Source organism: Sulfurimonas xiamenensis, from assembly GCF_009258045.1.
In the GTDB taxonomy this organism is placed as follows: Bacteria; Campylobacterota; Campylobacteria; order Campylobacterales; family Sulfurimonadaceae; genus Sulfurimonas; species Sulfurimonas xiamenensis.
In genome coordinates this window covers 57,672-287,812 of sequence record NZ_CP041166.1, presented here as the reverse complement: position 1 = coordinate 287,812, position 230,141 = coordinate 57,672, and the positions used below count along the sequence as shown (strand labels likewise).

Below are 230,141 nucleotides of genomic sequence, written 5' to 3'. Positions count from 1 at the left end.
GCTATTTATGTTCTAGTAGCCGTTTCACAAAAAGCTGCAAATGAGCAGATTCAAAACAATATAAAAACAAGTTTTAAAAATGATCAGGCTCTTTGGCAGCAGTTTAAAGCTAAAAATGCTTTAGAAGATCTTGAAAAAGAGTTTTTGACTGAATAAAACTTTTTTTTATTTCAACTCTCTCTTTTGAGAGAATTTCTTTAAACAATTTATAATCACCTCTTATTTCGATATAATTCCAAACAAACTACAAATTTTATTTAGGCTACAAATATGAAAAAAATCGCCATTATCGGTCGTCCAAATGTTGGAAAGAGTTCACTCTTTAACAGATTAGTTAAAAAGAGAGATGCTATTACATCTGAGCAGGCAGGGACAACAAGAGATGTAAAAAGACGGCATGTTACTATCATAAACAAACAGGCGCTATTATTAGATACAGGCGGACTTGACAAAGGGTGTGAACTTTTTGACAAGATAAAAGAGAAATCCCTTGAAGCTGCAAAAAAAGCAGATATTATCCTATATATGGTTGATGGAAAAAGCATTCCTGAAGAGGAAGATAAAAAACTTTTTTATGAACTTCAAACATTAGGAAAAGATGTAGCTCTGGTTGTAAATAAAATTGACAATGACAAAATGAAAGAGAATCTTTGGGATTACTATGAATTTGGAACAGATGCTATCTTTGGCATATCTGTGGCACATAACAGAAGTATAGTTGCGCTTCTTGACTGGGTATATGAAAAAATTCCTGATTCTGACACTATAAAAGATGAAGATGATGTAAATATTATCGAAGAGGATGATGAAGACGAGTTCGATTTTAACGAACAAAACGAAGAAGAGGAGGATGACAATTTCTTTTACACAGATGTAAATGAAGAGGAGTTTGAAGATGACTCCATATTTGCTCAAAACGACAAGATAAAAGAGTTTGATGAAAATGATATAAATCATATAAAGATCTCTATTATCGGTCGTACAAATGTTGGAAAAAGCTCACTCCTAAATGCTCTTCTAGGTGAAGAGCGCTCAGTTGTAAGCAGTGTGGCAGGAACTACAATTGATCCTATTGATGAGAGTATTGAGTACAAAGGAAAGCAGCTTACCTTTGTCGATACTGCCGGATTAAGAAGACGCGGTAAAATTCTCGGAATTGAAAAGTTTGCTCTTATGAGAACAAAAGAGATGCTTGAAAACTCAAATATGGCGCTTGTAGTTCTTGATGCAAGTGAGCCTTTTTTAGATTTAGATGAGAAAATTGCAGGTCTTGTTGACAGCAACCGTCTTGCCTGCATCATTGTTTTAAACAAATGGGACATCGCTAAAAGAGAAGATTATGACAAAATTATAGAGGAAGTAAGAGACAGATTTAAATTTTTAGCTTATGCGCCTATAATTACACTCTCTGCAAAATCACATAAAAGAGTTGATAAGCTCTATGATATGATTTTAGAGATCAATGAAAACTACTCTCAGCGTATACCGACATCAAAACTTAACGAAGTTTTGGAAAAAGCCATGAGAAAACACCATCTTCCATCCATGCACGGTCAAATTATTAAAATATACTATGCAACACAATATGAAACAAGACCGCCAAAGATCGCTATCGTTATGAATAAACCAAGAGGTTTGCATTTTACATATAGAAGATATTTGACAAATAAACTAAGAGAAGCTTTCAACTTTACAGGAACACCTGTTCTTTTTAAAGCGAAAAAACGCGGAGAGAAGTAAAAATCAAACGGAATTAACTCCGTTTGACACTCTATAATTAAAACGGTTTAATAATTACCATTGCAACTATCACAAGAAGAAGAAGCGTTGGAACTTCATTGTAAGCCCTAAAAAACTTTCCGCTCTTCTTACATTCATCATTTAAAAACTTTATTCTAAAATATCCCAAAGAGAAAAAATATGCGATTAAAATAAGAACAAAAAGTATCTTAGCATGCATCCAACCGCCTGTTGACATAATATTTACTCCGCCATAATGCGAAGTAGATAAAAATATCATTGCAACACCGCTTATAACAGTTGCCCACATTGCAGGAATACCGATATATTTATATATTTTCATCTCCATAACTTTTACAACTTTTACAAATCCCTCATTCTCAGCATTTTCTGCATGATATACAAAAAGTCGCGGCATATAAAAGAGAACCGCATACCATGAGATAAAAGAGAGGATATGAAACCAAATTATCCAGTTATACATAACTACTCTTCTACTATTTCCATATCTTTTATAGAAGCCGCTTTATGAGAAACAATTTTGTCATGAAGACGACGAAGCGCTTTTGTAGCTCTGTCAATAGCTAAATCTATAGCAGCATCCAAATCATCATCACTCTGGCTTATAACTACAGGTTGTGCATGCGCCACATGAATATCAAATTCAACTGAAACACCTTTTTTTTCCGCTCTAACATAAACATTTACACTTGTAATATCTAATGCATATTTTTTAAAACTATCAATAGCTGCTTCAATATGAGCTCTTCTGCTTTCATGTAATGTTATATCTTTTGCATGAATTTGTACATTCATAATAAATCCTTTTATACCTCTATAATAAGTTAAATCATAGCGAAATAAAGTTAAAGAATGTATAATGTCATAACTAAAATTTAGAAATTTTTGGAGTTATATAAATGAGAGTTTTAACAGGTATTCAGCCATCTGGAGATTTACATATCGGAAACTATTTCGGCTCAATAAAACAGATGGTAGAAGCACAGTCACAAAATCAAACTTTTGCTTTTATTGCAAACTATCATGCCATGACAAGTGTCAATGACGGCAAACGCCTTGGTGAACTTACCATGCAGTGTGCTACAGACTTTTTAGCGCTTGGAATTGATCCTGAGAAATCAGTTTTCTGGGTACAGTCAGATGTAAAAGAGGTTCTTGAACTCTACTGGACTTTATCATCATTTACACCTATGGGACTTTTAGAGCGTGCTCACAGCTACAAAGACAAAACCGCCAAAGGATTTGCAACAAACCACTCTCTTTTTTCATATCCTGTTTTAATGGCGGCTGACATTTTGCTTTTTAACTCCAATGTCGTCCCTGTAGGAAAAGATCAGATTCAACATGTAGAAATTGCAAGAGATATCGCCATCAAATTTAACAACCAATATGGAGATATTTTAACGATTCCTGAATTTAAAGTTCAAGAAGAGGTTGCAACAGTTCCGGGAATAGACGGACAAAAAATGTCTAAGAGTTACGGAAATATCGTCAATATTTTTGGAGATGAGAAGAGTCAGCTAAAGACAATCAAAAAAATTGTAACTGAAAATGTTTCCGTAGAAGAGCCAAAAGAGTACGAAACATGCAATGTTTACAATATGGCAAAACTTTTTTTAGAGGGTGACAATCTAAAAGCACTTCAAGAGAGATATAGAAGAGGCGGTGAGGGACACGGACACTTTAAGATCTATCTTGCGGAAGTTATGTGGGAGTATTTTAGAGAATATAGAGAGAAAAGAGAGTATTTCGAAAAGCACCAAAATGAGGTAAGAGAAATTTTAAAAAATGGAGCAGACAAAGCAAGAGAGATTGCAATGCCGACCATTGAAAAGATAAGAAGCGTAAGCGGAATCAGCTATTAAAATTTTGTTTCTTTAGCCAGACCATCAGCCCTTTTTGGGCATGAAGTCTGTTTTCTGCCTCACTAAAGATGATATCAGAGTGTTTTTCAAAAAGCTCTTCGCTAACTTCCAAACCTCTATAAGCTGGCAGACAGTGTAAAAATTTCGCATCTTTTTGAGCCAGTGACATCATCTCATCATCAACCATAAAGCCTTTAAAAGTTTTTATACGCTCCTCTTTTTCATCCTCCTGCCCCATAGAAACCCATGTATCAGTTGTTACAACACTAGCGCCTTTTACCGCTTCTTTTGGATCATTCATAATTTTTATAACTGCTTTGCTCTCTTTTGCAATTTTTTGCGCATCATCAAGTATCTTTGCATCAACTTCATACCCTTTTGGAGTAGCAATACGAAGCTCAAAACCAAGTTTTGCAGCAAGCATCATCCATGAATGCGTCATATTATTGCCATCCCCCACATAAGCTGCAATAATATTTTTATCCATACCGTGTTCAACCAAAGTCATATAATCCGCCAAAAGCTGAACCGGATGATATGAATCTGTAAGTCCGTTGATTACCGGAACTCTCGAGTAAGAGGCAAACTCCTCTATCATAGAGTGCTCAAATGTTCGTATCATAACCATATCGCACATACTTGAAATCACGCGGGCAGTATCTTTTACAGGCTCTCCGCGACCCAGATGAATATCACGATTTGAGAGAAAAAGAGCATGTCCTCCAAGTTGAAACATTCCAGTCTCAAAACTAACACGCGTTCTTGTCGAGCTCTTTTCAAATATCATCGCAAGCGTTTGGTTTTTTAACTCTTGATTGTAAATATTTGCTTTTAAATTCTTTTTAATGCTAAGTCCGGTGTCAATAATCTCTAAAATTTCTTCTTTTGTAAAATCTTTCAGTGTTAAAAAGTGTCTCAAAATTTTCCCCAAAAATTCAAATAAGCTCTTAGTTTATACTAAATTTTCTTTTAGATTGCTTCTAAGAGCTTTTATCAGCATCTTAACAAACGCAAAAGATTACTTTTGTAACATTTTTGCAACCTCTTTTGCATGGTAAGAGATAATAATATCCGCACCTGCTCTTTTAAAAGCAATCATTGTCTCCATTACAACTCTATCATAATCGATTAGATTATTCATCCCTGCCATCTTAAGCATTGCATACTCGCCGCTTACATTATATACCGCCATTGGAAGCGAAGTGTTCTCCTTTATCTCTCTGACAATATCAAGATATGCAAGAGCCGGTTTTACCATTAAAATATCAGCACCCTGAAGTTCATCAGAAATGCTCTCAGCAATAGCTTCTCTTCTGTTTGCAGGGTCCATTTGGTATGATGCTCTGTCGCCAAAACTCGGTGTTGACTCTGCCACATCACGAAACGGTCCATAGTATCCTGAAGCAAATTTTGTTGAGTAGCTCATAATAGGAAGATTGACATATCCTGCACCATCAAGCGCATCTCTTAATGTTTCAATTATCCCATCCATCATGCCTGAAGGTGCTATCATATCTGCTCCCGCCTTTGCATGAACTATGGCTTGTTTAGCAGATATTTTAAGTGTGGCGTCATTGTCTACAGTTTGATGCTCTTCATCAATAATTCCACAGTGTCCATGATCAGTATATTCACAAAAACAGAGATCCGTTACTACGAACATATCCGGATGCGCCTCTTTTATAGCACGAATTGCTTTGGCAATTATGCCGTGTTCGCACAAAGAGTCTGAGCCTATAGAGTCTTTTACATCAGGAATTCCAAAAAGTATAATTGCATAAATACCGAGTTTTTTAAGCTCTTCACACTCTTTTATCACCTCATCTATACTCATCTGAAAAACACCCGGCATTGATGCTACTTCTGTTTTAATTCCCTCTCCGGAGCGTACAAAAAGAGGATATATAAAATCTTCTACACCTACTTTTGTCTCACGGACAAGTGAGCGAAGATGGGCATTTAAGCGAGTTCTACGAAATCTTTGAAACATTGTTAAACCTTTTTAGCTATAATTTTAAAAAATATTTTACCTTTTTAAAGTTAAAGTTAGGAAAAATAATTGAACATAGAAATTTCTGAAATAGCAAATTTACCATCAAGATTTGGCGATTTCAAAGTCAAAGCTTTTAAAGAAGGGTGCAAAGAGCATCTGGTCATATTTAAAAAAAATTTAGATGAAACTCCGATAGTCAGAGTCCATTCAGAGTGTCTGACAGGTGATGCAATAGGAAGCTTAAAGTGTGACTGCAGAGATCAGTTAGAGCATGCGTTAAAATTGGCATCTAAAACAAACGGCATGGTTATATACTTAAGGCAAGAGGGCAGAAACATAGGTTTGCTTAACAAGATAAACGCATATGCTCTTCAAGACAAAGGTTTTAACACAGTAGAAGCAAATCACCAGCTTGGATTTGCAGCAGATGAGAGAACATATGAGATTGTGATTTTTATACTTAATCACTTCAATATAAACAAGATAAAACTTCTTACAAACAACCCAAGAAAGATAGAGTCTTTAGAGGGGATTGAAATTGTAGAGCGCATTCCTATTATTATGAAATCAAATCCGCATAATGAAGCTTATTTAAATGTTAAAAAAGATGAGATGGGGCACCTGCTTTAAAAAAGGATATATACTTGAACTTAAAAACTGAGCTTCTTGAAGAGAAGTTAAAGCTGCCTGATGATTTTTTTCATAATATTCAAAAATATAAAGAGCATCTTTTTAAATGGAATAAAATCCACAATTTAACAGGTGCAAAAGATGAAAAAACCGTAGATGAATTTATTTACGATGCTGTTTTCCCTATAAGCTTTCTGCCAAAATGTAAAAATCTTTTAGATATCGGTACAGGTGCGGGATTTCCAGGTCTAATTTTAGCAATGGGGCTTCCTGAGACACAGGTAACACTTGTTGAGCCGATTGCAAAAAGGGCAAGCTTTTTACAGTTTATAAAAGCTGATTTAGAGCTGGATAATGTAAAAGTTGTAAAAATGCGCGTTGAAGAGATGCAGAGCGAAATTTTTGAGCTTGTTACATCCAGAGCCGTAACTGAAACAGATATGCTTTTAAAATTAAGCGAAAATTTTAGAGACAAGCACTCAAAACTTCTTTTTTATAAGGGAGAGAGAGTTTACGATGAAGTTACACCGGGATTGAAACACAAAGTTATAAAAACTAAAAATAGACACTATTTGCTTATTGGAGAAGATATATGATACTAAAAATTTTATTGGTAGCGGGTGTTATTGCTATTATCTATTTTATGTTTATAAAGAAAAAGCCGGCTGTACAAAACTCCAACAAAGAGAAAAAGAGAGATGAGATTGATAGTAGCGACATGGTAGAGTGCTCTACATGTGGCATCTACTGTGAAATTGATGATGCAATTTTGAGCAATGGAAAGTATTACTGTTCAAAAGAGTGCATAGAGAAAGCAAAATGATATTTTTCGGTCATAGATTTTTAAAAAATGAAAATTTTTATCATGTGTCTGATATTGCCTCCATATCAAACACTCCGCCATCTTCAACCCTCTTTATAGAGTTTAATGAAAAAAATCTAGATATCATAAATCATGCGATTTCAAACTCTGTTAAAGTTGCTTTGTATGTAAAAAACATTACAGAGATTTTATATGCTTCATCTCTGGGCGCATCATATATTATTGTTGATAAAAAGCTTGCCAAGAGTGCGCAAAACTTAGCAGAGAACTATCTTTTTGATGCAAAGATTTTGACTCTTATCGAAGAGGAGAATGAAATAGAAGAGCTCGCGATTCTGGGTATTGACGGCGTTATTTTTTCAGCTGCAGTTGTAAAAATAAGCTCTTAATTTTACAAAAAGCTGCTATAGCACCTCTCTTTTAATAGAGGGTTTTAGAGATGCTAAAAGTTCATAACTTATAGTTTTGGCATACTTTGACGCAACTCTGGCATCGTCAAAAACCAAAATAGTCTTCTCATTGCTTAAAAATGAGCTGTTATCCATAGAGATTCTGCCGAGGAGTTCTATACCCTGTGGAGTTTTATAACCATTTTCTGCACAAACTCTTAAAAATCCGTCACCGTAACCAACATCATAGTTACCAACAACACACTCTTTTACAATCTCTCCGTCACCGCCGTAACCGACTCTATCACCCCTGTTTAACTTTCTTGATGAGATTTTTTTTGCAAAAAGAGACAAAATAGGCTTAAAGCCCTCAACATGAAGAGCTTTTGGAAGTTCCATACATCCATAAGCAGCAATGCCCACTCTTGCCATATCTTCATCAAAATCCGATTCCCTAAAGAGTGCGGCAGAGTTTGATGAGTGAAACCGAAGTGCATCAAAACCAAACTCTTTTGCCAATAAGGCAGCTTTTTGCTTTGCTATTTTAAAATTCTCTTTTTGCCAAAACCATTCGCTTGTAAGCTCATCCGCACTTCTGTGATGTGTAAAGAGAGCCTCCAAAAAAAGTTTTGCCTCTTTGATTTTTAAAAATGCACTCTCTATCTCATCTATAGCTATGCCGTTTCGGTGCATTCCCGAATCAATTTTCAACTCCACTTTCGTACCTTGAGGAAACTTCTCTATGCTGTTTATATCATTGATTGTATATCTTACTTTATCACTTTTAAAAGTTGGTATTTCGCCTAAAACCAAGATATAATCAAAAAACCTCTCTACACTTTGTGCCTCTTTGCATGAACAAACAACTGCTTTTTTGATACCATACTCTTGTGCCATGGAAGCTGTCTCCAAAATGCCATGCCCATATGCGTTGTCTTTTAAAACAAGAGCAATTTTATCTACACTTTTGGTACGATTTGCAATAATGTCGAGATTATTAAAAAAATTGTTTTTATTTAAAGTTATGTAAGCCATAAAGGAATTATATCAGATGAGACGACTAATTGCAGAGTTTGAAGAGCAGAGTTTTACACAAATAATATTTCCACATGCAAAGAGTGATTGGGCAGAGTATCTGGAGGAAGCTCAGAATACTTTTATAAATATCATCAATGCAATTATCAAGTATCAAAAATGTCTTGTGGTTTGCGATAATATAGAGAGTGTAAAAAAAAGATTTTCTCCCAATGCAAACCTCTACTTTACAGAGTATGAAACAAATGACACATGGGCAAGAGACTGCTCTGCTCTTTGTGTTCAAGACGGCTCAGACATAAAACTTCTTGACTTTACCTTTACAGGCTGGGGCGGCAAATTTGAAGCTTCTAAAGACAATGCGATGACTCAGAGTTTAAAAGAGTGCTACGATAAAGAGGTCGTAAAGGCAGATCTGATTTTAGAGGGCGGCGGCGTTGAGAGTAACGGAGTTGATACTATCCTTACGACATCTGAGTGCATGTTAAATAAAAACAGAAATGCAGCTCTCTCAAAAGAGCTGATGACGCAAAAACTTCAAAAGCTGTTTGGAATGAGCAAAATTTTATATCTTAACCATGGCTATCTGGCAGGGGATGATACCGATTCACACATTGATACTTTGGCAAGATTTGTAGATGAAAAAACGATTATGTATGTTAAATGTGAAGATAAGAGCGATGAACATTTCAAAGAGTTAAAACTTATGGAAGATGAGCTAAAAGCGTACGCTCGTGAGTATAATTTTAAACTTATCGCACTTCCAATGAGCGATGCTTGTTATTTTGAGGGGGAGAGACTGCCGGCTACTTATGCAAACTTTCTATTTGTAAACCGCGCTGTTTTAGTTCCGATTTACGGAGTGAAACAGGATGCAGAAGCACTAGAAATTTTTAAAAAAACTTTTCCGACAAAAGAGATAGTCGGAGTTGACTGCTTCACTCTTATAAAACAGCATGGCTCACTTCACTGTGTTACTATGAACTTCGCTAGCGGAGTTACTCTGGCTTGCTGACGAGCTCTCTTGATTTAAAATAGCAAAGCCGCTATACATTAAATAAGCCGAAAGGCTTAAACCTAAAATTATTAAAATAACTCTTTTTATCTTTTCTATTTTACTCATAATGCAATTTTATCATATTATTTTCTCTTTGACTTAACACTATTTTAACACTTTAATTATACAATGGAGTAATTTAGAAAATAAAGGTAGGTTATAACATGTATAAAAAAATAATTCCATTATCATTAACTGTTGTTGCTGTTTTAAATGCAAGTGAGATACAACTCCCTAAAATCAGTATAGAATCAACAACAATAACAGAGGTTAGCCAGGAAGCTCAACTATCTGCTGATTTAGCACAAGCGCTAAGTTCAAGTGTACCAAGCATCGATATGAACCGTCGTAGCGGAATCGCGAACGATATATACATCCGCGGTCAAAAAAGAGACAATATCTCTGTTGATGTTGACGGCACAAAAATTTTTGGTGCATGTCCAAACAGAATGGACCCACCGACATCTCATATCGTAACAAGTCAGATTGAGGATATTGAGGTTATTGAAGGGCCTTATGATGTTGAAAACTTTGGAACACTTAGCGGCGGACTTAAAATAACAACAAAAGAGCCTACAAAAGATTTAAGCGGTGAGGTTACATTTGGTGTTGGAAGCTGGAACTACAGAAAAGTAGGCGCTACTGTTAGCGGCGGAAATGACTTTATCAGAGTTTTAATAAGCGGGTCAAGCGAATCAAGCGATCAGTATGAAGATGGTGACGGAAATACTTTGGCAGAACAAACAAACTTAAAAGCTACTACGCCTTTTAAGTACCAAAGTCAATATGAAGATATGGAAGCGTATAAGAAAAAATCTCTTATGGCAAAAGCATATATAACTGTTACTGATGATCAGGAACTCCGTTTAAGCATGACAAACAATAGAAGTGATGATGTACTCTATCCAAACTCTAAAATGGATGCTGCATATGACTACTCAAATATCTACAGTATAGCTTACGATGTACAAAACATCAGCGATATTTACAAAAATCTCAATCTAAAATACTACTACTCAGATGTTGACCATCCTATGGATACAAGATACAGAAATACAGCTGCTACTAATGGCTGGTACAGAACAAACCACTTAAAAACAACTATGCAGGGGCTAAAACTAAAAAACAGCTTCGATGTATATGGATACAATCTTCTATTTGGACTTGATGGAAGCAGAAGAACATGGGAAGGGAAGTATTACAATACTACTGTGGCAACTGGAGCTGTTATTCCAGCATCAATTTCAACTAGTTTAACACATACTGAAACTGAAAATATGGCTGCTTTTGCAAAAGTTGAAAAAACATTCGGTGATTTTGATATTGAAGCCGGTGCAAGACTTGATGATACGGAGATTACACCTGATGATGTGTCAAAAAGAAAAAGAGACTATGATGCAATTAGTGCAAATCTACTCACTACATATAACCTCAATGAAACAAATAAAATCTTCTTAGGTGTTGGTCAGGCAAGTCGTGTTCCGGATCCAAGAGAGCTTTATCTTGTAAGTCCTTCAGGAAATGAAGACTTAGAGCAAACAACAAACACAGAAGTAGATTTAGGATATGAGCTAAATAACAATATGATGAACTTTAAAGTCAAAGCATTCTACTCTATGTTGGAAGACTATATCTATTTTAATAAAACTGCAAACACTTTCAATAATATCGATGCAACTGTATATGGAGCAGAGTTAAGCACATCCATCTATGCTACAGATGCACTTACTGTTGATATGAAAGCATCATATAAAGTCGGTGAAAAAGATGATGTGGCACCTGGTGCAGATGAGGACTTGGCAGATATCGCACCTCTAAGAGGAGATATTGCTCTAAACTATGAGTATATGACAAACTCTGTAGCTACGCTTGAAGTACAAGCTTCTGACAAATGGGATGATTTTGATGCAGACAGCGGCGAGCAAGAGCTTGATTCATGGGCGATTGTAAACCTAAAGGTAAAACATGCAGTAAACAAAAACTTTGATTTTACACTGGGCGTAAACAATCTTTTTGATGAAACATATGCTCTCTCAAACACATATGCAGATTTAATTCTTCTTACTACTGGCTCAACAGATACAATGCTTCTTAACGAACCTGGAAGATATATCTACACAAACCTCACTTTTAAATTTTAACCCTTTCTTATTTTCACATGTAACTTACATGTGAAAATAAAGCACCTTTTTAGTCCAAACAAGATAAAATCTCTTTTATGATAAAAAGATATCCAACCAAAAAAATATATGTCGGCAGTGTAGCAGTAGGCGGTGATGCACCTATCTCTGTGCAGTCAATGACATTTTCAAAAACTTCTGATGTTACATCTACGGTTGAGCAGATAAAACGCTTGCACTTTGCAGGGTGTGATATCGTTCGTGTGGCAGTTCCGCAAATGGAAGATGCTCTTGCGCTTAAATCCATCAAAGAGCAGATTTCGCTTCCGCTTGTAGCAGATATTCACTTTAACCATCGTCTTGCCCTTGTAGCAGCGGAAGTTGTAGAGTGTATCCGTATAAATCCTGGCAATATCGGCTCCAAAGAGCGTGTAAAAGAGGTGGTAAAAGCGTGTCAGGCGCGCAATATTCCTATCCGCATAGGCGTAAACTCGGGAAGTTTGGAAAAAGAGTTTTTAAACAGATACGGACAGACTGCAGAGGCAATGGTGGCTTCAGCTGAGTACAACATAAAATATCTTGAAGATTTAGGATTTAATGAGATCAAAATCTCTCTTAAAGCAAGCGATGTTGAGAGAACGGTTGATGCATACAGAATGCTCCGCCCAAAAAACAACTACCCGTTTCATCTTGGAGTCACAGAAGCCGGAACGCTTTTTCATGCAACCGTTAAAAGTGCTATCGGACTTGGTTCACTTCTGCTTGATGGCATCGGCGATACCATGAGAGTAAGTATCACAGGAGAGCTTGAAGAGGAGATCAAAGTTGCGCGTGCCATTTTAAAAGACAGCGGAGCAGCAAAAGATGGCTTAAATATCATCTCATGCCCGACATGCGGACGCATAGAAGCGGATCTGGTAAGCGCCGTCGGTGAGATAGAGGAAAGAACTGCACACATCAAAGCGCCTTTAAATGTTTCTGTAATGGGATGTGTCGTTAATGCCATAGGCGAAGCTGCGCATGCCGATGTAGCTATTGCTTACGGTAAAGGCAAAGGGCTTATTATGGTAAAAGGCGAAGTGGTTGCAAACCTTGATGAGAGCGAACTTGTGGACAGATTTGTAGCCGAAGTAGAAAAAATGGCAAGTGAATTTCAGTAATGCAGGAAAATTTATATAATTTAGCTTTTGAGCGAAGCATCTTAAGTTCAATAGTTTTTGAACCAAGCCAGTTTGATGAGCTTAGCGTCGTGTTAAAAAAGGATGATTTTTATCTTCCCGCACACCAAGATATATTTGGCGTTATGCTGCTTCTTTTACAAAAAGATCAACCAATAGATGAAGAGTTTATAAAAAAAGAGCTTATCAGAATAAAAAAATTTGACGAAAGCGTTATGCTTGAGATTCTCTCAGCTAACCCCATCTCAAACACAAAAGCCTATGTGGATGAGATAAAAGACAAATCGCTAAAACGCCATCTTTTAACGCTTACAACAGAAATCAAAAGAGTCACAGTAGAAGAGGAACTACCAAGTGCCGAGGTTATAGACATAGTTGAGAAGAAGCTATATGAAATAACACGGGACAATCAAACAAATGACTTCAAAGACTCCCCAAAAATAACCTTTGACACTATGGAGTATATAAAAGAGATGAAAGCTCGCGGCAACAATGTCTTAGTCGGCGTTGATACCGGATTTCATGAACTTAACAAAATGACAACAGGCTTTGGAAAAGGGGACTTGGTTATCGTGGCGGCTAGGCCAGCGATGGGAAAAACTTCTTTTATACTAAACACTGTAAACAGCCTTATTACAAAGGGAAAAGGTGTCGCGTTTTTTTCACTTGAGATGCCTGCAGAACAGCTTATGCTGCGTCTTTTATCCATTCAAACATCCATTCCTCTTCAAAAGCTTCGTGTAGGAGATATGAGTGATGATCAGTGGAGTTCGCTCAACGGTGCCATAGACAAAATGAACAATGCAAAACTTTTTGTAGATGATCAAGGAAGCATAAACATAAACCAGCTCCGCTCAAAACTGCGAAAACTCAAAAATCAGCATCCCGAGATAGAGATAGCGGTCATCGACTACCTCCAGATTATGCAGGGTATTGGAAATCAGGATAGACACCTTCAAGTCTCAGATATCTCCCGCGGACTCAAAATGCTCGCCAGAGAGTTAAATATGCCGATTGTTGCGCTCTCTCAGCTAAACCGCGGACTTGAATCCAGAAACGATAAAAGACCGATGCTTAGCGACATCCGTGAATCTGGCTCGATTGAACAAGATGCCGATATTATCCTCTTTGTATACCGCGACGATGTCTATCTTTACAAAGAAGAAAAAGAGCGAGAAAAAGCTGCTAAAGCCGAAGGAAAAGAGTTTACTCCAACTTATATTGAAAAAGAGGAAGAGGACGCTGAAATCATTATTGGCAAGCAGAGAAATGGTCCGACTGGACATGTAAAACTGGTTTTTCAGAAAAAACTCACCCGTTTTGTTGATTCTCCTGGTTATGCAAAAGCTATAGAAACCGTTTATGAAAATGTAGATACCCGCTCTGCAAATATTGATGTCGGAAACGATACTATTTCAATGCCGCCGCTTTAAAGTGTTCTAAATGATAGAAAGAGTCTCGCTTTTTAACAAGAAAAGAGACTTTTTCATCTTCTTCCTAATCTCTTTTGCCATTTTTCTTTTTTCACTTCTGCTAGAATATAAAAACTATAAAGAGTTTACTATATTTGACTCAGCGCTTGTAAAAGCGACTGTTTTAAAACAATACCTCAAAGCAAAAAACGGCAGAACCTATCAAGTGTTAAAACTTAAAAACGAAGATGGTCTTACTTTTTATACAACTGCCAAAAAATCGCTTCATAATATAAAAAACAACGAAATAGAGCTTGAAATATGGCCAAAGGATTTAAATTTCTACAAATACCTTACGACATTTTACGCTCCTAGTAAAATTATAAAGATAGAAAATAAAAAGAGTATAAAACAGAAACTAAACGCACACATCTCCTCTTCACATAAAGATGCAAATATTGCAAATATCTATCATGCTCTCTATACTGCAACCCCTTTGGAGTGGGAGCTGCAAAAAACATTCTCTTATCTTGGTGTTTCGCATCTGCTGGCTATCAGCGGTTTTCATCTTGGGGTATTGAGCGCTCTGCTCTTTTTTTTCATCCGTCCTGTTTATGCTTTTGCTCAAGATAGATTTTTTCCATATACAAATGCAAAACGAGATATCTTTTTTATTACAGCCATACTGCTTTTTGCATATATGCTCTTTTTAGATTCGCCGCCCTCGCTTATCCGTGCTTTTGGGATGCTTTTGGCAGGGTTTATTCTTTATGACAGAGGGATTAAAATAGTTTCGATGCAGACGCTGTTTTTAACACTTTTACTACTTTTGGCTTTTTTCCCGCGTCTCTGTTTTTCTCTTGGTTTTTGGCTCTCAGCAAGCGGAGTTTTTTATATATTTCTCTTTTTAATTCACTTTAAAAATTTAAACAAAATATGGCAATTTATACTTCTGCCCCTCTGGGTCTATCTATTAATGCTGCCTTTTTCACTAGCCATCTTTGGAAACTTCAGTCTCTATCATCCGCTCTCAATCCTCTGGACAATACTTTTTACGCTCTTTTATCCGCTGAGTATCCTGCTTCATATAGTTGGTTTTGGAGATTTTTTTGACCCTGCGCTTATTTGGCTTTTAAAACTAAACAAAGAGGGTATTTTAATAAAACTGGATCTATTTTTGTTTTTATCTTATCTTGCTATCTCAGTTGGAGCTATATTCTACAGAATTCTCATCTGGTTTTTGCTGCTGTTTTGCTGCACTCTTTTCATATACTCTATGTATCATGTAGCATAGTTTCAAACCGTAAACAAACACTATCCACGAAACATAAATCCACAAAAACAGAAACATAACAATAGAAAACGAGCCATATATTGTTGCATATGATTTGTTATAAAAAACATAATAGATAAAACTGTTTTTTGCAATACTAAAAACAGCAGAGGTGATAAATGAGCTGATAAGAGCAGCTTTTACATTCACTTTTGTATTTGCAACAATTTGAAATATTAGAAAAAATAGCGCCCAAATAATAACATAAGGAACATAAGGAAGAATATTTATATCAGATATATACTCCGTGCTTGCCATCAAAGAGGCGACATAGCCGGTTATATAAAATGAAGCTCCAAGTCCGATAGGAGTCAGCGTCAAAAGCGTCCAAAATGTTGTAACGCTATCCCAAAAACCTCTTTTTTTTGCATGAAAAATCTTATTTGCAATATACTCAAAATTTTGAAAAAAGAGAAGCGATGAGATGATAACTATAACAAAACTTATCATACTCATCTCAACAGAATTTTCTAAAAAAGAGTTGATATGGCTCATCAGAGTTTCAGAATTTACAGGCATCAGATTTGAAAATATAAACTCCTCAATCTTTTCATAATGCTCCGAAAAACTTGGCAATGAAGTAAATAGAGTAAGAACTATCAAAAGAAGAGGAATAAGTGTAAAAATAGTGTAAAAACTAAGACTTGCCGCATAAAAAGTAAGATCTTTATCTACAAAAATTGTTGCAAAAAACTTTATATGTCGATAAAGTCTGCTTATCTTACTTTTTATAGTTGGCATTTTATTTTATTTCAACCCCATTTTAAAAGGATTTAAAATATTGTTTGGATCAAACGCCATCTTAATTGATTTAAAAAGAGCCATCTCTTCAGGAGTAAACGCCATTTTCATATAAGGCGCTTTTGCAAGACCTATGCCATGTTCACCGCTGAGCGTTCCGCCCAAGTCTATTGTTGCTTGAAAAACCTCTTCTATGGCTTTATAGGCAATCTCAACCTGTTTAGGATCACTTCCATCAACCATAACATTAGTATGTACATTTCCATCTCCAGTATGCCCGAAACATGGGATTTTAACATCATATTTATCTGCTATTGCATAAAATTTCTCTAACAGTTCAGGCAATGCAGAGCGTGGAACCGTTACATCCTCATTTAATTTTTTGCTTCCATAAACACTAAGCGCAGGGGAAGCGTTGCGTCTTGCAAACCAAATATCTGAAGCCTCTTTTTTATCCTGTGCTATCTTAAACTTATAGCAACCGTTGGCTTTAAATACCTTCTCGATTTGAGAGAGTTGAAAATCAAGATCCTCTTCTAAGTTTCCATCCACATCCGTTATAAGAAGTGCGCCTGCATCAACAGGAAGACCTTTGCTAAAAGTGCGCTCAACCGCACGGATAGTCAAGTTGTCTAAAAACTCCATTGCAACCGGAGTAATCCCGCTTGCCATAGTTTTATATACCGCATTCATGGCATCATGAACACTCTCAAAGACACCCATAGCAGTTTTTGTAAGTTTTGGTTTTGGGATAAGTCTTAGAGTGATCTCTGTTAAAACTGCCAGTGTTCCCTCGCTGGCTATTAAAATACCGCTGATGTTATATCCGGCAACATCTTTAATAGTTCTCTTTCCGGCTTTGATAATATCGCCGTTTGGCAAAACAGCACGCGTCGCCATTACATAATCTTTTGTGATTCCATACTTTGCAGCACGCATTCCACCAGCATTTTCGCTTACATTTCCACCTATACTTGAGTAGTCCTGACTTGCAGGGTCTGGGGGATAGAAGAGTCCCACCTCTTCAACTGCTCGCTGAAGATCCATATTGATAACACCCGGCTGCACTACGGCTACCATGTTTTTCATATCAATCTCTAAGATTTTATTCATATGTTTTTCCATAGCCAGCACAATTCCGCCGCTGCTTGGAAGTGCCCCGCCGGTAAATCCGCTTCCGGCACCACGGGGAACTATAACGATTTTATGCTCATTGCAGTACTTTAAAATCTTGCTTATATCCTCTTCATCTCTTGGAAAAACCACTGCATCTGGCTCAAAATGCTCTCTTGTCGCATCATATGAATAAGCTATTAGGTGCGCTTTATCGCTGTATATATTTTCAGAACCGACTATATCGGTAAAATAGTTTAAGTGTCTGCTCTCTATCATCTTCTACCCTTTTATATCAAAATCTTCAAGTAAATTCTCTAATTTTTTATCACCGTTTTTGATGATATCGTAAAGTTCTCTACTATCTGGATTTGCTTCTATTATAAGTTTATAGTAATGTGGCTCATATGCATCAAGCTCTTCGCTTCCCTCTCCCCACCATGCAGCATCTATCTCCGGTACTCTTGTGTAAAAAGGCAGATTTACCTCACTATCTTCCAACTCGGCATCTGTAATAGCTAGGATTTTAAAACTTTTTGCATCAAGCGTATAGACTTTTTTATCAAGATATATAAAAACCAAACCCACAGAAGTGCTGGAGCTCATCTCGCTAAAATCGCTTCTAAGAGGCGTTGGATGTCCGTTAAAAGATAAAATCGTAGCAAAAATATCAGGATGCACCCACTGCAATTTTGAATTTTTTGTCACTCTGTAATATATCTCTTCATTTGGAGCTATCAAAAGACCTCTTGTATATCCAAAAGCCAAAATAACACTGTCTCCGACTTTAACGCTCCATTTGCCATCAGGCAGAGCGCTGTTGCTAAATCCGTTAAATTCGCTTATGGCTACTTTTGCAATTTTGTTCTTCTCATCAAAACTGCTCACCGTCGCATTTTTCAAAATGGCTGTATGCCCTTTGTCTATTTCATGAACCACAAAACCGCTCACTCCGACATCAATACTTTCAATATTTATCGAAACTTCAGTTTCATCTTCATTTACAGCTACAATTGGAGATTTTAAAACAACTCCAAAAAGCTCCAAGGTTATAATAATAAGGAGAAAAATATACTTCATTTCATTCACTTTATAAAAAATATAGTGCGATTATAGCAAACAAATCTCATACTAAGGCAAATTTTGTTAGAGTTTTAAGATTATTTTGAAAATTTTATGTTTACGGTTAATTATAATGATACGATTCTTACTACTTTTTTTATTTACTACATATCTGTTTGCGTCCCAAGTTGAAAGCTTTCGCTGGAGTGAAGGCAAAACATATTTAATGTTTTTAGAAGAAAAAAATCTTCCTTTAAAACCTCTCTACTACAACCTCGACAAAGATGAGCAGCAGCTTACGGAAGAGATTATATCCGGCGTTACTTATGAAATGTCAAAAGATAAAAATGGGGAAATTTCGCAGATTTTCATACCCCTAAATGATGAACTGCAGATTCACATATATAAACGCAATCAAGAGTACTTTTTCGAAACCATTCCTATTATAAGCGATACAAGAACAGAAGCTTTTACTCTTAAAATAGAGCACTCGCCATACTTGGATATTGTTAAAGAGACAGGTTCGGCAAAACTTGCCCAAATTTTTGTTACAAGCTTTAAACACTCGCTCAACTTTAAAAGAGATCTTAGAAAGGGTGATACGCTCGCTATGATATATGAGCAGAAATATCGTCTTGGCAAACCGTTTTCTATGCCGACACTCAAAGCGGCTATGATAGAGATGAGAGGTAAAAAGCACTATATCTATCTAAATGAAGATGGCAGATACTACAACGAGGACGCAAAAGAGATAGAGGGATTTTTACTTGCAAATCCGGTAAGAGGAGCCAGAATATCATCAAGATTTACAAAAAGAAGATTTCACCCTATCTTAAAAAAATATCGTGCGCATTTAGGTGTTGACTATGCAGCTTCACGCGGTACGCCTATCGCAGCAGCGGGAGACGGCAGAGTTGTTTTTATGGGAACTACCAGAGGTTACGGCAAAGTGATAAAGATACGACACAGCGATGGTTATCTCACTCTTTATGCGCATCAAAAATCTTTTAGAAAAGGCATAAGAAACGGCTCTTTCGTTAAAAAAGGACAAATTATAGGGTATGTAGGAAGTACAGGTCTCTCAACCGGTCCCCATCTACACTTTGGACTCTACAAAAATGGCAGAGCTATCGATCCTCTCAGGGTTGTTCAGGTAGCTACAAAAAAGCTAAAAGGTGCACAAAAATCTGCATTTTTAAAACTAAAATCGGAGTATGACTCAAGCATAAGTATGCATATAGCAAATGAAACAAGATATGCAAAAGCTTCGACAACTGAGACGGTTTGCTACTTCTACAACGGAGAAAATTGTGTACAAGATAAACTCAATCCAGCCTCTTAAAGAGTCAAACTTTATAAAACCCATACTTATCAACTATACATATAAGTCCATTCAGAGAAAATGGGAAGCCGTTGCAACTCATGACAGCGTTGCAGTGCTTCTTTGGCATAGAGACAAAAATGCTTTTGTTCTTGTAAAACAGCTCCGTGCAACAGTGCTTAACAAAAACCCCGATAACGGAATGATGTATGAACTTTGTGCGGGAATCATAGACAAAGACAAAGAGAATGCGCAAATAGCCAAAGAGGAGATTTTAGAAGAGTGCGGCTATGACATTCCTGTGCAAAATCTGAAAAAAATCAGCTCTTTTTACACAAGCGTGGGAATATCCGGAACACATCAAACCATCTACTATGCAGAGTGCGATGACTCTATGAAAGTAAATGAGGGGGGAGGTTTGGATGATGAGGATATAGAAGTTGTCTATATTCCTCTTCAAAAAGCAAGAGAATTTATGTTTGATGAGAACTATCAAAAAACAACCGGTGTTTTAATGTCGTTTTACTGGTTTTTTGACACTCAACACTCTCTTTAAAAAAACTTTTATTTTTTAACCAAACTCAATAGGGTCCATATCTACCTCAGCCAAATCAACCCTGCATATAGAGACCGCTTTTATGATATCGGTGCTTTTGTCTGCTCGCAGCAGTATCTCAAACCTATACTTATCAGCCACTCTCTCAATGGCACATTTTCCAAATCCAACCACCTCTACGGCTGATTGTTTTTGCAGACATAAGAGCATCTGATTCATAGAGTCTGCTGCTTTTATACCATTTTTATGCGAAAACAAAATACGGCAAAGTTTTTTATAGGGAGGATAGAGCTCTTTACGGTACTCCTTTTCATCCTCTAAAAATTCATCATATCTATCTATGTATGCTTTGAAAAATTCTTCATTAAAGGTTTGAACCAAAACTTTGGCACTCTCTTTTCTGCCGCTTCTTCCTGCTACCTGTATAAGGGAGGAGAGGGCCTTTTCTCTGGCCCTGTAGTCACTCATACCCAGCATATTGTCAAGCCCCAATACCACCGCCAAAGTAACTCCATGATAATCATGTCCTTTGCTTATCATCTGCGTTCCGACAAGTATATCTATCTCTTTGTCGTTAAATCTTTTAAGCGCCGATTTTAATTTTTTTGCAGTTGTTATCGCATCTCTGTCAAACTGTTCAACGACTGAGTGCTCAAACTCATTTTGCAGCTCTTTTGCAGCTTCGGCGGTTCCAAGTCTTGAACTGACAAGATTTGGGCTTCCGCACTCTGAGCAGCTCTGCGGAATCGCCTGAGTAAAGTTGCAGTAGTGGCACTTAAGCGCTCTTGTTTTTTGATGAACACTCATGCCAACACTGCAAAAAACACACTTATAGATGTGTCCGCAGTCCGCACAGATAAGATACTTAAAATTTGCGCGTGTCGGAAGAAACAGGATGCTCTGCTCTTTTTTTTCTAAACTCTCTTTTAGACTATTTAAAATCAAAGGAGATAGAGTCTCGACGCTTTTCTCATAAACAAACTCTTTTTTAGAACTAAAATAACCGCCTCTAAGCCTAATATGAGGGAATTTTACATAGGTTGTAAGGCTTGGCGTGGCACTTCCCAAAACAACATTTACGCCGTAGAGTTTTCCCATATATATAGCTATATCTCTTGCATTGTAACGGGGTCTGGACGATGACTTATAGCTCTCATCATGCTCTTCATCTACCACGATAAGCCCGATATCTTTTATGGGCAAAAAGAGAGCCGAACGCGGACCTGCCACTATCTTTGCACTTCCCTCATAAATCTTTGCAAGTGCTTTTTTCTTTTGTAAAGGGGTCAGCTTTGAGTGCCACATAACAACCGCATCTCCAAAATGCTTATGGAGTCTCTGGCTCATCTGAGGAGTAAGAGAGATCTCCGGCATAAGAAATATGGAGCACTTATTTTGCTCTATAATCTCTTCAAAGTATTTCATATATATCTCTGTTTTTCCGCTGCCTGTATCGCCAAAGAGGAGTGCCGTTTTATGCTTTTTTAAAAACTCCAGCGCTTCGTTTTGCTTGGCTGAGAGAGTTATTTGAGGCAACAGAGTGCTTTCACCCATCTCGTTGCCATTTTCCGCTTGCGAGTGCATACCAGACTCATAGGGCAGCATAACTCCAAGCGCTTCGCCAAGTGAGCAAAAATAGTAAGTGGAGATAAACCGGGCAAGTTCTAGCTGTTTTGATGTATAGATGGAGCCGCAAATCTCTAAGATTTCGCTTGTTTTAAATGAGGGCTCATCAGAAGTCGAAACCGCCACCCCGAAAACCTCTCTGTTTCTCATCTTCACTTTTACTTTTGTGCCGATATCTATGGCACTTTCGCTTTGATAGGTAAAAGGCTCAAGGGGAGAGCTAAGAAGTGCTATATCGTAGTAGTGCAAAATTTTTTAGGTAGTCCTATTCTTTAGAAAAATAAAAATCAGCTAGTCAACAAGTTTTGAACACATAGCGCCTGTTGTTGCATGAGCTGTATCACATACGAATTTTCCATCAGCAGGAGTATATGTAAAAGGAACAGAAGTTTCTCCAATTTTGTATGTATAGTTTGGATCTGTTCCGCTCCAGTGCCCGGAGCCGCTTCCTGCTTTTATGCCGTACATCAGAAGAGTTCTGTTGCTGTCTGTATCGCCTGTAAAAAGAGTGGTGGTGTCTGAACTTAGTTTTGGTATATAACTGTTTTCGCCTTTGATAAGCTGTGTCTGTCTCTCACTCACTATGGCGGAGCGGATGGTAGCTACATCAGCGCGCCCTTTTGTTATCTCTGCATCTGTCCTTGTAGCCGCGAGTCTTGGAAAAGCCACAGAAGCCAAAATGCCCAGAACAACGATAACAAAAATAAGCTCTATCATAGTAAAAGCGCGAGAAAATTTCATAAAAAACCCTCAGTATTAATTTTAAAATTATTTAAAAATAACTTGAAAATTATTACTCTATATATGTGTTCCCAAGCAAAAGCTTGGGAATAAAAAAACTAACTAATTAACGAACAACATTAATACCACTAACAGGTATACTTTTATTTTGATCAACTGTATCAAAGCCTAAAATTTCATTAATTCCTATACATATAGGATTGGTTACTTCTTCTGCAGTTGTTGTTACTAGTCCACTAGTAGAGTCATACACAATTGATGTACACTCTGTATCTTGATCTGCATTATTATAAATTGATGCTGTATCTGCAACACTAAAATCAATTTCTGGAGAACGCACATTTGTCACTTCATACCATTGTGCTTCAGTTGAAATATTTAAATCACCTTGTGAAGTATAATGAGCAACTAAATCAGTAACAATTGTATTAGCATTTGCCGCCAATGTTGAGATTTTCGCATCATCTCTCGTCGCAGCAAGTCTCGGGATAGCAACAGCCGCTAAAATACCTAATATAACGATAACAAAGATCAATTCGATCATAGTAAAACCAGCTCTTTTCATAAGAACTCCTTTTTGTTGTATAAATTGGGTTACACCAATAACCTTGCTGTGATTATGAAGCACTTATGATTAATCTCTGCTTAATATCATCAAAAAGAGGCAATATCTTTTAAGTTGCTGTTGCGTTAGCGCTTCTTGTGTAAATTTCTCTTTTTTGCAAGAAGTTTAATGTTATAATCTTTTTAAAAATCAAGATATATAACATAATGAACAATCAAAACAAAAGCAAAAAAATATTTATTCTCTACTCTCTGATTGTGGTTGGTTTTATCATATTTTTAGGCGTGATGCTTCTTACAACCCTAAAATCCCGCGATTTGCCCTCTCTCTATACAAAAGAGAGTTCAAAAGCAATAAGAGGCTCCATCATCAGTGCCGATGATTTTCATATAGCGACCACGATAAAACTCTACAAAGCCGTTGTAAACACGCACTATATCGACCCAAAAAAAAAGGAGCTTTTTGTTGAGCTCTTTAGCATCTACTCAGGCATCGACGCCAAAGAGATTAAAAAGAGGCTTGCCAAAAGAGATGGTGTGGTGGTACTAAGCTACAACATCCCTCAAAAACAGGCGCAGTATCTTAAACAGCTCTCATATGAGCTTTTAAGACTAAATGTTTTTATAGAGAGAAAAAATCCTCTTACAGGCAAAACAACGCTTCACGGTCTAAGCGTCGTTGAGAGCGGAGAGAGCAGAGAGTATCCCTACGATAAACTTTTAACGCCCATCATCGGCTATCCTCACAAATATGAAGATGAGGGGTATACCTATGTAAAAGGGGTAAAAGGGCTGGAAAAAAAGTTTGAAAACGAACTTCAAGCAAAACAGGATGAGCTAAGCCAGGGTCCAAGGGATGTAAACGGTTATATTATATTAAACGGGGAGAGTTTTACAAAACCGGAGATCAACGGTCTGGATATAAAGCTCTTTATTCCGGTGGCTCTGCAAATACGAATTGAAAGAATGCTCGAAGAGATGAGAGAAGAGCTAAGAGCCCAGCATATTATAGCTGCCGTTATGGATTCAAAAAGCGGCGATGTTCTTACTATGGCAAGCTCCAACAGATATCTGCCAAAATCGATAAAAAGAAGCGACTACCCATCTCTTAACAGCGGCATGATAGAGTACAGTTTTGAGCCGGGAAGCGTTATAAAACCCATCACATTTTCTCTTCTTTTGGATAAGGGGCTTGTAAATCCATATGATTTGGTAAACGGCCATAACGGACGCTATAAAATAGGCAGAAAGATTATAACTGATGAGCATAAATTTGACTGGCTAAGTGCTGAAAATGTTATAGTGCACTCATCAAACATAGGTATAGCACAGCTTGCTCAAAAACTCTCAGGAGCAGAGTTTTATCAGGGGCTTATAGATTTTGGTTTTGCATCAAAATCCACTCCGGATCTTGTTTATGAAAAAGTCGGCTCTGTTCCGCATATTTTGCAGCTAGAAAATGAGATCTATAAAGCAACATGTTCTTACGGTTATGGTATGCACGCAAATCTGATGCAGCTTATACGCGCCTATAGCGCTTTTAACAACAACGGAAGAATTATTACGCCAAAAATAGTAAAGTGTTTTATAGACAAGGGCAAAAAAGAGATTCCAATTCCCTATGCAGAGCAGATTCAGGTTATAAAAAGCACAACCGCGCAAAGAATGAAAAAAATATTGATAAAAACAGTAAACGAGGGAACCGGTACAAAAACAAAAACAGATGGTTTGGAGATTGGTGGCAAAACGGGAACGGCGCATATAGTCGAGGGCAAAAAGTATGTAAACGAGTACAACACTGCTTTTGTAGGCTTTGCAAATGACAAAAAGAGCAAATACATTATAGGCGTTATTGTTATAAGACCTAAAAAGAGCCAGTTTGCATCCCAAACAGCCGTACCCGTTTTTAAAAAGACGGTTGATATTTTAGTCGAAGAGGATTATTTAAAGCCAGATATTGTCGAGTAGTCTCGTCGTTCCCACTTTTACCTCAACCAAAATCACTGTATTTCCTATCTCTACATGTGAAATTTGGTTAAATTCACGGTCCAGTATCTCCACATAAAAAATCTCCAGAGGAGCCAACACCTCTCTCATTTTTGATGTTATCTCTTTTGAGTCAAGCACTCCTTTAGAGACCATTGCACTTGCAGTGCGAAGAGAAGATGGTATCTTAAGCGCTTCTTCTCTGTGCGACGGAGTCAAATAGGCATTTCTGCTGCTTAGTGCCAGCCCATCTTTTTCACGAACTGTATCAACGGGAACTATCTCTACATCCATAAAGAGCTGTTTTACCATCAGCGATATAAGATTTAACTGCTGCGCATCCTTTTTACCAAAGTATGCTCTTGTCGGATTTACTATGTTTAACAACTTCATTACAACAGTTAAAACACCGTTAAAATGAGACGGCCGGCTAAAACCTTCCAAAACATAGCCTCTGACTTTTGGCGCAAGAAGAGCTACCTCATCTTCGCCATACATAACATCGGCACTTGGCAGAAAAAGAATATCGACACCGCTTAGCTCGCATATCTTTTTATCAGCTTCATCTTTTTTTGGATATTTATCCAAATCTTCATCTTTTAAAAACTGTGTAGGATTTAAAAACACCGAGACGACAACAAACTCATTTTGCTCTTTTGCCTTTTTTATAAGAGAGATGTGTCCCTCATGCAAAGCACCCATTGTAGGAATAAAACCTACTGTTTTATGCACCTCTTTTAGCTGCTCTTTTAACTCTAAGGGACTAGAAATAATCTTCATTTTAAGCCTCAATTTAATATAATCGCAATTATACACTATTGGATCGGTTTTATGGATAATTATGAATATACAGAACTTTTAAAAAATCTTTCAAAAAAGATGAATAACATTAGCGGTGTCGTTGAGCCGGACAAACTCCAAGCGCGTTTAGATGAAATAGCGGAGTTGGAAAATTCGCAGGATTTTTGGAATGATGCTGCATATGCGGCAAAGATTCAAAAAGAGAAAACACAGTGCGAAAGAAAACTTCAAAAGCATGCTGTTGCAAAAGATGCTCTCGAAGATGCCAAAGAACTATACGACATGGCTAAAGATGAAAACGACGAAGATGCCATTGCCGAGTGTTTTGAGGGAGCCCAAAAGCTTGAAAAGCTTATACGAGCCATGGAGATTGAGGTTCTTTTAAGCGAAGAGATGGACGCCAACAATGCCATTCTTTCCATTCATCCAGGTGCAGGCGGTACAGAGTCACAGGACTGGGCTTCAATGCTTCTTCGCATGTATAAAAGATTTGCTGAGAGACGGGGATGGAGTATTGAGGTACTCGATTATCAGGCGGGCGATGAAGCGGGCATAAAAGATGTCTCACTGCTTATAAAGGGTGAAAATGCCTATGGATATCTAAAAGTTGAAAACGGCATCCACCGGCTTGTTCGCATCTCGCCTTTTGACTCCAACGCTAAAAGACATACATCATTCAGCTCTGTAATGGTTTCCCCGGAAGTAGATGAGAATATCAATATAGAGATAGAAGACAAAGATATCCGCGTTGATACATACCGCTCAAGCGGCGCCGGCGGACAGCATGTAAATAAGACGGAGTCAGCCATCAGAATCACCCATATAGCAACAGGTGTGGTTGTTCAGTGCCAAAACGACAGAAGCCAGCATAAAAACAGAGCGACTGCCATGAAAATGCTTAAATCAAGACTCTATGAGCTGGAGCTCGAAGCGCAAAAAGCACAAAGTGATGGTATTGCAAAAAGTGAAATAGGCTGGGGACATCAAATCCGCTCTTATGTTATGCAGCCCTATCAGCAGGTGAAAGACACAAGAAGCAATCAAGCATACTCAAATGTAAGCGCAATACTTGACGGTGATATTGATAAAATGATTGAAGATGTGCTTATTTCTCAAAACAAAATTTCTTAATAAAAAAGCATGGATATACTAAAAGAGTTTAGAGCAAGTGACAAATGCTCTTATCTGCCGGGTAAAAATCAGACAACGCACTATAAAATAATCAGTGAGTGCTCTGCTGCTGACTGCCAGGAGCTTATAGAGCGCGGTTACAGAAGATTTGGCAAAATGTATTTTAGACCCATCTGCCCCGCATGCGATGAGTGCAAAAGCATAAAAATAGATGTAGATAATTTTGAATTTTCAGCATCGCAAAGAAGAGTTTTAAAAAAAGCCTCAAATATCAAAAGCTATATTCAAAGACCCTCCATCAGCAAAAAGCATCTGGAACTTTTTGAAAAGTATCATCTTTTTATGAAAGAGAAAAAGGGATGGGACTATACTCCCGTAAGTGCTCAAAATTACTACAACTCTTTTGTGGATGGGCATAATAGTTTTGGATATGAAGTTTTGTACTATTTGGACGATACGCTTATCGGGGTAGATTTAATTGATATTTTAGATGATGGAGTATCTTCCATATACTTTTACTATGACCCCGACTATATGAAATACTCACTCGGTAAACTCTCTATGTACAATCAGATAACTTTCGCAAAAAGATCTCAAAAAAAGTGGATATATCTGGGCTACTATGTCAAAGAGTGCCCCTCTCTTTCCTATAAATCTCACTATAAGCCATACCTGACACTTGATGGAAGACCTGCTATATATGAGCAGCCTTTATGGTTTTAGTGATTTATCAGCTCTTTTTTCTGATATTGGCGAATCTCTCTCTTTTTTTGGAGAAGCTCTTCTTCAAGCATCTCTTCCCTCTCCTGCTCTTTTTCTTTATCTCTTTTTTTAATATGTTCTATTCTTTGTGAAGCTTTATCCTGTTTTTTAACAGATTTTTTCAAATCTGCCTTACTCTTTTGCTTTGAGCGCTCACTCTCTACAAGCATCTTTAATTCACCGGATAAAACTATCTCATTTTTGTTTAAATCATAATAGTCTAAAATCTTTTTTTTATACTTTTTTGTATCAATCATGCCGGAGTTGACTAACTCTGTAAAGAGTTCATGATTATTTTGCTTCATAGACTCTTTAAACTTTTTTTGAGAAATTCTGGCAAAATAGCTGTCTTGTTTAGACAACTCTCTTAATTTCCTTAGATATTCGCGCTTATCTACACTACTATCTCCGGACTCAATAGCAAAACCATCTTTTTTTGTTTTTTCAACCTCTTTTATATGCGTAGCTATCTTATCTTCAAACTCTGAAAACTCTTTTATCTCTTTTAATTTTTCTATTGAGGGCGCATTATCATAGATGCCGTCTCCAAGAGAGGAGTATACACGAGGATTTTGAGCAAGCAAAAGTGTTGCAAAAAGAGATATAATTATCATTTTTTTCATAATTTCACCTTTATTGTTTTTATTTTTTTAATTATACTAGATATAATTGTAAAATGATTAAAAAAATAAAAATTGAACTAATTTACTTTACAGTGATACTTTTGGTTTTAGCTGTTTTGCAGCATTCGGATTTGTTGCACTCTCCTATTGAGAGAGTTGATGCAATGGTAGAGCAGGGAAACTATCTTCATCCTTTGCTTTGGGCATTTGCAGTTTATGCAGTCATAGGTCTTATAAGATTGATAGTAAAATATGTGCTTTATCTTAAAAATAAAGCAAAATAGCAACTCTAGCATGCTTAGCGCACGCTAGAATTTATATTTGGCACCTATATAATAGTTTGATTTTTGTATATACCCTAGCTGTTCGGGTATTTTTTTATCAAACACATTGTCGATGCCGGCAAAGAGGTCTATGTTTTTAAAACTATCTTTTTGCATTACCTTTATATTTGTTATGCTGTAACCTCCGACTTCTCCGTCTATATCTATCTGTTCTCCTGTATATTTTGTAACACTTCTTAATTCAAGTTTTGGCATAGGAAAGTAACTGATTGTCATGCTTGCAAGCTCCTCAGGAATCCCAATCAAGGCAGTATCGTCTGTTTTGTTTTTTGCATCTATATAGCTGTAATAAAATTTTACAATCAGTTCATCTACCGGATAAAATGCAATATTAGTCTCAACCCCTTTTATCTCGCTCTCACTTATATTTTTATAACTCGTTGTAGTAGCATCTAGTATAACCTTGCTTATTCTATTATCTATTTTAGTATCAAAAACAGAGACTTCAAAATCATATACATCTCCTTTATTGCTTATCCCAATCTCTATAGTTTCACTTGTTTCCGGTGTCAAATCCCAACTCTGTGTTTTTGATCCTTCTATAATCATAGAACCTAAAAGATTTTTTCCTGCAGCTGTTGTAGTGTTTGTATACAGCTCTTCATCAGTGGCACTTTTAAAGCCTTCAGAGTAGTTTGCTTTAACTTTTGTGTTTTCATATATATCATAAACAGCGCCAAAACTAAGAGAAGTTTCGCTTTTTGCTTCAGAGTCTTTATCATATCTGGCACCATATACAAGATTTAATCTCTTAATCGGTCTATACTCGTGTTGCAAAAAAATTCCTGAATATGTTCTGTCATCTATGCTATATCCGGTTGCATCTCTATTTACAACTCTATACTCTCCTCCGATTAATACTCTATTATCCTGTGAAAATTCATATGTGCTTAAGAAATCATGATTAACATATCTTGTGGTAGAATCATCTATACCAGATACTGAATCCTCTTTTGAATCATACCCCAGCTCTTCCCAAAAATTTGTGTATATTTTTTTGTCTTTTTCATATTTTGAATATGAAAGACTATACATAAACTCTAAAGCATCCGAAGGAGTATATGTAAATCCTGAGCTTGCAGTAACTCTTCTATTTTCATCATACTGCTCTGCAGAGAGGTTGTTTACTACGATTTTATCATAGTTTGTTGTATATAGTGCACTTATAAAATTGCCCTCTATATTCTCTTTGAGATAACTCATATCTATATCTATCTTAAAATGATCACTAAATCTATGTGTCATCCCTCCGCTTATACTTTTAGTCTCCATCTCATCTTCATAATCCTCTTGAAAATCATATGTATCATTTAAGTTATCTAAATTTGTTGAAGTTTTTAGTGAAGCCGGGAGAGTAGACGGCGAGTATGAATTACTTCCCTGTTTAATAATTACATCTGTTGTTTTGTCTTTTGAATAGGTGTCTCTTTTTATATAGCTTGAAAAGAGTCTAAATGAGGTATTTTCTTTTTTACCAAATATATTTATATCTGCACTATTTTTGTTTTTTGCATGTGTAACCTGTATATCTCCGGCAAAATCATCATCACTTTTTTTAGTAATGATATTTATGATTCCCCCCATAGAATCACTTCCGTAAAGCAAACCGGAGCTCCCCTTGACTATCTCTATTCTCTCTACCATGCTAGCGGGAATTCTTCCTGCATCTGTAAAAGTCCCGTTTATTCTTTTTCCATCTATCAGATAAAGTGTATCATCTGGATTCATCCCTCGTATACTAACCTGCTGCTCATTTGCACCAGACGCTTTTGTAGCAACTTCTCCACTGCCTGTTAATATATCGGAGATATTTGTTGCCCCGCTGTTTTCAATTTCATCTTGCGTAATTACCGTTACCTGCATCGGCAAATCAGCTAATGTACTTTTTGTTTTAGTACTAGAAACAACAATTTCATTTAAATCATATGCTTCATTTGCATATAGCATAGAAGACAAAAATAAAATAAATATAAATTTTATTTTAATATTCAATTTAACCCCTTTTTATAATAAAAATTTAATTATTATTGCAAAGAAGTATTAATTTAGTGTGGAATTGATAAAATAAATTGTTTATTGTGAAAATATTTTGTATAAAGATGACATTCTGCTGCAATACCATCTATATGTAACTATTTTACAATGATTTTATTTATTTACTTATCACTTAAATGAATCATCTCTTCTGCACTCATTGCAGACAACTCTTCTGTTGACATTGCAAACAATTTTGTTTTAAATGCAAATTTTTCTTCCATACTCAAAGAATCCATTTTTGACATTAATGCATCTTTCTTCTCTGGAGCAAGAGACTTCATTTTCATTTCAAATTCTTCAATCTTTTTCGGTGTGGTAGAGAATACAGACGCTTTAAATGCCAACATCTCTGCTTTTTCTTTTTCTCTTTGCTCAGGTGATAATGATTGCATTTTAGCTTTTATTGCTGCTTTAAATGCTTCTTTATCTTCAGGTGCGACACCCCCTCTTTGGTTTTTCAACTCTTGCAACGACATACTAGAGTAATCAACTGCGAATAGATTCGCTATTAACAAAACGCTTATAATAATATTTCTCATAGGAGACTCCTTTTTTTATTATTATAAACACTCAATGTGAATTATTTGTGAATTTTATATTTTGATAAATTTTATTTGAAGTTTTATTTTGAAATGATAGGGAGGATAAAATATCTCCCAAAAGGGAGCTATTTTGAGATTGGCTTAGCCGTTTCTCTTTTTAATGATCTCTTCAGATACATTTTTTGGAACTTCTTCATAGTGATCAAATTCCATAGCATATGTTGCTCTACCTTGAGTAGCAGAACGAAGATCTGTTGAGTAACCAAACATCTCAGCTAGAGGAACGAAAGCATCAACAATTTTGTTTCCTGCTCTGTCACCCATTGCATTGATTTGTCCGCGACGACGGTTAAGGTCACCGATAACATCACCCATATAATCTTCTGGAACTTCAACTTCAACTTTCATAATCGGCTCTAGTATCGCAGGATTTGCTTTTCTACAACCCTCTTTAAAGCCCATTGATGCAGCAAGTTTAAATGCCATCTCATTTGAGTCGACTTCGTGGTATGAACCATCATAAAGTGTTACTTCAATGTCTTCTACAGGATAACCTGCAAGAACACCGTTAGCCATAGTTTCAGCACAACCTTTTTCAACTGCAGGAATATACTCTTTTGGAATTACCCCACCCTTGATTTCGTTATGGAAAATAAAGCCTGTACCAGCTTCACCCGGCTTAATTTTAAGGAATACATGTCCAAATTGTCCACGCCCACCTGATTGTTTCGCATATTTGTACTCTTGAGAAACTTCTTTTCTAATTGTTTCACGGTATGAAACTTGAGGAGCACCAACTTCAGCTTCTACTTTGAACTCTCTTTTCATTCTATCTACAAGAATTTCAAGGTGTAACTCACCCATTCCTGAAATAATAGTCTGACCAGTCTCTTCATCTGTATGAACTCTAAAAGATGGATCTTCAGCAGCAAGTTTAGCAAGTGCTAGTCCCATCTTTTCTTGATCTGCTTTTGTTTTTGGTTCAACCGCAACAGAGATAACCGGCTCAGGGAAATCCATACGCTCTAATACAACAGGATCTGCAGCATCACAAAGAGTATCACCGGTTGTAGTAAATTTAAGTCCTACAACAGCCCCGATTTCTCCAGCATAGATCTCTTTTACTTCTTCACGCTTAACCGCGTGCATCTTCATAATACGACCTATTCTCTCTTTTTTATCTTTTGTAGAGTTGTGCACATATGAACCTGACTCTAATGAACCGCGATAAACACGAATAAAAGTTAACTGTCCAACAAAAGGGTCAGTCATAATTTTAAATGCTAAAGATGCAAATGCACCATTGTCAGTTGATGGAACAACAACTTCTTTTGTCTCATCATCCATCATAGTACCCTTAATAGGAGCACACTCTGTTGGAGATGGAAGATATGCAACAACAGCATCAAGAAGTGTTTGAACACCTTTGTTTTTAAATGCAGTTCCTGCAGTCATTGGAACAATGTGCATTCCGATTGTTGCAGCTTTAATACCTGCAATAATCTCTTCTTGAGTAAGCTCTTCGCCTTCTAGGTATTTCTCAGCAAGTTCTTCATTTCCATCTGCTTCAGAAATAGATTCAATAAGCTTTTCACGATACTCATTTGCTTTATCAATCATATCAGCAGGAATCTCTTCTACATGATAGTTTGAACCCATTGCAGCATCTATATCCCAAAGAACAGCATTCATTGTTACTAAATCAACTACACCGCGGAAGTTATCTTCTTGACCGATTGGAAGCTGAATTGGAACCGGATTACCTTTAAGACGCTCGCGTATTTGAGTTTCTACTTGGTAAAAATCTGCACCCGTTCTATCCATTTTATTAACAAATACAATCGATGGCACGCCATAACGGTTTCTTTGTCTCCAAACAGTTTCAGATTGAGGCTGAACACCGCCAACTGCACAAAAAACTGACACAGCACCGTCAAGTACACGCATAGAACGCTCAACTTCGATTGTAAAGTCAACGTGGCCCGGAGTGTCTATGATGTTAATCTGTTTTCCTGCCCATTCACAAGTTGTTGCAGCAGAAGTAATTGTAATACCTCTCTCTTGCTCTTGCTCCATCCAGTCCATTGTTGCAGCGCCGTCATGAACCTCACCGATTTTATGCTCACGACCTGTATAGAATAAAATTCTTTCAGTCGTAGTAGTTTTACCCGCATCAATGTGAGCAGCAATACCGATATTTCTTACATCTTCTAATTTATGTGATCTTGGCATAATTTATCCTATTACCAACGATAGTGAGCAAATGCTTTATTTGCTTCAGCCATACGATAAGTATCTTCTTTTTTCTTAAATGCAGAGCCTTTGTCAGATGCTGCATCCATAAGTTCATTTGCCAATCTCTCAGCCATAGTTCTCTCATTTCTTTTTCTAGAAGCATCAACTAACCATCTAATAGCTAGTGACAATTGACGCACCGGACGCACTTCTACTGGAACTTGATAAGTAGCACCACCAACACGACGACTTTTAACTTCAATAATCGGCTTAATATTTTCAATAGCATCATTAAATGTATCGATACCTGTTTTCTCACCGCGAGAACTTACGATATCCAAAGCGCTGTAGATAATCTTCTCAGCTGTACTTTTTTTACCGTCTAACATTATTTTATTTATAAACTTCGTTAAAACTTTGCTTCCATAAACTGGATCGGGCATAATTTCACGAACGGGAGCTTTTCTTCTTCTCATTTGTAATTTTCCTTATCTTCAATTTTTTCAAATTTACTCAAAACACTTAAAGTGTCCTGTAGCTAGCTTGAATATTTTGGCTTTTAGCCTGTATATTTTTAACTATTTTCTACGAAACCAGTTTCGTGGGCTTTGCGCCGAAGAAAACATAGCGTTAGCGTAGTCAAATGGGCTTTTGCTCATTTGGCGTACTAAATAGAAATAGCAGTACTAAAAAAATAATCTTTGATTATTTTTTTGGTCTTTTTGTTCCGTATTTAGAACGAGCAACAGTACGGTTAGCAACACCTGCAGTATCTAATGCACCACGAACGATATGGTACTTAACACCAGGTAAATCTTTGATACGACCGCCACGAACTAGTACGATTGAGTGCTCTTGAAGGTTGTGACCCTCACCACCGATATAAGAGATAACTTCAAAACCTGAAGTTAAACGAACCTTTGCAACTTTTCTTAAAGCTGAGTTAGGTTTTTTAGGTGTTGTCGTGTAAACACGAGTACAAACACCACGACGCTGTGGACATGATACAAGAGCAGGTGATTTTGATTTTTTAATCACTCTTTTACGCTCATTGCGAATCAATTGATTGATTGTAGGCATACAATTCCTTTACTTAATTTTTCCAGTAGAATTTAACTCACTGTTTTTTAGAGAGTTATAGACGCGTAATATTATATAAAAAGTGATTAAAGTTAGCTTATTTTAAGTATTAATTAATGTATAGAATTTTATGTGAGAAATAATAGAGTTGATACTAAGTGAGAGAGCTCTTCTTTTAGAAGTGCTCTCTCACTTTTAGTTAAAAAGAAAAAATACTATTTTTCTTCATCGCTGTTAAAAACTACCTCTTGATCTTTATAAATACCTGTTCCTACAGGAATAGTACGACCAATAATAACATTTTCTTTCAGATCGTTTAGATCATCTATTTTTGCGCTTACCGCAGCTTCAGTTAATACTTTAGTAGTATCTTGGAATGATGCAGCAGAAATAATACTGTCAGCTGAAACTGAAGCTCTTGTAATACCCACAAGGAATGGCTCAGCAATTGCCGGACGACCGCCAAGTTTGATAATTTTTTCATTCTCTTGTGCAAATTTATTTTTAGAAACCAAATCTCCTTCAATAAACTTCGTATCTCCAGATTTAACAATTTTGATTTGTCTTAACATCTGAGTAAAAATTACTTCAATATGTTTATCAGCAATATTAACCCCTTGTGAACGATAAACTTGCTGTACTTCACTTACAAGATAGTTGTAAAGTGCTTTTACACCCATAATACGCAATAATTCATGCGAAGAGATTATTCCCGATGTCAATCTCTCACCGGCATGCACAAAATCTCCTGCATTTACAACAGCTGAGTGAGATTTATCTACAAAATACTCTTTTATAATGCCACTCTCAGACGCAACAATAATTCTAATTTTACCGCGAAGAGGTTTACCAAAACTTACAATACCGTCTATTTCAGAGATAAGTGCTGTTGCTTTTGGACGACGACCTTCAAAAAGTTCACTTACACGAGGAAGACCTCCTGTAATATCGCTTGATTTTTGAAGCGCTTTTGGAGTTTTAGCAATAATATCCGCTACTTTAACCGTTGCACCGTTTTTAACATAAATAGATGTTTTTATTTGAAGCTGATATCTTAAAAGTTCACCATCTTCACTAGCAAGCACAATTGTAGGCTTATATTCAGCAGGAATATGATCGTTAATCATTAAACGAGTTTTCCCAGTCAGCTCATCATACTGTTCAGTCGCAGTAGTTCCAATAATAATATCTTCAAAATGCACTACACCGTTTGTTTCAGATATTATCGGATTAGAGTATGGATCCCACTCTGCAATTACAGTTGATTCATCAGTTTTTGGTTTTGCTATAACAGATTTAGCATCTACTACAGCATCATCATCCGCAACAATTACCGAACCGCGAGCAATATAGTGTCTTACAGCTTCACGATTATTTGAATCTACGACAGTAGCAAAAAGACCTTTCTCTACTACTTCATAACCAGGTTTAAGACCTTCAAATCTCTCCAGATAGTCGCCTCTTAACAAGAAGTATTTAACTACTCCTTCTTCTTTTGCGAAAATCTTTTGCGTTACCGGAGCACCGTTTGGAACTAAAACTTCAGACGCATACGGTATACGGCTTGGTACATTCCAGCCATCTTTAATAGTTTCAACGATAGACTCTAACTCTTTAACTTCTGAACCATCTTCATAAGGGAAGTAATATTTACCCTCGATATGTCCACCGATTCCCGCTAATTCATTTGGTTTGGCAATTTCATTTTTACGAATAGAGTAACGAACTGTTTCTGTTTTTGAAGTAACACTAATTATTACTTCATCATGAATTGTTTGAATCTCAATTTTACCTGCAAATGGCGCTTTAATTTTAGGTTCAACTAAAAGTACGGCAGCATTTCTACGGTTTGCAACTATATTTTTACCCTCTTTAGAAGCATATGTTTTCAAATTATAGTAACGGATAAAACCTTCTTTTTCTGCTATAACTTGTCTCTCTTGAGCAGTTGAACTCGCTGTACCACCCACATGGAATGTTCTAAGAGTAAGCTGAGTACCAGGCTCACCGATTGACTGAGCGGCAATAATACCAACAGCTTCACCTTTACGAACTATCTTGCCAGTAGCCAAGTTTACCCCATAACATAGAGCACAAATTCCATTTTCACTTTTACATGTAGTAGGTGTTCTTATATATGCTGTTTTAATGCCGGCTTCTGCTATAACTTTTGCACTTACTTCATCAATCAAAGTTCCCTCAGCATAAAGAATCTCATTACTGATAGGATCAATGATATCATCAGCTAAAACTCTACCGTTTAGTCTGTCTTCAAGAGATTCAATCAATGTATTTTGATCACTGATATCAGAGATCTCAATACCCTCATGTGTATGACAGTCATGCTCTACAATTTTTACATTTTGTGCAACATCTACAAGCTTACGAGTCAAATATCCCGCATTTGCTGTTTTAAGAGCAGTATCGGCAAGACCTTTTCTAGCACCGTGCGTAGAGATAAAGTACTCGATTACATTAAGACCCTCTTTAAAGTTAGAGATAATAGGGGTTTCGATGATTTCACCGCTTGGCTTAGCCATAAGACCACGCATACCAGCAAGCTGACGAATTTGAGCAGCCGAACCACGAGCACCGGAATCTGCCATCATATAGATAGAGTTAAAACCTTTTTTATCAGTTTGAACAAGCTCCATCATCTGAGTTGCCAAAGTATTGTTTGTATCTGTCCAAACATCGATAATTTTATTGTATCTCTCTTGTTCAGTTAAAAGACCCGCTTCATACTGTTTTTGAATCTCAAATACTCTATTTTTTGAATCAGCAATTTTAGCTGCTTTTGTTTCTGGAATTTTAATATCATCAATAGAGATAGATACTCCAGACTCAGTTGCATGTTTAAAACCTAAATCTTTAAGTCTATCCAAGAAACCTGCCGTTACTCCTATGCCACCATGTTTTTGAACATAATCTACAAGCTCATTGATAGCTTTTTTCTTCATAACTCTGTTCCAAAGTTCTGATGGAACAAAATCAGGTAAAACAGCTTTTAGAAGCATACGCCCTGCGGTTGTATGAATAATTCTTCCATTGTCTCTTGTTCTTACTTTTGCATGAATATCAAGAGCATCATGTTCAATAGCGATTCTTACTTCATCAACATTTGCAAAAAGTTTATTTGACCCTTTTACTCCATTTTTCTCTAGAGTAATATAGTAAATACCAAGAACCATATCCTGTGACGGAGTAGCTATCGCTTTACCCGATGCTGGCAGAAGAATATTCATAGATGCCATCATAAGAACTTTTGCTTCTGCAATAGCAGCTGAACTTAAAGGAATATGCACAGCCATCTGGTCACCGTCAAAGTCGGCATTAAATGCAGCACAAACCAACGGATGAAGCTGAATAGCTTTACCATCAATCAATTTAGGATGGAACGCTTGAATTGAGAGCTTATGAAGTGTCGGTGCACGGTTAAGCATAATAGGATAACCATCAACGATTTCAGCAAGACACTCCCAAACTTCGTTTGTTTTGTCCTCAATCATTTTCTTAGCAGCTTTAACAGTAGTCGCATACCCTTTATCTTCTAGCTTTGCAATCAAATGTGGTTTAAAGAGCTCTAGTGCCATCTTCTTAGGCAATCCGCATTGATCCATTGATAAAGATGGACCAACAACAATTACAGAACGGCCAGAAAAGTCAACACGCTTACCAAGCAAATTTTGTCTAAAACGACCCTGCTTACCTTTAATAATTTCACTTAAAGATTTAAGTGGACGCTTGTTAGCACCCTTTACAGCATTTGCACGACGACCATTATCAAAAAGTGCATCAACAGACTCTTGAAGCATTCTTTTTTCATTTCTTACGATGATTTCAGGTGCTTCAAGCTCTACAAGACGCTTAAGTCTTTGATTACGGTTAATTACACGACGATAAAGGTCATTAACATCAGAAACTGCAAATTTTCCGCCATCTAATGCAACCAAAGGTCTTAGATCAGGTGGAAGAACAGGCAATACAGTCAGCATCATCCATGCAGGATTATTTCCAGAGTTTAAGAAAGATTCTATTACTTTAAGTCTTTTTGCAATAGTTTTTCTTTTAGCTTCACTTTTTGTAAGCTCAATCTCTTCTTTAAGCTGCGTAAATGCATCAACTAAATCGATTGAATCTAACAAATCACGAACAACTTCGCCGCCCATGCGAGCTTTAAAACCTAGTTCGCCAAATCTAGACACTAAAGTACGGTACTGCTCTTCATTTAAAACATCATATTTTAAAACAGGAGTTTTTGCTTCAGCATCATAATATGCTTCGCCACCCTCTTCTACAATATATGCCTCATAGTATAGTACACGCTCTAAATCTTTCATCTTGATACCTAAAAGAGTACCAATACGAGAAGGTAGTGAACTAACATACCAGATGTGCGCAACCGGAGTTACAAGATCAATATGACCCATACGAACACGGCGGACTTTACTGCTTGTTACTTCAACACCACACTTCTCACAAACAACACCTTTATAGCGCATTTTTTTGTATTTACCGCAAAGACACTCATAATCCCTTACAGGACCAAAAATCTTAGCACAAAATAGACCGTCGCGTTCAGGTTTAAGTGTACGGTAGTTGATAGTTTCAGGTTTTTTTACTTCACCATGACTCCAAGATAACACCTTTTCAGGAGAAGCTAAACGAAACTGTATCTGTTTTATATCAGTCGGTCTTTTCTCTTCAGTCACTTCAATAGCTACTAATTTACTCATCGTCTTCTACCTCGTCAAATATTTCTACATCAAGAGCTAATGATTGCAGCTCTTTAGTTAATACAAAGAGTGTCTCTGGAATACCGGATTCTGGCACCAATTCACCTTTTGTAATTGCTTTATACGCACGAACTCTTCCATCAACATCATCAGATTTGATAGTTAACATCTCTTTAAGAACAGCACTTGCACCATACGCTTCAAGTGCCCAAACTTCCATCTCACCAAATCTCTGCCCTCCAAATAGCGCTTTACCGCCGACTGGCTGTTGTGTTACAAGTGAGTATGGTCCAGTTGAACGAGCATGAATCTTCTCATCAACAAGGTGATGAAGTTTAAGCATATACATATAACCCACATTTACACGCTCTTTAATCTTCTCGCCTGTCTTGCCGTTATAAAGAACAGTTTTACCATCTGTATCCATCTTTGCAAGAGCAAACAACTTTTCAAACTCTTCAGAATTTACACCTTCAAATATAGGAGATGCAAATTTAACACCTTTTGACCAGTCACGAGCATAGTGAAGAAGTTCATCGTCACTCATTTTTGCAACAACTTCTTTTGCATTCATCATACCTGCAACATCTGATATCTCAATCATTTTTGCGCGAATATTTTGAATAAAATCTTTTTGTTTAGAGTTAAACTCTTCTAAGATTTGATTTCCAAGTTCACGACCTGCCATACCTAAGTGCATCTCTAATATCTGTCCGATATTCATACGAGAAGGAACACCAAGTGGATTAAGACAAACATCAACGCTTCTTCCATCTTCCATGTACGGCATATCAACTTCAGGAACTATAGTAGAAACAATACCCTTGTTTCCGTGGCGTCCCGCCATTTTATCACCGACTTTCAGCTGGCGTTTTGTAGCGATGTATACTTTTACATACTTCACTACACCGTTTGGCAGAATATCATCTTTTTCTAAGATATTTAATTTCTCTTCATGCTCATCGCGGAAGAGTCTCTTCTCTTTTTGGAAATAGTTTTTCGTTTTATTGTATTCTGCTTGAATCTCTTCACTAAATGATTTTACAATCGCATTCATAGCAAAACGGTTTACTTCAACCAAGTCTTTACCATCGATTATATCTCCGGCTTTATACTCTGTATCACCGATTTTAATATCAGCTATAAGAGGCTCTTTTGTAAGAAGTTTTGTAACTCTCAACATCTCCTCTTTATCTATCATAAGAAGTCTGTCGTAGTGTTCACGCTCCAAATAATCACGCTCCTCTTTTTCAAGTTCGAGTGCACGCGCATCTTTGTCATAACCTTTTTTTGTAAAAATCTTTACATCAACAACAACACCTTCCATACTTGGAGGACAATAAAGAGATTTATTTGTTACATGTCCAGCTTTTTCACCAAAAATAGCACGAAGAAGTCTCTCTTCAGGAGTCGGTTTAACTTCACCTTTTGGAGACACTTTACCAACAAGAATCATTCCGCCTCTGACAGTTGTACCTATTTTTACAATACCGCTCTCATCTAAATGAGCAAGCTCATCATCTCTTACATTTGGAATATCACGAGTAATCTCTTCAACGCCATGCTTTAACTCTCTTGCTTCAGCCTCTTTTTCATAAATATGAACAGATGTAAATGCATCTTTACGGATTAATCTCTCTGATATTACAATAGCATCCTCAAAGTTATAGCCATTCCAAGGCATAAAAGCAACCATTGCATTAATACCTAGTGCCAATTCACCCTGATCCATATTTGGACCGTCGGCAATTATCTGACCCTTTTCTACTCTTTGACCCAGTTTTACAATTGGCTTTTGAGCAAATGAAGTGTTTTGGTTTGTACGAAGATTTTTTTGTAAAGGATAATAATCTATATATATCTCCCCATCATCTTCTCCCATAACATAGATATGTTTACCATCAACTTTCTCTACAACACCTGAGCGTTTTGCTTTTACACACTCCCAAGAGTCACGAGCAACAAGCTTTTCAACACCAGTTCCCACCATAGGAGCGTCAGGTTTTAAAAGAGGTACTGCTTGTCGTTGCATGTTTGAACCCATAAGCGCACGGTTTGCATCGTCATGTTCCAAGAAAGGAATCAGGGAAGCTGCAACACCAACAACCATATGAGATGATAAGTCGGCATATTCACACTCGGATACAGGGCGGTGAAGAATCTCTCCATCCATTCTTGTAACAACCAATTTATCTATAAATTGACCGTTTTCGTCCAGTTTGTTAGATGCAGCCGCTATTCTTTTGCCCTCTTCCTGTGTTGCGGTAAGATAAACAACCTCATTAAGAATTTTCCCATCTTTCATTACTTTATACGGAGCTTCAATAAATCCATGCTCATTTACTTTAGCATATGTTGCAAGAGTATTGATAAGACCAATATTTTGTCCCTCCGGTGTCTCAATAGGACAGATTCTTCCATAGTGAGTCGGGTGAACATCACGCACCTCAAAGCCAGCACGCTCTTTTACTAAACCGCCCTCACCAAGAGCAGATAGACGACGCTTATGCGTTACTTCTGAAAGTGGATTTGTTTGATCCATAAATTGAGACAATTGACCGCCCGAGAAGAATTCCATAATAGTTGAAGTAATCATCTTTGAGTTTATTAAATCGTGAGGCATAAGCTCATTCATCGGTCCACTCATAGTTGAGAGTTTGTCACGAATCGCTTTTTGCATCTTGATAAGACCGTTATGTAACTCATTTCCTAAAAGCTCACCGATAGAACGGATACGACGATTACCTAAGTGATCTCTATCATCAATATGACCTTGACCATTTTTAACTTTAATAACATATTTTACAGATTCGATAATATCTTCATGCGTTAAAACAGTTATATATTCAGGTATATTAAGACTTAATTTATGATTCATCTTCATACGACCGACTTTTGTCAAATCATATCTTTCAGGATCAAAAAAGAGTTGATTTACAAATACTTTTGCAGCATCTTTTGTTACAGGCTCACCCGGTCTCATAACTTTATAAATACGAATTGCCGCCAAATCATTTTCATCTTCGATATCTTCTGTCTGCTTTAATAATTTTAGTGAGTCTGAATCAGCATTAAATGCATTGATAATCGAGCTATCCACACCCTCAGCCAAATCATTTGCGATACTAAAGTTTGTTACACCGACTTCAACCATTTTTTTAAGTTTTACTTCATCAATATGAGTCATAGTGTCAAAAAGAATTTCACCCGTTTCAGGATCAATAATAGGCTTTGCCAAATAGCGGTCTAACAACACTTCAAGAGGATATTCAACTTCTTTAATACCATCTTCAAGAAATTTTTGTGCTTTTTTGCTGGAGAGTCTTTTTCCAGACGCTAAAATAACATTTCCCTCTTTATCAATCAAATCATATGTCAGTCTTGATGAGTAATCGTTTGGATTAAATTTCATTAAATATTTATTGTCAACTATATTGATTTGCTGAATAGGATAAAATAGTTTTAAAATATCTTGTTTAGAATAACCAAGTGCTCTAAACATAATAGTTACAGGAACTTTACGGCGCTTATTAATTCTCATATAAAGAATATCTTTAGGGTCATACTCAAAATATAACCATGAACCGCGATCAGGTATAATCTGACCTGTATAGATAAGCTTATTGCCAGAAGTTGTTGACTCCTCTTCTTTAAAGATTACACCCGGTGAGCGGTGAAGCTGATTAACAACAACTCTCTCAACACCATTGATAATAAAAGAAGTTCTCTCAGTCATAAGCGGGATATCACGAACAAATATACTCTGCTCTTTAATATCTTTAACTCCTAACTTCTCTTTAGTATTTTCATCTCTGTCCCAAAGAACAAGACGAGTTTTCATTCTTAGGCTAACTGCATAAGTAAGACCACGCTCCATACACTCTCTAACTGTGTATTTAGGCTTGCCTACTTCACTGCCGATATACTCAACTGTAAGTCTGTTTTGAGCGTCATGAATAGGAAAAACTGATTGGAATACTGTTTCAACACCGCTTTGCGCTCTATCTTTTTCATCAAGCATCAAAAATTTGTTGTATGAACTTTGTTGCAGTTGCAGTAAGTTTGGTACTTCTATCTGTTGAGGAGTTTTAGAGAAGTCTACACGAAGACGGTTTCCGGAATATAAAGTGTTTAACATTGGCTACCTCGATGAGTTGTTTTTAAGACTTAATCTTTAGGATTAAGAGTATCGGATCTAGGCGTCCCTAGATGATTTTTAGCTCAAAAAATAAGAGCTTTTTTAAATAGTGCTTATAAACGACATAAGGGCACTTTTACGAAGAGATAAAAATCCATTCGTAAAAGCGCCCAATAATGCGTGAATACACAGAAAAAAATATTTTTCTGTGTCACGAGCAGATAAAAGAAATTATTTAATTTCTACTACTGCACCTGCTTCTTCAAGTTGCTTTTTAGCATCTTCAGCAGTCTCTTTATCAACACCTTCTTTGATTGTTGATGGCAAGTTTTCAGTTGCATCTTTAGCCTCTTTTAGTCCTAGACCTGTAAGAGCACGAACAACTTTAATTACACCGATTTTTTTAGCACCAGCATCAGTAATAATTACATTAAATTCAGTTTGCTCTTCAGCAGCAGCACCGCCAGCTACAGCACCACCAGCTACAGCAACAGGCTGAGCAGATACACCAAATTTTTCTTCAAATTCTTTTACCAATTCAGCAAGTTCTAATACAGAAAGTCCTGAAATAAACTCTAATACATCTTCTTTAGTTATAGCCATAATATAGCTCCTTAATTTTTTATTTTATAAAAATGAAGAATTACCTTCATCTATTTTTAACGATATCAGAAATAGTTCTGCTATCTACGCCTCTTCTTTTTGTTGTCTTAACGCATCAAGTCCGATTGTGAAACATGTAATTGGTGCCATCCAAGTAGCAGCAAGCATAGCAAGAAGCTCTTCACGACCAGGAAGTTTAGCAAAAGCTTCAACTTTAGCAGCATCAGCAGGTTCACGATCAACATAAGCAGACTTAATTACAAATTTTTCATTATCTTTAGCAAAATCAGCAGCTATTTTAGAAGTAGCAACCGAGTCAGAACCCCATACTAAAATGTTAGTATCTTTTAATTCAACACCTGTTAGTTCAGCATTGCTTAGTGCAATTGTTGCTAAAGTATTTTTAACAACTTGAACTTTTGCGTCTTTTGCACGAGCAGCTTTTCTTAAACTCTCAAGATTTGAAACACTCAATCCTTTGTAATCACAAAAGATCACACTTTGAGCATCTTTGAATTCATTTGAAAGTACTTCAATAATTTCAGCTTTTTGTGTTTTTGTCATAGAATATCTCCTTTCCAGACAATACTTCAAATAGGCAATTAAGCTTTCGCACCTATTATCTTCAGTCCATAAAATGCAGTTACCAAAGTAGTAACTTAGTAGTGCTTTACGAATAAAGCACTTAAAATCACTCTTTTATTTAATATCAGCCAGTTGCATAATATCAAGTTTAATAGCAGGACTCATAGTTAAACTAAGTGCACCGTTCTTAATATAGCGACCTTTAGCTGAAGCAGGCTTATGCTTATTGATAGCTTTAATCAAAGATGTTAAATTTTCAGCTATTTTATCTGCATCAAAACTTGCTTTACCGATACCTGCATGTATATTTCCTTTTTTATCAACACGGAAATTTACCTGACCGCCCTTAACATTTTTAACAGCAGTCGCAACATCTGGAGTTACAGTACCTGTTTTAGGGTTAGGCATCATACCTTTTGGCCCTAGAATACGACCAATTTGACCAACAAGACCCATACAGTCAGGCGCAGCAACAACGATGTCAAAGTTAAAGATACCATCTTTAATTTGTTGTACTAAATCATCAGTACCTACAATATCAGCACCAGCTGCTTTTGCTTCATCAGCTTTAACACCTTTAGCAAAAACTGCAACACGAACAGTTTTACCTGTACCATGTGGAAGAACAATTGCACCACGAATCATCTGATCCGCGTGTCTTGGGTCTACATTCAGATTTAGTGCTACTTCAACAGTCTCATCAAATTTTGCACTTACTAAGTTTTTTACAACTGATGAAGCTTCTTCTACGCTATATATTTTTGTAGTATCAACTTTTTCTATTAATTGTTTATATCTTTTACTCATTCTCAAATTCTCCTATGAAATTCTGCCACAAAATTTTATATCATTGTGGTCGATGATATTTGTTTCTAGTCTACTACTTCTATACCGATTGAACGAGCAGAACCGGCAATAATATTAGCTGCCATATCTTTATCATCAGTATTTAAATCTTCGATTTTTCTATCTACTACTTCCATCAGTTGCGCACGAGTAATCTTTGCAACTTTATTTTTGAGTGCATTATCAGAACCTTTTTTAAGTCCTGCAGCATTCATTAAAAGAGCAGATGCCGGTGGTTGTTTTGTAATAAAAGTAAAGCTTTTATCTGTATAAACAGTAATAATAACAGGAACTTTAAATCCCATTTTATCTTTTGTTTTTTCATTAAATGCTTTAGTAAATTCCATGATATTAACACCACGCTGTCCTAAAGCAGGTCCAACTGGAGGTGCAGGTGTTGCTTTTCCAGCTTCAATTTGCAACTTGATGTAGCCTAATATTTTCTTTGCCATCTTTTTTCCTTTTTAAAATTTAAATTATCTTTTCAACTTGCGTGTAAGAGATATCAACCGGAGTTGCTCTACCGAAAATTGAAACATTAAGTTTTAGAGTTCCATGCTCTAAATCATACTCATCCACAGTTGCCGTAAAGTTTGCAAACGGACCTTCAATAATACGAACAGTTTCACCTCTGTCAAAAAATACTTTTGGTTTTGGTGCCGCGCGATTTTGAACACGATCAAGAATTACATTGATATCATGCTCGCTTAGTGGCGTAGGCGTATTTGCTTCGCCAATAAATCCAGACACTTTTGGAATGGTCTGGATAAGATGTTGTATTTCTTTGTTGAGATCTATTCTTGCAAAAACATATCCTGAATAGAGTGATCTTTCAGATATTTTTTTCTTACCCTCTTTTACCTCAATAACATCTTCTGTTGGAACTACAACATCTGTTATAGCATCTTGCAATCCCATCTCTTCTATCATATTTAGAATTGCTTGACGAACTGTTCTCTCATTTCCATATGTCTGTATAGAGTACCACTGATGATTACTTTTTTTTTCCTCCACTGCTACTCCTTATCCTAAGATTACTGACATAATTGATGACATTGCCAAGTCAACTAAAGCTAAAAAAGCAGTTATAACAGCAACAACAATTAGAACTGATATATAAGCTTGTTTTACCTGACCTTTTGTAGGAAAAATAACTTTACTTAACTCTAGCTTTGCATTTTTAATATGTGTACCTAAATTCATTCAAACTTTCCTAGTAGTCATTAATTATCGATAAAGCTCTAAAGCTTTACAAATAATTAATGTGGCAGGCGTAGAGAGACTCGAACTCCCAACACCCGGATTTGGAATCCGGTGCTCTACCATTGGAGCTATACGCCTAAATAGACAATAAAGCTAAGTCAAAAGACTATAGCTTAAATTGCAACTATAGTTTCATCTCTTTATGAACAGTGTGCTCACGACAAAACTTACAATATTTTTTTACCGAAAATTTTTCAGTATGTGTTTTTTTATTTTTAGTAGTGTGATAGTTACGACGAGTACACTTCTCACAACCTAAATGTATTGCTTCTCTCATGTTATTAACCTTTTAAAGGATTTTGCATATTCGCACAAGGCGAATTATGCAAGAATCTCAGCTACAACACCGGCACCAACAGTTCTTCCACCCTCACGGATAGCGAACTTAGTACCTTTTTCCATAGCAATTGGGTGAATTAATTCAACAGTAATACTTACATTGTCACCAGGCATAACCATTTCAGTACCTTCTGGTAGTGTAATTGCACCTGTAACATCCGTAGTACGAACATAGAACTGTGGACGGTAGTTAGTAAAGAATGGAGTATGACGACCACCCTCTTCTTTGCTTAGTACATAGATCTCAGCTGTAAATTTTGTATGCGGAGTGATTGAACCCGGCTTACAAAGAACTTGACCACGCTCAACATCATCTTTACCGATACCACGAACAAGAATACCACAGTTATCGCCTGCTTCACCTTGATCCATCTCTTTACGGAACATTTCGATACCTGTAACAGTTGTTTTTTGAGTATCACGGATACCAACGATTTCGATTGTATCACCGATTTTTACAAGACCACGCTCAATACGACCTGTTACAACAGTACCACGACCAGAAATTGAGAAAACATCTTCAACTGGCATTAAGAAATCTTTGTCAGTTTCACGAGTAGGCTCTGGGATATATGCATCAACCTCAGCCATTAGTTTTTGAATTTTTTCTGACCATGGTCCAAGAGTACCACTTTTTGCCTCTTCTAAAGCTTTTAGTGCTGAACCAGCTACGATTGGAGTATCATCACCTGGGAAATCATAAGTGTCAAGAAGTTCACGAATCTCCATCTCAACTAGCTCTAATAACTCTTCATCATCAACCATATCTTCTTTGTTCATAAAAACAACGATATAAGGAACACCAACTTGCTTAGAAAGAAGAATGTGCTCACGAGTTTGCGGCATTGGACCATCAGCTGCTGAAACAACAAGAATAGCGCCATCCATTTGTGCAGCACCTGTAATCATGTTTTTAACATAATCCGCGTGACCCGGGCAGTCAACATGCGCATAGTGACGATTATTTGTTTCATACTCTACATGTGAAGTTGCGATTGTGATACCACGCTCACGCTCTTCAGGAGCATTGTCGATTGCATCATAATCCATCATTTTTGCACCGTTTGTTACTGCTAAAACTGCAGTAATAGCTGCTGTCAGTGTTGTTTTACCGTGATCTACGTGACCAATAGTACCAATGTTTACATGCGGTTTATTACGCTCAAACTTTTCTTTTGCCATAGTGTCCTCCGACTTAATTTGTGAATAGAAATGGAATTATACCCAAAAATTATTCAATTATTGCTTAAATTTTATCTATACTTTATCTTATGGAGCTCACGAGCGGATTTGAACCGCCGACCTCTTCCTTACCAAGGAAGTGCTCTACCCCTGAGCCACGAGAGCATAGTAAAAATAAATAATCAGCAATAAAAAAAGCAATAATTGCATAATTTTTTAAAATATCTTAAATATTAGTAAATTTTTGTGTAGACAGCTATGAAGATATTTATATATTAATATAAATCATAAACATATTAAGAAGTAGGTTGAATTTGTACTTCAGCTTCCAGAATGTTCAATGGAGCGGGTGAAGGGACTCGAACCCTCGACCCTCAGCTTGGAAGGCTGACGCTCTAGCCAACTGAGCTACGCCCGCATGTGCCATTGAAATGGTGGTGAGAAGAGGAGTCGAACCTCTGAACCCGTAGGGAGCGGATTTACAGTCCGCCGTCGTTGGCCACTTGACTATCTCACCAGATTTATCCGGTCTAACACTGTTTCTAATATTCTCGAATTCAATGGTGCCGACACGAGGATTTGAACCCCGGGCCTGCTGATTACAAATCAGCTGCTCTAGCCAACTGAGCTATGTCGGCATCGAATTTGAGCCAGAATTATAGTGCAATATATTTTCAATGTCAAGAGTTTTTAGCTAAAATTTTATAAATTTTAAATTTTAGGTAAAAGTAGCTATTATTTGCCTATATTTTACTACTTTTTTACATTCACAAAGGTTTTATTTAAATGCTAAAGATACTTTTTTCACCTGCTGAGAGCAAAAAAATAGGAGGCGAAGAGTCAAAAAAAGAGCTTTTTGGCTCCAGTGGCGCAAGAGAAGGCATACTCAACGAATATGTCAATATTGTCAATAGCGGTAATGAAGATACTATAAAAGAGCTTTTTGGGTTTAAAAGATTAAGCGACTGCAAACCATACATAAATAATATTTTTGATGCGCCTCTTATGCATGCCATTGAGAGATACAACGGTGTTGCTTATGAGTATCTGGATTTTGATTCACTTGAGCCAGAAGCAAAAGAGTATCTCAAATTAAACACTATTATCTTCTCAAATCTTTACGGGCCGCTGCTTGGAGGAGACGCAATAGCAAACTACAAAGTAAAACAGGGAAACAATATAGGCAGTTTTATACCGGATAAATTTTACAAGGATAGATTCTCGTATCAGCTCGACCTCTATCTTGCAAACTGTGAGATACTGGATCTGCGCGCAGGGCACTACGATAAGTTCTATGAGATCAAAAAGCCATACACTACTCTAAAATTTTTAAAAGGCGGCAAGAGTGTAAGTCACTGGGCAAAAGCATATAGAGGTTTAGTTTTAAGAGCAGTTGCACAAAACAATATAAACTCTATAAAAGAGTTTATGGCTCTTGAGATAGAAGGTTTAAGTATTGCAGAGATTAGAGTTATAAAAGCCAAAACAGAAATTATCTACAATATTATGGAATAAAATTATAATTTTATTCCTTTAAGTCTAAGTGAGTTTGTAATTACAGAAACTGAGCTAAAACTCATTGCTGCCGCCGCTATCATCGGTGAGAGCAGTATCCCAAAGAATGGGTAAAGCACTCCCGCAGCAATTGGAATTCCTACAGAGTTGTAAAAGAAGGCAAAAAATAGATTTTGTCTGATATTTCGCATTGTTGCTCTGCTTAGAACTCTTGCTCTGACTATGCCTCTTAAATCACCCTTTACCAAGGTAATACCGGCACTCTCCATGGCAATATCAGCTCCCGTTCCCATGGCAATGCCTACATGTGCAAGAGCAAGTGCCGGTGCATCGTTTATGCCATCACCTGCCATTGCAACGATGTGCCCTTTTGCCTGAAGCTTTTTAATAATCTCTGCTTTTTGCTCAGGCAGCACCTCAGCGTGTACTTCATCTATGCCAAGTTTTTTCGCGACAATTTCTGCTGTGGTTCGGCTATCTCCTGTCAGCATTACTACTTTTATGCCTTGCGCATGCAAATTATGAATAGCTTCTTTTGTGCTCTCTTTGATAGGGTCGGTAATGGCTATAAAACCGGCTGCCGTTGAGTCAACGGCAACCAACATAACAATTTTGCCCTCAAAGCGTTCTATATCTGCTTTTTTTGATAGTTCAAGGGCATTAATATTTAAACTCTCAAACAGCTTTAGATTACCCACGGCAACTCTCTGTCCGTCAACTTCGCCTGTAATTCCCATACCGCTTAAAGAGTTAAAGCTCTCAACTTTAACCAACTCTACATCTCTCTCTTTAGCACCATTTACAATAGCTTCTGAGAGCGGATGCTCACTCGCTCTCTCCAAACTAGCGACCAAACGCAAAAGTTCCTCTTCACTAAATCCATCTTCTGCATGTAAATTTACCAGTTTAGGTTTTCCCTCCGTTAGCGTTCCTGTTTTATCAACTACCAGAGTATCAACCTTTTGCATTATTTCCAAAGCTTCGGCATTTTTAATTAATACCCCGCTTGTGGCACCGCGTCCCGTTGCTACCATTATAGAGATAGGCGTAGCAAGACCGAGTGCGCATGGACATGCAATAATAAGCACTGAAACAGCGCTAACGATGGCATAAGCCAAACGAGGTTCACTTCCCCATATCCACCAAATAAAAAAGGTTATCAGGCTTATGCCGATAACGGCAGGAACAAAATAGGAAGAGACGACATCAGCCAGTTTTTGTATGGGCGCACGAGAGCGCTGTGCCTTTGAGACCATATCTATGATTTGTGAGAGCAGAGTGTCTGCGCCGATTTTTTGGGTTCTCATAAGCAGAGTGCCGCTTGAGTTAATTGTAGCGCCTATGAGTTTCTCGCCTGCAAACTTTTTAACGGCAACCGGCTCACCGGTAACCATTGATTCATCTACACTGCTTTGACCATCTATAACCACTCCGTCTACCGGAACTTTCTCTCCCGGGCGGACACGCAAAATATCTCCGACTTGAACCATCTCCAGTGCTATATCTTCTTCATTGCCGTCATCTCTAACTATCCGTGCACTGTTTGGAGCAAGCTCTAACAAAAGTCTGATTGCTGCGTTTGTTTGTGAACGGGCGCGAAGTTCAAGAACCTGCCCCAAAAGAACAAGCGTTGTGATTACCGCTGCCGCTTCAAAATATAGATGTACCAGACCATCGTTCATCTGCATCATAGGCGGAAAAATATGCGGCATTATCAGAGCAACAACACTGTAAGCCCATGCAACAAAGATACCAATTGCAATAAGCGTAAACATGTTTAAATTCATAGTTTGCAAAGATTTGTAACCTCGTACAAAAAATGGCCAACCTCCCCAAACAACAACAGGAGTAGCAAGCAAAAATTCTATCCATTGAACCATCTTCATACTCATTCCATCAGGCAACAGTGATGGCATCATATCTACACTCATAGCTAAGATAAACACGGGAACAGAGAGAACGGCACTAACCCAAAAACGACGGCTCATATCTATAAGTTCTTCATTTTTTTCTTCTACTGCTTTTGCGACAACCGGTTCAAGTGCCATACCGCATCTTGGACAGCTTCCGGGATAATCTTGAACTATTTCTGGATGCATGGGGCATGTATACTGAGTGGCTTGAGAATCTTTTTTATGAGTTATTTGAGTACCTATAGAGCAGGATTGCTTATCATTACAGATAGACTCACTCTCTTTTAAATAGTTTTGCGGATTTTGTTTAAACTTCAAAAGACACTGCTCACTGCAAAAATAGTAATCTTTCCCCGAGTAATTATAATAGTATCTGGAATCACGAGACACATCCATACCACAAACAGGGTCTTTTAACTGACTGGATTCTCTATTAAAACTAATCTTCATATCACCGCCATCCTTATTTAATTAAGATTGAGTCACCTCTGTCTCTTCTTCTAAATCTTTAAAATCAGATCTTCTCTTATTTAACTCTTTTCTGTATGTATCAAAATCTCCAAAATCAAAAAATTTCTCATATCTGGAGTGCATATCTATTTGCGGTTTTGAGTGTTTTATGGGACACCAAAACTGCTCAGTTCTGGCTGCTATCTCTCTTGTGTAGCCTATTACACCGTTAAAGTATTCACAATACAAACAATTTATCTTCTCAACTCTGTCTAAGTAAAAAAGATTGTATCTGTCTATAACAACATAATCGCTTCTTTTAACTTTAGGTATTTTGTATATAGGAAAACAGACTATTTGAAAGATGCTAACAAACACATCGACAAGAAGTGCCGGTATCATCATAGACCAGATAAAGGGGATGGTAAAAATTGCCAAAACAGGAAAAGAGGAGAGGTATTTTATGGAACTTATAATTTTTGATCTTCCCTCTTTTATAACACTCTCTTGAAATTTTACCTTCTTATCTTCAAGCGTATAAAAAAACTCATCTTGTTTTTTTCTAAGCTCCTCCATAAGCTCATCTTCAAGGCTTTTTATCTGTGCTGCGATCTCTTCAATCCTGTTATCCATCAAATGCTCCAGTTTTCTTTTTTATAGTATAGCAGTATTCTTTTATCAATTTAGTTAATATACTCTAGTTTAACCATGAAATAAGCTTGTTTAATTTAACATTGATTCTTTTTAAAAGAATTTTATTTACCAAACTTATTTAAAGGCAATTATTATGACACCTATTTTAGCTGTTTCACAGCTATATCACAAATGTGATTTTTCACTCTTTTCATTCACTACTACAGAAGAACTTGAACCATTAGAAGATCCCATTGGACAAAAGAATGCTTTAGAGGCAATCGATTTTGCTGCCAATATTAAACAAGACGGATACAACTTGTTTGCAATGGGAGCCTCAGGAAGCGGCAAACACTCAACAGTTATGAGTTTTTTACAAAAAAAAGCGATAAAAGAAAAAGCTCCCAGCGATTGGTGCTATGTCAATAATTTCAAAGATCCGAGAAAACCAATCGCTATAGAATTTCCATGTGGTCAGGCAATAAAATTTAAAGATGATATGTATGAACTCATTGAACTTCTAAAAGAGATACTTCCTGCCGCTTTTGAAGGAAATGCCTATCGTAATGAATTTGAAATTATTAATCAAAAGTATATTGATGCAGAGTCTGAAATTTTTAAAAATCTTCAGGATGAAGCAAAAAAACATGATATCTCAATGAACGCTTCTTCTAGAAACAGAGTCACTTTTGCGCCTGTTGTAGATGGAAAGGTTATTACTGCAGCAGAATATAACGCTATAGAGGGAGAAGAAAAAGAGAAGATTGATCAAAAAGTCAATGAATTTGAAAAAATTGTAAAAGAGGGATTGAATAAAGTCAATGAGCTTAACAAAGCCCAAAGAAAAGAGCTTAAATCTCTTGAGAAAAAAATAACACAAGAGTCCGTAGAATCTCTTATTGATGAAATGCGTTCTAAATACAGTTACTCTAAAAAAATCATTGAGTATCTTGATGCTTTACAAAATGATGTTATTCGACATGTACAAGATTTTCTCGTAAAACCTGATGAGATGCCGGTTATGCCTTTTATGAAAGATTTATACACTCCATCTTTTTCTCGTTATAGAGTAAATCTTTTTATTACCCATGAAGAAAACGCTACATCTGCAGTCGTTTATGAAGACAATCCTATTCATCAAAATCTTATAGGAAAGATTGAACATTTATCTCAGGTCGGTACATTGGTAACCGATTTTAGCATGATTAAACCGGGAGCTCTTCATAGAGCAAATGGCGGTTATCTTGTTCTTGATGCAAGAAACCTTTTAATGCAGCCTTTTGCATATGAGGAGCTTAAGCGTGCTCTTCGTTCAAAAGAGATACGCATTGAATCATTGGCGCAACAGTATTCTTTTATAAGCACTACCTCATTAGAGCCTGAACCTATTCCTATTGATGTTAAAGTAGTACTTATCGGCGAGAGAATTTTATACTATCTTTTACATCATTATGACCCGGATTTTCAAGAACTTTTTAAAGTAACAGCAGATTTTGAAGATGATATTGTACGAAATAATGATAATATCTATCTCTACGCTCGGATGATTGGAACTATTGCAAAAAAGCATAATCTGCTTCCACTTACTTCTAAGGCTGTTGCAAGAATTATAGAACAGAGTTCCAAAGAGGTTTCACACTCTGCAAAATTTTCTACACATCTAAGAACTCTCTCGGATCTGTTAAAAGAGGCTGATTATTGGGCGAAAAAAGAGAATCGCTCTGTAGTAGATATAGATGATATTAATAAAGTGCTTCAAACTCGCATTGAACGGCTTAATCGTATTCAAAGAAAACTATATGAGCAGATCGATGAAGGCACCATAATGATTAGTGTAACCGGCAGCGCAGTCGGCAAGATTAATGCACTAAGTTTTATATCAATGGGTGGATACGATTTTGGTATAGCATCTCGCATTACCGCGAGAACGCGCATCGGCAAAGGCGAGATTATAGATATTGAGCGAGAGGTTGAACTGGGCGGACCTCTTCACTCAAAAGGAGTTATGATTCTTAGTTCGTATCTTGGCTCAACATACGCTAAAAATATACCCTTAAGCCTATCTTCTTCACTTGTATTTGAGCAATCCTACGGCAGAGTTGATGGAGACAGCGCATCTTCAACAGAGCTCTACGCTATTCTTTCATCACTTTCAAACCTGCCTATAAAACAAAACATCGCAGTTACGGGTTCTGTTAATCAATTTGGCGAAATCCAGCCCATAGGCGGTGTAAACGAGAAGATAGAAGGCTTTTTTGACATCTGTATGCGCAGAGACAAAAATGGATTTTACGGCGTTATTATTCCAGAAGCAAATATCAAGCATCTAATGCTTAAAACTGAAGTTCTTGAAGCAGTAGAAAAAGAAAACTTTGCGATCTACGCAGTAAAAACTATCAATGAGGGAATAGAGATTTTAACCGGCGTAGAAGCAGGAAAAGCCGATGAAAACGGCATCTATCCGTCATCCAGCGTAAACGGTATGGTAATGGCTCGTCTTGAGGAGTTCTCAAAAAACGCAAAAGATTTTTATCACCAGAAGAGTGACAATTCTGATGAAGAGAATAAAACAGATAAATAGTGTAAAATTGCATCAATATAAACAAAAGGCAAATTTTGGAAGATTCACAAGAGTACAAAAACAAAAAAGCATATTTTGAGAAGATAATCACGCTTTATGGCAGAAATGTCGTCATAGAGATTCTTCAAGATGAAACTATCACTATTCACAAACTTCACATGTCAAATTCCAATAAACCAGACGGCGCAGTAGAAACCATCCTAAAACTTGCAAAAAAAAGAGGCATTGAGGTAGTTTATCACGATAAAAATGCGCTCAGCAGAATCAGCAAAAATGCAAAACAGGACCAAGGTGTGGCGATTGACATTATTGCTTCCTCATACCAAAGTGCAAATGAGATAAAAAATTTAAAAAGTTTCAAACTCTTAGCACTTGACGGCATCCAAAATCCTCAAAACCTAGGGATGATTATCCGCTCATGCGCTGCCGGATATGTTGATGGAATAATTCTTCCTAAAAAAAGCAGTGCAAAAATCTCTCCGCTTGTTATAAAAGCGAGTGCGGGAACACTTTTTAAACTTCCAATCTACTACTGCAACACGCTTGATGAAATTTTAAAAGAGTTGCATGATGCAAAAATCTACCTGCTCTCTTCACATGCCAAAAACAGTATCTATGATTTGAAAAAAAATGAGAAATCCATATTTGTTTTAGGAAACGAGAGCGAAGGCGTCTCAAAAGAGATTGAAAAATTCTGTAATGACTCTATCAGCATCCCAATGAATAGAGGCATAGAATCTTTAAATGTCGCAGTTACCGCTTCGCTTATCGCTTTTATGCGCTAGCCTAGCTCATCATAATCTCATAAGGGCGTTTTATCTCCCGAACAACCTCATCGACACTCATATGGCGTGATTTTCTTAAAAACTCTCTGCCCTCTAGAAAAACCAAAACGGTAGGGATGGCAAAAACTCTAAAATAAGCAGCGGCTTCCTGATCCAGTGAAGTATCTATACTTATAATTTTGAAGTCACCGAAATTACTTTGGATTGCATCTAAAAGTTTTGGTTTTAGTGCGTGGCAAACATTGCATGTCGGGGCTGAAAAATAGAGCATAACGGCTGGACTCTCTTTTAGAGTTTTTTGTATATCTTCTATTGTCTGCATATATTAGTGCCTTTTTTTGTGGGAAATTATACACTATTTGCTATAATCGCTCCATGAGTTCAATACTATTTTCAATTTTAGCTATTTATATCTTTATTGTTATCGGCTTTGTCGCAAAGATGAGCTTTAAGGAGAGAATTGACGACAAAACGGTAACACTGATAAATGTATATTTTTTACAAATCTTTTTAACATTTTGGGGGCTTCTTATCCGCCCTGTGGATGCAAACCTGTTTTTTGCACCCTCTATCTATCTTTTTATAGTTATTTTAGTTTTAATTATTTCAGCTTTTGTTGCAAAAAAAATTTTTGAAGATAAAAAAGAGTACTCCATAGCAACTGTTGCAGCGATAGTCGGAAATACCGGAAATCTAGGCATACCTCTCAATATAGCTATATTTGGCGAAGAGTCTATCCCTTATACAACCGTTATAAATCTTATGAATGTTTTTGTAGTCTATACTCTTGGAGTTTATTACTATTCAAGAGGAAGTTTTGATGTTAAAACTTCACTGAAAAACATAGTAAAAATTCCTATTCTCTGGGCTGCTGCTGCAGCTATTATACTTAGCGTTAACGATTACAAACCAAACGAAGAGATTATGAAAGTGCTTATGATGGGGGCTTACGCTTCTATCGTTATGCAGCTCTTTTTATTTGGAATCTATCTTTATGGCACAAAGATAACACAGATAAGCAAAAGATTGACGCTATGGGTTATAAGCCTAAAATTTATCTTTTTGCCAGCCGCTGCATTTTTAATTCTCTCTTTTATTGAGCTGGACTCTATGATAAAAGGGATTATTTTTATAGAACTTATGGTGCCTCTCGCCATTGCAAATGTAAACTTTGCTTCACTCTATGACTGTAAACCAAAAGTTGTTACCGCTCTTGTTTTTATCTCCTCAATACTTTTTCTAGGTGCTATTTTTGCGGGTGTAAAGGTTTTAACATATCTATGAATAAAATATACAACATCTACAAACTGCTCTATAATACTTACGGCCCGCAAGGGTGGTGGCCGATTACGGGATATGGATATCATAAAAAAGATTATAGTTTTCCAAGAAACAGCGATGAGATATTTGAGGTGTGTTTAGGCTCCATCCTAACCCAAAACACGACATTTACATCAGTAGTAAGATCACTAGAAAATCTGCATCTAAAAAATGCTCTAAATATTGACGCTATAGAGTCTATGGATATTAATGAGCTAAAAGAAGACATAAAACCCTCTGGCTATTTCAACCAAAAAGCGAGATACATTTTGGAATTTAGCAAGTTTTATAAAAGTTTAAATGGAGCAGTTCCGACAAGAGACGCTCTTTTAAATGTCATAGGTATCGGTGAAGAGACGGCTGATTCAATGCTTCTATATGGCTACAACCAACTAGAATTTAAAGTGGATGCTTATACAAAAAGAATCCTTCTTGAACTCGGTCTGATTGATGAAAAAACAAAATACAGCGAGATAAAAACTATGATGCAAAACTCACTAAAAGAGAGTGTAAAAGATAAAAAAGAGCTGATTATAATATATCAGGAGTTTCATGCGCTTATTGTAGAACACGGTAAAAAATTTTATTCAAAAAAACCGTATGGAGAAGAATGTTTCTTAAAAAAGAAATTTTTATAAAACTGCAGCAAAAAATGCATGCAGCTTTAAAAATTACTATTTTTTACACTTGCTTGCAGTGATATTGTTTCTGTTTTTCTCTAACATTTTATCGCCAAAGCCTTTGACCTCTTTTAGCTCTTCAATACTGCTAAAACAGTTATGCTTTTTTCTGTACTCTATAATAGCGCTTGCTTTTGCTTCACCGACACCGTTTATGTTCATCAGCTCATCTTTATCTGCTTTGTTAATATCTACCGCTCCAAAACATAGAGCAGCTCCAATAATCAGTAGTGACAATAACTTCATTTCTAACTCCTTTTAACGAAAACTGTTAAATTTTACTTGTTTAAATATAAAGAAAACATTAATTTTAACAAAATATAACAAAATATTTTATATTTATTATTTTTTTACAACATAATGAATTAATTTATAAAAGATTTTAGAGATAAAAAAGGGAAAGTTTTTATTTTTGCAGGCTATTTTTATAGCCTGCAAGAAGATTATTGGATTTTTGAGATAATACTCTCTACTGAAAACCCAAATTTTTCAAAAAGTTTATCAGCAGGAGCAGAGGCACCGAATCTATCCATTCCTATCACCTCATCGGCAAGTCTGTACCACTCTAACCCGCGAGCAGCTTCGATTGCTATTTTTTTAGTATTGGGATTGATGATTGAATCGATATACTCTTTATCCTGCTCAATAAAGAGATCATAACATGGAACAGAAACTACATCTGCTTTTACACCATTTGCATTAAGCGCCTCTTTTACCTTAAGAGCAAGTTCTACCTCTGAACCAGAAGCCATTAATGTCAAAGTTGCATCTGCATCACTTGCTAGCAGATAACCGCCTTTTGAAGCACTCCCTTTTACAGCTGCAGGAAGAACAGATAGATTTTGACGGGAGCAGACAAAAGCAGACGGAGATTTTTTCATCTCTAATGCTACTTTCCAAGCTTCAACATTCTCAGCGCCGTCTGCAGGTCTCCAAACATAGAAGTTTGGCAGTGCACGAAACTGGCTTAAGTGCTCAATCGGCTGATGTGTCGGTCCATCTTCACCAACACCGATACTGTCATGCGTCCAGATAAAGAAGTGCTGTATTCCAGTAAGAGCTGCGATACGAGCTGCAGGTTTTAGATAATCAGAAAAGACGAAAAATGTAGCTGAAAACGGCATTAGCGGTCCGTAAAGCGCCATTGCATTTACGATAGAAGCCATTGCATGTTCACGAATACCAAAATAGATATTTCTTCCCTTTGGATAAGTACCCATGTCAACAAGTTCTGTTTTGTTTGATGGACTTAAATCTGCTGAGCCTCCCAAAAAGCACGGAAGAGCTTTTGCAATTGCATTTAAAACTTTTCCATTTGTACTTCTTGTAGCATCCGCTTTATCAAAAGTCGGCCACACAATCTTTGAAAAATCAGGATTTTGCAAAGCTTCTAAAGTCTCATTTTGCTCCATTAAAGGAAGCGTCTTAAGAGAGTGAATCCACTCTCTTTCTGCCAAATCGCCCTTTTCAATCGCGCATCTAAAACGAGCCATTACATCTTCATCTACATGAAAACTTTTTTGTGCATCAAATCCTGCTGCTTTTTTTGCTTCAGCTATTACATCAACGCCAAGAGGAGCGCCGTGAGAGTGGTGAGAACCTTCAAGTTTTCCACCCCCTTTTGCAATAGTTGTATTTGCAATGATAATTGTCGGTTTTTTATTGCCTTTTGCAGCTGTTATTGCACTCTCTATCTCACCATAATTATGACCGTCACACTCTAAAACATCCCAGCCTTGCGATTCAAAACGAAGACGAATATTTTCACTTATACTTAAATCAGTTGAACCCTCAATTGTAATGCGATTAGAGTCATAGATAAGAATCAGGTTATCAAGCTTGTTGTGTCCAGCGATCGAGCACGCCTCATAACTCACACCCTCTTCCAAATCTCCGTCACCACATAAACAGTAAACATTATGATCAATAACTTTTGCAGTATCAGAGTTTACCTGCGCACCCATAAACTTTGAAGCCATAGCAAAACCAACGGCATTTGCAACTCCCTGCCCTAAAGGACCCGTAGTAATTTCAATACCTTCTGTATGGCCAAATTCCGGATGTCCTGGAGTTTTTGAGTCCAGCTGACGAAAATTTTTCAAGTCTTCAATCGTTAATCCATACCCCCAAAGGTAATAAAGTGAATAAATAAGTCCTGTCGCATGACCGCCTGAAAACACCAATCTGTCGCGATTTAGCCATGATGGATTTTTAGGATTGTGATTTAAATGCTCACTCAAAACAACTGCAATATCTGCAAGACCCATTGGTGCGCCCGGATGACCTGAATTGGCTGCTTGAACCATATCTGCTGCTAAAAATCTAATAGTGTTTGCCATTTTCTGACGCATTTGATCACTCATATTAATTCCTTGTTTTTATTTTATGCCTTCAAGAGGATCTTTACAAACTTGATTTTTATATCAAATTTAACTTTTATGCCTATTTATATACTCTATCAAAAGTGATGAAAGCTCATTTTTTAAACTCTCATCAAAACTCTTCAACTCTAAAATCAACTCATCTGCCAATGTATCAGCTTCTTTTAGCGCTTCTTCAAGCCCAAGCAGTGTTACAAAACTGTTTTTTGCTTCATCATTGTTTGTAAGTTTTCCTGCCTCATCTGAGCTTTGTGTAACATCTAAAATATCATCTTGAATCTGAAACAAAAGTCCAAGTTTTATGCCAAAATCATATATTTTATCGCCCACCTCTTCGCGGTCAACAATAAGTGCACCCATTTTAAGCGACGCTGCAATCAATTTTGCTGTTTTGTTTATATGCAGCATTTTTACATCATCTAAACCAAGTGGTCTATTTTCAAAATAGCAGTCAATCGCTTGACCCAAAACCATACCATTAAGACCGCCGTTATTCGCCAGCTCTCTAATTAAACCGACTCTTGTATAATCCGAAAATGGGGCATTGCTTAAAACTTCAAAGGAGTATGTATTTAGCGCATCCCCAACGAGAATTGCAGTTGCTTCATCAAATGTTATATGCAGAGTCGGCTCTCCTCTGCGAAGAGGTGAATTGTCCATTGCAGGAAGATCATCATGAATCAATGAGTATGTATGCAATAGTTCAATGGCATATGCGGCATGATACGCTCCCTCAATCAAAAGAGGATTGTATGCATTTACAACACCAAGCAGCAGTGCGGGACGAAATCTTTTCCCTCCGGCAAGAAGCATCTTTTGTAATGCTTTTTCATATGTAGGGTGAATACTTTTTGATATCGGCAGATGATTTAATAAAAAATTTTCAAAGTTTTGCATGCGAAATTTTATCTAATTAACTTTCACAAAAAACTGAAATTCTTCTTTTTTATAAAGAAGATTCAGTGCTTTTTTATTGCGATAAAAAGGTAGTATTTTAAGTGTTTGGTTTAAAAAAGAGAAGTTGTGCAGCAAAGATAAAATAAACACCTATTTGCTCTCGAACGGATTCATACCGCCAAACATACCCAAAGCGCTTTTTTGTCTGTTTTGCTCAACCATTTTATAAGCATCATTGATAGCACCGATAAGCAAAATCTGTAGTGAATCTTTATCTTCTAAAAGTGAATCATCAATATTAATATCAGTTACTTCACCCTTGCCATTAATAGCAACCTCAACCATGCCGCCGCCGCTTTTTACTTTAAAGGTTTTAGACTCAAGTTCAGCTTGAAGTTTTTTAGCGTTCTCCTGCATTCCTTCAAGCATCTTGCCCATATCGCCCATATTTTCAAACATTTAAATCTCTTCCAAAATTTCTTCGATATCGTTGTTTTCATCAACTAAAACAACTCTTGGCTTGTATGTTTCTAGCTCTTTTTCATCATATGTAGCGTAAGCAACTATGATTACTTTATCGCCTTTATGAACTTTTCTAGCAGCTGCACCGTTTAAGCAGATGTCTCTTTTGCCGCGTTCACCTAAAATAACATAAGTTGAAAATCTCTCACCGTTATTTATGTTGAGTATTTCAACTTTTTGTCCGACTCTCATCTTTGAAGCTTCTAAAAGCTCCTCATCTATAGTAATAGAACCTACATAATTTAAGTTGGCATCTGTTACCGTAGCACGATGAATTTTACTATACAACATCTCTATTGTCATTTTACATTCCCATCTGTTTTTTCATCTCACATGGAGAGATCGGTGCATCCCACATATCAGCACCTATAAGAAATTCTTCAACAACTTTTCCACCGATAATATGCTCTTCTACAATTCTGTCAATCTTCTCTTTTGTAAGAGCTGCATACATAAAATGCCCAGGCTCTACCAACATTACAGGACCTGCTAGACAGCGATTTAAGCATGAAGTACGAATTGGCTGTACTGTCCCCATAATGCCCTCTTTCATCAATTTTTGAGCCAAATGCTGAAAAAGATCCTGAGTTTCTGGCGTCACACATGAAGGTTTCGGCATACCAGGAGGAGCTGATTGTTCACACTTAAATATATAAAATGCCGGTTGAGGAATACCCATAACTATTATCCTTAATATTTTTCGAAATTATAGCAAAAATAAACATAGAATTCATTATACGCATAATTAATCTCTATATTTAAGTATTAAATTACCTTGGAAGTATCTTTTTGTTTCAGCAGTTCCCTAACCACTTCTCTGTCATCAAAGGGAAACTGCTTATCATATATAATCTGATATGTTTCATCACCTTTTCCAAGTATAACAACTACTTCATCATCTTTTTGTTCATTAAGCGCCATCTCAATAGCCTTTTTTCTGTTGAGTTCAACATTTACGATACTTCTATCTTCAATACCCTCTAAAATATCATCTACTATATTTTGAGGATCTTCATTTCTTGGGTTATCGCTTGTAATATAGAGTTTTTTTGCCAAACTTGCAGCAACTTTTCCCATTATAGGGCGTTTTGTTCTGTCCCTATCCCCGCCTGCTCCAAAAACCACTAAAAGCTCTTTCTCTTTAAGCGCATTAAGCACCTGTTGTATTCCGTCAGGCGTATGTGCAAAATCAACTATAACATTTGGTTCTTCACTTACCTGCTCCATTCGACCGCTTACTCCGGCAAAATTATCAACAACCTCAGCGATCTCTTCAAGTTTTTTTCCGGTTAGGATATGTGTTGCCGCAATAGCTGCCATAAGATTGTAAAGATTAAAAAATCCGTGCAGAGATGCCGTAAAAGGAACAACCTCTTGAAAATGTTGTATTATCCCGCTTGTCGCATTATTAAGAGAATATGCCATAAGTCTATATGTCGAAGGGTTTTCTATGCCGTAAGTAAAGGCATTTTTAAAATTAAATGCTGCTTTTTTTTCATCTTTATTTATAAGCTTTTTGCCTTCATCTTCAAAAAAACTGTTTTTTACAGCTATATATTCACCTATTGTTTTATGATAGTCTAAATGGTCTTGCGTAATATTTGTTAAAATTTTCAACTCAAAATTAAGACCTTCTATCCTTTTTTGAGCAATAGCATGTGAGCTTACTTCCATTATAAAAAATTCACACCCTGCCGCAACAGCCTGATAAATATGTTTGTAGGTATTGAGCACTGATGGCGTTGTAAGACTCTTACCTTCTACTATTTTGTCATTCATAAAAAAGCCGCGAGTTCCCTGCATGGCTGTTTTATAACCTAAATCAAGCAAAAATGAGTAAATCGCGCTCGCCGTTGTCGTTTTACCGTTTGTTCCGGTTATTCCGACGATTTTTATCTTATCGATTCCAAATAAGTTTGCAACATCTTTTATACTTATAATCGAATGTGCTCCATTATCTTTTGCATCTTGGAGATATTTTTCGTTTTGGGCACTCAGCACAAAAGCTGTCTCTTTATCGCACTCTTTTGAATTTTCTGTTATATATCTAAACGCTTCATCGCTAAGCTCAATTTTCAATTGTTTTTTCCTCTGCTAGTTTTTTAAGCAGTTTTCTAAGAAGTGTGTCACTCGGATAAACACTTAAAGCATTTTCAAGATATGAGAGTGCCATTTCAGCAAAACCGTGCTCTATAAGATTTTCCAAAAAATCAATAAAATCCTCTTTTTCCGTAATAATCACTTTTGTTGAGAACATAATATTTTCAAAAGTCTCTTTAAAACTCTCATTGCTATCAATTAAAGCTTTAAAATCTTTATAAAGAATTCCATCTTCAAGTTCTATTTTATCACGGATAGGCTCTGCAAAAACTTCTCTTAACTTTTCCATTGAGCCGTCCATGTTTTGCAAAATATCACTCATAATAGTGTCCGCCTGCTCTTTGTCTTCCTCTTTTAAAATCTCATAATAGTCAAAAAGAGCTTCTGCTCCGCCTTCTCCGCTTAGCGCCATCTCTGCCAGTATAACACCGTTGTAAGCCTCTTTTGAGTTAGGAAAGTTTTGCAAAACCGCGGCAAATTTCTCTAATGCATTTTTATAATCTGATTTAGAGAAACTTTCTTTAGCCTGTGATAATGTTTTATATTTACTTATTCCCATTTTTATACTTCTTTATAATTTATCTATCTCATTTTCCATACCAATTGGTACATTTATAACTGTTATTTCCGGATGAATTTCAATTTTAAGTTGTCTCTCCACACCGTATTTTAGAGTTGTTCCGCTACTGGCACATCCTACACATGCCCCTCTAAGCTGTACATATACTTTTGAATTTCTAACAGTTAAAAATTTTATATCTCCACCATCCAAAGCAAGGGATGGACGAATTTTTTCTATTGCATTTTTCACCGGAGCCATTAGCTCTTCATCTGTAAATGGAATCATATCCATCCTTTAAAGTTATATTTATATTATTGTATTCATAAGATATGCAAATATTGCTTAACAAGTAATAAAAAAGATTATTTATTTTTTTAACGAAAGAATTTCATGGATATATGTAGGTCTTCTCATCCCTACCAATATATAATCAATACTCTCCTGCTGCATTAAAAACCTAATCGCACACTCTTGCATTGTACTGTTACACTCTTTAAAAAACTCTTTTAACTGCTCTCTTGTCTTTTTTGAGCACTCAAATGCAACCATTTTTCTATATTCTGTAAGAAACAGATCAATAAAAATAAGCATTGTCTCGCTATTTTCTTCATCAACCTTTTCTAAAGTTTTTTTCAAATGAGGTATTATCTGAGTAAATAAAAAAACATCATAATCTCCAATCCATCCATACTTGTGTTTAGTAGCATCAAGTTGTTCTAAAAGATTATACAAAGGTCTTAATTTTTCATTATCGCAGACTTCCATCAACTCATTAAGATGATGGTAATAGTCCCTGCTCTCATCATAATCGGCTAAACGAAACATCATATTGTTATACTTTGCATTAAGAGGTCTGTTTGCCAAAACCCTTAATCCACTCTTTTTCGCCCAAGATGCGCATTTAAGCCCTTCTCTTTCTAAAATATTGATAGGAAGTTCTATGGTTGTAAAGCTGTGTGTTTTATTTCCGGCTATCTCTGCTGCATTCTCTGCCAATGTAATAAGATCTTCATACGGCAAAAATTCATCATCTGATTGTTCAAGTGAAAAACTGTTAGAGCTTATCCCGTAAGAGCCGATTGTTCCGCTTTTAACCTCTTCTTCAAGCCCTACAAAAGCATTCTGAACTCTTCTATACATCTCATCGAGTCTTTCATCTTTGCTAATGCCTCTGTTGATTGCATCAAAAATATAGTACTCCGGATTGTGAATCAAATAGCAATCAATCTTCTGCATCTCTAAACGCTCTAGAGAAGCTTTTAACTCATCACGCATAAAAGATTTTGATATAGAGTGATAGCACTCCTCACTATACTTTACAATTTCATCACTATTTCTAATTGTTGAAGGATTCTCTTTATAGGCTTTAAGATTTGCTCCTTGTATATAGCCGAATTTGCTAACAACCTCTATCTCATCTCTTTTATCTTCATCTAACTCTCTAAAAGCAGTTGCAATTGCGCGTTCTGCTCCGCCATCCATATAGTTTGAAGATGTGTCTATCATTGTTATACCGGATTCTATAGCCTCTTTTAGGGCTTGAATATGTTGCGGATTTATATCACTTATTCTATAAGTTCCAAATGCAAAATTACTCATAATGTCTCACTTTTATAATTTAAGTAGTTTGGGATGTGGAAATATTGAGGAGTAGCGACAAGACCGAGAGGTCTTGAACGCTTGTTTTGTATAAATTATACTAATTCAATAAATGCCATAGTCGTAGCGTCACCACGGCGAATACGAGTTCTAGTAATTCTTGTGTAACCACCTGCACGATCAACATACTTAGGAGCTATCTCATTTACTAGAGTTTTTGTTGCTTCTTTACTTTGAAGCGCCGCAAATACTGCTTTGTGAGCATTAGAATCACCCTTACCAGCAATAGTGATAAGTTTTTCAACATAAGAACGAAGTTCTTTTGCTTTAATAACAGTAGTTTCAATTTTACCATGTTCAATTAACGAAATACTTAGGTTTTTAAGTAAAGCTGCACGGTGTGAGCTTGTACGACCTAGTTTACGGTATCCATGACGATGTCTCATCTATAATTCCTCTTTTAACAGCTTATAAAGCTTCTATTTTCTTTTTTAATCCACTAACGATATCATCTGAAAGATCGCCGCCAACTTCATAACCGAACTCTTGAAGTTTTTCAACAATCTCATCATATGATTTTTTACCTAGGTTTTTAACATTTTTAAGATCATTTGTGCTCATCAATGCTATCTCACCTATTAGTTTAATATTTGAACGATCCAGACAGTTAAAACTTCTCGCACTTAAACCTAAGTTATCGATATGCATAGTTAGTTTTTTAAGATCAGGACTCTCTTCAGCTCTTTCTATAGTAGCCGGAGATTTAACACTTATTTCACTGTTAAATACTGCTAATTGTGCATACATAACTTCAAGTGAATTTCTAAACGCGTCAAGTGGAGTGATCTGTCCATCTGTTCTTATGTTTAAAATTACTCTCTCAAAGTTAGGATTATCTTCTACAAGCACATTCTCAATCTTATAAGTTGCACTGCGAACAGGAGTAAAATAAGCATCAAGTGCAATATAACCCTCTTCAAGTACATCATAAGTGTCTTCACTAGCTACATAACCAATTCCCTTCGCCATTCTAATACTAAAATTAAGTGAAGAGTCTTCGTTTAAAGTAGCAAGGTGAGCCTCTGGCGTTACTACTTCAACTTCGTTATTTGTAAGGTCACTTCCTTTAATAGTACAAGGACCAGCAAAACTGTAGCTAATTTCTGCTTCTGTAACATCATTAAGCAGCTTAAAGCGAATCTCTTTAAGATTTAAAATAAAATCTGAAATATCTTCAAGCATACCGCGTACTGAATCAAACTCGTGTTTAGCACCTTCAATCTTAATAGCTATTGGAGCATAACCAACTGAGCTACTTAACAAAAAACGGCGAAGTGGATGAGCCAAAGAGATAGCATACCCAGTCTCAAACGGATACGCCATTATATTGGCTTCATTCTCACTAATCTGCTCTACCTCAAACTCTTGAGGAGCAAGTGGAGTAGTTTTAATCTTTTTCATGTCTCTTACGCCTTTTATATTTTTAACTATTATTTCGAGTAAAGCTCGACGATTAAACGCTCTTCTACAGGTATAACAACTTCTTCACGCTCAGGTAAACGAGTAAAAATACCGAATTTTTTATCAGCATCGATATCAACCCATGGAGCCAAGCCAGTTTGATTTGTAAGCTCTAGGGCACGAACAATTTGAGAGTTGTTTTTGCTGCTCTGGCGAACTTCAACTTTTTGTCCCGGTTTTACACGGTATGAGGGAATATCAAGTTTCTTTCCATCTACCAAAATGTGACCGTGTGTTACAAGCTGGCGTGCAAAACGACGAGTTGTTGCAAATCCCATTCTGTAAACAACATTGTCTAGTCTCTGCTCGATCAAAGTAACAAGGTTTGTACCCGTGTTTCCTTCTCTTCTTTTAGCTTCAACGAATAGTGCGCGGAACTGCTTCTCAGAAACACCATACATAAATTTTGCTTTTTGCTTTTCATTTAACTGTAAACCGTACTCAGATACTTTTTTACGACGCTGACCATGTTGACCTGGAGCATATGGGCGTTTTTCTAATGCAGATTTGCCTGCTAAACGGCGCTCCCCTTTTAGGTTAAGGCTAACTCCAAATCTTCTTTCGATTTTTTCTACTGGACCTCTATATCTTGCCATCAGTAATCTCCTTAAACTCTACGGCGCTTAGGTGCGCGACAACCATTGTGTGGTAGTGGTGTAACATCTTTCATAAATGTAACACGAATTCCTTCGATAGAACCAACTGCTTTTGTTGCAGTTTCACGACCTGAACCTGGACCTTGAACTTTAATACCAAGTTCTTTAATTCCATGCACTTGAGCTTTCTCTACTGCTGCTTCAACAGCTGCTTGTGCTGCAAACGGAGTAGATTTTTTGCTACCTTTAAAACCAAGACTACCAGCTGAACTCCATGCGATCATATTTCCCATTTCATCTGTGATAGTTACAAGAGTATTGTTAAATGATGCAGAGATATGACATATACCGCGTGCAATATTTTTCTTTACTACTTTTTTTCTAACAGCTTTTCTTTTTGCCATCTGTATAATCCTTACGCTGCGCCGACAGTTTTACGCTTGCCCTTACGAGTACGCGCATTTGTCTTAGTTTTTTGACCACGACATGGAAGACCACGACGGTGACGAAGACCTCTGTATGAACCTAAATCCATAAGTGCTTTAATGTCCATTGCTACTTGCTTACGAAGATCACCTTCTACGATATGATTTGCACGAATCTCTTTTGTGATCGCTGCAACATCATCTTCGCTCAGTTCGTAAACTCTTTTGTTATAGTCTATTCCACTCGCATCTAAAATCTTGCGAGAAGCATGTAAACCAATTCCATAGATGTATGTTAGTCCATACTCTACTCTTTTCTTTTTAGGTAAATCAACACCAGAAATACGAGCCATGATTATCCTTGTCTCTGTTTATGTTTTTTAACTTTGCAGATTACTCTTACAATGCCTTTTCTTTTGATAACTTTACAATCATCACACATCTTCTTAACTGAAGCTCTTACTTTCATTGAAAGTCCTTATACTATTTTATCTCACAAAAAAACTAAGATAACTCTCAGCCTTTTGTATTAGTCACTAAAGCCACACCTAAAGGTGAGAGGGACAAGCCTCTTATAAGCTTCACTATTTGTCTTTGGTACCCAATCTTTGCTGCATTTAGGCAAGCATCTCTGTTTGCATGCCAATACTTTTATCTATACATCCCTATATAGATAAAAATACTCTAGCTTAATGTCAAAACAACAAAGCGGATGTGGATTATACACAAATAAATGTAAAAGATTTATTAAAGCATTATGTTTTGTATAATATTAACTGCTTTCATTCTTTTTTACTACAGCCTAATCCCATAAAACACTCACTCCATACTCAGGATTTAAAACTATATATTTATTATAGTAGATCTTTTTGCCATATTTTTTACTAAGCAGCTCTACCTCTATCGTTTCATTTTCTAAAAGTTCCCTCACTTCTTTATATGTAAGCCACTTCCCATATCTAGCAAGGCTATTCTGCCAAATTTTAAAATCACATGTAGCATCCTCTCTTAGTTCAAACATCTCTCCATCCTCTGTTTTCCAGTGCGCATTTGAACAAGCATAAAGTTTAACTTTTTTACCGCTTATCTCTTTGTCTCTTACTTCAATGTGTCCGTCACTGCAGTATGGGCATTTTCCTAAAATCATATTATGCCTTTTTTAAATACTATGGTAATGAAAAAAATGTTTGTTGCCAAATAATATTTCAAAATGCAATATTTATTTTACGATTTTATAAATTACCAGGATTAAAAACCATGCCAGAATCATAGTTATCACAGTATGGCCTAAGTAATGATGCCCTATCAGCATCTTATACAACCCCATGCTCCAGCCAATCAGCACTGCAACTCCTAGAGCAATAAATCTGTTTTTTCGCTCCTTAAATAGAAAAAATAGCGACATTAGTGCAAAACCGCCGCTTGCATGGCCGGCTGGATAGCATTTGAATTTTTTTACTATCTCCTGGGGCATACTATCAAAAACTCTTATATATGGATACTCTCCCCCAAAATATTTACAATCGTATGGGCAAGGTACATTTGAAACAGCTTTTATAGCACCGACAATAAGCGGAACCATAGCTATGCTCAGCCAAACTATCAGCAATCCACTTCTATACTCTTTTAATCTCTGTGCAGAATCTTTAAAAGAGTATAAATACAAAGATAGAATAAAAACTCCAAAAATTATAATTGCTTTTTTAATGCCGGTATAAAAAAGCATATCTAGCAGAGTTCCTTTCTGATGCAACAAAAGCCATTTTTGTGTAACCTCATCATAAAAGTAATTTTGCACAAATATATCGATATTTGTAAACTCAAAAAGAAAGAAAATAGCTGCAAGAGATGCTAATGCGACTATTATCTCTCTTTTAGTCGTCATATCTATCCAGCCCCTTTTTATGAAGAGAACTTGCCCCTTGATAATAACTTACAATATTATTTTTAGATTCCGTATCTGTCTGAATATCTTTATATTTTGTACTAAAGACATCTTGCTCAAGTACCTCGTAACTTTTTATCTTTTTGCCCGCAGATAAAACAGTCAGCTTATTGCTTTTGTAAAGTCCAAGTTTTTGATATGTTCCTATCAATGCTCTCTCCTGAAAAGATGGACTCAATATATCATTGCCGTAAAATTTACTTTTATATGACCAATTCAGCATACCAAAGAGCGTCGGCATAATATCTATTTGACTAGAAACTTTATCGACAACCATAGGTTTTATAATCTCCGGAGCATAGACAATCAAAGGAATATGATATTTATCCAGAGGAAGCTCAATTTTACCCGCACTTGTCGAGCAGTGATCAGCTACTATTACAAAAATTGTATTTTTAAACCACGGCTTCTCTTTGGCCTTTTTTATAAACTCTCCTATCGCATAATCAGTATATTTAACAGCGCCCTCTCTTCCGGTGTGCGAAGGAATATCTATGCGCCCATTCGGATAATCATAAGGTCTGTGGTTTGATGTTGTCATGATAAAACTCATAAAAGGTTTGTGTGCTTTATAGGAGAGATCAGCCTCTTTTAAACTCTTGTTTAACAGATCCTCATCACAAACTCCCCATACCGTGTGAAAAGTATCCTCTTCATCGCTAAAATCTACTCTATCTACAATGCCAAACCCGTTATTTGAAAAAAATTCATTCATATTGTCAAAATAACCGTGTCCGCCATATATAAACTTGGTTTCATACCCCTTGTTTTTAAAGATAAATCCGCTTGAGTACATATTGTGATTATCAGGTCTTTTTACAATTGAGCGCCCCGGCGTAGGCGGCACTGAGAGAGTAATCGCCTCCATGCCCCTTACAGTTCTAGTACCGGTTGCATAAAAATTATTAAAAAAGAGGCTCTCTTTTATCAAAGAGTCCAGATTTGGAGTAAGATTTTTTTCTCCGCCAAGCGACTCGATAAACTTACCGCTTAAGCTCTCAACAACTATCATCATAATATTGTAATCTTTCTCTTCGCCGGATTTTATTATATTTCTGGTTATATCCTCTGTATCCGTAAAAACAGAAGGATTTGAATCTATAGAATTTTTTAAAGTTGAAAGAACTTTTTCACTATTTTGCGTTACATAAAACATATCATAATCGAGTGTATTGTTTCTAAATGCCTCAAACAAAGAGTACAGGCCAGATTTGCTGAGTTCGTTATCGTATTGATTGCTGGATATCTTTGAGAGATCGCCGGTTACAGATGCAAAAGAGAGAGCGGGAATCAAAAGATATATAAGCGATGATTTAAAACGCTCTTTAAAGAGGCTTTGGCTTTTTAAAAAATTTTCAATATATTGCAATTTATAAACCGCATAAAAAAGTAGTGCGGATATAAAAGAGATAACAGTAATTAAAATACCCATTGGGTAAGATTCGTTAATATTGCCGATAACCTCTTTTGTATAGATTAAATAATCAACTGCTATAAAATTAAATCTAACATTAAACTCATCCCAGAAAAACCATTCGCTAAATGCTAAAAAGACTATACCAAACAGAAAAATATAAACAAATATATATGTGATATAGCGATGGATTTTATGATTAAGAAATTTCTGCGGTAAAAACAGCAGATAAAGAACAAAAAGTGATGCCAAATAGCCAACACTTATAAAATCATAAAATGCTCCAACACCATATATTTTCAACAACTCTAAAAAAGATAAATCTATCATATTTATAGATTTAAACAAAAGAACGCTTCTAGTAACAGCAGAAACACTCAAAAACAATAAAAAAAACAAACCGATAATCGCACATCTGCTTCGCATATATTTTTGCATCAAACATCCTTAAAATAAATTGTAAAAGAGTAGAAAAAAGAGATGAAATGTTGATGAAAAAAAGATGAATTTTTTTTCATAAGAAGTATGAACAAAAATTCATACTATGTTCATATTGATGTAATCAAAAAAGTATATTCTTTTACGTTAAAACAGACAAAGGCAGAACATACATGTTAAAAAAACTATTTAAGTACTACTTACTTTTGATAACCATATTTTTTATAGGGAGACTATTTTTATTTGTCCTCTATTTCGACAATTTTAAAAACAGTGGTGTTGATTACTGGCTGACATTTATCTACGGGTTGAGAATGGATACCATTACGGCATCTATCCTCTTGGTTATTCCTCTTACAATTCTCTCTTTTACCCCAGTAAAATTCAAAGATATTGCAAACGGTTTTTTAAAATATTACCTTTTAGTGATATTTTCGCTTGTAATTTATATAGAAAATGCGACGTTTCCGTTCGTAGCGCAATACGATGTAAGACCCAATTACCTTTTTGTAGAGTATTTGATATACCCTAAAGAGGTTTTTGCAATGATATTTGCAGACTATAAAGCAGAACTGCTTATAACTTTTATGATGATAGGAGTGTTTATATACTTTTATCAAAAACATGCAAAAGATGATTTTTTAAATGTTTTTGAGACTCATTATATAAAAAGAGCCGCTATGTTTTTACCTATCTTGGCACTGCTCTTTATGGGTGTTCGCTCATCATTTGGACATAGAGGGGCTAATATATCCGATGCCATGTTTTCGACAAACAGAATGGTAAACGAGATAACAAAAAACTCGCTTCATAGTATAGGTTATGCCATCTACAGCAATGCCGTACATGAAGGCGGTGAGGTAAAACAGTATGGAAAAATGGATATAAAAGAAGCTTTGGCACGAGTTAAAAAAAGACTCTCTATTGAGTCAGACGACAAGAAATCCATTTTTTCAAGAATTGAAAAAAGTCATTTTAAGAGTGATAAGCCTAAAAATCTAGTTATATTCGTACAAGAGAGCTTCGGTTATCAGTTCGTACATGCCGCCGGAGGAGAAGATGGGATAACGCCAAACTTTAACAGATTAAGCAAAGAGGCAATACTATTTAAGGATCTCTACTCGAATGGGACAAGAAGCGTGAGAGGACTTGCCGCAGTAAGTGCCGGAAATTTGGCAGTTCCTGGTGTGGGAGTAGTAAAAAGAAACAAATCTCAAAAAGATTTTTTTACTATAGCTTCGGCTCTTAAACCGTTTGGATATCACACTTCGTTTATTTACGGCGGAGAGAGCAGATTTGATAATATGCGTGGATGGTACAGCGGTAACGGATTTGATGAGATAATAGATCAGCCCAAATTTGAAAACCCCACATTTGTAGCTCCTTGGGGAGTTTGTGATGAGGATTTGGTAGTTAAAGCGAATGAAGAGTTTAAAAAGCTACATGCAAAAGGGCAAAAATTTGCAACGATTATGTTTTCACAATCAAACCACTCTCCCTTTGAGTTCCCGTGTGAGAAGATCGAACTTTTAAAAGATGTTCCACAAAACAGTGTAAAAAATGCCGTTAAATATGCAGACCATGCGATAGGTCGCTTTTTTGAACTGGCAAAAAAAGAGTCTTATTATAAAGACACGGTTTTTGTAGTAATCGCAGATCATAATGTGCGGGTCTACGGAGACGATATGGTACCAGTCAATATGTTTCATATCCCCGGTATTATTTTAGGCGGTGGCATTCAACCTATGATTTATGATAAAATTGCTTCTCAACCTGATGTATTGGCAACGGCACTTGATTTAATAGGTATTGATCTAAAATATCCTATAATGGGGCACTCAATATTTAGTGATAAAAAACAAAATATCTCATTGATGCAGTTTCACTCATCATACGCTCTAAGAGCAGATGATAAAGTAGTGATTGTCAGACCCGGGCAAAAACCGCTCACATTTTTATACAAGGACCCAAAAACATATCTTGATAAAAGCAATCATCTAACCTTGAGCGATCATGATGAAAAACTGGAAAAAGATGCTTTGGCTTTTGTAGTAGCACTTGATTACATGTACAATAAAAAACTCTATAGATAAAGGAAAAAAATTGAGAAACCAGCCAAAATATAACTTTTTTAAAAATACAAATTACGCTCTAAAAGGTTTAAAAGACTTGATTCAAAACGAAACATCTTTTAAAATAGAAGTTATAGCAGCTATAATTCTAATGCCTATAATTATATTTATAGATATAAACTTAACACAAAAGGCTTTAATGTTTATATCACTAAGCGGAATGCTTATAGCTGAAGCCGTCAATAGTGCGATTGAGAGAGTAGTTGATTTGGTTACGCTTGAGCATCATCATATGGCGGGCCGTGCAAAGGATGTGGGGAGCACTATAGTTTTTTTAAGTATTTTTGTATTTATTGTTACATGGGCGATAGTACTGGCTGAATTTTTGTAAAGGATAGTTATGCGCATTCTAGTTGTTGAAGATGATGAAAAAATAGCCTCTTTTATAAAAAAAGGGCTTCAAGAAGAGTCTTACAGCGTCGATGTTACAGACAACGGATATGAAGCTGTTTATCTTATAGAGACAAACTCTTATGATGTTATTTTGCTCGATTTAATGATTCACGGTTTAAACGGCATTGATGTATGCAAAAATATAAGAAGCAAAAATATAGCTACCCCTGTTATCATGTTAACGGCAAGAGACAAAGTAGAAGATAAGATAGACGGTCTTGACAGCGGCGCGGATGATTACCTGACAAAACCGTTTGCCTTTGAAGAGCTCCTGGCTCGTATCCGGGCAAAACTACGAAACCCCTCAACTACTTCAAATATCATAACGGTTGCAGATTTAACAATAGACACCACACACCATGAGGTCAAGCGGGCAGATAAAAAGATAAAATTGACTGCAAAAGAGTATGCATTATTGGAGTTTTTGGCAAGAAACAGCAAAAAGCTCTTAAGTGAAACAGTTATAAAAGAGAATCTAAGCGACATGGAACAGGAGAGTATGAGCAATATTATAAATGTTTACATCTACAGGCTGAGAAACAAAATAGACAAAGATTTTGACCTGAAACTTATACATACCGTACGAGGTTTAGGCTACATGCTAAGCGATCAAGATGTCTAAAAGTCTAAGATTAAAACTGCTTTTTTATTTTTTTATTACAAATGTAATTGTTCTATTTGTTTACGGCGCTTTTATCTATAATACGGCAAAAAAAGGTGTTTTAAATACCACGGACACCCAGTTAAAGATGATCTCTATCGATGTTATACCCGATTTTAAAAAAGAGGGTTATGATGATGCTTCTAACATGGCAAACGAACTTATAGAAGAGTTTTCTATAGAGCCTCTTTTTGTAAAAATTATCTATTACAACAAAAAAAGCAAAAAAATAGAGCATGAAACACTCTCTTCAAAAATTCACAGCTGGCTCTTTGATATACCTCTAAATGAGATTGGACATGTGGGGAGTATATACTATTTTGATAAAAACTCTTATCGCACAAGCTCTATGCTTATTTTTGAAAAAGAAGATACCAAAGTTTTTATTCAGCTTGCCATGAAAAAGGATATTGAATCTCCCTATCTAAAACAGCTTCTGCTCGGTCTTATTATTGCAACTCCTATTGTTTTGATTATATTTTCAATTATTGCAAACATACTAATAAGCAGAATACTCTCTCCTGTTAAAGAGGTTATAACTTCGGTTAAATCTATATCAGCGCAAAATTTATCAAAACGAGTAAGTACAAATAATATCCCAAGCGAAATTAAAGATCTTATTTCTACTTTCAACCAGCTTTTAAACAATCTCGAAGACTCTTTTAATAAAGTAACAGATTTTAGCAATAACGCCTCCCATGAACTCAAAACCCCGCTAACCGTTATCCGCGGGGAAATTGAAGTTGCTCTTAAACATGAGAGAGAACCTCAAGAGTATAAAGAGATTTTAAAAGATATATTAGAAGAGAGCATTGCTATAGAAAAAATAATCAATCAGCTGCTATTTCTTGCTAAAAAGAATACAAGCGAATTAAAAAACGATTTTAAAGAACTATATTTAGATGAAGTAATCATGGATACTATATTGCAGATAAAAAAATTTGCCCTGACAAAAAACATAGCTATTGAAGCTAAAAAAATTATCCCCGCAACAATCTACGCAAACGAAACTCTCTTAAAAATTGCTATTAGCAACATACTTAAAAACGCGGTTATCTACAGTCCAAAAAACTCTAAAATAGATATCTACATGGATGAAAATGATAATGAATACATCTTAAAAATCAAAGACAACGGTTATGGAATAGAAGAAAAAGATTTGCCGCATATTTTTGAGAAGTTTTACAAAGCCGACAAAATTCGTTCGCGAAAAGAGGGAGGAAGCGGCCTGGGTCTTGCGATTGTTAAAATGATTTTAGATATCCACCATTACAATATTGAAGTTAAAAGTAAAGTTAATATAGGTACAAATGTATCAATAAAAATAACAAAATAACAAAATGTTTCATTTTTTTGCTAAAATTCCATCATGAATTCATATTTAGATAAATTTAATGAGGCTATAAAAAATACAGTTTTTTATAAACTTACCTCAAATGAGCAAGATTTTATAAAACTAAAATCACTTGAGCTAAAATTTTCATTTTCTGAAATTAAACAGATTATTGACATTGCTAGAGACTTAGAGATGTGGAATGAAAAAAGTATTATAGAGTTTTTTCCGGATCACACTCAAAAAAAAGTTGTTTTTTCAAGACTTATAAAAGCATATAATGCATTAAGAGAAAAACCTAACTCTTATAAAAATTTTAAACTTAAAAACAGTGCAAAAGAGCAGAAGTTTCATTTTAAAACTGAGAAAAAAGAGGGTTTTGGTCTAGGACTCTGTCCGGTGGCCAGCGAAAAAACAAGATGCTGCAACCTTTTGACTCTTGACGCTGTTGAGAGCTGCGGATTTGACTGTTCCTACTGCTCTATACAATCTTTTTACAATCAAAACACCATAACTTTTGACAGCAGTTTTGCAGCAAAACTAAAAAATTTAAATCTTGAAAAAAACAGAACATATCACATTGGAACAGGACAGGCTTCTGATTCGCTTATGTGGGGAAACAGAGAGGGCATTTTAGATGCTTTGTTTGAATTTGCAAGAGAAAACAAAAATGTAATTTTAGAGTTTAAAACAAAATCAGACAACATAAGCTATCTTCTGGAAAATGAAGTGCCAAAAAATATTTTATGCACCTGGTCACTTAACACGCCTACTATTATACAAAACGAGGAGCATTTGACGGCTTCGCTTGATAAACGCATCAATGCTGCCAGAAAAGTAGCAGACAAAGGGGTGAAAGTAGGTTTTCATTTTCATCCGATTGTTGAATATGAGAACTATTTAAGTGAATACGAAGAGATCTATAAACGATTACTCAAAGAGTTTCAGGCTTATGAAGTCGCACTTGTTAGTTTTGGTACGCTGACATTTATAAAACCTGTGATTAAGCAGCTAAGAAATAGAGAGTTTAGAAGCAAAATCACCCAAATGCCTTTTGAGGATGCAAGTGGCAAAAGCTCCTACCCGTATGACATAAAAGTAGAGATGTTTAAACATGCTTATAACAGTTTTGCGCCATGGCATAAAGAGGTATTTTTCTATCTCTGCATGGAAGAGCATGAAATGTGGAAGGAAACATTTGGTTACCAATATGCAACCAACAATGATTTTGAAAGAGCCATGCTGGGAGCCTATGCTAAAAAATTAAATATGGAGTTTTTAATTTGAAATTTTTATATGAAAACACACTTTTAATTTTTTTAGTAATGCTGCTTCTTTTCTTTTTAAGCACTTTTTTTTCACAATCTAAAATTGAAGAAGTTGAAAAAATAAAACAAATTGAAAAAATAAAACAAATTGAAAAAGCTGAAAAAATCAAGAAAGAGAAGAAAAAATCCGCAAACAAAGCAGCAAGCGTAGAACAGAAAAAGAAGCAATTTAACACCTTGATAATACCTGCAATAAATTCGGTACATAATGAACTTCAAACGCAATATGAAGAGATTGCTCAAAATTTAGAAAATGATGAATACAAAGAAAAAATTTCAGAGCTAAAAGAGTATTATGGAGTAGAGAGTGATGAAGAGCTGCTTATGGCACTTAAACCCCATCCTGTAAGCATTTCTATCGCTCAAGCTGCCATGGAGAGCGCCTGGGCAAAATCAAGATTTTTTGTAGAAGCAAATAATCTGTACGGCATCTGGTCTTTTAACAAAAACGAGCCAAGAATTGCAGCAGTACAGCAAAGAGGCAGCAGAACAATTTGGCTTAAAAAATATTCCGATATTAAAGATTCGATAAGAGATTACTACAAAACACTTGCCCGCTCTTACGCATATAAAGATTTTAGAGAGCTAAAGATGCAGACTGATGATCCATATATATTAATAGAAAAATTGGACAGCTACTCTGAAATAGGCGAAAAATATGCAGAAAACTTAAGCGAAATCATCAGATACAATAAATTTTATCTCTACGACAGATAAGAAGCATTTTAAAATTTTTAAAATGTTTTTAATTAATATATCAACATATCTTGATATATTAATTATTTTTAGCTACAATTTTCTCGTTAAAAAAGGAGGCTCTTTTTATGGATATTTTTTTAAATACGATAGGCGCTGTAAACGACAAGACAAGAGTTGAAATTTTGCACTTTATAGATAAATACAAAGAAGTTTGTGTCTGCGATATAGAAAACTCTTTTGATATGATCCAGTCGCGTATATCAAGACATCTAAAAATCTTAAAAGATGCAGGTTTTTTAAAAGTAGAGAGACGCGGCAGATGGGCACACTACAGCATTAGAACACCATTAGATGAGTTTAGACAATCGATTTTAAAAGAGATAAACTCTTTAGGAATTGTATTGCCGATTTTAAAAAGAGGATGTAAAAGTGAGTAAAAAAGTTTTGGTATTATGTACAGGAAACAGCTGCCGCTCAATAATTGCAGAAGCATTGATAAATCAAAATATCGAAAGTGTAGAGGCATATAGCGCCGGTGTTAAGGCAACCAACAAAGTAAATCCTAATGCAAAAAGAGTCTTAAAAGAAAACGGTGCATGGAGAGAGAGCTATCACTCAAAAACTCTTGATGAAGTTTTAGATATAGAGTTTGACCTCGTCGTTACGGTCTGTGACAATGCCAAAGAGAGCTGTCCTCTTTTTCCAAATAAAGCAAAAGTAGTACATGTGGGCTTTGCTGATCCTGATGGAAAAGAGTACGAAGAGTTTGTTAAAACTTTTGACGCTATTAAAACTGCTCTGCTTCCAGTAGTAAAAACCGAGCTCTTTTAATATGTTGTTCTCTTTTAGCATTTTTCTTATAACTCTTATCTTTGTTATCTGGCAGCCGCGTGGACTCCAAATTGGCACCACTGCCGTTATCGGAGCCGTTGTTGCCCTTATTGCGGGTGTTGTTAATTTCAATGATGTCGTAGCAGTTTTTGATATTATATGGGATGCGACACTGGCATTTATAGGGATTATTATCCTCTCAATGGTCCTGGATGAGATAGGTTTTTTTGAGTGGGCGGCACTTAAGATGGCAAAGCTCTCAAAAGGGAGCGGCAAGAGAATGTTTTTTTACTCTATCCTTCTTGGCGCAGTAGTTTCGGCGGTTTTTGCAAATGACGGAGCAGCGCTAATTTTAACTCCAATTTTACTTGCTAAAATGCATATTTTGCGACTCAATGCAAAAACAATTCTTGCATTTTTACTCGCAGGAGGATTTATCAGCGACAGTGCCTCTTTGCCTTTTGTATTTTCAAATCTTACAAATATCGTAACAGCAAACTACTTCGACATCGGTTTTGGCGCATTTTTTTCAAATATGATTATGCCCTATTTTGTAAGTACCACAATAAGCATGCTTGTTCTTTGGCTGCTTTTAAGAAAAGATATTCCTGGGCATGTTGATATAAATCTACTTAAAAAACCAGAAGAAGTTATAAAAAACAGAGCACTCTTCAACTTTAGCTGGCTCTTTTTAGCTCTTTTATTAAGCGGCTATTTTATTGGCGATGCATACGGCATCCCTGTTTCGGTATTTGCTCTTGGCGGCGGCATCATCTTTTTGGCAATTGCCGGCTTTACAAAAACAGTTGAGCCCAAACATATTATTAAAAATGCACCATGGCAGGTTGTATGGTTCTCGCTTGGGTTGTATGTTGTTGTTTATGGTCTTAAAAATGAAGGGCTGACTGACTACTTAACAGAGATACTGCTGCACCTCAATGCGCAAAATGAGGTTGTAGCCATTGTCGGAACAGGATTTTTAGCTGCAGCCCTCTCTGCGCTTATGAACAATATGCCGACTATTATGATTATGGATATAGCGCTTAAGGATATCGCTAATGAAGCGATGATTTATGCAAATATTATCGGTTGTAACCTTGGACCAAAAATGACTCCTTTTGGCTCACTTGCAACTCTTCTGTGGCTTCATACGCTCAATAAAAAAGGTGTAAAAATAGATTTTTTATCATACACAAAATTTGGACTTATCGTTACACCGCCGGTTCTTTTAGCAGTTCTGCTCTCTTTAATGTAAAAAGAGAGCAAATTTCTCTTTACCTTCTTCTCTTTAAAAGAGGTATAATGTCGAATTATATTCTCAAAAATTGAGATAGACGGAATTACAAGGAAATATTTTGCAACAAAACCAACATTTAGAACTCGGGCGCATAAACTGCCTGCTAGTTGACAGACACACACCTCACGGTATATTTTTAAAAGCAGTTGATGAAAAAGATGTGCTTTTGCCTCAAGCATATGTAACTGATGCAATGCAAGAAGATACTCTTTTGGAGGTATTTTTATATACCGACTCAGAGGACAGACTTATTGCCACTACTCTTAAGCCAAAAGCTATGCTTGATGAATATGCTCTTTTTGAAGTCGTTGATGTAGCGCCTTTTGGGGCATTTGTAAACTGGGGGCTTGCCAAAGATCTATTCGTCCCAAATATGTTTCAAAAAGAGAAATTTAAGATAGGTGACAAAAGATTTTTAAAAGTCGTTTATGATGAAAAGACTCATCGTCTTGTAGGCACCGAGAAGCTAGGTAACTTTTTTGATAAAAGACCGAAAGGACTCGCTCCAAACAAAGAGGTTAAGATACTTATTATTGCAAAAACACCTCTTGGATTTAAATGTATTGTGGAAGATAAATATGAGGGTTTGATTTATCACAATGAGATCTTTGAAAAGATAGAGATTGGAAGCGAAAGAAAAGCATTTGTAAAAAATGTTAGAAAAGATGGCTGCATCGACTTAAGCCTTCAAGCCGGCGGGGCAAAACAAAAAGATGCCTCAAACGAAAAAATCCTCTCTCTTTTAAAACAAAACGGCGGAATTATGCCTTATAACTATAAAAGCGATCCGGAGTTGATTAAAAATGTATTTGGATTAAGCAAAAAAGCTTATAAAAGATCGCTTACAGCTTTGCAAGAGAGCGGAGCTATTGAGATTAAAGAGAGCGGGATATACCTAAAGAGCTAATATAGCAATATAGAGATATATTTTAAAGCTCAATTATTATCTCTTTTAGGATAATATTTCTTATACCAAATGGAGAAATTATATGTCGAGTGTAAAAAAATGTAATTCATTAGAAGAGGTCAGAGAAGAGATTGACAAGATAGATGAGTTAATTGTTAAACTTATATCTCAAAGAAGTCATCTTGTGCGTCAAGCTGTATTGTTTAAAAACAGTATTGAAGAGGTTAAGGCTGATGATAGAATAGATTTTATTCTGCAAAGAGTTCGTAATTTAGCAATTCAAGAAAATGTATCTCCAAATATGATTTCTGATCTTTTTAAAATCATGATCAACGAGATGGTTGAAACTGAGATATCAGAATTTAGAAATACACAAATATTTTAATATAAAAAGAGGATTTAAAACCTCTTTTTATTTGTATCTGTAAGTGATACGACCTTTATCAAGTGAGTATGGAGTTAATTCAAGTTTTACTTTGTCACCCGGAAGTATTTTAATATAGTGCATACGCATTTTACCTGCAATATGACATAAAATAATATGTCCGTTTTCTAACTCAACACGAAATGTTGCATTTGGCAAAGCCTCTATAATCTTGCCATCAACTTCGATAACATCTGATTTAGCCATTTTAATCCTTTTTTTCTCAAGCCAGAGATAAAATTTCAGCTTTACCATTGATAACTGCAACAGTATGCTCATAGTGTGAACCGTTTAAACCATCGGCACTAACAACATCCCACTTATTTTCTAAAATAAGCGGTTTTGAATCCTTTTGACAAATCATCGGTTCCAAACAAAAAACCATTCCATTTTTAATCTTAGGTCCCGCTTTTGCGTTTTTCCCTTCAAGATAGTTTGGTATTTCAGGCTCTTCATGAGGTTTTCTACCGATACCGTGTCCACAAAAACTGTGAAGCGGGATAAAGCCTCTTGATCGGATAGCATTTTCTAAAACAGCTGAGAGTTCTTTAAATCTCATACCCTCTTTTATAGATTCTATCGCTTCATAAAGAGAATCTTTAGCACATGCAATAAGCGCTTCATCTTTTGCGCTTATTTTACCTACCGGCGCAGTTATTGCTGCATCTCCGTACCATCCCTCAAGTTCTGTTCCAATATCATAACCGATAATATCACCCTCTTGAAGTTTGTAATCAGTAGGAATACCGTGAATAATAACTTGATTAAGTGAAGTACAAACTGCATTTGGGAAGCCGTAAAGCCCTTTAAAAGAGGGTCTTGCGCCGTGAGAGCGGATAAAATCCTCTGCCATTGCATCAAGCTCTTTTAAAGAGATTCCAGGTTTTGTATTTTGTCTTAACAACTCTAAAGCACCGCCAACAATTTTATTGGCAGCTCTTAATTTCTCAATTTCTGCAGGTTTTCTAAGCGCAATTGACATTATTTATAGACCAACTGCACTTAGTGTCTCATATTTACTCATGTAAACCTGAGCCTCGATTTTTCTCATTGTATCAAGCGCGACTTGAACAACAATCAACACCGCAGTACCGCCAAAGAAAAATGGAACACCCATCCCTTTTATAATCATAAACGGCAGCGTTGCAACTAAACCAAGATAGAGTGCACCTGTAAAAGTAAGATTACTTGCTGTTGTATTTAAAAATTCACTAGTTGCATTACCGGTACGAATACCAGGAATAAATCCACCCTGTTTTTTCAGATTTTCTGCAATATCTTTTGAGTTAAAAGTAATCGATGCATAAAAAAATGCAAAGAAAACAACAAAAACAAATGTCAAAAAGTTAAAGAAATAACTATTCGGGTTTAGATGATCTGCAATTGCCATAACAGTAGGGTTTGTACTGCTTGATAAAACAGTCATAGGAAACATAAGTATCGCACTCGCAAAGATAACCGGAATAACACCCGATAAATTTACTTTGATAGGGATATAGTTCATAACTCTTTTATTTTGGTTTTGCATTATAACTTTTTTAGCGTATGTAACAGGTACACGGCGCTCGCCAAGTTCAACATAAATAATTACACCGACAGTTCCAAGTATCAAAGCAAGAATTGCAAGCACAGTTAGAAAACTCATTGCACCTGTATTTACCATTGTAATCGTTTGACCGATTGCACTTGGGATAGCTGATACGATTCCCGCAAAGATAATCAAAGAGATACCATTGCCGATACCGTTTTGTGTGATCTGCTCGCCTATCCACATAAGAAGCATGGTACCTGCTACCATAGAAACAGCAGAAAGCATTATAAATGTGTTATGATCAACCAATATTGCACTGTTACCATTTGGTCCTGTAAGACTCTGAAGTCCGACACTGATACCTATTGCTTGAATGATTGTAATTACAATTGTCGCATAGCGGATAATTTGCATATACTTAACCATTCCGTCACGCTCTTTTTTCATCTGTCCAAGAGGGGCAAATGTAGCTGCTAAAAGCTCCATAATGATAGAAGCAGTAATATAAGGCATAATTCCAAGAGCTATGATTGACATTCTCTCAACAGCATTACCGCTAAACATATTAAAAAGTCCAAGGGCATCTGATTGATGTGAGTCGAAGAATGAAGCGATAACAGAAGCATCTACGCCTGGAACTGGCACATATGCCAGTAGGCGATAAATAAATAAAAACCCGATAGTAATAAGTATCTTATTTACTAGATTTTTATTCACGACTATTTACCTGTAGTAGTAACGCTGTCGTCTTTAATTTTTGATGCTAAATCTTTTGCAGATGCACCAACCAACTTAACTTTAGTAACACAAGCAGCTATTTTATGAACACTACGGATACTCTCCATAGTAATTTCAGAAAGTTCAGCAACTGCTTTTATTTTCTCTACATTGATTACATACGGCTTGATTACACGAGAAGTAAATCCGATTTTTGGAAGTCTTCTTGCTAGTGGCTGCTGTCCACCCTCAAAGTTTCTTTTTCTCTTGTAACCAGTACGAGCTTTTTGACCTTTAGATCCGCGAGCAGCAGTTTTACCTGTTCCCGAACCTTGTCCGCGACCGACTCTTTTACGATTCTTTACAGAACCCTCTGCCGGCGTTAAATTTTCAATACCCATCATCTATCCTTTTAAACGACCTAGTGCTTCAACTGTTGCGCGCACTAGTGTATTTGGATTGTTTGAACCTATTGACTTTGTAAGTATGTCTTGAATACCTGCAAGCTCAAGAACAGGACGAGTAGCACCACCCGCGATTACCCCTGTACCTTCTGATGCCGGCTTTAAAAGAACACGACTTGCATTGTACTTATGTTCAATGTCATGTGCAATTGTAGTACCTTTGATACTTACTTTACTTAGGTTTTTAAACGCATTATCTACAGCTTTTTTGATAGCATCTGGAACTTCTTTCGCTTTTCCAGCACCAAAACCGATAGTACCTTTTTTATCACCAACAACTACAAGTGCTGTAAAACGAAAACGACGCCCACCTTTTACAACTTTTGTAACACGACCTATATTTACAATTGATTCTTCAAAATCTTCTCTATTGATTTCCATTTTAACCCCTAGAACTTAATTTCGTTTGCACGAAGTGCGTCACCAAATGCAGCTATAACACCGTGGTATTGGTAACCATTACGATCAAATACAATCGAAGTGATGTTAGCTGTTTTTAGCGTAGCAGCAAATGCCGCACCAAGTGCAGCTGCACCATCTTTGTTTGCTTTTTGACCTATTGCTTTTGAGTTAAGAGCAGCCAATGTTGTTGCTGTTGCATCATCAATAGCTTGAACACTCAAATAACGATTTGAACGAAACACAGAAACACGAGGAAGTGAAGCACAACCAGATATTTTTGCACGAATACGACGCTTTCTTTTTAAGCGATTAGCAATTTTGCTTTTTAGTACTTTTGCTTTCATCTATACTCCTCCCTTATTTCTTAGAAGTTTTACCGGCTTTACGCACGATATGCTCTTCAACATATTTAACACCTTTGCCTTTATACGGCTCTGGTGGACGGAATCCTCTTACTTCTGCAGCAACTTGACCAAGCGCTTGCTTGTCATGGCTCTTTAAAGTAATAACATTCTTTTCAACGCTTGCTTCGATACTATCTGGCAACTCATAGTTGATATCGTGAGAAAATCCAAGTTGTAGGTTAAGCACTCTGCCGTTTACTGCAGCACGGTAACCAACACCATTGATCTCTAACTGTTTTGTATAGCCAGTTGTTAAACCAGTAACGATGTTTTGAGCCAATGCACGATATGTTCCCCAGAAAGCTCTATGCTCACGAGAATCTGAAAGAGTAGCAAAAGTCAATACATTGCCGTCGATATTGAAAGCAACATTTCCTTTTGTATCTAAATCAACACTATTTTTGCCTTTAGCAAAAGTTATAACATTTCCATTTGCATTTACAGTAATATCTGATGCAAATTCTACAGGTAATTTACCAATTCTTGACATGCTATCTCCCTACCAAACCGTACACATTACTTCACCGCCGATACCAAGCTCGTAAGCTTTATCGTTTGGTAAAACGCCGTGTGATGTACTAACAATAATAGTTCCGTAACCATTTTTGAATCGTTTAATATCTTCTTTGCCTTTGTATACACGACGGCCAGGTTTAGATACTCTTTTCATTTCATTGATAACAGTTTTACCATTTTCATCATACTTTAGTACAACATTAATAGTTTTTTTAACGCCGTCTTCAACAACATTACAACTCTCAATATAACCTTTTTCAACTAAAATGTTTGCTAACGCTTCAACACTCTTAGAGTGAACAAGCGTAGTAACATCCAATCTTCTCATACCAGCATTACGAATACGAGTTAACGCATCCGATACTAAATCATTTATCATTTATTTTCCTTTGCTAATCATTAGAAGTTTCAAAGATAAGCTTTTGCTTACCAGCTTGACTTTCTAACGCCTGGGATTAATCCCTCATTTGCCATTTTTCTAAAACATACACGACAGATACCGAAGTCACGAAGTACAGAGTGTGGACGACCACAAATCTGACATCTTGTATAACCACGAACTTTAAACTTTGGCTCTCTTGCTGCTTTAGCAATCATCGATTTCTTAGCCATTAGTTGCTCCCTTTAGTAAAAGGCATACCCAATTTCTCTAAAAGAGCAAATCCTGCCTTGTCTGATTCAGCTGTTGTAACAACTGTGATGTTCATACCATGGATTTGCATAATAGAATCATAACTAATTTCCGGGAAAATCAATTGTTCTTGCAAACCAAAGTTGTAATTACCACGACCATCAAAACCGTTTCTTGGAACTCCACGGAAGTCTTTTACACGCGGAAGAGCTATAGAAACAAGACGATCAAGAAATCCGTACATTTTTTCACCGCGAAGTGTTACACGAACACCTACAGGCATACCTTCACGAACTTTAAATCCAGCAACAGATTTCTTAGCTATTACAGTACTTGCTTTTTGCCCTGCAATTGCAGTAATAGTATCTTCAATATTTTGAATAAGTTTATTATCTTTCATTGCAAAACCTGCACCTACAGAGATAACGATTTTCTCTAATGCAGGAGTCTGCATTGGATTTTTTATCCCAAGGTCAGCTTGAAGTTCAGATTTTAAACCTAAATATTTTTCTTTCATACGAGTCATTTACTTATGCCTCCACTTTACGAACATTTGAAACATCTATAGGCATCTCTTTGTTGATATGTCCGCCTTTAGTGTTCTCTTCTGTTGGTTTGATTGCTTTTTTAGCTATTTTACAACCCTCAACTATTACCTTGTTTTTCTTCGGTAATACTTCAAGTACAGTAGCTTTTGTTCCGCGATCGTCACCGGCGATGATCTCTACAGTATCGCCTTTTTTGAATTTAAACTTTGCCATTAAACAACCTCCGGTGCAAGAGATACGATCTTCATAAAGCCGCCATAACGAACTTCACGAGCAATCGGTCCGAAAATACGAGTACCGATTGGTTCTCTCTTGTCATCAAGTATAACAGCTGCATTATCATCAAAACGGATTAAAGAGCCGTTTTCACGGTGAATCTCTTTAGCAGTTCTAACAACAACAGCTTTTACAACTTTACCTTTTTTAACTTTAGCAGTAGGAGTCGCTTTTTTTACAGAAGCAATGATAACATCGCCTACTTTTGCATAACGACGCTTGGAACCGCCAAGTACCTTAATACACATAACCTCTTTTGCACCTGTATTATCAGCTACATTTAGACGAGTAAAAGCTTGAATCATTACTCTGCTCCTGATACTACTGTTTTAAGTCTAAAAGATTTAGTCTTAGAAAGCGGGCGACACTCGATTGCAACAATCTCATCACCAACTTTTAACTCATTGCGCTCATCGTGTACCAAGTACTTTTTGAAACGCTTCACAACTTTGTGGTAACGAGGGTGCATTACACGGCGCTCAACAACGATTGTCGCTGTTTTGTCACCTGCAATTTTAACTACATTACCTTGAATTTCACGCTTATGTGTCATTGCCGGCCCCTATTTCGCTGCACTAAGTGCAGTGTTGATTCTAGCAACATCTTTTTTAGCGATACGAAGTTCGCTAGTGTTTTGTAGTTGCATCATCTGTTTTTTTATTTTTAAAGTAAAAAGCTCAGTTTTTTTCTCTTTAAGCATTGCTTGAAGTTCTGCTGTGCTTTTATCTGCTAAATCAGAATATTTCATTGCTCATCTCCGCAGTAATTATTTTTGTTTTGAAAGGCAATTTATGCATAGCAAGAGTTAATGCTTCACGAGCAAGCTCTTCTGGAACACCAGCCATTTCAAAAATGATACGACCCGGCTTAATATTCATAACCCATTGATCAACTGAACCTTTACCTTTACCCATACGAGTTTCAAGAGGCTTAGCAGTCAGTGGCTTAGCAGGGAATACACGAATCCAGATCTTACCATTTCTTTTAATATGACGAGTAGCTGAAATACGAGCTGACTCAATTTGACGAGAGTTAATACGACCTGCTTCTACAGCTTTTATAGCTATATCACCAAATGCCAATGTATAACCCGAGCGAGCGTAACCACGGTTACGGCCCTTCATTACTTTACGATATTTAGTTCTCTTAGGCATCAACATGATTATTCCGCCTTTCCGCTATTTTCGCGTTTTGGAGCACGCTTACGAGCACGCTCTTGTTTCTCTTCTTTTACTTCAGCCGGGATACCTTTAGTAAGTACTTCACCTTTGAATATCCATACTTTAACACCGATACAACCGTATGTAGTATGTGCTTCAGCAAAACCGTAGTCTATCTTTGCACGAAGTGTATGAAGTGGAACGCGTCCCTCTAAATACCACTCTGTACGAGCCATTTCAGCTCCGCCAAGACGACCGCTTACAGATATCTTGATACCTTTAGCTCCGCCTCTTTGTGCATTTTGCATAACTTTTTTCATAGCTCTTCTAAATGCAACACGGCGCTCTAGTTGAGTAGCTACATTTTCAGCAACTAACTGAGCAGAAATTTGAGCTTTCTTCTCTTCTTTGATGTTAACCGAAATAGGTTTACCAACAAGATCTTGAAGAGTTGTTTTTAACTTCTCAATATCTGCACCCTTTTTCCCGATAATAATACCAGGACGAGCAGCAACGATAGTTACACGAAGTCTCTTAACAGTTCTCTCTATGATAATGTTAGAAACACCAGCATAGTAAAGCTCTTTTTTCAAATATGTACGAATTTTGTGATCTTCACCTAAAGCTGCTGGTGCAGTTTTAAAGTTAGGAAACCAACGGCTCTCCCAGTTACGGTTGATACCAAGACGTAAACCAATAGGATTAACTTTTTGACCCATATTATTTACCCTCTACTTCTACTAATATATGCGCTGTCGGTTTTCTGATGCCTGATGCCATACCACGAGCTCTCGGACGAAATCTCTTTAGTACCGGACCATTATCAACACGACATGATGTTACTGTACAATCACTAGCTTCATTACCACTGTTTGCAACTGCTGACGCAAGTACTTTGTAGATAATTTTTGCTGCTTTGTTTGGTGTAAACTCTAAAGCTGCCAATGCTTCTTCAGCGTTCATACCTTGAATCTCTCTTGCAATAAGACGAGATTTAATCGGTGAAACACGGATAAATTTTAATAATGCTCTAGCCATGATTAACCTTTCTTCTGTACAGAGCCCTTATGGCCCTTGAATGTACGAGTTGGTGCGAATTCACCTAGTTTATAACCAATATGGTTTTCTGTTACAAATACCGGAACAAATTGACGCCCATTATGAACATTAAGAGTTAAGCCAACCATATCAGGCAGAACCATACTTCTGCGAGACCATGTTTTGATAGGTTTTTTATTTCCTTCAGATTTGGCTGCAGCCACTTTTTTCATTAAATGATCATCAACAAATGGACCTTTTTTTACACTTCTTGCCATTTAACTACCTCTTCGGATTAGATTTACGGCGAGTAATAATAAGTTTATCACTTGCTTTTTTACGACGAGTTTTTGAACCCTTCGTTGGTTTACCCCATGGAGTAACTGGATGACGACCTGAATTCGTTTTACCTTCACCACCACCATGCGGGTGATCGATTGGGTTCATAGCAGAACCACGAGTTTGAGGACGAATACCCATATGACGACTACGACCTGCTTTTGCTATTACAATGTTGATATACTCTTCATTTCCAACAGTTCCCACAGTAGCCATACACTCACCAAGCACTAAACGCATCTCAGAAGAAGGCATACGAAGTGAAACATACTTGCCGTCACGACCCATAATTTGAGCTGAAGTTCCAGCAGAACGAACCATCTGTCCACCCTTACCTACTTTTAGCTCAATATTATGAACTACCGTACCGACAGGTATATTCATAAGTTTCATTGCATTACCAGGTTTTACATCCAGTCCAGACTCTGCAGACATTACATTATCGCCTACATTTAAACCTTTTGGTAAAAGGATATATCTTTTATCACCATCTGCATAAGTAACAAGTGCAATACGACAGTTACGGTATGGATCATACTCAACTGTAGTTACTGTACCAGGAATACCGAATTTATTTCTTTTAAAATCGATGATACGGTAAAGTTTTTTTGCACCAGCTTCTTTATGGCGAGATGTAATGCGTCCGTTGTTGTTACGACCAGCATGAGCAGGAAGTTTTACAAGCAATGAACGAACACTAGCCTTAGCAGTGATATCACTATTTTCAACATTCGTATAAAAACGACGAGACGGAGTTATCGGTCTATAAGTTTTAATTGCCATGTTAAACCGCCAAACTTTCTATTTGTGCACCCTCAGGTAACTTCACATAAAACTTTTTAAAGTCGTTTTGTTTACCTTGTACACCACGGAATCTTTTTGTTTTTCCGCTTTGATTAAGTGAGTTGACTCTTGAAGGAATTACTCCAAAGTACTCACGAAAAACCTCTTTAAGACCTGTCTTAGTCATACGAGGAGAAGTTTGAACAACAACTATCCCCTCTTCTTGCATGCCAAGAGTCTTCTCTGTATATAGTATAGATTTAATATCTGTAATATCTGCCATTATTTAGCCTCACCTACAAGATTTTCCCATACCGCTTTCTCGATCACTACTGAACGATAATTTGCAGCTAAATAAGCATTTAATTCATTCTCTTCAATCACATATGTGCTTGAGATATTTTCAAATGCTAAATAAGTTTTTTCATCTAAAATCGTTTTTACAAAAAGAGTATCTCTTTGGTTTAACGCTTTAAACATTGCTGCAGCATCTTTTGTTTTACCAGATGCTATCTCAATGCTGTCTACGATGAATAGACTACCATTTTGTGCGTGTTCTGCTAAAGCGAAGTTAAGAGCAAGTTTTTTCTGCTTTTTATTCACTTTAAGGTCATAGTTACGGTTGTTGCTAGGACCAAATGCTTTACCACCGCCAACAAATACAGGTGAACGACGAGAGCCGGCACGAGCACGACCGCCGCCTTTTTGAGCCCATGGCTTCTTACCACCGCCTCTAACTTGTGCACGAGTAAGCGCTGTTGCACTGTTAGCTCTTTGAGCTGCCTGTGCAGACTTTACATACAGGTATAAGTTATGAGGATTAATCCCGGAAAAACTCTCCGGTAAAGCTAACTCAGAAGCTTTTTCCATTTTTTCATTTAGAACTATTGCGCTCATTATTTAGCTACCTTTACACGACCTAAAGAACCGTTAGCTCCAGAAACTGAACCTAAAACCGCAATGATTTTGTTTTCAGCATCATAAGAAACTATCTCATTCTTAACACTATTTTGTGTATTTCCGTATTGTCCAGGCATTTTACGCCCTTTCATTACACGACCTGGCCACTCTGCATTACCGATAGAACCTGTTCTACGACCAAATCTATGACCGTGAGATGCAGGACCACCAGAAAAGTTCCAACGCTTCATCGCACCAGAAAAACCGCGACCTTTAGTAGTAAAAGAAGATTTTAAAACTTTAGCTTCTGCCAAAGGAGTTAAATCTAAATCACCAGCTTCAGTATTTGCTACCTCTAAAGTAACAAAACGGTTAAACTCAGATGAAAGGCTGTATTTTTTTTGCTGACCTTCAATTGACTTATTCATTTTTTTACCGCTATTGTAAGCTACAATTGCGCCATTTTCATTAACTTCACATACTTTAGCATCCAACACTCTTAAAAGAGTAACAGGCTTACTAGGTACTGTGATAGTACGGCTCATACCGATTTTCTCAACAATATATTCCATCATGACCTCCTAGTTATCCATAGAGCGAACTTCAACGTCCACTTCAGGTGCAAGATCTAGTTTCATTAATGAATCTACAGTTTCCGGCGTTGCAGAAACAATATCTATTACTCTAGCGTGTGTACGAATTTCGAACTGTTCACGAGAGCTTTTATTGATATGCGGAGATTTCAATACAGTGTATTTACGAATCTTTGTTGGTAAAGGTATCGGACCACGAATAGCAGCTCCTGTACGCTTAACAGCCTCTACGATTGATGCTACAGATCTATCAAGTACACGATGATCATAAGCTTTCAATTTTAAACGAATTTTTTCCATGTTTTTCCTTCTAAAGAACTCGTCAGGTCTTGCCTAACTATTTAAGGGAGCGGAATTGTACCTAAACTGCTTCAAATATTCAAGAAATTATGGGCTAAAAGTTGGAATTTACATAAATTTATTTCCTTTTAATAAGGAAACAGTAAAATTACAATATGGAAATATTACTAGAAGAGCTATATAAAACCGACATAATTGTTGATAAATTTCACTTTAGAAAACTGTTTTTGGAAAATATAAGCTATCAGATAAACGGCATAACGCAAAGCGGAAAAACAAAACTGGTAAAAAACTACCTCTTAGGGCTTAAAAAAAGCAGCTATCTTTATGTGGATTGCAATGATTTGCGCATAGAAGCAGATCTCTTTAACGCGCTGATGCCGAAATTTTGCAGCGACAATAAGATTGAAACAGTTGTTTTTGACAACTATATACCTGCTTTGCACTTTGTAAATGTAAAGCAGTTGATTATTTGCAGCGAAGTACATTATGAAATAAACTCTTTAAAAACTCTGCGGCTCTATCCGCTTGACTATGAAGAGTTTTTGGCTTACGAACATAAGTACGACTCAACCGCGCTCAACCATTTTTTTCAGCTTGGCGGTTTTCCTTTTATGCATAAAATAAACAGTGATGAAAAAATTATCTATCTGCAAAAAGTACTAAAAAGCGCATTAAGCGAAACAGAGCTTGATATTTTAGTTTTTTGCACAAAAACAATGACACAAAAAATTTCTCCCTACTCTATATATGAAAGACTAAAACAGACACGGAAAATTTCCAAAGACAAACTCTACAGCTCTTTTGATATGCTCTGTAAAAAAGGGTATCTGCATCAGCTTCAAAAAACAAACCATCCAAAAGCCATAGCAAAAATTTATCTCTGCGACATATCACTCAAATCTGCCCTTACAATTGACAAACATTTTGGCAGAATCTTTGAAAATATGATATATTTAGAGATTTTAAAATCAAACAGAGAATCCTTTTATGACGACGGCATTGATTTTTACCTTCCGCAAAACAGCGAGGTAATTTTAGCAACGCCTTTTGCAGATGAGAGAGCACTTTTTAAAAAGATAGAAGCCATAGAAGCATTTATCATTAGATACCAAGTTAAAAAGATAACCGCTGTCACTATGAGCAAAGAAGGGAGTGTAAACCATCCGTTTTCACGCATTGAGATGGTTCCCTTTGATATTTGGGCGTTAGGAGATTAAGATTATAAATAAAATAAAGGATTGTTATATGTTATGCGGCATAGATGAAGCGGGCCGTGGACCGATTGCGGGTGATTTGGTGATAGCAGGATGTATTTTGCACTCTCCGATTGAGGAGTTGTGTGATTCAAAAAAACTGAATGAGAAAAAAAGAGAGATTCTGTATGAGACGATAATCAAAAACTCTGCATACCATATAGTGCAGTTTTCTTCCAAAGAGATTGATGATCACGGCATCTCATCCTGCATGAAAAAAGCTCTTTTGGAGATTATAAATACTCTAAAATGCAGCGAGTACCTTTTTGACGGAAACTCCACTTTTGGAGTAAACGGGCTTCAAACCATGGTAAAAGCGGATGGAAAAGTGCCGGAGGTGAGTGCGGCTTCGATTTTGGCAAAAGTGACGCATGACAGAAATATCATAAAAGATGCAAAAAGATACCCGCTTTATGAGTTTGAAAAACATAAAGGGTATGGAACTGCCAGACATATAGAGCTAATCAAAAAACATGGCTACTGCGATATCCACAGAAGAAGCTACAAGCTAAAAGCGCTTATGCCTACACTATTTTAATCACTATATAAGCAAAAGCCCATATAGTTTTCGCTGGCCGCTATGGCGCAAAACGAAGTTTCTTTAGAAAAGCTTGCCATAAATGTAGCAGATTATTTATTGTTTTAAAAGTTTTCCAGCAAAATCACATTAACGCGCGTCTCTTTTAGAAGGTTGCCATCTTCTTCGCCTGTAATCATCAGTGCGCTTGAATCTAGCATATTTGTAAGTATTGCCGAGCTTCCAACTTTTTTATCTTTGAAATTTACAAAGTATCTGCCCTTTACTATCTCAACATTGCAGGCAGTAAACTCAGTAAAAGAGCTTCTTTTTTTAAAATCTTCGCTCAGCTCCGCTTCAACAATATTGTATGCTCTCTCTCTGCCAAGCATCTTTGCAATAAGTGGCAGGGCATATAAAATCCCCGTTACGGTTGATGAGTAAGCAAATCCGGGGAGCCCCAAAACAAACTTCTGCTCTTTTTTTGCCACTAAAACATGTCTGCCCGGCTTAATTGCCACACCTTTAAAGACAACCTCGGCTCCAAGACCCGGAATAACATCTTTTACAAAGTCATAATCCCCCACGCTTACACCGCCGGTGCTCACTACTATATCGGCACAACTGAGTGCATTTTGAAATATATGCATGATAGAGTCTCTATCGTCGCCTACTGTTCCAAGCTGTATAACTTCTGCGCCTGATTGCTCAAAAAGAGCCGCCAAAGTGTAGTTGTTTGAGCTTCTGATTTGTGCGGGATTGCTGCTGTTTGCACCAAGATCAAGTATCTCGCTTCCTGTAGATATAACTGCGACACGAGGTTTAAGCGCGACTTTTACCATTACATGATTAAGCGCTGCCATAACACCTATCTGCGCAAAACCTATCTTTGTGCCTTTTTTTATAAGCACATCTCCGGCTCTATATCCCTCTCCTATCGGACGAACGGATGAACCTTTGGGAACACTCTCATTTATGATAATCTTCCCATCTTCCACCGTAACATTTTCTATCTGGATAAGCGTATCGGCACCTCCGGGCATTTTAGAACCCGTAAAGGTTTTGATGCACTCTCCGCTGTTGATGGTACGCTGTTCATAGCTGCCGGCAGGATTGTCTCCAAGTATGGTTATGCTTCTGCCGTCCAAATCACTGTGCATTACGGCATATCCATCCATAGAAGCAGTCGGAAACTGCGGGTCACTGTGCTCTGCTACGATATCCTCCGCCAAAACTCTTCCCAAAGAGCAGCTAAGCGGCACATTTTCGTTTCTTGATGCATTTACATGCAGCATATCAAGCATTTTTTGACTTATTTCATAAGGCAACAGACTCATTTTAAAAATCCTTAATTTTATTAGTTCAGTTTAGGGCTTTGTTCCTAAAAGTTCTTATTCTAAGATAATAACCCGCTACCCTTTATGGCTGTTGAGCGGTCAAGCGCATAAACTCTGTCACCGCTTCTTAAATCATACTTCCAGATAGGAGCAGATGCTTTAAAATCCTCTACAAACTCATCTATAAGATCCAAAGCGACACGGCGTTTTGGAGAAAAGACAGCAGATATATAGGAGGATTCGTGAAGCATAACATCGCCGCGCGCATGCGCCATTTTGATAATGGCACCTCTCTCTTTGGCTTTTGCCTGCCATGCTTCAAACCAGCTTTGAAGAATCGGCTCATAGATATCAAAGCTCAAGCCGTCGATACTGTTTTCACTTCTGACGGTTCCGACAAAAGAGATATATGCGCCATAGTTGCTTTTGGCTTCCTGCTCATACCACTCTTTTAAGATTTCAGCAACATTCAAAGGGCCGTTATAGAGGGACAACACTTCTCACCCCCCGCAGACCGGCGGCAGAAGCACAACTCTGTCACCATCTTTTAGCTCTATGTCTCTGCTGCTTACAAGCGTGTCATTTACAGCAACGGCAGAATTCTGTAGCCACTCCTGCATCTGTGCATCATTTTGCAGTATTTTTGCCAGCTCATTGAGATTTGTTATCTCCAAATCCAAAGGCTCTTTTTGTATCGGTCCTAAAAATTCTACTCTTACCAAAAGATTGCTCCATAAACTTTTTTTACTGCTGAGATTATAGCAAACTCATCTTTTTTATAAGTTAAGAGATGTATAATTTGATTTATAACAGAGTGGAGGAATAAATGATTTTTGGAAAAATCGAGTATCTAAATCTTTTGCCATTTCATGTTTTTATGAAACGATTTACCAAAAGCTCTCAGCAGAGCATGAGCATGAACTACTACAAAGGCGTTCCGGCAAAAACAAACAAAAAATTTATCTCTAGAAAAGTGGACGCCGCTTTTATCTCAAGCATTAGAGCAAAAAACCAAAAATATGTAAATCTGGGAATTATCGCAAGAAAAGAGGTTTTGAGTGTTTTGGTTGCTCCGGGAAGTGACAACATAAGCGATGTGGAGTCGGAGACTTCAAACATGCTTGCAAAGATACTAAAAGTACAAGGCGAAGTACTTATAGGGGACAAAGCGCTAAAGTACTATCTGCAAAACAAGCCTCATACCGATCTGGCAAAGATGTGGCATAAAAAGCACAATCTCCCTTTTGTATTTGCGCTGCTGTGCTACCACAAAGATAAAAAACTTTACAAAAAGATTGAGCAGCACTTTCTCAAACGAAGAGTAAAGATTCCACGCTACATCCTTCAAGAGGCTGCTGAGAGAACGGGAATCGGCGAAAAAGAGATACTAAGCTATCTCAATTATATCTCATACAGACTCGATACAAAAGCGAAAAAAGGTCTCGCCAAATTTTACAAAGAGATTCCAAAAGTTTCAACTACTCGTTGATTCTTCTTTTAAGCTCCTCTCTATAGGCCTGTATATCAAAATTTTTCATCATTGACGATCCGCTCTCTATCGCCGCTTGAGCTACCGCGCTTGAGACCTCAACTATAAGCCTTTTGTCAAAAGGTTTTGGGATGATGTACTCCCTGCCAAATTTTAACTTTGTATCGTAAAGCTTATGCAGATAGTCTGGAACTTTTTGCTTGGCAAGCTCTGCCAAAGCCTTTGCAGCTGCTACTTTCATCTCTATATTTATCTTTTTTGCCCTTACATCCAAAGCCCCGCGGAAGATAAAAGGAAAGCCTAAAACATTGTTTACCTGGTTTGCAAAGTCGCTTCTGCCTGTTGCCACTATGGCATCTGGACGCGCTTTTTTGATATCCTTTGGAAATATCTCGGGCGTTGGGTTTGCAAGAGCAAAGATAATCGGATCGTTATCCATGCGCATAATATCCTCTATAGTAAAACTTCCGGGCTTGGAGAGTCCTACTACCACATCCGCACACTCAAAAGCCTGAGAGTGTGTAAGATACTCAGATGAAGCAAACTCTCTTTTGTACTCATTGAGATCGCTACGCCCATTATGCACCACACCGCGGGAATCAAGCATAATAATTTTCTCCGCCCCCATGTGACGGTATAACCGTGCGCATGAGATAGCCGCAGCTCCTGCCCCAACTACAACAATTTTAAGATTTTGCAGCTTTTTGTGAGTAAGCTCGCATGCATTTAATATAGCGGCGGCGGAGATAACCGCTGTACCGTGCTGATCATCATGCATTACTGGGATATCAAGCTCTTCTGTCAGGCGTCTCTCTATCTCAAAACACTCGGGAGCTTTTATATCTTCGAGATTGATTCCTCCAAAAGTAGGTGCAATTGCACTCACAACAGAGCAGAATCTATCGATACTCTGCGTATCTACCTCTATGTCATAGCAGTCAATGCCGGAGAATTTTTTAAACAAAACGCCCTTTCCCTCCATAACAGGCTTGGAAGCAAGAGCGCCTATGTTGCCAAGCCCTAAAACCGCCGTACCGTTGGAGATAACAGCAACAAGGTTGCTCTTGGCAGTGTAGAGATACGCATCCTGCGGATTTTTTTCTATCGCCAGACACGGCACTGCCACTCCGGGCGTATATGCCATGCTCAAATCTTTCAATGTATCGACTGGTTTTGTGGTCTCTACTGAGATCTTCCCCGGACGAGGATACTGATGGTAAGAGAGCGCCTCTTCATCTGTAATTTTGATTATGGACATTTTTGACACTCCTGTTTTTTGTTTTTTGTATTATTGTATCAAAATGTTGTCTACTTTATAGAGGAGATTCCAACCTTCGAACTAGATTCTTCACTTTGTTCAGAATCACGAACCCTCCCGTCACCCTGAGCGAAGCGAAGGGTCTCTGTGTTTTGAACTAGATTCTTCACTTCGTTCAGAATGACGGACTTGCATGTCAAAATGACGGGCTCTGATTCTGCTATTTAATACAAAAACCCAAAAAGCCAAAGTGGGATTTTATTGCCAATGCCAACTTCTAAATCATCACTAGCAACATAAGAGTTTGGTATATCTTTGATTTGGTTAAATCCTTTACTTTTGCCGCCAACTTCAAATGTATATTTCTCTTGGCAATAAAAATCACCGTTGTTACTTGCAAAAATACCTTCGTCGCTGAGTGATTGTTTGTTCTTGTAGTAATTATCCAATTGATTTACAAAGAATGTTTCTCTTAAATTTCCAATATTTGGCTCTTTTGTGTACATCAAATTTGGATTAGCTAAAAAGATTTTTTCAGGTTTGTCAAATGCTTTCATGCTGAGTGAATTTTGCATTAAAAGTTTGATTAGACCTGCATCATCAAGTTTTGCTAGATAATCTTTTAGTGTTCTGTCATCTTTTATATCGGCAGCAATTTTGAGTTCACTTATTTTTGGCTCAAACGGTACACTTTTAATTATGACAGAGAGAAGCATTTTGATTTTCTTTACACTATTACCATTTAGTTTTGGGTAGATACTCAGTAAATCACTCTCGATTGATACATTGATATTTTGTTGCAGTGTTTGCAAAAACATCACTTCATTTGGCATAGACAAAAAATATGGGTAGTAACCGTGTTTTAAATACTCTTTAAAGAGAGGAATTATCTTTTGGTCATTTTGTTCTATTGTATTTTTGATATTGGTTGCTATGTCTATATGGTTTGATACAGCATCTTCTAAAGTAACTGCTTCAAACTTATATTTATAGTGAAGCTCTAAAAACTCCCTAAAACTCATGCCTACCATATTGTAAACAATAGCTCTTCTGCTTAAATCATGACTCCCTTGATTTATTTGCAGAGCTGAACTACCGGTTGCGATTATCTTTAACTTATCAAACCTATCATAGATGTTTTTAAGTTCCGCCGACCAGTTCGAATATTTGTGTATCTCATCAAAACAAAGAAGTTTACCGCCATTGAGTACAAACTCCTCGGCAATAGTTGTCATTGTGTATTTTGAAGAGATTTGTATATCGTCAAGGTTGACATATAATGCTTCGTTTGCTTTGTAGTTCTCATTGATATATTGTGCGACTGTAGTAGTTTTACCGATACCCCTTGAACCGATTATGATAGATAATCTATGCTCTAGTTTTTTTGTTTTAATAAAGTATCTTTTGTACTCTTGGTTATTGATGCTGATAAAATCTCTACTCTTAACAAAAAGTTCTTCTAACATAATATAACCTTTGAATGTTTTATAATCCAATTATATCAAAATATTATATGTAATGCAATACATATAATGTGCCACACACCTAGATTCTTCACTTTGTTCAGAATGACGAACTCTCCCGTCACCCTGAGTGAAGCGAAGGGTCTCTGTGTTTTGAACTAGATTCTTCACTTTGTTCAGAATGACGGACTTTGTTCAGAATGAGGGACGGGGGAGATTCTTCAACGCTTATTATAGTTTGGAGCATTTAAAGTACATACAAAAACTTTGATGAAATTTTTCAAAACTCTTTTTACTAAGGACTCCATATTTTTTTAACACCACACTTTTTGACACCACAAAAGTCTTGCGAATCATCACTTTTGATTTTTTAGGTATATTGCCATTTTCAAAATCAAAATCATCTATGATAACCTCATCATCGTGTAGTTTTTCGACTTTACTGCTTATTGGAATAGCCACAAAGTCATTAAAAGGAAGATTATCTTTTAAAATGAGCACGGGTCTCTTTTTTGATGCTTGCAAGTCACTAAAATAAAACTCACATAAGACTATATCCCCTTGAGCTATTTCCATATCTCATCCTCTGTAGAATCCTTCCAGTCCTCTATCGTATTTACTGTATGATTAGAAAACATTTTCGTCTCTAGCTCATCAGCAGAAACTGATTTTTTGGATTTGACTTCAGGCTCTTCTATAATTTTCAACTCTTTTGAGTTAAGGTTTTTCAATAAAAACATAATATGAGAATAAACTGTATCACCCATTTCTAATTTTATCGTATGCATCTCAAACTCCTTTGGCTTGAATTTTCTCTATTTTATCGTAAATTTGTTTACATTATTTAACATCAACCTAATCCCCTCCCGTCACCCTGAGCCTCCCCTTCCCGTCACCCTGAGTGAAGCGAAGGGTCTCATTGGTTTGAACTAGATTCTTCACTTTGTTCAGAATGACGGAGTCGCATGTCACCCTGAGCAGAGCGAAGGGTCTCTAAAAAGTAAAGCCTTACATCCCTTTTTTTCCCAAAACCACTAAAATTGTTTTGTAGATGATTTTAAGCTCAAGCAAAAGATTCCAGTTTTTGATGTAGTAGAGGTCATACATCAGCTTCTGTCTTGTATCTTCGAGGTTGGCGCCGTATGGGTACATCACTTGGGCCCATCCCGTGATGCCTGGCTTTACAAGGTGTCTCTCATGATAATAGGGAAGCTTTTTTTCATACTCTTCTACCAGGATACTCCACTCGGCTCTTGGTCCTATGATGTGCATCTCACCTCTGAGAACATTGAGCATCTGCGGAAGTTCGTCTATCCTTGTTTTTCTCATAAGCGCCCCAAAGGGGTAGATACGATTATCATTTTCTCTTGTATATGGATCATGATAGGAGTTTTCATGCATGGTGCGAAACTTTCTGCACTGAAAAGTTTTTTTCAGCTCTCCGACACGCTCCTGTTTAAAGTAAAGTTTTCCCGGAGATTCTTTGAACATTTTGTACTTTACTATGTAGATCAAAGGCCATGCAGTCATAAAAAATGTCAATGCGACAAAGTAGTCAAGCGCTCTTTTTTGAAAATACTCAAACTTAGAGTAAGGCTGTATCTCTTCTAAAAAATCTAGGTCCGAATTGTCTTCAGGGATATAGCACTTATGAAGATACTTCTCCATAAAATGCTCTATGCTCATCACTTTGAGAGGTTTTTTTCTTTTTTCAAACTGCAGATTTGTCAAGTACTTGATGATCTCATCGCCTACACTCAACTTGGTATTTAAAACCAAGAGATCGTACGCACTCGACTTTAGCGACTCCTCGAGTTCCCAAAGCACTTCGTTTTGGTCCTGATCCGTATAATTAACAATGCTAATGTTTTTAAATCTCTTTTGAAGTCTTTTAAGTTCAAGCTCTGTAAATTTGTATTTTCTACCCAGCACAAGCATCGAATCGTCTCTTTTCATTTTAAGTAAAACATTGTATATAAAAGAGAATTAAATTATCTATAAACAAAAGGATATCCACTATTTTTCATCTTTTAAAAACTCCAACATTCTAAGTACTTCCCATTGGGGCTTTCAAGCTAGATTCTTCACTTTGTTCAGAATGACGAAGGAGAGATTCTTCACTTTGTTCAGAATGACGGGCTTGAAAAAGTAAACCTCGGACCCTGCTACTCTTTAAATTTTATCATGATAGCAATAGACCTAAAAAAATCTTTGCTCCAAAGATCAAGCTCTCTTTGATCATATATAAATCTACTCACATCTTCTTTTGCCATCAAAATATCTAAATCATCAATTCTCTGATTCAATAACTCCAATATAGAATCTTTTGAAATATCGCCTACATTATCATCAAATGCTTTACAACTCTGTTTCAACCTTGTAGAAAGATGCAATATATCTAACTCGTACCCATTTTTTGCATACCAAACCAAATCATACCAATCTCGTCCCTTTGGTCTATTTTGCCAACCTCTACACAAAACAGCATGCATCTTTCCAGCAAAAAGTGAAGATATACTCATAGTTCTTATTTGAAATGGTATTGGTGTCAAATGCAATCTCTCTTCTTCTTCAAAATTTAAAGGAGGTTTTGTATCGACTTCAAATTTTATTTTTAACTTTTTAGTAGATGGATATTTTGCCACTATATCTTCTGGGGCATTTATCGCTATGAGATGCTTCACTGTATTGCCTTTGACAAAAGCAGATTGCACAGCACTATTGTCTTTGATTTTTGTTTCTACAACACCTTCAAATCCATAGTTTTTTAGATGTACTAAGATATTTTTTTCGTATTTTGATAAATCAAATGAATTATCAGGCTCAATCAGAGAAAAATCCAAATCCTCAGAATATCTTGGCAACTTATGAAGTATCCGAAGTGCCGTGCCTCCATAAAAAACTGCATATTTAAAAAAGCCTGCATCATATAAAGCATACAAAACTATCTCTTGCAAAATCTCCCTTAAAACCTCAAAAGGGTTATCTTTATTTAAATCATGTTGATTTAACATCGCTTCTATATGTGGGTGGATTTTAGCCATTTTGAATCCTTTTTAATCTATTTGCAACAAGCAATAAAACTTTTGAACTATATGCCATAGCGATATACCAAAAAAGTTTGCTATCAAGTTTCAAAAGCTCCTCATAATCTATCCGTAAATCCTCTTCCAAATAGTCCAATATTTCATCATCTTTGAGATTTTTTGCTCTTTTGTCGAAATAGATTTTATCACAAAGTGCTTTTTCAGGTGTGGCTATAAAGTATCCTCCATCTAGATCATTATATTTCCAGTCTATGCCCAAAGAGTAAGCTTTTGTTGGAATTTTTTGATAACTAAAGTTTCCTAGCTGTGTTGCATACTCTACTGATTTTGATAGCGTCGCTGAAGTGATTGTATATACTCGCTCTGGAATCAGTCCATGATATGACAAAGCATACTCAAAAGAGACATATGAGGGCTGATGAATCATATTGGCAGTCGCTATATAATTGAGCTTCGATACTCTATACTTGTCACTAAAAGCATATATACCTCTTTTAAGACTAATCAAATCACCATTTTTTACCATATAGTTTATCTTTTGAATCGGCTGGGAATATTCTTTTTTGAGTACACTTTTGAGCATATCAACAGTGAAGACATTTAACTTAATCGTATTTCTTATATCTAATGTATCCATAAGCAAATTATATTAAGATTAATATATATTTAATCTTAATACTAATAAAAAATCTGTTAAATTCATATTTTATGTGTATTTTAAATTAAATATAGTTTAAATCATATACATATCCACTTCACCATTTAACATTAACCCTGTACTCCTCCCGTCACCCTGAGCTTCTCCTTTCGTCACCCTGAGCGGAGCGAAGGGTCTATTTGGGGCTTTCAAACTAGATTCTTCACTTCGTTCAGAATGACGGGATCGCATGTCACACAGCAAACCAAAAAACTAAACCTCTGACCCGCTACTGCGCTATCTCATCAAAAAGTTCTTTGACTTTTTTCATCTCATCTGTTTTTAAAGATGCTAGTTTTTCCACAAATCTATTATTATCAATAGAACGAATTTGTGTAATTACCAAATCAGAATCTTGTAGTAACTTTTCTCTTTTTTTAACTCTCATGCGGATAGGTTCTGCATCATCTATTAGTGAAGTAGTAAGTGGGATTACTATGGTTGTCGGGTACTCGCTATGATTTAATTCATCATTTTGAAAAATAAGTACAGGGCGAATCTTGCCCATTTCATTGTTCTTTTTGACGGGATTAAGATTGGCAAGCCAAATTTCTCCTCTACAAACCATCGTTTAAAGTTCCTTCAAAGTTTTTATACTCATCTTTATCTGCATTTTTTGTTTTTTCTACAGCTTTGAGTATTCTGCTTTTTTTACTTTTTTCAACATTTTTGGCATAGTACTCTATCGCCTCGCGTATTACATCGCTTTTTTTCTTGTGCAATGTATTTGCCAGAGTATTGAGTTTATTTTCCAAAACATCATCAAGACGAACAGTTGCTACCATAATTTATCCTTTTGTATTTTGTAATACAGTATTATATCATACATTTGTCAAACTAGATTCTTCACTTTGTTCAGAATGACGGAGTTTTGTTCAGAATGACGGAGTTTTGTTCAGAATGACGGACTCGCATGTCATCCTGAACTTCCCTTCCCGTCATCCTGAACGGAGTGAAGGGTCTCCTCTCAACTTCTCACCATCTATCATCAACCCAACACCCTCTTCCACACTAAACAGAAGCGCGGCAATCCAGCACTTAAAAAAATTCGTTTATTTATGCTTATTAATTTTTGTAGATTATAATTGTTCTAGTGATATGGTCTCAACAATTTGTGAATTTATCAGTTGTTTATCAGAGGTAACCAGTGTAGCATTTTGAACTATTGCTGTAGCTACTATTATACTATCGGGTAGTTTTATTTTTGATTTTCGTCTTGTTTTTATTGTCTCTTCTTTGATATTAGAAGTTAGTTCTATGGATTGAAACTTACTGAGTGCAAGCTCCAAACTCTCTTCATCTTTTTTAGTAAGATTACTATAAGAAAATAGCTCAATTTCCGTAATAATAGATACTAAGTACTCATTGTTAGGAAACTTAAAGCCTTTGTTGAGTGCATAAATAATAGTGTTAGTATCAAGAAGATATTTTTTCATTGTCTATCCCACTCACTTCTTATATCTTTTTGCCATTGCAGTGGATCTTTTATATCCTTAAAAGCATCAATTTGAAACTGAGAAAAGTCTATACATTCTTGTTTTTGAACTACTTCTTTTTCTTCATCTTCGACAATCTCTAGTTCGTTTGTTTTGAGGTTTTTCAACAAAAACATCAAATGAGCATAAATCCCATCACCAACATTCAATTTAATCGTATGCATCTCAAACTCCTTTGGCTTGAATTTTCTTTATTTTATCGTAAATTTGTTTACATTATTTAACATTAACTTTTTCCCCTCCCGTCACCCTGAGCGGAGGGAAGGGTCTCTTTGGAGCTTTCAAACTAGATTCTTCACTTCGTTCAGAATGACGGACAGGGGAGATTCTTCACTTTGTTCAGAATGACAAACTCTCCCGTCACCCTGAGCAAAGCGAAGGGTCTCTGTGTTCAGAATGACAGACTCGAAAAAGCAAACCTCTGACTTGCTATTATTCCAACTCTTCAAAATATGGTTTGATCATTTTAATACTTTCTGATTTTTCATCACTCTCAATAGCTAAAAAGGAGTTTTCTTCATAGAAAGATAAGACTTTGGGATTATTTACAGAATCGATAAGAATAAATCTACCTCCCAAATTTTTGTGAGAGTTGTCGATTATGTCCAAGGCATCGGCAAGCATATACTCACCTGTTTTAGATTTTTCGCATTTATCTGATTTTCCAAGCTGTCCTATTAAAAAGCAAGGTATTGTTTTAATATTATCTTTGTAGCCATCTAAAAGTTTGATAATCTCTTTAGATATACCATCTGTAAAAAATACACTTATTGCAATAGTATAATAAGCTGCCACTTCTTTTGTTTCGTTATCGATATAAAGATAGGTTCGTGAACGAAGATGCTGCTCAAAAGTTAAAGCTTTATTATGTAAAAAATCTTGAAGATCCAAATTTCTAGAGCAAGAAAAAGTTTTAAGAACTTGTTTGGTTTTTCGTTTAGATGGGGATTGAGAGATTATTTCAGATAATTGGAAACATGAAAAAGCTTCATCAAATTGCTTACGGGTCATAAGTACTAATGAAGCCTAAAAAAGGTCACTGACAGATAATTTTCTATCTTTAGTTTTTTTAAGTTTTGGTCTTTTTACAGAATTAAATTTTTTAACTCTATCCATATTGCTTTTAGAAAACGCTTTACGGATAAATTTTTCATTTTCTGTCTTTAGTATCAATGGTTCTAAAAAAGCTTTTGTCATCAAATCCTCCTATTTCTGTATTTCTTTTATTGCACATTATACACAAAATCAATTTATAAAAACTTAAATAAATATTAAGCATATTTCTCCTCGTCCCTCTGAACGGAGCGAAGGGTCTCATTGGGACTTTCAAACTAGATTCTTCACTCTGTTCAGAATGACGGAGTTTTGTTCAGAATGACGAACTCTCCCGTCACCATGAACCTCCCCCTCCCGTCACCCTGAGCGGAGTGAAGGGTCTCATTGGGGCTTTCAAACTAGATTCTTCACTCTGTTCAGAATGACGGAGTTTTGTTCAGAATGACGAACTCTCCCGTCACCCTGAGCCTTCTTCCCGTCACCCTGAGTGAAGCGAAGGGTCTCATTGGGACTTTCAAACTAGATTCTTCACTTTGTTCAGAATGACGAACTCTCCCGTCACCCTGAGCTTCCCCTCCCGTCACCCTGAGCTTCCCATCCCGTCACCCTGAGCATCCCCTCCCGTCACCCTGAGCGGAGCGAAGGGTCTCTTTGGAGCTTTCAAACTAGATTCTTCACTTCGTTCAGAATGACGGACTTCATTCAGAATGACAGACTCTCAAAAAACTAAACTTTTGAATGTTGTATTTATCTTTATATTAAGACCAATGGCGTCTGTAAGTAAAAATTTCATTTCAAAATATCCTTTATGGCATCCAAATATTTATCTATCACTACCTTTTCATCAAACTCTTGCAAGATTTTTTTTCTTCCAGCCTTACCCATTTCTTTTCTTTGCTCATTCGTTAGATTTAGCATCATCTCTATCTTATCAGCCAAATCTTTTATGTTTTTCACTTCGCACAGATATCCATTTACTCCATCATCTACTACATCACGGCAGCCTACATTATCAGTCGTGATGATTGGTTTAGCCATACTAGCACTTTCAAGAAGTGTTCTGGGCGTTCCTTCTCTATAAAAAGACGGCAACACTATGCAATCAGCTTTTAGTATAATTTCTGTTACATTATCACTCACACCCAAATAATTTACAAGCTCAGCATCTACCCATTTTTGCATTTGTTCTTTTGATATAGCACTGTTGTTTTCAACATCCAAAAAACCTAAAAGTTGAAACTCTACATTTTTATATTTTTGTTTTATGATCTTGGCAGCTTCAACATACTCCCCCACACCTTTATCCCACAGCATTCTAGCTATAAGTAAAAACCTAAAAGCAGCATCAACCTTTTTATAATCTACAGGGACAAATTTATTTGTATCCACTCCGCTTCCTGGCAATATATCACATTTGTTTTTATCAACCAGTTTTTCATCAATAAACATCTTATAGTCATCACTATTTTGAAAAAATATCTTATCTGCTTTGGATTGTGAATATTTATATAACCATTTAGCTATCTTTGTAATAAAATTTTGCTTGATAAAAAGAGTACCCAATCCAGCAATATTGTTTATAGTTTTGATTCCTAACATATTCGCTGCTATAGTGCCGTAAATATTTGGTTTTATAGTAAAGTGCAACACTAAATCAGGTTTTATTGTTTTATATAGTTTATAAAACTGTAGTATCGTCTTTATATCTTCTTTTGGATTTGTTCCTTTGTTATTCATCCAAATACCATGGTACTCAAACTCTTCTTTTAATCTATCGCTATAGTTATCATACGGTGCAACCAAAATTACATCATATCCATTTTTTTTTAATTCTTTTGCTAGATTAAATCTAAAATTAAATAAACTCCAAGAGGTGTTTGACACTATTGCTATTTTCTTACTCAATATCACTACCTTTCAAAAGAATCTTTTATAAATTTCACTCTCTTAGCCAAAGTATTTTGCAAAGAATATTTTTCTTCAACATCTTTTCTAGCTTTTTTGCCAAGTTCAACTCTTAATTTACTGTCTGATAATTTTATAAATGCATCTATCCATTCTTGACTTGTTGATGCCAAATATCCATTTTTATTTTCTTCCACTATTTCGCAATTCATACCAATAGCAGAAGCAACGACAGGCTTTCCACAAGCCATATACTGTATAAGCTTATAACCACATTTGCCCTTTTCCCAGTTCGTATCTGACAACGGCATAATGCCCACATCGATTTGCTGTAGATACTCAATTTCTCTCTCTTCAGACCAAGGCAGTATCTCATAGCTAAACTTATCAGAATGGAAATTTTTACCGCCTATGACTACAACTTTGATATCAATCGTTTGAGAAACTTTTTCAAATACATCACATAGTTCCATAATATACATTTCAGTCTTTGGAGTGCCGATCCACCCAATGGTTAAAATGTCATTATCCGCTTCACTAACAGCCTTGTATCTATCTAAGTCAACTACCGTCGGCATCAGCTCAACTCTTTTAGCTCCTGAGTCTATAGCTTTTTGCTTTAAATAGCTATTGCAAACAGTTACTAAAGCAGCATTTTTCATCACATTTGGTATTTTACAAGATAGTAAAAATCTTACAACACCTAATCTATGTTGATCATAGTTATGAAATATAGCATCATCATAATCAACGATATATTTTATGCCAAGCACTTTCAATAACCCCTCAACATTAAAAGGAATCCAAGGAAACAGCTCTTTTTCTATCCAAAGCAGATCATAACCCTTAGAACTAAAAAGCTTGATCATCCTTTTAAAATATCGCTTAAAAACATATGCCTTGCTTATCTTTTTATCACTATATAGATTTTCTAAATAGATGTCATCAAACAAAGGAGAATGCTCTATGCTTATACCATTTGCTTCCAATCCATCAAAATACTGAATACTTCTAAGCCTGCTGCTAGCCCCTTTTGCATCATACTTTGTTAAAACTAAAACTTTTATCTCTTCATTCACTTTTTTAGCCCTTGTTTTACAATACTAAAGCTATCTAGGTAAAGCATATAAAATCCTTTAAAATTTTCCAAAATCTCACTGTATTTGCCTTTTATAAGTGAAAAAGCCGTTCTTGTCAAAGGCTCAAATAAAAAAGTAAAAATCATCAAAAAAAGACCTCTAAAAAAACCAAAGTGTTTAAACCCATAAATAAGGCGGCTTCTTGTGTTGTAAAACAGTCTTTTCGCTTTCACTTGCTCAGAAGTTCCTCCACCTTTATGGTAGGCTTGTGCTTCTGACACAAAAACTGTTTTATAACCAGCATCTTTAATTCGTTTTGACAGCTCTAACTCTTCATAATAGACAAAAAACCTTTCATCAAATCCATTTAATTTTTCAAAAATATCTTTTTTGATCATAAAAAAAGCACCCATCACTTGATCGACTTCTCTAGTGTTCAAATGATTCCACTCTTGCATAGTATAAGATGGAAATAGCTTTGGATTTAGTTTATTTAAGCCTAAAGAGCGATTTATAAAACTACTAAGCGATGGAACCCTTGCACAATTTCTCTGCACTTTATCATCATCACCGATGAGCTGCACACCATAAACTGCCACATCTTTTGTATCGTTGTGCTTTATATACTCAAACAGTTTTTTAAATGTATCTTCATACACCATCGCATCCGGATTTAAAAAAAGTATAAAATCACTTTGAGAGTTTTTGGCTCCAATATTACAGGCTTTTCCAAAACCTAAATTGTCTTGATTTTTTATAATTTCTAATTTTTCGTAGTTTAAGGCTTCTATAAGTTCTAAAGAGTTGTCTTTTGAATCATTATCAACAACCACGACTTTGTTTAAAATACAATTGCTAAACTCCGCTTCTTGTATAGACTCTACACAATCTTTTAATTGCTCTCCTGAGTTCCAATTTACTGTTACTATATCAAATGTTTTGAGCAAGTTGTTTCCTTTTTAAAATTTTACTATTAAATTTAAATTTACATTGACATACCAAAAATAAACCCCGCCCCACACAATAATAAACATAATAGGAAAAATCTTTTGTTTAAAAATAAAAATCAAATGAGGGATTAAAATCACTAAAGAAATACCTATAAATTCTGATAGTCTCCATGCAAATACCGGCATACAAGAAAAAGCAAAGAAAATAAAAAGTTGCAATCCTAAAAATTTAACCAAAAGAGTATTTAACTTTGATTCAAATTTTTTGAGATTAAAAAGACTAAAATAATAAATAATTAATAACGACACTATGTAAATATTAAAGATATGAATGTCACTATGGATGCCATCTTTTGAAAAATTTAAATACATAATTATTTTATTAGATAACATTGAAGGCAGTATAGACGCAGAAAAAGTAAGAATACTGAAAATAAAGTTAGGAGCAAGTGCCAGAATTAAACCAAGTATAGGTAATGAATAATATATATTTTTATTGATTTTTTTAAAACTGATAAAATAAAAAACAATCATTATTAATGCCGAATAATGAAAAGCTATTGCAATGACAGTTTTCAATAAATAACTTTTAAAATTCTTATTTACAATATCAGGTATTGCTAATAAAAAAACTGCACTTGCAACCCCGACTCTAATTTGTGCCATTTCGTGTAATAAAAAATATAAACAAATATATAAATAAATACTTAATAAAGGAACTAAGGATAGTTTTTTAATTGCTAATATTTTAATAGAAACACCTAAGGCAGCATATATCAAAAAGAATATTTGTTCTTTACCACCCAGTAAAAGTTGATTAAACTGATTAATCAACCAAAAGGTTGGTTCCGTGTCAAAAATGCCACCATTATTATAAATTTTATTAAGATAGTTAGATGCGTCTGCAAAATATTCTAATGGCCTAAGTCCAGCAATTAAAATCAATATAATTCCCATAAAAATTAAAATAACTGTTTCATGAGAAATAGTTAAGTTTTTGCTTGCTATCAATACACAAACCTTTTAATAGTTATTTTGATTTTATCTTTGACTTTAGAAAAAAAATCACAAATTAAATATACACTATTTTTCATATTTACCAAATCTGCCTTTCCTATAATCAAAATAACCTCTAAATGAAAATATAATCTTTTTTAATTTATCTTTTTCGAACAAAATAATTTTTATTAATTGTTTAAATGTTGCTATTTTTTCCCATTTAACAAAAGCTGGATATAAATTTTTATACTTATCCCATGTATAAAATCTATTCCTAACAATATAATATCTACGAATGAATGTATGATTAGTAGGTCGAAATTTTATACCACATATTTTGTATTTTTTAATATCCCCAAGATTATGTTTTAATATAATAGATGAAATTCTTTTTATTTTATATCCCATACTATATATTCTTAAGCAGTATTCTGTATCCACAGAATCTATAAATAACTTTTCATCAAATTCACCTATTTTTTGAAATAGATGTAAATTTAATAAATTTCCAGAAGTCATTACTATTTCATTGTAAAAAGGTTTTGTATCATCTCCTATGTAGTGACTGGGTGCTACTACTGCTATTTTATTTATATCTATTTCAAATAACTCTACTGTCGTTTTTTCTAAATCATTATTATTAAATGATGTATCTTGATCCATTGTTAACAACCAATCAGCTCCATTCTTTATAGCTAATTTTGCTCCAACATTCAAAGCATGAGCTATTCCTTTATTGCCATAATTATCTATGTATTCACACTTGTAAGATATTTCTTTTATTCTATTTATTAAATCAATATTTTTTTCTTCAGAATTATCAACTATATAAATTTTTTTTAAACTATTAAGATACGAATTTATATTTTTTATTATAGATTCATCAGGATTATACAAAACAACTACGCCATAAATTTTCATATTTTTTCACCATTATTTGTTATCATAGCTATTGAGACAAGTTTATTTTGCATTTAATTTTTACCTACTAATGTATATATTCTATTTACAAATTTACTAACTGACTGATTAGATTCATCTTCTATTTTTTTTAAAACATCATAAACTAAATGTTTTGTTTTTTCAGCTTCTTCAATATCATCAAATCCATAAGCTATTCCATATTGAAACTCTTTTTTAGGTTGCCATTCATCTTTTGAAACACCTTTTTCAGGAATAACAATTGACTTACAACCACAAAGAACTGCATATTGTGAATACATAGTTTCCATATCGTATGATATAAAATACTCACATTCATTCATAACCTTTGCAACTTCACCATGAGATTTTCCATCTAATAAAATTGAATTTTCAGTATCATGAGTTATTTTTCTATTTTTGCCTTTGCGAAGCATATAGCAAATACCTTTTCGTTCACCAAAATTTGTTTTTTTATATATGTCATCCCTTACCCATAATACTGATAGTAAATGATCATCGTATGGATTAATGGTTGGATCATTAAAAATGACTTGATAAAAGAAGTAAATATCACTTTTACCATAATTTATTTCTCCTGTATGAAATCCTGGCTTATGTAATAGCCATCTTACTACATTTTTAACTTCAAGTGGATTGCCTGATACTATCTCAGGATAAATAACTACCGTATTATCAATATTTTTTTTTATACCATAAATAATTCTTGGTGTATTTAAAAATAAATTTTTACCATAAGAAGTGGGAACAAATTTCAAAAAATAATATTTAAATAATCTCAATGGGTATAATATCTTCATTAATAAACTTTCATGATCTGTAATCAATGGCTTTCTAAATTCAAGATATAAGTACGCTGTTTCTTCAGATTCATTTAATAAATCACAAAGCTTATGCAAAGCCATAACTCCGCCACTATTTTCATTGAAAGGTGGAGCATATACTATAAATTTTAATTTTTTATACTCCATCAAACACCTCTTCTCAAAATAATTCTATTCATAACTTTTCTTCCTTCTTGTGATGCAACTGTATTTAAAACCAACAAAACAACTCCCAAACCAATTAATGTCAGAAATAGTGTCAGTCTGTCTTCGCTAAAACTAATAGCACTATTTTTTACAATCACCAAATAAACCATACTCATTGCTAAAATAGGCAATATATCTTTAAGTATCCAGTCTTTATGAATCCCTGGAGCAAATTTGCTATGAATATACCCAGGCCACCATAGTAAAAAAAATGTCTGAAGCCCAAACCAAGCTATTCCAGCTCCCAAAGCTCCATAAAAATGAACTGCCAATGCAACGATGATGATTTGGACAAATCCAAAATAGGTATTGCCTTTGACATGGTATTTTAGGTTGCCATGAGCGTATTGCATATAGTACTGAAAAGAGAGTAATGCCACCGCACCGTTTCCTAGAGCATACCAAAACAGTATCGGTGCTGCCCATGTAGAAGCTTCGATATTTCCACTCCAAGAGTACAACAGCTCATACGAAAAGACGGCTACCATTCCACTTACTGCAAGCACTATAATGCTTACAATCTGTGTTGCTTTATGATAAAGCTCTATCATCTCTTTTTCTTTCCCATTTGATAGCAGTGATGTCATTCGTGGGAGGATTGCTTGTCCTATAGGCTGAAAAAGTTGCAAGATGGCATTAGCCACCACGACCACCAAGGTAAAAAAACCGTACTCATGAAGCGGTAAATAGTGTGACAACATAAGCTTATCAAGTTGTGTGATAAAAACCCAAATACTCGATGTATAAGCAATGCTTAGAGCAAAAGGAGCTATCTGTTTAAGTGTCACAAAAGATGGAGATACTTTTTGTGATACTTTCATATAGCTATTTATTTTTAGTTTAATGATGACAAACTCAATGATTGCTACAACTAACTGATAATAGAAAAAATCAACAATATCATCACTCACATAAACTATCAGTAAAAATGCTCCCAAAAATTTTAATGTGGCAATGCTTACTTTATAAATATTTAGCCAAACTTGTTGCTCAAAGCCTATAATACTTCCTTGATACAATCCTACAAACCATCGCAAAACTATCATAAAAGCCATGATTTTTATAGTACTCTCTACTGTTTCATAAGAAAGCTCTTTTACATCTAGCCAATGAGTAGATATCCATCCACTACCAAAAAATATAGCACTAAAAATCACAACAGATATAGCCATGAAAAAAACTTCTACACTCAGTGTGATTTTTTTAAGTTCAAAAAGACCAGTTACTTTATCTTTTAGCTTTGCCGTTTCTCTCGCTAAGGTCGTAGAAAGTCCCAAATCAAGCAATGCCATCCATGACATAATCATCGTAAAAAAACCAACCAATCCATAAGCCTCAGCACCCAAATACTCCAAATAAAAAGGAAGCATAAAGATACCTATGAACATAGTATAAAACTGCCCTATGTAGTTAGCTATGGTGTTTTTTTTGAGGCTTATTTGTTTTGTCAAACTATTTTATCCATAAAATATAATTTTACCCATCTGTTTTCTTTTGAAGATGCTTGAATTGCTTCAAACACTTCCAAACCAATCGTTGCCTGCATAGCATCATAAGACCAATTAATTTTATGATTAGCATCTATTTTATACTGTCTTAACTTTTCCGCTATATCAAAATAAAGATTTCCAAATGCTTCTACAAAACCAGCGGGATGACCTGCTTTAAATCTTGTATATCTTGGTAGATTGGATATACAAATGTTTGATGAAGCTCTATCTATTATCATTCTACCACCATCTATAGTTTGAAATAATAACTCTTCAGGATTCATTTGAAACCACTCAGCACTTCCTTTTGTACCATAAATTCTAACTCTTAGACCATTTCTATGACCAATCGCAGATTTTCCAAACCACATTTGACATCTCATTCCACTTTCATATCTTGCTATACAAGAGACATTATCTACCACTTGTGGAAACCATCCAAAACTTGTCTCGTCTGCTACCAATTCAGTTGGATTTTGATTTGTTAAAAAATAAACCATATGCTGTAAATGAGCACCCAAATCAAGTGAAACAGCAGGGATTTTGCCATCGGTAAGTCTCCAACTTTGAGGTGTTGGTTTATTGCCATTGACAAGTCGTGAAAAACTCTCTTGTGGCATCTCTATATTTATATTTGTGATTTTTCCAAGTTTATCATTTTGAATCATATTTTGAAGTTCACGAAGCATTGGATAACCAGTATAATTATGAGTAACTGCGAAAAAAGCTTTTTTCTCATCCACTTTTTTGGTTATTTCTAGTCCTTCTTGATAGGTTGTAGCAAGTGCTTTTTCTGAGATAACAGAGTAACCCAAATCAAGAGCTTTCATAATCATTTCATAGTGATTTGGTGTAGGGGTTAATATGACGATGGCATCTACATTTTTAACTTCATTTTCTAAAAGTGCTTCCCAATTTGAATAAAGATGATTTTCTTCAACACCCCAAGTTAAAGCAGTTTTTTGATTAATGTCTTCTTTTCTACTAAAACATCCAGCACTTACGCTAAAAAGATGATCCATTTGTGAAGCTATATAGTGAGTGTATCCTATTGCTGAATCGATTCCACCACCTATAAAAGCTAGTTTCAAAGGTTCTTTATAATTTTGCATTATCATCCTTTTTTGAAATATCTAAAGTCTCAATGACAATATAGTCTTTTAATTTTTCTGTTTTATCTTCCATCTCTTTAGTGCTATTGTGTTCTATAAAATATATTCCAGACTTATCAAATGGTGCTGGTTTCATTTTTTGTCCACTGTATTTAAGCTGAACATTTTGAATATTTTTATTATCAAGATTGACACCTGAACTTATAAAAATACACTCTTTATCTACACTAACCGTATGTCGTGACATAAATTTATTTTCTTTTTTTTCTACAATATCTGGAAGTTCCTCACCAATAAATGGAATAGCATAAAGTTCAGCATAGTTCACACCAGTACTTTTTTCTATTAATTGGCTATATAAATCTCCTGGACATCTTCTAGCTATCTCTATAAGTGAAAAAGTTTTATTATCTGAAATAAATTGAGTATGAACTAAACCATCCACTAAGTCTAAATCTTGTGCGAATTGCTCTGTCCATTCTCGAAGTCCATCTTGAATTTTTTGGTTAAGTTCAGAAGCTACATTTGAACTATTAACTTGATAAGGATACACCGTGCAGTATTCATTGACAAAAAAGTCAACAACTATTTTCTTATTTTTGATAAATGCCGAATGACTATAAAGTTTTCCTTCTACAAACTCTTCAGCTACAACTGCACCTGTTTTTGAAAACTCTTTTGCTTCATTCCAATATTTTTCTACATCTTGCAAAGTTTCTACTCTATTTGTACCTTTGCCACTAAATGAATCAACTGGTTTTATAATGATTGGAAAATTCAGAGTATTAACTTTTGAGATATCATTCACAGCTTTTGGTACTGGATAATTTTTCGTTTCTGCAAAAGCTCGAAATTTATCTTTATGATGAACAGTCAAAACTGTTTCGTATTTATCAAAACCTGAATAATTTAATTTTTCAGCTATTTCCGCCAAAGAAAGATATGACCTATCATTACATCCTGGGACAATAAAATCATACTTATTTTCAATAATATGCTTGTGTAACAAATCTACATCAGCATAATTAATAGGAACTGATTTATCTGCTACATGATGAGCTGGATCACTCAAAAGTGAGCCAACAACACTTAAAATATGATTTTTTGACATAATTGATTGAACAATAGGTAAAACACAAAAATTAGCATCGCATAAAAGTATATTTTTCAAATGGTATCCTTGATTATTTTTATAATTTCTTCTTGAATATTTTTTTCCAACTCTGCATAAATTGGCAAACAAAGTATTTTTTTACTTATATCTCTTGAAATTTTACACTCTTGTTTAGGTTCGATATATTCTAAAGTATCAAGCGATGGATAAAAATATCTTCGTGGGAAAATATCTTTTTCACCCAGTGCTTTTTGTACCTTTAAAAGCTGTTCTTCACTATCACAAACTACAGGAAAATAACTATAGTTTTCTGTGGCATTTTCATTTTGCTCTTGAAATTGAACTAAACCTTTTAATTCTTTTGAATAATTTTCTACTATTACTTTTCGTTTTTGTTTTATCTCTTCTATATCATCAAGCACACAAAGCCCCATCGCTGCTTCAAATTCATTCATTTTAGCATTTGTACCGAGATGCGGTATCTCTTCGGCATTTTTTATACCAAAATTTATGAGATATCTTGCTTTTTGTACAAGTTCATCATCATTGATAATCAAAGCTCCACCTTCTATACTGTGAAAAAGTTTAGTTGAATGAAAACTAAGAGTCGATATATCTCCATAGTTTAGTACACTTTGGTCTTTATACTTCACATCAAAAGCATGGGCTGCATCGTAAATCACTTTAAGGTCGTGCTTCTTTGCAATTTGCTCTATATCTTCTACTTCACAAGCATTTCCAAATACATGAACAGGAAGTATCGCTGATGTATTTGGTGTAATAAGTTTTTCTATATTTCTAGGGTCAAGATTAAATGAATTTTGGTCAATATCTGCAAAAATCGGCAATAGCTGATTTGTCACAAGTGAGCTTGTAGTCGCTACAAAACTAAAAGGTGTCGTTATCACAAAACCTTTTAATCCTAAAGTTCTATAAGCTATCTCAAGTGCTACTGTACCATTTGAAACCAACACTATATTTTTTACTCCTAAATATTCTGCAAGTCTTTTTTCAAGTCTTTGTACAAGTGGACCATTGTTTGTAAGCCAACCATTTTCATAGATTTCATCTATATATTTTTTGTACTTTTCTTTGTTTGGTAGATATGTTTTTGTAACATTTATCATTTAGTTATTCCATATTTGTTTAAATACCACTCAATAGTCTTAACAATCCCTGTATCAAAATTCTCATCTGCTTTCCAACCAAGCTCGTTTTCAAGTTTTGTAGCGTCTATCGCATATCTTCTATCATGTCCTGCTCTATCTTCTACGAAAGTTATTAAATCTTTGTAGCTAGATCCTTCGCTTTGCTCAGGATGACAAAGGTTCGTCACTCTGAGTGAGCGTAGCGAGTGAAGAGTCTCTGTTGAAGTTCGAAGAGATTCTTCGCTTTGCTCAGAATGACGGATTAAAGGCACTTTTTCATCCAATATTTCACAAATCTTATCTACTATTTGAAGGTTTGTTCTTTCGTTTCTTCCGCCGATGTTGTATGTTTCACCTTTTTTGCCGTTATGGTAGACTAAGTCAATTCCTTTGCAGTGGTCAAGTACATAAAGCCAGTCTCTTATGTTTTTTCCGTCTCCGTAGATTGGGATTGGGTTTCCTTTTAGGGCATTTCTTATAATTGTAGGGATTAGTTTTTCATCATGCTGTTTGGGTCCGTAGTTGTTTGAGCAGTTTGTGATGACTGTGTTTAAACCATATGTTTCATTGTAAGCTCTTATGATCATATCGCTTGAAGCTTTTGAAGCTGAGTATGGAGAGTTTGGCGCATATGGGGTTTTTTCTGTGAACAGATCGGTTTCGTTTAGTGTTCCGTATACTTCGTCAGTTGAGATATGATGGAAACGGGGTAGGTTAGATCCTTCGCTTCGCTCAGGATGACGGGAAGAAGGCTCAGGATGACGGGAAGAAGGCTCAGGATGACGATGATTTGGCTCAGAGTGACTACTATCCGTCATTCTGAACGAATGTGAAGAATCTACTAGAAATCGCTCTTTATACACGAATGGCTTCTCCATCCAATACTTATATGCTACATCTACTAAAGTAAAAGTACCTGTTACATTTGTTTGTACAAACACACCTGGGTTTTTGATGGAGTTATCTACATGGCTTTCAGCTGCAAAATGAATAACACCTCTTATATCGTATTCATTGAAGATAAACTCAACAAGCTCACGGTTACAGATATCACCTTTGATAAACTTGTATCTTGGATGATTTTCACACTCTTTTAAGTTTTGTAAGTCTCCTGCGTATGTAAGCAGGTCTAAGTTTACTAGGTTGTAGTTTGGATATTTTTCAAGGAAATATGGCACAAAGTTTGAGCCTATAAATCCTGCTGTTCCTGTTAATAAAATTGATTTCATTATTTTCTTTCTCCTAATCTTTTTAAACAATCATCTAAACCATCTTTCCAGTATGGTATTTCTATATTAAACTCTTTTTTTATTTTTGCTTTATTTAATATAGAGTAATGAGGTCTTGAAGCTGGTGTTGGATATTGGAAAGTTTCTATTGGGTTGATTTGGCAAGGAATTTTTGCCATCTTCATTATCTCTTTTGCAAAGTCGTACCAACTAATAGCACCTTCGTTGCTATAATGATAAATGCTTAATTTTGAATTTTGAATTTTTGGGATTATTTCCAAGATGGCTTTTGCTAAGTCTTTTGCATAGGTTGGTGTACCAACTTGGTCAAAGATAACTCCTAAAGATTCTTTTTCTTTTCCGAGACGAAGCATAGTTTTTACAAAGTTTGCTCCGTAGTAGCTATATACCCAAGAAGTTCTGATAATGATAGAATTTGCAGGACTTATCTCTTGTATTGCTCGTTCCCCATCTAGTTTGGTTTTTCCATAGACACTTTGTGGACTAGTTGCATCATCTTCTGTGTATGGTTTGTAGTTTGTTCCGTCAAAAACATAATCAGTTGATATATGGATAAGTTTGATGCCAAACTCACTGGATAACTGAGCGAGATTTTTTACTGCAAGATGGTTTATCTTGTCTGCTAGTTCTTGCTCGCTCTCTGCTCTGTCTACCGCCGTATATGCTGCACAATTTATAATGATTTTTATTTGATTATCTATTATATGTTTTTTAACTAAATCAAAATCTGTAATATCTAAATCTTGTGAAGTAGTGAAATAAAAATCATAATTTTGAATGTTGAGTGTTGAATGTTGAATTAATTCTTTAATTTCACTTCCAACTTGACCATTGCTTCCAGTAACTAATACATTCATCTTATTCCCCAATTAAAAATTAAGCATTCAAAATTAAACATTGTAGTAGTCTACTCCATACTCAAACAGATCATTGGTTTCACTCAACTTTGGCTGTTTGGTATCTTTAGGGGAAAGTTTTAGTTCATCGTGGTTTAAAATCCAGTCGATGTTTAAGCTAGCATCATCAAATGCTATGCCTCTATCATTCTCTGGAGAGTAGTAGTTGTCTACTTTATAAGCAAATATAGTATCATCTTCAAGCACTACAAAGCCATGGGCAAAACCTCTTGGTACTAGCAGTTGTTTTTTGTTTTCACTGCTTAGTTCTACTGCTACATGCTGTCCAAATGTAGGAGAGTTTTTTCTTATATCAACTGCTACATCAAGAACTCTTCCTTGGATTACTCTTACAAGTTTTGTTTGAGCTGCGGGGTGAAGCTGATAGTGAAGTCCTCTTAAAACACCTTTGCTAGATTTACTTTCATTATCTTGGCAGAAGTTTATTTTATAACCTAAAAACTCTTCTAGTTTATCAGCTCTAAATGTTTCTACAAAATATCCTCTGCTATCTCCATGAACAGTTGGTTCAATAATTACTACATCTTCTATATCTGTTCTTATAAATTGCATTTGATATCCCAATTCAAAATTAAACATTCAACATTCATAATTAAACCATCCTTCTTGGTTGGTTGGCTCTGCTTATAAGGTACTGACCGTATTGGTTTTTCTTTAGAGGCTCTGCAAGTTCTAGTAACTTTTCTTTTGAGATATATCCCATCTCATAAGCTATCTCTTCAAGGCATGCCACTTTAAGTGACTGACGATTTTCAATAGTTTGGATAAATTGACTTGCTTCTAGTAAACTCTCATGAGTTCCGGTATCAAGCCAAGCGTAACCTCTTCCCATAAGTTCTACTTTAAGTCTCTCTTCTTTGAGGTATATCTCATTGAGTGTTGTGATCTCAAGCTCACCTCTATCTGATGGCTTTACCTCTTTGGCCTTTTGTACGACATCATTTGGGTAAAAGTACAGTCCTACTACAGCGTAATTTGATTTTGGATTTTTTGGTTTCTCTTCTAGGCTTATCACATCGCCGTTGTCATTAAACTCTGCCACGCCGTAACGCTCTGGGTCGCTTACATAGTAACCAAACACAGTTGCTTTGTTTTCATCTTGTACATTTTTTACTGATTGTGCTAAAAGCTCGGTTAGTCCATGACCATAGAAGATATTGTCACCCAAAACCAGACAAGCATCATCGCCATTTAAAAACTCTTCGCCTAAGATAAATGCTTGTGCAAGACCGTCCGGAGATGGTTGAACAACATACTCAAATCTCATACCTAAATCACTTCCATCACCTAAAAGATTTTGAAAGGACGATTGATCTTGCGGAGTTGTAATGATAAGCACTTCTTTAATGCCTGCTAACATAAGAACAGACAAAGGGTAATAAATCATCGGTTTATCATAGATAGGAGTTAGTTGTTTTGAAACCCCTCTTGTAATCGGATAAAGTCGTGTCCCGCTTCCCCCTGCTAAGATTATGCCTTTCATTTACTTACTCCTTTTAATTTCATTGCTGCAAGCTCCCTCTGGAGCATCTCATACTCCTCTTTTTTTCTTTTGATAAACTTTTGCGTAAGCGAGATTTTCTCCTCCAACCCTTTTGGAGTCAGAAGGTAGCGGTACTGTTTTTTGTTCTGGTTGTTGTAAAAATTCTCTACTTTAAGAAGCCCTTTTGCGCCGAGTGCTTTTAAGACATAGTTGATTTTGCCCACGCTATAACCAAGCTCATCCGCCAAAGTTTTTTGGGTAGTCACTCTTCCCAAGCTTCGTAAAATAGAAAGTTCTAACTCTTCGTTTGTCAATGTTTAATCCTAATAAATTTTATGCTCTAATTCAAAATATGAATTGTACATGGTTTATGCTTTGTTTTTACTTTTTTGGCATGTGAATAATCTGGGATAAAGTTCGAGGGAGAGAGATTCTTCACTTCGTTCAGAATGACGGGAAGGGGTGCTCAGGATGACGGACACCCGTCACTCTGAGTGAGCGTAGCGAGTTAAGAGTCTCTGTTGAAGTTCGAGCGAGATTCTTCACTTCGTTCAGAATGACGGGAAAGGGTGCTCAGGATGACGGACACTCGTCACTCTGAGTGGGCATAGCGAGGGAAGAGTCTCTGTCTGTTATATCAAATCCTCATACAAATCTTGCCAAGTTGCATTTTCTTTCTCAATGAGGCTTACTTTTTTGCTTCTTTTCCATCCTTTGAGAACTTTTTCTCTTGTGATTGCTGTTTCCATCTCGTCACAAAGCTCAAAATATACTAACTTTGTTACATTGTATTTTGCAGTAAAGCCTTCCATGACATGATTTTTATGCTCATAAATTCTTTTGATCAAATCAGATGTAACGCCTACATACAAAACATTATTTGACTTGTTGGTAAGTATGTAGACAGCAGGTTGTTTTTGCAAGTGTTTGCCTTTTTGAGTTTTGTAAATTATAACAAAATTTTGACTTGAGTTTATGAGGGAGATCCTTCACTTCGCTCAGGATGACGGAAATGGGTGCTCAGGATGACTACTCACCGTCACTCTGAGTGAGCGTAGCGAGTGAAGAGTCTCTGTCTTCCACCGTCACTCTGAATGAGCGTAGCGAGGGAAGAGTCTATGTCGCAGTTCAAGCGAGATTCTTCACTTCGTTCAGAATGACGGAAAACTCGTCACTCTGAGTGAGCGTAGTGAGGGAAGAGTCTATGTTGAAGTTAGAGAGAGATTCTTCACTTCGTTCAGAATGACGGAAAACTCGTCACTCTGAATGAGCGTAGCGAGGGAAGAGTCTATGTTGAAGTTCAAGCGAGATTCTTCACTTCGTTCAGAATGACGAGGACTCAAGATGACGGGAAAGGCTTACTCTTCAGATTTATAAAACCCTTTATACCACTTCACAAACTCGCCTATTCCATCGACAAGTTTTGTATCGGGTTTGTATCCAAAATCATTCATCAGATCTTGTGTATCGGCGTAGGTTGATTCTACATCGCCGGGCTGCATATCCATAAAGTTTTTCTCTGCTTTTTTGCCAAGTGCGTCTTCAAGCGTCTCTATAAACTCCATCAAACTTACTGGAGCATTATTGCCTATGTTGTACACACTATAATCAGAAGGATTGTCTATAACCTTGATAACACCGTCTACTATGTCATCAATGTATGTAAAGTCTCTGCTCATTTTGCCGTGGTTAAATACTTTTATGGCTCTGTCATTTGATATGGCGTCGGCAAAAAGCATCGGCGCCATATCGGGTCTGCCCCATGGTCCGTAAACCGTAAAAAATCTCAGGCCGGTAGTCTGTATGCCGTATAGATGGCTATATGTATGAGCCATAAGCTCGTTTGATTTTTTGGTAGCAGCATAAAGACTTATAGGGGTGTCCGTTTTATCCGTAGTTTTAAATGGCTGTGATTCATTGAGCCCATACACGGATGAGCTGCTTGCGTATGAGAGATTTTTTACACCGTAGTTTCTGCAAGCCTCCAAAATATTTAAAAATCCTACAACATTGCTCTGGATGTAAGCATGCGGATTTTCTATGGAGTACCGCACACCCGCTTGAGCAGCTAAATTCACCACTGCGTCAAATTGCTCAGTTTCAAAGATATGATTGATAGCTTTTGTGTCCTCTAAGTCTACTTTGTAAAACTTGTGCAGTGGGAATTTAGTGCTTAGGGTATAGTGATTAGGGATTAGGGATTTTTTTTGGATTCCTAATTCTGCCAATCTTGCATACTTTAGATTTACATCATAATAGTCGTTTATATTGTCAAGACCAACTACCTCATCGCCACGCTCAAGTAGTTTTTTTGCAAGGTGAAAACCGATGAAGCCTGCTGTTCCAGTTACCAAAATCTTTTTAGATTTTGGTGTTGATGGCGAATAGTTGATTGTTGATGGTTTGTTTGGTGTTGATGGCATTAGTTGGTTTTCCTTCTAATTGAATTTATCAGTGCATTTGTCATTTTTCTTATTTTTGTAAATAGTTAAGTCTTTTGGCAATGAGAAGTTGTGTTTCAACCTCTGATGCCGAGCCCAAAGCAATATACAAAAACTGCACAAACTCTTTATCTGTATTTCTATTTTGACCTTCTGCTATATTTGATGGTACTGAAACTACAGCTCTTTTGAGCTGATCAGTTAAAGCGTATATCTCTTCTTTTGGAAACAGTTTTACCAGCCTGTAAACATTTTCTACCAAATCCATTGACTCTTTCCAAATATTTAAATCTTTATAATCACTCATTTTAAAACCCCTGTTTTTAACCATCAACTATAAACCATCCGCCATCAACCAATTCAGGAATCTGAATTAAATATATCTCTAGTATAGACCTTATCTTTTACATCCATAATGCTATCGCTGAGTCTATTTGCAACAATAACATCGCTTATCTTTTTAAACTCGTTCAGATCTTTTATGACTCTTGAGTTGAAAAAGTCATCCTCTTCATAGGCTGGTTCATAGATAACGACTTCGATGCCTTTTGCTTTGATGCGCTTCATGATTCCTTGGATGGCGGAGCTTCTAAAGTTATCTGAGCCTGATTTCATTACAAGTCTGTAGATTCCAACTGTGCCAGTTGGAGTTGATTGTTGATAGTTGATAGTTGATAGCTTCTTTATGATTGAATCTGCTATGAAATCTTTTCTTGTGCTGTTTGATTTTACAATCGCCTCTATCATATTTGATGGAACATCTGCATAGTTTGCAAGGAGCTGTTTTGTGTCTTTTGGCAGGCAGTATCCGCCGTAGCCGAATGATGGGTTGTTGTAGTGTGTGCCGATGCGCGGGTCAAGCCCTACTCCCTCTATGATCTGCTTTGTGTTTAGTCCATGAGTCTGCGCGTAAGAGTCAAGCTCGTTAAAGTAGGCAACTCTCATAGCTAGATAAGTATTGGCAAAAAGTTTTATCGCCTCAGCTTCCGTTGCATCGGTAAAGAGAATCGGGATATCTTTTTTGATGGCACCCTCAGCCAAAAGATTTGCAAATACTTCCGCTCTCTTGCTCTTTTCACCTACTATAATGCGGCTTGGGTAGAGGTTGTCATGAAGCGCCAAACCCTCTCTTAAAAACTCAGGAGAGAAGATAATGTTGTCCACTTTAAACTTCTCTTTTAAGCTTTTTGTATAGCCTACCGGGATTGTGGATTTTATAACTATGACAGCATGCGGGTTGATACTAAGCACATTGTCTATAACATACTCTATGCTTTTGGTGTTAAAGTAGTTTGTATCCGGGTCATAGTCGGTCGGCGTCGCTACAATAACATACTCAGCATTTTCGTATGCTTCGTTTTTATCTAAAGTGGCGCGGAAGCTTCCTTTATTATCAGGGTTTAGTTTTTGGGGGTTAGTGATTAGTGTTGTTAGATACTCTTGTATATCTTTATCTTCTATCGGCGAGATACCTTTGTTTATCATCTCCACCTTTTCAGGAATGATATCCAGTGCGACCACTTCGTTATGCTGCGCTAGTAAAATCCCGTTGCTTAGTCCCACATATCCCGTACCTGCTATTGCTATCTTCATCTACTGCCTTTATATTTTAAGTTTGAGTTCATAAGTCCCTCAGCCTCTTCATTTATCAACATTTTACCCTTTTGTTGCATGAAAATTCAATTGTTGAATTTTACCAAATTCAAACTTCAGATTCTTTTATCATTTTATACTTTTTTTAGATATACTTTGTCAATCATTACAATAATAAAAAACTAAACGAGAAACAAAGTGTTTATAAAAGAGATGAAAGAGTTGGTAAAGTTTGCAATAGAACTTGATATAGTAAACATGTGTACAAAAATCGGTTATAAGGGTGACTATATCATCTCATTTTCCGGACAACAAGAAGCTATATCCAAAATCAAAAACTTTTGTAATGAATCCAGTATAGAAAACAAAATAATGCACGAACAAGCAAAAGCATACAATACTATATTTTGTGTATTTCACGCCGGAGATGACATCTACAAACTAAAAGATTGACACACTTGATTGTTGAATGGGCGTGTTGAGAAAAAGCTAAATATTGAAGATTATTTTGCTGGTGCGGATGAGAGGAGTTGAACCTCCACGCCTTGCGGCACCAGATCCTAAGTCTATTTTTTAACTCTTTTCATCTTTTCTTAAACAGTTTCATTTTCTTTCAAAACTCCTATATTTAGGACTTTATAAAAGGTTTTAAACTTTCATTCTACATCATCCATTTTCATTGTTTTTCAAATTTTGTAGTAAAAACTGTAGTAAAAAAATGATTTTTCAAGTACAATTTGGCATCTAACTAAATTTTATTAATCAATCTATTTTATGATATAATATTTATGTCAAATGATATAATATTTATATCATTATTAGGAGCAAGCATGTTAGAAGCACTTTTGGGTACCAAAAACCGAGAATTAACCTTACAGTATCTTCTTGTATTCAAAGAAGGTTATGCACGGGAGATAGCTAAATATTTTGATGTATCTTTGCCATCTATTCAAAACCAACTGAAACATTTTGAAGAGAATGGTTTGGCACTAAGTAAAATGTCTGGTCGAACTAAAATCTATTTTTTTAATCCAAGATACGCATTTCTTCCTGAGCTTACTACATTACTTGATAAAGCGAGACTATATTACAAACCAGAGTTAAAAGAAAAACTAGATATGCAAAGAAAACGACCAAGAAGAGTAGGAAAACCTTTATGAAAAAACAAATTAAAGATATGGATTTAAAAGAACTAGGAGGACTGATATGTGATGCTCTTATCGCTAAAGATATACATGTTGTTCTCTCTGGTGGTTCATGTGTAGAAATTTATAGTAGAGGTGAATATACATCTTGGGATTTAGATCTAATCAACCAATACAATGAACAATTTAAAAAGATCCATGCGGTAATGAAGGAACTTGGATTTAAAGAACACAATAAATATTTTGTGCATGACGATACAAAATTTTTTATAGAGTTTCCTTCTGGTCCATTAGGTGTTGGTGATGCACCTGTTGAAAATATCGCTGAAATTGATACAGAAGCAGGTGTACTAAGACTTTTAACTCCAACAGACTGCATCAAAGATAGACTTGCTGCATACTACCATTGGGATGATGAGCAATCATTGCAACAAGCTATATGGGTTGCCCAACAAAATGAATATGATCTTCAATCAATAAAAGAGTGGTCTATAAAGGAAGGTTCGGAAGCTAAATATACTATTTTTGAAAATAGTCTCAAACATAGGGATAAGTAATGGCACTAAAACCAGCAGGTGGTAAATAAAAAGTTGATTTTGAAATTTTCTTAAAGTGAGAGTGAAATCTCTTGAAATTCCCTATTTTAGGGGTGGTGCGGATGAGAGGACTTGAACCTCCACGCCTTGCGGCACCAGATCCTAAGTCTGGCGTGTATACCAATTTCACCACATCCGCATGTGATTGTTTAACAGTGTAAAGGTGGTACGCCCTACACGATTCGAACGTGTGACCGATGCCTTAGAAGGGCATTGCTCTATCCAGCTGAGCTAAGGACGCATACATTTATAAAAAATGGTGCGCCCGATAGGATTCGAACCTATAACCGTCGGATCCGAAGTCCGAAACTCTATCCAGTTGAGCCACGGACGCCACAAAGTTTATTATTATTAAGTTTTTTTATATTTAAGATTTATGGGGTGAGATGCGGGATTCGAACCCGTGACCCCCGGCACCACAAACCAGTGCTCTAACCAGCTGAGCTAATCTCACCATATTTTTTAAATATAAAAGGGTGGTCGGGGTGAAAGGACTCGAACCTTCGGCCCCCTGGTCCCAAACCAGGTACTCTAACCATACTGAGCTACACCCCGACCTATAACATTAAAACAACCTAGTAGCTGATTAATGAGGCGAAATTATAGTTAATTACTTTTAAAATGTCAATAGTTTTCTTGCATATTATCAAAAAAATTCAAAATCAATACAAAAAGAGATTAAGATTAGTTTGTTACAATAACATCTATATGGTTTTGAAAGGTTAATTTTGGGTGAAGTATTTAGTAATATAAACTCTTTTTTAGAGACACTTCTATTTTTTGACATTCTTTTTGGAACGGTAGATGGGGTCACCTTGCCGTTTTTAGTTGTGTGGCTTATTGCTGGAGGTATATATCTTACATTTTTACACAACTTTATAAACCTAAGAGCGTTTGGCCACTCTTTTAATATCATAAGAGGCAAATACAATACTGCAGACGATACTGGGCAAATCTCCTCTTTTGGTGCATTAACAACTGCATTAAGTGCTACAGTCGGACTTGGAAACATCGCCGGTGTTGCTCTTGCCATCGCTATCGGAGGTCCCGGAGCAACTTTTTGGATGATAGTCGCCGGTTTTTTGGGAATGAGTCTTAAGTTTACAGAAGTAACACTCTCTCTGCAATACAGAGAGTTTTTAAAAGACGGGACTATTATGGGCGGTGCAATGGAGTATCTCTCAAAGGGTTTGGCAAAAAAAGGGTATGCAAAATTCGGTAAAGTTCTTGCTGTTGTTTTTGCTGTTTTTATGATCGGCGGAGCTATCGGCGGCGGAAATACTTTTCAAGTCTCACAGGCACTAAGCGCTATCTCTCAAGAGGTTCCATTTTTTGGAAATTATCCTATAATCTTTGGAATTATTATCGCTACTCTTGTCGGCTTTGTTATTATAGGCGGTGTTACGAGAATAGCACATATCACTGAAGCACTTGTTCCTCTAATGGCAATCATATATATAAGCGCTTCTTTATGGATCTTGGGGCACCACTCTGAGAAGATAGTTGATGCTTTTAGTATTATTTTTACAGAAGCTTTTTCAACAAGTGCGATTTATGGTGGTATCATAGGGTCACTTATCCAAGGTTTTCAAAGAGCCGTTTTCTCAAGTGAAGCGGGCATCGGCTCTTCTCCGGTTGCACATGCTCCCGTTAAAACAAAATATCCTGTCAGACAAGGACTGGTAGCTCTTTATGAGCCGTTTATAGATACTATCGTCATCTGTACCATGACCGCGCTTGTTATCGTTATAACAGGTGTTTATGCTCATGATGGAGCCTATGTTGATCTCATAGAGGCAAAACAGGGTGCGGCTCTTACAAGCGTGGCATATGGAACTGTCATTGACTGGTTTCCTGCCATACTATCGGTAAGTATAACCCTTTTTGCTTTTTCAACCATGATATCGTGGTCATACTACGGCGAGCGCGCATGGGTCTATCTTTTTGGTTCAAAATTTTCTATAGTCTATAAAATTCTATTTCTTTCTCTAACTGTGATAGGAACAGTTGTAAGCACGGGACTGTTGGTTGATTTTAGTTTTATGCTTCTTCTGGCTATGGCACTGCCAAATATTTTAGGGCTATTTATCCTTGGAGGAGATGTTAAAAAAGAGCTGAATGTTTATATGGAAAAACTTAAAAGCGGTGAACTTGACAGAGAGGCTATAAGGTAAAAGAAAAAGGAAAAAATTCCTTTTTCAAAATACTAAAACTGTATCATCCCATCAACCGGTGAAGATGCAGTAGCATAAGGGCGTTTAGGGATTCTTCCTGCAAGATAGCTCATGCGCCCTGCAATTACAGCATGCTTCATCGCTTCAGCCATTATCATAGGGTTTTGTGCCTGCGCTATTGCAGTATTTGTCAATACTCCGTCAGCGCCAAGCTCCATAGCATAAGCAGCATCGCTTGCACACCCTATTCCTGCGTCAACTATTACGGGAACATTTACTGCATCACGGATAAAAACAACATTGTATGGGTTTTGAATCCCAAGTCCGCTTCCGATTGGCGCGGCAAGAGGCATAATAGCATGAGCGCCAGCATCTTCAAGTCTCTTTGCCATAATCGGATCATCTGAAGTATACGCCATAATGGTAAAGCCCTCTTTTGAGAGAATTTCGCACGCTTTTATAGTCTCTAAAACATCAGGATAAAGTGTTTTTTGTGTATCGCCGATAACCTCTAATTTTATCAGATCTATCCCGGTTGCTTCACGAGTAAGCCTAAAGGTGGTAATAGCCTCTTCAGCAGTTACACATCCGGCAGAGTTTGGAAGAAACCTTACATTGGTTCCGGCAAATGTATCACGAAGATTCTCTTTATCCGGATCTGTGATGTTTAAACGACGAACAGCAACAGTTATAAGTTCGCTTCCGCTTGCAATTGTCGCCTCTTTTGTGGTTTGAAAATCCTTATATTTTCCACTTCCAACGATAAGGCGCGAGCCAAGTTCATATTTTCCGATTTTTAGTATATCTTGCATAAATATTTTCCTAATTATTTTATTTTGTTATTTATATCATAAGCAATCTTATAATCTGCATATGCCATCTATCAAATCATCAGGAGTAAGTGAAAAATCAGCTCCCCTGTAATTCAATGCTGTCTTTGTATGCGCTAAAGAGGCATTTATGGCAGCATCAAGCGGTTGATAGCCTTGAGCCAAAAGTGCACCTATAAGACCGCTAAGCACATCACCGCTTCCACCCTTTGCCAAAGCAGAAGTTCCATGCGGATTTATATAAAACTCACTCCCTTTTGCTATTATGACATTTGCACCTTTTAAAAGAAGTGTTACATTTGGAAACATTTTACAAAATTCTTCAACATATTTAAAACGATTTTTTTGTACCTCTTGTATTGTTATATCTGCAAGATTAGTTATTTTTAAGAGTGAAACAAACTCTTTGGCATGTGGAGTAAGCACTACTCTTTCTCTTTTTAAAATTTCTAAAATTGTCTGCATATAAAAAATATCCGCATCTGCGATAACTGGCAGTGTGTTATGCAGAAACTTCTCCAGCTCCAAAGTACTAAACTCAGCTCCCAGTCCCATTCCTATCGCCAAAGCTGTTGCATTTTTCGGCAGTTTATGCGAATACATCAAACAGTGAGGTATCTCTATTTTTTCAAATCCGACAAGCGTTACAAGTCCGCTTCCAAATCTAAGAGCAGAGAGAGCACTCATTATGCCGGCTCCGCACATTTCTCCCGAGACTACCGCCAAATGACCGTAAGAGCCTTTGTGAGAATCTTTTTTTACTCTGTTTGGGAGTTTTAAATCATCCAAATCGAGCACACTCCAGTTACTCTCTTTTTCATATATATCTCTACTGATGCCCAGATCTAAAACTTTTATCTCCCCGACGCTCTCTTTTACCTCATCCAAAAACATTCTCTTTTTTAAAGCACCCATTGTCAAAGTCACATCTGCAATAAATTTATAACCAGAAGGAACATCACATGCAATTTTAAAAGCAACTAAAGAGTTCATTTTGTTTATAAGATTTTTCAGCTCTTCGCTAAACTCTCCGCTAAAACCAGTTCCGACTATTGCATCTACTAAAACATCACAATCTTTAAGCTCTTTAGACTCTTTTACTCCTACGCTTTGCGCGCGCTTTGCCTGTAGAAGCGCCATTTTTGAAGATGGCTCTTTTGCATAAAAAAGAGAAGTGTCAAAATCTCCATGCAAAAGCCTTGCAAGGGCAATCCCGTCAGCTCCATTATTGCCGCTTCCGCATACAACAATAATTTTTGAATTTTTTGCAAAATTGTTACGAATATACTCAGCCATGCCACTTGCCGCATGTTCCATCAATATATCTTCGCTTAAAAAAAATTCCTCATAGCATCTCCTGTCCAGAGATGCCACTTCATCAAAAAGTTTTTGCATAATTACTCTTCAATCATATACTCATCTATTTCGACTATATTGCTTTTTATATCATTAAATAAAAGAGTACGGTAGTCTGTTCTATACTGATAAAAAAATCTGTTTTTTGGCAATTTTTTTAAATTTGCAGTATTGAAATACTCAAAATTAGAGCATTTTCCAAGATAAAGAAATGTAAAGAGCAGTTTTATTTGCGGATTTTCAAAAGTGCAGTGAGGCTGTGCCAGGAAAGTCAATCCATACTTTTTCATATTTAAAAAGTTAAGCATATAGAGTAAAAAATCCTCAAATTTTGTATAAAAACCATTTAAATTTTCAATATCATGAAAAAAGTAGTAGTAGTTATCCAAAAGCCCTTGTATTTGAAGCGTTTCAGTCAACTTGCTTTTTATATCTCTTTTATTTGAAAAGTAAGCCGGATCAACTGCCATATATATATGTTTTTTTTCATCTATAAGCTTATTGAACTCTTCTAAAAATGCATCGCTTTCATCAAATCGTATATAGTTAAAATACTCATCTTTATATCTTAATTCTATATCATCTATATCAGAGTTGGAAAAATCAAGATAGAGAGTTGCGACATTGCTATCAATGATATAGTTTCTTATTCTACATGCGAGATTGGTTTTACCGGCACCCTCTTCTGCTAAAATAAGCGTATTGAAATACATCACTCTCTCTTCCATCTTCAATGTGTTTATACTGCTTACATATTTTCCTAATTTATCTCTCATTTTGTTCCCCCAGTAAAGTTTTTGTGACTATTATAACTTATCTCTAATAAATAAAATAAGTTTATTTGGATATGCTACATAAAGTGCAAATAAATAATATTGCATTAAGTTAAAAGAAAGTAAGATTTGTGACAATTTTTAAAAAGGACATATTATGTATACTAAAACTATTTTGACTTTAGCTTTCACGGCTTCATCACTCTTAGCTTCTAGCTTGATGACTGATGCAAAAAATGCTGGTCTAATACCCATTCCTACTGACAAACAAGAGCTCTTAAAGTTAACTGACAATCCAAAAAATCCTATAACAGCTGAAAAAATTGAACTTGGAAAAAAACTATATTTTGATCCTAGACTCTCAAAAAGCGGTTTTATAAGCTGCAACAGCTGTCATAACCTCAGCGAAGGCGGAGATGATGGAATCCCTGCTGCAATAGGTCACAAATGGACAGCAAATCCGCACCATTTAAATTCACCGACTGTTTACAACTCTGTCTTTTTTAGCTCTCAGTTTTGGGATGGACGCGATCCTCACCTAGAGGCACAGGCTCAAGGTCCTATGCAGGCTGCTCCAGAGATGGCTGCACTGCCGGAACATGTCGAAGCGGTAGTTGCTTCAATGCCTGAATATGTGGCAGAGTTTAAAGGCGCGTATGGCAAAGATGTAAAAATAACATTTGAAAAAGTAGCTGATACAATCGCAACTTTTGAGAGAACACTTGTTACCCCTTCTGCATTTGATGACTACTTAAACGGAGATGAAAATGCTCTGACAAAAGCTCAGAAAGATGGTCTTAAAACATTTATAGACAAAGGGTGTGCTACATGTCACAACGGTATCGCTCTTGGCGGTGAAATGAATGCTTTTAATATTACAGGAGAGTATAAATACCAAAATGTTGGTGACTTTAAAGGTGATGCAAACGGTATGGTAAAAGTGCCTACTCTCAGAAATATCACGCAAACTGCTCCATACTATCACAATGGTCAAATTTGGGATTTAAAAGATGCTATCATCGAGATGGGGCGTATCCAGCTTGGTGCTTCTATCAATGACAAAGAGGCTGCTTCAATCGAAGAGTTCTTAAAAGCACTTGACGGCAGAAAAGCTGATGTAGTTCTACCTCAACTACCGGTTTCAACTTCTAAAACTCCAAAGCCTGACATTAACTAAATCTCTCATGCAATTTATACCCAAAAAGGGTATAATTGCATTATGAATTACAAACAAATAGCACAAGAAACTTTACAAATTGAAGCCCAAACGCTCTTAAACAGCGCTCAAAACATAGATGATGTTTTTGACAAAGCAGTTGAAGTTATCCTTGCATGCAAGGGCAAACTTATTGTCACGGGAGTTGGCAAATCGGGACTTATCGGAGCAAAAATGGCTGCAACCTTTGCTTCTACAGGAACTCCGAGCTTTTTTCTGCACCCCACAGAAGCGCTTCACGGTGATTTGGGAATGATAAGTCAAAATGATGTTGTTATCGCCATCAGTTACAGCGGCGAAAGTGAGGAGTTAAGCTCCATACTTCCGCACATCAAAAGATTTGACACTCCGCTTATAGGCATGACAAGAGACAGAAATTCTACACTTGGCAAATACAGCGATTTGGTTATAGATGTTGTAGTGGAAAAAGAGGCATGTCCCTTAAATATAGCGCCTACAAGTTCAACAACGCTTACTCTCGCACTCGGCGATGCTCTTGCAGTTTGTCTTATGAAAGCAAGAGATTTTAAAAAAAGTGATTTTGCTTCTTTTCACCCCGGCGGAGCTTTGGGAAAACAGCTGTTTGTAAAAGTCAAAGACCTTATGCGAACAAAAGATCTGCCAATCATCAGTGCAGATACAAAAGTAAAAGATGCGATTGTAAAGATTAGCGAGGGCAGAATCGGAACGGTTTTGATTACAGATGAGCTTGGCAGACTTTTAGCTCTTGTAAGTGACGGCGATATTCGAAGAGCATTGATGAGTAATAACTTTTCACTCGAAGACAATGTTTTAAAATATGCCACCCTCAATCCAAAAGCAATAGATAATGAAAATATGCTTGCAAGCGAAGCACTTGTAATAATAGAAGAGATGAAGATACAGCTTTTAGTTGTAACAGATAAAGAGAAGAAAGTAACTGGCGTGCTTCATATCCATACTTTGATAGAAAAAGGTATATCGTGAGATTAAACAAATACATCGCACACCACTCAAGCTACTCAAGAAGAGAAGCCGACAAAGCAATACAAGACGGTTATGTCAGAGTTGACGGAGAGATTCAAACCAACCCTGCAACCCAAATCCAAGAAGGTGTCAATATCGTTTATATAAGCGGCAAACAGGTCAGCCCAAGAGACAAATATACTGTTATTGTTTACAACAAACCCAAAGGTGAACTTGTAACAAAGAGCGACCCTAAAGGCAGAAGAACCATATATGACACTTTAAGCAAAGAGTATAAACATTATGTCCCCGTAGGAAGACTTGATTATGCATCTGAGGGTTTACTGCTTCTAACCGATGCCTCAAGGGTTGCATCTGCTCTTATGGAGTCAAATCTGGAGAGGATCTACAAGATTAAGATAAAAGGCGAAGTGACTCCGGATATGGAAGATGCTATGCTTAAGGGAATGACACTTGATGATGCATCTGCGGGCGGTCACTCCCACTCAAAAATAAAAGAGATGGAGTTCAAACCTTTTATAGGCTATAAAGTCCAAAAAAATCAGCCGAACTACTCCATTTTAAAAGTGGCACTCAGTGAGGGAAAAAACCGTGAACTCAGAAGATTTTTTGCACACTTTGGAGCAGAAATAGTCGATCTTAAAAGAATCAGTTTTGCAGAGATTGAACTCAACAATCTCCCTGAAGGCAAAGTACGATTTTTAAGCCGCAGCGAATACTCCGCTTTAGCAAAATTTCTAAAAGATGAGAAAAAATCAGCACTAAAAGAGAATAACGAAAAGAGAAGTTTCAAAAGTGAAAAAAAAACAACTTTTAAAGAGAATAAACCCGCTCAAAAGAAGAGATAAAATTGGCTGATTTTACGCATCTTTTACGCCCGCAATTTTTCGATGATATAGTCGGTCAGGAGCACTTAAGCGCTAAAAATGCGCCTTTAAGAGTACTGTGTGAAAAAAATGTTCTTGGACACAGCTTCTTTTTTGGACCTGCAGGATGCGGAAAAACCTCTATTGCAAGAATTATTGCCAAAAAAATGGAGCTTCCATTCTATGAATTTAATGCAACAAGCATAAAAATCGAGCAGTTAAGAAAGATTTTCGAGCAGTATAAAAACACGCTGCAAAAACCTCTTCTTTTTATAGACGAAGTGCACCGCTTAGCCAAAAATCAGCAGGAAGTTCTGCTTCCGGTTATGGAGAATAACTCTGTTTTGATTATCGGTGCTTCTACAGAAAATCCATTCTTTTCGCTTACCTCTGCAATCCGCTCCCGTTCAATGCTCTTTGAACTCTACCATATAACCAACAAAGCACTTGAGGAACTGCTGCAAAAAGCAATCTCAGGCGCTTCTCTACTATGCGACGAAGATGCGGCGGAGTACTTGGTAAAAAGCAGCGGCGGCGATGCAAGAGCGATGTTAAAACTTCTGGAATTTGCTTCAAATATAGACTCGCATATAACACTGGGTATCTTAAAATCTCTCCGACCAAATGCGCTGAGTGCCGGAAGCAGTGAAGCTGGTGTGCACTATGACCTCGCAAGTGCGATGATTAAGTCGATAAGAGGTTCAGACATGAATGCCGCCATCTACTATCTGGCTCGCTTAATTGAAGGGGGAGAGAGTGCCGATTTTATTGCAAGACGCCTTGTAATACTTGCAAGCGAAGATATAGGAAATGCAAATCCCCAAGCACTCACTCTTGCTACTTCTGCCATGACAAGCGTCTCAAAGATAGGCTATCCCGAAGCAAGAATAATATTGGCGCAATGCGTTATCTATCTGGCATCTTCACCAAAATCAAACTCCGCTTATTTGGCGATAAATGAAGCGCTAAATGCTGTAAAAAACGGGGTGATTTTGGATATTCCAAAAAATATAACTCAGCAAAATGAGGGGTATCTCTATCCTCATGACTTTGGCGGATATGTAAAACAAAAATATCTCTCTCGAGCACTTAATTTTGTTAAATTAAAAGATATAGGTTATGAGAAAAAGATTAAAGAGTGGTTACGCAATATTTCTGATTTTGATAAAATTGATAAAGAGGAAGAATGAAGTGTAACAAAAGTTACACTTTCAAACTTATTTGTTTAATGCTGACTTTGCTGACTCTACAACTGCACTAAATGCTGCTGCGTCATTCATAGCCATATCAGCAAGAATTTTACGATCAAGCTCGATGCCAGATTTTTTGATACCATTCATAAATGATGAATAATTCATACCGTTAAGACGACATGCTGCATTGATACGGATAATCCATAGTTTACGGAAATCACGCTTTTTCTGCTTGCGGTCACGGAATGAATACATCATTGAGCGCTCTAACTGCTCTTTTGCTTTACGGAAGTGTTTACGACGACCGCTATAAAAACCTTTTGCAAGTTTTAATATTTTTTTGTGTCTTCTTCTACGAACAACACCTGTTTTTACTCTTGGCATTTTAATTCCTTTTTTTCTTTACCCAGACACTATCTTGTGTTCAAGGTGCCACATCTTAGGTGGTCTTGCCCAGATTATAATTCTGGAGATTTAATAATCAACCGTTATTAGTTAATCATAGCCTTAATATTTTTCTCATCTACTTTAGCAACAACTTTTGGCGAGTTTTGCTTACGGCGAGTATCAGCATCTTGTTTTGTTAAGATATGGCTGCGAAACGCTGTTCCACGCTTGATTGTGCCATTTTTCTTAACTTTAAAACGCTTTACTGCGCCTTTAACCGATTTCATCTTTGGCATCGATAACTCCTTTGTAAAATTCTCTTGCAGCACGAAATGTACTTTGAGAGCGAAATTATACCCAAATATTTTTAAATTTTGTTATGATACTGTTATGAATTCTATAAAACATATCACAAACGCTTTAAACGATTTAGACAAAGAGGTTGAAGCCATACTTGCCGACATGAGTCTGCCTATGAATGAGAAAGACAATCGTATGCTGCCGCTGCTGCAACAAAAAAGAGTTTTAAAACAGACTCTCGAAGATTTAAACTATTTAAAAAACAATCCGCCAAAATTGAATCAGGCATGCGGAATTTCCAAATACAGAGACGATAAATAGTTTTAAATATTACAAAGCGAAATAAAGTTAAGTTTGGGGAGTCTGCTTGAAGTACTTCCCCCCAGATACCTGCGGCACATAATGAATCAAGGTGTGCTGCTGTATTCCTACCCTGACACAGTATCTCAAAACACTATTGCACAGGTCTAAAGAGAAGCAACGGAATTATATCTAAAAAAATTAAAATAGCAAAATTTTGATACAATATTGCATGTTGTATATTGTAACCGCGCTAAAACCTGAAGCACAGGCATTTGTCGATAAATACCGTTTAAGCAAAACAAAGTGTGATAATTTCACACTTTTTAGCGGTGAAAATTTAAAGGTTATTGTAAGTGGAATCGGTATTGAAAATACAAAAAATGCTGTAAGAACACTTATAGAAAAATTTGCCCCTGCGAATAATGACACTTTTATAAATATCGGGATCTGCGGTGCGGACAAACGCTATAAAATAGGCGAACTTTTAGAGATAGGCTCCATTGTATATAAAGAGAAAAAGTATATGTTTGATGAAAATATCTCGCATACTATTACATGCAAAGAGATAGAAGTAAGTGAAAATATCTGCGATATAGCGGATATGGAGTCATTTGGCTTTTATACGGCTACAAAAGAGATAAAAAATCGTTATATCTACAAAGTGGTAAGTGATCATTTTGAGCCAAACAGAGTTACAAAAGAGGGTACAAAAAAATTGATTTTTGACATAATCGATAAAATCATTAAAGAGGAGAAAGCTTGAAAAAAGTTGTTGTAACGGGAGCAAGCAGCGGCATCGGAAAAGAGATAACACAAAGATTGCTGCATCTGGGATACAGAGTCATCGGGATAAGCAGAAATATAAAAAAAGAGGATTTTAAAAATGAATATTTCACTCCTCTTCAAGCAGATTTATCAAATGAGGCTGCAACAATTCAAATTTGCGAAAAACTCTCAAAAGAGAATATATCCATACTGGTAAACTGTGCTGGATTTGGGAGGTTTGAACCACATGAAGAGTTAAACCCCACAACCATTACGGATATGGTTTTTCTAAATCTTACCGCGCCTATGCTCCTTACAAATGCCCTGCTTCGTGATTTGAAAAAAAACAGCGGCTATCTTATAAACATCAACTCCATAGAAGCACTTCGCTCTTCAAAATTTGCAGCGCTCTACAGTGCCACAAAAAGCGGGCTAAAAGCATTTGGGGATGCTCTTTTTGAGGAGACGAGAAAAAGCGCTCTAAGTGTTACAAATATAAATCCGGATATGACTCAAAGTAACTTTTACAGTGAGCTTAGATTTGAGACCAGCACTCAAGAGAATGAGAGACTGCTCACTCTGGATATAGCTGATGCGCTTGAGCATATACTTACTATGAGAAAAGGCGCGGTTGTAAGCGAATACACCATTAGAAGCCTTAATTTTGGGATTTCAAAAAAGAAATTATAAATAGATATTTAACTTTTTTGCTTAAGAGTTTCTCTGCTCTTTGAGTTTATTTCCACTATTTATACTTTTTTTGCTAAACTTCCAAACTTAAAATACACAATACTATATATAATGTATAGCGCATAGGAAAACTATTGAACTTAATTATTGTCGAATCACCAGCTAAAGCTAAAACCATAAAAAACTTTTTAGGCAAAGATTATGAGGTTATTGCATCTAAGGGTCATATACGAGATCTTCCAAAGTCTCGTTTTGGGATTACCGTAGATGAAGAGAACAATCTTATACCGGCTTACAGTGTTGCAAAAGAGAATATGCCTACCGTAAAACAGATAAAAGATTTAGCCAAAAAAAGTGATACGATATATATCGCAACCGATGAGGACCGCGAGGGAGAAGCTATTGGATGGCATATAGCGCATGCTATAAAAAAGGACCCCGAAGAACTTCCTAGAATAGTATTTCATGAGATAACAAAAACTGCAATCAACAATGCGCTTCAAAATGCAAGAAAAATTGATATGAATATGGTAAATGCACAGCAGGCGCGCCGTCTGCTTGACCGTGTGGTCGGTTACAAACTCTCTCCTCTTTTAAGTTCCAAAATCCAAAAAGGTCTCTCGGCAGGTCGTGTTCAATCCTCAGCACTTAAGATTGTGGTTGACCGCGAAAGAGAGATTAAAGCTTTTGTTCCTCAAGAGTACTGGACAATTGATACTCTGTTTAAAAAAGATATAGAAGCAAATCTTATATCACACAATGAAGAAAAGCTCTCAAAACTATCAATAACAAACAAAGAGAGAGCAGATGCTATCGTAAAAAGTGTAAAGAATGACTCTTTTGTAATCTCTAAAATAGAAACAAAAGAGAGAAAAAGTTCGACTCCTCCGCCATTTATGACCTCAACTCTTCAACAAGTTGCTTCAAGCAAACTCGGATTTACTCCGAAAAAAACAATGATGGTCGCTCAAGCTCTTTATGAAGGTGTTAAAACTCCAGATGGAACTTCAGGTGTTATTACCTATATGAGAACCGATTCACTTAACCTGGCATCTGAAGCAGTGAGTGCGGTTCGTGATGTAATTAAAAGCAGATTTGGAGAAAAGTATCTGCCAAAAACTCCAAAGGTTTACACTAAAAAAGCAAAAGGCGCACAAGAGGCTCACGAAGCCATTCGCCCTACTATGCTCGAGTTTACCCCCGAAGCTGCACAGAGCTTTTTAAAGCCCGATGAGATTAAACTCTACCGTCTGATTTATGAAAGATTTATGGCATGTCAAATGAATGATGCTGTTTTTGAACAGCAGAGCATTATCTTTAGCGGCAAAGAGAATGAGTACAGAGCAAGCGGAAGAAAACTTATCTTTGATGGTTTTTATGCACTTTTAGGAACAGAGGACAAGGATAAGCTTTTACCGGCTCTCAAAGAGGGAGACGCTGCACAGCTGCAAAGCATTAAGCCTGAGCAGCACTTTACAGAGCCTCCTGCTCGCTACTCGGAAGCTGCGCTTATCAAAAAACTAGAGAGCGAAGGAATCGGACGCCCATCAACTTATGCGCCTACTATTGCAACTCTTAGCAACAGAACCTATGTAACTATCGAAAAAAAGCAGATTATCCCCACAGAGATGGCTTTTACCGTAACAGATATTTTGGAAAAAAACTTTGCAGATATAGTAGATGTCTCTTTTACGGCAGACATGGAAGAGGAGCTTGATAAAGTAGCAGAGGGAGAAAATGATTGGCAAAAGCTTTTAAGCGACTTCTACTTTCCTTTTATCGAAAAAGTAAAAGAGGGCAAAGATAAGATAGTCTCGCTAAAAGTTGCCAAACCTCTCGGAAGAGCTTGTCCTAAATGCGGAGAGGAGCTGCTGCTTCGCTCTGGAAGATTTGGAGAGTTTATCGCATGCAGCGGCTTTCCAAAGTGTAAATATACCGAACAGGTTGAAAGCGAAAAAGAGGATAAAGAGAAAAAAGAGTCAGAATCAAGCAATGAAATATGTGATAAATGCGGCAAAGAGATGGTTGTAAAAAGCGGAAGAAACGGTCCGTTTTTAGCATGCAGCGGTTATCCTGAATGTAAAAACACAAAAAGCATAAGCGTTGAAGAAAAAGTAAGCGAAACTCCATGTCCGGAGTGCGGCGGCAAACTAAGCCTTAAGAACTCTAGACGCGGCCCTTTTTGGGGATGTGAAAACTACCCTGATTGTAAATTTATCTCTAAATTTGAACCGACAACCATAAAATGCAAAGAAGATGGATGTGACGGCGCTTTGGCAAAAAGAGTTTACAGAGGCAAAGAAGTTTACGAGTGTATCAAGTGTAAAAAAAGAACACCGGCAGAAGAGATAGAGTAAGCAGAATCATGAAAATAGGCATTATATCTGATACCCACACTAAAATTAAAAAAGCTCAGCGGGCAATTGATACTTTAGTAAAAGAGGGTGCAGAATTTATAGTTCATGCCGGTGATATAGTTGAAGTTGAAACTCTTGAACTTCTTCATAACAGCGGTCTTAAATATATAGCTGTTTACGGAAATAATGATGCACATTTGGTAAGCTTTCACAATAGATTTAATCTGGTTCAAGAGCCGTACTACTTTAAAGTTGCAGATACAAAGTTTAAACTTATGCATATCCCTTTTTATATGTCGCCCGATGCGGATGTTGTTATATTTGGCCACACGCATAAAGCCGCTTTTGAGTTTACAAACAATACGCTCTTTTTAAACCCCGGAGAGGTTTGTGCTAGAAACAAACCTCTTTCTGAGTGGGCAATGCTGGAGATAAAAGAGAGTGAATTTATAGTAACGAGATATACAAAAGAGAAGAAAAAAGAGATAAAAAAAGAGAATTTTAAGTATATAAGAGAGAGCAATGAGTAAAAAAATATTTTTATGTTCCATTTGCAATATAAACAGCGGTACATGCAATGAGGATTGCAAATTTTGTTCTCAAAGCGTTCGCTATAAAGCAGATATAGAACGCTATAAACAAAAAAACATGGAGCTGATTTTACAAGAGGCAAAAGCCGCATATGCAAATGGGGCATTGGGTTTTTGTCTTGTTACCTCAGAAAAAGGACTAAGCAGTAAAACTCTTGAGTTTGTCTGTTCCATCGCTAAAATTTTAACAAAAGAGCTTCCGCAGCTCAGACTTATCGCATGTAATGGAACAGCAACTCTAGAACAGCTGTTAATTCTTAAAGAAGCGGGCATAAAAGCCTATAATCATAATCTGGAGACTTCAAAAGAGTTCTATCCTCAAATCTGTACAACACACTCCTGGGATGAGAGATATGAGACTTGCCAAAATATAAACAAAGCCGGTTTAGTTCTTATAAGCGGTGGTATTTTCGGTCTGGGCGAGAGCCATAAAGATAGAATCTCAATGCTAAAAGCGTTAAAATCACTGAATCCGGCATCGGTTCCTGTAAACTTCTACCATCATAATGAAGCTTTAGAATTAAACCCAAATCCGCTTACGACAGATGAAGCATTAAAACTTATACAGCTAACAAGAGATATGATTGTGGATGCAGACAGGATTATGGTTGCAGGCGGTCGTGAGCTGATGTTTAAAGATAGACAGAGTGAAATTTTTTCTTATGGAGCAAACTCTATTGTTGTAGGAAACTACCTCACTACAAGCGGAAGAGCCGTTAATAAAGATTTGGAGATGCTGCACTCCTTAAACCTTGAAGTTGCAAAATCCGTAAAATAGACAAAGTGCCCTGCAAAGGGATAAATAAAATAAAAGGAGAATTTGTATGAGCGAAAATGTAATACTTATAATAACAATTTCACTTATAATTATTTTTTCTCCATTTTTTGCAAAACTTTTAAAGCTCCCGGTTACTCCTATTGAGATTATTTTTGGAGCTGTTTTTGGTTATGTTGGATTTTTGCATGAAGAGCATCTTTTTGATGTCGTAGCAGAGTTTGGATTTTTATATCTGATATTTATTGCCGGAACAGAGATAAATCTAAAAAGCATGTTAAAAACACCTAGAGAGCTGATGAATAAAATCATTCTCTATCTTGTTATTTTATACGCTTTTTCCATTGCGCTCTCTCTCTACCTGGATCTTGGAAAAGTATTTATGGTTTTAATGCCTCTTATCTCTGTAGGGCTTATCGCAACACTCTCAAAAGAGTATGGAAGAACTCCATGGCTTAAACTCTCAATGACCGCCGGAGCAGTAGGTGAGGTTGTAAGTATAGGATTTCTTACACTTACATCTGCCGCACTTCATTCAGGAATTGGGTTTGGGCTGATAAAAACACTTTTTGCTTTAGCACTCTTTTTATTTTTTATGTTTTTGCTCTTTCGTGCCATGGAGCTTCTTTTTTGGTGGTTTCCGGAAGTCTCAACTTCGCTTATGCCGCATAACGACAACAAAGAACAAGATATAAGACTCTCTATGGGAATATTCTTTCTACTTGTCGGGGCGATGCTCTATCTGGATCTAGAACTCGCTTTTGGAGTCTTTATAGCCGGAATGTTTATCCCTACATTTTTTGAACATAAACATGAACTTCCCGAAAAACTCGCCTCTTTTGGTTTTGGCTTTTTAATACCTATATTTTTTATTCACATAGGCAGCTCTTTTAATTTAGAGATGCTCTTTATGGACGGACTTATAGCAAAAGCGCTCTTTATAACACTTGCTATGACAATCATGAGAGTTATAGCTTCTCTTGTGTTTATAAAAGATTTAAAGCTCACAGACTCTATACTTATGGGACTATCCCACTCTATGCCGCTTACACTTCTTATCGCTATGGCGACACTGGCTTTTAATGCAAAAAGTATAGATGAGCTTCACTACTATGCACTTATTTTAGCTTCACTTTTCCAAGTAATAATTATAATGGTTATTATCAAGTTGATAAATAACTATAAAATTAAAAATACAGCTAAAGAGAGTAAAACTATTGATTTATCATGATACTGACAATTTCAAATGGTGATCTGTTATTATATTTTGCAATAGCATCAATAGACTCTTTTTTATCCAGTGAAACTCCACTCTCTTGAAGTTTTAATAGAGCTACTTTTTCATCATTAATTGCAGAAAACAAGTATTAATAATATTTTACTAATAAGATATATTTATTTATGGTTAATATATATTGTCCTACAATTGCACAAAAACCTTTTTGAAGCTGCATATAAAATTCAATAGGAAGTTTTTTTGCTCTTACAAAAAGAGAGCAAGATATTTTTGAAAATTCTCTTATAAAAATTTTAAAAAATATATAAAAGGATGAGAAAATGAAGTTGTTTAAAAATATTATAGCCTTTGCAATGTTGGCTCAATTGGCTTATGCGCAGACACCTTTTGATCTTGGAGGTATAAAAAGCTACTATCCGGTAGTAGAGATAAGTACTAATCGTGTTGATACCAAATATAAAAATATATTACTAGATATGATAAAAGAGACATCAAAAGAGATTGGCATAAATACGGAGAACTTCTCATCTAGATCTTTGGCTTTTTTAGTAAGCTATATAAGCGTAGACGATATGCTTGCTTTAAAACTGGAGCTGCTTCTTGGAGAGACTATGATGAGGCTTGATACCAAAGATAAGGTTTTTGTCATATCATATATGAGCGGGCGCATTTTTGTTCCAGAAGATGAAGATGATCTTATCGACAATGCCCAAAGCATGCTTGAGAATTTTGCAAACCAATACAAGGAAGATAACTTATGAAAACAGTGTTAACACTTTTGCTTATATTTTTTACAGCGTCTGCACAGGAGTATAAAGAGTTTGCCAAAGAGATGGGTTATGAAACAAAATATGAGACTGCTCTGGCAAAAGCAAAAAAAGAGAAGAAAGACCTTATGGTTTTAATGGTTACAAACTACTGTCCATGGTGTTCTAAATTTGAAAAAAAGACGCTCTCAGACAAAAAAATAGATGAAAGCATCAAAGCAAAGTATATTCCCCTTATCATAAATAAAGAGGAGGGAGGATTCCCGTCCTACCTCAATACTCCCATAGTTCCTACCACCTACTTTATAGACACAAAAGAGGAAAAATCTTACTACGAAAGAGTGGGATTTGTAAATAAGATAGAGTTTTTAGAAGTCTTAAAACAGATGGAGTAAGCCCTTAAAACTCAACGGTTTTGTTGAATATAACAAGCGATCGCATAGCCATGATTTAGCCCAAGAGCTATGCTTCCGCCTGACTCTTGTGTTATATCCCCCGCCACAAAAAGACCTTTGATATTTGTCTCATAATTATCATCATGCACCGGTTTGCCATCTTGCTCTTTTATACCCGAATTTGCTAAAAATGCGCTTGGAGTTGTTCCGCCTATTGCGTAAATCACTCTATCAAATATTTGCGGTTCAAGATCATTAAAAATCACTTTTACTTTTCCATTTTCATCTTCTAGATGGTCAATATCCACTCCAAGCATCGCCTCTATCTCTTTATGCAGTATTGCATTTGTTATATCGCTTTGATTTGTTGGATTTGCCCGTCTGAAAGTCTCTCTTCTATAACAAATAGTAACCTTATTTTCAGCACTTAAATCAACCGCGTACTCAATAGCGCTGTCTCCTCCGCCGACAACTAAAATATTTTCACCTTCCCCACAGCCATCAAGTGTAAATCCCACTCTGTTTTTAATTGCCGGAGGTATCTTGTATTGAGGTTTGTTCGGTCTGCCCATTCTGCCGATAGTAACAACCACATATTTGGCAGTTATGCTTTTTCCAGGCATAAAAATTTCAAAATAGCCATCCATCTTTTTTATATTTTGCACTTCTACATGTGTTTGAAGCTCCACAGAATGGTATGCCAAAATCTCATCAAAAAAATCAAGAGTTGTCTCTTTTGTTCCATCCACAAAATAGATTCTGCCATCAAGCTCAATCTTTTGTCCCTTCCAGTCTTTATCTACTCTTTTGTTGTCTTTATAATATTTTCGTATCGTAGAGTTGTGATTTTCATCTTTTTCAAGTAAAACTATATCTCTAATTCCTTGCAAATACCCCTCTACAGCTGTAGCAATTCCGGCTGGACCGGCACCAATAATTGCAAGATTGTACATATGGCTCATAATGAATCCTTTTTTCTGATTGAAGCTATTTTATCACAATTAAAAAATAATATAAATATCTTTTATACTATAATTCCAAAATTAAATCTCTTTTTTTGGAAAATCTCATTATGAACTTTTTTAATTATGCCTCGTATCGATAACAAAACATTTTACTCGACTGCAATAGAGAAATACGGCATCACGGCGAAAGGGGTAAACTGGCACTCAAAAGAGTCTCAAAAACTGCGATTTGATATTCTCTTGGAGATGCTCCCGAGTGATCTAAGCTCTTATAGTATCGCCGATGCCGGATGTGGATTTGGCGATTTGTACCTCTATATGTTAAAGAAAAAAAGAGCTCCAAAAAAGTATATCGGCATAGACTCTTTGGTAGATATGTACTCCATAGCAAGCGAGAGAACCGGATGTGAGATACTTATTGCAGATATTTGCACTCCAAAGGCATTTTCTCCTTATGGTCATGACGCAGACGCGCTTCCGCCTGCCGATTTTTACACATGCAGCGGTGCTATGAATGTTTTAGAGGAGTTTGAAACACCTCTTTTTGTGCGCAACTGCTTTAGCGCATGCAGAGTCGCTTTTATATTTAATGTGCTTCATGGAGAGAAAAAAAGCGAAACATACAACTACCTCACAACAAAGCAAATAGAACAGATGGCAAGAGATTTGGGCGTTAAAAAAATTATTCTCAGGGATGACTATATGCAAGACGATATAACCGTCGCTTTTTTTAAAGAGAGTATCTAGTGTGTGCCGTCTTTGGAATTTTAGGAGAGTACAACGAATATATGGCAAAAAAAGCTCTTGCTTTGCTTGCTCACAGAGGTCCTGATTTTTGCGGAATTGTACAAAAAAAAGATCTCTTTTTTGCACACCAAAGACTAAGTATTATAGATATGCACTCCCGCTCAAACCAGCCGCTCTTTCACGAAAAAACTCTACTCTCTTTTAATGGAGAGATATACAACTTCAAAGAGCTAAAAGATGAATTAAAAGATGAGTTTAATTTTAAAACGCAAAGCGACGGCGAAGTTATCATTGCAGCCTATTTAAAGTGGGGAGTCGATTTTGTAAATCATCTGCGCGGCATGTTTGCAATCGCTCTTTTAGATAACGAAACGCTCTACCTTTTTCGCGACAGACTCGGCAAAAAGCCGCTCTTTTACCTGCATAACAAAGCTTTTATATTTGCTTCTGAGATAAAAGCACTTATACCTTTTTTGCAAAAAGTTGAGATGGATGAGGATGCGCTTTTAAGTTATCTCTCATTTTTGGCACCGACTCCGCCCTTTACTTTCTTTAAAGATATAAAAAAATTGGCTGCCGGCGAGTATCTGACTTTTAAAAACAATCATATTGAAGTGAAGCGCTATTTTGACCTGCTTGATTCCACACCAAACCTTATTACAGATAAAGATGAAGCAGTTTATATACTAGAAAATCTGCTTGATGAATCTATAAAAATCAGACTAAATGCAGATGTGCCGACAGCTTCACTGCTCTCAGGAGGGATAGACAGCGCAACATTAAATGCTTATGCACTTAAAAATGGAATAAATCTGCAAACATATACTCTGGGATACAAAGAGTATGCAAAATATGATGAGAGGAAGAACGCCAAAGAGAGCGCAAAACTTCTCGGGGTAGAAAACAAAGAGATTTCAATCTCACAAAATGATTTTTTAGATGCAAGCGACAGAGTATTGCAAACGCTAGATGAACCTCTAAATGACCCTGCAGCTGTTCCTCTTTATCTGCTCTTTGAAAATATTAAGAAAGATGGCATCAAAGTAGTTTTAAGCGGGGAAGGGAGCGATGAGCTTTTTCTAGGATATAGACAATACTTTGAGTTTTTAGATATCCAAAGCTTTTCAAAACTTAAAAACAAAAACTGGCTTAAGAGATATTTTCACTCAAATTTTTCTATAAACAGAGAGTGGGAATACTATAAACGCATCTTTGACGATACCCTGCTCTTTCGCACATCCGGCGAAAATTTTACCGACCTTCAAAAAAATCTTTTGTTAAAAAGAAACATTAAAGACAATCACTCTCTGCACTATTTAAAAAGTTATAGAGAGAGATTTGAAAACTCTTTACATACTGACGAGAGCATATGGTACAGCTATATAGATCTAAACCTTTTTCAAGCAGAGCATTTTTTAACAAAACTCGACCGTGTAAGTATGGCACACTCTATTGAGTCGCGCACCCCTTTTTTGGACCATAAACTGGCATCTGCCATCTTTAGCATTGATCCAAAGCTGCGCTATAAAGATGGAGTCACAAAATCACTGCTCAAATCAATCGTAGCACCGCATATAAGTGAAAAAATAATTTTACGAAGAAAAAAAGGTTTTTCAAACCCTTATATGGAGTATCTTGTACAGAGCAAAAGAATCTCTCTCATAAAAGAGGTAAACCAGAAGAGTGCTCTGTTTAAAAAAGAGGCGTTGGATGCATATATACAAAAAACTTCATCAGGAGGCTTTAAGCAGCATATATGGGGGCTTTATGTGCTGAGCGTATGGCTAAAAAGACAGTTCTTTTAGCCAGCTTTTTATGAAATCAGCGAACTGATCGGTTCAAACTGTGATATTTCAGGATCATAGTAACTTATATCCCCTGTTTTTATATCATAATACCAGCCGTGAATCATAAGCTCTCCGCTGTCAAATCTTTTTTTTACAGAAGGGTATGTAAGCAGATTCTCTATCTGGATAATAATGGAGAGTTTTTCTGTTAGACGCAAAAGATTCTCTTTTTTTGCATCTTTTCCAAGAGCTAAAATGGCTTGTTTTTTTGCCGGTTCGCCCAAAGTGAGCCACTTTCTTGTGTGAATCAATTCAGGATCATCTAATTTCTCCTGCTCAAATATCGCCTCTATTGCCCCGCATTTTGTATGACCGCAAACAATTATATTTTTTACCTCTAAAACAGTTACCGCGTACTCAATAGCAGATGCCGTGGAGTGAAAATCCTCATCAGGACTAAAAGGTGCAACAAAATTGCCTACATTTCTTATAACAAAAAGCTCACCGGGAGCACTTTTTGTCATAAGATTTGGTATAACTCTGGAGTCTGAACAGCCAATAAACAAAGCTTTAGGGTTTTGTCCGTTTTCAGCTAGCTCTAAAAACTTTTTTTCATGTGTTTTATAGTAGTTTTTCTTAAACGCTGCATTCCCAAATATAAGTCCAAAATCTTTCATTTTTTAACCTTTTTTATTTTGTAATTATTTTTTTAGCACTTAAAAATATATAATCTTTTCCGCTTACAATAACCCTGTACTTTTTTTGCTGAAGATATTTTTTACAAAAAATTATATCTTGTAAAACTACGCCAAGTTCACTAAAGTTATAATTTGCGGGTTTTGCACCATAGATCATCTCACCGTCTATCCATCTGCAGTTTGGAAAGCCAAGTACCATTGTACCACCCTTGTTCAAATACTCTTGATAAATTTTCATAAATGTTTCATTAAAATTTATGCTTGAGCTTTGAAGTGTTCCTATGGAGATAATAAGATCAAATCTGCCCAGATTTAACTGCTTTAACTCATTTACATCATGACATATAAACTCTACATTTGAGTCTGAAAAATCTCTCTTTGCATAATCTATGGCTGAAGAGGAGTAGTCAATCCCCACAAACTCTTTATTTTTAAACACTTCATATGGAAGCATCTCTTTAATGGTTTTAAACTCATCGCCTCTGTTTATTCCAATATTGAGAACTCTTTTTCTATTTTTAATATCTGCAAAATTAAGTGCTTGGCGGTAATGATATAAAAAACTAAATTGCAAAGTTTTGTCTATTTGAAAAAACTGACTCTCTACACCATACTTTTCAGTACTATTTTCTTTGCTTTTATGAAAAGAGAGCTCTTTTTTGAGTTTATAAAATTTAAGCACAACACTCTTTTCATCTTTTTTAACAGGTGTGAGCATCTTCATAAAAAATAGTTGTGCCAGATCAACAAAAGCTTTATATCCAAAACGCTCTATATCCGATTCTAAAACTTCTGCTTCAATAACTTCGCCCTCTTTTGCATCTAAAGCTTCAAAAATTTCAATTATCTGCGTTGAGGTTTTATTTTTTAAATCAATAAACATTTAGTTATTTAACAGTATTGTAAGAGCGGTCACCCGCATCTCCAAGTCCTGGAATGATAAATTTGTCGCTGTTTAGACGCTCATCAATCTGGGCAATATAGATATCTACTTCAGGATAAGCTTTTGTTATCCTCTGTAAACCTTCAGGAGAGCCGATAATATTTAGTGTAATTATCTTAAGAGGTTCTCTGCTTTTGATAAGTTCCAGAGCATCCATCATAGAGCCGCCCGTTGCAACCATCGGGTCAACCAAAATAACGGTTTTTCCCTTGCACTCAGGAAGCCTGTCATAGTAAAGAACGCTTTTGTGAGTACTCTCGTCTCTCTTCATTGCCAAAAAACCTGCCGATACTCCAGGAAGAAGATCTATAGCGCTATCAAGCATCGGCATGCCCGCTCTAAGAACAGTAGCTACAACAATATTGTCCTCATCTATAACTTCATAGCTCTCTTTGCCTCTCCATGTTGTTATGCTTTTTTGAACTAAGGCAGGCTCTTTAAGCGCTTCATACATCAACTGTTTTGTAAGTTCGCCGACCGTATGTCTAAAACGAAGAGCATCGCTGCTTTGGTCTCTTAGGTGCGTAATCAATGTTTTTGTAACCGGATTTGATAACTCATAAACCATTTTCATGCCTTTTTAAATTTTTCTCTTATGAAATTATAGTCTATTCAAACAAAGTTGTAACAAAATTAAAAAGCATCATCGCGCCAAAACCAAAGAGAATAAGCGAAGAGAGAAGGTTTATCATACTAGAGAGATTTTGCGAAATCTTATGTTTTGTTTTATGTATAAAATATGGCATTATAACAATCCACAAAAAAATAGCGCTAAAAAGACCTGCAAGTGTGATTGAAAAATCTAAATTTTTTCCCGCTATATATCCGGCAGCGCTTAGCCAAAAAGCAATGGTATAGGGGTTTAAAAGTGTTAAAAAATAGCCTTTTGCAAAAAGCTTGAAACTACTCTTTTGTACAATATCTGTAGAGATCTCTGCAAGTTTGTTCTTTCTACTTATAAAAATATTGTATGCCAGATAGAGCAGGAAAAAACCGCCTAAAAGCGATAAAGCATTTAAAATAAAAGGTTGATTTATATACGCCAGAATTCCCAAAGTGATAAAAATCAGATAGGTTACATCTGCGCTCATTGCGCCAACTCCTATCATCACACCGTTTTTGTACTTTTTAATGGCTTCATTCATTATCAAAATATTTATAGGCCCAAGAGGAACAGCCGCTCCCAGTCCCAACAAAAAACCCTCTACAAAAGAGAAGCTCATGCGATAAACTCCTTAAAATATTCATTAATATCCAAATCACAAAATTGTCTATATTTGTAAATTTTTTTATATAAAATATATTTCTCTATAATATTTAAATCTAAAATCTTGTCATATATAGAAAGAATAATTTGATTTTTGGGAATATTTTTATACTCAACGGTTATAAAAACTTTTTGAAACTCTTTTACATCCTCCATAGACAAAAGCTGCATGGGTGAATCTATAATATAAAGAATCTCTTCAAAAGTAAAATTAAGTTTTATGATTGAAGAGTACTCCTGCAAAAGCAGATTTATCTCATCGTTTTGCTGTATATTGTAATCTGCATTTTGCAGATATCTATAAAGCTTGGGCTTTGTTTTTTGCCAGTTATACAGCGTATTTATCTGTACTTCAAATATATTGCTTATCTCTTTAGGCGTTAACATTTTCTCTCTCTTGAAAAATTGCATAAGTTGCTGTCGCATAGGCGATGAGTATATCTTTTGCAAAAATCTCTATAGTTGTAAAAGCTGTTCTTTTTGTTCTGTTTATCACTTTTGCCTGCGCTCTTAGTATATCGCCTCCGGCAGGTTTGAGATAGTTTACTTTTAGCTCAATAGTCACGCTGCTGTAACCGCTTTTGATTTCAGAGATTACAGCATACCAGCCGGTATGATCAGCCAAAGTTGCTATTGCTCCGCCGTGGACAGTCCCGTGATGCTGCTTATGATAAGGCTTTATCTCAAAAGCAACTTCGGCATAGCCGTTGCTCAAATCCAAAAGCTCTCCTCCGATATACTCTAAAAAATCTATGTCCTCTTTGCAGACCTCATCTTTGTTCAATACATATACCTTTATATTTTTTCAAGTAATTCTACATCCGCTTTACTTAATACCTGCAGCGCTTTTTGAAAATCATTGATATCTACTTTAAAGATAAACGCGCCATTTTGCGCATTGCTTACCGTGTAGGTATACTCTATATTGATATCATTTTGAAAAAGAGCAGAAACGACATCATTAAAACTTCCCACATGGTCATCTATTGCAACAGCAAAAACATCTGTAATTTTGAGAGAAAATCCTGCCTCATCCAAAATCTCTTTTGCTTTTTTCTCATCATCAACGATAAGTTTTAAAATTCCAAAATCTTCAGAATCAACAAGGTTAATAGACTTTATGGATATATTATTCTTTGAAAGAAGCGTTGTAACATCCGTCAACTCCCCTTTTTTATTTTCCACAAAAATAGAGAGCTGTTTAATTCTGCTCATTTTCTCTCCTTTTATCAATAATTCTTACCGCTTTACCCAGGCTTCTCTCAATGCTTCTTGGCTCTACAAGCTTTACTATGGCATTGATATAAAGATTGTTTAAAAGTGCACTTTGTATATTTTTTTTGATTTTTTCCATCTCTGATATATTGTCGCTCATAATCTCATCACTAACTTCAATATGAATCTCAAGCTTATCCAAATGCCCTTTTTTATCCGCAACAATCTGATAATTAAGCGTGACACCGTAAGCATTTGCTATAACATGCTCAATCTGTGAAGGATATACATTAACACCGCTAATGATAAGCATATCATCAGCGCGTCCTACAATCGACTCCATTCTAAGCATCGTTCTTCCGCACTTGCATGGCTCTTTGGTTATAGAGGTGATATCTCCGGTTCTATATCTTAATAGCGGGAGTGCCTGTTTGGTAAGCGGTGTTATAACCAACTCGCCTCTCTCGCCCTCAGGCATCTCTTCTCCCGTTATAGGATCAATAATCTCAACAAAGAAGTGATCTTCAAAAACATGTAAAAGTTCAGATTTTTTACAGCTGCATGCAACGCCGGGACCTATTATTTCACTTAATCCGTAAACTTCATGATAATCTATCCCCCACGCTTCTCTCACCTCTTGTTTAAGTCCTTTAGAGGTTGGCTCTGCACCAAATATACCGGCTTTTAGTTTATAATCTTTTAGATAATCCGCTCCCGCTTTTTTGGCAACTTCTGCCATATGCAGCGCAAAAGAGGGAGTAAGCGCCATGATTGTGGCTCCAAAATCTTTCATAAGAAGAAGCTGTCTCTCAGTAAATCCCCCGCTTGCAGGAACAATAGTAGCACCTACTTTTTCTGCACCGTTATGCATGCCCAGTCCGCCGGTAAAAAGACCATATCCATATCCGTTATGAACGATATCCTCAGCCGTTGCCCCTGCCATAGTAAAGACCCTTGCCATTACCTCATCCCAGACATCCATATCTGATTTTGTATATCCCACTACTGTTGGTTTGCCCGTCGTTCCACTTGAGCTGTGAACTCTTACCACCTCACTCATGGGAACCGTAAAGAGTCCAAAAGGGTAGTGTGCTCTTAGATCTTTCTTTGTTGTAAAGGGGAGTTTTCTTATATCCTTTAGAGATATAATATCATCAGGAGTTATACCCATTTCTTGAAATTTTTCTCTGTAAAAAGGGGTAAGTGCATACACTCTTTGCAAAGTCTCTTTTAGTCTTGAGAGTTGAATATTTTCTAAATCTTCTCTGCGACTGCTCTCAATCTTGTTCCAAATCATACTTGCTCCAATCTCTATGATATATAATTTTTTATAGCCATATCTAATATCTTAATATTTTGCTCAGCTACTTTTGCATTCATTTGAGTTATGGCTCTCTTTACCTCATCAACACTAAAAGGAAAGTCTTCTACACAAGCCAAAGCCACTCCAAGCATATAAACATTAAGCCCTTGAATAGGAAACTCTTTATTTAAAGCTTTGGCATTTGCATCAACTCTTGCAAGTTTAAAAGGTATCGATGGGTAATCCTCTTTTGCATTTGTCACCATTGCACCGTCTGCTCTTAAAAATGCTATATTTCTTAAACTCTCGTTTGCATCAAGTCCTATAATCAAATTTGCCTGATTTTTATCGATAACGGGATTTGTAAAATCCCCTATTTTAATATCACAGCTTACAGCGCCGCCTCTTTGGCTCATTCCATGATTTTCAGTTCCCAAAAATGGTATATCTCTGTTTCCTGCGCAAATTGCAAGAACTTTTACCAAAAAAACAACGCCCTGCCCGCCAAATCCGGCAATAACAATCTGATACTTCATACTAGTTTCCTTTTTTGAGATAGTTTTCATCTACTATAAATGCATCTGTCGGACATACAACTTCAAGACATCCAGCACACCCTGCACACAAAAATGGATCTATCTCTATTTTGCCATCGGCATTGTAACTCATAGGAGGACACTTATAGACGGTTGTACATTGATCACACGCCACACACAAATCTTCATCCACTTTTACAAAAATATTTGGAACAAAGTCAGGTGCCCTCTGGGCATCCAAAATACAAAACTCTCTTACCACAACAACTGTCGGCCCTTCTGTGCTTGCATCATAAACATCTTTTACTTTTTTGAAAAAATCAATATTCTCATGCATCTTGTAACTGTAATGATGCTCCAGGCACTCTATCCCCATGCCTTCTACAATTTTTTTAATATCTATTTGTTTATGGACTCTGCCCGGAGTCACCTGTCTTCCAGTCATAGCAATTGTTGAATTATCCAAAATCACAAGCACAAATCTATGCCCTTGGTATATCGCATTTAAAAGCGGCGGAATTCCTGAGTGAAAAAATGTGCCATCACCGATTGTTGCGACAACATCTTTGCTCGGATCAGCCAAAGAGTAGCCGCTTGCCATTGCCACAGAAGCACCCATACACAAAAGAGAATCAATCGCACCCTGGGCGATACCCAAAGTATAACATCCAATATCAGACGGATAGATCGATTTTTTCTTTTTAAAGACCTTCATAATTGCATAGTAGACATCTCTGTGCGGACATCCAGGGCAAAGTGCGGGCGGGCGGGCAGGAACATCAAAGCCCAAATCTATCTTGGGTGCTTCATAAATATTTGCACCGCTATAAAATCCTATTTTTTGAAATGCCTTTAGCACCTCCTCTTTTTTCATCTCATCTATTGCATGGGTAGTGTTTGTATTTTTCCCATACACTTTAGGATGCGCAATCTGCTCCTCTATACATGGATAAGGCTCCTCCACCACAAGCACTTTTTCATATTTTTCAAACTGCTCCTGAATCTCTTTTACAGGAAGAGGATAAGGCATTATAACCTTTACAACATCTGTCTCAAGCCCCAGATCTTTTAAAGTCTCAAGAGTAAAACCGTGACCGGTGCCGCTTGTAATAATAAGCAATTTTCCGCCCTTGCAAGCTTCAAACTGAGGTTTTAAAAAATTCTCCCAGTTATATTGTGCGATAATCTCAACTCTCTTTAGCTGATCCAAACCTTGAACAAATCTTCCATCTCTAGGCACCGCGCCCCATCTAGGAACATCCCTTACAAACTCGCCCTTATTTGGCTGGTAGTCTGTTGTATCGTCCATCTCTATAATTTCTCTGGCATGACACACTCTCATAACCGGACGAAGCATAACTGGAATTTGAAATTTTTCTGAGAGTTCAACGCCCATTTTTGTAAAATCATAAGCATCCTGCGGTGTTGCAGGATCAAGAACAGGAATCCTTGCAAACTTTGCAAATACGCGACTGTCCTGCTCTGTTTGCGAAGAGTAAAAACCGGGATCATCGGCACTAACTAGAAGCATCCCGCCTAAATTTCCAATATATGCAGCACTCATTAAAGCATCACTTGCTACATTGAGTCCCACCTGCTTCATTGTCGCACATGTTCTCTTGCCGGCAATTGCACCCGCATAAGCCACCTCAAAGCCGACTTTTTCATTTGCTCCCCACTCCGCATATGTGTCAAGCTTTAATTGATGTTTTATTTTTTGAACGCCGGTTAATATTTCACTCGAAGGAGTTCCAGGATATCCACTGACCATATCCACATTTGCGTGAATAAGCCCCCATGCAATTGCATCATTTCCCATTAATGTCTGTTTCATATTTACAACCCGATATTTTTTTGAACAATTATACTAAAATAACTTTTATTTGTACAATTATTTGGAAAAATAAAAACTTATTTTGTAAAATCACAATTATTTTAAAATTTCAAACTGCTAATATGAAATTTTTGACTATAATTCAATCGAGTAAAAAAAGTTGAAAAAAATTAAAAAGTGGGATAAATTTGTGTTAGAGGGACTAAAGAGAGAAGTTAAGACTCTTTAGGCTCTTTTGGAACATAGTGGCACTCTGTGCCTGAATAGAGGCATGATTTTGATATGCTTCTCTCAAATCTCTCCTCTTCTATGCCGGCTTCTTTACGCTCATAATGGCGTATCGCTGCACCAAAAGCGGTAAGAACCATATTTGCACTGTCTTGGGACTCTGTTGCAACACGCTCAACCTGCTCTCCTTCGGGTTTTGATAAATCAACTTTGGGAGCAGGAATAGATGCATAACTCTCTTGAAGCTCTTTTTCCAAATTTGAAGCTATTTCAAGCGCATTCTCTACCGTTTCGCCTTTTATCATTTCAGTAAAAATCGAACCTAGCGTTGTAGTGTCTTGTGTACCGTTTGTAGCAAACATAATATCGAGAATTTTATTTTCATCTCTTTTAATATACATTATTACATAACTTTTTGTAGCATGATCCATTCCTACACCCACGCAGTTGGCATCCTCAAGTTTTCCATAGTTTTCAGGCTGCATAAGGTGTTTGCCTATCTCAGCTTTTAACTCTTTTTCTTCATTCATAATTCAATCCTCATAATTAAGTTTTTCAATGCTTACTCCATTGTCTTTAATAAATTTTGAGATTACCTCAGAGTGCGTATGCTCATACGGTTTTAAATATACAATTCTTTTAATCCCGCTGGCTATAATGTTTTTACTGCATTCACTGCACGGCTCTAATGTTACATAAATTGTAGCATCTTCTATACAGATCCCTTTTCTTGCCGCCCAAATAATGGCATTCATCTCCGCATGTATCTCATAAGTTTTTGACCAGTCATGATGTTCAGGCGTATACTCATCATCCCAATGCTCACAGCAGTTTATATATCCTGCAGGAGTACCGTTATAGCCCGTACTCAAGATTCTTCCATCTTTAACTATAACAGCGCCTACCTGTTTAGATACGCACTTTGAAGCAGTTGCTATCTCCTGTGCAATTTTTATAAAATTTTTATCACTTAACATTTACTCTTTTACTTCTCTAATAATTTGAATATCTGCATTATTTCTCAATCTTGCAAAATAATCACCTAAAACTTGCTCTCTTTTTTGGCTCATTATCATATTGATTATCTGCTCTTTTACACTCTCATAACTTGTCTCTTTGGAGCTTTGTATCTCTTTGAGATAAAAACTTGTATAAAGAGCATTTGTATCCTGAAAAATAGGAGTAAAACTCTTCTCTTTTGTATTTTTAAGCATCTGAAGCAATTCAGGTGGAAGCCTGTCATATGGAAGTGTCTGTTCATCGATTCTTATCTCATCAGAGTGATACAGAGGAGTAGTTCTCTTTTTTTGCAGAGCATCTCTATTTTGAGAACTGTATATAACAACATCAAAAGCACTTGGGTGCATGAACTGCTCTTTGTGAAGCTCATAATACTCTTTTATCTCCTCTTCCCCTGGAACATCTAGAGAAGAGTAGGCTATTGATGCATATAGTTTTTGGGAGAGAAGCTTCTCTTTTGTTTTTTCTTTGAGCTCTGTAGAGGTGAGCCCGTTTGAATTTCTAACAACATCATAAAATTCATCGATACTCATTTTATTCATAGATGCTATTTTTTTAATATCATCATAAACTTCAGAACTGCTTACACTTATTTTTCTCTCGTTTATTTCTGCTTCTTCAAGCTTTTTTCTTATCAAAATGTCAGTTGCCTGGGCAGCATCAACATTAAGTATGCTCATCTCTTCTTTAATATCATAAAGAGTAATCGGCTCTCCCTTTACGACAACACTTACACCGTTGATCAATTCAGCACTCAAAAATGTACTAAAAAAAAGAAATACAAATATTTTATATATCATTAACTATCCTATAAATTTAAAATGGCATTTTACCCGATTTTAACAAATAATAGCCTAAAATTGCGCAACTAAAACAAAAGGTTTTTTATGGTTGTTACTCGTTTTGCTCCAAGTCCTACAGGTTATTTACATATTGGCGGTTTAAGAACAGCACTTTTTTCTTATCTTTGGGCAAGAAAAAACGGCGGTAAATTTCTTCTTCGAATTGAAGATACAGATAAAGCGAGAAATTCACAAGAAGCGGCAGATGCAATTTTAAAAGCTTTTGAGTGGTTAAATCTTGAACATGACGGTGAAATAGTCTATCAATCACAAAGAGATGATATATATGCAAAATATATCAACAAACTCCTTGATGAAGGCAAAGCTTACAAATGCTACATGTCAAAAGAGGAGCTGGCGGAACTTCGTGAAGCTCAAATGGCAAACAAAGAGAGAACCAAATATAATGGCAAATATCGTGATTTTAAAGGCACTCCGCCTGATGGTGTTCAACCTGTTATCCGCATAAAAGCACCTCTTAGCGGAGATATTGTTGTTAAAGATGGCGTCAAAGGCAATGTCATTTTTAAAGCTGAAGATATTTTAGATGATTTTATTATTGCCAGAGCAGACGGTTCACCGACATATAACTTTGTTGTGGCAATTGATGACCATTTAATGGGAGTAAATGAGATTATTCGTGGTGATGATCACCTCTCAAATACACCAAAACAGATAGTTATCTATGAAGCGCTGGGCTTTGATGTGCCAAGTTTTTATCATGTGCCTATGATCCATAATTCAGAGGGCAAAAAGCTCTCTAAAAGAGACGGTGCTACCGATGTTATGGCTTATAAAGAGATGGGATACACTCCTGAGGCACTCTTAAACTTTTTGGTTCGTCTTGGTTGGAGCTACAAAGATCAAGAGATATTTTCCATGAATGAGATGAAAGAGCTTTTTGATCCAAAGAACATCAATAAATCAGCATCTATCTACAATACAGAAAAGCTCGACTGGCTTAACTCTCACTATATCAAAAACACTCCAAACAGTGAGTTGGCAAAACTCCTTGAACAGTACGGTTTGCTGCTTGCTTCGCATGATAAAAAAGAAATTTTGCTCGATGCCATAAAAGAGCGTGCCAAAACTCTTAAAGAGATGTCTAATCTTGTCTATGAGATTATTACAACTCCGACCTATTATGATGAAAAAGCCGCAAAAAAATCATTTAAAGACAATGCTATAGAGATTTTAGAAGCATTTAGCGAAAAAGTAAGCGCAGCAAAAGAGCTTCATCTCCCAAGCGATTATCATCATCTAATGCAGGAAGTAGTGGATGAGATGGAGATAGGTTTTGGGAAAATAGGTCAGCCGCTTCGCATAGCACTCTTAGGAAAGATGTCTGGTCCCGGGTTGGACAGTATTATGGCTATTATAGGCAGAGATGAAACGCTTTTAAGGATATACAAAGCAGTAGAAGCTCACCGATAATTATATTTTTTTGGAGAAAGCGTTATGATGGGTTCAGACAAACTTTTAAAATCAATTCTTGATACCATAACTCAGCATATTTGCGCAATTGATAAAAATGGCAACATTATCTATGTCAATAGAAGCTGGATTACATTTGGAGAGAACAATAGCTCCTCTATACATAAAGGCTGGGATAAGATTAACTATCTTCAAGAGTGCGACAAATCCGCATTAAAAGGGGATAAAGACGCGATTATGGCAGCCAAAGGGATAAGAGATGTTATCAACAAAGTGAAAGATTTTTACTATCTTGAGTATCCATGCCACAGCCCGAATGAGAAGAGATGGTTTATGATGAGAGTTACTCCGTTTAAACTTGAAGAAAAAGAGTATTATGTTATTTCACATGAAATAATAACAGAGAGAAAATTAGCTGAAGAGAAGGTACTTAACCTCTCTCGAATTGATGGACTGACAGATATTGCAAATCGCAGATATTTTGATGATTTTTTAGAAAATGAGTGGAGACGCTGCGTACGCTTAAAGATGCCGCTCTCTCTTGCCATTATTGACCTTGACCACTTTAAACTGCTCAATGACACCTATGGACATCAAGCGGGGGATGAGTGTTTAAAAAAAGTGGGGTCTGTACTTAAAACATTTGCAAAAAGACCGGCTGATCTTTGTGCGAGATACGGCGGAGAGGAGTTCGCAGTAATCTTAGGCGATACAACCCTTAAAAATTCACTAACCTTGATGAATAGTCTGCTAGATGCCATCCGTCAATTAAAAATCCCAAATAAAGATTCTTCGGTAATGCCGACATTAACGGCAAGTATAGGATTGGCAACACTCTATCCTCATGCCTGCAAGGAGAAAGAGGAGCTTATAGCAGCTGCGGACAAAATGTTATATAGAGCAAAAGAAAACGGTAGAAATCATGTTGCATATGAAAATAAATAACTTGATATACTTTTATTATTTCCAATAGGAGCAAAAAGTGAAAAAAAGAGTTTTAATTTTGCATGGCTGGGGCGGAAGCGATTTCCCTCACTGGCAGAGCTGGCTGGCAGGAGAGATTGCAAAAGATTACGGGTGTGTAAGTTTTTTAAAATTCAGCGATCCAGATTTTCCCGATAAAAACAGATGGAAAGAGGAGTTAACCAAAGAGCTCGATGCATTTAATCCGAATATTGTTATCTGCCACTCTGTTGCAAATATACTATGGTTTCACATCTGCAATGAAACAAAACCCAAAGAGCTGGAAAATCTTTTTCTCGTTGCTCCGCCGAGTCTGACATGCGATATCAAAGAGATAGAGAGTTTTTACCCTTGCAAAATTCCTGCAAATCTCTACGCAAAAGAGTCTCTTCTTATCACATCAACAAATGATCCTTACATAACGCAAGAAGAGGCACAAGAACTTCAAAAAAGACTAAATATACCTATAGAAGTTTTAGAAAATGCAGGGCACATAAATGCTTCAAGCAGTTACGGTGAATGGCCGTGGATACTGCAAAAAATTAAAAATTTGTCCAAATAAAAGAGATTAATGATACAACTTATAAATATCTCAAAAAGTTTTGCTTCACAGGAGCTTTTTTCCAATCTAAACTTTAAACTAAACTCAGGCAATAAAGTCGGTTTGGTAGGACGCAACGGAAGCGGTAAATCAACACTCTTTAAAATCATTTTAGGTGAAGAGCTTCCCGACAGCGGGGAAGTGATTATTCCAAAAGGGTATAAGATAGGCGCGCTAAAACAGCATTTGAAATTTAGCGAAAACTCCCTTAGAGAAGAAGCGGCGCTTGCACTTGAAGAGGAGATGAAGTATGATCTCTACAGAGTAGAGAAGATTCTCTTTGGCTTGGGTTTTACGCAGGAGGATCTGGAAAAAGACCCACTCTCATTCTCAGGCGGCTATCAGATCCGCATCAATCTTGCAAAGCTCCTAGTTACAGAACCAAACCTTCTGCTCTTAGACGAGCCGACAAACTATCTCGATATCCTCTCTCTAAGATGGCTTAAAAACTTTCTGCGCTCTTTTGAGGGAGAGGTGATTCTTATCACGCACGACCGAGATTTTATGGACTCCATCACAACTCATACAATGGGAATTATCAGAAAAAAATTAAATGTTATCCAAGGCGATACCCATAAGTTCTATGAACAGCTTCAAGCCGATGAGGAGCTCTATGAAAAACAAAAAATTTCTCAAGATAAGAAGGTAAAAGAGCTTGAAGATTTTATAGCAAGAAACAAAGCCCGCGCCTCTACGGCAGCTCTTGCACAATCAAAAGTGAAACAGCTCGAGAAGATGGATCGGCTTGAAGATCTGGGATATGATGCAACACTAAAATTTGATTTTAACTACAAAGAGACACCTGCAAAAGTTCTGCTTGATGTAAAAGATCTCAGCTTTGGATATACAAATGATAATATTTTGTTTAAAAACATCTCATTTTCTCTTCAAAAAGGCGAGCGTCTTGGTATTATCGGAAAAAACGGCAAAGGAAAATCAACCCTTTTAAATACTATGGCAGGAGAATTAAAACCGCTAAGCGGAGAGATTCATATGCACCCAAGTACAACCTTTGCACACTTTGGGCAGACAAATATCGCTCGACTTCACCCAGATAGCACGGTAACGGATGAGATTCACTCGGCAAATACAAAACTCTCGACTCAGGTTATCAGAAGCATCTGCGGAGCTATGATGTTTAGCGGAGACAGCGCCGATAAAAAAGTATCTCTTCTCTCAGGAGGAGAAAAAAGCCGTGTAATGCTTGGTCAGATTTTAGCCCGCGATGTAAATCTTCTATTTCTCGATGAACCTACAAACCATTTAGATATGGACTCTATAGAAGCGCTTACAAAAGCGATTCAAAATTTTCAAGGCTCGGTTATTCTTGTTACCCACTCAGAGGAGCTGCTTCGCCGCGTCTGCGACAGACTTATCATCTTTAAAAAAGAGGGTGCAGAGTATTTTGAGGGCGGATATGATCTCTTTTTGGAAAAAATAGGCTGGGATGAAGAGGAGGATGAGCTTCAAAAACCAAAGCAGAAACCAAAAACAAACAACAAAGAGAACAAAAAGATAAGAGCAGAGCTTATCCGACAAAGAAATATGGAAATCTTGCCTCTGAGAAAAAGAGTTGAAAAATTGGAGAGCTCTATTATGAAAACAGAGGAGCTTTTAGAGGCAAATCATGAAAAACTTATAGAGGCCTCAAACAGCGGTGAAAGTTCTAAACTTATGGAACTCTCAAAGCTTGTCTCTTCTCAGGAGAGTGAAGTTGAAGAGCTGTTTGAACAGCTGGAGAGCGCCCAAAATGAACTAGACGCAATTACACAAAAGTATGAAGAGAAGATAGCAGAAATTGAGGATTAACCCCACTTCTCAATCTTGCCTTTTATATCCATATGCGTCAAATAGAGTCTCAAATCAAACTCTACCTGATGATAAGAGGGCTGCATATACTCACACAAAGAGTAAAACGCTTTATTGTGCTCTTTCTCTTTAAAGTGTGCAAGCTCATGTACAACTATCATCTCCAAAAACTCTAACGGAGTGTTTTTAAACATTGTAGCTATACGAATCTCATTTTTGCTTTTTAGCTTTGAGCCCTGCACTCTTGAGATAAAATGATGGGTTCCAAGCGCATTGTGAATAATATTAATCTTTCCATCATAAAGAACTTTGCTAAGAGGCGCAACCTTTTTCATATGGGCATTTTTAAGTTCATTTACATAAGCAAAAAGCGCCTTGTCTGTTTTTATGGCATGAGAGTTCGCGTACTTTTTTTTAAGGTACTGCCCTAACTTCTCTTGCTTTATAAGTTCTAACACCTGTTTTTTTGTTGTTTCTGAGTAGTGATTTATATACTTTAGAGAATCCAAACTGAAAATTTCTTCCCTTTGATTTTTCCATTTTTGAGCTTCTCATGTGCCTCATCTATTTTCCCGGCTTCAATAGCAACATAACTCTGTCTGTCGTAAATATCTATCTTTCCAATAGAGTCGCCGCTAAGTCCGGCTTCACCGGTGAGTGCACCCAAAATATCGCCTGCACGGACTTTATCTTTTTTTCCGCCCTCTATAACAAGTGTTATATTTTGAGGCTTCATCTCAAAACTTTGCACGGGTTTTAACAGGTTTGCATCTTCAAAGAGACGATTCTCATCTCTGTACTCATCTGCTTTATCCGCTTCATAAGGGCTTATAAAGGTAAAAGCCAAGCCTTCCGCTCCGGCTCGCGCCGTTCTGCCGATGCGATGCGTGTATATCTCTTGGCTATGGGGCAAGTCATAGTTTATAACCATAGAGAGCTCTTTGATATCAAGTCCGCGCGCAGCAACATCGGTTGCTACTAACACCGGAGTGCTTTTGTTAGCAAACTGTACTAACACATCATTTCTCTCATACTGTTCCAAATCGCCGTGAATTGCAAGAGCGTCGATTTTGTTTTTTTGCAAAGTATCTGCGATCTCCTGCACTTCTGCTTTTGTGTTTGCAAACACTATAACATTTTCAGGTTTGAAATTACCGAGTATATTTATAAGAGTGTCTAGCTTTTGAGAGCTTTGCAGCTCATAAAAACGCTCTATTATTTTGTTAGCAACCTCTGTTGAAACTGTCTTTATATTTAGAGCATCTTTTTGAATAGATGCACTGATATCTAAAATCTCATCTGTGTAGGTGGCAGAGAAAAGAAGCGTTTGCCTCTGTTTTGGAACAAAGCTTAAAACCTCGTTTATCTCTTCGCTAAAACCCATATCCAGCATTCTGTCTGCTTCATCAAGAATGAGTGTATCAAGATCTTCAAGCGAAAGTGTCTCTTTTTTTAAATGTTTTAAAACTCTTCCCGGAGTTCCTACAACAATATGCGCTCCATGTCTAAGAGAACCTAGCTGTGGTCCAAAAGCACTTCCTCCGCACAGAGTCAAAATCTTTATATTATGCTTAAATCTAGCAAGCATTCTAAGCTCTTTTGCAACCTGATCTGCCAGTTCACGCGTTGGGCAGAGTATAAGAGACTGAACTCTAAACTTTTTCACCTGCAGCTTATGAAGCAAACCTATGCCAAAAGCCGCTGTTTTGCCGCTTCCTGTTTTTGCCTGAGCTATTACATCTCTGCCCTCTAAAATATATGGCAGACTTTGCGCTTGAATCGGTGTCATCTCTTTGTAACCAATCTCATTTAGGTTACTAAGCATCTCTTTTGATAGAGGAAGGTTTGAAAAATCTTTTTTATTCATTAATATATCTTTTTTACTCGTCCGACTTCACGGCTCATAAGACGAACTTTGATACCGTGGGGATGAGATGGGGATTTTGTTAAAATATCGCGCACTACTCCATCTGTTAAGCGGCCGCTCTCTTGATCTTGTTTAAGTACAATCGCTACGCTCATGCCACTTTTTATATCTGCTCTTTTTGTACCGTCCATAGGAGTATCCTCTGTTTTATATATGCAATTATATCTATTTTATGCGTTATGCTACAATACAGCAATAATTTGGAGAATATAAAAGATGTTTGAAGCCCTCTATGTAATAATAGGTCTGCTATTTGGCGCCATCGCTGTTTGGATTACAACTGTTAGCAATTTAAAAACTCAGCTTGAGAGTGAAACCATAAAATCAAACACTTTGATGAATGAAAATGCGGTTTTAAAAGAGCGTATAAACGGTATAAATGAGAAAAATCAGGAAAAGATAGAGCTGCTAGAAAAGAACAAAGAGCAGATGAAGCTTGAGTTTAAAGAGCTTGCAGATAAGATATTCGAATCCAACTCCCAAAAATTCTCTCTTCAAAATCAAGAAAGTATCAGCAGAGTGATAAATCCGATAAAAGAGCAGTTTAACGAATTTAAAAAACAGATAGATGATGTCTATATAAAAGAGGCAAAAGATCGCTCCATGCTTCAAGCGGAGATAAAAAGCATCAAAGAGATAAATCATCAGATGAGCAAAGATGCCAAAAATCTTACCAAAGCATTAAAAGGCGAGAGCAAAAAACAGGGTGTTTGGGGTGAGATGGTTTTAGAGAGCGTACTTGAACACTCAGGCCTTAGACTCGGTATTGAGTACGAACGAGAAGTCACTCTTGAACATAACAGCGACGGCAGCAGATACCGCCCCGATGTTGTAGTGCATCTTCCAGACAACAGAGATATTATTATTGATGCAAAAACTTCACTTAAAGCTTACGAGGAGTATACATCCTCTGAAAATGAAGAACAAAAAGAGCTCTTTGCCAATCATCATGTCGCTTCTATAAAAAAACATATAAAAGAGCTTAGCGAAAAGGATTATACAAACCTAAAGGGTATCCAAACACTTGATTTTATCTTTATGTTCGTACCGATTGAAAGTGCGCTGCTGATGGCTATGGAGTATGACGGTTCGCTATTTGACCAAGCCTTTAAGAAAAATGTTATTTTGGTTGGACCGACTACCTTAATGGTCTCTCTTCGCGCCGTTGAAAATACATGGAAATATGAGAATCAACAAAGAAATGCACAGGAGATAGCAAAAAGAGCCGGACTTTTATTTGATAAATTTTCAAGCTTCGTTGAGAGTTTTGAGAAGCTCGGAAAACAGATAGGAACTGCACAAAAAACATATGATGAGATATTTTCAAAAATGCACACGGGAGCAGGAAGTGTAACAAGCCAGTTTCAAAAGTTGGAAAAACTTGGTGCCGCTACCAGCAAAAGTTTGCCCGAACATATAGTAAGAGCACTTGAGGATTAAATCGCAATTATTATATAATTTGCAAAAAAAAGGAAAAATATATGCAGATGATTGAAGATTTAGAAGAAGAGCTCGAAGAAACACTTGCAAAGATAGATGATATCGCAGCAAAGGTCCAAAAAAAAGAGCTGGATGCATATGAAGGTTTTATGAAAACTGAAAAATATAAAAACAAAATAGTAGAAATTGGAAACAAACTTAAAGAAAAAGGCGTAGATATAACCAATCGTTAATAAATCATTAATATGAAATTAAATTATCGTTAACATCACTGATATATAATTTTACCAGCATCTATTAGAAGAGGAAATTATAATAAAATATGAAAACAAAAATTAAAATTTATCTAATCGCAATTTTTTTCTCTTTAACAATAGCAGACGCGCAGGATGTGGAACTATTATCCCCGCAAAAACAGGATATTTTGCATCAGCAGCAAAATAAGTACGAAGCTGAAAATGAAAAACTAAGAAACAACTGGATTGCACCGCTTAATCTGGGTGCTTCTTACAGTTACGACAAAAGCGCAAACGGCAATCACAGCGACACCAAAAAAGTTTCTGCATCCATAAATCAAGATATATTTCGCTCAGGGGGAATTATCTATCAAATCAGTTATGCCGATGCAAAAAAAAGAGCCGATGCGATTGAATTAAAACAAGAGATTGCAAATCTCAATGAAGAGCTCTTTAGTGCACTGCTCAATTATAAAAAAAGCAGATACGAGCTAAAGCAAAGCGGCAAAAAACTTGATAACTACGATATTGAAATCTTTATCAAACGCCAGCTTTATGATGTGGGAAAAGCTGATATAACTGAGCTTAATAATGCACTGATGGATAAAAGCGGCGAACAAAAAACATATGCCTCATTGGAGTATGAAATAGCTAAAGAGCGGCTTGAAATTGCAAAACTAAGTGATATAGATCCAGATAATTTTCCTCTTTACTCTTTTGATTTGGTTCAGGAGGATGCATATCTTCAAAACAATTTTGAAGTGCGCTATGCCCGTGCGCAGAGCCAAACATATGAAGAGCAGTATAATGTAACAAAGAGCAGCTATCTTCCTGCCGTTGCCGTTAATGCCGATGCGGGATATCTTAAATATGACCCAAAAGAGCTTTATGAGGGGTATGACGGCAATTTTTACACAGCAGGAGTTTCAATAAATATTCCGCTTACCTATAATGCTTCAGCCGCAAAAGAGGAGGCAAAAGCACTCTATCTAAAACAGAGTGCGGATGCGGCAGATAGGGCACGCAATGCAAAAGCATCCTATGCTCAATCTCTTGAGCTTATTGAGAGCTATCGCCGCTATATTGACATCAGTTTAAAAAACATAGTGCTTTATGATGAGTTAATAGAGACAACAAAAGCGGGAGTGGATGCCGGCTCAAAAACCGGATATGATCTTCAGACGCTTAAAAACACCAAAGCAATCGAAGAGTACACTATAAAAATAAATGAGATCAATATACAACTTGAACTGGCAAAACTTCACTTTGCCCTCAACACAAACAGGGAGATAAAATGAATCCTTCAACAGATGAGATAGAAAAAACACTTGGTCTTACTCAAGACTCTAAAAAATCATATAAAAAATATATTTGGATAATCTCTTTTTTTATACTTCTCTTTATTGGCATCTTTTTTTACAAATTTTATACTGATTCCGGTAATGAAGTGGTTTATAAAAGCGCGCCTGTAGAGCTAAAAACAATCACTACAACCGTCTTGGCAACCGGAAACCTTGAGCCTACAAACAGCGTTGATGTAGGAATTGAAGTATCAGGAACCATTAAAGAGGTTTTGGTGGATTACAACAGTCGTGTAAAGGTTGGAGAGATTATGGCGCGTCTTGACACTACAAAACTTGCTTCGGCGGTTGAGAGTTCAAAAGCGGCTCTTTTGCGATACAAAGCAAATGCCGCCGAAGCAAAGGCATCTCTTGTATATGCACAAAATGAGTGGGAGAGAGTTGATAAAATGTACACGGCGACAAAAGGCAACTATCCCTCAAAAAAAGAGGTTGACGAAGCATATGCTTCACTGCAAAAAGCAAAAGCTGTCCATGATGCCGCGCTGGCTCAAACCAGACAGGCATCCGCCGAACTTGCATCCAATGAAGATGATCTGCGCAAAGCAATTGTTGTCTCTCCGATAGATGGAATTGTACTGGATCGTAAGATAGAGCCCGGGCAAACTGTTGTTGCCTCCATGGAAACACCCATTCTTTTTACAATGGCAAAAGATTTAACAAAGATGAAAGTCATTTTAAGTGTAGATGAAGCGGACATAGGCGAGGTAAAAGAGGGACAAAAAGTTGAATTTAATGTCGATGCCTATCCTGAAAAAAAATTTCACGGTATTATCACTCAGATTCGCCTCAATTCTGAAATTATTAACGGAGTAGTTACCTACAACACTGTTGTTGAAGTAGATAACAGTGATCTTCTGCTGCATCCCGGCATGACTGTTTCAGCTTCTATTACTACCGCTATTTTAGATAGTGTATTGAGCGTGCCAAATGCGGCACTTCGCTTCACTCCTGCAGCCGAACAAAAAATCGGTAACAAAAGTATCCGCTCAAAAACACAAAGCGTGTGGATACTTCGTCAAAACGAACCACTTAAAGTAGAGGTAAAAACCGGCAAAAGCGACGGCACTTCAACATATATTACAGATACATCTTTAACAACGAATGACAGCGTACTTATCGGGATAGAAAAACAATGATAAAGCAAAAAAAACCTATCATTGAACTTCGCCAAACTGTCAAATCCTACGGAAAAGGAGAAGCAACGACTTATGCTCTTAGAGGAGTAGACCTTAAAATAGAACAAGGAGAGTTTGTTGCCATTATGGGTCCTAGCGGCTCTGGAAAATCAACCGCTATGAATATTATCGGCTGTCTTGATACTTCTAGTAGTGGCAACTATCTCTTTAACGGGGTTGAGGTCGGAATGCTTTCTCGTAATCAGCGTACACTATTGCGGCGAAATTATATAGGTTTTATTTTTCAGGGATTTAATCTGCTAGGAAAAACATCTGCAATTGAAAATGTGGAACTCCCGCTGCTATACCGCGGTCTGCCTGCCAAAAAAAGACATATCTTGGCAATGAAAGCTCTGCAAAGTGTGGGACTCGAACATGTAGCCCATCACACTCCGGGAGAACTCTCAGGCGGACAACAGCAACGCGTAGCAATTGCAAGAGCGATTGTAACCGATCCGCTGATTCTTTTAGCTGATGAACCGACAGGGAATCTCGATACCGTCAAAAGTATAGAGATTATGAATCTCTTGCAATCATTCAATAAAGAGAAGGGAATAACCATTATCATGGTAACACATGAAAATGAGATGGCGAAATATGCCTCGCGAACAATTCATTTTCGCGATGGAAAAATTGATGACGCAAACGGCATAAAGGAAATTTTATGATTTGGAACGCTTTTTTACTTGCTTTGCGCGAAATCCGCAGAAGTGTTATGCGCTCAACGCTTACAATACTAGGAGTTGTTATAGGCATAGCATCGGTTATTACCATGGTCATGCTGGGCGATGCGACAACCGCATATGTAACGCAAAGCATCTCAAAACTGGGCACAAATATGCTTATGGTGATACCTGGGCAAGAGCGTAAAGGACCTCCCAGCAGTGATCTTACAGCCAAAAAATTTACGCATAACGATGTTGAAGCATTAAAAAGAGAGATTGCTGAAGTACGCGGAGTAGCGCCTGTGGGATCAAGTACAATCCAAGCAGTATATGGCAATAAAAACTACTCAACAACCGTCGAGGGGAGCAATAATGACTACTTTATCGTTAAGGATTGGGTTTTTGCTTCGGGTAGAAACTTTAACGAGAGTGAACTCAGAGGAGGAAAAGCGGTATGTGTAATTGGGGCAACAGTTAAAAGAGAGCTTTTTGATGATCAAGATCCCATTGGAGCTGCTTTGCGACTCGAAAATTTTTCATGTGAAGTGATTGGAGAACTTGAGTCTAAAGGTGCGGCAATGTTTGGAATGGATCAAGATGATATTGTCGTTGTTCCGATTCGGATGTTTCAAAGGCGTATCAGCGGAAATCAGGATATCTCTCGAATTATGATTTCAGCAAGTGCGGCATCGGCTATCGAAGATGTTAAATCCTCTATCACTCTGCTTATGCAGGAGCGTCGTCGTATACAGGCGGGAGAGGAGAATGATTTCAATGTACATGATATGCGTGAAATGGTTCAAACTCTCTCTTCGACAACAAAGATGCTCACCATCTTACTTGGAGCCATTGCAGCAATCAGTCTGCTAGTGGGCGGCATAGGAATTATGAATATTATGCTTGTCTCCGTAACAGAGCGGACCCGTGAAATAGGGATACGGCTTGCAATAGGTGCAATGGAGCGGGAGGTTTTGCTGCAGTTTTTAGTCGAAGCCGTTGTTCTTGCATCTCTAGGAGGAATCATCGGTATCATCCTGGGAGTAAGTGTCGGCGTGGGCATCACTCTTTTTTTTGATCTTCCTTTGATTTTCAATACCTTTATTATTATCATTGCATTTCTTTTCTCTACATGCGTAGGAGTTGTTTTTGGTTACTTTCCGGCACGCAAAGCGGCACAGTTAAATCCTATCGATGCATTGCGATATGAGTAAATTTTTATATATCCATAAGCATTGATATTTTTATTTTCAGATTTTTCTTTAGAGATAGTTTTTATTCCTGTATAATTTCAAAAACAGATTAAAGGCTTTCTTATGGCAAAACATCCATCACTCTTAGAACAGTTCCGCTCTTTTTGTTTTCAAAACACTCCACAAGAGCTAGAGCAGGCAATAGAGTACTTCTCTGTATTTGGCGGAACGAGCTGGAGTGTTGACATGTCAAAGAGTCTTGATGAGTTAATAGAGAACAAAATTTTAAAAAATTACACCTATATCCACGGTGATATTACAAAAATCACTCGCAGCGACAAAACAAGCCACGCACTTTTAAGCGCGGCTGCAACGGGTGACGGACGAGTTCATTCCGCGCTAAAGAGAGCACGCATCTCAAGAGCTGAAGGCGAAGAGGCGATTGATGCGCTTTGCGCTAAAAATATCCTAAAGCGTGAATATTCGCTTGAGTCTCCGCCAAATGAGGATGAAAAGGTAGATGAAAAACTAAACTTTAGCACCCCTTTTATGCGTTTTTGGTTTGCTTTTGTCTCTCCATATTTTAAAACTATCAAAGATGGAGACTTTAAAGAGGCGATGGAATCGTTTGCAAACCGCAAGAGCGAATTTTACGAACTTACTTTTAAAAAATTCTCCCATGAGCTCATCAAAAAAAGCTTAAAAGATGACCCGATTATAGAGATAGGAAGCTACTGGGATAGAAATACACAAATCGATATCTTGGCAAAAACAAAGTCTGGAAAAGTCATTGCAGGAATATGCAAATACTCCAACCAAAAAGCAAAAAAGAGTGAGCTCGGCAAACTTCAAGAGCAGTGCCGCCAAGCTGAACTAACGCCTAACATCTATTTTATTGTCTCCAAAGGCGGTTTTTCAAATGAGCTAAAAGCCTTAAAGGGCGAAGATGTTAAACTATTTGCTCTAAAAAATTTTAAAACACTTATAGAAGACTTGAGCGAAAAAGATTTTATAGAGTGCTTAGGAAAAAAATATTAATAATTTAATCAATCTGCTAACCAAAAAAACTGCTCTTAAACGAGAGCATATAGAAAATATTTTAAAGCTTCTTGAGGAGGGTTCAACCATCCCTTTTATTGCCCGTTACCGCAAAGAGATGACGGGCGGAGCTGATGATGAAGTGCTTCGTGAGTTTGAGACTATCTACATAAGTGCCAAAAAACTACTTGAGCGAAAAGATGAAGTTTTAAGGCTTATTAGCGAAAGAGCGACCTTAACCGAAGCCGTCAAAAAGAGCATAGAAGAGGCTCAGAGCTTAAGAGTCTTAGAGGATATCTACCGTCCCTACAAAGAGAAGAAAAATTCCCGTGCGGCAACTGCCATAGAAAATGGTCTCTCTCCTCTTGCGGATATTTTAGAAAAAGCGCGGCTTAGCGAAGCCGAGTTCAAAACAAAAGCCAAAGAGTTTGTAAGAAGCGCTATTACATCTGTAGATGAAGCAGTGCAAGGAGCGCAGGATATTTTGGCAGAGCGATATGCAGATATGCCAAGAGAGCGTGAAGCAATAAGAAACAATATGCTGCGTCATGGAGTTTTAGAAATTAAAAAAACAAAAAGTTTTGATGAAAACGGACTCTTTAAAAACTTTGCGCAAAAAAGCGAAAAAGTAGCTTACATACCGTCTCATCGCTATCTTGCCGTAATGCGCGGGGTTAAAGAAAAAGAGCTGAGCGTAAAGATAACGATCGATACCGACTACATAGAAGCAAATATAAAGCAGTACAAGATACCGCGCAATGCTTCAAGCTCGAAAGAGCTGCTTTTTGAAGCCTACAGAGACGGACTAAAGAGGCTTCTGCTTCCATCCATTGAGCGAGAAGTTCAAGCCGAGCTAAAAGAGAGAGCCGACATAGCCGCAATTTCGGTCTTTGGAAAAAATCTAAACCAGCTTTTAATGACTCCACCTGTCACAAAAAGAGTAATACTAGGAGTAGACCCCGCTTTTAGAACAGGGTGCAAACTGGCTGTTATTGATGAAAACGGCAATTATCTTGAGTCATGCGTTATCTATCCGACCGAACCACAGAGGGATTATGAAAACTCCAAAAAGAAAGTACTTCTCCTAACAAACAAGTATACCATCACGGGCGCGGCTATCGGAAACGGAACAGGTTCAAGAGAGACGCAGGAGTTTTTTGCAAGGCTAAACAGAGATGAGAATGCAAAACTAAACTATACGGTTGTCTCCGAGGCCGGAGCCTCAGTCTACTCCGCTTCAAAGATAGCTTCGCAGGAGTATCCAAACCTTGATGTGACTATAAGAGGAGCAATCTCCATAGCTCAAAGGCTCCAAGACCCGATGGCAGCTCTTGTTAAAATAGACCCGAAATCTCTAGGCATCGGGCAGTATCAGCATGATGTTGATCAAAAACTTTTAGAGAAGAAACTTAGCGATGTTACGCAGGATCTTGTAAACCGCGTAGGTGTTGATATAAACTCCGCATCTCTCTCGCTTCTCTCTTATGTAGCAGGTGTGAGTGCAAAAGTAGCCCAAAACATTATCGCTTTTAGAGAAGAAAACGGTCCATTTGAGACAAAAGAGCAACTCTTAAAAGTAAAGGGTTTAGGTAAAAAAGCGTACGAGCAGGCTGTGGGATTTATCCGCATCAAAAATAGTAAAAACATTTTTGACAACAGCGGAATCCACCCTGAGAGTTACGAAGTTGCTAAAAAACTTCTCGGTTTGGATCTCGCAACTGTTAATGTTAAAGACAAAGCTGCCCAGCTGCATGTCGGGGAAGAGACGCTAAAAGACATTATAAAAGAGCTGCAAAAACCCGGTTTTGACCCAAGAGAAGAGTTGCCGCCTATCCCATTTAAAGAGGGCATAACGGATATTAAAATGCTGAGTGTAGGAAGTTTTGTCTCAGGGGTTGTTAGAAATATTGCTGATTTTGGGGCATTTGTGGACATTGGACTGAAAAATGACGGCATGATTCACATCTCAAAAATGAGCGTAACAAAAATTTCTCATCCGCTTGAAGTGCTATCACTAAATCAATACCTGCCTCAAATCGAGGTTGTATCAATAGATGAAGGAAAAGTCGGACTTAGTCTGATATAAAACACAATGAAACCAACACTATACTTTCTAAGATCTTCGGAGCAAAAAATCGCAACCGATATGCTCCACTACGCCTACCGTCTTGATGAAGTCGGCAAAACGCTCAAAGATGTCATGGAACTGGAAACTTACAGCAAATTTTACGGATTATCCTCCAAAGATTTAGGGCTTTACGCTTTGAGTGAACACAAAATTGCAGGCGCTGCATGGCTACGGTTGCTAAGGGAAGATGACAATGCAAACGGTTTTATAGATGAAAAAACGCCTGTTCTTACAATCGGGATAAAACCGGAATTTAGAGCTATAGGCATAGGTTCCGCAATGCTTGAACAGCTCTTTTTAGAAGCAGGTGCACTTTTTGAGTACATGAGCGTTAGTGTTTTAAAGAGTGGAAAAGCACTCAGTTTTTTTAAAAAGCATGGGTTTGTAGAGGTTGAAAACTCTTTTAGCAAGAGTCCAGTTGATGGAAGTGAAGTTGTAATTATGATAAAAGAGCTGCCAAAAGAGAGAGTCGTAAGACCAAGTGACGGCTACGACTCCCGTAAATGGATGGATTGAAATTTAGAAACGAAGCATTACACCTGCATAAAAACCTGAATAATCAATATCAAGTTTTGCATCTGCATCACTCTCGTCAATATCTATCTTTTGTGCTCTATAACCAACCTCTAAAGCGGGTTGAATAACAGGAAAAACATCTAAAGTATAATCAACTTTTGCTCTTATATCATAGACAGTAGAATCACCTGTAGTGATGTACTTTACATCTGCTTCAAGACCGATATCTGTAGATGGAATCTCAAATCTTCCTCTTGCATATAAAAGAGGAACAGGCAAAATAAAATCATCGCTATAGCCGGTAAATAAACCAACTGGAGCAACTGAATAGGAGACATCCATAATTTTAATATCAAGACCCAAATCAAGTGTAATCCAAGCAGTATTGTCTAAAATATTGTAGTATGGAATAATATCGTACTGTTTCATATCATATGATAATGAGGTTAAATCTGAACCGATGCTAAAATCTTTAAATGCTCCGCTTGCAGTACCACTGTCCTCTAGCGTTACATATTCAAGTCTAAGATTTGGCAAAACAGGAACAGGATGTTTTATATTAACCCAAAAATATAGCTCTGTGCTATCCCCCTCTTTTGAAGTATAAATACCATCTGCCCCGTTCTCGGTATATGTTACTTTCCCTTCAGGAGTTTGCATCCAAGCTCCCGCACCCACTTCAACCCTTGCAAAATCAGCCATAGCGCCGGAAGCCAAAACAGCCCCACATGCAAAAGTATATAAAACTTTTTTCATATAGTAAATCCTTATTTGTAAAATAGGATTATTGTATCAAAATTTTACTTGATTGATATAGGGCAAAAGCCCTATATTTAAGGAAAAAGGAGAAATATTATTATTTTACAGCAGCGATTGCAGCGTCGTAGTTTGGCTCTTCCGTAATTTCTGGAACGATCTCTTTATAAGTTACAATACCGTTTTCATCAATTACAAAGATTGCTCTACAAGTAACACCTGCAAGAACAGAACCGCCAAGAAGTACACCATAAGCGTTAGCAAAATCTTTGTTTCTAAAGTCAGATGCAACAGTTAGTTTGTCAATTCCCTCTGCAGCACAAAATCTTCCTGATGCAAATGGCAAGTCCATTGAGACAACAGTAGTTTTAACACCCTCTAATGAAGCTGCTTTTGCATTGAAGTTACGAGTCTCGGTAGCACATACGCCAGTGTCTAGTGAAGGAACAACGATTACTAACTGCTTCACGCCTTGCGCGCCACCAACTACCACATCACCTAAACCTTCTGAGTTTACAACTTTTACTTCTGGTGCCTTATCACCAACATTTACTTGATTTCCTAATAACTCTACTTCTGTACCTTTAAATTTTGTAGTTGCCATCCTGGCTCCTTTTTATTTTTAATATTTATATGAAGTAGTATATTTGAAATAGAATAATTTTGCTCTTAATTAGAAAAAAAGAGCATTATGCTAAGTAATTATTAAGTTAAATGACACTTTTGGGACAAACTTTTAACTCATCAAGCGAACTAAACATCTCTTTTTTATACATCTCAAGTGCAACTCTTCCTATCATTGCCGCGTTATCAGAACAGTATTTGAGTTCACTTAAGAGCAGTTTTGCCCCATAGAGCGCTAAAAGCTTCTCTATTTGCTCGCGCAGGTAGAGATTTGCACTTGCTCCGCCTACGATAGCAAAGTTTTTTGGAGTAGCTTCTTTAAAATACCTTTTCAACTTTTGAATAATATGTGCCGTGGCAATATGCTCAAAAGAAGCGGCTATATCTTTATAGTCACTCTCCTCTGCTTTTTCAACAGCAAGTCTGACAGAATTTTTTAATCCTGAATATGAAAAGGCGATAAGTGGAGATTGGTGAAGCGGAACGGTGAAATTGTATTTTTTTCTATCTCCATCTTTCGCCAACTCTTGTATTAACGGACCTCCAGGATAACCAAGATGCATCATTTTAGCTACTTTATCAAAACTCTCACCGAAACTATCATCCATGCTTTTTGCAACTGTTTTGATATTATCCAAAGATTTCACCTCCATAACCTGCGTATGCCCGCCTGAGACCAAAAGAACCGTCAAGGGAAAAATCGCCTCTTTTTCAATAAACAGAGAGTAGATATGCCCCACAAGGTGATTTACTCCGATTATCGGAATATTAAGCGCTATGGAGATGGCTTTTGCCATAACCACACCTTCAATAAGGGTAACCGTGAGTCCGGGCGAAGAGGTGACGGCAACCGCTTTTAAAGTTTTAAAATAGGGCTTGCAATCTTCTAAAATTTTAGGAAGAGCCTCTGCATGAAGTCTGGCTGCAAGCTCTGGGACAACCCCGCCGTAAACCGAGTGTTCTATCTCTTGGGATATCTTTTTATGAAAAATGAGTTTTTTTGTAGCTATCTCTGTTATCGCTATCGCACTGTCATCACACGAGCTCTCTATGCTTAAAATCATTCTACCCTCACAAAATTTCGAACTTCTTTATCTATAGCAAACACATCATCTACATTTTTTGGCTGTGCATCAAATTTCTCATACGCTTTTATGATATTTTTTGCTATATCCATAAAACCTATCTCTTTAGCTATAAACTTCTCTATAGCAACTTCATTTGCGGCATTTACAACTACTCCTCGAGAAGGATTTTGCAAAAGTTCCTCTTTTATCTCCCATACAGGATATCTCTCTACTGTTATTTCACGAAACTCCAAAGAGCCTACTTTTAACAGATCCACATGTGAGAGTATGTTTTCTTGCATCTTAGAATCAAGTGCGAAAGCGATAGGGAGCTGCATATTTGCATCAGCAAAATGTGCAGTTGTTGAACCGTCTTTAAAGTCGATAAGTGCATGAATAAGAGATTTTGTTTCGATAATCGCATCATATTTACCCTCTCCAAAGAGCCATCGTGCCTCTAAAAGTTCAAACATTTTATTTACCATAGTTGCACTGTCTATAGTAATTTTCTGTCCCATCGACCAATTTGGGTGTTTTTGAGTATCTGCCAAAGTAGCCCTTTGAAGCTTCTTTATATCCCAGTCTCGAAATGCCCCGCCGCTTGCCGTAATAATCATTTTCTCAACCGGCCTGTTTTGCAACAGATACCAAAGCCCAAAATGTTCGCTGTCTATAGGCTGGATTTTGGCTGTATCTATAAATGCTCCGCATGCTACTAGAGACTCTTTGTTTGCAAGAGCCACTCTTTTGTTGCATTTAAGAGCTGTAAGTGTTGGTCGAAGTCCCAAAAAGCCAACAAGCGCGTTTACAACCAAATCACTCTTTGAATCTTCTATAATCTTTAAAATAGCCTCTTCTCCGCACAAAACATTTGGGTGTTTTACTTTAAAAAGATCATCTTTGTTTGCGATAACAACCGTTTTTGGGTTGTGCTCTTGTATCTGTTTGTTTAATAACTCTATATTATTGCCGGCAACCAAAACCTCAATATCGATTGAAAATTTTTTGGCAACTTCTAGAGTATTGACTCCGATAGAACCTGTTGAACCAAGAACTATCAAACAAGTCCTCTTAAAAGCACAAGCATTACGATAGCGCCAAAAAGATAACCATCTATGCGGTCAAGCATTCCGCCGTGACCCGGTAAAATAGTTCCGCTGTCTTTAACACCGGCAGCTCTTTTTAGCGAGCTCTCAAACAGATCTCCAAAAATCGAACTCACTGCAACCATAAAAGAGATAATAAACGCAATACCCAAACTTACTACAGACAAGCCCACAAACATACCGCCGATTGTTGCAACCACTATGCCGCCGACAACACCCTCCATCGTTTTATTTGGAGAGGTCTTGCTAAAAGGAGTCTTTCCTATACTTTTGCCAACTGCATACGCTCCAACATCAGTCATAGCAACGACTACTAAAAGCCATAAAAGAGAGATTACGCCATACTCTTGATACATTGTCAAAATAAAAAGCATTCCTGCAGTCGGATAGATAAAAGGAAAAAAGTTTTTCCAAGTTATATCTCTGTTAAATGCAACAGCACTCGCGTACGCCACACCTGCCAAAACAAAAAGGTCATCACTGTAAGGATATATTCCGGCTAACAGCCAAATCCCCGCAGCAAAATATATCAAACTGCTGTTTTTTATATCAAACAATTTCATTGCTTCATTAAATGCCAAAAGATAAACAGCTCCCAGAAAAAGCCACATAAGCAGGAAGTTGTCTATAAAACCTATAATAAGCACTCCGGCAACAAGCGCCACTCCGGTTGTGATTCTCTCTTTAGAACTTGTAAATATACTCATTAAAATTCCTAATAAAATAGTAAAATTATTATAACCAATCACACTTTAATATCTGGTATATATATAAAAATTACTATATCTACTCCCTAGTATCAACCTCTATGGTCTTATATTTGTTGTAAAGCACATTAGCACCGTTTTGTATAGTTACTTCTCTTCGTGGAGTATAGTCAACCAAGTATCTGTCTTTTTGAAACATTGTAAAGTCTACGCACAATCTAGCCGCTCTCTCTATAACACTTAAAGGAACATTTTGTTTATCAGTTGTAATAATTACATGAGCGGATGGTCTCTCTTTCATATGAAGCCAGATATCTCTTGCGCGTGCTTTTTGAAGCAGTTCTATATTGCCTTTTTCATTTTTCCCAAGACTCACTTTATAACCCTCTATCCAAAAAGTCTCAATGGAATCATTGGTTTTTACCTTTTTAGCTTGTATGTTTTTTGGAAAAAGAAGTGCTATTTTTGCAACATCTTTTGCTTCTTGGACCGTATGGATAAAAAGTTTTATATGCTCTATTTTTGAAAGAAGAGAACTCTTTTCTATATGCAGATGAGAGGCTCTCTGTTTTGCTTTTTTACTTCTGCTAAAGAGTGAATTTGCCATCATAGAAACGGAAGAGAACTCTTTATGAAGCTCTATCTCAACTCTATTTCCATCATAATCTTCTAACTCTATAACTCTTTGATACGGCTTTACTTTATGCATATTTGCCAAAAGCAGATTTCCAAAATAGTTATATTTTGCCGCCTCAGTTTCAAGCTCTTTTTCATCATCTAACAAACTATATAGCTTCTCTAATTTTTTTAGTTTTTTATTTAAGAGTGCTATTTTTTGTTTCTTTAAAGAGGAGAGTTTATCCTCCATCTCTTTTTCGTACTCATTATATAAAAACTGCTCTACATCATCAATAGGATACTCTTTTGCAACAAAGGGGGCAGCAGGAACATCTAAAAGTTTTTGACCGACTCTTACTTCACGAAACGATGAAAAGATATCTACATGACGAAGCGCTTCAAGAACAATATTCTCTTCATCTAAGATAATTACATTTGTATATTTTCCGGTAAATTCAAATTGCAGATAGGTAATCTCCTCTTTATAAGCAGAAGCAACGGAGGTTTTAAAGCGTATAATCTTGTCGTTATTTAAAAGTTCTATATTTAAAATATTTGCACGATTAAACCGCTTTGCCAAAAGAACATCAAAAGGAGCGTTGTAAACTTTTGAACGAGGGTAAGAAGCGCACTTAAATATCCTGGAATTTGAGCGCTGCATCTCAAAATAGAGCTCGTCATCTCTGTCAAAAGCCACTTTGATAATAGTATCGCTTACTCTGTAAATTGCGGAAATTTTCAAAAATTTCTGTAAATAAGCAACGATTTGTTTAAGATGTGATAATTTCATAAAGAAATTTTATCATAGATAAAACAACTACGCTTGCAATAATATCTCAACCTTATTCAAAGGCAGCGGTTTTGAGTAGTAGTAGCCTTGAATGGAATCTATTTTGTTCTCTAACAAAAAGCTATGCTCCTCTTCTGTCTCCACACCCTCTGCAAGTACATGTATGCCAAGCTCATTTCCTAAAAAAATAGTTGTTTTTACAATAATTTGATTTTTTGGTTCGGTTTGAATACTCATAATAAAAGATCTATCAATTTTAAGCTTATCAATCGGAAGATTTTTCAGATAAGATAGGGAGGAATAACCGGTACCAAAATCATCCATTGAGATATAAAACCCAAGCGCTTTTATTTTTTGAAGCAGATTGATAACAAGATCCGGATTTTCCAAAACAGAACTCTCAGTAATCTCAAGTTCTATCCAGGATGCTTCACATCCGCTCTCTTGAAGCATACTTTTTAGAGTGTTTATAAAGTCAAGATGTGTAAGTTGGCGTGCAGATATATTAATAGACACTCTTCCTTTTGCTATTTTTTCGTCATGCCATTTTTTAGCAGTTTTAAAGCCTTTTCTCAATGCAAAATTTCCTATCTCAACTATCAAACCGCTTTTTTCTGCTACCGGTATAAAAAGATCCGGAGGTATCATCTTCCCTTTATGATTCCACCGTAAAAGAACTTCCATGCCGACTATAGTGCCTGTTTGTGCGTTGTTTTGAGGCTGGAAGTAGAGTTCAAACTCCCCCTTTTCAATTGCCTGTTTTAAGTTTGAGACTGTTTCCGCATAATAGACAGCATCTTTTTTAAATTGCAGATCATAAAAACTGTAACTGTTTTGAGTTGTTTTTTTAGCATTGTACATTGCGGCATCTGCCGCCTGATACATCTCTAGCATGGTTTTTGCATCATCTGGATAGATACAAATACCCGAACTTGCCGTAATATAAACATCTATTAAATCAATTATAAAAGGATTATTAAACTCATTGTACAGTTTTTGCATCAAAATTTCTATCTCTTTTTTATCATTTAAATCCACAACGATTCCAAACTCATCACCGCCCATACGAGCGATAAAGGCGGTGGAATCAAAGACCTTTTTAAGAACTTTTGATATTTCAATGAGAAGCTTGTCTCCAAAACGGTGACCGTATGAATCATTTACTATTTTAAACTCATCAAGATCAAGCAGTATAAGAGAAAATGAAATATGTTGAGAACACTTATTGATTAAAAATTCACTGATATGGAGTCTATTGGGCAAGGAAGTCACTTTGTCTTGATGTGAGAGCTTATAAAATTTATCTTTTGTTTCTATTAAAAAACGCTCGTGCTCTTTATGCTCAGTTATATCTCTGGATATTGCGAATGTTCCAAAAATTCTCTTTTGTTTATCTATAAGAGCGCCCTTGGTTGTTGAAAATACTTTCTCTATTCCGCCGGTTAATATATGCCTTTCATCTTTTTTGATTATTTTGCCGTTTTGAACAATCTCTTTATCTTCAGCTTTTATTTTTTCAGCGTCCTCAGATGTAAAGATCACTTCATCGCCCTTGCCCAAAATATTTTGTGCATCTAAATTTACCATTTTTGCCGCTGCATCGTTAAAAAGTATATATCTTCCATCTCTATCTTTTGCATAAATTGCATCAGGAGAGTTGTTGATTATCATATTTAAGAGCGTATCATATTTTGAGAGTTCTTCATGAGAATCTTTTAAACTCTCTCTTAACTTTTGCTTTTTCATAAGATATTCTAAATTTTTATTATATTGCAATCGCATAGTGTAAAAAAATTTATAAGTTACAAAAAACAAAATGACTGTAGTTACAAAAACAAAAAAAATACCTTTATATGTTTGCAGCATCGTGATTTCATCTAAATGTTCTATCATTAATATAATAGAATAATCTGATAAAACTATCCAGATTGTAGCAAATATAAAATAAACTATAGAGAGATAAAATGCACTTTTATAAGGATTTAGATTTTTGTTTTGCACTTTCTATCCTTTCTTTATTTTATTTTTTTAAAAAATTTTATGTTAAAAATTATTTTAAAAATAGTTTTCTATAATAGTCATGCCGATTCTTTGAGCTATAACTACATTTTAAGCAGCTTCTCAAACTCATCTAAAGACAACGGTTTTGAGTAGTAGTAGCCTTGAATGGAATCTATTTTGTTCTCTAACAAAAAGCTATGCTCCTCTTCTGTCTCCACACCCTCTGCAAGTACATGTATGCCAAGCTCATTTCCTAAAAAAATAGTTGTTTTTACAATAATTTGATTTTTTGGTTCAGTTTGAATACTCATAATAAAAGATCTGTCAATTTTAAGCTTATCAATCGGAAGATTTTTCAGGTAAGAGAGGGAGGAGTAACCGGTCCCAAAATCATCTACTGAGATATGAAATCCCAATGCTTTTATCTTTTGAAGCAAATCTATAACTAGATCTGGATTTTCCAAAACAGAACTCTCCGTAATCTCAAGTTCTATCCAAGATGCCTCGCATCCACTCTCTTGAAGCATACTTTTAAGAGTGTTTATAAAATCAAGATGGGTAAGTTGGTGCGCGGATACATTGATAGCCACTCTTCCTTTTGCTATCTTTTTGTCATGCCATCTTTTAACAGTTTTAAAACCTTTTCTTAGTACAAAATCTCCTATCTCCACGATCAAACCACTTTTTTCAGCTGCCTGAATAAAAAAATCAGGAGGTACAACTTCCCCTTTATAATTCCACCTTATAAGAGCTTCGGCACCGACAATGCTGCCTGTTTGTGCATCATTTTGAGGTTGAAAGTAGAGTTCAAGCTCTCCTTTTTCAACCGCCTGCTTTAAGTTTGTAACTGTTTCTGTATAGGAGATGGCATCTTTTTTAAACTGCAAATCATAAAAGCTGTAGTTGTTTTGGGTTCTCTTTTTAGCATTATGCATTGCAGCATCTGCAGCTTGATACATCTCCTGCATCGTTTTAACATCATCAGGATAGAGGCAGATACCGGAACTTACTGTAATATAAACATCTATAGAATCTACTTGAAGCGGATTGCTAAATTTGTAATGCAGCTCTTGCATTAATCTCTTTATCTCCTCTTTATTGCCCGAGTTTACTACAATTCCAAACTCATCGCCAACCATTCTGGCAATAAATGCAGTTGATATAAAGACCTCTTTAAGAACTTTTGATATCTCAACAAGAATCTTATCTCCATAAAAATGGCCGTAAGAATCGTTTATGATTTTAAAATTATCAAGATCAATAAGAATTAAAGCAAACGGCAAATTTTGTGAGCACTTCTGTGTTAAAACTTCGCTCATATACAATCTGTTTGGCAAAAAGGTTACATCATCGAGATGTGAAAGTCTATAAAATTTCTCTTTTGTTTCTATCAAGAAACGCTCATGCTCTTTATGTTCGGTCATATCTCTGGCTATTGCAAATATTCCAAAAACTTTCTTTCGCTCATCTACAAGAGCGCCCTTGGTTGTTGAAAAAACCTTCTCTTTTCCACCTACTACAGTATATTTTTCCTCTTTTTTGATTATTTTTTTATTCTCTATAATTTTTTTCTCTTCATCAGCTGTTTCGGCAGCATATTCAGGTGTAAATAGTGTCTCATCTCTTTTGCCTACAATATTTTGCGCATCTACATTTAACATCAATCCCGCAGCATCATTAAATAGTATATATTTTCCATCTCGATCCTTTGCATAGATGGCATCAGGTGAAGTGTTTATAATAGTGTGTAAAAGTTTTTCATATTTTGAGAGTTCTATCTGCGAAGACTCTATAAGTTCTTTTGCCTGAACAAAATTTTTCTGTTTTTTATAATTTTTTTCAATATCTTCTATTTTTTGAAAATATAAGTTATGAATATTATGAAAAAATTTGCGACTTAAAAAAAACAAAATCAAAGCAGTGGTGAAAATAAAAAACCACTCTTTATACGCTTTCATTAATGAAGCTTCTGCCGGATTAGCTGCTAAAGAGGAGATTGCTGAATCAGATAACATTATCCATATGACTCCTACTGCCAAAAATATTGCAGAGATAAAAAATGCACTTCTATTATTTTTAGAATATTTTATATGCACTCTTTATCCTTTTGTCAAAATATTTACCCTATTATATTATATAATTATTTTAAAATCATTTTAATGATAAAATTTTTTCAGATACATCCTGTTATAATAACGAAAAATCAATATATGGGATATTTGTGAAACTTCCAAGGGGCTTTGGCAAAAACTATTTTACACTAAGAGCAATTACTGCAACCGTAAATCAAATAAGCCTTAATGCCAACGCATCTCGTGTGCAAAATTTTCACATATCAAACTTTCAAGGTGACGAGATTGAAGCCGAACTTGAAGAAGAGGAGCTTGCCGCCATACTCCTTTCTTTTGAACTCTCTTCAAAACCTTGCCATTGCAACTGTTACTATTTAAAAAAAACAAGAAAAACACTCCTGCTACACCCAAATCAAAACTACTTTTTTGACTACTTTAAAACTCTAAACAACGCTATCTCTCCGCCCATTTTCTATTTTGATTCACAAAAAAAATATAAATAAACAATGGAAAACAATAATGAAAAAAAAGATATTTTTGTCACTGCTTACTTCAAGTATATTAGTCGCTCAAACGATTGAGCTAGAGCCTCTCAATATTACTTCAACGGCAATAAAAACAGACGAGTTAAAATCAACCGACGCAGTAGAGATATATACAGCTGAAGATATACAAAACGCACATGTACAAAATGTTTATGAGTTTTTAAATCAGCAAACTTCTGTTATTGCTATGCCCTCTTACGGAAACTCATTTTCTCAAAAATTAGACTTTAGAGGATATGGCATCAACGATGGATATCAAAACATTGTTATTACACTTAATGGTAGAAAAATCAATAATATAGATATGGTTCCATCCTTACTCTCTTCTATCTCTCCCTCTTCCATCGAGCGCCTAGAGATTATAAAGTCCAGCGGTATCGTAAACAGCGGAGATGGAGCAAATGCGGGAGCCATCAATATAATCACCAAAAAAAACAGGGACAAAGAGATAACTCTTTACGGCGGCAGCGTAATCGATGGCTCTTTTTATCTGGGACACAGCAATGAAAAATTATCTATCTCAGCAAACGCAGAAATACAAAATAGTGACGGTATCCGAACCATAAACAGCAACGGAGACAAAGATGAAAGCAGTTTAAAAAGTGCTGATTTTCATGCTGCATACGCTCCTATTGAAGATTTGGAACTTAGAGCCGGTATCTCCTACGCCAGAATGGATCTCATCTATGCAAGCTACTTAACGCTTGATGAGTATAACGATGACCCGAAACAAGCAGGAGCCGCAAATTGGGGTGCAACTGAGCAAGAGTTTGATACAGATACTATAAATGGAGGATTTAGTTACTACCTGAGCGATAATCTCTCTCTAAATATTGATGCAAGCCGTGAAGAAAAAGAGTCAAACTATATAACTTACGCATCTGTTGCCGATTATGTATACAACTCTGGCAAAGCCGCTTTCAATTACGAAAATAAAAATATAGCAGTTGTTGCAGGGATTGATAGTTTTGAAGGTAAACGAAGAGCTTATGAAAATGAGACAAGCAAAGATAATCTTGCAGGTTTTGTTATAAGTAATTTTATGTTTAAAAGCCACTCTATAAAAGCAGGAATGCGAGTCGAAGAAGTATCATATAAATACAGAGATACGACTTTATCACTTAAAGATGACCATTCGCTATACGGTGCAGAGCTTGGATATAACTATACTTTTAACAAAGAAAATTCTCTTTTTATAAACTATGCACACTCTTATCAGGCTCCTGACATTGACAGATTTTTCAATAAAGAGTGGTCTGGAAATGTTAGTTTCAACGGTTTCATAGACCCGATGCAAACAGATAGTTTTACTCTTGGCTACAACAATATTCACTCAAACAACAAGTTTAAAATTTCTCTTTTTTATATCGATTTAAAAGATGAGATTTATCTAAGCCCTTTAACTTGGACAAACACCAATATTGACAAATCATATAAGTATGGTTTGGATATTTATAACAAGTGGTTGGTAACGGATGAGTTTAATATTGCGCTCAACTATAACTATGTCAGAGCAATTATTGACGAAGAAGGAGACTATTCGGGTAACGATCTGCCGGGTGTTTCAGACCATAACATAAAAGCGACACTCAGCTACCTTCCAAACAAAAACATTACTTTGGCACTCACGCAGGTATATCGCTCAGAAGCATATGCGGCAGACGACTTCAATAACGACTTTGCCCAAAAGCAGGAGGCGTACAAAAGTACTGATGTATCTCTAACCTATACAAAAGATAGTTTGGAACTTTTCGCTAAAATAAACAATCTGTTTAACCAAAAGAACGGTTTATGGATACGAGATGACGCCATCTACCCTGTAAACTTTACTACAACTGCGACAGCAGGGTTTAAACTAAAACTCTAAGGATAATGCTTTGAGCATAAAAACTATTTTTTTACTACTGCTTTTTACGCTCACACTCACTGCTAATGAGAGAGTTATCTCTCTTAGCCCCTCTATTACGGAGATAGTTTATGCTTTGCAAAAAGGGGATGATTTGGTTGCAACAAGTGCGTTTTCACTCTATCCAAAAGAGGCTCAAAATCTGCCTGTTATAGGCGGCAATTCAGCTCCAAACTTGGAGAAGATTATAGCGCTATCCCCCACTTTGGTTATCGGGCAGGATTTTAGTCATGCGACTTTAGAAAAACTCAAAAGATTTAAGATAGAAACTTTAATGCTCAAACTCCAAACCATTAACGATATAAAAAGCTCCATTATAGAACTAGCAGAGAGACTACATGTAAGCTCCAAAGAGGTTATAAAAAGCATTGAGTATGCTATAAAAAATGCCACTAAGAGCAAAAAACCGCATAGAGTCATGATAGTTTACGGTCTGCATGAAGATTTACGAAGCGGTATCTATATAGCGGGTAAAAACATCTTTTTTGACGACATCATCACACTCTGCGGCAACACTAACGCATATGATGCTAACCAAACTAACCAACCCGTTTTAAGTTATGAAAATGTTATAGCTCTAAACCCCGACCGGATTATCATACTCCACTCAGACGCTTCAAACAGTTCGGTTGACAAAGAAAAAGCCTTGAGTGCATGGCACTCACTTCCTACTAACGCGAGTAAAAACAGACTCATAACGGTAGTGGATGAGAGTTATATTCACATACCTTCGCATAGAGTAGCCCTAACTATAGAGCGCCTCTGCCGTGAGATGAACAGATGATTGAGCTAAAATCCCTCTCATGCAGTTACGGCAGCAATATAATCTTGCAAGATATCAACATGGAGATAGAGTCTCATCTTAGCATACTCGGTGCGAACGGTTCGGGAAAAAGCACTCTTGTTCGTGCCATCTGCGCTCTTGTCTCTTACGGGGGAGAAATCTACATAGATGGCGTAGACGCAAAAGAACTCTCACTCTTGGAGATGGCAAAAACTATCTCTTACATCCCCGCAAAACTTGAGATTTACGACTCGTTTATAACCGTGAAGGATTTTGTGCTGCTTGGAAGATTTGCCTATAAAAAAAACTTTTTCGAGTATTCACATGAGGATAGAGTCATAGCTGCGCAAAAGATAAAACTCTTAGGGCTTGAACATCTAAAAGAGCACACTCTTGCCTCTTTAAGCTCGGGTGAACAGCAGCTTTCCCTCATCGCTGCGGCACTAGCGCAGGAGAGCAAAATCATCATCTTTGACGAACCGACTGCAAACCTTGACCCGCACAACTCAAAAGTAATCGCACACTATATAAAAAAGCTAAAAGAGACGCATCAAGTGATACTCATCACTCATGATCTGCATCTGGCATGCTATATTGACAACCCCATCGCTTTTATAAAAGAGAAAAAAGCGCATCTCTACGGAAGGGATTTTTTCGACGACGAGGTATTAAAAGAGCTTTGGGGAGTTGAGTTTTTCTCGCTGGCGGTGAAGTATGGGTAAATATTTGGTTTGGTTTTTGCTTCTGTGTGTTTTTATACTCTCTCCGTTTGTCGGCGCGGTAGAACTTGAAATGGCTGAGATTTTTGACTTCTCCACTCTTGCTTCAAGCATCTTTTTTGAGCTTAGAGTGCCGCGGGTTTTGTTTGCTTTTTTTGCGGGAGTCATCCTTGCTCTTAGCGGGCTGCTGTTTCAAACACTCTTTCGCAATGCGCTTATGACGCCCTACACGCTGGGCATCTCAAGCGGCGCTGTTTTGGGTGCGGGAGTTGCCATAAAACTTGGTCTGGGAAGCCTCTTTTTTGGTCTTGGCGCCATTCATCTATTTGGCTTTTTCGGCGCGCTCTTTAGCGTTTTTTTACTTCTTTATCTCTCAAAATTTCTAAAAAATGCACACCATGAGTCGCTCCTGCTGCTTGGAATCGCTCTCTCGCTCTTTTACACCTCTGCTCTTATGATTGTTTTTTATCTGGGGAGTGCAATCCAAAACGATATGCTTATCCGCTTTACGATGGGTTCACTCTCCGTCATCGGATGGCAAAATCCAATTATGGTGGGTTTTATAGCCGCTGTTTTACTTAGCGCTGTTTACATCTACCGCTTTGAGCTTCAACTTTTGGGCATCTCGGACGAGAGTGCGAAACTAAAAGGTTTGGATACCAAAAAAACAACGAGAGTACTTCTTGTCGTCTCCTCTTTTGCTATTGGCACGCTTGTAAGCATAAGCGGGCCTATCGGCTTTGTAGGACTTATAACACCGCATATTGTCGCAAAACTCCACCCCTGCACTGTAAATAGACGCATAATGAAAACCGCTCTTTTGGGGGGACTTTTTTTGGTTTTTTGTGACACAATAACAAGGGCTTTATCCACGCAGAGCGAACTGCCCATCGGGATAATAACAGCGCTTATCGGCGGACCGTTTTTTATATATCTTATAATGAGGAAAAAATAGTGAATCTTTTATCAAAAACCGCTCCGCTGGAGGAGTCCATCGCAAAGATGCAAAAAGTCTTAAAGGATGTCGGCTGCAAGGTTCTTTTTTCACAAGAGAAACATCCACTGCAAAACTGCTACTCCGTAAATCTAAGCTCGGCAGAAGCGCCGTCTCACATCTACTCAAACGGCAAAGGAGTCTCAAGCGAAGCATCCATGGCAAGCGCTTTGGGCGAATATATCGAGCGGCTTCAGACAAACAACTTTTTTAGCGATTTTTATCTTCCCTCCCGCAAACTCTATCCCGATGAAGCGGCTTTTGAGTTTGGCGGAGATTTTTTAGATGATGAGCTTCTAAACATTTACGACCCAAATGGCGAACTCGGCGATGAGGATTTGGTGGACTACAACAGCGATTACTTAGACAAAATAGTAACTCTGTCTTTTAAAAGATTTTCCGATAACAAAAGCATCTATTTTCCCATAAATATTCTAAGCAACCTCTATGTAAGCAACGGTTTGGCGGCTGGCAATACGCCAAAAGAGGCTCAAGTTCAAGCGTTAAGCGAGATATATGAACGATATGCAAAACTTCAGATTATCAAAAACGGTTATGCGCTGCCGCTGTTCCCCACCGATGTTCTCGCCTCATTTGAAAAAGTCTACAACGATGTTATGGCTCTAAGAGAAAAAGGCTATATCGTAGAGGTTCTTGATGCCTCACTCGGCGGAGAGTTTCCCGTAACTGCCATCTCGCTTATAAACCCCAAAAATGCAACGCTTTTTGTCTCTTTCGGTGCGCATCCGATTTTGGAAGTCTCCTTGGAGAGAACCATGACGGAGCTTATGCAGGGGCGTGACTTGGAGAGTCTTGAGAGTTTTGAGACTCCTACTTTTGACATGAGTATAGTAGCGGACAGCTTCAATCTTGAGTCTCATTTTGTGGATTCAAACGGAAAGCTGGGGTTTGGATTTTTAAGCGCAAAAAAGAGTTTTGAGTTTGCGCCATGGAGATACAGCGGAAGCGGCACTCAGGATGAGTTTGAATTTTTAACAAACATCGCCAAAGAGATGGACAGAGAGATTTACATGAGAGAGTATGACTACCTCGGATTTTACTCATGCCAGATTCTTATTCCGAGTATCTCTGAGGTTTATCCTATGGAGGATTTGGTCTATAACAACAAAAACAGCGGCAAGCTTATCCGCGATATGGTTTTAAACTTTAGCGAATATGACCCTGAAGATATTTTAGATGAAATAGAGTCGCTTGACAACTCTCTAAGCATGGAGAAGTACATCGGCGTTATCTTTGAAAACAACTTTACGATGGCAGAGTTTAAAGCGCAAAACCACCTCCTTCTGGGCGAACTGGAAGAGGCGCTTGAACTTTTAGAGTTTGGAGAAAATAGACTCGGACATGTGGTTGCAGAACTTATCCGCATGCGTGAAGCGAGGCTTGATTTTGAAGAGTACAAAGAGGGGCTTTATGCCGTATTTACAGAAGCTAGAGTTGAAAAAGCGGTGCGGATTTTGGACGGAGAAGATTTTTTTATAGATGTGGAGTTTCATAACGATTACCATAATATGTTAGCATTATATGATAGACTTGAAACAAAGAAAAAAGGAGTGATTGCATGAGTTACGAAGAGTGGTTTGAACAACACGCCGCAAAACATAAAAAGATAGTCGAGAAGCTCGTAGTGCACGGTTTAAGCGAAAATGAGATTATAGACTATTTTGATTTTGAAAATATGGTAAAAGAGGAGAATGACTTCTGCCCGCTTTACATAGAATCCCGCAAATGCCACGACATAGAAAAACTCAACTGCTACCTCTGCGGTTGTCCGCACTTTAGATTTAACGACGAAGGGCTTGGTGAGTACAATGGATTAAAGATACTAAGCCGTTGCGACATCAACAACGGTTCCACCATCGGCAGAAACGGAGCCATCCATCAAGACTGTTCAAAATGCACCGTTCCGCACCATAGAGCCTATGTAAAAAAGAAGTTTAGCCTTGATTGGAAAGAAATCATGAAAGATTGCAGCGTAACCCATATGTAATAAATATCTTCTACTATTTTGACATGAAAAAAGATAAAGTTTATGTCATAGACACCAACATTATTTTGCAAAATCTGCAAAATATAGATACCCTGAGCGATAATGGTTCTAACATAGTTGTGATACCTGAGACGGTACTGCTTGAACTTGAAGATAAAAAGAAACTCACAAACGAACTTGGTTACTACTCAAGAGAGTTTGCAAGATTTTTAGCCTCCACCAAAATAAAAGAGATAGATTATAAGAAAAACTACAAAGTTGTCAAACTCTATAAAGGCGATGTAATTATTCACATTATCTCAAAAGAGAGCTACGATACCCAGATAGAGCAACACCACATCTCCGAGAGCAATGACAAAAGGATTATAGAAGTTGCCGAGGTTGCAAGAGATTACTATAAAGGGCAGAAGGTCATCTTTATCTCTATCGATATCTATGCTCGAACATTCGCACTCTTTAAAAACATTAAAACCCAAACACTAAATGATGACAAGAGCGAGGTTCCTGACTTCTCTTTTGTAAAAAGCACGCCGCTTGAGTCCATCTACTTTAACAATTTAAATCTTCAAAGTATTAAAGAGATAGATGGTCAATACAAGCCGGAGAATTTTTGTTATACATTTGAGTCAAGTGATGGAAACAGCGCATATGGAATCATTGCGAACGAGCGCGTGATGGTTATGGATGAGAGCGATTTCAACCCTCTTGCCGTCAAACCTGCAAACCTGAAACAGAAATTTTTTGTCAAAGCCATAATTGAAAATGTTTACAACCTGCTTGTAATCGACGCCAAAGCCGGAAGCGGTAAAACACTTATGTCTTTTGTGGCAGCGATGAGACTTGTGGATAAAGGGCTTTACGACAAAATAGTCTATGTGCGAAACTCTATAGAATCTATCGACAGAGGAGCAGAAGTAGGCTTTTTGTCGGGAAATGATGAAAAATTTCGCATCTACAATATGGCACTGAGCGATACCATGGAGTTTATAGCAAAAAAGCGACTCAAAAATGGAATAAACGCCGAAAATCCCGAATCTATCCGCTCTAAAACAGAGGAGCTTATAGCAAGATATGACATACAAACTCTCTGGCCGGGAGAGGCAAGAGGACGCACGCTAAGTGAAGCTATCGTTATTATGGATGAGTGGCAAAACAGCAGTGAAAAGACGACACAGCTTATCCTCTCACGACTTGATGAGAGCTGCATGGCAATCGTTATCGGCTCCAACAGACAGATAGACAATCTCTATCTTAACAAATACAACAATGGTCTAACAACGCTTTTAAAACAGACGAGAGCAACACACCCTGAGCTTGGCATGTTTGCTATAGAGCTTGAAAAAGCGGTGCGCGGAAAATTTGCAGAATTTAGCGAGAGAATTTTCGTCTAATGACAAATAAGTTTATAAACGACACCATTTACAGCCATATTGAATACACAAAATTTGAGGGAGAAATACTTCAAACAAAAGTTTTAAGCCGCTTGCAGTTTATCACGCAAAATGCACTGGCTTACTTTGCTTTTCCATCTATCAATACTAAAAGATATATACATAGTTTAGGAACAATGCACTTAGCTTCGCACATGTACAAAGGCGCGCTTTTAAATGCAAAAAGCGAGATGAGGTCTCTTTTTTTAAAAAATCTCTACAAAGCCATAAAAAAAATAGAATCCAGGCTTGAAATTGATAGTAAAATCCAAAAATGTAATCTTTTTGAAGATGATGCGCTCTACCAATTTCTTATACCTCTTAAGAACCCCAAAGAGAAGTATGCCTATCTTTTATCACTTCAAGCACTAAGACTTGTAGGGCTTTTACATGATGTGGGACATTTGCCCTTTTCACATCAAAGCGAATATGCAATGCAAAATATCTATGAAAATCTTCTGCTTTGTTCTAATCTCAATAAAGAAGAGAAAAACTTTATACTATTTTACGAACATATCACCGAAAAAAACTCAAAAGTTCTTCATGAAGCGATGGGAATAGAGTTTACAAAAATGCTTTTTGAGTATGAAATTCTTCAAAGTTTTGAGCAAATTATTGATAAAAAATATATACAACTTATCTATAAATTAGTGGATTTTATCTTGCAAGATACAAAATTCGGTGGATTTGATTTTGCAATGTTACACTCTTTTATCGATTCAAGTGTTGATGCGGACAGACTTGACTATGTAAACCGTGATATGCTCGCCAGCGGCTACATCAGCGGAGCAGTTGATCTGCTTCGAATCACTAAACAGGCAGTTTTAACTTCAAATAAAGATATATATCATCTCTCTTTTTTTGACAGCGCTATTTTAGATATAGAACATATGTTAGAGATGCGTTTCAATCTCTACAAAAAAGTGATTTTCAACCATCAGATAGCAAAAAAAGATGCGATGCTTGAAAATCTTATTCTTTATCTATCTAAAGAGTACTTTACAAAACAAAAAGAGCAAAAACTAAACGATATTTCAATGCTCTGGAAATTTTTGGATGCCACAGACAATGCAAAAAGACTCGACACCATAAGTCTTATGGATGAAAATTGGCTTATTTCGCTCTTTAAAGAGGAGTATTTTCGGCTCAAATATTCAGAACAAAAAGAGACACAAAAAATGCTTATGATTTTTGAAGAGGTTCTTTTTGGCAAAAAATATTTTCACTCCATCTGGAAAAATCTAAACGACCTCTACGATGTACTCAACTTTAGTACAACACAAAAGTATCAATTTCGTGAAAGTTTTGGCTATATTTGCGAGTCTAAACTCACCATCTTAAAAAACTCTTTGCAAAACTTTGTCTTACACCATGAAGCAAAAAACAGTTCTCTTTTTTTATCCTATCAGATTGTTTCTTTTAATCTTGGAATCTCAAAAGATTTCACTCTCTTTAGCGGCAAAAACCTAGTTCCCATCGACGAAGTTTCCACTCTGAGAAAAAGACTTAAAAAGTCGATGCTCAACACTGTTCCATTTTTTATCTACTGCAACAAAAGTGAACTAACTACAGAGATAAAAGAGAGTTTAAAAGAGATTTTAATCTCTGTTTTTGAAAAAAATATGGAGTGGAAATCCTAAATAACTAGACAACTGACTAATTGCTTACAGCACTTATAGGGTCAAGTGATAACTATAACTTGAAAAGACATTATTTACAATTTATAGAAAACATAAGCAAACAAATAGAAAAAATTTTCTCAAAAATAGAACAAGTGCCAAATCTTCTTGTACAAAGATGATAATTGCAACAAAAATATATTGATTATATGCAGTTTTTAACTATATGTTAAATTATGAAACATAAAAATTAGATTGATTGTAGGTTTACAAAAATATTTTAAAAATAATTATATTTTTATGCTATTGTAATAACACATAAAAAAGGAGATATTATGAAAAAGTTTACATTTTCAGTAGCCGCATTAGTTTTAATAAGTGCATCTGTTGTAGCAAGTGAGAGTACTAACACAGGATTTTATGTTGGTGCAGCAGTCAGTTCAATTCAAAATGAGTTTGCAGCCAAATCACACTATTATTATTACGAAGAGGATAGTGATATGGCTAAAGGAGATACAGACCATGTAGGAGCTATGTTACAGCTTGGATATAAATTCAACCCTTATATTGCAGTTGAAACACGCTACTGGGCTACCGGTGGTAGAAGTTGGCAAGATTTAGAAAACTGGAGCAGTGATCCTGACGATTCGTTTGAAACAAAATTTGATGCAATGGGGCTTTACCTTAAACCAATGTATCCGGTAGCAAACGGATTTGATGTATATGGATTGCTTGGTTTTGCGCTGATGAATTATGATTTAACTTATATATCCAATGGTGAAGAGTATGCGCATCGTAACTTTTCAGATACTTCATTCTCTTATGGTGTAGGAGCTTCTTATGCTATCAATGATTCACTTACCCTCTTTGCAGACTATGTAAGGCTTTATGATGATAAAATAACAGTATTTAGTTCTTCATATAGTCATGATTATGCAGATATTACTACTGATACTTTTAACTTCGGTTTAGCTTACAAGTTTTAGAAAATTTTTCTGTCGCCTTATACGCGGCAGAAGTCAACCACTGCAAACTTCTCTTTATATTAAAACAATCTCCAATTGAAGTTTTCAAAGACTCTTTAAAGAGTCTTTGCATTGACAATTTATTGCTGCTGTTGCTGCATCATATTGCGTTTTGGAAGCATGTATCCTTTGATCATGTTCTTTTTGATAGTTTTTTCGATCATGTGCGCTGTAAACTCACGCGTGAAAATTTCTCTCTGCTCTTTATCTAGGATAGCATAAATACTTTCAAGCATATTTGCTCTAGCGCTAATCATAGCATCAGGTTTGCTTAGCATGGTTTCTCTGAATACTTTTTTATCAAAACTATTGCCTTTAAAAGCTTCAAGAGGGCAAACAGGTCCTTTTTGTTTTATTTTAACCTTTGCCTGTTTGTAAACATTGATTGCATCAGTCACTTTTTGAGCTTGTACAGCATTAATACCTGTTTTACTGACGGCATTAACAACCTTTTTGACGAACTCTTTCTTTTGTTTATTGTGACTTCCCTCATCTTGTTTGTTACTCATGGAAGAGCCGCCCATATTGCCATGACTTGACGCTATTGCAGCTCCTGAAAGCAAAGTAGAAGCAAGAACACTTGCAATTAAAATTCGTTTATACATACTATCTCCTCTTATGTGATTTTCAACTTAATTATATCTTACCCATAATTAAATAAAAAGTCAAAAAAGTTGATTTATATCAGCCAAACCTATGTAAAAAAGGTTTATCATTCGCCATATTTTTCTATTGGAGATACATATTTGAGAAAATATCTTACAAGAATGCGTTCAAAAGAGAGACGCCCTACAAGAAAGCCCATCAGTAAAATACTTTGGTCAACTTTCGGTGCTTTTATAAGCATATATCTTCTCTCAAAATTCAGCCAATATTTTTCACCGCAAGATGGCTTTTTTTTACTTGGTTCTTTCGGAGCTTCTGCAGTACTTGTTTACGGTGCACCGGATGCCATTTTTTCTCAGCCTAGAAACCTTCTTGGCGGTCATATACTCTCCGCTTTTGTATCTGTTTTTTTAGTGAAGTTTTTTGGAAATATATTAGAATTTGAAACTCTTTGCGCCATTAGTGTATCTTTATCCATTTTATTAATGCATTTCACTCTCACCTTGCATCCTCCAGGTGGTGCGACAGCACTTATTTATGTTATAGGGAGTGATGATATAAGGTCTCTTGAATGGTTGTATCCTATCACTCCTATTGCCACTGGGGCTCTTATTATGCTTCTTGTTGCACTTTTAATAAACAATCTCTCAAACAACACCAAAAGACATTATCCGCTTTATTGGTATTAAAAGGGCAAGTGATTCAAGAGTAAAGGAGCTAGGTGATATAGATATCAAACAGGCAGATTTACCGCCTGTTATGTTACTTAAAAAATATAGCTAAAGCAGATTGTTGATAAACATAAAGTTTATCAATCATACTTATGATAAAGATATTCAGCTAATCCGCTTGATTCACTATCCGTCATAGCCCCTTTTAAAGAAGGCATAAGACCAAACTGCTTAATAGCTTTTTTTCCATAAATAGATTTTCTTCTGTCAGGCTCGTTGATGTAATCTTTTATAAAATCTACAAATTCTTCTTTTGTTTTGGTTTCAGTTTTTAACTTATGAATCACATCTTTGGCATATGGTGCACCATGTATATTTGTAATTTTACCACCGGACTCATCGACACCTAACACGGTAATATGGCACTCTGCACAATATTTGTTAAAAAGTTCTTCATTTGCTTTTTCCAACTGTGCCGATTTTTCATCCTTTTCATAAGAGACAACTTTTTCTTCTGTTTTTTGTGGCTCTTTGCCATAATCGCTATAAAGATATTCAGCCAATATGCTTGATTCACTATCTGTCATAGCCCCTTTTAAAGAAGGCATAAGACCAAACTGCTTAATAGCTTTTTTTCCATAAACAGATTTTCTTTTGTCAGGTTCATTGATGTAGTCTTTTATAAAACTTATAAATTCTTCTTTTGTTTTGGTTTCAGTTTTTAATTTGTGGATCACATCTTTGGCATACGGTGCGCCATATATATTTTTAATTTTACCGCCGGATTCATCCACACCCAGTATGGTAGTATGACACTCTGCACAATATTTGTTAAAAAGCTCTTCCCCTGATTGGGAAAACAATGTAGATGTAGTTAATAGTGTATAGAGTACAATATTTTTCACTTTCATCTAATACATCCTTTTGTTAAATTTATTAAAATGATAACATATAATTCTGGCAAAAATAGGACAAAATGCCCAATAAAATAGTTATCATTAATAAATATTATAAATGATGTTAATATATAAATATATTTAACCCTTAAGAATTTTGAATAAAATCTTTGACCTTTGCTTCAATCTCATCACGGACGCTACGCACTTTTTGCATAATCTCTTCATCACTTCCTTTAAAGCTTGAAGGATCAGAAAAACTCCAAGCAATAATTTTATTTATACCTGGGAAAATTGGGCACTGCTGTGATGCTTCATCACACACAGCAATCACATGGGTAAATCTTTTTCCTTCTTTATAAAGATCAAACACCGCCTTTGGAGTATTATCTGAAATATCAACTTCTTTTTCAGCCATAGCACGAACAACATAAGGATTAAGCTTACCGGGTTTAATTCCTGCACTTTGGGCTGTGTCGTCAACATCCTTTGCATATAGATTAAAAAAAGCTTCTGCCATTTGGCTGCGAGCACTATTATGCACACAAACAAATAATACTTTTAACATATAAATTCCTCAATTAATTTAAATTTTTTAAAAAATATCGCCAACACATATCAATCTTTATTGTATGTTTAGGGCTTAAATAAAATATTATAGTTTGTCTTCATTACAAAATGATTACTTTTTTATCCATTTTTTAAGCATAAAAAAAACTTAAACAGAAACGCTAATTATAAAAGTATAAGAGAGTCAAAAGTTAAATCGGATAAAATTACTCCGATTTAAAAACAGTAGAGGGTAAGGCTCTCTTAACAAAGGATACACAATGAAAACATTTATTTTACTAATCGGATTAACACTAGGTGCTCTTCAAGCTGACAATACTGTAACTTACAACACAAACAGCGGCGGCAACACCGAGGGCATTAAAACCAATCACCCAAATCAAGACCTTTATTAAGGTTTGATTTTACACCTCATCTACTTCTTTAGATGAGGTTTCTCCCTCTTTCTCTCTTTTTTAAAAAACATAAACTTCTGCAAATATCAATAAATATGCTAAAATAAATCCAAATTTGATAAAAAAGGTTAGTTGTATGAGCGATAAATCTAACGAATCAAAAAATAAAAAATTTTTATCATTTTTTAAAGATAAAATCAAAGAGTTTAAAAAATCAATAGGTATAGTAGATAAAAAAGAACCTATCTCTTTTGAACTATCCGAATTTATGCAAGAAACAGAATCTGCTTTGCAAGAGCTGCCGCAAAATTATAAAAACCTTTATGAACTCAAACCTGCGCAAGAATATTTTTTTGTAAATAGAAAAAATGAAATAGAAAAACTTGAAAAATCTTTTACAAACTGGACAAAAAACCGTTTTGTAACATGCGCCCTAATCGCTGAAAAAGGGTCCGGGGTAACTTCTCTGCTCAATAATTTTTTAGAAAAAATTCCACAAATAGACACCATTAGAGGTGAAATGCATGAAAAAATCTACACAAAAGAGTCCTATTTTGAATTTTTCAACTCTCTTTTAAATACACAAAATATTACTACAAATAAAGAGCTGATAGATTTTTTAAATAATTCGCAAAGTGCAAAAATAATTATTATAGAAAATCTCCATCATATGTTTTTAAAAAAAGTAGGCGGATTTGAGAGCATAAAACTGCTCTTTGAACTTATCTCCTACACGACAAAAAAAGTACTTTGGATTGGAAATTTTACACCTGAAACATGGAGCTATCTTGATAAAACAATCTCCATTTCAAACTACTTTACAAGCGAAATAGCCATGCAAGAGCTAAATCATGAGATTATCAAAGAGATATTATTTAGAAGAAACAAGTATGAAGATCTTACAATAGAGTTTATACCGCAAGAAGATACTTTAGAGAGTAAAATATTTGAAAAATTAGATGATGATGAAAAACAGCCTTATCTGGAAGAGAGATTTTTTAAACTACTATATAAACTCTCATATGGAAATATATCTCTTGCTTTACTCTACTGGGTCAGAGCAATTGACAAAATTGATGAACAAACTATCTTTGTAAAAGAGATAGAAGATCTTGACTACTCATTTATTAAAAATCTCTCGGCTAAATCTCTCTTTACATTGCAAGCACTTATGCTCCATGATGGGCTGACTCTGCATGATTTTGCTATTGTAATGAATGAATCATCTGAAGAGTGCCGTAAAATACTTATGCCTATGCTTGAAAAAGGGTTGCTCATTCAGCCGTATAAAAAGTACAATATAAATCCGGCTATATACAAACAAGTTCATAATTATCTCTCATCTAAAAATTTTATTCACTGAAACGGGATACTTATATGAAATTTATAATACTTTTCTTTTTAACTTTTTTTACACATATCCTCTATGCAGCAGATATTTTGCAAAAAGATGATGCTTCAAAGGTTGATCCAATGGATTTGATTGCGATTATCTCGGTTTCAAAAATTCTTTGGACACTGCTCTTTTTTGTTATCGCATATATTTTTATAACTTTCTTTACAAAAGCACTTGAATTTTTTGCCGAAAAGAGTTCAAAAGCGAGAATAACCATCAAAGGTCTAATTCCTATTATCAGAATTGCTCTTTGGGCAGCAGTTATTGTTATAATTGTAAAAGTGATCTATCATCCGCCAATGGAGATGCTTATGACGGCATTGGCATCCGTAGCCATTGCCGTAGGTTTTGCAACACAGGACCTGCTCAAAAATATATTTGGTGGAATTATGCTTCTGTTTGACCGTCCTTTTAAAGTAGGAGATAAGATTGAAGTCGGAGAAAATTACGGTGAAGTTATAAATATCGGTCTGCGGGCAACGCGCATCGTAACTCCTGATGATTCAATGGTTATTGTTCCAAATATGGAGCTTATGAACACATCGGTATCCAACAGTAATTCAGGCGAACTATACTGTCAAGTAGTTGCAAAAATAATGCTCCCCATCGATGCTCCCATGGACAAAATCCGTAAAGTTGCCATCGAAACAGCTCAGGTTTCAAGATATATCTATCTCAACAAACCCATTGAAGTACTATTTACAAACAGAATCTATCAGCACAAATCTTTTTTAGAAATGAAGATAAAAGCTTATGTTATGGATATCCGCTATGAATTTAAATTTAAAAGCGATATGACAGAAATTGTTATAAAAGAGCTTCTTGCTCAAGGTCTTGTAAATAAAGATGAACTTGAATAACTATAGTATCTTTACAAACAAGACTCATTTGCAAAAGTAATAACAAACTTTTTAAAGCCCTCTTTGTTGTTGTTTAAGTATATCTGACGCAACATCTTTTTTTTGAGTAAATCCACATCCGCAAGATTCTATATCTTGATTTTCAAGTGCTTTCATCTCTTTATATTTACCCCAAAGTCCAATGCCATTCTCTTTTGCGTAGTTTTGAGCAATTAACATTCTATTTTTCAATCCGGTTGGCAGACTTGGATCTTCAACATCAGTCAAAGCATAGCCATCTCTAACTATCTTGTAGTTAAAATCATTGTTGCTTATCCACACATATTCAAGACCATGCTCATCTTTAGAAAAAATTTGATATGAAAGATCTACCCCCTCAGGAAACATTTTTTTCATATATGACAAAGCTTCTCTTTTTAACTCATCTCTTTTATTATAATCTACAAGCTGAATGGTTTCTTTGCTGTTATTTGCTTTTGCAAAAAGTTCTATTCCACTTAAGTGGATCTTTTTTTTAACACCATCTTTGTCTATTTTTACTGTATTTTCTGAAATAATTTCAACCATTTTTGCAGATTGAGCAAAAACCAGGGAAGCTAACAAAGTTATAAGTAAAACAAATTTTTTCATCTGTGCTCCTTTATAAGATTTAAAAATGATAACAAAAAAATACTGATTTTTCTTTATAAAAATAAATAATAAATAAAATATTTAAAAAATAAAATGATTTTTTACTTGACAAATGAACATATGCACATTATAATTACAGCTGAAATTGAACATATGTTCAAAACTAAAGGAAAAAACAATGAACCAATTTGGCAGAAAAAGAAAACACAGAAGAGTAGATGAAGATCATAGTGATATCTGTTTTAAGCCATGTGGTGTATGCAAAAAATCGCTTGAGTATGTAGTACTGTTTGAAGAAGAGATGGAAGCTATAAGATTGAGTGATTCTTTGGGTTTGTATCAACAAGAGTGTGCTGATCGTATGGGTATATCACGAACTACTTTTTCCCGAACGATTGAAAGTGCAAGACGAAAAATTGCAGATGCGTTGTTAAATGCAAAAGCAATTATTATCCATACAAAGGAATCATATAATGAGAGTAGCATTTCCAACGAACAATGAACAATGAACAATGAACAAACAATAGCAAAACATATCGGTCTTTGCAAAAAAATTGTTATCTATGAAAATGAAAAAAAAGTTGAAGTAATCGAAAATCCGATTTTAAAAATGGTAAAAGAGGAAAACTTGCCAATTGCAAAAGCGGGAGAAAGACACTTCGGTACGGGCAGAATTTTGTCGCAGTTTTTGTCAGAAAAAAATATTGATATTTTTGCTGTGGTGGAGTTTTACTCACAGGGGCTAAAACAAAATCTTGAACAATTTGCAATTACAGCTTATGAGGCACAGGAAAAAGATATAGAAGCAGTGTTGAATATACTTAGCAAAAAAGATATGTTTACAAATAATGATGAGAGAGGTGAAGAGATGTATACAAAAAGAGGATTGAGTGCTATGCAAGGAAGAGGCATGAGAAAAGGTCGCGGCATGGGTCTTGGCAGAAATGAAAAAAGAAGTGAGGATATAAATACCAATTATCTAAGAGATGAAGAAAGTTATATAAAAAGAAGGTCAAGTTTTATGCAAAGAAGATGTGCAAGAGGAGGTCGTGGCATGGGATTTGGTAGAGGCACTGGAAGCCTGTAATGAAGATAACTATAGCAAGCGGAAAAGGCGGGACTGGTAAAACTACCATTTCTACAAATCTCTCTTCCTATCTAGCCAAAGAGGCAGATGTTGTGCTCGCGGATCTGGATGTTGAAGAACCAAATTCCAAACTCTTTATCGAGGGGAATCTGATTTTTGAAAAAGCATGCGACAAAATGGTACCTCAATGGAAAAAAGAGGAATGTACTTTATGCGGCAACTGTGAAGAGGTCTGCAGATTCAATGCAGTTATAAAAGTAGGTGACGAAATTTTGGTATTTCCGGAACTTTGTCATAGCTGTTATGCCTGCTCAGAACTATGCCCGACTGAATCTCTTCCAATGATGCCACAAAAAATTGGCGAATTAAAGCATTTTAAAACTGAAAATTTAGATTTTGTTGAGGGAAGATTAGACATAGGAGAGGAGCAGGCTGTCCCTCTTATCAGCCAGGTCATTGAGTATATAGATGAAAAATTTTCACAAGACACCATCAAGCTCTTTGATGCTCCTCCGGGAACTTCCTGCCCGGTCATTGAGGCGAGCCGCGGAAGCGATTTTGTTATATTGGTAACCGAATCGACCCCTTTTGGGCTCAATGATCTCAAGCTTGCTGTAGAAACAATGAGAGTTTTATGTCAAAAATTTGGTGTAGTAATCAATCGCCATGGCATCGGCGACAATGGTGTAGAAGAGTATTGTAATGCCGAGGGTATCCCTATAATTGCCAAAATTCCAAACGACAGAAGAGTCGCCGAGCTTTACTCCAAAGGCGAGCTGATTTATCCGAAAATTCAAGAGTTTGAAACCGCATTAAAGCAGATAGCACAGTTTGTCGGGGGTGTCAAATGAAAGAGGTAGTCATTATCTCAGGTAAAGGGGGAACCGGTAAAACCTCTTTTGCTGCATCCTTTGCCTATCTTGAAAAAGAGAATGCCGTTATAGCTGATTGTGATGTCGATGCTGCAAATATGCATCTTCTTTTGGAAGCTGATTTTAGATATCAGGAGGATTTTTATAGCGGCGAGATAGCTGTTATCGACGAAGAGAATTGTATAAATTGCGGAGAGTGCAAAGAGGTATGCCGCTTTGATGCTATTCATGTGATAGATGATCAGCATCGTGTTGATCCCATTTCATGCGAAGGGTGTTGGTATTGTTCCAGAGTCTGCCCGGTAGAAGCAATTGATATGAAAACACAAAAAGTCGGAGATTTTTATCTCTCCATGACAAAAGCCCAAAGCGAAATGGTACATGCAAAACTTGGCTTTGCAGCAGAGAACTCCGGAAAGCTCGTGGCAAAAGTAAAAAATGAAGCGAAAAAACTAACTTTGGCAAATAAAAAAGAGTTTTTGATTGTTGATGGAAGTCCCGGTGTGGGATGTCCTGTTATCTCCTCCTTAAGCGGGGCAGATTTGGCACTGCTGGTTACGGAAGCAACCGTTTCGGGACTTCATGATCTTAAAAGAGTTTATAAACTGGTTAAAAGTTTCAATATAGAAGCTGCTTGTATTATCAACAAGTATGATTTAAATATAGATGTAACCAAAGAGATTGAGGCTTTTTTAGAAGAAGAAGATATCACTCTTATAACAAAAATTGCCTATGATGAAACATTTGCAAAAGCTCTTTCTCAAGCAAAAACGATTATAGAATATGGCGATAGCAGTCTTAAAACAGAGATTGAAAAAAGTTGGCAATACATAAAAAATATACTAAGGAGTTAAAATGAAAATTGTATTTACGGCAAAGGGTAAGAGCTGGGATTCTTTAATGGACCCAAGATTTGGAAGAACTGACACACTTGTTGTGTATAATGAGGAGGATGATTCTTTAAGTTTTATCTCTAATGCGGATACGGAGACAATGGAACACGGAGCTGGACTTCAGGCGGCAAAAAAAGTGCTTGAACTCAATCCCGATATCCTTATAACCGGAAATGGACCCGGTAACAAAGCTTTAGAGATATTAAAAAAATCAAAAGTAACCATGTATGTAGGCGCAGGTGACATGACGGTTAAAGAAGCTTATAGCGCATTTCTTGCCAATAAATTAACAAAATTTCAAAAATAGGGAGTAAAAAAATGAGAATAGTTTATCCAACAGATGAGAATATGGGATATTTGTCAAAAATAGGTGCACACTTTGGAAAAGCAAAATTTTACACAATTATTACATTAGAAAATGACAAAATGATTGATGTAGAGGGAGTAGAAAATCCCGGTCACAGCGGAGGAGCCTGCGGTAATGCAGTAGCCAATATTATGAGTTTAAATCCTGATGCTTTAGTTGTCTCTGGAATAGGAGGTTCTCCTGCACAAGGGTTTGCACAAGCCGGACTGGATCTTTACTTTGACTCTACTTCAAAAACAGTTCAAGAAAGTGTGGCACGACTTATAAAAAATGAGCTGCAAAAAAGCGACGGTCAAGGAACCTGTTCAGCACATTAAATTTTTATGGGCTAAACTCTATCAAGCAATTTTTTTAAAATATAGAGTTTAGCTTTTAAATCCTGTAGCTCTTCCTCATTGGAAGACTCTTTTATCTCTTTTTTTGTCTGCTCAATCTTTTCAAAAAGTTTCTCTTTTAACATCTGCTGCTTTTTTTCATCGTTTATTTCACTAAAAAAGAGTTTTTCTATGCCTTTAAATACCTTGTCTATCTTCATTTTTGAGTTCCTAGTGTTCTAATATCTGCATCTTTTATCCACAATATTGTAGCAACTTGTAACAACTTTTGTGTTACATCATAAGCAAACGAGCTGTCATTGATAAGCGATGTCGCCATCTTGGAATCAATCCTGTTTTCTCGTATAAGTGTATCTATCCTGCTGTTTTTTATGTTGTCCAGCGCTTTTGTACTCTCTTTTAAAAGCTCGATTGTAGAGATGACATCCAAATCATCATCATGCTCTTTTAACTTCTCTATAGCATCTATTGTCTTTGCAATGTAAACTCTTAGGTTGTTATACTCCTCTTTAACATAACTATTTTTTGATTTGGAGTAGTAAAAGATGTTTTTTTGCAGCTCTCTCATATATTTTAAAGCCTCTACAATCTCGCGTGAAGCAAGTTTTAGGTCATACACTCTGTTTTGATCCTCTTCATTCATATTTTCCTGAGAAAGAGTCGCATAATGGATTATCTCTCCGTAAAGTGATTTAATCTTATTTGCATAAAACTCATCCACATCCGTATTTACACTTATATCTGAATTTTTTACAACATTCTCTATATCTTTACTCCCTATAAATTTATGACGGTGCAAAAACATAGAGTGAGAAATGGCTTCAACGGCACTGTCATAAAGATGTATAGTCTCTTTTTTTATCGACTCTATCGCCGCATTCGGAACATTAATAACTATATTATCAAGATATAAAGGTTTAATAGTATAAATATTTACTTCTATAAAAAGTGTCTCCAAATACTTTACGAGTTTTTGTGTGAAAGGAGAGACAATTATAACCCCCAAAATATTAAAGAGTGTGTGAAAAAGTGCAAGTTTCATGGCATAATCACTATCTGCAATGCCTATTTTTGAAGCTAAAAATGTTGTCAAATCGCTTAACTGGTAGAGAAAAACAATAGCAACAACTGCCGTCGTTATATTAAAAATAAAGTGTGCAACAGCCACTCTTTTCCCATTTGAGTTTGAAGAGATAGCTCCCAATATAGCGGTAACAGTTGTACCAATATTTGCTCCGATAGCAAGTTCAAGAGCATTGATATAGATGATTTGGTTTGTTGCAAGTGCTGTAATAACAAGTGCCATCGTTGCCGCGCTTGACTGCATAAGAACAGTTGCTACAATTCCAAACAATATATAAATCAAAACACCAAAATAGCCTTCAACCGCATATTTTGATAGATTAAGCGTACTTTGCAAAATCTCAAATCCATCTTTCATATAAGCAATACCAAGAAAAACAAACCCTAGTCCAAGCAAAACTTTTCCAACCCCTTGATAGCTTTTACTATTTGAAAATTTAAGAACCACCCCAAAAATTATCATAGGCATTGCAAAAGTCGCTATATCTATCTTTACACCAAATGAAGAAACTATCCACGCAGTCGTTGTAGAACCGATATTTGAACCAAATATGACTCCAGTGGCACCGCTTAAACTAATAAGCTCTGCACTTAAAAATGAGATAATGATGATAGAAACTAAAGAGGAGCTTTGCATAATGGCAGTTGCAACAAATCCCGTACCTATAGCCTTTGGCAGAGTATCGGTACTAGCTTGCAAAGCCTTCTCAAGCATACCGCCGCTAAAGAGCTTAAAGCCATCCTCCATAAAAAACATACCGACTAAAAATATGGCAATTCCAGCTATAATGATCTTGTAGTCGTCACTATAAAAAACCACAAATGCAAGAGAAAGTAAAAAAAACTGAAAATAGTACTTTTTAAACATCAACGACCTTAGATGAAATGAGTGTGATTTAACATACTACTATCTTTTGTTTTAAATTTGCTTTTTAATAAAATCATCTTTTGAAATACTCTAATGCTACTCTTTTTGCTTCTGCTCCGTTTGCGCCTTCACCCTTAATATTAAAAGCAAAAACAGTAGTTTTACCACTCTCTTGCACAAAACCCACAAACCAGCCTACTCCGGCACAGCTTCCTGTTTTTGCCGCCAATGTATAGCCATTGTGCTTTTTTAGAGTCATAATATCTTTTGTAATCTTCATGGCGCGAGGCGAAAACGACAACTCATTTTTAACAAGTGACGCCATAAAATCTACTTGTTCATTTAGTGATATTTTTATACTTCCGCCGCCAAGCCAAAAACCATCAAGCGAACTTGAAATATCCATGTTTCCATATTTTACAGCTCTGACGCTCCTCTTCATCTGCTCCTCGCCGATTCGCCTTGCCATCTCTTGATAAAACCATACGGTAGATACGGCTATGGCAGAACGCATTGAGTGGTCGCGGTTCCATACTTCATACTCTCGCTTCACTCCATCCCACTTTACTGTTTCATTTTCATCTTTAACGACTTTGCTATCAAGCGCGATCAATGAGTTTAAGATCTTAAAAGTTGAACATGGGCTCAGTCTCTCATCGGCTCTGTTTCCAAAAACTTTTTTTTCTGAACTGTTGAGATCCAAGATAACCGCACTTCCGTCATATTTGCCGAAATTTGGCTCTTTAGCAAAGAGAGCTACACTCAGCATAAATAGCATTATTAATTTAAACATTTTAACCTCATTACAACTCTACAGCTCCCTCAAGATATTTGACGCCGTATCCTGCTATCTCAACTCTTAAGCCTTGGAGTTTGCAAAAAACTTCTCCGCCTCTTTTTAAGACCTGCTTGGCTCTAAACTCTTTTTTGTCCAGAACTTTACTCCAGTAAGGCACAAGCTGAGTAAAGGCGGCACCCGTCACAGGGTCTTCATCTATCCCGATTTTTGGAGCAAAGAAACGGCAGACAAAATCATACTCTTTGCTTTTTGAAGTGATGATCACGCCTCTGGCATCGATGTTTTTTAGCTTCTGGAAATTTGGTTTTAGATTTAAAATATCTTCTTCGTTTTCAAAAACAAGCAGATAGTCCATCGACTTATAACACTCTTTTGGCTGAATCTCAAACGCTTCTGTTATGGCATACGGAACTGCAGATGCCGCAATCTCCTGAGCCGGAAAATCCATAATAAACTTATCATGCTCTTTTTTGACGCGCAGTTCGCCGCTTTTTGAATCAAAAACGATCTCATCGTTTGGGTAGTTTAAAATCTTAAACAGCACAAATGCACTAGCCAAAGTAGCATGTCCGCACATGTCAACTTCTGCAATCGGCGTGAACCAGCGGATGTGATAACGCTCACCCTCTTTTACAAAAAAAGCTGTTTCACAAAGGTTATTCTCCATCGCTATCTTCTGCATTAACTCATCATCAAGCCAACTATCCAGCGGACAAACTGCCGCAGGATTTCCTTCAAATATTTTTTTTGCAAAAGCATCTATTTGGTAGAGTTTAAGATGCATTATATTTTCCTTTCAAACTGCATTAAAATAGCTAAAAACACTCTTCCACTCCTGCAGTTTTTTTAACAAGTGATGAAATAAAATTTACTTGTTCACTTAGCGATATTTTTATACTTTCGCCACCAAGCCAAAAGCCATCAAGTGAACTTGAAATATTATTGTTCGCATATTTTACAGCTTTTGCTCTCTTTTTCATTTGCTCTTTAACAAACAGAGGTAAAATAGACATTTTTTACCTTGATGCTATTTTCATAGCAAGCTTGCGTGCAAAAGGAAATACAAGCAGTATGGTCGGAAATGCAATAACATAAGCCACCAACCATGCATGCATCCAAATTGAGACGAAATCATCCACTAATCCCAAGTTAATAAATGTAATCGCCCCCGACATGATAAAACTCATAAAGCCCGAGAGCAAAAGTGCCTGAACCTGATGAAGATATTTTACTGAAACCATTTTTTCCCTTTTAATTACCGCAACATAAACAATAATAGTATTTTACTTTAATTTATCACTGCCATTTGAATTTTTTAGTCAAATTGTGGATAAGCTCTTTTTATTTTAATTCAAACAAACTCTATATTATCATAGATATGAGGGAAAAAAGGGGTTCTTCTTTTTTACCCCATTTACAAAGGGAGAAAAATGGAGAGCTTCAAGAGATGCTGGAACAGGAGAGATGCACGGGAAGAGCGATGCTTGTAATGCTCGAAGATATTCAAGAGCAAAACTATACTTTGTAGCACTTTTTGCATCTCTACAATTTTTCATATATTCAGCGCCTAAATTGGTTATCATAAAATCAAACCATCGACTGATCTCAATGATGATGTTCTTCCTTTAGCAGCTCTTGTGCTGCCTCATCCGAGAGCTGTTCTATCTCCAAAATCTTGCCGCTTGCAATAAGTGTAATTCCTGCTAGTTCATGATTTGCATTTAGGATTGCGTGCTCTTTGTCTATGCTCTCAATGACATATACGATGCCTTCCTCTTCGCCGTCAAGTTCTGCACCTACATAAATATCTTCAGGCAAATCCTCTAGCAGCTCTTTTAAAACCAAAGACTCGTCGTACTCTCCAAACGCCTCTGCCGGAGTAAGCGTAACATGAAAAGTATCACCTACTTTTTTTCCCTCAAGCTCATCTTCTAGCTTTTTAAAGATTTGATTGTAACCGCCATGAAGATACATAAGCTCCTCACTCTCATCGATGATATTGCCCTCTTCGTCTTCTAACTTTATAAGCATTGACACAATCGTATTTTTTTTAATTTTATCCACAGAAAATCCTTTTATTTTTATCTACCAATTAGCTCTTTTTGTTTTTTGGTAAGTTTATCGTAAAAAAAAATTTTCTGCTTCTTTTAATTAAAAGCACTTCTCCACTCCTGCAGTTTTTTTTCACTGTAAAAGCGTGATGGAGTAGGAAGAAATCCAAATTTTATACCGTTTTTATCGCAAAACTCTTTTATCTTATATATTTCGTCTCTTATGTTTTGTACATTTTTATCAAACGACTTTCTGGTAAAGTAGACCTCTTTAGTTTTGCCTTTTGAGAGAGTTTTTAAAATATTAGGCGTGTTCCACTCTATCACCTCTTTTAGTTTATCGTCGCCGTAACTGCATATATCTTTTTCGCTCATCTCGACACTTAGTATAAGATCGCTCAGCTCTATGTCATGTTGCATTAAAAACTCTTTTTGTTTTTGCACATCACCCTTTAGGCTCTCTTTGCCGAACACTTCGGGAAGCAGCCTCCAAAAAAAGTTCTTTGCCCTGCCATAAAAAAATTCGGCATCGTTACACGCAACATCCGGGTTGAAAGTCCCTATGATGAGTGTCTTTCTGCCTTGAAGCGGATACTCTTTTAATAATTTATGTTTTACTCTCATTTAAAAAACTTTAGCATAAAAAAGGTTTAAAATAGTGCTCTATCAATCCTGTTCTCTCCTCTTTTATCTTAGGCAGCTTTAGCAAAATCTCTTTATAGTTACTTGCAAAGATATACCTCTCTACTAAGTTAAGTTGCTCTATCTTTGTATAGATGGGCATCACAAAAGGAGCTCTTTGCTTTATCTCATGCGCTATGGCTTGGCTGTAGAGCAGATGCAGATACTCTATATCTTTTGCATCATTTATCTTAAGCTTAAGTGTTATAATAAACTCTATCTCTTTAAGTTCAAATGTCGCTTTTATCGTCTTTGCATGTTTTTGTAAAATAATCGTAATATCTCGCAACTCTTCATATTTATCATCTGCTCTTTGAAGATACGCAAAAATTTCAGGTCTCTCTTTTTCCCAGCCATAGAGGGTGCTTTTAGAAATATTAAATTTTTCTGAAATATCTTTTATTGTTAACATTGCGGTATCCGTATTTTTATTTCTAAAAAGATTATAGTTTTACGAATATGAGAAAATAATCAGTTCTAATTTCAAGTATTTTTACTATAATTGTAAAAATAGATAATATCTATCGAAAAAAGAACTATTTTTCTCCATTTAGAAACAGTTCTTTGTAAAAACATTATCAATATGGAAAAAAATGCTCTTTAACTCTTACGAATTTATCTTTTTATTTTTACCAATCCTCTTTTTTGGTTACTTTTTTCTTACATCTAAGCGTCTTATCATCGCTTCTAAAGTCTGGCTTGTGCTTGGGAGCTTGTTTTTTTACTCATGGTGGAATGTGGCGTATTTACCGATTATCCTCTCATCTATGCTTATCAACTTTGCTGTGGGAAACTCTTTTAGTTCAACAAAGAAGGTGTCGAAAAAAACGCTTTTGAGTTTTGGAATAGTTTTTAACATCGCACTTCTTGGCTATTTTAAATATGCCGACTTTTTTATAGAAAATTTTAATGGTATTTTTGGCTTCAATGTACCGCTTTTACATATTGCTCTGCCTCTTGCCATTTCGTTTTTTACTTTCCAGCAGATTGCCTATTTGGTAGATAGCTATAGAGGTGAAACACAAGAGTACGACTTTTTAAACTATGCGCTTTTTGTGAGTTTTTTTCCTCAACTTATTGCAGGTCCGATTGTGCACCACAAAGAGATGATGCCTCAATTTGCAAGCCATTGGAATAAGGTGAAAAATTACCGCAACATTGCTTTGGGGCTTTTTATATTTTCCATAGGGCTATTTAAAAAAGTAGTGATTGCCGACACATTTGCCGTCTGGGCGACCAATGGTTTTGATACTGCAAGCACACTAAGCCTTTTTGAAGCATGGGCAACTAGCTTAAGTTACACTTTTCAGCTCTATTTTGATTTTAGCGGGTACACCGATATGGCAATCGGTGCCGCTCTTCTTTTTAATATAAAACTCCCAATTAACTTCAACAGCCCATACAAAGCCACAAACATCCAAGATTTTTGGCGCAGATGGCATATTACACTCAGCAGATTTTTGCGAGACTACATCTACATCCCCTTAGGTGGCAACAAGGTCGCAGCCCTTCGCAATTATTTCAATCTTTTTAGCGTTTTTCTCGTAGGTGGACTTTGGCATGGTGCAAGCTGGATGTTTGTGATATGGGGTGCACTCCACGGCGGGGCTATCGTGCTTCATCGCATTTGGCAGCAGCTAGGCTTAAAAATGAATACCCTTTTGGCATGGTTTATCACCTTTAACTTTATCAATATCACATGGGTATTTTTTAGAGCCAAAGAGATGGAGGATGCGCTGAAGGTGCTTGGTGGGATGTTTGGGATGGGTGGGGTTGTGCTACCTAATGTACTTGCAAGCAAACTCTCTTTTTTGCAAAATTACGGAATCGAGTTTGGAGGATTTGTAGAAAACATTCAAGGGGATTATTTTACTCCAGTTTGGATTTTTGCAGCTTTTATTCTCGTGCTAGTATTTAAAAATTCAATGCAAAAAAGAGAAAGTTTTACCATGAACAAAAAAACGGCTCTCTTCACCGCTTTCTTGCTCTCTTTTAGCGTACTTTCACTAACCAAAGTAAGTGAATTTTTATATTTTAATTTTTAAGGGTTTTGATGCAAGCTAAAAAATTTCTCATTTTTGTATTTTCTTTTTTTGTTTTTATTGTTGGAGGAGTTGGAGTTGTTAATTATGTTATTGATCCCTTGTGGACTTTCTCACATTCAAATAATTTCAATAGCTTACAAAAAGGTTTAGATGAAAGACAACAAAAAACAAACTACATTACATATAGAAACTTAGAAAAATACGATGGAATTTTACTTGGAAGTAGTAGGACTACATTTATAAATGAAAATGATTTTATTGATATGAACATCTATAACTACGCTTCAAGTAGCATGCTTCCATATGAGTACAAGGGATACATAGACTATTTTAGAGAAAAAATCAATAAGCCATTACGATATATTATCATAGGTTCAGACTTTTTTGGAACAGATACGCCAGATTTTCAACAAATAAAATTTCAAAAACCAGAATTTTATATTAAAAAATCTAATGAACATTTTTATAGATTAAAATCTTTATTATCTATTGACGCTTTAAACTATTCACTTACAAATATAAAAAATTCTTTTTTTGGAGCAAAAGACTATTATGATAGAAACAATATAAAATATCAACAAAAAGTATCAGAAAATGAAAGATTGCATCAATATACGAAAAATTTAGTTAGACATACAGATGAATTAAGTGGAGAAAAATACATTTGGAATAATGATTATAGAAAGATACATGAAACAATAAAAAAAGAAAACCCAATAAGTGAATTTATTATTTTTACTTCCCCTGTTACTGCTGATTTATTAGTTTCGATAATAAAAAATGGAAAAAGATGGAAAGAATATGAAAAATGGCTTAGAGAACTTGTTGCCATATTTGGAGAAGTGCATCATTTTATGGCAATTAATTCAATAACTAAAAACTTAAATAATTATCCTGACGATGACCATTATTATCCACATGTAGCAAAATTATTAGCTAATAAAATTTCTGGAGTTGTAAATTCAAATATCCCAAAAGATTTCGGCGTATTAGTTACAAAAAAAACATCGACTCACACCTCCAAAGCCTCCGCAACCAAATAAAAGCCTATGATGCATCAAAACTAGAGTAGATTTTTAAAAACAAAATTTTCAAAGCTTACTACCTCTACATCTCCTATATTTTCATCTATATCGTAAGTGATAAGCAGGTTTTTATATCTGCCCTCTTTGTTAAAATACCCAAAACTTTGAAGTTCTCTTTGTTTGGTTTTTTCATCTTGGATGTCATAAGAGACTTGAAAGTAACCCTCATACTCCACAAAAAAATCTATCTCTGCCGTATCTCTTAAATAGGTAATATTTCCATGTTTTTGGGCTAAAATCGTAAAAATCATATTTTCAAATCTTGTGCCGCTATTGGCGCTTCTTGTTACCCCTAGGTTTAAAAATCCGTTGTCATTTAGATAGAGTTTTTTAGCGGATTTTATCTGCTGAGTAACTTTTGTATGATAGTTTGAGATAGTATAGACTAAAAAATTATCTTCAAAATACTCAATATACTCTTTGATGCTTTTTGCATCTATATTTATTTTTTTAGCCAATGTTGCATAATTTAAAAGTGTTGTTGCATTTGAGACAACATAATAAAAAAGGTCTTTTATGGCACCGGAGTTTTTTATCTTGTACCTTGGAACTATATCTTTTAAGATAATATCTTCTGCGATATTTTTCAAAATCTCTTTTTTTATCAGCTCATCATCCGTTGCAATAACATTATAGTAGCCACCCCATTTAAGGTACTCATCTTTTGCTCTTGCTATATCTATTTTATGGGCTATTTGTTCTATTTTTGTACTGCAGGGAATCTTTTTGAATCTTAAAAACTCTAAAAAACTAAAACTATGTACTTGAAGCTTTAGCACTCTGCCCGTAAGAGTTGTGGCATAGTTTGAGGTAAGAAGCGATGAGTTTGAGCCTGTGATGATAAATTTTATATTGCTATTTTCATATTTTGCTTTTACAAATACTTCCCAATTCTCAAAGATCTGTATCTCGTCGATAAAAAAATAGATTTTTTCCTCTTTGTTCGGGTCGGCAAGCTTGAGATACTCATCGTAAATTTTGCTTAGGTAAGCCGCATCGTTTTTGTAGGGAATAAATTCAGGTTTTTCAAGATTAATAAAAAAGATGTTTTTAGCTTTAACCGTTTTTAAAAGCTCTTTTATCATAAGCTTTGCAATGGTACTTTTGCCAACCCTTCTTGCTCCAATCAGCGCTATAATCTGCTTAGTCTCAAGAAAAGAGATAGCTTTTGGCAAAATATCTCTTGGGATAAAGTCATCATAGACACTTTTGTCTCTCCAGTGAGGGTTGTCTTCTAAAAGAATTGATTCCATATTTTATAGCCTTAAAATGGATTGTATTCCTGATTATATCATTTATTGGTTAGATTTTTGCTACATAATCAATAAATATAAAGTAGATTCATCACTCAGCTATCTTTTTCTATACCCTCTGCTGCTTACTCCTCGTCCTGCGTAATTCTTCTTAAAACATGCCTGACATATGCCGTATGTGGAATTTAGAGGCAGCGGGGCGCCGCACATTCTGCATTTTGTAGCGAGTTGATTTTGTTGAAGCGAGTTTTCTATAAACTTGTTTAAGACTCCTCTTGTCGCTCGTGCTTTGTTTACATCTACAAAGTAGTCGCCAAATCTATAGCTAAGCCAAAGATAGAGCGATATCTCTTTTACCATATCTTCTGCGCGCAAAAGTTCATCGGCAGTCTGTGCACAACTTCCTTGAAGCGGCGGCGGAGTATATGAAATCGGCATCTTCTTCTCAAGTGCACCGAGATAGCTCTCGTAAGCCGCGACGATATATGGAGATTTGAGAGTAAGCGGTGCGCAAGCAAGATGGTATTTTGCAGCGATATCCAGATCGTACTGATCTACTAAAACAGAGACCTCCAGCATATCATCCAGATTTGTGGCGATAAAAGGTCCGTCAAACTCCATATTTTTTGCAAAAAACTTTAGTATCTCATGAAGCGAATTCTCTTCTAAAATGCTTCCTACAAGCTTGATATGCTCAAGATTTGCCATCACTTTAAATGGTATAGTTATAGATTTTGCTTCTTTGTAAAAGTTCTTTTTGATAATATTTAAAACATCGCCGCTTAAAGCTCCGACATAGCCGTTTTCATGCAGACCGTATCTTCCAGCACGGCCGGAAATCTGATGTATCTCACATGGAAGCAGGTTTCTGTCGTTTACCCCGTCAAACTTCTGTGCTTTTGAGAAAAGAATAGTCTTTATTGGCAGATTCAGTCCCATGGCAATGGCGTCCGTTGCAATCAAAATCTGTGTTTCTCCGGCTCTAAATCTTCTTGCCTCTTCACGCCTTACCTCTGGAGATAGATTGCCGTAAACGACGCTCACGCTGAAATATTTGGAAAAATTTTGTTTAAGCTTAAGTACATCTCTTCGACTAAAAGCTATAATAGCCGTACCATTTTGAACATCTTTTTCATGAGTCGACACATCTAAAAGAGTAAGCGGATTTTTTCTCTCAAACTCTATGATTTCAAGCTCTTCACCCAGATACTTTGCAAGTGCGACAACTGCCTCTTTTACATTTGGTGAACCTGTCATAATGATCTCTTTTGCGGGTGCGCCTATGATGGCATTGGCCCATGCCCAGCCACGATCACGATCATCTAACATCTGCACCTCATCGATTACGCATACATCAACATCTACATCAAAATTTATCATCTCGATGGTTGAACTTATATGAGTTGCCTCCTCGCTTACTATCTGCTCTTCACCGGTTATCAAAGAGGCTTCAATCCCGCTCTCTATTAAATCCTCATAACCCTCCAGCGCCAAAAGTCTAAGCGGTGCGAGGTAATAGCCGGTATCTGCACTCTTTAACTTTTGCATCGCCTGATATGTCTTTCCACTGTTTGTCGGTCCTATGTGAAGAGTGAGTTTTCTTCTCATATCGCGTGCCGTCGGGAAAAGGTTTTTAAAATCTCTTATGGTTCTTGCAAGTAGTTCATATCTCTGCTTTTTAAGTATTTCATCATGTATATTATGAACAAATCTTCGCACACATTTTCTTGTAATTTTTGGTGAAATAACAAGAGATGCCGGCAGAAGTTCTAAAAGCACTTCATAGACTTTGGTATAAAGAGCTTCTTTGCTGAGATGAAGCAGAGTTGCATATGTGCCGCACTCCTCTGCAAGTGTTTGCAAATCGCTTAAAAATTGCTCTTCATGCTCTCTTTTTGACTCATTTACAGCCCCGCTAAAATCAAGCTCGTTTGCCTCCCAAATATTTTCTAGCAGTGAATTTAGTTCAACATGAAGTTCTAAAATATACTCTTGAGAAATCTCGGCATAAGGAAGTTTCAGGTTCTCCTTCATTCTTACCAAAAGCTCTTCGTCATGAAGCTCTATCTCCACATCTCCGAGTTCACCGGCGATAATGCTAGATAAAATTCCCTCTTTTAAAAGCGGATAGGAGACTTTTGTTTTGGGCGGCGTTGCGCGAAGTGCACCTGCGATCTCTTTTTGTGTTAAGTATGGATGGGGATCTGCCAGATTTTTTATAAAAATTTCTATCTCTTGCTGCTTTTTAGCAATTACGCGCTCTTTTTCTTCTAAAATCTCTTCTACCAGCTGCGCTTCATCACAATCTTGGAGGTACTCATACTCGTAGACTTTTGTGTTAAGCGTAAGTATCTTATGAAAGCTCTGCCCATACAAAACATAGTGAAACGAAGCATTAAACTCCAAAGAGTCGTCAATATCAAAAACCCCGTCGACTTTTCTCTCTATCCTCTCTTTTTTGAGGTTGTACCTGATGTGGCGGAGTTTTGACTCCATCTTCTCTATGGTTATTTTTTTGCTTCTCACATCTGCAAATGCTTCATGCAAAAGTGCTGCTTCTTCATGTGTTACATCAAGTTCGCCTATAAGCGTTTCTATCTTATCTTCTCTGTCTATATTTGGCTCTTTTGGTGTTGTAGATTTATATACTCTGCCATCACTTGCAAAAAAACGGAGTATATCTGAGCGAAAACCGCTATCTGCTTCACTCCACAGCATCCTTGCCATTTTTGTCAACATATCTTTACTCTGGTCAATATCATATATACCCAGTGTAGCAAACATCTCGCTTAGCGTATGAGCGCTTACTCTCTCCACACCGACATCAAACGGGTCGTCATCAAAATATTTTCTAATTTTTTGGTTTATTTTTGAATTTTTCTTATTTTTCTTTGCCATATATTATTGTAACCAAAAGGGTTTAAAAATGAGCTCTAATTTTATATTATGCACTATGGCAAGTAGTGCATAATTGTTTCTATTTTTATGATTTTTCAAAATCACACTCTTTGGTAAATTTCAAATAGAGCAGCGGCAGTACAATAAGCGTTAGAAGGGTTGAGCTTATCAGGCCATTTATTACGACTATTGCCAGCGGTTTTTGTATTTCTGAACCGGGACCGGTAGCAAAAAGTAGCGGCACCAGACCAAATGCCGCTATGGTTGCGGTCATAAGAACAGGACGAAAACGCTTGATTGTTCCTTGGCGTACGGCATCTATGACGCTATGTCCCTTATCTACGAGGTTGTTAAATGTATTTACAAGAACTACCCCGTTGAGCACCGCGATGCCAAGAAGTGCAATAAACCCTACAGATGCAGGAACAGAGAGATATTCGCCGCTTAGGTAGAGCCCCGCAAATCCGCCGATAAGTGCGAGTGGCACATTAATAAGGACAAGCAGCGCCTGCGTTATTGAGTTAAACGAGACGAACAGCAAAAGAAAGATCAGAAAAAGCGCTATGGGCACGATTATCATCAGTTTTGCAGCCGCTCTTTGTTGGTTTTCAAACTCGCCGCCATAGGTTACATAGTACCCCTCAGGCAGTTTTACGCTCTGTTCTATTTGCGCCTTTACATCCTCAACAAAACCTACAAGGTCACGATTTTCGACATTGCTCTGAACAACGGTTTTACGGTAGCCGTTCTCATGCTCTATCTGTACAGAACCCGTTGTTTTTGTAAATGTCACAAGACTCTTTAACGGCACGCTTCTGCCATCGTCCAGAGTGTAGTAGAGCGACTCTAAAGCACTCAGAGAGTTTTGCATAGATGAGTCACCCTTTACCATAAGGTCAATTCGCCTCATCTCCTCTTGAATGATGCCGACCTGAGTTCCATTGATCATCGTTTTCATAAATAGGGCAACTTCCTGCTCGCTTAGTCCGTAGTAACCCAGTGCTTCTTTATTGAAACTAAGTTCAAGATACTCTACCCCTTCGTTGCTCTTTTTATAAACATCTTTGCTTCCCTCCGTACTCTGCAAAATAGTTTTGATCTCTTGCGCAATCCTCTCAAGCTCATTATGACTCTCTCCGAAAATGTCAATTGCCAAATCACCGCGAACTCCGGTTAGCATCTCAGAGATACGCATCTCGATGGGTTGCGTAAAAACATACTCGACCCCCCGCATCTCATCAAGAGATTTTCTTATCTCATTTTTCACCCACTCTCTTGATGGCTCGCGCCACTCCTCTTGCGGTTTGAGAATAAAAAAAGTATCCGTGTCGTTTAGGCTCATAGGGTCAAGTCCGATCTCATCCGTACCGGTTCTAGCGATAATAGAGGCAATTTCTGGAACATCCGCCATTAATTTCTTTTGAATCTTTTTGTTAAGCTCTACGCTCTCCTCAAGGCTGATGGACGGCAAGGACTCTATCATTACTACAAGCGTTCCCTCATCCATCGTCGGCATAAAAGTCTTGCCTGTTTTTGACGCAAGATAAAGAGAAAAGCCAAAAAGTAAAAAGATAGTGACAAAGACGGCGGTTGCATGTTTGATCGCAAAATCAAGAGTTGGTTTAAAAAACTTTAGCAAAATTTGAATCAGCCAGGACTCTTTATCGGGACGAATCTTTAGTATAAACGAACTTAGCACCGGTATAAGAGTAAGAGCAAGGAGTAAGGAGCTAAAGAGTGCAAATACGATACTAAGTGCCACGGGCTTAAAGAGTTTTCCTTCCAATCCTTCAAGCGTTAAAAGTGGCATAAACACAATGATGATGATAAGCACGCCCGTTACGATAGATGGCGCCATCTCAACAGCGGCATGATAGATAATATGCGTTTTTTTCTCATTTTTGCGCTTCTCATTCCCAAGCTCTGCCGTAATATGCTCGACCATAACAACTGCTGAATCAACAAGTATACCTATGGCGATGGCAAGACCGCCCAGACTCATAAGATTGGCACTAAGCCCAAAATAATCCATCGCAATAAAGCTCATAAGTAGCGCGAATGGCAAAATAAGTGCGACACTAAAAGCTGAAGCGAAGTTTCCGAGCAGAAGCAGAAGAACAACGACAATAAGAACAGTTGCTTCCAAGAGTGAATTTTTTACGGTATCGGTTGCGAGATCGACAAGGCTTGAGCGGTCATAAAAGATATCTATTTTCGTATCAGCAGGAAGCATTGACTCCATCTTTGAGAGTCTCTCTTTTACCTCTTTGACAACTTTTTGCGTATTTGCACCCTTCATCCCCAAGACAATCCCCTGCACCGCTTCACCGTTTGCGTTTTTTGTTGAAAAACCTGCGCGCGTGAGGTGACCGATATGCACATCTGCTATATCTTTTATATAGATGGGCTTGTTTGCGATTGTCGTAACGCTTAAATTCTCAATATCATAAATATCATTGATCCTCCCGACACTACGCACAAGAACACTGTTTACACCTTGGGTTACACGCCCTGCACCGTCATTTAAGTTGTTCTTCTCCAAAGTTTCAAGAAGCTGTTCAAGTGTGATCTGATAGGTTCGCATCATATCAAGCTTCGGGGTTACTTCATAGGTCTTTACCTTGCCTCCAAGAGAGTTGACCTCGGCTACACCGTTAACAGAGCGTATTTGCGGTGCGATAACCCAGTCAAGCAAAGAGCGTTTTTCTATAAGATCAAGCGTGGGAGACTCGATCGTAAACATTAAAATATCACTCAGCGGCGTGCTGATGGGGGCAAGCCCTCCTTCAAGATTTGCAGGCAACTCATCCATTATGGCATTCAAACGCTCGCTTACCTGCTGACGCGCCCAGTATATGTCCGTTCCCTCTTCAAAGTCGATAGCAATATCACAAATACCATATTTTGAAGTTGAGCGAATAATTGTTTGATGTGGGATTCCAAGCATCCCCATCTCAACGGGAATAACAATGCGTGACTCCACCTCATCGGGCGTCATACCGCTTGATTTCATAATTATCTTAACCTGCGTAGGCGAAATATCTGGAAAAGCATCTACCGCAAGATTGTTGTACGACTTGATACCAAAACCCAGGATTATAAGAGCCAACAGAGATGTAAAAAGCCTCTGCGAGAGCGCAAAAGAGATAAGATGGCGCATTATTCATCCTCTTGGAGTCTATTTTGCAGTATGCTTGTTGCACTCACAGCAATGGGCTCTTTAAGAGCCTCTTGATACTCCAGATAACAGACTTCACGATTCTCAAAGAGCACATTTACTTTGAGTAAACTGTATGTATGAGCTTTTTTTACAAACACCATATTCTCTTCATTCTCTCTAATAAGGGCTTTTTTATCAATCATAAAAGCGCGTTTTGCGACACTTAGTTCGACCTTTGTTCTGAGTCCGGCTAGAAGATTTGCATCTTTTGGAAGAACAAAACGAACATATCTTGTCTGATTAAGAGGGTGAAGAGTTGGGGATATAAGCTCTATCTTCGATTTTATCTCCTCTTTAGCAACCTTTAAAGTAACCTCTTGCAAAGGCTGCAGAGTTTTTACAACATCTTGGGGAATATCTGCCTCCATCCAGTTCTCTCCATCTCTTTTTATAACAAAAAGAGCGCTTGATGGAGAGATGTTTTTGCCCACTTGAATATCTGTTTGTAAAATCACTCCGTTAGTCGGTGAGCGAAGTTCTATATTTGGCAAGATAACAAACTCATGAAAAAGTTTTTCCATCATCTCATCCGTTGCTCCGTAAGATCTAAGAAGCGCTTTTGCAGCCTGAAGCTTTATTGTGTCTCTTTTCATATTCTCATCCGCGATAAGACACTCTTTTTGGGCGATTATCTCCTCTTTGCAGAGTTGTGCTTTGCGATCTGCCTCATTTTTGCTGTATGAGAGTTCTATCCAGGTATCAATTGCCTCTTTTTGCGCCTCTATCCAGTACTGTGAGCTCAGAGTTGCAAGAAGTTCACCCTTGCCAACACGCTCAAACTCTGTTTTGTGCAGCTGCACCACTTGCGCTTCATACGGCACGGAAGTTGTGTGAAGAAGTTTTGGCGGGGTGGTGACCTGCATCATATAGACATCAAGTGGCACATGGGTAACCTCTTTGGCTTTGGCACTCTGAACCTGCCAGCTTTTCTCCTCTTGGGGTGTGAGCGTAACATCTGCACTAAGCCAAAATGCAAATATCATCTGCACCATAATCATTTTTTTCATAGTTCTTCCTTTGTTTGTAAAACGCTATAGAGTTTAAATAGTGTTTCATAATATTTTTTATAATGTTCAATAAGCTCTTTTTTTAGGTCTGTAAGCTCTCTTTGGCTTAAAAGATACTCCACAACTGAGCCTTCTCCGAGCTCATAAGCGCCCTTTACAAGAGGCATCAGCTCATTTTCATACTTCTGTGCCATCGCTTGGTATGCGGTTATATTTTCATAATTTTGCACCAGCTCTTTTTTAAGCGCCTCTGCATACGAGCTCTTCTGTAACCTTACTCCCTCTTTTTCATGCATAAGCGCACTTTTTTTATGCATTGCCGCCGCACGGTTTTCTTCGTTAAAGGAGTTTGTAAAATTGAGCGGCATAGATAGCGAGAAGACAAATCTATCTGTATCAAGCTCATTCTCATAAGCAGCTCCAAGAGTAAAAGAGTCAAAAGAGGCATTGTACCTCTCATAATCACTCTGGTATGTCAATATCTTTTTTTCAATCGATTGCTCTAAAAGCGTCTCATCTTCATAGTTAAACTGCAGCTCTTTTGTGATTGGGATGGTATCTTTGCAGGAGAGTTCATCTTCTCTCAAAGAGGGCAGAAGAGTTTTAGACTCCAGATTTTTGCGAGAGATAGCAACCGCATTCTCATAAAGTTTATACTCGGCTCTGATCCTATCAAGCTCTATTTGAAGCGCTAAAAGATCTTTTTTGGAGATCTCGCCATGTTCGTAGGCTCTCTTTTTTTTCTCATAAAACTTCTCAAAAGCCAAAAAAGAGTCCCTGTACTGCAGCGTGCTTTTTTGGTTTAAACAGTTGATGTGGTAGAGAAGCTTTATCTCTTGTCTTAAAAGAAATAGATCATTCTGTAGTTCCAAGATCTCTGATTCGTTTTGGTATTTCACAGAGCGCGCCGCACCTTTTTTAGCGCCAGGATGCATGATATTTTGCTCCAAACCAACGCTGTACTCGTAACCGGCTTTCTCTGCATCTGGCTTTGCGTACGCACCTGCTGCTAAAAACTCAAGCGGCTCATTTAGTTCTGAGGCTCTGTTTTGTGAAGAGTGCGCCTCTTTGAGCGATTTGATCGATTTTGAGAGCGGATGTTCATCTTTTACTCTTAGCAATATCTCATCTAACGAGATTGGCGCTGCACTCAAAGAAAAAACAGCCATTAAAAGGGAGAGTATAATTTTCACTTAGGCTCCTTCTGCATCAGTGTGCCATCAAGCGCATTGATAACAAGGTTGTAGTCCTTTGTAGAAGCTCTATAGATCAAATATTTACCCGATGTTGTCAGTTTGATACCTTGAGTCTCCTGCTGTGTTGACTCTTTTATAATAGCTCTTGCCTCTTCTTTATCTATGTTAGAGAGTTGATTCATTCTGGCTTTTTGTTGATATTTAAGTTTAAAAAGCTGCTTGTCTGCTTTGTTAAAATATAGAGTATCTAAAACACTCATAGTCTGACCCGAAGCAAAGAGAACAAACGGTATCATCCATAATATAAAAATTTTCATAATTATCCTTTTTTTATGCATAGGAGCATGCTTATCTATTTTAAAATTTATAAATTGTATTTGGTAAAAAGGATTATGCTATAGGGGGTTTAAAGAAGTTGAAATAGTCCAAAGAAAGAAACATTTTATTGTATTTAAAAAGAGTATCTCTTTTTTGAATAATTGCAATATAAGCTGATTTTTCTGTAAAAAGATATGACGCATGATATTCTGCATGAATTTCACACAAAGTGTCTGCTGTTTCATTTGACGCATTCTGAATTTCACTGATACAGCTATTTACGGAGCAGTGATTATCTTCCAAAACAACAAAAGCATAATCATGCGTTGCTGAGAAACTTATCGCAAATAAAAGTAAAAACAGCCATATTTTTTTCGAATTCATTATATTATTGTACTAAAAAACAGTTAATGATATTTCCTCTAAAGAGTATTAACCACTACTGTTTTTTCATCCATTTTTTAAATTTTTGAAGACTGTCTATATACTCTGCAACATCATATATATCTTCTTCATCTAGCGCTATTTTTGGCATTGCATTTGCCGAGTAGCCAAACTCTCTAAAATTCATGGACGGATTTTGTATATATGAAACAATCTGCTCTTTTCTTCTATCATACGAAACCAGATTAAAGTCTCTACCCATCCCTCCTTCCATCTTTACACTGTGACAATTCGCACAGTGTGTTTTATACACATAAATTCCATTTTTTATATCAGCATATACAAAACTGGCACAAATCATTATAATTAGTAATATTGTTTTCAAAATTCACTTCTGCATTTTATTTTTTAAATTGATAACACATATCAATTAGTAGATATAAAATTATATCACATTAATAATGACTTCTTATATTTTATTTTTTTATAGTTACTATTACAGCAGCTTTTAACAAAAAACATTCTAAGATTTAGCATATTGATTTTTAGGTAAATATATGAAAATAAAATCACTTTACATATCTGCGGGGCAGAAGAATGTCGGTACTCTTTTTGTATCTATGGGCATGATGGATATACTTAAAAGAAATCTACACAGAGTTGCTTTTTTTCGCCCTGTCATATTTTCAAAAAATATTCGTGATAATGATATTGACTTTATTTTAAAGCGCTATAACCTTGATATGGAGTATCAAGATGCTTATGGCTTTGATATAGACTATGTTGAAAATATGATTGCATCAAAACGCCTGGATGAGCTGATAAATCAGCTTATACAAAAGTTTAAAAAACTCGAAAACAGTTACGATTTTGTTCTTTGTGAAGGGATCAGACATTCATCTTTAACATCTACTATAGAGTATGACTTCAATATGCTTTTGGCACAAAATTTCGGTTCGTCCATTATCAATATATTGGGTGCAAAAGAGATATCCGTGCAAGATATATATGAAAACATATTGATAGAAAATGAAAATATAAGTGCGCACGACTGTACCCATTTTGCTACATTTGTAAGCAGGCTCAGCGACAAAAAATATCTTGAATTAAAAAAGAGATTAAAAAATCATGATTTTGCTATTTATCTTTTAAAAGAGGTGAAAGAGTTGGATATTCCGACTCTTGAAGATGTAAAAGAAGCGCTTGATGCCAAGCCGATACTATTTTCGCCAAATGACAACTCCAGAGTTACAAGAAATTTTAAGATAGCCGCACAAAGTATTGAGAACTTTTTAAACCAGATGCAAGAAGATGATTTGGTTGTTCTGTGTGCAGATAGATCAGATATTGTTACAGCAATTATTGCAGCATTTTACTCAAAAGAGTACCCAAAAATAAGTGGAATTATCTTCTCTTCGGATACGCAAATCCATCCAAATATACAAAAGATTCTCTTAGGACTAAAAGAGTTTAATCTTCCCGTTTTATCCGTTGCAGCAGATACATATCAAATTGCAAAAAAATTAACTCAAGTATACTCTAGATTAAGAGTAAACAGCGAGAGAAAAATAGCTTTGGCTCTTGGACTTTTTAATGCAAGCATAGATATAAAAGTCATTGAAGAGAAGATAGTAACACAAAAAACCGAAGTTATAACTCCTATAATGTTTGAGTATAAACTCTTTGAGATGGCTGCAAAAAAGAGAAAAAAGATTGTTTTGCCCGAGAGCGGTGATGAGAGAATTTTAAGAGCTGCTGAAATAGTTCTGCGCCGTAATGTTGCAGATATCATACTCCTGGGAGATGAAAATGAGATACAAGAGAGTGCACAAAAATTTGGGCTTAATTTAAGCGAAGCAACCATAATAAATCCTTTTACATCTGAGCTTTTAGAAGAGTTTGCGGATGTTTTTTATAGTATAAGAAAAGAGAAAGGGTTAAGTCTTCAAGGTGCAAAAGATGCAATGGCCCATATAAACTACTTTGCAACAATGATGGTCCATTTAGAACACGCCGACGGCATGGTTAGCGGTGCCATTCATACAACCGCAGACACTATAAGACCTGCTCTGCAAATTATAAAAACTTCACCGGGCGTAAGCATAGCTTCAAGCCTCTTTTTTATGTGTTTAAAAACAAAAGTTTTAGTTTATGGAGATTGTGCGCTAAATCAAAACCCAAATGCTAAAGAGCTTGCTCAAATAGCTATTTCATGTGCAAAAACATCTCGCGCTTTTGGAATTGAACCAAAAGTAGCAATGCTCTCATATTCAACAGGCCAAAGCGGAGAGGGAGCTGATGTAGACAAAGTAAGAGAAGCTGCACAAATAGTAAAATCACTTCAACCAGATTTAAAAATTGACGGACCTATCCAGTATGATGCGGCCATAGACAAAAGTGTAGCATCTCTTAAACTTCCAAACTCAGAAGTGGCGGGGGAAGCAAGTGTCTTTGTTTTTCCAGATTTAAATACCGGCAATAATACATATAAAGCTCTTCAGCGCTCAGGCGGCGCAATTGCCATAGGACCTATTTTGCAAGGACTCAAAAAACCGGTTAATGATTTAAGCCGCGGATGCAGTGTAAAAGATATAGTAAATACTATCCTTATTACGGCGATTCAAGCGGAGCAAAAATGAAAATAGCGGTCATAAACTCGGGAAGCTCTTCCATAAAATTCAAACTCTTTCTTATGCCCCAAGGAAAAGTTTTAGCACACGCTTTAGTTGAAAAGATAGGTGAGACAAATTCAACTATAACATTTAAGTATGACACTAACAAACATGTTATACCTTCTGTTATAAAAACACATCATGAAGGACTAAAAGAGATAAATGCTCTTTTAAAAAAGCATGAGATTGTAGAACATTTTTGTGTACTTGACGCTATAGCGCACAGAGTTGTACATGGCGGAGAGTATTTTAAAGATGTTACGATTATAGACGAAGAGGTAATAGAGAAGATAAAAGAGTTGATACCGCTTGCACCGCTTCATAATGGAGCAAATCTGGAGGGAATTTTAGTAAGCAGAAAAAAAGCTCCCGATGTTGTACAAATTGCTGTTTTTGATACGGCATTTCATGAGACCATGCCCAAAGAGGCTTATCTTTATGCTTTACCGTATGAGATGTATAAACAACACAAAATCAGAAGATACGGTTTTCATGGAACTTCGCACTCCTATATAATGAAAGAGACAGCTAAAAATATGGGTACGGATGCAAAAAAATTAAATATGATAACACTTCATCTTGGAAACGGCTCAAGCGCATGTGCCGTCAAAAATGGTTTAAGTATAGATACATCTATGGGCTTTACCCCGCTGGAAGGGCTTGTTATGGGAAGCAGATGCGGAGACATTGACCCCGCCATCCCTCTTTATATGCAAAGAGAGCTTGGAATGAGCGTAGATGAAGTAGATGCACTTTTAAATAAACACTCAGGACTTCTAGGAATCTGCAAAGATAAAGACCTCAGAGAGATAGAAAAAAGAGAGGACGAGCTATCTAAAGTGGCAATCGAGATGATGGTGAGAAGAGTTAAAAAATACATAGGAGCTTATGCTGCTATACTCGGCAGAGTGGATGCACTTGTATTTACTGCGGGTATCGGAGAAAATTCATACACAATCAGAGAGAAAATTTTACAAAATTTAGAGATATTTGGAATTGAACTTGATAAAAAAGCAAACAGGCAAAACGCTGCGTTAATATCAAAAGAGTCTAGTAAAGTAAAAATTTTTGTTATAAAAACAGATGAAGAGTTTGAGATAGCAAAACAGAGCGAAGAATTTTTAAAAAATCAATAAATCATTTATAAAAACTGCCTAAGTTTCGAGTCTAAATATATGTTATACTTTTGTATAAAAAGAGGAGATGTGTTATGATGAAAAAAATTTTATTTACTCTGTTTGTGATTCTCTTTATTGCCGGATGTGCCGATAAAAAAAGAGTTTTAAATATCGAAAATAGAGGTTTGTGTTCGGCTCCTTCTGCAACACTCTATTTAAATACTCTCGAGATACAAAATAGTGCAAAAACATTTAATATATCTCCTGATGAAATCAGAAAAGCTCTTGCTGATTCACTAAAAGAGACAAACTGTTTTTATGTTTTTAACAAAAAAGCTGAGCCTCTAAAATCAGAAAACGAATACCTCGTAGAGACTAAAGTTTCTCTTTTTCAGGAACAAGAGATAATTGAGAAAAATATCTTTAAAAAAGAGGAGAAAGAGCGTCTCTCTATGACTATTGCGCTTTATGCACATAATGAGAGTAAAAAAATCAATGCAAACACAACAAGTGAACTCTTTATAGACAAAACAAAAATCTTAGGTTTTACAACACAAAAAGATAGCGCTGAAGATAGTGAAACAGTACTAAAAAATGCCGTTAAACAAGTCTCTATTTTATTGAAAGATGGATTTGAAAAACTTCAAAACAGTGAAAAATAATTTAAATATTTTGAAGGACAATACTAAATGACATATAGGTATATAGGCAAAAGCGGCTTAAGAGTAAGCCCTATCTGCATGGGGACAATGACATTTGGAACACAAACACCCAGCCAAAAAGAGGCTTTTGAGATCATGGATAAAGCCTACGAAGCCGGTGTGAACTTTTATGACACAGCAGAACTCTATCCCGTTCCTCCGACTGCAAAACTTGCTGGAATAACCGAAGAGATAATAGGCAAATGGTTAAAAACCAAACCAAGAGAGAGCATTATTTTAGCAACAAAAGTTGCGGGAGCGGCTTCAGGATGGTATGTTCCACCTGTAAGACACGGGCTTACGGCAATTGACAGTTTTCACATCCAAAGAGCGGTTGAGGGAAGTTTAAAAAGA

Annotated in this window: 256 protein-coding genes, 10 tRNA genes and 1 other RNA gene (2 of these 267 cut by a window edge); 95 read left to right on the top strand and 172 right to left on the bottom strand. The window is 36.5% G+C overall.

Features of this window, described 5'->3' with window-relative positions; genetic code table 11:
• Both FJR47_RS01610 and der read left to right on the top strand, forming a co-directional pair.
• A protein-coding gene (locus FJR47_RS01610) for an LPP20 family lipoprotein (protein ID WP_152298746.1) crosses the window boundary here: on the top strand, positions 1–156 show its 3' portion. The gene continues 426 nt to the left of window position 1, outside the view; the window shows 156 of its 582 coding nt (coding positions 427–582); its start codon lies beyond the left edge, outside the window; it ends in the stop codon at positions 154–156.
• A gap of 114 nt (positions 157–270) precedes the next feature.
• The gene (gene der / locus FJR47_RS01605) at positions 271–1,740 is read left to right on the top strand and encodes a ribosome biogenesis GTPase Der (RefSeq protein WP_152298745.1); all 1,470 of its coding nucleotides are present in this window, start codon (positions 271–273) and stop codon (positions 1,738–1,740) included.
• 37 nt (positions 1,741–1,777) lie between these two features.
• Here the strand turns inward: der and hemJ are convergent, their stop codons facing one another.
• Together hemJ and hpf are read right to left on the bottom strand one after the other, a co-directional pair.
• Complete coding sequence (hemJ, locus tag FJR47_RS01600) at positions 1,778–2,224, bottom strand: protoporphyrinogen oxidase HemJ (protein WP_152298744.1); 447 nt, start codon at positions 2,222–2,224, stop codon at positions 1,778–1,780.
• A gap of 2 nt (positions 2,225–2,226) precedes the next feature.
• Entirely contained in the window at positions 2,227–2,556 is a 330-nt protein-coding gene (hpf, locus tag FJR47_RS01595; RefSeq protein WP_152298743.1) for a ribosome hibernation-promoting factor, HPF/YfiA family, read from the bottom strand.
• Positions 2,557–2,660: 104 nt separating this feature from the next.
• On the opposite strand from hpf, the gene trpS reads away from it, so the two are divergent.
• Entirely contained in the window at positions 2,661–3,626 is a 966-nt protein-coding gene (gene trpS, locus FJR47_RS01590) for a tryptophan--tRNA ligase (RefSeq protein ID WP_152298742.1), read from the top strand.
• Here trpS and argF read toward each other — a convergent pair.
• Positions 3,616–4,545: an ornithine carbamoyltransferase gene (gene argF, locus FJR47_RS01585; protein WP_152298741.1), complete on the bottom strand. Its 930-nt coding sequence runs from the start codon at positions 4,543–4,545 to the stop codon at positions 3,616–3,618. The two genes, trpS and argF, sit on opposite strands and share 11 nt — an antisense overlap.
• 99 nt (positions 4,546–4,644) lie before the next feature.
• Positions 4,645–5,616 (bottom strand): porphobilinogen synthase, encoded by a 972-nt coding sequence (gene hemB / locus FJR47_RS01580; protein ID WP_152298740.1) that lies wholly within the window; start codon positions 5,614–5,616, stop codon positions 4,645–4,647.
• A 69-nt stretch (positions 5,617–5,685) separates the two neighbouring features.
• Between hemB and ribA the strand changes: the two genes are divergently transcribed.
• Genes ribA through FJR47_RS01560 form a run of 4 tightly spaced genes read left to right on the top strand, consistent with a single transcriptional unit; the run spans position 5,686 to position 7,461 of the window.
• Positions 5,686–6,249, top strand: a complete 564-nt coding sequence (ribA, locus tag FJR47_RS01575; protein WP_152298739.1) for a GTP cyclohydrolase II — start codon at positions 5,686–5,688, stop codon at positions 6,247–6,249.
• Positions 6,250–6,263: 14 nt separating this feature from the next.
• Positions 6,264–6,845 carry a 16S rRNA (guanine(527)-N(7))-methyltransferase RsmG gene (gene rsmG, locus FJR47_RS01570; RefSeq protein WP_152298738.1) on the top strand — a complete coding sequence of 194 codons (582 nt, stop codon included), beginning with the start codon at positions 6,264–6,266 and terminating at the stop codon, positions 6,843–6,845.
• Entirely contained in the window at positions 6,842–7,072 is a 231-nt protein-coding gene (locus FJR47_RS01565; protein ID WP_152298737.1) for a PP0621 family protein, read from the top strand. The genes rsmG and FJR47_RS01565 overlap by 4 nt, the downstream gene beginning before the upstream one ends.
• The gene (locus FJR47_RS01560) at positions 7,069–7,461 is read left to right on the top strand and encodes a hypothetical protein (RefSeq protein WP_152298736.1); all 393 of its coding nucleotides are present in this window, start codon (positions 7,069–7,071) and stop codon (positions 7,459–7,461) included. The genes FJR47_RS01565 and FJR47_RS01560 overlap by 4 nt, the downstream gene beginning before the upstream one ends.
• A 15-nt stretch (positions 7,462–7,476) precedes the next feature.
• Here FJR47_RS01560 and FJR47_RS01555 read toward each other — a convergent pair whose 3' ends face one another.
• Entirely contained in the window at positions 7,477–8,496 is a 1,020-nt protein-coding gene (locus FJR47_RS01555; RefSeq protein WP_152298735.1) for an alanine racemase, read from the bottom strand.
• A gap of 16 nt (positions 8,497–8,512) precedes the next feature.
• On the opposite strand from FJR47_RS01555, the gene FJR47_RS01550 reads away from it, so the two are divergent.
• The 5 genes from FJR47_RS01550 (at position 8,513) to FJR47_RS01530 (ending at position 15,557) form a co-directional block, all read left to right on the top strand.
• Positions 8,513–9,511, top strand: a complete 999-nt coding sequence (locus tag FJR47_RS01550; RefSeq protein WP_152298734.1) for an agmatine deiminase family protein — start codon at positions 8,513–8,515, stop codon at positions 9,509–9,511.
• A gap of 206 nt (positions 9,512–9,717) precedes the next feature.
• Positions 9,718–11,694 carry a TonB-dependent receptor gene (locus tag FJR47_RS01545; RefSeq protein WP_152298733.1) on the top strand — a complete coding sequence of 659 codons (1,977 nt, stop codon included), beginning with the start codon at positions 9,718–9,720 and terminating at the stop codon, positions 11,692–11,694.
• A 77-nt stretch (positions 11,695–11,771) separates the two neighbouring features.
• Positions 11,772–12,833, top strand: a complete 1,062-nt coding sequence (ispG, locus tag FJR47_RS01540) for a flavodoxin-dependent (E)-4-hydroxy-3-methylbut-2-enyl-diphosphate synthase (protein ID WP_152298732.1) — start codon at positions 11,772–11,774, stop codon at positions 12,831–12,833.
• Entirely contained in the window at positions 12,833–14,284 is a 1,452-nt protein-coding gene (locus tag FJR47_RS01535; protein WP_152298731.1) for a replicative DNA helicase, read from the top strand. Before ispG ends, FJR47_RS01535 begins: the two co-directional genes overlap by 1 nt.
• A 10-nt stretch (positions 14,285–14,294) precedes the next feature.
• Positions 14,295–15,557 carry a ComEC/Rec2 family competence protein gene (locus tag FJR47_RS01530; RefSeq protein WP_152298730.1) on the top strand — a complete coding sequence of 421 codons (1,263 nt, stop codon included), beginning with the start codon at positions 14,295–14,297 and terminating at the stop codon, positions 15,555–15,557.
• Here FJR47_RS01530 and FJR47_RS01525 read toward each other — a convergent pair.
• Genes FJR47_RS01525 through FJR47_RS01515 form a run of 3 tightly spaced genes read right to left on the bottom strand, consistent with a single transcriptional unit; the run spans position 15,465 to position 18,530 of the window.
• Positions 15,465–16,337, bottom strand: a complete 873-nt coding sequence (locus tag FJR47_RS01525) for a YihY/virulence factor BrkB family protein (RefSeq protein ID WP_152298729.1) — start codon at positions 16,335–16,337, stop codon at positions 15,465–15,467. The genes FJR47_RS01530 and FJR47_RS01525 overlap by 93 nt on opposite strands.
• Before the next feature lie 6 nt (positions 16,338–16,343).
• Entirely contained in the window at positions 16,344–17,729 is a 1,386-nt protein-coding gene (locus tag FJR47_RS01520) for an FAD-linked oxidase C-terminal domain-containing protein (RefSeq protein ID WP_152298728.1), read from the bottom strand.
• Between the two features lie 3 nt (positions 17,730–17,732).
• Positions 17,733–18,530, bottom strand: coding sequence for a plasminogen-binding N-terminal domain-containing protein (locus FJR47_RS01515; protein WP_152298727.1), 798 nt, complete (start codon positions 18,528–18,530; stop codon positions 17,733–17,735).
• Positions 18,531–18,645: 115 nt separating this feature from the next.
• Between FJR47_RS01515 and FJR47_RS01510 the strand changes: the two genes are divergently transcribed.
• Together FJR47_RS01510 and FJR47_RS01505 are read left to right on the top strand one after the other, a co-directional pair.
• A complete protein-coding gene (locus tag FJR47_RS01510; RefSeq protein ID WP_152298726.1) occupies positions 18,646–19,854 on the top strand; it encodes a peptidoglycan DD-metalloendopeptidase family protein in 1,209 nt (402 codons plus the stop codon).
• Positions 19,823–20,389, top strand: coding sequence for an NUDIX domain-containing protein (locus FJR47_RS01505; RefSeq protein WP_152298725.1), 567 nt, complete (start codon positions 19,823–19,825; stop codon positions 20,387–20,389). The genes FJR47_RS01510 and FJR47_RS01505 overlap by 32 nt, the downstream gene beginning before the upstream one ends.
• Before the next feature lie 15 nt (positions 20,390–20,404).
• On the opposite strand, the gene FJR47_RS01500 is transcribed toward FJR47_RS01505, so the two are convergent.
• From FJR47_RS01500 to FJR47_RS09695, 3 genes are all read right to left on the bottom strand, one after another.
• Complete coding sequence (locus FJR47_RS01500; protein WP_152298724.1) at positions 20,405–22,264, bottom strand: primosomal protein N'; 1,860 nt, start codon at positions 22,262–22,264, stop codon at positions 20,405–20,407.
• 42 nt (positions 22,265–22,306) lie between these two features.
• Complete coding sequence (locus FJR47_RS01495) at positions 22,307–22,756, bottom strand: type II secretion system protein (protein ID WP_152298723.1); 450 nt, start codon at positions 22,754–22,756, stop codon at positions 22,307–22,309.
• 106 nt (positions 22,757–22,862) lie between these two features.
• Positions 22,863–23,321: a type II secretion system protein gene (locus FJR47_RS09695; protein WP_188093734.1), complete on the bottom strand. Its 459-nt coding sequence runs from the start codon at positions 23,319–23,321 to the stop codon at positions 22,863–22,865.
• 206 nt (positions 23,322–23,527) lie between these two features.
• Between FJR47_RS09695 and FJR47_RS01485 the strand changes: the two genes are divergently transcribed.
• The gene (locus FJR47_RS01485) at positions 23,528–25,288 is read left to right on the top strand and encodes a peptidoglycan D,D-transpeptidase FtsI family protein (RefSeq protein ID WP_152298722.1); all 1,761 of its coding nucleotides are present in this window, start codon (positions 23,528–23,530) and stop codon (positions 25,286–25,288) included.
• Here the strand turns inward: FJR47_RS01485 and panC are convergent.
• Positions 25,265–26,086: a pantoate--beta-alanine ligase gene (gene panC, locus FJR47_RS01480; protein ID WP_152298721.1), complete on the bottom strand. Its 822-nt coding sequence runs from the start codon at positions 26,084–26,086 to the stop codon at positions 25,265–25,267. The genes FJR47_RS01485 and panC overlap by 24 nt on opposite strands.
• Positions 26,087–26,137: 51 nt before the next feature.
• On the opposite strand from panC, the gene prfB reads away from it, so the two are divergent.
• Positions 26,138–27,238: a peptide chain release factor 2 gene (gene prfB / locus FJR47_RS01475; RefSeq protein WP_152298720.1), complete on the top strand. Its 1,101-nt coding sequence runs from the start codon at positions 26,138–26,140 to the stop codon at positions 27,236–27,238.
• Between the two features lie 9 nt (positions 27,239–27,247).
• Positions 27,248–27,961 (top strand): arginyltransferase, encoded by a 714-nt coding sequence (locus FJR47_RS01470; protein WP_152298719.1) that lies wholly within the window; start codon positions 27,248–27,250, stop codon positions 27,959–27,961.
• Here FJR47_RS01470 and FJR47_RS01465 read toward each other — a convergent pair.
• On the bottom strand, positions 27,958–28,623 hold the full coding sequence (locus tag FJR47_RS01465; RefSeq protein ID WP_152298718.1) for a hypothetical protein: 666 nt from the start codon (positions 28,621–28,623) through the stop codon (positions 27,958–27,960). The two genes, FJR47_RS01470 and FJR47_RS01465, sit on opposite strands and share 4 nt — an antisense overlap.
• Before the next feature lie 53 nt (positions 28,624–28,676).
• On the opposite strand from FJR47_RS01465, the gene FJR47_RS01460 reads away from it, so the two are divergent.
• Positions 28,677–28,907, top strand: coding sequence for a hypothetical protein (locus FJR47_RS01460; protein WP_152298717.1), 231 nt, complete (start codon positions 28,677–28,679; stop codon positions 28,905–28,907).
• Between the two features lie 24 nt (positions 28,908–28,931).
• Here FJR47_RS01460 and FJR47_RS01455 read toward each other — a convergent pair whose 3' ends face one another.
• From FJR47_RS01455 to FJR47_RS01360, 20 genes are all read right to left on the bottom strand, one after another.
• Entirely contained in the window at positions 28,932–30,959 is a 2,028-nt protein-coding gene (locus FJR47_RS01455) for a TonB-dependent receptor plug domain-containing protein (protein ID WP_152298716.1), read from the bottom strand.
• Between the two features lie 164 nt (positions 30,960–31,123).
• The gene (locus tag FJR47_RS01450; protein ID WP_152298715.1) at positions 31,124–31,543 is read right to left on the bottom strand and encodes a DUF1104 domain-containing protein; all 420 of its coding nucleotides are present in this window, start codon (positions 31,541–31,543) and stop codon (positions 31,124–31,126) included.
• Positions 31,544–31,687: 144 nt separating this feature from the next.
• A complete protein-coding gene (fusA, locus tag FJR47_RS01445) occupies positions 31,688–33,778 on the bottom strand; it encodes an elongation factor G (protein ID WP_152298714.1) in 2,091 nt (696 codons plus the stop codon).
• Between the two features lie 11 nt (positions 33,779–33,789).
• A complete protein-coding gene (rpsG, locus tag FJR47_RS01440) occupies positions 33,790–34,257 on the bottom strand; it encodes a 30S ribosomal protein S7 (protein WP_152298713.1) in 468 nt (155 codons plus the stop codon).
• Between the two features lie 229 nt (positions 34,258–34,486).
• Positions 34,487–34,861, bottom strand: coding sequence for a 30S ribosomal protein S12 (rpsL, locus tag FJR47_RS01435; RefSeq protein ID WP_137011707.1), 375 nt, complete (start codon positions 34,859–34,861; stop codon positions 34,487–34,489).
• A 215-nt stretch (positions 34,862–35,076) separates the two neighbouring features.
• Positions 35,077–39,597, bottom strand: coding sequence for a DNA-directed RNA polymerase subunit beta' (rpoC, locus tag FJR47_RS01430; RefSeq protein WP_152298712.1), 4,521 nt, complete (start codon positions 39,595–39,597; stop codon positions 35,077–35,079).
• Positions 39,590–43,735: a DNA-directed RNA polymerase subunit beta gene (gene rpoB / locus FJR47_RS01425; RefSeq protein ID WP_152298711.1), complete on the bottom strand. Its 4,146-nt coding sequence runs from the start codon at positions 43,733–43,735 to the stop codon at positions 39,590–39,592. The genes rpoC and rpoB overlap by 8 nt, the downstream gene beginning before the upstream one ends.
• 231 nt (positions 43,736–43,966) lie before the next feature.
• On the bottom strand, positions 43,967–44,338 hold the full coding sequence (gene rplL / locus FJR47_RS01420; protein ID WP_152298710.1) for a 50S ribosomal protein L7/L12: 372 nt from the start codon (positions 44,336–44,338) through the stop codon (positions 43,967–43,969).
• Between the two features lie 84 nt (positions 44,339–44,422).
• Positions 44,423–44,902: a 50S ribosomal protein L10 gene (gene rplJ / locus FJR47_RS01415; protein WP_152298709.1), complete on the bottom strand. Its 480-nt coding sequence runs from the start codon at positions 44,900–44,902 to the stop codon at positions 44,423–44,425.
• 135 nt (positions 44,903–45,037) lie between these two features.
• Positions 45,038–45,730 (bottom strand): 50S ribosomal protein L1, encoded by a 693-nt coding sequence (gene rplA, locus FJR47_RS01410; protein WP_152298708.1) that lies wholly within the window; start codon positions 45,728–45,730, stop codon positions 45,038–45,040.
• Positions 45,731–45,795: 65 nt separating this feature from the next.
• Complete coding sequence (gene rplK / locus FJR47_RS01405; RefSeq protein WP_152298707.1) at positions 45,796–46,221, bottom strand: 50S ribosomal protein L11; 426 nt, start codon at positions 46,219–46,221, stop codon at positions 45,796–45,798.
• A 19-nt stretch (positions 46,222–46,240) separates the two neighbouring features.
• A complete protein-coding gene (gene nusG, locus FJR47_RS01400) occupies positions 46,241–46,783 on the bottom strand; it encodes a transcription termination/antitermination protein NusG (RefSeq protein ID WP_152298706.1) in 543 nt (180 codons plus the stop codon).
• A gap of 9 nt (positions 46,784–46,792) precedes the next feature.
• On the bottom strand, positions 46,793–46,972 hold the full coding sequence (secE, locus tag FJR47_RS01395; protein WP_152298705.1) for a preprotein translocase subunit SecE: 180 nt from the start codon (positions 46,970–46,972) through the stop codon (positions 46,793–46,795).
• Between the two features lie 62 nt (positions 46,973–47,034).
• Positions 47,035–47,110: transfer RNA gene (locus tag FJR47_RS01390), tRNA-Trp, on the bottom strand.
• Between the two features lie 46 nt (positions 47,111–47,156).
• Positions 47,157–47,309 (bottom strand): 50S ribosomal protein L33, encoded by a 153-nt coding sequence (gene rpmG / locus FJR47_RS01385; protein WP_137011688.1) that lies wholly within the window; start codon positions 47,307–47,309, stop codon positions 47,157–47,159.
• A 44-nt stretch (positions 47,310–47,353) separates the two neighbouring features.
• Positions 47,354–48,553, bottom strand: a complete 1,200-nt coding sequence (tuf, locus tag FJR47_RS01380) for an elongation factor Tu (RefSeq protein ID WP_152298704.1) — start codon at positions 48,551–48,553, stop codon at positions 47,354–47,356.
• A gap of 90 nt (positions 48,554–48,643) precedes the next feature.
• A tRNA-Thr gene (locus FJR47_RS01375) sits at positions 48,644–48,718 on the bottom strand.
• Positions 48,719–48,894: 176 nt separating this feature from the next.
• Positions 48,895–48,971, bottom strand: a tRNA-Gly gene (locus tag FJR47_RS01370).
• A 14-nt stretch (positions 48,972–48,985) separates the two neighbouring features.
• Positions 48,986–49,070: transfer RNA gene (locus tag FJR47_RS01365), tRNA-Tyr, on the bottom strand.
• 44 nt (positions 49,071–49,114) lie between these two features.
• Positions 49,115–49,191: transfer RNA gene (locus tag FJR47_RS01360), tRNA-Thr, on the bottom strand.
• 148 nt (positions 49,192–49,339) lie between these two features.
• Here FJR47_RS01360 and FJR47_RS01355 point away from each other — a divergent pair.
• Positions 49,340–50,068, top strand: coding sequence for a YaaA family protein (locus FJR47_RS01355; RefSeq protein ID WP_152298703.1), 729 nt, complete (start codon positions 49,340–49,342; stop codon positions 50,066–50,068).
• 2 nt (positions 50,069–50,070) lie between these two features.
• On the opposite strand, the gene FJR47_RS01350 is transcribed toward FJR47_RS01355, so the two are convergent.
• Both FJR47_RS01350 and FJR47_RS01345 read right to left on the bottom strand, forming a co-directional pair.
• Positions 50,071–52,431: a heavy metal translocating P-type ATPase gene (locus FJR47_RS01350; RefSeq protein WP_152298702.1), complete on the bottom strand. Its 2,361-nt coding sequence runs from the start codon at positions 52,429–52,431 to the stop codon at positions 50,071–50,073.
• 21 nt (positions 52,432–52,452) lie between these two features.
• Positions 52,453–53,064: a hypothetical protein gene (locus FJR47_RS01345; protein WP_152298701.1), complete on the bottom strand. Its 612-nt coding sequence runs from the start codon at positions 53,062–53,064 to the stop codon at positions 52,453–52,455.
• Between the two features lie 154 nt (positions 53,065–53,218).
• Here FJR47_RS01345 and FJR47_RS01340 point away from each other — a divergent pair, with 154 nt between their 5' ends.
• Positions 53,219–55,645, top strand: a complete 2,427-nt coding sequence (locus tag FJR47_RS01340; protein WP_152298700.1) for a Lon protease family protein — start codon at positions 53,219–53,221, stop codon at positions 55,643–55,645.
• Between the two features lie 35 nt (positions 55,646–55,680).
• The gene (locus tag FJR47_RS01335) at positions 55,681–56,430 is read left to right on the top strand and encodes a TrmH family RNA methyltransferase (protein WP_152298699.1); all 750 of its coding nucleotides are present in this window, start codon (positions 55,681–55,683) and stop codon (positions 56,428–56,430) included.
• Position 56,431: 1 nt separating this feature from the next.
• Here the strand turns inward: FJR47_RS01335 and FJR47_RS01330 are convergent, their stop codons facing one another.
• Positions 56,432–56,752, bottom strand: a complete 321-nt coding sequence (locus FJR47_RS01330; RefSeq protein ID WP_152298698.1) for a thioredoxin family protein — start codon at positions 56,750–56,752, stop codon at positions 56,432–56,434.
• A 53-nt stretch (positions 56,753–56,805) separates the two neighbouring features.
• Between FJR47_RS01330 and FJR47_RS01325 the strand changes: the two genes are divergently transcribed.
• Together FJR47_RS01325 and FJR47_RS01320 are read left to right on the top strand one after the other, a co-directional pair.
• Positions 56,806–57,714, top strand: a complete 909-nt coding sequence (locus FJR47_RS01325) for an AEC family transporter (RefSeq protein ID WP_152298697.1) — start codon at positions 56,806–56,808, stop codon at positions 57,712–57,714.
• Positions 57,711–58,388 (top strand): endonuclease III domain-containing protein, encoded by a 678-nt coding sequence (locus FJR47_RS01320; RefSeq protein ID WP_152298696.1) that lies wholly within the window; start codon positions 57,711–57,713, stop codon positions 58,386–58,388. Before FJR47_RS01325 ends, FJR47_RS01320 begins: the two co-directional genes overlap by 4 nt.
• A gap of 36 nt (positions 58,389–58,424) precedes the next feature.
• Here FJR47_RS01320 and FJR47_RS01315 read toward each other — a convergent pair whose 3' ends face one another.
• The 19 genes from FJR47_RS01315 to FJR47_RS01225 all read right to left on the bottom strand — a co-directional run bounded on the left by FJR47_RS01315 (position 58,425) and on the right by FJR47_RS01225 (position 72,830).
• Positions 58,425–58,676: a ComEA family DNA-binding protein gene (locus FJR47_RS01315; protein ID WP_152298695.1), complete on the bottom strand. Its 252-nt coding sequence runs from the start codon at positions 58,674–58,676 to the stop codon at positions 58,425–58,427.
• Positions 58,677–58,873: 197 nt separating this feature from the next.
• Positions 58,874–60,793 (bottom strand): transketolase, encoded by a 1,920-nt coding sequence (tkt, locus tag FJR47_RS01310; RefSeq protein ID WP_152298694.1) that lies wholly within the window; start codon positions 60,791–60,793, stop codon positions 58,874–58,876.
• Positions 60,794–60,859: 66 nt separating this feature from the next.
• Entirely contained in the window at positions 60,860–61,708 is an 849-nt protein-coding gene (locus FJR47_RS01305) for a polyprenyl synthetase family protein (protein ID WP_152298693.1), read from the bottom strand.
• Positions 61,709–61,858: 150 nt separating this feature from the next.
• On the bottom strand, positions 61,859–62,167 hold the full coding sequence (locus tag FJR47_RS01300) for a YbaB/EbfC family nucleoid-associated protein (RefSeq protein ID WP_152298692.1): 309 nt from the start codon (positions 62,165–62,167) through the stop codon (positions 61,859–61,861).
• Positions 62,168–62,533 (bottom strand): aspartate 1-decarboxylase, encoded by a 366-nt coding sequence (panD, locus tag FJR47_RS01295; protein WP_152298691.1) that lies wholly within the window; start codon positions 62,531–62,533, stop codon positions 62,168–62,170.
• A gap of 1 nt (position 62,534) precedes the next feature.
• Positions 62,535–62,909 (bottom strand): (2Fe-2S) ferredoxin domain-containing protein, encoded by a 375-nt coding sequence (locus FJR47_RS01290; protein ID WP_152298690.1) that lies wholly within the window; start codon positions 62,907–62,909, stop codon positions 62,535–62,537.
• A gap of 86 nt (positions 62,910–62,995) precedes the next feature.
• Positions 62,996–64,309 carry a UDP-N-acetylmuramoyl-L-alanyl-D-glutamate--2,6-diaminopimelate ligase gene (locus FJR47_RS01285; protein ID WP_152298689.1) on the bottom strand — a complete coding sequence of 438 codons (1,314 nt, stop codon included), beginning with the start codon at positions 64,307–64,309 and terminating at the stop codon, positions 62,996–62,998.
• The gene (locus FJR47_RS01280) at positions 64,299–64,889 is read right to left on the bottom strand and encodes a hypothetical protein (RefSeq protein WP_152298688.1); all 591 of its coding nucleotides are present in this window, start codon (positions 64,887–64,889) and stop codon (positions 64,299–64,301) included. The genes FJR47_RS01285 and FJR47_RS01280 overlap by 11 nt, the downstream gene beginning before the upstream one ends.
• Before the next feature lie 12 nt (positions 64,890–64,901).
• On the bottom strand, positions 64,902–65,177 hold the full coding sequence (locus FJR47_RS01275) for a NifU family protein (RefSeq protein WP_152298687.1): 276 nt from the start codon (positions 65,175–65,177) through the stop codon (positions 64,902–64,904).
• A gap of 81 nt (positions 65,178–65,258) precedes the next feature.
• Complete coding sequence (locus FJR47_RS01270; RefSeq protein WP_152298686.1) at positions 65,259–66,491, bottom strand: aldo/keto reductase; 1,233 nt, start codon at positions 66,489–66,491, stop codon at positions 65,259–65,261.
• A gap of 95 nt (positions 66,492–66,586) precedes the next feature.
• A complete protein-coding gene (gene rplQ, locus FJR47_RS01265) occupies positions 66,587–66,937 on the bottom strand; it encodes a 50S ribosomal protein L17 (RefSeq protein ID WP_152298685.1) in 351 nt (116 codons plus the stop codon).
• A 22-nt stretch (positions 66,938–66,959) separates the two neighbouring features.
• Positions 66,960–67,952, bottom strand: coding sequence for a DNA-directed RNA polymerase subunit alpha (locus FJR47_RS01260; RefSeq protein WP_152298684.1), 993 nt, complete (start codon positions 67,950–67,952; stop codon positions 66,960–66,962).
• 29 nt (positions 67,953–67,981) lie between these two features.
• Entirely contained in the window at positions 67,982–68,608 is a 627-nt protein-coding gene (gene rpsD, locus FJR47_RS01255; RefSeq protein ID WP_152298683.1) for a 30S ribosomal protein S4, read from the bottom strand.
• An 11-nt stretch (positions 68,609–68,619) separates the two neighbouring features.
• Positions 68,620–69,012 carry a 30S ribosomal protein S11 gene (gene rpsK, locus FJR47_RS01250; RefSeq protein ID WP_137011643.1) on the bottom strand — a complete coding sequence of 131 codons (393 nt, stop codon included), beginning with the start codon at positions 69,010–69,012 and terminating at the stop codon, positions 68,620–68,622.
• An 11-nt stretch (positions 69,013–69,023) separates the two neighbouring features.
• Positions 69,024–69,386, bottom strand: a complete 363-nt coding sequence (rpsM, locus tag FJR47_RS01245) for a 30S ribosomal protein S13 (RefSeq protein WP_152298682.1) — start codon at positions 69,384–69,386, stop codon at positions 69,024–69,026.
• A gap of 2 nt (positions 69,387–69,388) precedes the next feature.
• Complete coding sequence (gene rpmJ, locus FJR47_RS01240) at positions 69,389–69,502, bottom strand: 50S ribosomal protein L36 (protein ID WP_008338806.1); 114 nt, start codon at positions 69,500–69,502, stop codon at positions 69,389–69,391.
• 333 nt (positions 69,503–69,835) lie between these two features.
• Positions 69,836–70,180, bottom strand: coding sequence for a hypothetical protein (locus FJR47_RS01235; RefSeq protein ID WP_152298681.1), 345 nt, complete (start codon positions 70,178–70,180; stop codon positions 69,836–69,838).
• 72 nt (positions 70,181–70,252) lie between these two features.
• Positions 70,253–70,918, bottom strand: a complete 666-nt coding sequence (locus tag FJR47_RS01230) for a phosphatase PAP2 family protein (protein WP_152298680.1) — start codon at positions 70,916–70,918, stop codon at positions 70,253–70,255.
• On the bottom strand, positions 70,908–72,830 hold the full coding sequence (locus FJR47_RS01225) for an LTA synthase family protein (RefSeq protein ID WP_152298679.1): 1,923 nt from the start codon (positions 72,828–72,830) through the stop codon (positions 70,908–70,910). The genes FJR47_RS01230 and FJR47_RS01225 overlap by 11 nt, the downstream gene beginning before the upstream one ends.
• Positions 72,831–73,003: 173 nt before the next feature.
• Between FJR47_RS01225 and FJR47_RS01220 the strand changes: the two genes are divergently transcribed.
• The 11 genes from FJR47_RS01220 to FJR47_RS01170 all read left to right on the top strand — a co-directional run bounded on the left by FJR47_RS01220 (position 73,004) and on the right by FJR47_RS01170 (position 82,796).
• On the top strand, positions 73,004–74,923 hold the full coding sequence (locus FJR47_RS01220) for an LTA synthase family protein (RefSeq protein WP_152298678.1): 1,920 nt from the start codon (positions 73,004–73,006) through the stop codon (positions 74,921–74,923).
• A gap of 10 nt (positions 74,924–74,933) precedes the next feature.
• The gene (locus FJR47_RS01215) at positions 74,934–75,293 is read left to right on the top strand and encodes a diacylglycerol kinase (RefSeq protein ID WP_152298677.1); all 360 of its coding nucleotides are present in this window, start codon (positions 74,934–74,936) and stop codon (positions 75,291–75,293) included.
• Positions 75,294–75,302: 9 nt separating this feature from the next.
• Entirely contained in the window at positions 75,303–75,977 is a 675-nt protein-coding gene (locus tag FJR47_RS01210; RefSeq protein WP_152298676.1) for a response regulator, read from the top strand.
• Entirely contained in the window at positions 75,970–77,352 is a 1,383-nt protein-coding gene (locus FJR47_RS01205; RefSeq protein WP_152298675.1) for a sensor histidine kinase, read from the top strand. Before FJR47_RS01210 ends, FJR47_RS01205 begins: the two co-directional genes overlap by 8 nt.
• 33 nt (positions 77,353–77,385) lie before the next feature.
• Positions 77,386–78,636 (top strand): SPL family radical SAM protein, encoded by a 1,251-nt coding sequence (locus tag FJR47_RS01200; RefSeq protein WP_152298674.1) that lies wholly within the window; start codon positions 77,386–77,388, stop codon positions 78,634–78,636.
• Positions 78,633–79,394 (top strand): glucosaminidase domain-containing protein, encoded by a 762-nt coding sequence (locus tag FJR47_RS01195; RefSeq protein ID WP_152298673.1) that lies wholly within the window; start codon positions 78,633–78,635, stop codon positions 79,392–79,394. Before FJR47_RS01200 ends, FJR47_RS01195 begins: the two co-directional genes overlap by 4 nt.
• A 107-nt stretch (positions 79,395–79,501) precedes the next feature.
• Entirely contained in the window at positions 79,502–79,813 is a 312-nt protein-coding gene (locus tag FJR47_RS01190) for an ArsR/SmtB family transcription factor (RefSeq protein WP_152298672.1), read from the top strand.
• The gene (locus FJR47_RS01185) at positions 79,806–80,207 is read left to right on the top strand and encodes an arsenate reductase ArsC (RefSeq protein WP_152298671.1); all 402 of its coding nucleotides are present in this window, start codon (positions 79,806–79,808) and stop codon (positions 80,205–80,207) included. Before FJR47_RS01190 ends, FJR47_RS01185 begins: the two co-directional genes overlap by 8 nt.
• A gap of 1 nt (position 80,208) precedes the next feature.
• Positions 80,209–81,462, top strand: a complete 1,254-nt coding sequence (locus FJR47_RS01180; protein WP_152298670.1) for an arsenic transporter — start codon at positions 80,209–80,211, stop codon at positions 81,460–81,462.
• A 100-nt stretch (positions 81,463–81,562) separates the two neighbouring features.
• Entirely contained in the window at positions 81,563–82,411 is an 849-nt protein-coding gene (locus tag FJR47_RS01175; RefSeq protein ID WP_152298669.1) for a CvfB family protein, read from the top strand.
• A gap of 82 nt (positions 82,412–82,493) precedes the next feature.
• On the top strand, positions 82,494–82,796 hold the full coding sequence (locus FJR47_RS01170; protein ID WP_152298668.1) for a chorismate mutase: 303 nt from the start codon (positions 82,494–82,496) through the stop codon (positions 82,794–82,796).
• A 27-nt stretch (positions 82,797–82,823) separates the two neighbouring features.
• Here FJR47_RS01170 and infA read toward each other — a convergent pair whose 3' ends face one another.
• Genes infA through rpsJ form a run of 23 tightly spaced genes read right to left on the bottom strand, consistent with a single transcriptional unit; the run spans position 82,824 to position 93,437 of the window.
• A complete protein-coding gene (gene infA, locus FJR47_RS01165; protein ID WP_008338996.1) occupies positions 82,824–83,042 on the bottom strand; it encodes a translation initiation factor IF-1 in 219 nt (72 codons plus the stop codon).
• Positions 83,043–83,058: 16 nt separating this feature from the next.
• Positions 83,059–83,817, bottom strand: coding sequence for a type I methionyl aminopeptidase (gene map / locus FJR47_RS01160; protein ID WP_152298667.1), 759 nt, complete (start codon positions 83,815–83,817; stop codon positions 83,059–83,061).
• A 3-nt stretch (positions 83,818–83,820) separates the two neighbouring features.
• Positions 83,821–85,083 (bottom strand): preprotein translocase subunit SecY, encoded by a 1,263-nt coding sequence (secY, locus tag FJR47_RS01155; protein WP_152298666.1) that lies wholly within the window; start codon positions 85,081–85,083, stop codon positions 83,821–83,823.
• Positions 85,084–85,085: 2 nt separating this feature from the next.
• The gene (gene rplO / locus FJR47_RS01150; protein ID WP_152298665.1) at positions 85,086–85,484 is read right to left on the bottom strand and encodes a 50S ribosomal protein L15; all 399 of its coding nucleotides are present in this window, start codon (positions 85,482–85,484) and stop codon (positions 85,086–85,088) included.
• Between the two features lie 3 nt (positions 85,485–85,487).
• On the bottom strand, positions 85,488–85,928 hold the full coding sequence (rpsE, locus tag FJR47_RS01145; RefSeq protein WP_152298664.1) for a 30S ribosomal protein S5: 441 nt from the start codon (positions 85,926–85,928) through the stop codon (positions 85,488–85,490).
• 8 nt (positions 85,929–85,936) lie between these two features.
• Positions 85,937–86,293, bottom strand: a complete 357-nt coding sequence (gene rplR / locus FJR47_RS01140; RefSeq protein ID WP_152298663.1) for a 50S ribosomal protein L18 — start codon at positions 86,291–86,293, stop codon at positions 85,937–85,939.
• 13 nt (positions 86,294–86,306) lie between these two features.
• Entirely contained in the window at positions 86,307–86,843 is a 537-nt protein-coding gene (rplF, locus tag FJR47_RS01135) for a 50S ribosomal protein L6 (protein ID WP_152298662.1), read from the bottom strand.
• Between the two features lie 9 nt (positions 86,844–86,852).
• Positions 86,853–87,248, bottom strand: a complete 396-nt coding sequence (gene rpsH, locus FJR47_RS01130) for a 30S ribosomal protein S8 (RefSeq protein WP_152298661.1) — start codon at positions 87,246–87,248, stop codon at positions 86,853–86,855.
• A 47-nt stretch (positions 87,249–87,295) separates the two neighbouring features.
• Positions 87,296–87,481, bottom strand: coding sequence for a type Z 30S ribosomal protein S14 (locus tag FJR47_RS01125; RefSeq protein WP_152298660.1), 186 nt, complete (start codon positions 87,479–87,481; stop codon positions 87,296–87,298).
• Positions 87,481–88,026, bottom strand: coding sequence for a 50S ribosomal protein L5 (gene rplE / locus FJR47_RS01120; protein WP_152298659.1), 546 nt, complete (start codon positions 88,024–88,026; stop codon positions 87,481–87,483). Before rplE ends, FJR47_RS01125 begins: the two co-directional genes overlap by 1 nt.
• Before the next feature lie 4 nt (positions 88,027–88,030).
• A complete protein-coding gene (gene rplX, locus FJR47_RS01115; RefSeq protein WP_152298658.1) occupies positions 88,031–88,261 on the bottom strand; it encodes a 50S ribosomal protein L24 in 231 nt (76 codons plus the stop codon).
• Positions 88,261–88,629, bottom strand: coding sequence for a 50S ribosomal protein L14 (gene rplN / locus FJR47_RS01110; RefSeq protein WP_152298657.1), 369 nt, complete (start codon positions 88,627–88,629; stop codon positions 88,261–88,263). Before rplN ends, rplX begins: the two co-directional genes overlap by 1 nt.
• Positions 88,629–88,877: a 30S ribosomal protein S17 gene (gene rpsQ, locus FJR47_RS01105; protein WP_152298656.1), complete on the bottom strand. Its 249-nt coding sequence runs from the start codon at positions 88,875–88,877 to the stop codon at positions 88,629–88,631. The genes rplN and rpsQ overlap by 1 nt, the downstream gene beginning before the upstream one ends.
• A 9-nt stretch (positions 88,878–88,886) precedes the next feature.
• Entirely contained in the window at positions 88,887–89,072 is a 186-nt protein-coding gene (gene rpmC / locus FJR47_RS01100; RefSeq protein ID WP_152298655.1) for a 50S ribosomal protein L29, read from the bottom strand.
• Positions 89,059–89,484, bottom strand: coding sequence for a 50S ribosomal protein L16 (gene rplP, locus FJR47_RS01095; RefSeq protein WP_152298654.1), 426 nt, complete (start codon positions 89,482–89,484; stop codon positions 89,059–89,061). Before rplP ends, rpmC begins: the two co-directional genes overlap by 14 nt.
• A gap of 2 nt (positions 89,485–89,486) precedes the next feature.
• Positions 89,487–90,203 (bottom strand): 30S ribosomal protein S3, encoded by a 717-nt coding sequence (gene rpsC, locus FJR47_RS01090; protein ID WP_152298653.1) that lies wholly within the window; start codon positions 90,201–90,203, stop codon positions 89,487–89,489.
• 1 nt (position 90,204) lies between these two features.
• On the bottom strand, positions 90,205–90,522 hold the full coding sequence (gene rplV / locus FJR47_RS01085) for a 50S ribosomal protein L22 (protein WP_152298652.1): 318 nt from the start codon (positions 90,520–90,522) through the stop codon (positions 90,205–90,207).
• 2 nt (positions 90,523–90,524) lie between these two features.
• The gene (rpsS, locus tag FJR47_RS01080) at positions 90,525–90,800 is read right to left on the bottom strand and encodes a 30S ribosomal protein S19 (protein WP_152298651.1); all 276 of its coding nucleotides are present in this window, start codon (positions 90,798–90,800) and stop codon (positions 90,525–90,527) included.
• 4 nt (positions 90,801–90,804) lie between these two features.
• Complete coding sequence (gene rplB, locus FJR47_RS01075) at positions 90,805–91,644, bottom strand: 50S ribosomal protein L2 (protein ID WP_152298650.1); 840 nt, start codon at positions 91,642–91,644, stop codon at positions 90,805–90,807.
• 1 nt (position 91,645) lies between these two features.
• On the bottom strand, positions 91,646–91,927 hold the full coding sequence (locus tag FJR47_RS01070) for a 50S ribosomal protein L23 (RefSeq protein ID WP_152298649.1): 282 nt from the start codon (positions 91,925–91,927) through the stop codon (positions 91,646–91,648).
• The gene (gene rplD / locus FJR47_RS01065) at positions 91,927–92,541 is read right to left on the bottom strand and encodes a 50S ribosomal protein L4 (protein WP_188093733.1); all 615 of its coding nucleotides are present in this window, start codon (positions 92,539–92,541) and stop codon (positions 91,927–91,929) included. The genes FJR47_RS01070 and rplD overlap by 1 nt, the downstream gene beginning before the upstream one ends.
• A complete protein-coding gene (gene rplC, locus FJR47_RS01060; RefSeq protein WP_152298647.1) occupies positions 92,541–93,116 on the bottom strand; it encodes a 50S ribosomal protein L3 in 576 nt (191 codons plus the stop codon). The genes rplD and rplC overlap by 1 nt, the downstream gene beginning before the upstream one ends.
• A gap of 9 nt (positions 93,117–93,125) precedes the next feature.
• Positions 93,126–93,437 (bottom strand): 30S ribosomal protein S10, encoded by a 312-nt coding sequence (gene rpsJ, locus FJR47_RS01055; protein WP_152298646.1) that lies wholly within the window; start codon positions 93,435–93,437, stop codon positions 93,126–93,128.
• A gap of 155 nt (positions 93,438–93,592) precedes the next feature.
• Between rpsJ and FJR47_RS01050 the strand changes: the two genes are divergently transcribed.
• Both FJR47_RS01050 and rnhB read left to right on the top strand, forming a co-directional pair.
• Positions 93,593–94,657 carry an ATP-binding protein gene (locus FJR47_RS01050; RefSeq protein ID WP_152298645.1) on the top strand — a complete coding sequence of 355 codons (1,065 nt, stop codon included), beginning with the start codon at positions 93,593–93,595 and terminating at the stop codon, positions 94,655–94,657.
• Between the two features lie 28 nt (positions 94,658–94,685).
• Positions 94,686–95,231: a ribonuclease HII gene (rnhB, locus tag FJR47_RS01045; protein ID WP_152298644.1), complete on the top strand. Its 546-nt coding sequence runs from the start codon at positions 94,686–94,688 to the stop codon at positions 95,229–95,231.
• Positions 95,232–95,335: 104 nt separating this feature from the next.
• Here the strand turns inward: rnhB and FJR47_RS01040 are convergent, their stop codons facing one another.
• From FJR47_RS01040 to FJR47_RS01030, 3 genes are read right to left on the bottom strand one after another with little or no spacing between them, the layout of a single operon-like run.
• Positions 95,336–96,547: a molybdopterin molybdotransferase MoeA gene (locus tag FJR47_RS01040; RefSeq protein WP_152298643.1), complete on the bottom strand. Its 1,212-nt coding sequence runs from the start codon at positions 96,545–96,547 to the stop codon at positions 95,336–95,338.
• Positions 96,548–96,606: 59 nt separating this feature from the next.
• Positions 96,607–97,044 (bottom strand): molybdopterin synthase catalytic subunit, encoded by a 438-nt coding sequence (locus FJR47_RS01035; protein WP_152298642.1) that lies wholly within the window; start codon positions 97,042–97,044, stop codon positions 96,607–96,609.
• 3 nt (positions 97,045–97,047) lie between these two features.
• Positions 97,048–97,269 carry a MoaD/ThiS family protein gene (locus FJR47_RS01030; RefSeq protein ID WP_152298641.1) on the bottom strand — a complete coding sequence of 74 codons (222 nt, stop codon included), beginning with the start codon at positions 97,267–97,269 and terminating at the stop codon, positions 97,048–97,050.
• Between the two features lie 104 nt (positions 97,270–97,373).
• Between FJR47_RS01030 and FJR47_RS01025 the strand changes: the two genes are divergently transcribed.
• The gene (locus FJR47_RS01025) at positions 97,374–98,036 is read left to right on the top strand and encodes an MqnA/MqnD/SBP family protein (RefSeq protein WP_152298640.1); all 663 of its coding nucleotides are present in this window, start codon (positions 97,374–97,376) and stop codon (positions 98,034–98,036) included.
• On the opposite strand, the gene FJR47_RS01020 is transcribed toward FJR47_RS01025, so the two are convergent.
• The 32 genes from FJR47_RS01020 to FJR47_RS00870 form a co-directional block, all read right to left on the bottom strand.
• A complete protein-coding gene (locus FJR47_RS01020; protein ID WP_188093732.1) occupies positions 98,026–99,294 on the bottom strand; it encodes a malic enzyme-like NAD(P)-binding protein in 1,269 nt (422 codons plus the stop codon). The genes FJR47_RS01025 and FJR47_RS01020 overlap by 11 nt on opposite strands.
• Positions 99,295–99,518: 224 nt before the next feature.
• Positions 99,519–100,760 carry an ATP-binding protein gene (locus tag FJR47_RS01015; protein ID WP_152298639.1) on the bottom strand — a complete coding sequence of 414 codons (1,242 nt, stop codon included), beginning with the start codon at positions 100,758–100,760 and terminating at the stop codon, positions 99,519–99,521.
• A 228-nt stretch (positions 100,761–100,988) separates the two neighbouring features.
• Entirely contained in the window at positions 100,989–101,333 is a 345-nt protein-coding gene (locus tag FJR47_RS01010) for a type II toxin-antitoxin system PemK/MazF family toxin (RefSeq protein WP_152298638.1), read from the bottom strand.
• On the bottom strand, positions 101,324–101,545 hold the full coding sequence (locus FJR47_RS01005; protein WP_152298637.1) for a hypothetical protein: 222 nt from the start codon (positions 101,543–101,545) through the stop codon (positions 101,324–101,326). Before FJR47_RS01005 ends, FJR47_RS01010 begins: the two co-directional genes overlap by 10 nt.
• A 220-nt stretch (positions 101,546–101,765) precedes the next feature.
• Positions 101,766–102,713, bottom strand: a complete 948-nt coding sequence (locus FJR47_RS01000) for a sugar transferase (protein ID WP_241855409.1) — start codon at positions 102,711–102,713, stop codon at positions 101,766–101,768.
• Between the two features lie 209 nt (positions 102,714–102,922).
• A complete protein-coding gene (locus FJR47_RS00995) occupies positions 102,923–103,801 on the bottom strand; it encodes a nucleotidyl transferase AbiEii/AbiGii toxin family protein (protein WP_152298636.1) in 879 nt (292 codons plus the stop codon).
• Positions 103,794–104,330, bottom strand: a complete 537-nt coding sequence (locus tag FJR47_RS00990) for a type IV toxin-antitoxin system AbiEi family antitoxin domain-containing protein (RefSeq protein ID WP_152298635.1) — start codon at positions 104,328–104,330, stop codon at positions 103,794–103,796. The genes FJR47_RS00995 and FJR47_RS00990 overlap by 8 nt, the downstream gene beginning before the upstream one ends.
• 400 nt (positions 104,331–104,730) lie before the next feature.
• Positions 104,731–105,069 carry a type II toxin-antitoxin system PemK/MazF family toxin gene (locus FJR47_RS00985; protein ID WP_152298634.1) on the bottom strand — a complete coding sequence of 113 codons (339 nt, stop codon included), beginning with the start codon at positions 105,067–105,069 and terminating at the stop codon, positions 104,731–104,733.
• Positions 105,059–105,286 (bottom strand): CopG family ribbon-helix-helix protein, encoded by a 228-nt coding sequence (locus tag FJR47_RS00980; protein WP_152298633.1) that lies wholly within the window; start codon positions 105,284–105,286, stop codon positions 105,059–105,061. Before FJR47_RS00980 ends, FJR47_RS00985 begins: the two co-directional genes overlap by 11 nt.
• Positions 105,287–105,580: 294 nt before the next feature.
• A complete protein-coding gene (locus FJR47_RS00975; RefSeq protein WP_152298632.1) occupies positions 105,581–105,937 on the bottom strand; it encodes a type II toxin-antitoxin system VapC family toxin in 357 nt (118 codons plus the stop codon).
• On the bottom strand, positions 105,934–106,161 hold the full coding sequence (locus FJR47_RS00970) for a hypothetical protein (RefSeq protein WP_152298631.1): 228 nt from the start codon (positions 106,159–106,161) through the stop codon (positions 105,934–105,936). The genes FJR47_RS00975 and FJR47_RS00970 overlap by 4 nt, the downstream gene beginning before the upstream one ends.
• 268 nt (positions 106,162–106,429) lie before the next feature.
• A complete protein-coding gene (locus tag FJR47_RS00965; protein ID WP_152298630.1) occupies positions 106,430–107,008 on the bottom strand; it encodes a hypothetical protein in 579 nt (192 codons plus the stop codon).
• A 15-nt stretch (positions 107,009–107,023) separates the two neighbouring features.
• Positions 107,024–107,194 (bottom strand): hypothetical protein, encoded by a 171-nt coding sequence (locus FJR47_RS09690; protein WP_188093731.1) that lies wholly within the window; start codon positions 107,192–107,194, stop codon positions 107,024–107,026.
• Between the two features lie 648 nt (positions 107,195–107,842).
• Complete coding sequence (locus tag FJR47_RS00960; protein WP_152298629.1) at positions 107,843–108,958, bottom strand: glycosyltransferase family 4 protein; 1,116 nt, start codon at positions 108,956–108,958, stop codon at positions 107,843–107,845.
• A 5-nt stretch (positions 108,959–108,963) separates the two neighbouring features.
• Positions 108,964–110,037 (bottom strand): glycosyltransferase family 4 protein, encoded by a 1,074-nt coding sequence (locus FJR47_RS00955; protein ID WP_152298628.1) that lies wholly within the window; start codon positions 110,035–110,037, stop codon positions 108,964–108,966.
• Positions 110,034–110,984 carry a glycosyltransferase family 2 protein gene (locus FJR47_RS00950; RefSeq protein ID WP_152298627.1) on the bottom strand — a complete coding sequence of 317 codons (951 nt, stop codon included), beginning with the start codon at positions 110,982–110,984 and terminating at the stop codon, positions 110,034–110,036. Before FJR47_RS00950 ends, FJR47_RS00955 begins: the two co-directional genes overlap by 4 nt.
• 12 nt (positions 110,985–110,996) lie before the next feature.
• Positions 110,997–111,998: an EpsG family protein gene (locus FJR47_RS00945; RefSeq protein ID WP_152298626.1), complete on the bottom strand. Its 1,002-nt coding sequence runs from the start codon at positions 111,996–111,998 to the stop codon at positions 110,997–110,999.
• A 72-nt stretch (positions 111,999–112,070) separates the two neighbouring features.
• The gene (locus FJR47_RS00940; protein ID WP_152298625.1) at positions 112,071–112,907 is read right to left on the bottom strand and encodes a glycosyltransferase family 2 protein; all 837 of its coding nucleotides are present in this window, start codon (positions 112,905–112,907) and stop codon (positions 112,071–112,073) included.
• A 53-nt stretch (positions 112,908–112,960) separates the two neighbouring features.
• Complete coding sequence (locus FJR47_RS00935; RefSeq protein ID WP_152298624.1) at positions 112,961–113,899, bottom strand: WavQ; 939 nt, start codon at positions 113,897–113,899, stop codon at positions 112,961–112,963.
• Complete coding sequence (locus FJR47_RS00930; RefSeq protein WP_152298623.1) at positions 113,899–115,410, bottom strand: oligosaccharide flippase family protein; 1,512 nt, start codon at positions 115,408–115,410, stop codon at positions 113,899–113,901. The genes FJR47_RS00935 and FJR47_RS00930 overlap by 1 nt, the downstream gene beginning before the upstream one ends.
• Positions 115,407–116,561 carry a Gfo/Idh/MocA family protein gene (locus FJR47_RS00925; RefSeq protein WP_188093730.1) on the bottom strand — a complete coding sequence of 385 codons (1,155 nt, stop codon included), beginning with the start codon at positions 116,559–116,561 and terminating at the stop codon, positions 115,407–115,409. The genes FJR47_RS00930 and FJR47_RS00925 overlap by 4 nt, the downstream gene beginning before the upstream one ends.
• Positions 116,548–117,732: an ATP-grasp domain-containing protein gene (locus FJR47_RS00920; protein WP_152298621.1), complete on the bottom strand. Its 1,185-nt coding sequence runs from the start codon at positions 117,730–117,732 to the stop codon at positions 116,548–116,550. The genes FJR47_RS00925 and FJR47_RS00920 overlap by 14 nt, the downstream gene beginning before the upstream one ends.
• A complete protein-coding gene (locus FJR47_RS00915; RefSeq protein WP_152298620.1) occupies positions 117,729–118,802 on the bottom strand; it encodes a DegT/DnrJ/EryC1/StrS family aminotransferase in 1,074 nt (357 codons plus the stop codon). The genes FJR47_RS00920 and FJR47_RS00915 overlap by 4 nt, the downstream gene beginning before the upstream one ends.
• Complete coding sequence (locus FJR47_RS00910) at positions 118,799–120,052, bottom strand: dTDP-glucose 4,6-dehydratase (RefSeq protein ID WP_152298619.1); 1,254 nt, start codon at positions 120,050–120,052, stop codon at positions 118,799–118,801. The genes FJR47_RS00915 and FJR47_RS00910 overlap by 4 nt, the downstream gene beginning before the upstream one ends.
• Entirely contained in the window at positions 120,052–120,930 is an 879-nt protein-coding gene (rfbD, locus tag FJR47_RS00905; protein WP_152298618.1) for a dTDP-4-dehydrorhamnose reductase, read from the bottom strand. Before rfbD ends, FJR47_RS00910 begins: the two co-directional genes overlap by 1 nt.
• A 33-nt stretch (positions 120,931–120,963) precedes the next feature.
• On the bottom strand, positions 120,964–121,542 hold the full coding sequence (gene rfbC / locus FJR47_RS00900; protein WP_152298617.1) for a dTDP-4-dehydrorhamnose 3,5-epimerase: 579 nt from the start codon (positions 121,540–121,542) through the stop codon (positions 120,964–120,966).
• Between the two features lie 40 nt (positions 121,543–121,582).
• Positions 121,583–122,473, bottom strand: coding sequence for a glucose-1-phosphate thymidylyltransferase RfbA (gene rfbA / locus FJR47_RS00895; protein ID WP_152298616.1), 891 nt, complete (start codon positions 122,471–122,473; stop codon positions 121,583–121,585).
• A complete protein-coding gene (locus FJR47_RS00890; RefSeq protein WP_152298615.1) occupies positions 122,470–122,787 on the bottom strand; it encodes a MarR family EPS-associated transcriptional regulator in 318 nt (105 codons plus the stop codon). The genes rfbA and FJR47_RS00890 overlap by 4 nt, the downstream gene beginning before the upstream one ends.
• Positions 122,788–123,105: 318 nt before the next feature.
• Positions 123,106–123,396: a GIY-YIG nuclease family protein gene (locus FJR47_RS00885; protein ID WP_152298614.1), complete on the bottom strand. Its 291-nt coding sequence runs from the start codon at positions 123,394–123,396 to the stop codon at positions 123,106–123,108.
• A 435-nt stretch (positions 123,397–123,831) separates the two neighbouring features.
• A complete protein-coding gene (locus FJR47_RS00880) occupies positions 123,832–124,896 on the bottom strand; it encodes an NAD-dependent epimerase (RefSeq protein ID WP_152298613.1) in 1,065 nt (354 codons plus the stop codon).
• A 49-nt stretch (positions 124,897–124,945) separates the two neighbouring features.
• On the bottom strand, positions 124,946–125,221 hold the full coding sequence (locus FJR47_RS00875; RefSeq protein ID WP_152298612.1) for a four helix bundle protein: 276 nt from the start codon (positions 125,219–125,221) through the stop codon (positions 124,946–124,948).
• Between the two features lie 53 nt (positions 125,222–125,274).
• Complete coding sequence (locus FJR47_RS00870; RefSeq protein ID WP_152298611.1) at positions 125,275–126,507, bottom strand: nucleotide sugar dehydrogenase; 1,233 nt, start codon at positions 126,505–126,507, stop codon at positions 125,275–125,277.
• Between the two features lie 213 nt (positions 126,508–126,720).
• Here FJR47_RS00870 and FJR47_RS00865 point away from each other — a divergent pair, with 213 nt between their 5' ends.
• The 3 genes from FJR47_RS00865 to FJR47_RS00855 all read left to right on the top strand — a co-directional run bounded on the left by FJR47_RS00865 (position 126,721) and on the right by FJR47_RS00855 (position 128,209).
• Positions 126,721–126,960, top strand: coding sequence for a hypothetical protein (locus FJR47_RS00865; protein ID WP_152298610.1), 240 nt, complete (start codon positions 126,721–126,723; stop codon positions 126,958–126,960).
• 377 nt (positions 126,961–127,337) lie between these two features.
• On the top strand, positions 127,338–127,667 hold the full coding sequence (locus FJR47_RS00860) for a winged helix-turn-helix domain-containing protein (RefSeq protein WP_152298609.1): 330 nt from the start codon (positions 127,338–127,340) through the stop codon (positions 127,665–127,667).
• Positions 127,664–128,209: a hypothetical protein gene (locus FJR47_RS00855; protein WP_152298608.1), complete on the top strand. Its 546-nt coding sequence runs from the start codon at positions 127,664–127,666 to the stop codon at positions 128,207–128,209. The genes FJR47_RS00860 and FJR47_RS00855 overlap by 4 nt, the downstream gene beginning before the upstream one ends.
• A gap of 93 nt (positions 128,210–128,302) precedes the next feature.
• Here FJR47_RS00855 and FJR47_RS00850 read toward each other — a convergent pair.
• From FJR47_RS00850 to FJR47_RS00830, 5 genes are all read right to left on the bottom strand, one after another.
• Positions 128,303–128,387 (bottom strand) — tRNA-Leu (locus FJR47_RS00850).
• Positions 128,388–128,412: 25 nt separating this feature from the next.
• Positions 128,413–128,489: transfer RNA gene (locus FJR47_RS00845), tRNA-Arg, on the bottom strand.
• 16 nt (positions 128,490–128,505) lie between these two features.
• Positions 128,506–128,582: transfer RNA gene (locus FJR47_RS00840), tRNA-Arg, on the bottom strand.
• Positions 128,583–128,625: 43 nt separating this feature from the next.
• Positions 128,626–128,702 (bottom strand) — tRNA-His (locus FJR47_RS00835).
• Between the two features lie 23 nt (positions 128,703–128,725).
• Positions 128,726–128,803, bottom strand: a tRNA-Pro gene (locus FJR47_RS00830).
• A gap of 173 nt (positions 128,804–128,976) precedes the next feature.
• Here FJR47_RS00830 and FJR47_RS00825 point away from each other — a divergent pair.
• Complete coding sequence (locus tag FJR47_RS00825) at positions 128,977–130,422, top strand: alanine/glycine:cation symporter family protein (RefSeq protein ID WP_152298607.1); 1,446 nt, start codon at positions 128,977–128,979, stop codon at positions 130,420–130,422.
• Between the two features lie 32 nt (positions 130,423–130,454).
• Here the strand turns inward: FJR47_RS00825 and FJR47_RS00820 are convergent, their stop codons facing one another.
• The 3 genes from FJR47_RS00820 to FJR47_RS00810 are packed head-to-tail and all read right to left on the bottom strand — an operon-like array spanning position 130,455 to position 133,384.
• On the bottom strand, positions 130,455–131,234 hold the full coding sequence (locus FJR47_RS00820; RefSeq protein WP_152298606.1) for a thiazole synthase: 780 nt from the start codon (positions 131,232–131,234) through the stop codon (positions 130,455–130,457).
• Positions 131,235–131,282: 48 nt separating this feature from the next.
• Positions 131,283–132,647, bottom strand: a complete 1,365-nt coding sequence (locus FJR47_RS00815) for an NAD(P)H-hydrate dehydratase (protein WP_152298605.1) — start codon at positions 132,645–132,647, stop codon at positions 131,283–131,285.
• Between the two features lie 2 nt (positions 132,648–132,649).
• Complete coding sequence (locus FJR47_RS00810) at positions 132,650–133,384, bottom strand: ATP-binding protein (RefSeq protein WP_152298604.1); 735 nt, start codon at positions 133,382–133,384, stop codon at positions 132,650–132,652.
• A gap of 154 nt (positions 133,385–133,538) precedes the next feature.
• On the opposite strand from FJR47_RS00810, the gene FJR47_RS00805 reads away from it, so the two are divergent.
• Genes FJR47_RS00805 through FJR47_RS00790 form a run of 4 tightly spaced genes read left to right on the top strand, consistent with a single transcriptional unit; the run spans position 133,539 to position 137,619 of the window.
• Positions 133,539–134,558 (top strand): cytochrome-c peroxidase, encoded by a 1,020-nt coding sequence (locus FJR47_RS00805; protein ID WP_152298603.1) that lies wholly within the window; start codon positions 133,539–133,541, stop codon positions 134,556–134,558.
• A 42-nt stretch (positions 134,559–134,600) separates the two neighbouring features.
• Positions 134,601–135,563, top strand: a complete 963-nt coding sequence (locus FJR47_RS00800; protein ID WP_152298602.1) for a KpsF/GutQ family sugar-phosphate isomerase — start codon at positions 134,601–134,603, stop codon at positions 135,561–135,563.
• Positions 135,560–136,411 carry a pseudouridine synthase gene (locus FJR47_RS00795; RefSeq protein WP_188093729.1) on the top strand — a complete coding sequence of 284 codons (852 nt, stop codon included), beginning with the start codon at positions 135,560–135,562 and terminating at the stop codon, positions 136,409–136,411. The genes FJR47_RS00800 and FJR47_RS00795 overlap by 4 nt, the downstream gene beginning before the upstream one ends.
• A 2-nt stretch (positions 136,412–136,413) precedes the next feature.
• Positions 136,414–137,619, top strand: coding sequence for a replication-associated recombination protein A (locus FJR47_RS00790; RefSeq protein WP_152298600.1), 1,206 nt, complete (start codon positions 136,414–136,416; stop codon positions 137,617–137,619).
• 27 nt (positions 137,620–137,646) lie between these two features.
• Here the strand turns inward: FJR47_RS00790 and rplT are convergent, their stop codons facing one another.
• Both rplT and rpmI read right to left on the bottom strand, forming a co-directional pair.
• Positions 137,647–138,006 carry a 50S ribosomal protein L20 gene (rplT, locus tag FJR47_RS00785; RefSeq protein ID WP_152298599.1) on the bottom strand — a complete coding sequence of 120 codons (360 nt, stop codon included), beginning with the start codon at positions 138,004–138,006 and terminating at the stop codon, positions 137,647–137,649.
• A 107-nt stretch (positions 138,007–138,113) separates the two neighbouring features.
• A complete protein-coding gene (gene rpmI / locus FJR47_RS00780) occupies positions 138,114–138,305 on the bottom strand; it encodes a 50S ribosomal protein L35 (protein WP_152298598.1) in 192 nt (63 codons plus the stop codon).
• Between the two features lie 94 nt (positions 138,306–138,399).
• Between rpmI and FJR47_RS00775 the strand changes: the two genes are divergently transcribed.
• Positions 138,400–138,630: a hypothetical protein gene (locus FJR47_RS00775; RefSeq protein WP_152298597.1), complete on the top strand. Its 231-nt coding sequence runs from the start codon at positions 138,400–138,402 to the stop codon at positions 138,628–138,630.
• A 55-nt stretch (positions 138,631–138,685) separates the two neighbouring features.
• Here FJR47_RS00775 and ffs read toward each other — a convergent pair.
• Positions 138,686–138,783: signal recognition particle sRNA small type (gene ffs, locus FJR47_RS00770), an RNA gene on the bottom strand.
• 58 nt (positions 138,784–138,841) lie between these two features.
• Here ffs and FJR47_RS00765 point away from each other — a divergent pair.
• The 6 genes from FJR47_RS00765 to FJR47_RS00740 all read left to right on the top strand — a co-directional run bounded on the left by FJR47_RS00765 (position 138,842) and on the right by FJR47_RS00740 (position 145,020).
• The gene (locus FJR47_RS00765; RefSeq protein WP_152298596.1) at positions 138,842–139,375 is read left to right on the top strand and encodes a nucleoside phosphorylase-I family protein; all 534 of its coding nucleotides are present in this window, start codon (positions 138,842–138,844) and stop codon (positions 139,373–139,375) included.
• Positions 139,372–140,067, top strand: coding sequence for an SDR family oxidoreductase (locus FJR47_RS00760; RefSeq protein WP_152298595.1), 696 nt, complete (start codon positions 139,372–139,374; stop codon positions 140,065–140,067). Before FJR47_RS00765 ends, FJR47_RS00760 begins: the two co-directional genes overlap by 4 nt.
• A gap of 134 nt (positions 140,068–140,201) precedes the next feature.
• The gene (topA, locus tag FJR47_RS00755; protein WP_152298594.1) at positions 140,202–142,424 is read left to right on the top strand and encodes a type I DNA topoisomerase; all 2,223 of its coding nucleotides are present in this window, start codon (positions 140,202–140,204) and stop codon (positions 142,422–142,424) included.
• A gap of 8 nt (positions 142,425–142,432) precedes the next feature.
• Complete coding sequence (locus FJR47_RS00750; protein ID WP_152298593.1) at positions 142,433–142,954, top strand: metallophosphoesterase family protein; 522 nt, start codon at positions 142,433–142,435, stop codon at positions 142,952–142,954.
• Complete coding sequence (locus tag FJR47_RS00745) at positions 142,947–143,792, top strand: biotin synthase (RefSeq protein WP_152298592.1); 846 nt, start codon at positions 142,947–142,949, stop codon at positions 143,790–143,792. The genes FJR47_RS00750 and FJR47_RS00745 overlap by 8 nt, the downstream gene beginning before the upstream one ends.
• Before the next feature lie 46 nt (positions 143,793–143,838).
• Complete coding sequence (locus FJR47_RS00740) at positions 143,839–145,020, top strand: cation:proton antiporter (protein WP_152298591.1); 1,182 nt, start codon at positions 143,839–143,841, stop codon at positions 145,018–145,020.
• On the opposite strand, the gene FJR47_RS09685 is transcribed toward FJR47_RS00740, so the two are convergent.
• Entirely contained in the window at positions 145,004–145,153 is a 150-nt protein-coding gene (locus tag FJR47_RS09685; protein ID WP_188093728.1) for a hypothetical protein, read from the bottom strand. The genes FJR47_RS00740 and FJR47_RS09685 overlap by 17 nt on opposite strands.
• Before the next feature lie 193 nt (positions 145,154–145,346).
• On the opposite strand from FJR47_RS09685, the gene FJR47_RS00735 reads away from it, so the two are divergent.
• Complete coding sequence (locus tag FJR47_RS00735; RefSeq protein ID WP_152298590.1) at positions 145,347–145,787, top strand: hypothetical protein; 441 nt, start codon at positions 145,347–145,349, stop codon at positions 145,785–145,787.
• Positions 145,784–146,188: a thioredoxin fold domain-containing protein gene (locus FJR47_RS00730; RefSeq protein WP_152298589.1), complete on the top strand. Its 405-nt coding sequence runs from the start codon at positions 145,784–145,786 to the stop codon at positions 146,186–146,188. Before FJR47_RS00735 ends, FJR47_RS00730 begins: the two co-directional genes overlap by 4 nt.
• An 11-nt stretch (positions 146,189–146,199) precedes the next feature.
• Here FJR47_RS00730 and FJR47_RS00725 read toward each other — a convergent pair whose 3' ends face one another.
• A complete protein-coding gene (locus tag FJR47_RS00725; RefSeq protein WP_152298588.1) occupies positions 146,200–147,150 on the bottom strand; it encodes an NAD(P)-binding domain-containing protein in 951 nt (316 codons plus the stop codon).
• Between the two features lie 126 nt (positions 147,151–147,276).
• Here FJR47_RS00725 and FJR47_RS00720 point away from each other — a divergent pair, with 126 nt between their 5' ends.
• Together FJR47_RS00720 and asnB are read left to right on the top strand one after the other, a co-directional pair.
• Positions 147,277–147,900 carry a class I SAM-dependent methyltransferase gene (locus FJR47_RS00720; protein ID WP_152298587.1) on the top strand — a complete coding sequence of 208 codons (624 nt, stop codon included), beginning with the start codon at positions 147,277–147,279 and terminating at the stop codon, positions 147,898–147,900.
• 41 nt (positions 147,901–147,941) lie between these two features.
• A complete protein-coding gene (gene asnB, locus FJR47_RS00715; RefSeq protein WP_241855408.1) occupies positions 147,942–149,705 on the top strand; it encodes an asparagine synthase (glutamine-hydrolyzing) in 1,764 nt (587 codons plus the stop codon).
• 8 nt (positions 149,706–149,713) lie between these two features.
• On the opposite strand, the gene FJR47_RS00710 is transcribed toward asnB, so the two are convergent.
• The 13 genes from FJR47_RS00710 to FJR47_RS00650 all read right to left on the bottom strand — a co-directional run bounded on the left by FJR47_RS00710 (position 149,714) and on the right by FJR47_RS00650 (position 159,531).
• Positions 149,714–150,364, bottom strand: coding sequence for a carbonic anhydrase (locus FJR47_RS00710; protein WP_152298585.1), 651 nt, complete (start codon positions 150,362–150,364; stop codon positions 149,714–149,716).
• 13 nt (positions 150,365–150,377) lie between these two features.
• Positions 150,378–151,268 (bottom strand): class I SAM-dependent methyltransferase, encoded by an 891-nt coding sequence (locus FJR47_RS00705; RefSeq protein WP_152298584.1) that lies wholly within the window; start codon positions 151,266–151,268, stop codon positions 150,378–150,380.
• 4 nt (positions 151,269–151,272) lie between these two features.
• On the bottom strand, positions 151,273–151,896 hold the full coding sequence (gene upp, locus FJR47_RS00700; RefSeq protein ID WP_152298583.1) for a uracil phosphoribosyltransferase: 624 nt from the start codon (positions 151,894–151,896) through the stop codon (positions 151,273–151,275).
• A gap of 40 nt (positions 151,897–151,936) precedes the next feature.
• Positions 151,937–152,551: a LysE family translocator gene (locus FJR47_RS00695; RefSeq protein WP_152298582.1), complete on the bottom strand. Its 615-nt coding sequence runs from the start codon at positions 152,549–152,551 to the stop codon at positions 151,937–151,939.
• On the bottom strand, positions 152,548–152,982 hold the full coding sequence (locus FJR47_RS00690) for a hypothetical protein (RefSeq protein WP_152298581.1): 435 nt from the start codon (positions 152,980–152,982) through the stop codon (positions 152,548–152,550). The genes FJR47_RS00695 and FJR47_RS00690 overlap by 4 nt, the downstream gene beginning before the upstream one ends.
• Positions 152,969–153,379 (bottom strand): PaaI family thioesterase, encoded by a 411-nt coding sequence (locus FJR47_RS00685; protein ID WP_152298580.1) that lies wholly within the window; start codon positions 153,377–153,379, stop codon positions 152,969–152,971. Before FJR47_RS00685 ends, FJR47_RS00690 begins: the two co-directional genes overlap by 14 nt.
• A gap of 11 nt (positions 153,380–153,390) precedes the next feature.
• On the bottom strand, positions 153,391–153,810 hold the full coding sequence (locus tag FJR47_RS00680; RefSeq protein ID WP_152298579.1) for an ACT domain-containing protein: 420 nt from the start codon (positions 153,808–153,810) through the stop codon (positions 153,391–153,393).
• Complete coding sequence (locus FJR47_RS00675) at positions 153,797–155,107, bottom strand: phenylacetate--CoA ligase family protein (protein ID WP_188093727.1); 1,311 nt, start codon at positions 155,105–155,107, stop codon at positions 153,797–153,799. The genes FJR47_RS00680 and FJR47_RS00675 overlap by 14 nt, the downstream gene beginning before the upstream one ends.
• Positions 155,108–155,121: 14 nt before the next feature.
• A complete protein-coding gene (locus FJR47_RS00670) occupies positions 155,122–155,649 on the bottom strand; it encodes a 2-oxoacid:acceptor oxidoreductase family protein (protein WP_152298578.1) in 528 nt (175 codons plus the stop codon).
• A gap of 1 nt (position 155,650) precedes the next feature.
• Positions 155,651–157,483, bottom strand: coding sequence for a thiamine pyrophosphate-dependent enzyme (locus FJR47_RS00665; RefSeq protein ID WP_152298577.1), 1,833 nt, complete (start codon positions 157,481–157,483; stop codon positions 155,651–155,653).
• 215 nt (positions 157,484–157,698) lie between these two features.
• Entirely contained in the window at positions 157,699–158,241 is a 543-nt protein-coding gene (locus tag FJR47_RS00660; protein WP_152298576.1) for an iron-sulfur cluster assembly scaffold protein, read from the bottom strand.
• A 3-nt stretch (positions 158,242–158,244) separates the two neighbouring features.
• Positions 158,245–158,688 carry a deoxycytidylate deaminase gene (locus FJR47_RS00655; RefSeq protein ID WP_152298575.1) on the bottom strand — a complete coding sequence of 148 codons (444 nt, stop codon included), beginning with the start codon at positions 158,686–158,688 and terminating at the stop codon, positions 158,245–158,247.
• A complete protein-coding gene (locus FJR47_RS00650; protein ID WP_241855407.1) occupies positions 158,689–159,531 on the bottom strand; it encodes a peptidylprolyl isomerase in 843 nt (280 codons plus the stop codon).
• An 87-nt stretch (positions 159,532–159,618) separates the two neighbouring features.
• Here FJR47_RS00650 and gltX point away from each other — a divergent pair, with 87 nt between their 5' ends.
• The 4 genes from gltX to FJR47_RS00630 are packed head-to-tail and all read left to right on the top strand — an operon-like array spanning position 159,619 to position 164,380.
• The gene (gene gltX / locus FJR47_RS00645; protein ID WP_152298574.1) at positions 159,619–161,007 is read left to right on the top strand and encodes a glutamate--tRNA ligase; all 1,389 of its coding nucleotides are present in this window, start codon (positions 159,619–159,621) and stop codon (positions 161,005–161,007) included.
• A 24-nt stretch (positions 161,008–161,031) separates the two neighbouring features.
• Positions 161,032–161,952 carry a sensor domain-containing diguanylate cyclase gene (locus FJR47_RS00640; RefSeq protein WP_152298573.1) on the top strand — a complete coding sequence of 307 codons (921 nt, stop codon included), beginning with the start codon at positions 161,032–161,034 and terminating at the stop codon, positions 161,950–161,952.
• Between the two features lie 37 nt (positions 161,953–161,989).
• Complete coding sequence (locus tag FJR47_RS00635; protein ID WP_152298572.1) at positions 161,990–162,532, top strand: RBBP9/YdeN family alpha/beta hydrolase; 543 nt, start codon at positions 161,990–161,992, stop codon at positions 162,530–162,532.
• Between the two features lie 9 nt (positions 162,533–162,541).
• A complete protein-coding gene (locus FJR47_RS00630) occupies positions 162,542–164,380 on the top strand; it encodes an ATP-binding cassette domain-containing protein (protein ID WP_152298571.1) in 1,839 nt (612 codons plus the stop codon).
• Here FJR47_RS00630 and FJR47_RS00625 read toward each other — a convergent pair.
• Genes FJR47_RS00625 through FJR47_RS00615 form a run of 3 tightly spaced genes read right to left on the bottom strand, consistent with a single transcriptional unit; the run spans position 164,377 to position 166,438 of the window.
• Positions 164,377–164,889, bottom strand: coding sequence for a M48 metallopeptidase family protein (locus tag FJR47_RS00625; protein WP_152298570.1), 513 nt, complete (start codon positions 164,887–164,889; stop codon positions 164,377–164,379). The two genes, FJR47_RS00630 and FJR47_RS00625, sit on opposite strands and share 4 nt — an antisense overlap.
• Positions 164,877–166,247 carry an ATP-dependent RNA helicase DbpA gene (gene dbpA, locus FJR47_RS00620; protein WP_152298569.1) on the bottom strand — a complete coding sequence of 457 codons (1,371 nt, stop codon included), beginning with the start codon at positions 166,245–166,247 and terminating at the stop codon, positions 164,877–164,879. Before dbpA ends, FJR47_RS00625 begins: the two co-directional genes overlap by 13 nt.
• Positions 166,247–166,438 carry a YwbE family protein gene (locus FJR47_RS00615; RefSeq protein ID WP_152298568.1) on the bottom strand — a complete coding sequence of 64 codons (192 nt, stop codon included), beginning with the start codon at positions 166,436–166,438 and terminating at the stop codon, positions 166,247–166,249. Before FJR47_RS00615 ends, dbpA begins: the two co-directional genes overlap by 1 nt.
• Before the next feature lie 85 nt (positions 166,439–166,523).
• On the opposite strand from FJR47_RS00615, the gene FJR47_RS00610 reads away from it, so the two are divergent.
• The 9 genes from FJR47_RS00610 (at position 166,524) to FJR47_RS00570 (ending at position 176,059) form a co-directional block, all read left to right on the top strand.
• Complete coding sequence (locus tag FJR47_RS00610; protein ID WP_152298567.1) at positions 166,524–167,747, top strand: DNA recombination protein RmuC; 1,224 nt, start codon at positions 166,524–166,526, stop codon at positions 167,745–167,747.
• Between the two features lie 41 nt (positions 167,748–167,788).
• Positions 167,789–167,980, top strand: a complete 192-nt coding sequence (locus tag FJR47_RS00605; protein ID WP_152298566.1) for a hypothetical protein — start codon at positions 167,789–167,791, stop codon at positions 167,978–167,980.
• An 89-nt stretch (positions 167,981–168,069) separates the two neighbouring features.
• A complete protein-coding gene (locus FJR47_RS00600; protein WP_152298565.1) occupies positions 168,070–169,281 on the top strand; it encodes a TolC family protein in 1,212 nt (403 codons plus the stop codon).
• Entirely contained in the window at positions 169,278–170,483 is a 1,206-nt protein-coding gene (locus FJR47_RS00595) for an efflux RND transporter periplasmic adaptor subunit (protein ID WP_152298564.1), read from the top strand. Before FJR47_RS00600 ends, FJR47_RS00595 begins: the two co-directional genes overlap by 4 nt.
• Positions 170,480–171,190: an ABC transporter ATP-binding protein gene (locus FJR47_RS00590; protein ID WP_152298563.1), complete on the top strand. Its 711-nt coding sequence runs from the start codon at positions 170,480–170,482 to the stop codon at positions 171,188–171,190. The genes FJR47_RS00595 and FJR47_RS00590 overlap by 4 nt, the downstream gene beginning before the upstream one ends.
• Positions 171,187–172,398, top strand: a complete 1,212-nt coding sequence (locus tag FJR47_RS00585; protein WP_152298562.1) for an ABC transporter permease — start codon at positions 171,187–171,189, stop codon at positions 172,396–172,398. The genes FJR47_RS00590 and FJR47_RS00585 overlap by 4 nt, the downstream gene beginning before the upstream one ends.
• A gap of 102 nt (positions 172,399–172,500) precedes the next feature.
• Entirely contained in the window at positions 172,501–173,415 is a 915-nt protein-coding gene (locus tag FJR47_RS00580) for a DUF234 domain-containing protein (protein ID WP_152298561.1), read from the top strand.
• Positions 173,411–175,501 carry a helix-hairpin-helix domain-containing protein gene (locus tag FJR47_RS00575; protein ID WP_152298560.1) on the top strand — a complete coding sequence of 697 codons (2,091 nt, stop codon included), beginning with the start codon at positions 173,411–173,413 and terminating at the stop codon, positions 175,499–175,501. Before FJR47_RS00580 ends, FJR47_RS00575 begins: the two co-directional genes overlap by 5 nt.
• 6 nt (positions 175,502–175,507) lie before the next feature.
• Positions 175,508–176,059 (top strand): GNAT family N-acetyltransferase, encoded by a 552-nt coding sequence (locus FJR47_RS00570; protein WP_188093726.1) that lies wholly within the window; start codon positions 175,508–175,510, stop codon positions 176,057–176,059.
• A 3-nt stretch (positions 176,060–176,062) separates the two neighbouring features.
• Here FJR47_RS00570 and FJR47_RS00565 read toward each other — a convergent pair whose 3' ends face one another.
• From FJR47_RS00565 to FJR47_RS00530, 8 genes are all read right to left on the bottom strand, one after another.
• The gene (locus tag FJR47_RS00565) at positions 176,063–176,815 is read right to left on the bottom strand and encodes a TIGR04219 family outer membrane beta-barrel protein (protein WP_152298559.1); all 753 of its coding nucleotides are present in this window, start codon (positions 176,813–176,815) and stop codon (positions 176,063–176,065) included.
• 100 nt (positions 176,816–176,915) lie between these two features.
• Positions 176,916–177,419 carry a thiol peroxidase gene (gene tpx / locus FJR47_RS00560; RefSeq protein WP_152298558.1) on the bottom strand — a complete coding sequence of 168 codons (504 nt, stop codon included), beginning with the start codon at positions 177,417–177,419 and terminating at the stop codon, positions 176,916–176,918.
• Between the two features lie 106 nt (positions 177,420–177,525).
• Entirely contained in the window at positions 177,526–178,503 is a 978-nt protein-coding gene (gene tsaD / locus FJR47_RS00555; protein ID WP_152298557.1) for a tRNA (adenosine(37)-N6)-threonylcarbamoyltransferase complex transferase subunit TsaD, read from the bottom strand.
• On the bottom strand, positions 178,500–179,567 hold the full coding sequence (dxr, locus tag FJR47_RS00550) for a 1-deoxy-D-xylulose-5-phosphate reductoisomerase (RefSeq protein WP_152298556.1): 1,068 nt from the start codon (positions 179,565–179,567) through the stop codon (positions 178,500–178,502). Before dxr ends, tsaD begins: the two co-directional genes overlap by 4 nt.
• A complete protein-coding gene (locus FJR47_RS00545) occupies positions 179,564–180,319 on the bottom strand; it encodes a phosphatidate cytidylyltransferase (protein WP_152298555.1) in 756 nt (251 codons plus the stop codon). The genes dxr and FJR47_RS00545 overlap by 4 nt, the downstream gene beginning before the upstream one ends.
• A gap of 79 nt (positions 180,320–180,398) precedes the next feature.
• Positions 180,399–181,679: an NFACT family protein gene (locus tag FJR47_RS00540; RefSeq protein WP_241855406.1), complete on the bottom strand. Its 1,281-nt coding sequence runs from the start codon at positions 181,677–181,679 to the stop codon at positions 180,399–180,401.
• Positions 181,680–181,754: 75 nt separating this feature from the next.
• Entirely contained in the window at positions 181,755–183,728 is a 1,974-nt protein-coding gene (locus tag FJR47_RS00535; RefSeq protein WP_152298553.1) for a putative bifunctional diguanylate cyclase/phosphodiesterase, read from the bottom strand.
• A 101-nt stretch (positions 183,729–183,829) separates the two neighbouring features.
• A complete protein-coding gene (locus FJR47_RS00530) occupies positions 183,830–185,824 on the bottom strand; it encodes a sensor domain-containing protein (RefSeq protein WP_152298552.1) in 1,995 nt (664 codons plus the stop codon).
• Positions 185,825–185,949: 125 nt separating this feature from the next.
• On the opposite strand from FJR47_RS00530, the gene FJR47_RS00525 reads away from it, so the two are divergent.
• The 10 genes from FJR47_RS00525 to FJR47_RS00480 all read left to right on the top strand — a co-directional run bounded on the left by FJR47_RS00525 (position 185,950) and on the right by FJR47_RS00480 (position 196,791).
• On the top strand, positions 185,950–186,303 hold the full coding sequence (locus FJR47_RS00525; RefSeq protein WP_152298551.1) for a hypothetical protein: 354 nt from the start codon (positions 185,950–185,952) through the stop codon (positions 186,301–186,303).
• A 16-nt stretch (positions 186,304–186,319) separates the two neighbouring features.
• Positions 186,320–188,212, top strand: coding sequence for a TonB-dependent receptor (locus tag FJR47_RS00520; RefSeq protein ID WP_152298550.1), 1,893 nt, complete (start codon positions 186,320–186,322; stop codon positions 188,210–188,212).
• A gap of 10 nt (positions 188,213–188,222) precedes the next feature.
• Positions 188,223–189,035 (top strand): ABC transporter substrate-binding protein, encoded by an 813-nt coding sequence (locus tag FJR47_RS00515; RefSeq protein ID WP_152298549.1) that lies wholly within the window; start codon positions 188,223–188,225, stop codon positions 189,033–189,035.
• Entirely contained in the window at positions 189,032–189,757 is a 726-nt protein-coding gene (locus tag FJR47_RS00510) for an ABC transporter ATP-binding protein (protein WP_152298548.1), read from the top strand. The genes FJR47_RS00515 and FJR47_RS00510 overlap by 4 nt, the downstream gene beginning before the upstream one ends.
• Positions 189,750–190,709, top strand: coding sequence for a FecCD family ABC transporter permease (locus FJR47_RS00505; RefSeq protein WP_152298547.1), 960 nt, complete (start codon positions 189,750–189,752; stop codon positions 190,707–190,709). The genes FJR47_RS00510 and FJR47_RS00505 overlap by 8 nt, the downstream gene beginning before the upstream one ends.
• On the top strand, positions 190,709–192,331 hold the full coding sequence (locus tag FJR47_RS00500) for a YcaO-like family protein (protein WP_152298546.1): 1,623 nt from the start codon (positions 190,709–190,711) through the stop codon (positions 192,329–192,331). Before FJR47_RS00505 ends, FJR47_RS00500 begins: the two co-directional genes overlap by 1 nt.
• Positions 192,328–192,756, top strand: coding sequence for a hypothetical protein (locus FJR47_RS00495; RefSeq protein WP_152298545.1), 429 nt, complete (start codon positions 192,328–192,330; stop codon positions 192,754–192,756). The genes FJR47_RS00500 and FJR47_RS00495 overlap by 4 nt, the downstream gene beginning before the upstream one ends.
• The gene (locus tag FJR47_RS00490) at positions 192,735–194,147 is read left to right on the top strand and encodes a PhoH family protein (protein WP_241690967.1); all 1,413 of its coding nucleotides are present in this window, start codon (positions 192,735–192,737) and stop codon (positions 194,145–194,147) included. Before FJR47_RS00495 ends, FJR47_RS00490 begins: the two co-directional genes overlap by 22 nt.
• Positions 194,147–195,826, top strand: coding sequence for an HD domain-containing protein (locus FJR47_RS00485; RefSeq protein ID WP_241855405.1), 1,680 nt, complete (start codon positions 194,147–194,149; stop codon positions 195,824–195,826). The genes FJR47_RS00490 and FJR47_RS00485 overlap by 1 nt, the downstream gene beginning before the upstream one ends.
• 314 nt (positions 195,827–196,140) lie before the next feature.
• Positions 196,141–196,791: a porin family protein gene (locus tag FJR47_RS00480; protein ID WP_152298544.1), complete on the top strand. Its 651-nt coding sequence runs from the start codon at positions 196,141–196,143 to the stop codon at positions 196,789–196,791.
• A 119-nt stretch (positions 196,792–196,910) separates the two neighbouring features.
• Here the strand turns inward: FJR47_RS00480 and FJR47_RS00475 are convergent, their stop codons facing one another.
• Positions 196,911–197,435 carry a hypothetical protein gene (locus FJR47_RS00475; protein ID WP_152298543.1) on the bottom strand — a complete coding sequence of 175 codons (525 nt, stop codon included), beginning with the start codon at positions 197,433–197,435 and terminating at the stop codon, positions 196,911–196,913.
• A gap of 141 nt (positions 197,436–197,576) precedes the next feature.
• Between FJR47_RS00475 and FJR47_RS00470 the strand changes: the two genes are divergently transcribed.
• Positions 197,577–198,125, top strand: coding sequence for an HPP family protein (locus FJR47_RS00470; RefSeq protein ID WP_152298542.1), 549 nt, complete (start codon positions 197,577–197,579; stop codon positions 198,123–198,125).
• 122 nt (positions 198,126–198,247) lie between these two features.
• Here the strand turns inward: FJR47_RS00470 and FJR47_RS00465 are convergent, their stop codons facing one another.
• A complete protein-coding gene (locus FJR47_RS00465) occupies positions 198,248–199,018 on the bottom strand; it encodes a c-type cytochrome (protein WP_152298541.1) in 771 nt (256 codons plus the stop codon).
• 133 nt (positions 199,019–199,151) lie between these two features.
• Positions 199,152–199,571 carry an arsenate reductase ArsC gene (locus FJR47_RS00460; RefSeq protein WP_152298540.1) on the bottom strand — a complete coding sequence of 140 codons (420 nt, stop codon included), beginning with the start codon at positions 199,569–199,571 and terminating at the stop codon, positions 199,152–199,154.
• Positions 199,572–199,833: 262 nt separating this feature from the next.
• Here FJR47_RS00460 and FJR47_RS09765 point away from each other — a divergent pair, with 262 nt between their 5' ends.
• The 3 genes from FJR47_RS09765 to FJR47_RS00450 all read left to right on the top strand — a co-directional run bounded on the left by FJR47_RS09765 (position 199,834) and on the right by FJR47_RS00450 (position 202,224).
• On the top strand, positions 199,834–199,968 hold the full coding sequence (locus FJR47_RS09765) for a hypothetical protein (protein WP_256365630.1): 135 nt from the start codon (positions 199,834–199,836) through the stop codon (positions 199,966–199,968).
• A gap of 136 nt (positions 199,969–200,104) precedes the next feature.
• Positions 200,105–201,331, top strand: coding sequence for an ATP-binding protein (locus FJR47_RS00455; protein ID WP_152298539.1), 1,227 nt, complete (start codon positions 200,105–200,107; stop codon positions 201,329–201,331).
• Positions 201,332–201,345: 14 nt separating this feature from the next.
• Entirely contained in the window at positions 201,346–202,224 is an 879-nt protein-coding gene (locus FJR47_RS00450; protein WP_152298538.1) for a mechanosensitive ion channel family protein, read from the top strand.
• 51 nt (positions 202,225–202,275) lie between these two features.
• On the opposite strand, the gene FJR47_RS00445 is transcribed toward FJR47_RS00450, so the two are convergent.
• A complete protein-coding gene (locus tag FJR47_RS00445) occupies positions 202,276–202,854 on the bottom strand; it encodes a thermonuclease family protein (RefSeq protein ID WP_152298537.1) in 579 nt (192 codons plus the stop codon).
• 178 nt (positions 202,855–203,032) lie between these two features.
• On the opposite strand from FJR47_RS00445, the gene FJR47_RS00440 reads away from it, so the two are divergent.
• Genes FJR47_RS00440 through FJR47_RS00415 form a run of 6 tightly spaced genes read left to right on the top strand, consistent with a single transcriptional unit; the run spans position 203,033 to position 206,390 of the window.
• Complete coding sequence (locus FJR47_RS00440) at positions 203,033–203,356, top strand: DUF134 domain-containing protein (RefSeq protein WP_152298536.1); 324 nt, start codon at positions 203,033–203,035, stop codon at positions 203,354–203,356.
• A 3-nt stretch (positions 203,357–203,359) separates the two neighbouring features.
• Positions 203,360–203,941, top strand: coding sequence for a NifB/NifX family molybdenum-iron cluster-binding protein (locus tag FJR47_RS00435; protein WP_152298535.1), 582 nt, complete (start codon positions 203,360–203,362; stop codon positions 203,939–203,941).
• Positions 203,941–204,792 (top strand): ATP-binding protein, encoded by an 852-nt coding sequence (locus FJR47_RS00430; RefSeq protein WP_152298534.1) that lies wholly within the window; start codon positions 203,941–203,943, stop codon positions 204,790–204,792. Before FJR47_RS00435 ends, FJR47_RS00430 begins: the two co-directional genes overlap by 1 nt.
• Positions 204,789–205,667 carry an ATP-binding protein gene (locus FJR47_RS00425; RefSeq protein ID WP_152298533.1) on the top strand — a complete coding sequence of 293 codons (879 nt, stop codon included), beginning with the start codon at positions 204,789–204,791 and terminating at the stop codon, positions 205,665–205,667. Before FJR47_RS00430 ends, FJR47_RS00425 begins: the two co-directional genes overlap by 4 nt.
• A 1-nt stretch (position 205,668) precedes the next feature.
• Positions 205,669–206,013, top strand: a complete 345-nt coding sequence (locus tag FJR47_RS00420) for a NifB/NifX family molybdenum-iron cluster-binding protein (protein ID WP_152298532.1) — start codon at positions 205,669–205,671, stop codon at positions 206,011–206,013.
• Between the two features lie 11 nt (positions 206,014–206,024).
• The gene (locus FJR47_RS00415; protein ID WP_152298531.1) at positions 206,025–206,390 is read left to right on the top strand and encodes a NifB/NifX family molybdenum-iron cluster-binding protein; all 366 of its coding nucleotides are present in this window, start codon (positions 206,025–206,027) and stop codon (positions 206,388–206,390) included.
• An 11-nt stretch (positions 206,391–206,401) separates the two neighbouring features.
• Here FJR47_RS00415 and FJR47_RS00410 read toward each other — a convergent pair whose 3' ends face one another.
• From FJR47_RS00410 to FJR47_RS00365, 10 genes are all read right to left on the bottom strand, one after another.
• A complete protein-coding gene (locus FJR47_RS00410; RefSeq protein ID WP_152298530.1) occupies positions 206,402–206,608 on the bottom strand; it encodes a hypothetical protein in 207 nt (68 codons plus the stop codon).
• A complete protein-coding gene (locus FJR47_RS00405; RefSeq protein ID WP_188093725.1) occupies positions 206,605–208,359 on the bottom strand; it encodes a Na/Pi cotransporter family protein in 1,755 nt (584 codons plus the stop codon). Before FJR47_RS00405 ends, FJR47_RS00410 begins: the two co-directional genes overlap by 4 nt.
• Positions 208,360–208,432: 73 nt before the next feature.
• The gene (locus FJR47_RS00400) at positions 208,433–209,152 is read right to left on the bottom strand and encodes a penicillin-binding transpeptidase domain-containing protein (RefSeq protein WP_152298528.1); all 720 of its coding nucleotides are present in this window, start codon (positions 209,150–209,152) and stop codon (positions 208,433–208,435) included.
• Positions 209,153–209,162: 10 nt separating this feature from the next.
• Positions 209,163–209,942: a PhzF family phenazine biosynthesis protein gene (locus tag FJR47_RS00395; RefSeq protein WP_152298527.1), complete on the bottom strand. Its 780-nt coding sequence runs from the start codon at positions 209,940–209,942 to the stop codon at positions 209,163–209,165.
• A gap of 31 nt (positions 209,943–209,973) precedes the next feature.
• Positions 209,974–210,171 carry a hypothetical protein gene (locus FJR47_RS00390; protein WP_152298526.1) on the bottom strand — a complete coding sequence of 66 codons (198 nt, stop codon included), beginning with the start codon at positions 210,169–210,171 and terminating at the stop codon, positions 209,974–209,976.
• A 3-nt stretch (positions 210,172–210,174) separates the two neighbouring features.
• Positions 210,175–210,399, bottom strand: a complete 225-nt coding sequence (locus FJR47_RS00385) for a DUF2798 domain-containing protein (protein ID WP_152298525.1) — start codon at positions 210,397–210,399, stop codon at positions 210,175–210,177.
• Positions 210,400–210,528: 129 nt separating this feature from the next.
• Positions 210,529–210,714 carry a hypothetical protein gene (locus FJR47_RS00380; RefSeq protein ID WP_152298524.1) on the bottom strand — a complete coding sequence of 62 codons (186 nt, stop codon included), beginning with the start codon at positions 210,712–210,714 and terminating at the stop codon, positions 210,529–210,531.
• Between the two features lie 49 nt (positions 210,715–210,763).
• On the bottom strand, positions 210,764–211,222 hold the full coding sequence (locus FJR47_RS00375) for an FKBP-type peptidyl-prolyl cis-trans isomerase (protein ID WP_241855404.1): 459 nt from the start codon (positions 211,220–211,222) through the stop codon (positions 210,764–210,766).
• A gap of 83 nt (positions 211,223–211,305) precedes the next feature.
• On the bottom strand, positions 211,306–211,833 hold the full coding sequence (locus FJR47_RS00370; RefSeq protein WP_152298523.1) for a hypothetical protein: 528 nt from the start codon (positions 211,831–211,833) through the stop codon (positions 211,306–211,308).
• 10 nt (positions 211,834–211,843) lie between these two features.
• Positions 211,844–212,302 carry a helix-turn-helix domain-containing protein gene (locus FJR47_RS00365; RefSeq protein ID WP_152298522.1) on the bottom strand — a complete coding sequence of 153 codons (459 nt, stop codon included), beginning with the start codon at positions 212,300–212,302 and terminating at the stop codon, positions 211,844–211,846.
• A gap of 181 nt (positions 212,303–212,483) precedes the next feature.
• Here FJR47_RS00365 and FJR47_RS00360 point away from each other — a divergent pair, with 181 nt between their 5' ends.
• The gene (locus tag FJR47_RS00360) at positions 212,484–213,935 is read left to right on the top strand and encodes an MBOAT family O-acyltransferase (RefSeq protein ID WP_152298521.1); all 1,452 of its coding nucleotides are present in this window, start codon (positions 212,484–212,486) and stop codon (positions 213,933–213,935) included.
• Between the two features lie 8 nt (positions 213,936–213,943).
• The gene (locus FJR47_RS00355; protein WP_152298520.1) at positions 213,944–214,978 is read left to right on the top strand and encodes a hypothetical protein; all 1,035 of its coding nucleotides are present in this window, start codon (positions 213,944–213,946) and stop codon (positions 214,976–214,978) included.
• Between the two features lie 20 nt (positions 214,979–214,998).
• On the opposite strand, the gene FJR47_RS00350 is transcribed toward FJR47_RS00355, so the two are convergent.
• The 8 genes from FJR47_RS00350 to FJR47_RS00315 form a co-directional block, all read right to left on the bottom strand.
• Positions 214,999–216,273, bottom strand: a complete 1,275-nt coding sequence (locus FJR47_RS00350; protein ID WP_152298519.1) for an ATP-binding protein — start codon at positions 216,271–216,273, stop codon at positions 214,999–215,001.
• Between the two features lie 99 nt (positions 216,274–216,372).
• A complete protein-coding gene (locus FJR47_RS00345) occupies positions 216,373–219,171 on the bottom strand; it encodes an SUV3 domain-containing protein (RefSeq protein WP_152298518.1) in 2,799 nt (932 codons plus the stop codon).
• Between the two features lie 85 nt (positions 219,172–219,256).
• Complete coding sequence (locus tag FJR47_RS00340; RefSeq protein WP_223176062.1) at positions 219,257–222,331, bottom strand: efflux RND transporter permease subunit; 3,075 nt, start codon at positions 222,329–222,331, stop codon at positions 219,257–219,259.
• Complete coding sequence (locus tag FJR47_RS00335; protein ID WP_152298516.1) at positions 222,331–223,398, bottom strand: efflux RND transporter periplasmic adaptor subunit; 1,068 nt, start codon at positions 223,396–223,398, stop codon at positions 222,331–222,333. The genes FJR47_RS00340 and FJR47_RS00335 overlap by 1 nt, the downstream gene beginning before the upstream one ends.
• A complete protein-coding gene (locus FJR47_RS00330) occupies positions 223,395–224,591 on the bottom strand; it encodes a TolC family protein (protein ID WP_152298515.1) in 1,197 nt (398 codons plus the stop codon). Before FJR47_RS00330 ends, FJR47_RS00335 begins: the two co-directional genes overlap by 4 nt.
• Positions 224,588–224,911 (bottom strand): hypothetical protein, encoded by a 324-nt coding sequence (locus FJR47_RS00325; protein ID WP_152298514.1) that lies wholly within the window; start codon positions 224,909–224,911, stop codon positions 224,588–224,590. Before FJR47_RS00325 ends, FJR47_RS00330 begins: the two co-directional genes overlap by 4 nt.
• 73 nt (positions 224,912–224,984) lie before the next feature.
• The gene (locus FJR47_RS00320; protein ID WP_152298513.1) at positions 224,985–225,296 is read right to left on the bottom strand and encodes a hypothetical protein; all 312 of its coding nucleotides are present in this window, start codon (positions 225,294–225,296) and stop codon (positions 224,985–224,987) included.
• A gap of 55 nt (positions 225,297–225,351) precedes the next feature.
• Complete coding sequence (locus FJR47_RS00315; protein WP_241855403.1) at positions 225,352–225,609, bottom strand: c-type cytochrome; 258 nt, start codon at positions 225,607–225,609, stop codon at positions 225,352–225,354.
• 244 nt (positions 225,610–225,853) lie between these two features.
• On the opposite strand from FJR47_RS00315, the gene pta reads away from it, so the two are divergent.
• The 4 genes from pta to FJR47_RS00295 all read left to right on the top strand — a co-directional run.
• Positions 225,854–227,935 (top strand): phosphate acetyltransferase, encoded by a 2,082-nt coding sequence (gene pta, locus FJR47_RS00310; protein ID WP_152298512.1) that lies wholly within the window; start codon positions 225,854–225,856, stop codon positions 227,933–227,935.
• Positions 227,932–229,104 (top strand): acetate/propionate family kinase, encoded by a 1,173-nt coding sequence (locus FJR47_RS00305; protein WP_152298511.1) that lies wholly within the window; start codon positions 227,932–227,934, stop codon positions 229,102–229,104. Before pta ends, FJR47_RS00305 begins: the two co-directional genes overlap by 4 nt.
• A 77-nt stretch (positions 229,105–229,181) precedes the next feature.
• Complete coding sequence (locus tag FJR47_RS00300; RefSeq protein WP_152298510.1) at positions 229,182–229,748, top strand: hypothetical protein; 567 nt, start codon at positions 229,182–229,184, stop codon at positions 229,746–229,748.
• Positions 229,749–229,775: 27 nt separating this feature from the next.
• Positions 229,776–230,141, top strand: the start of a protein-coding gene (locus FJR47_RS00295) for an aldo/keto reductase (RefSeq protein WP_152298509.1). The gene runs 654 nt beyond the window's last position; the window shows 366 of its 1,020 coding nt (coding positions 1–366); its start codon is at positions 229,776–229,778; its stop codon lies off the right edge, out of view.

Excerpts from the sequence above, each read along its gene's own strand:
- der (WP_152298745.1), top strand. The coding sequence starts at position 271 with ATGAAAAAAATCGCCATTATCGGTCGTCCAAATGTTGGAAAGAGTTCA.
- hemJ (WP_152298744.1), bottom strand. The coding sequence starts at position 2,224 with ATGTATAACTGGATAATTTGGTTTCATATCCTCTCTTTTATCTCATGG.
- hpf (WP_152298743.1), bottom strand. The coding sequence starts at position 2,556 with ATGAATGTACAAATTCATGCAAAAGATATAACATTACATGAAAGCAGA.
- trpS (WP_152298742.1), top strand. The coding sequence starts at position 2,661 with ATGAGAGTTTTAACAGGTATTCAGCCATCTGGAGATTTACATATCGGA.
- hemB (WP_152298740.1), bottom strand. The coding sequence starts at position 5,616 with ATGTTTCAAAGATTTCGTAGAACTCGCTTAAATGCCCATCTTCGCTCA.
- FJR47_RS01565 (WP_152298737.1), top strand. The coding sequence starts at position 6,842 with ATGATACTAAAAATTTTATTGGTAGCGGGTGTTATTGCTATTATCTAT.
- FJR47_RS01560 (WP_152298736.1), top strand. The coding sequence starts at position 7,069 with ATGATATTTTTCGGTCATAGATTTTTAAAAAATGAAAATTTTTATCAT.
- FJR47_RS01555 (WP_152298735.1), bottom strand. The coding sequence starts at position 8,496 with ATGGCTTACATAACTTTAAATAAAAACAATTTTTTTAATAATCTCGAC.
- FJR47_RS01550 (WP_152298734.1), top strand. The coding sequence starts at position 8,513 with ATGAGACGACTAATTGCAGAGTTTGAAGAGCAGAGTTTTACACAAATA.
- FJR47_RS01545 (WP_152298733.1), top strand. The coding sequence starts at position 9,718 with ATGTATAAAAAAATAATTCCATTATCATTAACTGTTGTTGCTGTTTTA.
- ispG (WP_152298732.1), top strand. The coding sequence starts at position 11,772 with ATGATAAAAAGATATCCAACCAAAAAAATATATGTCGGCAGTGTAGCA.
- FJR47_RS01535 (WP_152298731.1), top strand. The coding sequence starts at position 12,833 with ATGCAGGAAAATTTATATAATTTAGCTTTTGAGCGAAGCATCTTAAGT.
- FJR47_RS01530 (WP_152298730.1), top strand. The coding sequence starts at position 14,295 with ATGATAGAAAGAGTCTCGCTTTTTAACAAGAAAAGAGACTTTTTCATC.
- FJR47_RS01525 (WP_152298729.1), bottom strand. The coding sequence starts at position 16,337 with ATGCCAACTATAAAAAGTAAGATAAGCAGACTTTATCGACATATAAAG.
- FJR47_RS01520 (WP_152298728.1), bottom strand. The coding sequence starts at position 17,729 with ATGATAGAGAGCAGACACTTAAACTATTTTACCGATATAGTCGGTTCT.
- FJR47_RS01515 (WP_152298727.1), bottom strand. The coding sequence starts at position 18,530 with ATGAAGTATATTTTTCTCCTTATTATTATAACCTTGGAGCTTTTTGGA.
- FJR47_RS01510 (WP_152298726.1), top strand. The coding sequence starts at position 18,646 with ATGATACGATTCTTACTACTTTTTTTATTTACTACATATCTGTTTGCG.
- FJR47_RS01495 (WP_152298723.1), bottom strand. The coding sequence starts at position 22,756 with ATGAAATTTTCTCGCGCTTTTACTATGATAGAGCTTATTTTTGTTATC.
- FJR47_RS09695 (WP_188093734.1), bottom strand. The coding sequence starts at position 23,321 with ATGAAAAGAGCTGGTTTTACTATGATCGAATTGATCTTTGTTATCGTT.
- FJR47_RS01485 (WP_152298722.1), top strand. The coding sequence starts at position 23,528 with ATGAACAATCAAAACAAAAGCAAAAAAATATTTATTCTCTACTCTCTG.
- panC (WP_152298721.1), bottom strand. The coding sequence starts at position 26,086 with ATGAAGATTATTTCTAGTCCCTTAGAGTTAAAAGAGCAGCTAAAAGAG.
- prfB (WP_152298720.1), top strand. The coding sequence starts at position 26,138 with ATGGATAATTATGAATATACAGAACTTTTAAAAAATCTTTCAAAAAAG.
- FJR47_RS01470 (WP_152298719.1), top strand. The coding sequence starts at position 27,248 with ATGGATATACTAAAAGAGTTTAGAGCAAGTGACAAATGCTCTTATCTG.
- FJR47_RS01465 (WP_152298718.1), bottom strand. The coding sequence starts at position 28,623 with ATGAAAAAAATGATAATTATATCTCTTTTTGCAACACTTTTGCTTGCT.
- FJR47_RS01460 (WP_152298717.1), top strand. The coding sequence starts at position 28,677 with ATGATTAAAAAAATAAAAATTGAACTAATTTACTTTACAGTGATACTT.
- FJR47_RS01450 (WP_152298715.1), bottom strand. The coding sequence starts at position 31,543 with ATGAGAAATATTATTATAAGCGTTTTGTTAATAGCGAATCTATTCGCA.
- fusA (WP_152298714.1), bottom strand. The coding sequence starts at position 33,778 with ATGCCAAGATCACATAAATTAGAAGATGTAAGAAATATCGGTATTGCT.
- rpsG (WP_152298713.1), bottom strand. The coding sequence starts at position 34,257 with ATGAGAAGAAGAAAAGCTCCCGTTCGTGAAATTATGCCCGATCCAGTT.
- rpsL (WP_137011707.1), bottom strand. The coding sequence starts at position 34,861 with ATGCCTACAATCAATCAATTGATTCGCAATGAGCGTAAAAGAGTGATT.
- rpoC (WP_152298712.1), bottom strand. The coding sequence starts at position 39,597 with ATGAGTAAATTAGTAGCTATTGAAGTGACTGAAGAGAAAAGACCGACT.
- rpoB (WP_152298711.1), bottom strand. The coding sequence starts at position 43,735 with ATGTTAAACACTTTATATTCCGGAAACCGTCTTCGTGTAGACTTCTCT.
- rplL (WP_152298710.1), bottom strand. The coding sequence starts at position 44,338 with ATGGCTATAACTAAAGAAGATGTATTAGAGTTTATTTCAGGACTTTCT.
- rplJ (WP_152298709.1), bottom strand. The coding sequence starts at position 44,902 with ATGACAAAAACACAAAAAGCTGAAATTATTGAAGTACTTTCAAATGAA.
- rplA (WP_152298708.1), bottom strand. The coding sequence starts at position 45,730 with ATGAGTAAAAGATATAAACAATTAATAGAAAAAGTTGATACTACAAAA.
- rplK (WP_152298707.1), bottom strand. The coding sequence starts at position 46,221 with ATGGCAAAGAAAATATTAGGCTACATCAAGTTGCAAATTGAAGCTGGA.
- secE (WP_152298705.1), bottom strand. The coding sequence starts at position 46,972 with ATGAATTTAGGTACACATATTAAAAATGCAAAGCTAGAGTTAAGTAAA.
- rpmG (WP_137011688.1), bottom strand. The coding sequence starts at position 47,309 with ATGAGAGAAGCAATACATTTAGGTTGTGAGAAGTGTACTCGTCGTAAC.
- tuf (WP_152298704.1), bottom strand. The coding sequence starts at position 48,553 with ATGGCAAAAGAAAAGTTTGAGCGTAATAAACCGCATGTAAACATTGGT.
- FJR47_RS01355 (WP_152298703.1), top strand. The coding sequence starts at position 49,340 with ATGCTAAAGATACTTTTTTCACCTGCTGAGAGCAAAAAAATAGGAGGC.
- FJR47_RS01350 (WP_152298702.1), bottom strand. The coding sequence starts at position 52,431 with ATGAAGATTAGTTTTAATAGAGAATCCAGTCAGTTAAAAGACCCTGTT.
- FJR47_RS01345 (WP_152298701.1), bottom strand. The coding sequence starts at position 53,064 with ATGGATAACAGGATTGAAGAGATCGCAGCACAGATAAAAAGCCTTGAA.
- FJR47_RS01340 (WP_152298700.1), top strand. The coding sequence starts at position 53,219 with ATGACACCTATTTTAGCTGTTTCACAGCTATATCACAAATGTGATTTT.
- FJR47_RS01330 (WP_152298698.1), bottom strand. The coding sequence starts at position 56,752 with ATGCAGACAATAGAAGATATACAAAAAACTCTAAAAGAGAGTCCAGCC.
- FJR47_RS01325 (WP_152298697.1), top strand. The coding sequence starts at position 56,806 with ATGAGTTCAATACTATTTTCAATTTTAGCTATTTATATCTTTATTGTT.
- FJR47_RS01320 (WP_152298696.1), top strand. The coding sequence starts at position 57,711 with ATGAATAAAATATACAACATCTACAAACTGCTCTATAATACTTACGGC.
- FJR47_RS01315 (WP_152298695.1), bottom strand. The coding sequence starts at position 58,676 with ATGAAGTTATTGTCACTACTGATTATTGGAGCTGCTCTATGTTTTGGA.
- tkt (WP_152298694.1), bottom strand. The coding sequence starts at position 60,793 with ATGAGTGATCAAATGCGTCAGAAAATGGCAAACACTATTAGATTTTTA.
- FJR47_RS01305 (WP_152298693.1), bottom strand. The coding sequence starts at position 61,708 with ATGCAAAACTTTGAAAATTTTTTATTAAATCATCTGCCGATATCAAAA.
- FJR47_RS01300 (WP_152298692.1), bottom strand. The coding sequence starts at position 62,167 with ATGTTTGAAAATATGGGCGATATGGGCAAGATGCTTGAAGGAATGCAG.
- panD (WP_152298691.1), bottom strand. The coding sequence starts at position 62,533 with ATGACAATAGAGATGTTGTATAGTAAAATTCATCGTGCTACGGTAACA.
- FJR47_RS01290 (WP_152298690.1), bottom strand. The coding sequence starts at position 62,909 with ATGGGTATTCCTCAACCGGCATTTTATATATTTAAGTGTGAACAATCA.
- FJR47_RS01280 (WP_152298688.1), bottom strand. The coding sequence starts at position 64,889 with ATGGGAATAAGTAAATATAAAACATTATCACAGGCTAAAGAAAGTTTC.
- FJR47_RS01275 (WP_152298687.1), bottom strand. The coding sequence starts at position 65,177 with ATGATTCCATTTACAGATGAAGAGCTAATGGCTCCGGTGAAAAATGCA.
- FJR47_RS01270 (WP_152298686.1), bottom strand. The coding sequence starts at position 66,491 with ATGAGTAATTTTGCATTTGGAACTTATAGAATAAGTGATATAAATCCG.
- rplQ (WP_152298685.1), bottom strand. The coding sequence starts at position 66,937 with ATGAGACATCGTCATGGATACCGTAAACTAGGTCGTACAAGCTCACAC.
- FJR47_RS01260 (WP_152298684.1), bottom strand. The coding sequence starts at position 67,952 with ATGAAAAAGATTAAAACTACTCCACTTGCTCCTCAAGAGTTTGAGGTA.
- rpsD (WP_152298683.1), bottom strand. The coding sequence starts at position 68,608 with ATGGCAAGATATAGAGGTCCAGTAGAAAAAATCGAAAGAAGATTTGGA.
- rpsK (WP_137011643.1), bottom strand. The coding sequence starts at position 69,012 with ATGGCAAAAAGAAAAGCTGTTAGAAAAAAAGTAGTAAAGAAAAATATT.
- rpsM (WP_152298682.1), bottom strand. The coding sequence starts at position 69,386 with ATGGCTCGTATTTCTGGTGTTGATTTACCTAAAAAGAAAAGAGTAGAG.
- rpmJ (WP_008338806.1), bottom strand. The coding sequence starts at position 69,502 with ATGAAAGTAAGAGCTTCAGTTAAGAAGATGTGTGATGATTGTAAAGTT.
- FJR47_RS01235 (WP_152298681.1), bottom strand. The coding sequence starts at position 70,180 with ATGATTTTAGGAAAATGCCCATACTGCAGTGACGGACACATTGAAGTA.
- FJR47_RS01230 (WP_152298680.1), bottom strand. The coding sequence starts at position 70,918 with ATGACGACTAAAAGAGAGATAATAGTCGCATTAGCATCTCTTGCAGCT.
- FJR47_RS01225 (WP_152298679.1), bottom strand. The coding sequence starts at position 72,830 with ATGCAAAAATATATGCGAAGCAGATGTGCGATTATCGGTTTGTTTTTT.
- FJR47_RS01220 (WP_152298678.1), top strand. The coding sequence starts at position 73,004 with ATGTTAAAAAAACTATTTAAGTACTACTTACTTTTGATAACCATATTT.
- FJR47_RS01210 (WP_152298676.1), top strand. The coding sequence starts at position 75,303 with ATGCGCATTCTAGTTGTTGAAGATGATGAAAAAATAGCCTCTTTTATA.
- FJR47_RS01205 (WP_152298675.1), top strand. The coding sequence starts at position 75,970 with ATGTCTAAAAGTCTAAGATTAAAACTGCTTTTTTATTTTTTTATTACA.
- FJR47_RS01200 (WP_152298674.1), top strand. The coding sequence starts at position 77,386 with ATGAATTCATATTTAGATAAATTTAATGAGGCTATAAAAAATACAGTT.
- FJR47_RS01190 (WP_152298672.1), top strand. The coding sequence starts at position 79,502 with ATGGATATTTTTTTAAATACGATAGGCGCTGTAAACGACAAGACAAGA.
- FJR47_RS01180 (WP_152298670.1), top strand. The coding sequence starts at position 80,209 with ATGTTGTTCTCTTTTAGCATTTTTCTTATAACTCTTATCTTTGTTATC.
- FJR47_RS01170 (WP_152298668.1), top strand. The coding sequence starts at position 82,494 with ATGTCGAGTGTAAAAAAATGTAATTCATTAGAAGAGGTCAGAGAAGAG.
- infA (WP_008338996.1), bottom strand. The coding sequence starts at position 83,042 with ATGGCTAAATCAGATGTTATCGAAGTTGATGGCAAGATTATAGAGGCT.
- map (WP_152298667.1), bottom strand. The coding sequence starts at position 83,817 with ATGTCAATTGCGCTTAGAAAACCTGCAGAAATTGAGAAATTAAGAGCT.
- rplO (WP_152298665.1), bottom strand. The coding sequence starts at position 85,484 with ATGGGTATTGAAAATTTAACGCCGGCAGAGGGTTCTGTAAAGAATCGT.
- rpsE (WP_152298664.1), bottom strand. The coding sequence starts at position 85,928 with ATGGAAATCAATAGAGAAGATTTTGAAGAATCAATTGTAAATATAGGT.
- rplR (WP_152298663.1), bottom strand. The coding sequence starts at position 86,293 with ATGAAAGCAAAAGTACTAAAAAGCAAAATTGCTAATCGCTTAAAAAGA.
- rplF (WP_152298662.1), bottom strand. The coding sequence starts at position 86,843 with ATGTCAAGAATTGGTAAATTACCTGTAGAATTTGCATCAGATATTACT.
- rpsH (WP_152298661.1), bottom strand. The coding sequence starts at position 87,248 with ATGATAAATGATTTAGTATCGGATGCGTTAACTCGTATTCGTAATGCT.
- FJR47_RS01125 (WP_152298660.1), bottom strand. The coding sequence starts at position 87,481 with ATGGCTAAGAAATCGATGATTGCTAAAGCAGCAAGAGAGCCAAAGTTT.
- rplE (WP_152298659.1), bottom strand. The coding sequence starts at position 88,026 with ATGACTCGTATGAAAGAAAAATATTTAGGTTTAAAATCTGAACTTCAA.
- rplX (WP_152298658.1), bottom strand. The coding sequence starts at position 88,261 with ATGGCAAAGTTTAAATTCAAAAAAGGCGATACTGTAGAGATCATCGCC.
- rplN (WP_152298657.1), bottom strand. The coding sequence starts at position 88,629 with ATGATTCAAGCTTTTACTCGTCTAAATGTAGCTGATAATACAGGTGCA.
- rpsQ (WP_152298656.1), bottom strand. The coding sequence starts at position 88,877 with ATGACACATAAGCGTGAAATTCAAGGTAATGTAGTTAAAATTGCAGGT.
- rpmC (WP_152298655.1), bottom strand. The coding sequence starts at position 89,072 with ATGAAATATTCTGATTTAGCAGATAAAAGCACAGCAGAACTTCAAGCA.
- rplP (WP_152298654.1), bottom strand. The coding sequence starts at position 89,484 with ATGTTGATGCCTAAGAGAACTAAATATCGTAAAGTAATGAAGGGCCGT.
- rpsC (WP_152298653.1), bottom strand. The coding sequence starts at position 90,203 with ATGGGTCAAAAAGTTAATCCTATTGGTTTACGTCTTGGTATCAACCGT.
- rplV (WP_152298652.1), bottom strand. The coding sequence starts at position 90,522 with ATGGCTAGAGCATTATTAAAATTTATCCGTGTTTCACCGATTAAATCT.
- rpsS (WP_152298651.1), bottom strand. The coding sequence starts at position 90,800 with ATGGCAAGAAGTGTAAAAAAAGGTCCATTTGTTGATGATCATTTAATG.
- rplB (WP_152298650.1), bottom strand. The coding sequence starts at position 91,644 with ATGGCAATTAAAACTTATAGACCGATAACTCCGTCTCGTCGTTTTTAT.
- FJR47_RS01070 (WP_152298649.1), bottom strand. The coding sequence starts at position 91,927 with ATGGCAGATATTACAGATATTAAATCTATACTATATACAGAGAAGACT.
- rplD (WP_188093733.1), bottom strand. The coding sequence starts at position 92,541 with ATGAGCGCAATAGTTCTAAATGAAAAAATGGAAAAAGCTTCTGAGTTA.
- rplC (WP_152298647.1), bottom strand. The coding sequence starts at position 93,116 with ATGGAATATATTGTTGAGAAAATCGGTATGAGCCGTACTATCACAGTA.
- rpsJ (WP_152298646.1), bottom strand. The coding sequence starts at position 93,437 with ATGGAAAAAATTCGTTTAAAATTGAAAGCTTATGATCATCGTGTACTT.
- FJR47_RS01050 (WP_152298645.1), top strand. The coding sequence starts at position 93,593 with ATGGAAATATTACTAGAAGAGCTATATAAAACCGACATAATTGTTGAT.
- rnhB (WP_152298644.1), top strand. The coding sequence starts at position 94,686 with ATGTTATGCGGCATAGATGAAGCGGGCCGTGGACCGATTGCGGGTGAT.
- FJR47_RS01040 (WP_152298643.1), bottom strand. The coding sequence starts at position 96,547 with ATGAGTCTGTTGCCTTATGAAATAAGTCAAAAAATGCTTGATATGCTG.
- FJR47_RS01025 (WP_152298640.1), top strand. The coding sequence starts at position 97,374 with ATGATTTTTGGAAAAATCGAGTATCTAAATCTTTTGCCATTTCATGTT.
- FJR47_RS01020 (WP_188093732.1), bottom strand. The coding sequence starts at position 99,294 with ATGTCCATAATCAAAATTACAGATGAAGAGGCGCTCTCTTACCATCAG.
- FJR47_RS01015 (WP_152298639.1), bottom strand. The coding sequence starts at position 100,760 with ATGTTAGAAGAACTTTTTGTTAAGAGTAGAGATTTTATCAGCATCAAT.
- FJR47_RS01010 (WP_152298638.1), bottom strand. The coding sequence starts at position 101,333 with ATGGAAATAGCTCAAGGGGATATAGTCTTATGTGAGTTTTATTTTAGT.
- FJR47_RS01005 (WP_152298637.1), bottom strand. The coding sequence starts at position 101,545 with ATGCATACGATAAAATTAGAAATGGGTGATACAGTTTATTCTCATATT.
- FJR47_RS01000 (WP_241855409.1), bottom strand. The coding sequence starts at position 102,713 with ATGAAAAGAGACGATTCGATGCTTGTGCTGGGTAGAAAATACAAATTT.
- FJR47_RS00995 (WP_152298636.1), bottom strand. The coding sequence starts at position 103,801 with ATGGCTAAAATCCACCCACATATAGAAGCGATGTTAAATCAACATGAT.
- FJR47_RS00990 (WP_152298635.1), bottom strand. The coding sequence starts at position 104,330 with ATGGTAAAAAATGGTGATTTGATTAGTCTTAAAAGAGGTATATATGCT.
- FJR47_RS00985 (WP_152298634.1), bottom strand. The coding sequence starts at position 105,069 with ATGGTTTGTAGAGGAGAAATTTGGCTTGCCAATCTTAATCCCGTCAAA.
- FJR47_RS00980 (WP_152298633.1), bottom strand. The coding sequence starts at position 105,286 with ATGGTAGCAACTGTTCGTCTTGATGATGTTTTGGAAAATAAACTCAAT.
- FJR47_RS00975 (WP_152298632.1), bottom strand. The coding sequence starts at position 105,937 with ATGAAAAAATATCTTCTTGATACTAACACTATTATTTATGCACTCAAC.
- FJR47_RS00970 (WP_152298631.1), bottom strand. The coding sequence starts at position 106,161 with ATGCATACGATTAAATTGAATGTTGGTGATGGGATTTATGCTCATTTG.
- FJR47_RS00965 (WP_152298630.1), bottom strand. The coding sequence starts at position 107,008 with ATGACCCGTAAGCAATTTGATGAAGCTTTTTCATGTTTCCAATTATCT.
- FJR47_RS09690 (WP_188093731.1), bottom strand. The coding sequence starts at position 107,194 with ATGACAAAAGCTTTTTTAGAACCATTGATACTAAAGACAGAAAATGAA.
- FJR47_RS00940 (WP_152298625.1), bottom strand. The coding sequence starts at position 112,907 with ATGAAAATTTATGGCGTAGTTGTTTTGTATAATCCTGATGAATCTATA.
- FJR47_RS00935 (WP_152298624.1), bottom strand. The coding sequence starts at position 113,899 with ATGGAGTATAAAAAATTAAAATTTATAGTATATGCTCCACCTTTCAAT.
- FJR47_RS00925 (WP_188093730.1), bottom strand. The coding sequence starts at position 116,561 with ATGCAAAATTATAAAGAACCTTTGAAACTAGCTTTTATAGGTGGTGGA.
- FJR47_RS00915 (WP_152298620.1), bottom strand. The coding sequence starts at position 118,802 with ATGATAAATGTTACAAAAACATATCTACCAAACAAAGAAAAGTACAAA.
- FJR47_RS00910 (WP_152298619.1), bottom strand. The coding sequence starts at position 120,052 with ATGAAATCAATTTTATTAACAGGAACAGCAGGATTTATAGGCTCAAAC.
- rfbD (WP_152298618.1), bottom strand. The coding sequence starts at position 120,930 with ATGAATGTATTAGTTACTGGAAGCAATGGTCAAGTTGGAAGTGAAATT.
- rfbC (WP_152298617.1), bottom strand. The coding sequence starts at position 121,542 with ATGCAATTTATAAGAACAGATATAGAAGATGTAGTAATTATTGAACCA.
- rfbA (WP_152298616.1), bottom strand. The coding sequence starts at position 122,473 with ATGAAAGGCATAATCTTAGCAGGGGGAAGCGGGACACGACTTTATCCG.
- FJR47_RS00880 (WP_152298613.1), bottom strand. The coding sequence starts at position 124,896 with ATGCCATCAACACCAAACAAACCATCAACAATCAACTATTCGCCATCA.
- FJR47_RS00875 (WP_152298612.1), bottom strand. The coding sequence starts at position 125,221 with ATGAGTGATTATAAAGATTTAAATATTTGGAAAGAGTCAATGGATTTG.
- FJR47_RS00870 (WP_152298611.1), bottom strand. The coding sequence starts at position 126,507 with ATGAAGATAGCAATAGCAGGTACGGGATATGTGGGACTAAGCAACGGG.
- FJR47_RS00865 (WP_152298610.1), top strand. The coding sequence starts at position 126,721 with ATGAAAGAGTTGGTAAAGTTTGCAATAGAACTTGATATAGTAAACATG.
- FJR47_RS00860 (WP_152298609.1), top strand. The coding sequence starts at position 127,338 with ATGTTAGAAGCACTTTTGGGTACCAAAAACCGAGAATTAACCTTACAG.
- FJR47_RS00855 (WP_152298608.1), top strand. The coding sequence starts at position 127,664 with ATGAAAAAACAAATTAAAGATATGGATTTAAAAGAACTAGGAGGACTG.
- FJR47_RS00820 (WP_152298606.1), bottom strand. The coding sequence starts at position 131,234 with ATGCAAGATATACTAAAAATCGGAAAATATGAACTTGGCTCGCGCCTT.
- FJR47_RS00815 (WP_152298605.1), bottom strand. The coding sequence starts at position 132,647 with ATGCAAAAACTTTTTGATGAAGTGGCATCTCTGGACAGGAGATGCTAT.
- FJR47_RS00810 (WP_152298604.1), bottom strand. The coding sequence starts at position 133,384 with ATGAGAGATAAATTAGGAAAATATGTAAGCAGTATAAACACATTGAAG.
- FJR47_RS00805 (WP_152298603.1), top strand. The coding sequence starts at position 133,539 with ATGTATACTAAAACTATTTTGACTTTAGCTTTCACGGCTTCATCACTC.
- FJR47_RS00800 (WP_152298602.1), top strand. The coding sequence starts at position 134,601 with ATGAATTACAAACAAATAGCACAAGAAACTTTACAAATTGAAGCCCAA.
- rplT (WP_152298599.1), bottom strand. The coding sequence starts at position 138,006 with ATGCCAAGAGTAAAAACAGGTGTTGTTCGTAGAAGAAGACACAAAAAA.
- rpmI (WP_152298598.1), bottom strand. The coding sequence starts at position 138,305 with ATGCCAAAGATGAAATCGGTTAAAGGCGCAGTAAAGCGTTTTAAAGTT.
- FJR47_RS00775 (WP_152298597.1), top strand. The coding sequence starts at position 138,400 with ATGAATTCTATAAAACATATCACAAACGCTTTAAACGATTTAGACAAA.
- FJR47_RS00765 (WP_152298596.1), top strand. The coding sequence starts at position 138,842 with ATGTTGTATATTGTAACCGCGCTAAAACCTGAAGCACAGGCATTTGTC.
- FJR47_RS00750 (WP_152298593.1), top strand. The coding sequence starts at position 142,433 with ATGAAAATAGGCATTATATCTGATACCCACACTAAAATTAAAAAAGCT.
- FJR47_RS00745 (WP_152298592.1), top strand. The coding sequence starts at position 142,947 with ATGAGTAAAAAAATATTTTTATGTTCCATTTGCAATATAAACAGCGGT.
- FJR47_RS00740 (WP_152298591.1), top strand. The coding sequence starts at position 143,839 with ATGAGCGAAAATGTAATACTTATAATAACAATTTCACTTATAATTATT.
- FJR47_RS00735 (WP_152298590.1), top strand. The coding sequence starts at position 145,347 with ATGAAGTTGTTTAAAAATATTATAGCCTTTGCAATGTTGGCTCAATTG.
- FJR47_RS00730 (WP_152298589.1), top strand. The coding sequence starts at position 145,784 with ATGAAAACAGTGTTAACACTTTTGCTTATATTTTTTACAGCGTCTGCA.
- FJR47_RS00725 (WP_152298588.1), bottom strand. The coding sequence starts at position 147,150 with ATGAGCCATATGTACAATCTTGCAATTATTGGTGCCGGTCCAGCCGGA.
- FJR47_RS00720 (WP_152298587.1), top strand. The coding sequence starts at position 147,277 with ATGCCTCGTATCGATAACAAAACATTTTACTCGACTGCAATAGAGAAA.
- asnB (WP_241855408.1), top strand. The coding sequence starts at position 147,942 with ATGGCAAAAAAAGCTCTTGCTTTGCTTGCTCACAGAGGTCCTGATTTT.
- FJR47_RS00710 (WP_152298585.1), bottom strand. The coding sequence starts at position 150,364 with ATGAAAGATTTTGGACTTATATTTGGGAATGCAGCGTTTAAGAAAAAC.
- FJR47_RS00705 (WP_152298584.1), bottom strand. The coding sequence starts at position 151,268 with ATGTTTATTGATTTAAAAAATAAAACCTCAACGCAGATAATTGAAATT.
- upp (WP_152298583.1), bottom strand. The coding sequence starts at position 151,896 with ATGGTTTATGAGTTATCAAATCCGGTTACAAAAACATTGATTACGCAC.
- FJR47_RS00695 (WP_152298582.1), bottom strand. The coding sequence starts at position 152,551 with ATGAGCTTCTCTTTTGTAGAGGGTTTTTTGTTGGGACTGGGAGCGGCT.
- FJR47_RS00690 (WP_152298581.1), bottom strand. The coding sequence starts at position 152,982 with ATGTTAACGCCTAAAGAGATAAGCAATATATTTGAAGTACAGATAAAT.
- FJR47_RS00680 (WP_152298579.1), bottom strand. The coding sequence starts at position 153,810 with ATGAGCAGAATTAAACAGCTCTCTATTTTTGTGGAAAATAAAAAAGGG.
- FJR47_RS00675 (WP_188093727.1), bottom strand. The coding sequence starts at position 155,107 with ATGATTTGGAACAAGATTGAGAGCAGTCGCAGAGAAGATTTAGAAAAT.
- FJR47_RS00670 (WP_152298578.1), bottom strand. The coding sequence starts at position 155,649 with ATGAAGTATCAGATTGTTATTGCCGGATTTGGCGGGCAGGGCGTTGTT.
- FJR47_RS00665 (WP_152298577.1), bottom strand. The coding sequence starts at position 157,483 with ATGAAACAGACATTAATGGGAAATGATGCAATTGCATGGGGGCTTATT.
- FJR47_RS00660 (WP_152298576.1), bottom strand. The coding sequence starts at position 158,241 with ATGAATGAAGAAAAAGAGTTAAAAGCTGAGATAGGCAAACACCTTATG.
- FJR47_RS00655 (WP_152298575.1), bottom strand. The coding sequence starts at position 158,688 with ATGTTAAGTGATAAAAATTTTATAAAAATTGCACAGGAGATAGCAACT.
- FJR47_RS00650 (WP_241855407.1), bottom strand. The coding sequence starts at position 159,531 with ATGATATATAAAATATTTGTATTTCTTTTTTTTAGTACATTTTTGAGT.
- gltX (WP_152298574.1), top strand. The coding sequence starts at position 159,619 with ATGGTTGTTACTCGTTTTGCTCCAAGTCCTACAGGTTATTTACATATT.
- FJR47_RS00640 (WP_152298573.1), top strand. The coding sequence starts at position 161,032 with ATGATGGGTTCAGACAAACTTTTAAAATCAATTCTTGATACCATAACT.
- FJR47_RS00630 (WP_152298571.1), top strand. The coding sequence starts at position 162,542 with ATGATACAACTTATAAATATCTCAAAAAGTTTTGCTTCACAGGAGCTT.
- dbpA (WP_152298569.1), bottom strand. The coding sequence starts at position 166,247 with ATGAATAAAAAAGATTTTTCAAACCTTCCTCTATCAAAAGAGATGCTT.
- FJR47_RS00615 (WP_152298568.1), bottom strand. The coding sequence starts at position 166,438 with ATGGACGGTACAAAAAGAGCAGATATAAAAAGTGGCATGAGCGTAGCG.
- FJR47_RS00610 (WP_152298567.1), top strand. The coding sequence starts at position 166,524 with ATGTTTGAAGCCCTCTATGTAATAATAGGTCTGCTATTTGGCGCCATC.
- FJR47_RS00605 (WP_152298566.1), top strand. The coding sequence starts at position 167,789 with ATGCAGATGATTGAAGATTTAGAAGAAGAGCTCGAAGAAACACTTGCA.
- FJR47_RS00600 (WP_152298565.1), top strand. The coding sequence starts at position 168,070 with ATGAAAACAAAAATTAAAATTTATCTAATCGCAATTTTTTTCTCTTTA.
- FJR47_RS00595 (WP_152298564.1), top strand. The coding sequence starts at position 169,278 with ATGAATCCTTCAACAGATGAGATAGAAAAAACACTTGGTCTTACTCAA.
- FJR47_RS00590 (WP_152298563.1), top strand. The coding sequence starts at position 170,480 with ATGATAAAGCAAAAAAAACCTATCATTGAACTTCGCCAAACTGTCAAA.
- FJR47_RS00585 (WP_152298562.1), top strand. The coding sequence starts at position 171,187 with ATGATTTGGAACGCTTTTTTACTTGCTTTGCGCGAAATCCGCAGAAGT.
- FJR47_RS00580 (WP_152298561.1), top strand. The coding sequence starts at position 172,501 with ATGGCAAAACATCCATCACTCTTAGAACAGTTCCGCTCTTTTTGTTTT.
- FJR47_RS00570 (WP_188093726.1), top strand. The coding sequence starts at position 175,508 with ATGAAACCAACACTATACTTTCTAAGATCTTCGGAGCAAAAAATCGCA.
- FJR47_RS00565 (WP_152298559.1), bottom strand. The coding sequence starts at position 176,815 with ATGAAAAAAGTTTTATATACTTTTGCATGTGGGGCTGTTTTGGCTTCC.
- tpx (WP_152298558.1), bottom strand. The coding sequence starts at position 177,419 with ATGGCAACTACAAAATTTAAAGGTACAGAAGTAGAGTTATTAGGAAAT.
- tsaD (WP_152298557.1), bottom strand. The coding sequence starts at position 178,503 with ATGATTTTAAGCATAGAGAGCTCGTGTGATGACAGTGCGATAGCGATA.
- FJR47_RS00545 (WP_152298555.1), bottom strand. The coding sequence starts at position 180,319 with ATGAGTATATTTACAAGTTCTAAAGAGAGAATCACAACCGGAGTGGCG.
- FJR47_RS00520 (WP_152298550.1), top strand. The coding sequence starts at position 186,320 with ATGAAAAAAAAGATATTTTTGTCACTGCTTACTTCAAGTATATTAGTC.
- FJR47_RS00510 (WP_152298548.1), top strand. The coding sequence starts at position 189,032 with ATGATTGAGCTAAAATCCCTCTCATGCAGTTACGGCAGCAATATAATC.
- FJR47_RS00505 (WP_152298547.1), top strand. The coding sequence starts at position 189,750 with ATGGGTAAATATTTGGTTTGGTTTTTGCTTCTGTGTGTTTTTATACTC.
- FJR47_RS00495 (WP_152298545.1), top strand. The coding sequence starts at position 192,328 with ATGAGTTACGAAGAGTGGTTTGAACAACACGCCGCAAAACATAAAAAG.
- FJR47_RS00485 (WP_241855405.1), top strand. The coding sequence starts at position 194,147 with ATGACAAATAAGTTTATAAACGACACCATTTACAGCCATATTGAATAC.
- FJR47_RS00480 (WP_152298544.1), top strand. The coding sequence starts at position 196,141 with ATGAAAAAGTTTACATTTTCAGTAGCCGCATTAGTTTTAATAAGTGCA.
- FJR47_RS00475 (WP_152298543.1), bottom strand. The coding sequence starts at position 197,435 with ATGTATAAACGAATTTTAATTGCAAGTGTTCTTGCTTCTACTTTGCTT.
- FJR47_RS00465 (WP_152298541.1), bottom strand. The coding sequence starts at position 199,018 with ATGAAAGTGAAAAATATTGTACTCTATACACTATTAACTACATCTACA.
- FJR47_RS00460 (WP_152298540.1), bottom strand. The coding sequence starts at position 199,571 with ATGTTAAAAGTATTATTTGTTTGTGTGCATAATAGTGCTCGCAGCCAA.
- FJR47_RS09765 (WP_256365630.1), top strand. The coding sequence starts at position 199,834 with ATGAAAACATTTATTTTACTAATCGGATTAACACTAGGTGCTCTTCAA.
- FJR47_RS00455 (WP_152298539.1), top strand. The coding sequence starts at position 200,105 with ATGAGCGATAAATCTAACGAATCAAAAAATAAAAAATTTTTATCATTT.
- FJR47_RS00450 (WP_152298538.1), top strand. The coding sequence starts at position 201,346 with ATGAAATTTATAATACTTTTCTTTTTAACTTTTTTTACACATATCCTC.
- FJR47_RS00445 (WP_152298537.1), bottom strand. The coding sequence starts at position 202,854 with ATGAAAAAATTTGTTTTACTTATAACTTTGTTAGCTTCCCTGGTTTTT.
- FJR47_RS00440 (WP_152298536.1), top strand. The coding sequence starts at position 203,033 with ATGAACCAATTTGGCAGAAAAAGAAAACACAGAAGAGTAGATGAAGAT.
- FJR47_RS00435 (WP_152298535.1), top strand. The coding sequence starts at position 203,360 with ATGAACAATGAACAAACAATAGCAAAACATATCGGTCTTTGCAAAAAA.
- FJR47_RS00430 (WP_152298534.1), top strand. The coding sequence starts at position 203,941 with ATGAAGATAACTATAGCAAGCGGAAAAGGCGGGACTGGTAAAACTACC.
- FJR47_RS00425 (WP_152298533.1), top strand. The coding sequence starts at position 204,789 with ATGAAAGAGGTAGTCATTATCTCAGGTAAAGGGGGAACCGGTAAAACC.
- FJR47_RS00420 (WP_152298532.1), top strand. The coding sequence starts at position 205,669 with ATGAAAATTGTATTTACGGCAAAGGGTAAGAGCTGGGATTCTTTAATG.
- FJR47_RS00415 (WP_152298531.1), top strand. The coding sequence starts at position 206,025 with ATGAGAATAGTTTATCCAACAGATGAGAATATGGGATATTTGTCAAAA.
- FJR47_RS00410 (WP_152298530.1), bottom strand. The coding sequence starts at position 206,608 with ATGAAGATAGACAAGGTATTTAAAGGCATAGAAAAACTCTTTTTTAGT.
- FJR47_RS00405 (WP_188093725.1), bottom strand. The coding sequence starts at position 208,359 with ATGTTTAAAAAGTACTATTTTCAGTTTTTTTTACTTTCTCTTGCATTT.
- FJR47_RS00400 (WP_152298528.1), bottom strand. The coding sequence starts at position 209,152 with ATGTTTAAATTAATAATGCTATTTATGCTGAGTGTAGCTCTCTTTGCT.
- FJR47_RS00395 (WP_152298527.1), bottom strand. The coding sequence starts at position 209,942 with ATGCATCTTAAACTCTACCAAATAGATGCTTTTGCAAAAAAAATATTT.
- FJR47_RS00390 (WP_152298526.1), bottom strand. The coding sequence starts at position 210,171 with ATGTCTATTTTACCTCTGTTTGTTAAAGAGCAAATGAAAAAGAGAGCA.
- FJR47_RS00385 (WP_152298525.1), bottom strand. The coding sequence starts at position 210,399 with ATGGTTTCAGTAAAATATCTTCATCAGGTTCAGGCACTTTTGCTCTCG.
- FJR47_RS00380 (WP_152298524.1), bottom strand. The coding sequence starts at position 210,714 with ATGAAAAATTGTAGAGATGCAAAAAGTGCTACAAAGTATAGTTTTGCT.
- FJR47_RS00370 (WP_152298523.1), bottom strand. The coding sequence starts at position 211,833 with ATGAGAGTAAAACATAAATTATTAAAAGAGTATCCGCTTCAAGGCAGA.
- FJR47_RS00365 (WP_152298522.1), bottom strand. The coding sequence starts at position 212,302 with ATGTTAACAATAAAAGATATTTCAGAAAAATTTAATATTTCTAAAAGC.
- FJR47_RS00360 (WP_152298521.1), top strand. The coding sequence starts at position 212,484 with ATGCTCTTTAACTCTTACGAATTTATCTTTTTATTTTTACCAATCCTC.
- FJR47_RS00355 (WP_152298520.1), top strand. The coding sequence starts at position 213,944 with ATGCAAGCTAAAAAATTTCTCATTTTTGTATTTTCTTTTTTTGTTTTT.
- FJR47_RS00350 (WP_152298519.1), bottom strand. The coding sequence starts at position 216,273 with ATGGAATCAATTCTTTTAGAAGACAACCCTCACTGGAGAGACAAAAGT.
- FJR47_RS00345 (WP_152298518.1), bottom strand. The coding sequence starts at position 219,171 with ATGGCAAAGAAAAATAAGAAAAATTCAAAAATAAACCAAAAAATTAGA.
- FJR47_RS00340 (WP_223176062.1), bottom strand. The coding sequence starts at position 222,331 with ATGCGCCATCTTATCTCTTTTGCGCTCTCGCAGAGGCTTTTTACATCT.
- FJR47_RS00335 (WP_152298516.1), bottom strand. The coding sequence starts at position 223,398 with ATGAAAAAAATGATTATGGTGCAGATGATATTTGCATTTTGGCTTAGT.
- FJR47_RS00325 (WP_152298514.1), bottom strand. The coding sequence starts at position 224,911 with ATGAAAATTTTTATATTATGGATGATACCGTTTGTTCTCTTTGCTTCG.
- FJR47_RS00320 (WP_152298513.1), bottom strand. The coding sequence starts at position 225,296 with ATGAATTCGAAAAAAATATGGCTGTTTTTACTTTTATTTGCGATAAGT.
- pta (WP_152298512.1), top strand. The coding sequence starts at position 225,854 with ATGAAAATAAAATCACTTTACATATCTGCGGGGCAGAAGAATGTCGGT.
- FJR47_RS00305 (WP_152298511.1), top strand. The coding sequence starts at position 227,932 with ATGAAAATAGCGGTCATAAACTCGGGAAGCTCTTCCATAAAATTCAAA.
- FJR47_RS00300 (WP_152298510.1), top strand. The coding sequence starts at position 229,182 with ATGAAAAAAATTTTATTTACTCTGTTTGTGATTCTCTTTATTGCCGGA.